At 57.8% G+C, this 228,380-nt stretch carries 210 protein-coding genes and 13 pseudogenes (1 of these 223 only partly in view); 98 read left to right on the forward strand and 125 right to left on the reverse strand.

All coding sequences use genetic code 11. The features are described 5' to 3' along the window. The 3 genes and pseudogenes from P9292_RS01215 to arsB form a co-directional block, all read right to left on the reverse strand. Positions 1-20: the beginning of a hypothetical protein gene (locus P9292_RS01215; protein WP_309852682.1), read on the reverse strand. 358 nt of this gene lie to the left of the window's left edge; 20 of the gene's 378 nt are visible here — the first part of the coding sequence; the start codon lies at positions 18-20; its stop codon lies beyond the left edge, outside the window. 13 nt (positions 21-33) lie between these two features. Next, positions 34-861 (reverse strand): arsenic resistance N-acetyltransferase ArsN2, encoded by an 828-nt coding sequence (gene arsN2, locus P9292_RS01220; RefSeq protein WP_309852685.1) that lies wholly within the window; start codon positions 859-861, stop codon positions 34-36. Positions 862-870: 9 nt separating this feature from the next. Next, a pseudogene (gene arsB / locus P9292_RS01225) lies at positions 871-1,932 on the reverse strand (ACR3 family arsenite efflux transporter). A 288-nt stretch (positions 1,933-2,220) separates the two neighbouring features. Between arsB and imuA the strand changes: the two are divergent. The 7 genes and pseudogenes from imuA to P9292_RS01265 all read left to right on the forward strand — a co-directional run bounded on the left by imuA (position 2,221) and on the right by P9292_RS01265 (position 12,156). Next, positions 2,221-2,919 (forward strand): annotated as a pseudogene (gene imuA / locus P9292_RS01235) (translesion DNA synthesis-associated protein ImuA). Then, positions 2,843-4,297, forward strand: a complete 1,455-nt coding sequence (locus P9292_RS01240; protein ID WP_309852688.1) for a DNA polymerase Y family protein — start codon at positions 2,843-2,845, stop codon at positions 4,295-4,297. Before imuA ends, P9292_RS01240 begins: the two are co-directional and overlap by 77 nt. A gap of 6 nt (positions 4,298-4,303) precedes the next feature. Beyond that, positions 4,304-7,444: pseudogene (locus tag P9292_RS01245) on the forward strand (error-prone DNA polymerase). A gap of 772 nt (positions 7,445-8,216) precedes the next feature. Beyond that, on the forward strand, positions 8,217-9,794 hold the full coding sequence (istA, locus tag P9292_RS01250) for an IS21 family transposase (protein WP_309852691.1): 1,578 nt from the start codon (positions 8,217-8,219) through the stop codon (positions 9,792-9,794). Positions 9,795-9,796: 2 nt separating this feature from the next. Beyond that, positions 9,797-10,563: pseudogene (gene istB / locus P9292_RS01255) on the forward strand (IS21-like element helper ATPase IstB). A gap of 150 nt (positions 10,564-10,713) precedes the next feature. Beyond that, positions 10,714-11,553 carry a CAP domain-containing protein gene (locus P9292_RS01260; RefSeq protein WP_309852694.1) on the forward strand — a complete coding sequence of 280 codons (840 nt, stop codon included), beginning with the start codon at positions 10,714-10,716 and terminating at the stop codon, positions 11,551-11,553. A gap of 81 nt (positions 11,554-11,634) precedes the next feature. Further along, positions 11,635-12,156 (forward strand): DUF2726 domain-containing protein, encoded by a 522-nt coding sequence (locus P9292_RS01265; protein ID WP_309852696.1) that lies wholly within the window; start codon positions 11,635-11,637, stop codon positions 12,154-12,156. 199 nt (positions 12,157-12,355) lie between these two features. Here the strand turns inward: P9292_RS01265 and P9292_RS01270 are convergent, their stop codons facing one another. After that, positions 12,356-13,045: an SOS response-associated peptidase family protein gene (locus P9292_RS01270; RefSeq protein WP_309957823.1), complete on the reverse strand. Its 690-nt coding sequence runs from the start codon at positions 13,043-13,045 to the stop codon at positions 12,356-12,358. A gap of 83 nt (positions 13,046-13,128) precedes the next feature. Here P9292_RS01270 and P9292_RS01275 point away from each other — a divergent pair, with 83 nt between their 5' ends. Beyond that, the gene (locus P9292_RS01275) at positions 13,129-14,076 is read left to right on the forward strand and encodes a Ku protein (RefSeq protein ID WP_309852702.1); all 948 of its coding nucleotides are present in this window, start codon (positions 13,129-13,131) and stop codon (positions 14,074-14,076) included. Between the two features lies 1 nt (position 14,077). Then, complete coding sequence (locus P9292_RS01280; RefSeq protein WP_309852704.1) at positions 14,078-14,902, forward strand: tetratricopeptide repeat protein; 825 nt, start codon at positions 14,078-14,080, stop codon at positions 14,900-14,902. Positions 14,903-15,002: 100 nt separating this feature from the next. On the opposite strand, the gene P9292_RS01285 is transcribed toward P9292_RS01280, so the two are convergent. The 6 genes from P9292_RS01285 to P9292_RS01310 form a co-directional block, all read right to left on the reverse strand. After that, positions 15,003-15,629: a hypothetical protein gene (locus tag P9292_RS01285; protein WP_309852706.1), complete on the reverse strand. Its 627-nt coding sequence runs from the start codon at positions 15,627-15,629 to the stop codon at positions 15,003-15,005. A 526-nt stretch (positions 15,630-16,155) separates the two neighbouring features. Then, positions 16,156-16,506 (reverse strand): hypothetical protein, encoded by a 351-nt coding sequence (locus tag P9292_RS01290; protein WP_309852709.1) that lies wholly within the window; start codon positions 16,504-16,506, stop codon positions 16,156-16,158. Between the two features lie 648 nt (positions 16,507-17,154). Continuing rightward, complete coding sequence (locus P9292_RS01295; RefSeq protein WP_244832111.1) at positions 17,155-17,520, reverse strand: type II toxin-antitoxin system VapC family toxin; 366 nt, start codon at positions 17,518-17,520, stop codon at positions 17,155-17,157. Beyond that, positions 17,514-17,732, reverse strand: coding sequence for a ribbon-helix-helix protein, CopG family (locus P9292_RS01300; protein WP_214884913.1), 219 nt, complete (start codon positions 17,730-17,732; stop codon positions 17,514-17,516). The genes P9292_RS01295 and P9292_RS01300 overlap by 7 nt, the downstream gene beginning before the upstream one ends. Before the next feature lie 279 nt (positions 17,733-18,011). Further along, positions 18,012-19,958: a DNA ligase D gene (gene ligD, locus P9292_RS01305; protein WP_309852715.1), complete on the reverse strand. Its 1,947-nt coding sequence runs from the start codon at positions 19,956-19,958 to the stop codon at positions 18,012-18,014. Positions 19,959-20,323: 365 nt separating this feature from the next. After that, complete coding sequence (locus P9292_RS01310) at positions 20,324-20,539, reverse strand: hypothetical protein (protein WP_309852718.1); 216 nt, start codon at positions 20,537-20,539, stop codon at positions 20,324-20,326. 19 nt (positions 20,540-20,558) lie between these two features. Here P9292_RS01310 and P9292_RS01315 point away from each other — a divergent pair, with 19 nt between their 5' ends. Further along, positions 20,559-20,813, forward strand: coding sequence for a hypothetical protein (locus P9292_RS01315; RefSeq protein ID WP_309852721.1), 255 nt, complete (start codon positions 20,559-20,561; stop codon positions 20,811-20,813). Between the two features lie 33 nt (positions 20,814-20,846). Here P9292_RS01315 and P9292_RS01320 read toward each other — a convergent pair whose 3' ends face one another. From P9292_RS01320 to P9292_RS01365, 10 genes are all read right to left on the reverse strand, one after another. Continuing rightward, positions 20,847-21,386 carry a hypothetical protein gene (locus tag P9292_RS01320; RefSeq protein WP_309852724.1) on the reverse strand — a complete coding sequence of 180 codons (540 nt, stop codon included), beginning with the start codon at positions 21,384-21,386 and terminating at the stop codon, positions 20,847-20,849. Next, positions 21,383-21,568, reverse strand: coding sequence for a hypothetical protein (locus P9292_RS01325; RefSeq protein ID WP_309852727.1), 186 nt, complete (start codon positions 21,566-21,568; stop codon positions 21,383-21,385). Before P9292_RS01325 ends, P9292_RS01320 begins: the two co-directional genes overlap by 4 nt. Positions 21,569-21,660: 92 nt before the next feature. After that, positions 21,661-22,167, reverse strand: coding sequence for a hypothetical protein (locus P9292_RS01330; protein WP_309852730.1), 507 nt, complete (start codon positions 22,165-22,167; stop codon positions 21,661-21,663). A gap of 189 nt (positions 22,168-22,356) precedes the next feature. Then, positions 22,357-24,678, reverse strand: a complete 2,322-nt coding sequence (locus tag P9292_RS01335; protein WP_309852733.1) for an SMC family ATPase — start codon at positions 24,676-24,678, stop codon at positions 22,357-22,359. Then, positions 24,666-25,205 (reverse strand): hypothetical protein, encoded by a 540-nt coding sequence (locus P9292_RS01340; RefSeq protein WP_309852736.1) that lies wholly within the window; start codon positions 25,203-25,205, stop codon positions 24,666-24,668. The genes P9292_RS01335 and P9292_RS01340 overlap by 13 nt, the downstream gene beginning before the upstream one ends. 229 nt (positions 25,206-25,434) lie before the next feature. Continuing rightward, positions 25,435-26,829, reverse strand: coding sequence for a metallophosphatase family protein (locus P9292_RS01345; protein ID WP_309852739.1), 1,395 nt, complete (start codon positions 26,827-26,829; stop codon positions 25,435-25,437). Between the two features lie 84 nt (positions 26,830-26,913). Continuing rightward, a complete protein-coding gene (locus tag P9292_RS01350) occupies positions 26,914-27,105 on the reverse strand; it encodes a hypothetical protein (RefSeq protein ID WP_309936367.1) in 192 nt (63 codons plus the stop codon). 7 nt (positions 27,106-27,112) lie between these two features. Beyond that, positions 27,113-27,607 (reverse strand): NADAR family protein, encoded by a 495-nt coding sequence (locus P9292_RS01355; protein WP_309852742.1) that lies wholly within the window; start codon positions 27,605-27,607, stop codon positions 27,113-27,115. A gap of 181 nt (positions 27,608-27,788) precedes the next feature. Beyond that, positions 27,789-29,084, reverse strand: coding sequence for a hypothetical protein (locus tag P9292_RS01360; RefSeq protein WP_309852744.1), 1,296 nt, complete (start codon positions 29,082-29,084; stop codon positions 27,789-27,791). Then, the gene (locus P9292_RS01365) at positions 29,081-29,350 is read right to left on the reverse strand and encodes a hypothetical protein (RefSeq protein WP_309852747.1); all 270 of its coding nucleotides are present in this window, start codon (positions 29,348-29,350) and stop codon (positions 29,081-29,083) included. The genes P9292_RS01360 and P9292_RS01365 overlap by 4 nt, the downstream gene beginning before the upstream one ends. Positions 29,351-30,023: 673 nt before the next feature. Between P9292_RS01365 and P9292_RS01370 the strand changes: the two genes are divergently transcribed. The 5 genes from P9292_RS01370 to P9292_RS01390 all read left to right on the forward strand — a co-directional run bounded on the left by P9292_RS01370 (position 30,024) and on the right by P9292_RS01390 (position 32,802). After that, positions 30,024-30,623, forward strand: a complete 600-nt coding sequence (locus P9292_RS01370; RefSeq protein ID WP_309852749.1) for a DUF1845 domain-containing protein — start codon at positions 30,024-30,026, stop codon at positions 30,621-30,623. 87 nt (positions 30,624-30,710) lie between these two features. Next, positions 30,711-31,574: a hypothetical protein gene (locus P9292_RS01375; protein WP_309852752.1), complete on the forward strand. Its 864-nt coding sequence runs from the start codon at positions 30,711-30,713 to the stop codon at positions 31,572-31,574. 11 nt (positions 31,575-31,585) lie between these two features. Continuing rightward, positions 31,586-32,035: a polymer-forming cytoskeletal protein gene (locus P9292_RS01380; RefSeq protein ID WP_309852755.1), complete on the forward strand. Its 450-nt coding sequence runs from the start codon at positions 31,586-31,588 to the stop codon at positions 32,033-32,035. A 17-nt stretch (positions 32,036-32,052) separates the two neighbouring features. Next, positions 32,053-32,433 carry a hypothetical protein gene (locus P9292_RS01385; RefSeq protein WP_309852758.1) on the forward strand — a complete coding sequence of 127 codons (381 nt, stop codon included), beginning with the start codon at positions 32,053-32,055 and terminating at the stop codon, positions 32,431-32,433. Positions 32,434-32,592: 159 nt separating this feature from the next. Then, complete coding sequence (locus P9292_RS01390) at positions 32,593-32,802, forward strand: hypothetical protein (RefSeq protein WP_309957825.1); 210 nt, start codon at positions 32,593-32,595, stop codon at positions 32,800-32,802. A gap of 15 nt (positions 32,803-32,817) precedes the next feature. Here the strand turns inward: P9292_RS01390 and P9292_RS01395 are convergent, their stop codons facing one another. The 24 genes from P9292_RS01395 to P9292_RS01510 form a co-directional block, all read right to left on the reverse strand. Continuing rightward, on the reverse strand, positions 32,818-33,420 hold the full coding sequence (locus P9292_RS01395; RefSeq protein WP_309852761.1) for a hypothetical protein: 603 nt from the start codon (positions 33,418-33,420) through the stop codon (positions 32,818-32,820). 163 nt (positions 33,421-33,583) lie between these two features. After that, positions 33,584-35,308, reverse strand: coding sequence for an ATP-dependent helicase (locus P9292_RS01400; protein WP_309852764.1), 1,725 nt, complete (start codon positions 35,306-35,308; stop codon positions 33,584-33,586). A gap of 9 nt (positions 35,309-35,317) precedes the next feature. Beyond that, on the reverse strand, positions 35,318-36,154 hold the full coding sequence (locus tag P9292_RS01405) for an ATPase (RefSeq protein WP_309852837.1): 837 nt from the start codon (positions 36,152-36,154) through the stop codon (positions 35,318-35,320). Positions 36,155-36,566: 412 nt separating this feature from the next. Next, a complete protein-coding gene (locus P9292_RS01410; RefSeq protein ID WP_309852767.1) occupies positions 36,567-37,181 on the reverse strand; it encodes a DUF4400 domain-containing protein in 615 nt (204 codons plus the stop codon). After that, positions 37,174-37,356, reverse strand: a complete 183-nt coding sequence (locus P9292_RS01415) for a hypothetical protein (RefSeq protein WP_309936365.1) — start codon at positions 37,354-37,356, stop codon at positions 37,174-37,176. The genes P9292_RS01410 and P9292_RS01415 overlap by 8 nt, the downstream gene beginning before the upstream one ends. A 28-nt stretch (positions 37,357-37,384) precedes the next feature. After that, entirely contained in the window at positions 37,385-37,903 is a 519-nt protein-coding gene (locus P9292_RS01420) for a hypothetical protein (protein ID WP_309852774.1), read from the reverse strand. A gap of 9 nt (positions 37,904-37,912) precedes the next feature. After that, a complete protein-coding gene (gene traD / locus P9292_RS01425; protein ID WP_309852777.1) occupies positions 37,913-39,784 on the reverse strand; it encodes a conjugative transfer system coupling protein TraD in 1,872 nt (623 codons plus the stop codon). Continuing rightward, positions 39,781-41,130, reverse strand: coding sequence for a TraI domain-containing protein (locus P9292_RS01430; RefSeq protein ID WP_309852781.1), 1,350 nt, complete (start codon positions 41,128-41,130; stop codon positions 39,781-39,783). The genes traD and P9292_RS01430 overlap by 4 nt, the downstream gene beginning before the upstream one ends. After that, positions 41,130-42,167, reverse strand: coding sequence for a type IV secretion system protein (locus P9292_RS01435; RefSeq protein WP_309936363.1), 1,038 nt, complete (start codon positions 42,165-42,167; stop codon positions 41,130-41,132). Before P9292_RS01435 ends, P9292_RS01430 begins: the two co-directional genes overlap by 1 nt. 14 nt (positions 42,168-42,181) lie before the next feature. Next, positions 42,182-43,015: a type VI secretion protein gene (locus tag P9292_RS01440; RefSeq protein WP_309957827.1), complete on the reverse strand. Its 834-nt coding sequence runs from the start codon at positions 43,013-43,015 to the stop codon at positions 42,182-42,184. Beyond that, complete coding sequence (locus P9292_RS01445; RefSeq protein ID WP_309852789.1) at positions 42,973-45,435, reverse strand: type IV secretion system protein VirB4; 2,463 nt, start codon at positions 45,433-45,435, stop codon at positions 42,973-42,975. Before P9292_RS01445 ends, P9292_RS01440 begins: the two co-directional genes overlap by 43 nt. An 11-nt stretch (positions 45,436-45,446) precedes the next feature. Then, on the reverse strand, positions 45,447-45,710 hold the full coding sequence (locus P9292_RS01450; protein WP_404989488.1) for a conjugal transfer protein: 264 nt from the start codon (positions 45,708-45,710) through the stop codon (positions 45,447-45,449). A 46-nt stretch (positions 45,711-45,756) separates the two neighbouring features. After that, entirely contained in the window at positions 45,757-46,110 is a 354-nt protein-coding gene (locus P9292_RS01455; protein WP_035967777.1) for a hypothetical protein, read from the reverse strand. Between the two features lie 12 nt (positions 46,111-46,122). After that, on the reverse strand, positions 46,123-47,172 hold the full coding sequence (locus tag P9292_RS01460) for an ATPase, T2SS/T4P/T4SS family (protein WP_309852795.1): 1,050 nt from the start codon (positions 47,170-47,172) through the stop codon (positions 46,123-46,125). Between the two features lie 335 nt (positions 47,173-47,507). After that, a complete protein-coding gene (locus tag P9292_RS01465; protein ID WP_309852798.1) occupies positions 47,508-48,800 on the reverse strand; it encodes a DUF2201 family putative metallopeptidase in 1,293 nt (430 codons plus the stop codon). Between the two features lie 9 nt (positions 48,801-48,809). Next, on the reverse strand, positions 48,810-49,724 hold the full coding sequence (locus P9292_RS01470; protein WP_309852801.1) for a hypothetical protein: 915 nt from the start codon (positions 49,722-49,724) through the stop codon (positions 48,810-48,812). A gap of 116 nt (positions 49,725-49,840) precedes the next feature. After that, positions 49,841-50,866 carry an AAA family ATPase gene (locus P9292_RS01475; RefSeq protein WP_309852803.1) on the reverse strand — a complete coding sequence of 342 codons (1,026 nt, stop codon included), beginning with the start codon at positions 50,864-50,866 and terminating at the stop codon, positions 49,841-49,843. 499 nt (positions 50,867-51,365) lie between these two features. Continuing rightward, entirely contained in the window at positions 51,366-51,551 is a 186-nt protein-coding gene (locus P9292_RS01480; protein ID WP_309852806.1) for a hypothetical protein, read from the reverse strand. Further along, a complete protein-coding gene (locus P9292_RS01485) occupies positions 51,548-52,885 on the reverse strand; it encodes a hypothetical protein (RefSeq protein WP_309957829.1) in 1,338 nt (445 codons plus the stop codon). Before P9292_RS01485 ends, P9292_RS01480 begins: the two co-directional genes overlap by 4 nt. A gap of 101 nt (positions 52,886-52,986) precedes the next feature. Beyond that, positions 52,987-53,433, reverse strand: a complete 447-nt coding sequence (locus P9292_RS01490; RefSeq protein ID WP_309957830.1) for a hypothetical protein — start codon at positions 53,431-53,433, stop codon at positions 52,987-52,989. Between the two features lie 228 nt (positions 53,434-53,661). Continuing rightward, positions 53,662-54,126, reverse strand: a complete 465-nt coding sequence (locus tag P9292_RS01495) for a hypothetical protein (RefSeq protein ID WP_309852812.1) — start codon at positions 54,124-54,126, stop codon at positions 53,662-53,664. Then, positions 54,123-54,521: a hypothetical protein gene (locus P9292_RS01500; RefSeq protein WP_309957832.1), complete on the reverse strand. Its 399-nt coding sequence runs from the start codon at positions 54,519-54,521 to the stop codon at positions 54,123-54,125. The genes P9292_RS01495 and P9292_RS01500 overlap by 4 nt, the downstream gene beginning before the upstream one ends. A gap of 101 nt (positions 54,522-54,622) precedes the next feature. Then, positions 54,623-55,084, reverse strand: a complete 462-nt coding sequence (locus P9292_RS01505) for a glycine zipper 2TM domain-containing protein (protein WP_309852817.1) — start codon at positions 55,082-55,084, stop codon at positions 54,623-54,625. Positions 55,085-55,181: 97 nt separating this feature from the next. Next, a complete protein-coding gene (locus P9292_RS01510) occupies positions 55,182-55,316 on the reverse strand; it encodes a hypothetical protein (RefSeq protein ID WP_309852820.1) in 135 nt (44 codons plus the stop codon). A 412-nt stretch (positions 55,317-55,728) separates the two neighbouring features. Here P9292_RS01510 and P9292_RS01515 point away from each other — a divergent pair, with 412 nt between their 5' ends. The 5 genes from P9292_RS01515 (at position 55,729) to P9292_RS01535 (ending at position 58,791) form a co-directional block, all read left to right on the forward strand. Further along, a complete protein-coding gene (locus tag P9292_RS01515) occupies positions 55,729-56,442 on the forward strand; it encodes a hypothetical protein (protein ID WP_309852823.1) in 714 nt (237 codons plus the stop codon). 26 nt (positions 56,443-56,468) lie between these two features. Next, a complete protein-coding gene (locus P9292_RS01520; protein WP_309852826.1) occupies positions 56,469-56,921 on the forward strand; it encodes a YsnF/AvaK domain-containing protein in 453 nt (150 codons plus the stop codon). 113 nt (positions 56,922-57,034) lie between these two features. Beyond that, on the forward strand, positions 57,035-57,889 hold the full coding sequence (locus tag P9292_RS01525) for a YsnF/AvaK domain-containing protein (RefSeq protein WP_309957834.1): 855 nt from the start codon (positions 57,035-57,037) through the stop codon (positions 57,887-57,889). 101 nt (positions 57,890-57,990) lie between these two features. Next, a complete protein-coding gene (locus P9292_RS01530) occupies positions 57,991-58,257 on the forward strand; it encodes a hypothetical protein (RefSeq protein WP_309852831.1) in 267 nt (88 codons plus the stop codon). A gap of 168 nt (positions 58,258-58,425) precedes the next feature. Further along, complete coding sequence (locus P9292_RS01535) at positions 58,426-58,791, forward strand: hypothetical protein (protein ID WP_309852834.1); 366 nt, start codon at positions 58,426-58,428, stop codon at positions 58,789-58,791. A gap of 420 nt (positions 58,792-59,211) precedes the next feature. On the opposite strand, the gene P9292_RS01540 is transcribed toward P9292_RS01535, so the two are convergent. The 4 genes from P9292_RS01540 to P9292_RS01555 form a co-directional block, all read right to left on the reverse strand. Further along, entirely contained in the window at positions 59,212-60,642 is a 1,431-nt protein-coding gene (locus P9292_RS01540; protein ID WP_309957836.1) for an IS1182 family transposase, read from the reverse strand. Between the two features lie 1,349 nt (positions 60,643-61,991). Further along, positions 61,992-62,756, reverse strand: coding sequence for an SDR family oxidoreductase (locus tag P9292_RS01545; protein WP_309852034.1), 765 nt, complete (start codon positions 62,754-62,756; stop codon positions 61,992-61,994). 143 nt (positions 62,757-62,899) lie between these two features. Next, on the reverse strand, positions 62,900-63,283 hold the full coding sequence (locus P9292_RS01550; RefSeq protein ID WP_309852036.1) for a hypothetical protein: 384 nt from the start codon (positions 63,281-63,283) through the stop codon (positions 62,900-62,902). Continuing rightward, complete coding sequence (locus tag P9292_RS01555) at positions 63,280-63,708, reverse strand: alpha/beta hydrolase (protein WP_309957839.1); 429 nt, start codon at positions 63,706-63,708, stop codon at positions 63,280-63,282. The genes P9292_RS01550 and P9292_RS01555 overlap by 4 nt, the downstream gene beginning before the upstream one ends. A gap of 365 nt (positions 63,709-64,073) precedes the next feature. Between P9292_RS01555 and P9292_RS01560 the strand changes: the two genes are divergently transcribed. Next, complete coding sequence (locus P9292_RS01560) at positions 64,074-64,997, forward strand: LysR family transcriptional regulator (RefSeq protein ID WP_309852042.1); 924 nt, start codon at positions 64,074-64,076, stop codon at positions 64,995-64,997. Between the two features lie 861 nt (positions 64,998-65,858). Here P9292_RS01560 and P9292_RS01565 read toward each other — a convergent pair. Then, complete coding sequence (locus P9292_RS01565; RefSeq protein ID WP_309852044.1) at positions 65,859-66,767, reverse strand: LysR family transcriptional regulator; 909 nt, start codon at positions 66,765-66,767, stop codon at positions 65,859-65,861. 147 nt (positions 66,768-66,914) lie between these two features. Between P9292_RS01565 and P9292_RS01570 the strand changes: the two genes are divergently transcribed. The 4 genes from P9292_RS01570 to P9292_RS01585 all read left to right on the forward strand — a co-directional run bounded on the left by P9292_RS01570 (position 66,915) and on the right by P9292_RS01585 (position 69,786). Further along, positions 66,915-67,667: an SDR family oxidoreductase gene (locus P9292_RS01570; RefSeq protein WP_309852047.1), complete on the forward strand. Its 753-nt coding sequence runs from the start codon at positions 66,915-66,917 to the stop codon at positions 67,665-67,667. A 631-nt stretch (positions 67,668-68,298) separates the two neighbouring features. Further along, complete coding sequence (locus P9292_RS01575; RefSeq protein ID WP_309852050.1) at positions 68,299-69,015, forward strand: hypothetical protein; 717 nt, start codon at positions 68,299-68,301, stop codon at positions 69,013-69,015. Between the two features lie 82 nt (positions 69,016-69,097). After that, positions 69,098-69,286, forward strand: a complete 189-nt coding sequence (locus P9292_RS01580) for a hypothetical protein (RefSeq protein WP_309852053.1) — start codon at positions 69,098-69,100, stop codon at positions 69,284-69,286. Positions 69,287-69,429: 143 nt separating this feature from the next. Next, entirely contained in the window at positions 69,430-69,786 is a 357-nt protein-coding gene (locus tag P9292_RS01585; RefSeq protein ID WP_309852056.1) for a response regulator, read from the forward strand. Between the two features lie 203 nt (positions 69,787-69,989). Here the strand turns inward: P9292_RS01585 and P9292_RS01590 are convergent, their stop codons facing one another. From P9292_RS01590 to P9292_RS01655, 14 genes are all read right to left on the reverse strand, one after another. Next, positions 69,990-70,292, reverse strand: coding sequence for a hypothetical protein (locus P9292_RS01590; protein WP_309852059.1), 303 nt, complete (start codon positions 70,290-70,292; stop codon positions 69,990-69,992). A 327-nt stretch (positions 70,293-70,619) separates the two neighbouring features. After that, positions 70,620-71,588: a hypothetical protein gene (locus P9292_RS01595; protein WP_309957842.1), complete on the reverse strand. Its 969-nt coding sequence runs from the start codon at positions 71,586-71,588 to the stop codon at positions 70,620-70,622. 62 nt (positions 71,589-71,650) lie between these two features. Beyond that, positions 71,651-72,493: a PRTRC system ThiF family protein gene (locus tag P9292_RS01600; RefSeq protein WP_309852062.1), complete on the reverse strand. Its 843-nt coding sequence runs from the start codon at positions 72,491-72,493 to the stop codon at positions 71,651-71,653. Continuing rightward, a complete protein-coding gene (locus P9292_RS01605; protein ID WP_309852064.1) occupies positions 72,490-73,149 on the reverse strand; it encodes a PRTRC system protein A in 660 nt (219 codons plus the stop codon). Before P9292_RS01605 ends, P9292_RS01600 begins: the two co-directional genes overlap by 4 nt. A gap of 13 nt (positions 73,150-73,162) precedes the next feature. Continuing rightward, a complete protein-coding gene (locus tag P9292_RS01610) occupies positions 73,163-73,882 on the reverse strand; it encodes a PRTRC system protein B (RefSeq protein ID WP_309852067.1) in 720 nt (239 codons plus the stop codon). A 15-nt stretch (positions 73,883-73,897) separates the two neighbouring features. Further along, the gene (locus P9292_RS01615) at positions 73,898-74,887 is read right to left on the reverse strand and encodes a PRTRC system protein F (RefSeq protein WP_309852250.1); all 990 of its coding nucleotides are present in this window, start codon (positions 74,885-74,887) and stop codon (positions 73,898-73,900) included. A gap of 41 nt (positions 74,888-74,928) precedes the next feature. Then, positions 74,929-75,144: a hypothetical protein gene (locus P9292_RS01620; protein WP_309852070.1), complete on the reverse strand. Its 216-nt coding sequence runs from the start codon at positions 75,142-75,144 to the stop codon at positions 74,929-74,931. Further along, a complete protein-coding gene (locus P9292_RS01625) occupies positions 75,137-75,373 on the reverse strand; it encodes a PRTRC system protein C (protein ID WP_309852073.1) in 237 nt (78 codons plus the stop codon). Before P9292_RS01625 ends, P9292_RS01620 begins: the two co-directional genes overlap by 8 nt. Before the next feature lie 9 nt (positions 75,374-75,382). Further along, on the reverse strand, positions 75,383-75,862 hold the full coding sequence (locus P9292_RS01630; protein WP_309852077.1) for a PRTRC system protein E: 480 nt from the start codon (positions 75,860-75,862) through the stop codon (positions 75,383-75,385). 95 nt (positions 75,863-75,957) lie between these two features. Next, complete coding sequence (locus P9292_RS01635) at positions 75,958-77,634, reverse strand: PRTRC system ParB family protein (RefSeq protein WP_309852079.1); 1,677 nt, start codon at positions 77,632-77,634, stop codon at positions 75,958-75,960. Positions 77,635-77,810: 176 nt separating this feature from the next. Continuing rightward, a complete protein-coding gene (locus P9292_RS01640) occupies positions 77,811-78,560 on the reverse strand; it encodes a hypothetical protein (RefSeq protein WP_309957844.1) in 750 nt (249 codons plus the stop codon). Positions 78,561-78,691: 131 nt separating this feature from the next. Continuing rightward, positions 78,692-78,937, reverse strand: coding sequence for a hypothetical protein (locus P9292_RS01645; protein WP_309852085.1), 246 nt, complete (start codon positions 78,935-78,937; stop codon positions 78,692-78,694). Further along, on the reverse strand, positions 78,934-82,053 hold the full coding sequence (locus P9292_RS01650; RefSeq protein ID WP_309852088.1) for an SNF2-related protein: 3,120 nt from the start codon (positions 82,051-82,053) through the stop codon (positions 78,934-78,936). The genes P9292_RS01645 and P9292_RS01650 overlap by 4 nt, the downstream gene beginning before the upstream one ends. Positions 82,054-82,226: 173 nt before the next feature. After that, positions 82,227-82,910, reverse strand: a complete 684-nt coding sequence (locus tag P9292_RS01655; RefSeq protein WP_309852090.1) for a hypothetical protein — start codon at positions 82,908-82,910, stop codon at positions 82,227-82,229. Between the two features lie 502 nt (positions 82,911-83,412). Between P9292_RS01655 and P9292_RS01660 the strand changes: the two genes are divergently transcribed. The 11 genes and pseudogenes from P9292_RS01660 to P9292_RS01710 all read left to right on the forward strand — a co-directional run bounded on the left by P9292_RS01660 (position 83,413) and on the right by P9292_RS01710 (position 89,346). Next, a complete protein-coding gene (locus tag P9292_RS01660) occupies positions 83,413-83,856 on the forward strand; it encodes a hypothetical protein (RefSeq protein ID WP_309852093.1) in 444 nt (147 codons plus the stop codon). A gap of 80 nt (positions 83,857-83,936) precedes the next feature. Next, on the forward strand, positions 83,937-84,266 hold the full coding sequence (locus tag P9292_RS01665; RefSeq protein ID WP_309852095.1) for a hypothetical protein: 330 nt from the start codon (positions 83,937-83,939) through the stop codon (positions 84,264-84,266). After that, positions 84,247-85,461 (forward strand): DUF1173 family protein, encoded by a 1,215-nt coding sequence (locus tag P9292_RS01670; RefSeq protein WP_309852097.1) that lies wholly within the window; start codon positions 84,247-84,249, stop codon positions 85,459-85,461. Before P9292_RS01665 ends, P9292_RS01670 begins: the two co-directional genes overlap by 20 nt. Before the next feature lie 55 nt (positions 85,462-85,516). Then, on the forward strand, positions 85,517-85,987 hold the full coding sequence (locus P9292_RS01675) for a hypothetical protein (protein WP_309852100.1): 471 nt from the start codon (positions 85,517-85,519) through the stop codon (positions 85,985-85,987). A 14-nt stretch (positions 85,988-86,001) separates the two neighbouring features. After that, positions 86,002-86,151, forward strand: coding sequence for a hypothetical protein (locus P9292_RS01680; protein ID WP_309852102.1), 150 nt, complete (start codon positions 86,002-86,004; stop codon positions 86,149-86,151). Positions 86,152-86,187: 36 nt separating this feature from the next. Beyond that, positions 86,188-87,270 (forward strand): annotated as a pseudogene (locus P9292_RS01685) (phage Gp37/Gp68 family protein). Next, positions 87,267-87,584, forward strand: a complete 318-nt coding sequence (locus tag P9292_RS01690; RefSeq protein WP_309852105.1) for a hypothetical protein — start codon at positions 87,267-87,269, stop codon at positions 87,582-87,584. Before P9292_RS01685 ends, P9292_RS01690 begins: the two are co-directional and overlap by 4 nt. 54 nt (positions 87,585-87,638) lie before the next feature. Beyond that, a complete protein-coding gene (locus P9292_RS01695; protein ID WP_309852108.1) occupies positions 87,639-88,034 on the forward strand; it encodes a hypothetical protein in 396 nt (131 codons plus the stop codon). A gap of 46 nt (positions 88,035-88,080) precedes the next feature. Next, on the forward strand, positions 88,081-88,263 hold the full coding sequence (locus P9292_RS01700; protein ID WP_309852111.1) for a hypothetical protein: 183 nt from the start codon (positions 88,081-88,083) through the stop codon (positions 88,261-88,263). A 203-nt stretch (positions 88,264-88,466) separates the two neighbouring features. After that, on the forward strand, positions 88,467-89,132 hold the full coding sequence (locus tag P9292_RS01705; RefSeq protein ID WP_309852114.1) for a Lar family restriction alleviation protein: 666 nt from the start codon (positions 88,467-88,469) through the stop codon (positions 89,130-89,132). A 73-nt stretch (positions 89,133-89,205) separates the two neighbouring features. Then, on the forward strand, positions 89,206-89,346 hold the full coding sequence (locus P9292_RS01710) for a hypothetical protein (protein WP_309852117.1): 141 nt from the start codon (positions 89,206-89,208) through the stop codon (positions 89,344-89,346). 143 nt (positions 89,347-89,489) lie between these two features. On the opposite strand, the gene P9292_RS01715 is transcribed toward P9292_RS01710, so the two are convergent. Beyond that, positions 89,490-90,626 carry an integrase domain-containing protein gene (locus P9292_RS01715; RefSeq protein ID WP_309852120.1) on the reverse strand — a complete coding sequence of 379 codons (1,137 nt, stop codon included), beginning with the start codon at positions 90,624-90,626 and terminating at the stop codon, positions 89,490-89,492. A 2,024-nt stretch (positions 90,627-92,650) separates the two neighbouring features. Here P9292_RS01715 and P9292_RS01720 point away from each other — a divergent pair. From P9292_RS01720 to P9292_RS01735, 4 genes are all read left to right on the forward strand, one after another. After that, the gene (locus P9292_RS01720) at positions 92,651-93,670 is read left to right on the forward strand and encodes a PRTRC system protein D (RefSeq protein WP_309957846.1); all 1,020 of its coding nucleotides are present in this window, start codon (positions 92,651-92,653) and stop codon (positions 93,668-93,670) included. Next, a complete protein-coding gene (locus P9292_RS01725) occupies positions 93,667-94,035 on the forward strand; it encodes a hypothetical protein (protein WP_309852125.1) in 369 nt (122 codons plus the stop codon). The genes P9292_RS01720 and P9292_RS01725 overlap by 4 nt, the downstream gene beginning before the upstream one ends. A 256-nt stretch (positions 94,036-94,291) precedes the next feature. Next, positions 94,292-94,444 (forward strand): hypothetical protein, encoded by a 153-nt coding sequence (locus P9292_RS01730; RefSeq protein ID WP_309852128.1) that lies wholly within the window; start codon positions 94,292-94,294, stop codon positions 94,442-94,444. Then, positions 94,434-94,667 carry a hypothetical protein gene (locus P9292_RS01735; RefSeq protein WP_309852130.1) on the forward strand — a complete coding sequence of 78 codons (234 nt, stop codon included), beginning with the start codon at positions 94,434-94,436 and terminating at the stop codon, positions 94,665-94,667. Before P9292_RS01730 ends, P9292_RS01735 begins: the two co-directional genes overlap by 11 nt. 63 nt (positions 94,668-94,730) lie before the next feature. Here the strand turns inward: P9292_RS01735 and P9292_RS01740 are convergent, their stop codons facing one another. The 6 genes from P9292_RS01740 to P9292_RS01765 form a co-directional block, all read right to left on the reverse strand. Next, a complete protein-coding gene (locus tag P9292_RS01740; RefSeq protein WP_309852133.1) occupies positions 94,731-94,955 on the reverse strand; it encodes a hypothetical protein in 225 nt (74 codons plus the stop codon). 102 nt (positions 94,956-95,057) lie between these two features. Continuing rightward, complete coding sequence (locus P9292_RS01745; protein ID WP_309957849.1) at positions 95,058-96,140, reverse strand: primase-helicase zinc-binding domain-containing protein; 1,083 nt, start codon at positions 96,138-96,140, stop codon at positions 95,058-95,060. A 261-nt stretch (positions 96,141-96,401) separates the two neighbouring features. After that, on the reverse strand, positions 96,402-96,956 hold the full coding sequence (gene ssb / locus P9292_RS01750; RefSeq protein ID WP_309957851.1) for a single-stranded DNA-binding protein: 555 nt from the start codon (positions 96,954-96,956) through the stop codon (positions 96,402-96,404). A gap of 11 nt (positions 96,957-96,967) precedes the next feature. Continuing rightward, on the reverse strand, positions 96,968-97,756 hold the full coding sequence (locus P9292_RS01755; protein ID WP_309852140.1) for a hypothetical protein: 789 nt from the start codon (positions 97,754-97,756) through the stop codon (positions 96,968-96,970). A 10-nt stretch (positions 97,757-97,766) separates the two neighbouring features. Beyond that, positions 97,767-98,201 carry a hypothetical protein gene (locus P9292_RS01760; protein WP_309852143.1) on the reverse strand — a complete coding sequence of 145 codons (435 nt, stop codon included), beginning with the start codon at positions 98,199-98,201 and terminating at the stop codon, positions 97,767-97,769. A gap of 108 nt (positions 98,202-98,309) precedes the next feature. Next, complete coding sequence (locus P9292_RS01765; protein WP_309852146.1) at positions 98,310-98,603, reverse strand: hypothetical protein; 294 nt, start codon at positions 98,601-98,603, stop codon at positions 98,310-98,312. Between the two features lie 371 nt (positions 98,604-98,974). Here P9292_RS01765 and P9292_RS01770 point away from each other — a divergent pair, with 371 nt between their 5' ends. The 7 genes from P9292_RS01770 to P9292_RS01795 all read left to right on the forward strand — a co-directional run bounded on the left by P9292_RS01770 (position 98,975) and on the right by P9292_RS01795 (position 104,377). Beyond that, positions 98,975-99,241: a hypothetical protein gene (locus P9292_RS01770; RefSeq protein ID WP_309852148.1), complete on the forward strand. Its 267-nt coding sequence runs from the start codon at positions 98,975-98,977 to the stop codon at positions 99,239-99,241. After that, the gene (locus P9292_RS43075) at positions 99,223-99,279 is read left to right on the forward strand and encodes a nuclease-related domain-containing protein (RefSeq protein ID WP_404989481.1); all 57 of its coding nucleotides are present in this window, start codon (positions 99,223-99,225) and stop codon (positions 99,277-99,279) included. The genes P9292_RS01770 and P9292_RS43075 overlap by 19 nt, the downstream gene beginning before the upstream one ends. 734 nt (positions 99,280-100,013) lie before the next feature. Continuing rightward, a complete protein-coding gene (locus P9292_RS01775) occupies positions 100,014-101,243 on the forward strand; it encodes a hypothetical protein (protein ID WP_309852150.1) in 1,230 nt (409 codons plus the stop codon). Then, a complete protein-coding gene (locus tag P9292_RS01780) occupies positions 101,228-102,499 on the forward strand; it encodes a FlhC family transcriptional regulator (RefSeq protein ID WP_309852152.1) in 1,272 nt (423 codons plus the stop codon). Before P9292_RS01775 ends, P9292_RS01780 begins: the two co-directional genes overlap by 16 nt. A 21-nt stretch (positions 102,500-102,520) precedes the next feature. After that, the gene (locus P9292_RS01785) at positions 102,521-102,691 is read left to right on the forward strand and encodes a hypothetical protein (protein WP_309852156.1); all 171 of its coding nucleotides are present in this window, start codon (positions 102,521-102,523) and stop codon (positions 102,689-102,691) included. Positions 102,692-102,694: 3 nt separating this feature from the next. After that, positions 102,695-103,060: a hypothetical protein gene (locus tag P9292_RS01790; protein WP_309852160.1), complete on the forward strand. Its 366-nt coding sequence runs from the start codon at positions 102,695-102,697 to the stop codon at positions 103,058-103,060. Between the two features lie 216 nt (positions 103,061-103,276). Continuing rightward, positions 103,277-104,377, forward strand: coding sequence for a CAP domain-containing protein (locus P9292_RS01795; RefSeq protein ID WP_309852163.1), 1,101 nt, complete (start codon positions 103,277-103,279; stop codon positions 104,375-104,377). A 696-nt stretch (positions 104,378-105,073) separates the two neighbouring features. On the opposite strand, the gene P9292_RS01800 is transcribed toward P9292_RS01795, so the two are convergent. From P9292_RS01800 to P9292_RS01865, 14 genes are read right to left on the reverse strand one after another with little or no spacing between them, the layout of a single operon-like run. Continuing rightward, positions 105,074-106,384, reverse strand: coding sequence for a hypothetical protein (locus tag P9292_RS01800; protein WP_309852166.1), 1,311 nt, complete (start codon positions 106,382-106,384; stop codon positions 105,074-105,076). Positions 106,385-106,399: 15 nt separating this feature from the next. Further along, on the reverse strand, positions 106,400-107,032 hold the full coding sequence (locus tag P9292_RS01805; RefSeq protein ID WP_309957853.1) for a hypothetical protein: 633 nt from the start codon (positions 107,030-107,032) through the stop codon (positions 106,400-106,402). A gap of 10 nt (positions 107,033-107,042) precedes the next feature. After that, a complete protein-coding gene (locus P9292_RS01810) occupies positions 107,043-108,161 on the reverse strand; it encodes a type II secretion system protein (protein ID WP_309852172.1) in 1,119 nt (372 codons plus the stop codon). A gap of 12 nt (positions 108,162-108,173) precedes the next feature. Continuing rightward, positions 108,174-110,534: an ATPase, T2SS/T4P/T4SS family gene (locus P9292_RS01815; protein ID WP_309852175.1), complete on the reverse strand. Its 2,361-nt coding sequence runs from the start codon at positions 110,532-110,534 to the stop codon at positions 108,174-108,176. Positions 110,535-110,537: 3 nt separating this feature from the next. Then, positions 110,538-111,149 carry a hypothetical protein gene (locus tag P9292_RS01820; protein WP_309852178.1) on the reverse strand — a complete coding sequence of 204 codons (612 nt, stop codon included), beginning with the start codon at positions 111,147-111,149 and terminating at the stop codon, positions 110,538-110,540. Beyond that, positions 111,136-112,416: a hypothetical protein gene (locus P9292_RS01825; protein WP_309852180.1), complete on the reverse strand. Its 1,281-nt coding sequence runs from the start codon at positions 112,414-112,416 to the stop codon at positions 111,136-111,138. The genes P9292_RS01820 and P9292_RS01825 overlap by 14 nt, the downstream gene beginning before the upstream one ends. Positions 112,417-112,435: 19 nt before the next feature. Beyond that, positions 112,436-114,061 carry a type II secretory pathway protein gene (locus tag P9292_RS01830; protein WP_309852183.1) on the reverse strand — a complete coding sequence of 542 codons (1,626 nt, stop codon included), beginning with the start codon at positions 114,059-114,061 and terminating at the stop codon, positions 112,436-112,438. Positions 114,062-114,066: 5 nt separating this feature from the next. Beyond that, positions 114,067-114,687 (reverse strand): toxin co-regulated pilus biosynthesis Q family protein, encoded by a 621-nt coding sequence (locus P9292_RS01835; protein WP_309852186.1) that lies wholly within the window; start codon positions 114,685-114,687, stop codon positions 114,067-114,069. Between the two features lie 5 nt (positions 114,688-114,692). Then, positions 114,693-115,115, reverse strand: coding sequence for a lytic transglycosylase domain-containing protein (locus P9292_RS01840; RefSeq protein WP_309852188.1), 423 nt, complete (start codon positions 115,113-115,115; stop codon positions 114,693-114,695). Continuing rightward, on the reverse strand, positions 115,112-116,371 hold the full coding sequence (locus tag P9292_RS01845) for a hypothetical protein (protein ID WP_309852191.1): 1,260 nt from the start codon (positions 116,369-116,371) through the stop codon (positions 115,112-115,114). Before P9292_RS01845 ends, P9292_RS01840 begins: the two co-directional genes overlap by 4 nt. Continuing rightward, positions 116,368-117,168 carry a transglycosylase SLT domain-containing protein gene (locus P9292_RS01850; protein ID WP_309852193.1) on the reverse strand — a complete coding sequence of 267 codons (801 nt, stop codon included), beginning with the start codon at positions 117,166-117,168 and terminating at the stop codon, positions 116,368-116,370. Before P9292_RS01850 ends, P9292_RS01845 begins: the two co-directional genes overlap by 4 nt. Next, the gene (locus P9292_RS01855) at positions 117,161-118,411 is read right to left on the reverse strand and encodes a TrbI/VirB10 family protein (RefSeq protein ID WP_309852196.1); all 1,251 of its coding nucleotides are present in this window, start codon (positions 118,409-118,411) and stop codon (positions 117,161-117,163) included. Before P9292_RS01855 ends, P9292_RS01850 begins: the two co-directional genes overlap by 8 nt. Positions 118,412-118,413: 2 nt before the next feature. Further along, entirely contained in the window at positions 118,414-119,286 is an 873-nt protein-coding gene (locus tag P9292_RS01860; RefSeq protein ID WP_309852198.1) for a TrbG/VirB9 family P-type conjugative transfer protein, read from the reverse strand. Between the two features lie 3 nt (positions 119,287-119,289). Further along, the gene (locus tag P9292_RS01865; RefSeq protein WP_309852201.1) at positions 119,290-119,994 is read right to left on the reverse strand and encodes a type IV secretion system protein; all 705 of its coding nucleotides are present in this window, start codon (positions 119,992-119,994) and stop codon (positions 119,290-119,292) included. 483 nt (positions 119,995-120,477) lie between these two features. Here P9292_RS01865 and P9292_RS01870 point away from each other — a divergent pair, with 483 nt between their 5' ends. Then, complete coding sequence (locus P9292_RS01870) at positions 120,478-121,335, forward strand: hypothetical protein (protein ID WP_309852204.1); 858 nt, start codon at positions 120,478-120,480, stop codon at positions 121,333-121,335. Between the two features lie 258 nt (positions 121,336-121,593). On the opposite strand, the gene P9292_RS01875 is transcribed toward P9292_RS01870, so the two are convergent. Then, positions 121,594-121,842 (reverse strand): hypothetical protein, encoded by a 249-nt coding sequence (locus P9292_RS01875; protein ID WP_309852208.1) that lies wholly within the window; start codon positions 121,840-121,842, stop codon positions 121,594-121,596. A gap of 66 nt (positions 121,843-121,908) precedes the next feature. Here P9292_RS01875 and P9292_RS01880 point away from each other — a divergent pair, with 66 nt between their 5' ends. The 5 genes from P9292_RS01880 (at position 121,909) to P9292_RS01900 (ending at position 128,567) form a co-directional block, all read left to right on the forward strand. Beyond that, entirely contained in the window at positions 121,909-122,355 is a 447-nt protein-coding gene (locus tag P9292_RS01880) for a hypothetical protein (RefSeq protein WP_309852211.1), read from the forward strand. 1,257 nt (positions 122,356-123,612) lie between these two features. Continuing rightward, positions 123,613-124,809, forward strand: a complete 1,197-nt coding sequence (locus P9292_RS01885; RefSeq protein ID WP_309852214.1) for an AAA family ATPase — start codon at positions 123,613-123,615, stop codon at positions 124,807-124,809. Between the two features lie 2 nt (positions 124,810-124,811). Beyond that, positions 124,812-125,792 (forward strand): ParB/RepB/Spo0J family partition protein, encoded by a 981-nt coding sequence (locus P9292_RS01890; RefSeq protein ID WP_309852253.1) that lies wholly within the window; start codon positions 124,812-124,814, stop codon positions 125,790-125,792. A 247-nt stretch (positions 125,793-126,039) separates the two neighbouring features. Continuing rightward, positions 126,040-127,224, forward strand: coding sequence for a Replication protein O (locus tag P9292_RS01895; RefSeq protein WP_309852216.1), 1,185 nt, complete (start codon positions 126,040-126,042; stop codon positions 127,222-127,224). 1,139 nt (positions 127,225-128,363) lie between these two features. Further along, a complete protein-coding gene (locus tag P9292_RS01900) occupies positions 128,364-128,567 on the forward strand; it encodes a cold-shock protein (protein ID WP_309852219.1) in 204 nt (67 codons plus the stop codon). Between the two features lie 901 nt (positions 128,568-129,468). Here P9292_RS01900 and P9292_RS01905 read toward each other — a convergent pair. Next, positions 129,469-129,789 (reverse strand): hypothetical protein, encoded by a 321-nt coding sequence (locus tag P9292_RS01905; RefSeq protein WP_309852223.1) that lies wholly within the window; start codon positions 129,787-129,789, stop codon positions 129,469-129,471. 601 nt (positions 129,790-130,390) lie between these two features. On the opposite strand from P9292_RS01905, the gene P9292_RS01910 reads away from it, so the two are divergent. Next, positions 130,391-132,028 (forward strand): ATP-binding protein, encoded by a 1,638-nt coding sequence (locus tag P9292_RS01910; protein ID WP_309957856.1) that lies wholly within the window; start codon positions 130,391-130,393, stop codon positions 132,026-132,028. Positions 132,029-132,922: 894 nt separating this feature from the next. Here the strand turns inward: P9292_RS01910 and P9292_RS01915 are convergent. From P9292_RS01915 to P9292_RS01930, 4 genes are all read right to left on the reverse strand, one after another. Continuing rightward, on the reverse strand, positions 132,923-133,354 hold the full coding sequence (locus P9292_RS01915) for a hypothetical protein (protein ID WP_309852229.1): 432 nt from the start codon (positions 133,352-133,354) through the stop codon (positions 132,923-132,925). Positions 133,355-133,677: 323 nt separating this feature from the next. Beyond that, complete coding sequence (locus tag P9292_RS01920; protein WP_309852232.1) at positions 133,678-135,924, reverse strand: hypothetical protein; 2,247 nt, start codon at positions 135,922-135,924, stop codon at positions 133,678-133,680. Between the two features lie 4 nt (positions 135,925-135,928). Further along, on the reverse strand, positions 135,929-137,092 hold the full coding sequence (locus P9292_RS01925; protein WP_309936344.1) for a hypothetical protein: 1,164 nt from the start codon (positions 137,090-137,092) through the stop codon (positions 135,929-135,931). 291 nt (positions 137,093-137,383) lie between these two features. Beyond that, the gene (locus tag P9292_RS01930; RefSeq protein ID WP_309852236.1) at positions 137,384-139,132 is read right to left on the reverse strand and encodes an SIR2 family protein; all 1,749 of its coding nucleotides are present in this window, start codon (positions 139,130-139,132) and stop codon (positions 137,384-137,386) included. 227 nt (positions 139,133-139,359) lie between these two features. Between P9292_RS01930 and P9292_RS01935 the strand changes: the two genes are divergently transcribed. The 6 genes from P9292_RS01935 (at position 139,360) to P9292_RS01960 (ending at position 145,327) form a co-directional block, all read left to right on the forward strand. Further along, on the forward strand, positions 139,360-141,069 hold the full coding sequence (locus P9292_RS01935; protein ID WP_309852238.1) for an AAA family ATPase: 1,710 nt from the start codon (positions 139,360-139,362) through the stop codon (positions 141,067-141,069). Beyond that, positions 141,062-142,471: a UvrD-helicase domain-containing protein gene (locus P9292_RS01940; RefSeq protein ID WP_309852241.1), complete on the forward strand. Its 1,410-nt coding sequence runs from the start codon at positions 141,062-141,064 to the stop codon at positions 142,469-142,471. Before P9292_RS01935 ends, P9292_RS01940 begins: the two co-directional genes overlap by 8 nt. 298 nt (positions 142,472-142,769) lie before the next feature. Further along, entirely contained in the window at positions 142,770-143,441 is a 672-nt protein-coding gene (locus P9292_RS01945; RefSeq protein ID WP_309852244.1) for a hypothetical protein, read from the forward strand. After that, positions 143,438-143,731 (forward strand): hypothetical protein, encoded by a 294-nt coding sequence (locus tag P9292_RS01950; RefSeq protein WP_309852246.1) that lies wholly within the window; start codon positions 143,438-143,440, stop codon positions 143,729-143,731. Before P9292_RS01945 ends, P9292_RS01950 begins: the two co-directional genes overlap by 4 nt. Before the next feature lie 39 nt (positions 143,732-143,770). Continuing rightward, entirely contained in the window at positions 143,771-144,724 is a 954-nt protein-coding gene (locus tag P9292_RS01955) for an IS5 family transposase (protein ID WP_309957858.1), read from the forward strand. Positions 144,725-144,991: 267 nt separating this feature from the next. Next, positions 144,992-145,327 (forward strand): hypothetical protein, encoded by a 336-nt coding sequence (locus P9292_RS01960; protein ID WP_309851466.1) that lies wholly within the window; start codon positions 144,992-144,994, stop codon positions 145,325-145,327. A 195-nt stretch (positions 145,328-145,522) separates the two neighbouring features. On the opposite strand, the gene P9292_RS01965 is transcribed toward P9292_RS01960, so the two are convergent. Beyond that, positions 145,523-146,773 (reverse strand): hypothetical protein, encoded by a 1,251-nt coding sequence (locus P9292_RS01965; protein ID WP_309957861.1) that lies wholly within the window; start codon positions 146,771-146,773, stop codon positions 145,523-145,525. Between the two features lie 126 nt (positions 146,774-146,899). Between P9292_RS01965 and istA (P9292_RS01970) the strand changes: the two genes are divergently transcribed. Further along, entirely contained in the window at positions 146,900-148,426 is a 1,527-nt protein-coding gene (gene istA / locus P9292_RS01970) for an IS21 family transposase (protein ID WP_309957917.1), read from the forward strand. A 2-nt stretch (positions 148,427-148,428) separates the two neighbouring features. Then, entirely contained in the window at positions 148,429-149,217 is a 789-nt protein-coding gene (gene istB, locus P9292_RS01975; RefSeq protein WP_309957863.1) for an IS21-like element helper ATPase IstB, read from the forward strand. Between the two features lie 66 nt (positions 149,218-149,283). On the opposite strand, the gene P9292_RS01980 is transcribed toward istB (P9292_RS01975), so the two are convergent. Beyond that, complete coding sequence (locus P9292_RS01980) at positions 149,284-150,348, reverse strand: P-loop NTPase fold protein (RefSeq protein ID WP_309854319.1); 1,065 nt, start codon at positions 150,346-150,348, stop codon at positions 149,284-149,286. Between the two features lie 154 nt (positions 150,349-150,502). Further along, entirely contained in the window at positions 150,503-151,624 is a 1,122-nt protein-coding gene (locus tag P9292_RS01985; RefSeq protein ID WP_309854323.1) for a hypothetical protein, read from the reverse strand. A gap of 265 nt (positions 151,625-151,889) precedes the next feature. Between P9292_RS01985 and P9292_RS01990 the strand changes: the two genes are divergently transcribed. After that, positions 151,890-152,408 (forward strand): hypothetical protein, encoded by a 519-nt coding sequence (locus P9292_RS01990; protein ID WP_309854327.1) that lies wholly within the window; start codon positions 151,890-151,892, stop codon positions 152,406-152,408. Between the two features lie 223 nt (positions 152,409-152,631). Here P9292_RS01990 and P9292_RS01995 read toward each other — a convergent pair whose 3' ends face one another. The 6 genes and pseudogenes from P9292_RS01995 to istA (P9292_RS02020) form a co-directional block, all read right to left on the reverse strand. After that, positions 152,632-152,925: a hypothetical protein gene (locus P9292_RS01995; protein WP_309957865.1), complete on the reverse strand. Its 294-nt coding sequence runs from the start codon at positions 152,923-152,925 to the stop codon at positions 152,632-152,634. A 288-nt stretch (positions 152,926-153,213) separates the two neighbouring features. Continuing rightward, a complete protein-coding gene (locus P9292_RS02000; protein ID WP_309854333.1) occupies positions 153,214-154,953 on the reverse strand; it encodes a site-specific integrase in 1,740 nt (579 codons plus the stop codon). Between the two features lie 217 nt (positions 154,954-155,170). Then, positions 155,171-155,824: a formylglycine-generating enzyme family protein gene (locus P9292_RS02005; protein WP_309957867.1), complete on the reverse strand. Its 654-nt coding sequence runs from the start codon at positions 155,822-155,824 to the stop codon at positions 155,171-155,173. Between the two features lie 203 nt (positions 155,825-156,027). Further along, positions 156,028-156,807, reverse strand: coding sequence for an SDR family oxidoreductase (locus P9292_RS02010; RefSeq protein ID WP_309957869.1), 780 nt, complete (start codon positions 156,805-156,807; stop codon positions 156,028-156,030). 338 nt (positions 156,808-157,145) lie between these two features. After that, positions 157,146-158,177: pseudogene (gene istA / locus P9292_RS02015) on the reverse strand (IS21 family transposase); the annotation flags it as partial. A 235-nt stretch (positions 158,178-158,412) separates the two neighbouring features. Further along, a pseudogene (gene istA / locus P9292_RS02020) lies at positions 158,413-159,659 on the reverse strand (IS21 family transposase); the annotation flags it as partial. Between the two features lie 228 nt (positions 159,660-159,887). On the opposite strand from istA (P9292_RS02020), the pseudogene P9292_RS43080 reads away from it, so the two are divergent. Then, a pseudogene (locus tag P9292_RS43080) lies at positions 159,888-160,043 on the forward strand (transposase); the annotation flags it as partial. A 122-nt stretch (positions 160,044-160,165) separates the two neighbouring features. Here P9292_RS43080 and istB (P9292_RS02030) read toward each other — a convergent pair. From istB (P9292_RS02030) to P9292_RS02045, 4 genes are all read right to left on the reverse strand, one after another. After that, positions 160,166-160,954, reverse strand: a complete 789-nt coding sequence (gene istB, locus P9292_RS02030) for an IS21-like element helper ATPase IstB (RefSeq protein ID WP_309957871.1) — start codon at positions 160,952-160,954, stop codon at positions 160,166-160,168. Positions 160,955-160,956: 2 nt separating this feature from the next. Next, entirely contained in the window at positions 160,957-162,483 is a 1,527-nt protein-coding gene (gene istA / locus P9292_RS02035; RefSeq protein ID WP_309957873.1) for an IS21 family transposase, read from the reverse strand. Positions 162,484-162,829: 346 nt separating this feature from the next. Continuing rightward, positions 162,830-163,843 carry an IS110 family transposase gene (locus P9292_RS02040; RefSeq protein WP_309957875.1) on the reverse strand — a complete coding sequence of 338 codons (1,014 nt, stop codon included), beginning with the start codon at positions 163,841-163,843 and terminating at the stop codon, positions 162,830-162,832. Between the two features lie 267 nt (positions 163,844-164,110). Further along, positions 164,111-165,130: an IS110 family transposase gene (locus tag P9292_RS02045; RefSeq protein WP_309957877.1), complete on the reverse strand. Its 1,020-nt coding sequence runs from the start codon at positions 165,128-165,130 to the stop codon at positions 164,111-164,113. A 247-nt stretch (positions 165,131-165,377) separates the two neighbouring features. On the opposite strand from P9292_RS02045, the gene P9292_RS02050 reads away from it, so the two are divergent. Together P9292_RS02050 and nadE are read left to right on the forward strand one after the other, a co-directional pair. After that, a complete protein-coding gene (locus P9292_RS02050; protein WP_309957920.1) occupies positions 165,378-165,773 on the forward strand; it encodes a CinA family protein in 396 nt (131 codons plus the stop codon). Between the two features lie 9 nt (positions 165,774-165,782). Beyond that, entirely contained in the window at positions 165,783-166,628 is an 846-nt protein-coding gene (gene nadE / locus P9292_RS02055) for an ammonia-dependent NAD(+) synthetase (RefSeq protein WP_309957879.1), read from the forward strand. 627 nt (positions 166,629-167,255) lie between these two features. Here the strand turns inward: nadE and P9292_RS02060 are convergent. Further along, positions 167,256-167,810, reverse strand: a complete 555-nt coding sequence (locus P9292_RS02060) for a DUF3005 domain-containing protein (protein ID WP_309957881.1) — start codon at positions 167,808-167,810, stop codon at positions 167,256-167,258. 212 nt (positions 167,811-168,022) lie between these two features. Between P9292_RS02060 and P9292_RS02065 the strand changes: the two genes are divergently transcribed. The 4 genes from P9292_RS02065 (at position 168,023) to P9292_RS02080 (ending at position 170,631) form a co-directional block, all read left to right on the forward strand. Then, complete coding sequence (locus P9292_RS02065) at positions 168,023-168,553, forward strand: DUF4142 domain-containing protein (protein WP_309957922.1); 531 nt, start codon at positions 168,023-168,025, stop codon at positions 168,551-168,553. Between the two features lie 103 nt (positions 168,554-168,656). Further along, positions 168,657-169,595, forward strand: coding sequence for a hypothetical protein (locus tag P9292_RS02070; protein WP_309957883.1), 939 nt, complete (start codon positions 168,657-168,659; stop codon positions 169,593-169,595). Between the two features lie 128 nt (positions 169,596-169,723). Further along, complete coding sequence (locus tag P9292_RS02075) at positions 169,724-170,221, forward strand: DUF892 family protein (RefSeq protein WP_309957885.1); 498 nt, start codon at positions 169,724-169,726, stop codon at positions 170,219-170,221. A 176-nt stretch (positions 170,222-170,397) separates the two neighbouring features. Continuing rightward, positions 170,398-170,631, forward strand: a complete 234-nt coding sequence (locus P9292_RS02080; RefSeq protein ID WP_309957887.1) for a DUF378 domain-containing protein — start codon at positions 170,398-170,400, stop codon at positions 170,629-170,631. A gap of 1,882 nt (positions 170,632-172,513) precedes the next feature. Here the strand turns inward: P9292_RS02080 and tnpC (P9292_RS02085) are convergent. From tnpC (P9292_RS02085) to P9292_RS02095, 3 genes are read right to left on the reverse strand one after another with little or no spacing between them, the layout of a single operon-like run. Beyond that, positions 172,514-174,046, reverse strand: coding sequence for an IS66 family transposase (gene tnpC, locus P9292_RS02085; RefSeq protein ID WP_309957890.1), 1,533 nt, complete (start codon positions 174,044-174,046; stop codon positions 172,514-172,516). A 57-nt stretch (positions 174,047-174,103) separates the two neighbouring features. Continuing rightward, positions 174,104-174,439, reverse strand: coding sequence for an IS66 family insertion sequence element accessory protein TnpB (gene tnpB, locus P9292_RS02090; RefSeq protein ID WP_309851376.1), 336 nt, complete (start codon positions 174,437-174,439; stop codon positions 174,104-174,106). After that, the gene (locus tag P9292_RS02095) at positions 174,436-174,831 is read right to left on the reverse strand and encodes a transposase (protein ID WP_309957892.1); all 396 of its coding nucleotides are present in this window, start codon (positions 174,829-174,831) and stop codon (positions 174,436-174,438) included. The genes tnpB (P9292_RS02090) and P9292_RS02095 overlap by 4 nt, the downstream gene beginning before the upstream one ends. Positions 174,832-176,562: 1,731 nt before the next feature. On the opposite strand from P9292_RS02095, the gene P9292_RS02100 reads away from it, so the two are divergent. Then, entirely contained in the window at positions 176,563-176,691 is a 129-nt protein-coding gene (locus P9292_RS02100; RefSeq protein WP_309851362.1) for a hypothetical protein, read from the forward strand. A 116-nt stretch (positions 176,692-176,807) separates the two neighbouring features. On the opposite strand, the gene P9292_RS02105 is transcribed toward P9292_RS02100, so the two are convergent. Both P9292_RS02105 and P9292_RS02110 read right to left on the reverse strand, forming a co-directional pair. Beyond that, on the reverse strand, positions 176,808-177,176 hold the full coding sequence (locus P9292_RS02105; RefSeq protein ID WP_309851366.1) for a hypothetical protein: 369 nt from the start codon (positions 177,174-177,176) through the stop codon (positions 176,808-176,810). 336 nt (positions 177,177-177,512) lie between these two features. Beyond that, positions 177,513-179,936, reverse strand: a complete 2,424-nt coding sequence (locus P9292_RS02110; RefSeq protein ID WP_309957894.1) for a TonB-dependent siderophore receptor — start codon at positions 179,934-179,936, stop codon at positions 177,513-177,515. A 775-nt stretch (positions 179,937-180,711) separates the two neighbouring features. Here P9292_RS02110 and P9292_RS02115 point away from each other — a divergent pair. The 3 genes from P9292_RS02115 (at position 180,712) to P9292_RS02125 (ending at position 183,498) form a co-directional block, all read left to right on the forward strand. Further along, complete coding sequence (locus P9292_RS02115; protein WP_309957896.1) at positions 180,712-182,691, forward strand: site-specific integrase; 1,980 nt, start codon at positions 180,712-180,714, stop codon at positions 182,689-182,691. Positions 182,692-182,890: 199 nt separating this feature from the next. Then, positions 182,891-183,187: a hypothetical protein gene (locus P9292_RS02120; protein ID WP_309854383.1), complete on the forward strand. Its 297-nt coding sequence runs from the start codon at positions 182,891-182,893 to the stop codon at positions 183,185-183,187. 116 nt (positions 183,188-183,303) lie between these two features. Continuing rightward, complete coding sequence (locus tag P9292_RS02125; RefSeq protein ID WP_309854385.1) at positions 183,304-183,498, forward strand: CsbD family protein; 195 nt, start codon at positions 183,304-183,306, stop codon at positions 183,496-183,498. A 132-nt stretch (positions 183,499-183,630) separates the two neighbouring features. Here the strand turns inward: P9292_RS02125 and P9292_RS02130 are convergent. The 3 genes and pseudogenes from P9292_RS02130 to istA (P9292_RS02140) form a co-directional block, all read right to left on the reverse strand. Further along, positions 183,631-184,161 (reverse strand): annotated as a pseudogene (locus P9292_RS02130) (DNA ligase); the annotation flags it as partial. Positions 184,162-184,529: 368 nt separating this feature from the next. After that, positions 184,530-185,279: an IS21-like element IS408 family helper ATPase IstB gene (gene istB, locus P9292_RS02135; RefSeq protein ID WP_309854625.1), complete on the reverse strand. Its 750-nt coding sequence runs from the start codon at positions 185,277-185,279 to the stop codon at positions 184,530-184,532. A gap of 16 nt (positions 185,280-185,295) precedes the next feature. Then, positions 185,296-186,852, reverse strand: coding sequence for an IS21 family transposase (gene istA, locus P9292_RS02140; protein ID WP_309936416.1), 1,557 nt, complete (start codon positions 186,850-186,852; stop codon positions 185,296-185,298). Positions 186,853-187,087: 235 nt separating this feature from the next. Between istA (P9292_RS02140) and P9292_RS02145 the strand changes: the two genes are divergently transcribed. From P9292_RS02145 to P9292_RS02160, 4 genes are read left to right on the forward strand one after another with little or no spacing between them, the layout of a single operon-like run. After that, a complete protein-coding gene (locus P9292_RS02145; protein ID WP_309854378.1) occupies positions 187,088-188,131 on the forward strand; it encodes a tyrosine-type recombinase/integrase in 1,044 nt (347 codons plus the stop codon). Beyond that, positions 188,128-189,633 carry a tyrosine-type recombinase/integrase gene (locus P9292_RS02150; RefSeq protein ID WP_309854375.1) on the forward strand — a complete coding sequence of 502 codons (1,506 nt, stop codon included), beginning with the start codon at positions 188,128-188,130 and terminating at the stop codon, positions 189,631-189,633. Before P9292_RS02145 ends, P9292_RS02150 begins: the two co-directional genes overlap by 4 nt. Further along, entirely contained in the window at positions 189,633-191,561 is a 1,929-nt protein-coding gene (locus P9292_RS02155; protein WP_309854372.1) for a hypothetical protein, read from the forward strand. Before P9292_RS02150 ends, P9292_RS02155 begins: the two co-directional genes overlap by 1 nt. Then, the gene (locus P9292_RS02160) at positions 191,558-192,052 is read left to right on the forward strand and encodes a hypothetical protein (RefSeq protein WP_309854367.1); all 495 of its coding nucleotides are present in this window, start codon (positions 191,558-191,560) and stop codon (positions 192,050-192,052) included. The genes P9292_RS02155 and P9292_RS02160 overlap by 4 nt, the downstream gene beginning before the upstream one ends. 234 nt (positions 192,053-192,286) lie before the next feature. Here P9292_RS02160 and tnpC (P9292_RS02165) read toward each other — a convergent pair whose 3' ends face one another. From tnpC (P9292_RS02165) to tnpA (P9292_RS02175), 3 genes are read right to left on the reverse strand one after another with little or no spacing between them, the layout of a single operon-like run. Continuing rightward, a complete protein-coding gene (tnpC, locus tag P9292_RS02165) occupies positions 192,287-193,843 on the reverse strand; it encodes an IS66 family transposase (RefSeq protein ID WP_244832288.1) in 1,557 nt (518 codons plus the stop codon). A 33-nt stretch (positions 193,844-193,876) separates the two neighbouring features. Then, a complete protein-coding gene (tnpB, locus tag P9292_RS02170) occupies positions 193,877-194,227 on the reverse strand; it encodes an IS66 family insertion sequence element accessory protein TnpB (protein WP_012428381.1) in 351 nt (116 codons plus the stop codon). 59 nt (positions 194,228-194,286) lie between these two features. Next, positions 194,287-194,652 carry an IS66-like element accessory protein TnpA gene (gene tnpA, locus P9292_RS02175; protein ID WP_309957900.1) on the reverse strand — a complete coding sequence of 122 codons (366 nt, stop codon included), beginning with the start codon at positions 194,650-194,652 and terminating at the stop codon, positions 194,287-194,289. Positions 194,653-194,745: 93 nt separating this feature from the next. Between tnpA (P9292_RS02175) and P9292_RS02180 the strand changes: the two genes are divergently transcribed. From P9292_RS02180 to P9292_RS02215, 9 genes are all read left to right on the forward strand, one after another. Beyond that, a protein-coding gene (locus P9292_RS02180) for an IS3 family transposase (protein WP_309957764.1) occupies positions 194,746-196,115 on the forward strand; the annotation gives its coding sequence in 2 pieces (ribosomal slippage) (positions 194,746-195,223 and positions 195,223-196,115; 1,371 coding nt in all). A gap of 1,424 nt (positions 196,116-197,539) precedes the next feature. Continuing rightward, the gene (locus P9292_RS02185; RefSeq protein WP_309853155.1) at positions 197,540-197,716 is read left to right on the forward strand and encodes a hypothetical protein; all 177 of its coding nucleotides are present in this window, start codon (positions 197,540-197,542) and stop codon (positions 197,714-197,716) included. Between the two features lie 104 nt (positions 197,717-197,820). Beyond that, the gene (locus tag P9292_RS02190; RefSeq protein ID WP_309853153.1) at positions 197,821-198,765 is read left to right on the forward strand and encodes a hypothetical protein; all 945 of its coding nucleotides are present in this window, start codon (positions 197,821-197,823) and stop codon (positions 198,763-198,765) included. 134 nt (positions 198,766-198,899) lie between these two features. Then, positions 198,900-199,712 (forward strand): fatty acid desaturase, encoded by an 813-nt coding sequence (locus P9292_RS43085; protein WP_409015115.1) that lies wholly within the window; start codon positions 198,900-198,902, stop codon positions 199,710-199,712. An 87-nt stretch (positions 199,713-199,799) separates the two neighbouring features. Then, entirely contained in the window at positions 199,800-200,582 is a 783-nt protein-coding gene (locus P9292_RS02195) for a class II aldolase/adducin family protein (protein ID WP_309853151.1), read from the forward strand. Between the two features lie 2 nt (positions 200,583-200,584). Continuing rightward, positions 200,585-201,280, forward strand: a complete 696-nt coding sequence (locus tag P9292_RS02200) for a 2OG-Fe(II) oxygenase family protein (protein ID WP_309853149.1) — start codon at positions 200,585-200,587, stop codon at positions 201,278-201,280. A gap of 33 nt (positions 201,281-201,313) precedes the next feature. Then, on the forward strand, positions 201,314-202,516 hold the full coding sequence (locus P9292_RS02205; protein ID WP_309853147.1) for a hypothetical protein: 1,203 nt from the start codon (positions 201,314-201,316) through the stop codon (positions 202,514-202,516). An 11-nt stretch (positions 202,517-202,527) separates the two neighbouring features. After that, the gene (locus P9292_RS02210; RefSeq protein WP_309853145.1) at positions 202,528-203,160 is read left to right on the forward strand and encodes an ABC transporter ATP-binding protein; all 633 of its coding nucleotides are present in this window, start codon (positions 202,528-202,530) and stop codon (positions 203,158-203,160) included. Positions 203,161-204,435: 1,275 nt separating this feature from the next. Beyond that, positions 204,436-204,627, forward strand: a complete 192-nt coding sequence (locus P9292_RS02215; protein ID WP_309957902.1) for a hypothetical protein — start codon at positions 204,436-204,438, stop codon at positions 204,625-204,627. Between the two features lie 883 nt (positions 204,628-205,510). On the opposite strand, the gene P9292_RS02220 is transcribed toward P9292_RS02215, so the two are convergent. The 3 genes and pseudogenes from P9292_RS02220 to P9292_RS02230 all read right to left on the reverse strand — a co-directional run. Continuing rightward, complete coding sequence (locus P9292_RS02220; protein ID WP_309853143.1) at positions 205,511-205,780, reverse strand: DUF1488 family protein; 270 nt, start codon at positions 205,778-205,780, stop codon at positions 205,511-205,513. A gap of 17 nt (positions 205,781-205,797) precedes the next feature. Continuing rightward, on the reverse strand, positions 205,798-205,908 hold the full coding sequence (locus P9292_RS02225) for a DUF6723 family protein (protein WP_309853140.1): 111 nt from the start codon (positions 205,906-205,908) through the stop codon (positions 205,798-205,800). A gap of 31 nt (positions 205,909-205,939) precedes the next feature. Continuing rightward, a pseudogene (locus tag P9292_RS02230) lies at positions 205,940-206,089 on the reverse strand (hypothetical protein); the annotation flags it as partial. A gap of 81 nt (positions 206,090-206,170) precedes the next feature. On the opposite strand from P9292_RS02230, the gene P9292_RS02235 reads away from it, so the two are divergent. Together P9292_RS02235 and P9292_RS02240 are read left to right on the forward strand one after the other, a co-directional pair. Continuing rightward, complete coding sequence (locus P9292_RS02235; protein ID WP_404989496.1) at positions 206,171-207,466, forward strand: phosphatidylserine decarboxylase family protein; 1,296 nt, start codon at positions 206,171-206,173, stop codon at positions 207,464-207,466. Positions 207,467-208,621: 1,155 nt separating this feature from the next. After that, positions 208,622-209,218 (forward strand): response regulator, encoded by a 597-nt coding sequence (locus P9292_RS02240; RefSeq protein ID WP_309853134.1) that lies wholly within the window; start codon positions 208,622-208,624, stop codon positions 209,216-209,218. A 58-nt stretch (positions 209,219-209,276) separates the two neighbouring features. On the opposite strand, the gene P9292_RS02245 is transcribed toward P9292_RS02240, so the two are convergent. Continuing rightward, the gene (locus P9292_RS02245) at positions 209,277-211,676 is read right to left on the reverse strand and encodes an ATP-binding protein (protein WP_309853130.1); all 2,400 of its coding nucleotides are present in this window, start codon (positions 211,674-211,676) and stop codon (positions 209,277-209,279) included. A gap of 1,490 nt (positions 211,677-213,166) precedes the next feature. Here P9292_RS02245 and tnpA (P9292_RS02250) point away from each other — a divergent pair. The 5 genes and pseudogenes from tnpA (P9292_RS02250) to P9292_RS02270 all read left to right on the forward strand — a co-directional run. After that, positions 213,167-213,598, forward strand: a complete 432-nt coding sequence (gene tnpA / locus P9292_RS02250; RefSeq protein ID WP_309957904.1) for an IS66 family insertion sequence element accessory protein TnpA — start codon at positions 213,167-213,169, stop codon at positions 213,596-213,598. After that, positions 213,592-213,939, forward strand: coding sequence for an IS66 family insertion sequence element accessory protein TnpB (tnpB, locus tag P9292_RS02255; RefSeq protein ID WP_035570528.1), 348 nt, complete (start codon positions 213,592-213,594; stop codon positions 213,937-213,939). The genes tnpA (P9292_RS02250) and tnpB (P9292_RS02255) overlap by 7 nt, the downstream gene beginning before the upstream one ends. Before the next feature lie 72 nt (positions 213,940-214,011). Beyond that, a pseudogene (gene tnpC, locus P9292_RS02260) lies at positions 214,012-215,526 on the forward strand (IS66 family transposase). Positions 215,527-215,540: 14 nt separating this feature from the next. After that, the gene (locus P9292_RS02265; RefSeq protein ID WP_309853124.1) at positions 215,541-216,029 is read left to right on the forward strand and encodes a hypothetical protein; all 489 of its coding nucleotides are present in this window, start codon (positions 215,541-215,543) and stop codon (positions 216,027-216,029) included. A gap of 245 nt (positions 216,030-216,274) precedes the next feature. After that, positions 216,275-217,171 (forward strand): annotated as a pseudogene (locus tag P9292_RS02270) (YihY/virulence factor BrkB family protein); the annotation flags it as partial. A gap of 1,707 nt (positions 217,172-218,878) precedes the next feature. Here the strand turns inward: P9292_RS02270 and P9292_RS02275 are convergent. Beyond that, positions 218,879-219,424 carry a low affinity iron permease family protein gene (locus P9292_RS02275; protein WP_404989494.1) on the reverse strand — a complete coding sequence of 182 codons (546 nt, stop codon included), beginning with the start codon at positions 219,422-219,424 and terminating at the stop codon, positions 218,879-218,881. 157 nt (positions 219,425-219,581) lie between these two features. Here P9292_RS02275 and P9292_RS02280 point away from each other — a divergent pair, with 157 nt between their 5' ends. Together P9292_RS02280 and P9292_RS02285 are read left to right on the forward strand one after the other, a co-directional pair. Then, positions 219,582-220,385 (forward strand): alpha/beta hydrolase, encoded by an 804-nt coding sequence (locus P9292_RS02280; protein ID WP_309853118.1) that lies wholly within the window; start codon positions 219,582-219,584, stop codon positions 220,383-220,385. Between the two features lie 2 nt (positions 220,386-220,387). Continuing rightward, on the forward strand, positions 220,388-221,938 hold the full coding sequence (locus tag P9292_RS02285) for an ATP-binding protein (RefSeq protein WP_309853114.1): 1,551 nt from the start codon (positions 220,388-220,390) through the stop codon (positions 221,936-221,938). Positions 221,939-223,155: 1,217 nt separating this feature from the next. Here P9292_RS02285 and P9292_RS02290 read toward each other — a convergent pair. The 4 genes from P9292_RS02290 to P9292_RS02305 form a co-directional block, all read right to left on the reverse strand. Then, positions 223,156-223,425, reverse strand: a complete 270-nt coding sequence (locus P9292_RS02290) for a DUF1488 family protein (protein ID WP_309853110.1) — start codon at positions 223,423-223,425, stop codon at positions 223,156-223,158. A 17-nt stretch (positions 223,426-223,442) separates the two neighbouring features. After that, complete coding sequence (locus P9292_RS02295; protein WP_309853107.1) at positions 223,443-223,667, reverse strand: DUF6723 family protein; 225 nt, start codon at positions 223,665-223,667, stop codon at positions 223,443-223,445. Between the two features lie 360 nt (positions 223,668-224,027). Beyond that, on the reverse strand, positions 224,028-224,594 hold the full coding sequence (locus tag P9292_RS02300) for a hypothetical protein (RefSeq protein ID WP_309853102.1): 567 nt from the start codon (positions 224,592-224,594) through the stop codon (positions 224,028-224,030). 124 nt (positions 224,595-224,718) lie between these two features. Further along, the gene (locus tag P9292_RS02305; RefSeq protein ID WP_309853099.1) at positions 224,719-225,114 is read right to left on the reverse strand and encodes a DUF2721 domain-containing protein; all 396 of its coding nucleotides are present in this window, start codon (positions 225,112-225,114) and stop codon (positions 224,719-224,721) included. A 284-nt stretch (positions 225,115-225,398) separates the two neighbouring features. Between P9292_RS02305 and P9292_RS43090 the strand changes: the two genes are divergently transcribed. Further along, positions 225,399-225,791: a response regulator gene (locus P9292_RS43090; protein WP_404989493.1), complete on the forward strand. Its 393-nt coding sequence runs from the start codon at positions 225,399-225,401 to the stop codon at positions 225,789-225,791. A gap of 740 nt (positions 225,792-226,531) precedes the next feature. Here P9292_RS43090 and P9292_RS02310 read toward each other — a convergent pair. Then, positions 226,532-226,714, reverse strand: a complete 183-nt coding sequence (locus P9292_RS02310; RefSeq protein ID WP_309853096.1) for a hypothetical protein — start codon at positions 226,712-226,714, stop codon at positions 226,532-226,534. A 1,016-nt stretch (positions 226,715-227,730) separates the two neighbouring features. On the opposite strand from P9292_RS02310, the pseudogene P9292_RS02315 reads away from it, so the two are divergent. Then, positions 227,731-228,380, forward strand: a pseudogene (locus tag P9292_RS02315) (sensor histidine kinase); the annotation flags it as partial.

The raw sequence follows: 228,380 nt of genomic DNA on the forward strand, positions 1-228,380 counted from the left end.
TTCGGGAGTTCAGTGGACATCGTTGGGAATAGGCTACAGGGTAATGGAGCGCGAAAGCAAAGCGGCAGTCGATGGGCACAGCTCAGTTGCCTGGCGCGTTGCGAGAATCGAGGCAGGTACAAGCTCTCGGTTGACGTGCTTAAAGCCGGTCTTCGTGAAGAACGCTTCGGCGTCCGTTGTGAGCAACCATGCGGCACACGCGCTTGAGTCGAATGCCTTGCGCAGCAGCAAAGAAATCAGATTGCGGCCGATGCCTTTGCCACGATAGGGAGGCTCGACCGTCACCGAGCGGACGAGCACATCGCGCCCATATTGCTCGAAGCCGCCATAGCCGCCGCGCGAGCCATCAAGCGTGTCGAATGCGAAGAAACGACGGTTCGGTTCACTCAGGTCGTCGACCGGCAGGTGGGCGCGCACCAGAGCGTCGACAAGATTTGCATCGTCTCCCGCGATCTCTAGTGCGAGGATAAACGGGACGCCTTCCTCCTTGAGGATATTCTTGCCGGGCGATCGCTCAATGAGGTCGAGCACCACATCTGAGGGCCGGCACAACCGTGTACCGCGAGGCGTGACGACGAACGGTCTGTTGATCAGGATCGGATGAGCAAGCATCGCGTCAATCAACTGCGCGGCTGTGAGGGACGAGTCGTCAAGCTTCAAGTCGTGGTACGGCGTTCCCTTGATTCGCAACGCGTCGCGAAGGCCCATGCCGCTATGGGCGATGAGTCGTTCAAGCGTCGCCCGGTCGGGCGGCGTCTTCAAATACTCGATGACCTGCGGATTCAAACCAGCTTCGCGCAGCAGCGCGAGCACGTTGCGCGACGTACCGCATTCAGGGTTGTGATAGATGATTGTGCTCAAGGTCTTCTCTCAGGCGGCCTCGTACCATTGTTGCGAGCGGTTCTCGACGCCAACCACAAGCAGCATGACCGGCACCTCTATCAGCACGCCAACGACCGTTGCGAGCGCTGCACCCGACTGAAACCCGAACAAGCTGATCGCGGTCGCGACCGCCAGTTCGAAGAAATTGCTGGCGCCAATCAGACTCGACGGGCCTGCTACGCAGTGCGCGACACCGAGTTTGCGGTTCAGCAGATAAGCAAGTCCGGAGTTCAGAAATACCTGAATGAGGATCGGAACAGCGAGCATTGCAATGACCAAGGGCTCACTCACGATAGCCTGTCCCTGGAACGCGAAGAGCAACACCAGCGTGGCGAGCAGTGCGCAAATTGAATAAGGACCGAGACGCGACACCGTGCGATTGAAGTGCAATTCGCCCTTCGCGAGCATTACGCGACGAAGCACCTGCGCGACAACGACCGGAATGATGATGTAGAGCCCAACGGACGCGATGAGCGCATCCCACGGAACGGTGATGGCCGACAGTCCAAGCAGCAGCGCCACGATCGGCGCGAACGCGACGATCATGATCGCGTCGTTCATGGCCACTTGAGACAGCGTGAAATACGGGTCGCCCTTGCAAACCTGCGACCAAACAAAGACCATCGCTGTGCAGGGAGCCGCTGCGAGCAAAATGAGCCCGGCAATGTAGCTGTCCAGTTGCGCGGCCGGTAGCCATGCCGCAAAGATGTGGCGCACGAAGATCCAGCCGAGCAGCGCCATTGAAAACGGCTTGACGAGCTAGTTCACGAACAGCGTGACGCCGATCCCGCGCCAGTGGCCCCTGACCTGCGACATGGCGCTGAAGTCGATCTTGATGAGCATGGGAATGATCATCACCCAGATGAGCACGCCGACCGGCAAGTTGACCTGCGCCACTTCCATGCGGCCGACGGCCTGAAACAAGGACGGCAGCCATTGGCCCAACGCGATACCTGCGACGATGCACAGCGCGACCCACACCGTCAGGTATCGCTCGAAGAAGCCGATGGCGGGGCCACTTGCTCGGGAAACAGAACCAGTGCTACTCATTGCAATCCTTGGCGGTGCGTTTTACGTGCTGCTCTGCTTACGATCTGCGGGCGCACAGAAAGCGATTGGGGAAACACGGATCTCACGCGAACGGTCACGCGGCTCTCCGTAGACGGGCGCATGCTCAAGCGTTCGGAACGTCTCCCACGCGATACCCTGAGGGTCCACAGTCCAGGTCTTATCTGACTTTGCGTAGCAGCAGGTCGTCGCCGTTTGATCCGTGACGGGCAGTTCGGCATTCGCAAAACGAGTTCGCATCTCAGCGAGTTCATCATCCGACTCGCAAGTATGTATTCGGACTCGGGGGGAATAACGCTGTGGCTAAGCTCACAGCTCGCGTCCGCACGCACGAACGTCGTACCGTGCGGATTCGATATTCTCGCATCCGAGCTGCTCGGTGGCGGATGGCCGAAAGGTGCGCTTACTGACTTGCTGGTGCAGCAGCCGGGTGTCGGCGAGCTGCGTTTGCTGCTTCCCGCACTACGCGCCATCGCATCGCGACGAATAGCGTTTCTCCAGGCGCCCCATCGTTTCCAACCAGAAGCAGCCGCGTACTGGGGCCTGCCCGAGACATCGCTTCACGTAGTGCGCGCCTCGAAGACGGCCGACGCACTGTGAGCTGCCGAGCAAATTCTTCGATCCGGTACCTACGGTGCGTTGCTGTTTTGGCAGACCCATGTCCGACCCGAGGCCCTACGGCGGTTGCATCTTGCCGCGCAGACAAGCGAGACCATATTTTTCATGATTCGCCCGCTCGCCAGTGCGAGCGATACCTCGGCTGCTCCTTTGCGCATTGCAGTGCGTCCTCACCGCGATGCGGTCGCGCTTCAATTCATCAAGCGCCGTGGACCCGCGCGCGATGAGCAACTCATTGTTGAACTTTCCCACTCGCCCATCCTGTTGAACCGCCATGCAAGTCTGGATTGGCATGTACCTGCCGCACCTCAGCCGCGATGTATTCCAGCCGAACTGGTCACCGATCTCTGACGGAGGCCTGGTCGTGCTCGATCATGATCGCGTTGTCGATTGCGACATAGCCGCGCACGACGCGGGCATGCGCAAAGGCGGCGTACTGACGCTCGCGCCCGACGTCCTCATCTACGATAAAGACGAAGTCCGAGAGCAGCAGGCTGCGGTCGACGTGGCCACCGCCATGATGCAGTTCAGCCCGTTGGTCACGATTGCCCCCGAGCAAACCATTCTGATGGACATGTCCGCCAGTCTGCGACTCTTTCATGGTGCGCGCGCACTACGGCGAGCGCTGCGAGGCTCTCTGCACGCGTTCGGCTTCACGGTGCAGGTGAGCGTTGCGCCGACTGGCCAAGGTGCGTGGCTGCTGGCGCGTTATCGTGGAGGACGACGATTATCCATCCGGTCGTTCCTGCGGCAGCTCCCTTCACTTCCCGCGATGCTGCTGCCAGAAGCCCGTCGATTTGCCGACTGGTTTCAGGGGCTTGGCTGCGCCAGTGTCGCGGATCTCCGGCGCTTACCGCGCGCGGGGCTGAAGAAGCGCTGCGGCGTAGCGTTGCTCGATACCCTTGATCGGGCGGTTGGAGAGGCACCCGAACTGTACGAATGGGCTGAATCACCGCCTACGTTCAACGCTCGAATCGAGCTTCCGGACCGCGTCGAGCATGCCGAAGCCGTCCTTTTCGTGGCCCGCCGGCTGATCGTTCAGTTGACAGGTTGGCTGGCAAGCAAGCAATACGCACTCACGCGGTTTTCGATCAGTCTTGAACATGAGCGCGGCCGCTCCGCGTTGCCCCCCACGACAATTGAAATTGCGCTCGCCGAACCGACCTGGCATGAGGAGCATCTGACGCGTCTTCTCAAGGAAAGATTGGGTCGCATCGAGTTGGCGGCCGCCGTGATCGCGGTGCGGCTGGAAGTCAATAATGTAGAGGCCGCCGCGCGGCCATCGGACTCCTTGTTTCCAGAGCCAGGAGGCACAGCGGCCGACCATAACCGCTTGATGGAATTGCTCGTTGCGCGTCTGGGTGCGGAGAACGTATTACGCGCAGCTCCCATCGCGGATCATCGTCCTGAAGTGATCTCCAACTGGGTGCCGGTTACGAGCGATGCGAAAGGCTGTCCGCTTCCCGGGGATCAACCGCGCCCATCCTGGCTGCTCGAAACACCGGTGCAACTGATGACGCGCCAGCATCGGCCTTTCTACGGCAGCCCGTTGCGGACCGTATCGCCCGGTGAACGTGTCGAGGCAGGATGGTGGAACGGCGCACTGGTCACACGCGATTACTATGTTGCCGAGGCCGACGACCACACGTGTTACTGGATCTACCGTGAGCGCGTCAGCAGTCGTAGCGACGAGGATCCACGATGGTTCCTGCATGGGCTTTTCGGGTGAAGCATCATGGAGCCGTTTCCGTCAACGCTGCCCGGCTACGCCGAGTTGCAGTGCTTCTCCAACTTCACGTTTCTTCGTGGCGCTTCGCACTCGGAGGAGCTCATTCAGCGCGCTGGCCAGCTTGGCTATCTCGCGATCGCCATCACTGACGAATGCTCGCTCGCCGGCATCGTGCGCGCACACGTCGCCGCCAAGGAAGCGGATGTACGGCTTATCGTCGGCGCGCATTTCCAACTGACCAACGCTGACGGAACTGCCGCCCTTGCCTTCACGGCACTCGCCACGAATCGTAACGGCTACGGCAATCTCTCCGAACTCATTACGCTCGCTCGCACCCGCACCGTCAAGGGCACGTACCTTCTTTCGCCTCAAGATCTTGCGCGTCCAGAAGCGCCGTATGCGCATCTTAAAGGGCTGCCTGACTGCCTCATTATCTTGTCACCGGAATATCCGGCCAGAGAACAACGGCTCAGTGCCCAAATGGATTGGCTTGCACAGACGTTCGAGGGACGATGCTGGGCCGCGTTGACCCTTCATGCGCGGGCGATGGATGATATCCACCGCGGCGTCGTCGAACACGTCGCCAACCTTCATGACGTGCCGGTTGTGGCGACCGGTGCCGTCACCATGCACGTGCGCTCGCGAAAGCCCTTGCACGATACGCTGACCGCTGTGCGTCTGAATCGCTCCATCGCCGAGTGCGGGTTCGAGTTGGCTCAGAACGCGGAGCAGCACTTACGCCCACGCCTGCGTCTATCCAATTTGTATCCCGAGCGTGCGCTTGCCGAGACGCTGACAATCGCTAATCGCTGCGCATTCTCGTTGGACGAGCTGCGATACAAATATCCCGACGAACTTGTCCCACCCGGCACCACGCCCACCGCATACCTCCGGCAGGAAACCTATATTGGCGCGCATCGGCGCTTCCCTGCAGGCATTCCACATGGCGTCCAGACGCAGATCGAACATGAACTCGCGCTCGTCGCGGATCTCCGTTACGAGCCTTATTTCCTGACGGTCTACGATCTTGTACGCTTCGCTCGCAACGAAGGAATCTTGTGTCAAGGACGCGGGTCCGCAGCGAACTCAGCGGTCTGCTACTGCCTGGGCGTGACCGAGGTCGATCCCGCGCGAAGCTCGATGCTTTTCGAACGCTTCATCTCGAAGGAGCGTGGTGAGCCGCCTGACATCGACGTGGACTTCGAGCACCAGCGGCGCGAGGAAGTCATCCAGTACATTTATCGCAAATACACGCGCACACGCGCGGCGCTGGCGGCTGCCGTTACGACGTATCGCCCAAAGAGCGCCTTGCGGGACTCGGGCAAAGCGCTAGGCGTGGATCCCGTGATCGTCGACAAGGTGGCCAAGTCGCATCAGTGGTTCGACTCCAGCGCGGACCTCCTGAATCGATTTGTCGAATCAGGGCTGGACGCATCGACGCCGATCATCAAGCAATGGGCCAACCTTGCGGCACAACTGCTCAATTTCCCGCGTCATCTCTCTCAACATAGCGGTGGCTTTGTCATCGCGCGTGGCAAGCTTTCGCGGCTCGTGCCAATCGAAAACGCCGCGATGGTTGATCGCAGTGTCATTCAATGGGACAAGGACGATCTCGAAGCGCTGGGGCTGCTGAAAATGGACGTGCTCGCGCTCGGCATGCTGTCCGCCATACGGCGCACGCTCGATCTGATCGCGAAACAACGGGGAGAGCCCTTCGAGTTGCAAGACATCCCGGCCGAGGATCCTGTGACCTACGAGATGATCTGCCGCGCGGATACGGTGGGCGTCTTTCAAATCGAGTCACGCGCGCAGATGAGCATGTTGCCGCGCCTGCAGCCGCGCGAATTCTATGACCTCGTCATTGAGGTGGCGATCGTGCGACCGGGTCCCGTGCAAGGCGGCATGGTCCACCCTTATCTCAGACGCCGACAAGGCATCGAACCCGTGTCGTTTCCCAGTCCCGAGATTGAGACCGCACTTGCTCGCACGCTAGGTGTACCAATCTTTCAGGAGCAGGTCATGCAAGTCGCGATGCTCGCCGCCGGCTTCACGCCGGGCGAGGCCGATCAATTACGACGTGCGATGGCCGCATGGCGTCGCAAAGGCGGCCTGCAGCAGTACTACGATCGCATCGTCAGCGGCATGCTCGAGCGCGGCTACGATCGTGACTTCGCAGAATCGATTTTCTCGCAGATACAGGGGTTCGGCGAGTACGGGTTTCCTGAAAGCCACGCGGCAAGCTTCGCCCTGCTCGTCTACGCAAGTTGCTGGCTCAAGTGCCATGAACGGGCAGCGTTTCTTTGCGCAATGCTCAACAGTCAACCGATGGGTTTCTATTCTCCCTCGCAATTGGTGCAGGACGCCAAGCGTCACAACGTGCGCGTGCTGCCAATCGACGTCACGATCAGCAACTGGGACTCGGCGCTCAAAGGTGAAGGCTCGATGGCGCCGGTTCGCCTTGGCATGTCGCTAATTCGCGGCATGCGGGACGAGGCGGCTGCGCGCATCGAGGCTGCTCGATCGGTCAAGCCATTTGAGACGGTCAACCTGGCCAACCGCGCCCGGCTCGATCGGCGCGACCTGCAATTGCTGGCTGACTCGAACGCGCTCGCTTCACTCTCTGGAAATCGGCGAGAGGCACTTTGGCAGGCGGTTGCGGCTGTTCCGGACAAAGATCTGTTGCGGGCGACCGCATGAGAGGAAGAAGTGCCCGTATTAGGTGCGCCGACCGAAGCGCAGGACATCGTAGGCGACTACCACGCAACCGGGCTAACGTTAAATCGACATCCGCTTGCGCTGCTGCGCGAAAGGCTCGACGGGAAAAAAATTTTTGCCGCATCAAAACTCGCGACCTACCCAAATGGTCGGCGTGCCAAAGCGTGCGGAATCGTGACCGTACGCCAGCGCCCGGGAACCGCGAAAGGTGTGCTTTTTATCACGCTAGAGGACGAGACTGGCCAGATCAATGTGATCGTCTGGCCTTCGCTGGTCGAGAAATTCAGAAGAGAAGCCCTTGGTGCTTCGCTCCTCGGAGTTTATGGGGTGTGGCAAAAGGAAGGGGAAGTAAAGCATCTCGTCGCGAATAGGCTCATCGACATGACGGCACTATTAGGGCATTTGGCCACGTCGAGCCGGAACTTTCACTGAAGCAAAACTTCGCGGCGAATGAAACCCGCAACAAGGAACCGTTGCCGACCGCAACCTTACGCAAAAATCAACAAGCCACTCTTAGCTGCTGTTCAACCGAAAGCCGTGCGAGCGACCGTTGGGTCTGCTTATGGGCATCTAGGAGCCATATGCCGTTGCGGACATTCGAGCCGCTCGATTCAACGAGCGCACGAGGCCAAGCCTCTTGAGATGCGGAGTCACTAGGCTCCGGACAAAAGAGATGCAAAAAGCTGCATCTTTCGCGTCCACGTTCATCCGAATTCTCTTCACCATTCCATGCTATGCCCCGGTTGCCTAACGTGCGTCTGCGAATCGGGCGCATACGGGCGACAACCACGCCTTGACTCGGCGATGTTCCGGTAACACTGAACGCTCACCCGTCCACCCGCGTGAATGAGGCGTCGTGAGGACAAGAACAATCAGAGCACTTGTCAGGCGTCCATTAACACCAACGAGGTTTGCAGAAAAATGTCGGTTGCAATTCCATCCTTTCGCCTGACGGCGTTGACAGCGCTAGCGGCGGCCGCCACGCTCACCGCATGTGGCGGGAGTTCCGGCTCCTCAGATGCGTCGAGCACGACGGGTCAACCTCAAATCGCCGCCTCCCCTCAAAAGGCCCCGATGGGCGGGCAAATTCCCCCACTTGTGGGCACTTAAAATCCCCCACCTAGAGACACGCGAAGCATGTTGCTAGCGCGGTCTGGCAGGACGTTACCTTGCACCCCTCGAATGAATAAGAGGGGTTGTTGGAGTGAATGTCTTGAAGCCGCATCTGCAAACAACCATCGCCACGCTCGTCGCCGCGGGCAAACGTCAGCGGGAGATTGCCCGGGTTACGGGCGTTGACCGCAAGACGATCCGTAAGTATCAGGAGCAATTCGCGGCGGCGCAGGCAAATTCCCCCACGGTGCCCACCGGCCCCGAGCTGCAAATTCCTCCACCCTGCCCACCGACAAAGGGCAGCCAGCTATCGGCCTGCGAGCGACACCGCGAGTTCATAGAAGCCCATTTGCGGTTGCGGCGCAACGCCATGGCCATCTACCAGGATCTGGTGGACCGGTTTGGGTTCGCCGCCGGATATGACAGCGTCAAGCGGTTCGTGCGGACATTGCGTCATCATGAGCCCGCCCAGTTTGACCGGCTGGACTTCCTGCCCGGCGAGGAAGCGCAGGTTGACTATGGCGAAGGAGCCCCGACCCGGGTGCCGGGCACAACCCGCTACCGCAAGCCGCGGCTATTCGTGATGACGCTTCGTTACTCGCGGCGCTGCTTCCGCCGCGTCGTATGGAAGTCCAGCAAGCAGGTCTGGGCCGAACTGCACGAGCAGGCCTGGCGCCACTTTGGTGGCGTTACGCAATACGTCGTCCTCGACAATCTGAAGGAAGGCGTTGTCAAACCGGACCTGTACGAGCCGGAACTCAATCCGGTGTATGCCGCCATGCTCGCTCACTACGGCGTGGTAGCGGACCCGGCTCGCGTACGAGATCCGAATCGAAAGGGCACTGTCGAGAACGCAATCCAGCATACCCAGGGCACGGCCCTGAAAGGACGCCGGTTTGAATCGATCGAGGAGCAGAACGCCTTCCTCGAGCAATGGGAATCGAACTGGGCGGCCAGAAGAATCCACGGCAGCACTCGTCGCCAGGTCCAGGCGATGTTCGAGGAGGAGCGCCCCCATCTGCGCGCTTTGCCCACGCGCAACTTCGAATACTTCACCGACAAAGTCTACATGGTCTGCGACGACACGTGCGTACGGGTAGACCACAGCAGCTACGCAGCCCAACCGGCTTCCATCGGCAGCCGGGTACTGGTGCGTAAATTTGCCCGTCACCTAGAAGTCCGCAACCTCCAGACACAGGCGTTGCTGCGCACTCACATGCTGGCCGACAGGCCGGGCACGGTGCTGCTACCGCAGCACGAGCGGCCGTTCAATCCCTCCCGCGAAACGCGCCGCATCCTCGCGCAGGCCAAGACCATCGGGCCGTCGGCCGAGCGCCTGTGCCAGCATCTGTTCGACACCGAAGGCCGGGTCGGTCAGCGCAAGCTCTGGGGCATCGTCGGCCTGGTCCGGCGCTATCCCCGCCGCCTGATCGAATCGGCCTGCGAGATCGCCATGAGAGAAGGCGTGCCCAGCTACAAGCACGTCAAGGCGCTGACCGAGCGTCTGCTGGAGCAGGCGCTGGCTGAACTGGACGCGCCCGTCCAGGGCGAACTGCCCTTGACCCAGGAACATCACCTCATCCGGGACGGCGATGACTATGCCGACCTGTTCACTCTCGGCGCTAAGCACAGCGCCGCCATGCCATCAAACCACGGAGATATCTCTTGAGCATGAGCCTTGCCGAAATCGACCGCGCGCTGCGCGAACTTCGCCTGTCGGGTATCAGCGCGACACTCGAAACCCGGGTACTGCAGGCCCAGGCCAGCCAGCAGCCGTTCCTCGAAACCTTCTCCATGATTCTGCAAGACGAGCTCGATCGCCGGCAATCCCGGTTGCTCGAACGACGATACCAGCAGTCCGGGCTGGACGAGCGCAAAACCCTGAGCGACTTCGACTGGTCCTTCAATCGAAAGTACCGCGTCAGGCTTGCTTCGAGTTACACACCCTGAAGTTCGTCACCGACAGCGACAACGCATTGCTGATCGGAAAAACGGGCACTGGCAAAAGCCATGTCGCCAAGGCCATCGCCTATAACGCTACCCTGCAGGGAATGAAGGTGCGCTATGTCGAGTCCGACACGGTGTTCGCCGGCTATGCGGTGGAAACACGGGCCGATCAGGATCGGCTGCTCAAGGCACTCGTTGAGCCCGAACTCCTCGTGCTTGACGATCTGTTCCTCGCTAAACGCATCCCTGATGCCGCAGCCGAACTGCTGCAGACCCTTGTTCACCAACGATACAAGCATCGCCGCAGCATTCTCGTCACATCCAACCGCATCGTCCAGGACTGGGGGCGCTACCTTCGCGACAACACCATGGCCTCAACGATTCTCGACCGGCTACTGCATCGCTCCAAGCTCCTGGAGTTTGAAGGCAAGAGCTATCGCCTGCGTGAAGCTGCCACCAGACTTGCCGTCAATGAGGAACCCGACGCATAATCCGCTCGTCCTGCCTGGGGGAATTTAGCCGCCCACAAGTGGAGGAAATTGACCTGCCCATCGGGGCAAAAGGTGACGTTCTTACCACCATCATTGACTGCCCAAGGAGTTTCAGCCACTGGCGACCCGATTGCAGACGGTGTCGCGTTTATGAATGCAGTTCGGCAAAACGTCGGCTACCCGACAGCGATCGTGGTCGACAACGGACTAACTACATCGTCCCAAAATCACGCTGCTTACCTCGTCGCGAACTCGTCGATGGGTCATTACGAAACCGTCGGCCTGCCCGGATATACAGGTGCGTCTCCGTTCGATCGCATCGCGGCCGTGGGCTTCCCGAACATCGCCTCGGAGGTGACGGTTGCCGGCGATGTGCGTGCATTCGTTAGCTCGTTGACCGCCGTCCAACTGATATTCGACGCTCCCTACCACCGTATGGGAATGCTGGAGGATTACGCGCGCATGGGCATAGGCGGCGTTACCGGCAATACGTGGGGGGCGTTCAACATCAATTTCGGAAACCGCACGACCGACCTGCGCTCGTCGCAGGTTGTTGCCTATCCCTACGCTGGTCAAACAGGTGTTCCCACGAAGTGGTACGCGTATGAGGATCCCGATCCATTCGCGTCAGCGCCGCAGTACACGCAAACGTACACCGGCTATCCAGTGACGATCGAGGGGAAGCTGTTTTCGAAGTTGAGTTCGGTGAACATCACCATAACCGACGGCAGCGGCAACGCTGTGCTATGCCAACTGCAGACGCCCCAAAATGACTCGCACCTAACGTCAGGCGCAATGTGCATTCCATTCACGCCGCTCACTGCCAGCTCGGCCTACACGGTGCACGCAGTCGGCGTACTGACCGACCCATTTGAGGCAGGCACGCCTGCGCATCCGATCGACCTGACATGGTCGTTCACTACAGCACCCAGCAGCGATGGGAAGGCGAAGGCGGCGAATTATGGTGTCCGGCCGCCAGTAGTTCAGTAAGCGCCTTCCGCCGAAGAGCAGAGCTTTCGAATTGTCTAGGAAGTCAGTTTCCTGTCGTTGATCAAATAACCATGTGAGACCATGCAAAGCCATATCCTGCCAGTTGCAGTGATCGTCCTTTTAACCGTAATGATCGTCATCATCGCAACCAAGGCAGTCATTTCGAAACCAAGATATAAAGCAGTTCCATTGCTCACTCCTAACGAGACGGAGTTTTTTGAGCGACTTCGTCGCGCGCTGCCGGAGACCTCCATTTTTCCGCAAGTCGCGATGTCCGCAATCATCCAGCCACGCGCCACCGGCAAACAGAGGGTGGTCGACTTACGCCGGATCTCCCAGAAACGCTTTGACTACGCGGTGTACGACAAGCACCTGACGCTCCTCGCAGTCGTTGAGCTTGACGATCGAACCCACGATTCGGCACGTGACGCGGTGCGTGACGCATACCTCTCTAGCGCTGGCATTCGGACAATCCGGTTCCAGTCTAAAGCGAAGCCCGACTTACAAAAAATCCGCGCAGCGTTCTTCCCCTCTAAGAGTTCGAACCTTTCCACAGTCGGCTCTTCTCTTTTCGCTGAAGCGGGCGAGAAGTCCATTACTTGACTCTGCTGAAACGTTGATACGTTGTAGATGATGCGAGCTAACTCGCGTCGCAATGAAACTTAAAGAGATCGCCCATGGGAAACAACAAGAAGCAACCCGTCGATTCGATCAAGTCACTTATCGACCTCACTCAAGCATCGTTTGCAATCGCATGGAAAGCAGTCCTCCTTCTCGGGGGGCTGATCGTCGTCGCCTACTGTTATTTTGAGAGTATCGTGCCCGAAGGGCTTTCACTCAGTGATGCTTTCTTTCTCGCGTCAGCCGCCTTCTCACTTGTATCGCGATAATCGGTGTTGGCTTCTGCGCCTTCGCAACGGTGTGGGCAATCAAGTTTCTCGTCATCGGCAACAACTTCAGGCTTAGGCACCGCGGCCACCCCCCAGCCCACTCGCTTCATTCTGCATTCGATAACGGATCGACGGTCTTCATGTCGTTCCTCAGCCGGGTCTTTCCATGCACGCCAGAGCCCCGCGATCGCGAGCGGCGATTCGTCCGCCATTCCGATCCGCCAACGAACAGCCTTGCCGGTTTCATAATTCGGCTCGTAGAACCGCCGGCACGGGATCAGAGCAAGCTGCAGTTTGTTCCACGCGGAGCGGAAGCTCGTCTTCTGCCCGACCGACTCAGCTCGCGCGTTCATCGTGTCGAACGCCTTCACGCCTTGCGGGATGAATCTGCGCGGGACAATCCCGAAGCTGGCCGCGTCAGTCGAATTGTCACGGTCAATGCGGCGGAAGATCGGGGCAGCGTAATCTTTGTAGATCTCCGGCTTGTAATCAAAATTCGGCACAGGGAAGAGGCTGAAGACGTCGAAACGGTCCTTCGGCGCCGCCGTCCGAGTCTGACCGGCGACCTCCGTCATGGCACCTATTTTGCACGAATTGCTCATTTGGCCTTGCCGCTGAGCAGGACGCTGCCTCCTAAACGAGGCGCGAACGTGGCCGGCCTAGAAACCTACCGCAAGGGGTTCTTATGGCTGCCCGCTCGATTGCGTCGCTGACGCTCAGTTTTGGCCTTGTATCCGTACCCGTTAAGGTCTATACCGCGACCGAAAGCAAGACAGGGGTCGGCTTCAACCTAATGCACAAGGATTGCGGCACCCGGCTTAAACAGCAATACGTCTGCCCCCACGATGGCAAAGTCGTCGAGCGCGCCGACATGGTCAAGGGCTATGAATTCGAGAAAGAGCGGTACGTGATTTTTGAGAAGTCGGAGCTTGACGCACTTGAGGCCAGCGCGAGCCACACCATCGATATCGTGTCCTTCATGCCCACCGAGGCAATCGACCCCATCTATCTCGACAAACCCTACTATCTCGCCCCCGACAAACGCGGCGGCAAACCGTATCGCCTTCTACAAGAGGCGATGAAAGATAGCGGCACCTGCGCTTTAGCCCGTTGGACGTGGAAGGGGAAGCAGCATATGGTGCAGATTCGCGCCGGCAGCGACGGTTTGATTCTTCAGACCTTGCTTTATGCCGATGGGGTTCGCTCCCAGGCCGATATCGGCATCGACCAACCGGAAATCCAGCCGACGGAGCTGCAGCTTGCCGAGCAGTTGATTGAGCAGTATCGCGGCGACAGCTACGACGCGGCAGCGTACAAGGATGAGGAGAAGGAACGAATCCTTGCGGAGATCGATAAAAAGATTGCGGGCAACAAAATCACCGCCGGGCCAGCCGTCGAGCAGCCCGGCGCGCAGGTCATCGACCTTGTAGAAGCTTTGCGGGCCAGCTTGAAGAAAAAAGCAACCGCGGTACAGCCGGCAGCGGCACCGCGCGCTGTACGAAAGACAGCCCGAGCGGCCGAGCCGGAGCCGGAAGTGGCAAACCAAACCGCGGCCACGAAGCGCCGCTCGGTTCGCCGCGCGTCCAACGAAGTTCAACCCGCACCTGCACGCAAGACCGGCACGAAGAGGTGACATGCCCCTCAATGGCTACCGCCTTCGCGACGTTCAGCGCATGCTGGGCGTTTCTCGAAGCGTCGTAGAGAAGCTTGTTGCGGCCGGCTTTGTTTCGCCAGACGGCGAGCGGCGGGACTGGCGCTTTACGTTCCAGGACATCGTCTTGCTTAGGACCGCACAGGCATTGCGCGTGGCTGGCGTGTCTTCTTTGAAGATCGTTCGCGCGCTTGATCATCTGCGCAAGAGCTGGGGCCACCAGGGAGCGCTTACCGGTGTGCGAATTGCGGCTGTCGGCGACCGTGTCGCCGTGCGGGACGATGCGAGCCGCCAGTGGGATGCCGAGACCGGTCAATTGCTTCTGGATTTCGACGGCCTGCCCGCCACGTCAAACATCGCTTCGCTGCAGGCGCCGTTGGCAAACAGAGTGCGGGAAGCGGCAAGCGACCTCTTCCATCGCGCCCGAGCGCTCGAAGATGAGGACATTGACGCTGCCGAATCTGCATACCGGGAAGCACTTGCGCGTGCCCCGGACTATACCGACGCATCACTGAATCTTGGCGGCATCCTCGTCGACACAGAGCGGTACGACGACGCCATAGCGGTCTACCGCGACGCCCTTCGCCACCGACCGACCGATCCCGTATTGCACTTCAACATCGGCGTTGGATTGGAAGATTCTGGCCGCTTACGGGAAGCATTACAGTCCTACGATCTTTGCATCAAATGCGCGTCAGACTTCGCGGATGCCCACTTTAACGCCGCGCGTATCTATGAGGAGCTTGGCGAGGCGAGGAAGGCGATCCGCCACTTCAATGCTTACTGCAAATCGCAGATGGATGCGTAAAAGCGATCGGGACATGTGTTGTTGCGTGCCAACCGGGACAAGAACGAGACACGAAAAGGCAGACCAAACAAACCCGGCTGGAAGCCCACCCCTCAAGCATTTACGAAGTGTGTACTTGAGCTTTCTTAACAGCGTCAAAGCCGTCCGTAACATCGAACAGCGATCCCGATATTTCTTTGACGAGCCTCGCTTGGCACTCAGGCGTAAGGTGCTCGCGACGGCCAAACTGTTCGACGGCTCCCCGCAGGCTTTCCGCGGCCGTCCCGCCGTCTATGGAGTCGATCTTGCCAGCGTGAAAAACCTTGGCGATACCATGACTGCGCAGAATCCGGGCAAAGTCGCCCAACTGTGACGGAAGGTGCGGCGCAGACTGCTTGCTCGCAAGCTCTCTCTCCAGACGCTCGATTTTCTCGGCCATAGCCTGAACCGCAACTGATTCAGCTTGTGTGCTCACGTTTTTTGTTTCCTTTGGGTTGGATCGCAAGCGAATCGCACGTGCCGCTGCTCGAATCCGTTTTGCCGCGCCATGCGGCGTATCGCACACCGCAGTCCAGTCATGGTGCCGCCACTGGATGACTTCGGCCGCTTCATTCAACGAACGCGCAGCGACCACCTCGCGAACTTCGTCCGCGACTTCATTCCACCATGCCGAACTTTCACCCTCGCTCGCGCGCGGATCGACAGCGTGGCGGTAGATTGTCTTTGCGGCTTCAAGTGCGATCGCCATTGTTATCCTATGTCAAACGAGCCGTCCGATCCAACCGACCGGAACGAGCCAGACCACGAGCGCCGCGATAAGCGCGATGAAGAGAACCCATAAGCCAAGTCGCAACGCAAGGTTCCTTTTCGATCGGCGCTCAGTCATTGACTATCCTAAGAAGTGTCTTCCGAAATTTATTACTTACCTCATGCATCGTTGCGTGCGGACATCACAATCTTCACGTTGTGCGTCATAGTTACCTCGGCTTCGGTGGCGTTGGTTACGCGTTCTGATATGCGATGCAAACCTCTCGCGGCAAACTCGTCACCGCTATGAGAAATTCGACAGCCGATTCATCCGACACGCGGCCTTCACCCGAAGGCGAAACTGTCAGTAGATGCGCATAGGCAAGCCAGTCCGACTCGGCTTGCGCGTCGAGCTTCCCACCATGCCCCAAGAAATTGTGGTATCGGAGATTTGCTGCTTGAAGCTGATCGAGCTGAGTGTCGGACAGGCTGTCGTAGGGTGAGCGCCATCTTCTTTCTTGCGATCGTCATATTTGGTGTTCCTGTTTCTCAATTCGTTCGAGCTGCAGAAGCCCAATCAAAGAATCGACATCCGAGAACCACGCGTCAACCGTTTGGTAGTCCATCGGATCAACGATGAAAACCTTACCGTCGCGTGCTCGCAGGAGAATGTGGTGGGTCTCGTCAGATGCGCCGATAAGGCATACGCCCTTCTCGGCTAGTTTTCGATCATCGGTCTCGTCTTGGATTGCCTCAGCGGTCCAGAGCCTCGGTCCATATCCGTTTTCGACGCCGTGGGGATGCGCGATTAGATATGCTTCGAACTCTGCCGGGACGCCCACACCAAAGGACCGTTTGAACCACTGCGCAAAGCTCATCTGTTTTCCGTGGTATCAGTCCAGCCGCATCGCGACTCTCTTGCTCACTTTCGAAATGGCGATTGGTCAAAGTCAGACCACTTTGGACGGCCAATGCAAACCCGAGGCCGACCGCCAAGACGGAGCCGTGACGCAACAAGGACAGGTTCGCGCTCGTAAGCGTTTCGAGTAGCGGAATAATGTGGCCGTGTGCGTATCCCGCGAACAACAGCAGCGCGAGCGCGGAAACCAGCAACGCCCATGCGCTACGGCGCACGTCACGATTCACGTCTCTGAGCAACCCTTTCATATCTTCGTGCAGGCTCATAGTTTTCCGTTGCTTCAAGTGGCGATAGACCTTGCTTTAACAAGCGCTCGTTTCTGACGAAGTTTGTGTTCGCGAACAAGTTGCGCCGCTATCCAAATGTCACCGATAGAGGGGTTCCGGCTGTTCATTTTGCTTACCAAGGAATCCACATAATCTCGGTCGGCAACTGGATCGAGGTCCGCTCGATCCCCAAGCGATTCGATTATGTCCAACAATCCCCTCGATATCACATGCGCTGCCTTAACTCGTTGCTCTGCCGTACTTCGATCAAATGCGACATGGGCTTCCGCTGTTGACGGTTCTTCGTTTTCCCACGATAGCTTAAACATCATGCGGCTTTTCTAAATCTTGTACGGCACGCGGACACCCGGCTCGTCCGCTGGAAAGTCCTTTGTATTTCGCGAAACGAGCAGCAGCGAGTGAACCTGTGCCGACGCCCACACGATCGCATCGGGAAGACGAATCTTTTTAGCCCGGCGAATGTCGACGGCGCGATTGGTGACGGCACTGTCTACCGCGATGACATCAAATGAATCGAGCCATGCGCGGATCGCGGCGTCTTCTTCTGCGGATGCCCCGACCAGCACCTCCATCCAGGTGATCGCGCTGATCGCGCGATACTCATAGCGGGCGATTTCTTTCTTGGCTGCGCTGACCCCGTTGAGATAGTCAATGAGGATATTCGTATCGAAGAGCGCCTTCACCATTCGGAACGAAGCTCCTGCTGGTACGCAAGGCCATCCGTCTTCCGGCTCTTCCACAGACCGAATACTTCGGTTCCGAGCGCGCGCTTGCGCTGTGAGATATACGCCTCAATGGCATCGCGGATGACGGCTGCGCGTGGCCGCTGTTCTGCCTCCACAATCACCGCGAGGTCGTCAACCTGCGACTCCGGCAGATCAACCAGGATACGACTCATAACCACCTCCATTGCATGATATATACATCGTATATCAATCGAAGATCTTTCGCAAGCGGTGTGTCCGGTTTATCGGCAGAGAAGCGACGGTTATTTAGTCACGCGTTGCGCATCCGACGCCGCGTCCCCCTTCGGTTTCGTAGCTCAGACGGCGGCCGTGACCGGAGCCGTCGGCGTCGCGCGGCGGCGGATAAATTCGGCCGACCCGCTTCAACTGGCTGTTGGCGGTTAAGCCACGGCCCGGTATGATCGTATGCCCCGAAATGTCGCGGTGCACCGTCAGTCGTGCCCAACCGCCCGTCGCATGGCAGCCGTGATACCTTGGCGCGTTCTGAAAAAACCGTCCCAAGGATCCGCCGACAGAGTTTGGACGCGTTGCGCAGCATTCTGGATGGTCCACTGGTCTGCCGCCCTGGCACTCTCGAGCTCTTCCCAGGCGATCGGCATTGATACGCCAAGCCCGGGTCGGGCGCGCGCCGAGTACGCCGCCGCCGTGCTGGCGCCCTTCCCGTTGCGAAGATAGTCAATGAAGATCTTTCCGACTCGATTTTTTGGGCCGAGGACAGCAGAGAATCGCTCGGGCATGAGGCGCGCCATGTAGCGCGCGACGGCGCGCGAAAAGGCTTTTACTTCGTTCCATTGCTGTCGGCGGGTCAGCGGCACGACGATATGAAAGCCCTTGCCACCGCTTGTCTTGATAAAGCTTTTGAGTCCGATCTCATCGAGCAGCACCTTGGACACCTTCGCGGCGTCGACCATCATCTGCCACGGCAGCGCCGGGTCAGGGTCCAGATCAAGGATGAAACGATCAGGATGGTCGAGGTCCGGCTGAACAGCGTTCCAACTATGCAATTCGATGACGTTCATCTGAGCGAGGCCGATCAGTGCTTCATGTTGGTCCACAACAAGCAACGGTGAATGACCGGGATGCATCGAGACCGGCAGTCGCGTGATGCCGGGGATCTTGGAACGCTCCTCGTGCTTCTGGAAGAACATTTCGGATTTGATGCCTTCGGGCGCGCGCACGAGCGATATCGGTCTGTCTTTGAGGTAGGGCAAGGCAAACTCGGCGATCGTATCGTAGTAGCGAACGAGATCGATTTTGGTGACGCGCGTCACGTCGTCAATGACGCGCTCGGCATTCGACACTTTCACGCCGGCGACGATGAGATTCCCGCTGCGGCCGGGAGTGCTGCGGCTCGCGCCTTTGCGTAGGCTCTGACTTTTCGGCTTCTCTATGTCGACTACCGTCTCTTCGGTCACGGTATTGGCGGACTTGTCATCTCGCATGCCATGAAAAACCGGGTGACGAACCTCACCCGCAGGCGTCCATTCAAGGAACGATGCTTCCAGAACGAGCTCGGGCTCGATCCATACGAAGTCGCGATCCTTCTCGCGCTGCGGCGGGTTATAGAATGGCGGATCTTGCCGAACCAGCACGCGCGCTCTCTCTTCGAGCTCGGCTAGTGGGCGCGGTTTCAACTCTGCCTTCACGGTCCCGGCGAAACGCAAGCTACCGTCTCGCTCGTGCACTCCGATCATAAGCGACCGTATGCCAGCTTTAGCACCGGCGAGACGCGTATAGCCGCCCACGACGAATTCCTGCCTGCTCAGGCATTTGAGCTTGATCCAAGCCGTCGAGCGACCGGAGCGATAAGGCGCATCGGCGCGCTTGCCGATAATCCCCTCGAGCCGCATTTGGCACGCCGATGCGAGCAAGGATTGCGGATCCTCATTGAACGACTCGCTGAAGCGGACGCGCTCGCTCGGGGTCCGGGCGATCAGTTCGCCCAGCAATTGCCTGCGCTGCGCGAGTGGTAATGCCCGTAGGTCACGCCCGTTCAGAAACGGAATGTCGAAAGCGAAGAATGTAAGTTGTGCCGTGCTGCGGCGGTCGAACGCATTTTGAAGCGCGTTGAAGTCTGGAACGCCGCTTTCGGTGAGTACGACGACTTCGCCGTCAAGCCACGCATTATCGACTGGTATCGCCTCGATCGCGTTCGCAAGCGCGGGCATCTTGTTCGTCCAATCGTGCCCGCCTCGCGTAATAAGCTTTACGCGCCCGCTATCGAGCCTGCACATCAGACGATAGCCATCAAACTTGATCTCATAGGACCATACGCCATTCGTAGGCGGACGACTTGCGAGCGTCGCTAGTTGCGGGGCGATCGACTCGGGAAGTACGGCACTGGATGGTGCACGGGAGGGCACGGATAGTTTCGCCATTCGTTGGGCGAGATCGTCTCAGAACCCTACGCCTACGCCGACACCACCTCAGCCTCCGCCTCCGAACCTGCCGCCTCCTACGCCCACGCCGATGCTGGGACCGGGCGCATAGTAGCCGGGGCCGTATGCAGGATCCTCGTAACCATAAGGGGGCGCGGACACGCATCCGGAGAACGCCGCCACAAGCGTCACACTAAAAAAAGTCTGAGCATGATCTTCTCCCGTGTTGCACGTTCCAGCAAAAACTAATCCCAGATTGGAAACTGGAGTGAGCTGTCGGAAGCGCTTTCAGTCCTCTCACACACCGTTGGTGGCGCGATACTATGGCCGAGACGGTAAGTCAAAACCCGCCGGTGCATGCTCGGTTAGAAGTTTTCATCGAGCCAGGCTTTGGCCCACCCGATCGCACGCAGATGTGCGGCGCTCGCAGTGTCAAAATAGCCGATGTCGGAAAAATTAAAAATTTGCCCATCCGCCTGATCCTCAGACGGCTGCCGCTCAACCGAGCACCGCGAATGCCGATAGTGGCCAGTCTGCTCCGGCTGGGATTCGATGGTCCATTCTTGATACTCAACTTTCATATGATGCTCAGAGACAGCCATGGTTTCGATTTTTAAAGAGAGGACGCGAGACGGCGAAATCGCTCGCGCGTTAAATCTTGCGCTTCATGCTTTTAGCGTCCACTCCCGCGCCGAGGTGACGATGGAAGGTGAACGTATCGTGCTGGATTTTACGCGGGAGACTGCTGCCCTGATGCACGCCCTCCGATTGCTTGGCGTGCAGCCCGGTGAGATTCTGCCAGCGCCCAACTTCGACGAATTCGATCTCGGAAAGAAAAACGTCCCGGGGTTTTAGCCCGGGACGTGTTCGAAAGTAGATGGGCGGTTGCTACGCCGCTTCTGCAAAGAGATTGAGTTGCCTCGCGTCATAGCCTAGCAACTGGTCGTGGACGGTATCGCTGATCGCATGAGCAACAAGATGCGCGTCGAGGTCAGCGGGCGTCATGTTCAGACGCTGCGCGAGCCGCGAGAAGTACTGCCCGCGCTTTGCCATCTCCTGATACCGCTGGGCCATGCCAGTCGGCAACTTCACGATGCCCTCGTTCAGCCAAAAATGCGCTGAGTCGATTGCGTCGCGATGCTGCGTGTCCAGCATGAACGCAGTGTGGTAGGTGCAGGTGACGAACAAGCATGCTGCTTGCGCATCGACGTCGAACTGCGAAGTCTCCTCGAAATACACCGTCTGCTCGCTGCCGGTCGTCCGCGCATAACCGACGAGCGGTTGCCGGTGCATGGCGATCCGTTCTTCGATTTCCGGATCGTCATCGGCAGATCCATCAACGCCGTAGTAGTCAGCGTAGGCCATAAAGGCTTGCGCATAGCCGGTCTTCTGACCACTGGCGTATTGCTCCAGCCACGGCGGCGTCATTGGCGGACCCCGTTTTGGGGTTGCACTCTGCCGCCGATGATCAGGAAGACCTTCGTATCGACGTTCCGAACCCACGGGCGAACTTCACCCGCGTGCGTCGCGGTGCCGGCGATGTAGCCAATCGCCGCTTCGAGGTTGGGAAACTGCTCGGGCGATGCGCCCAGCTTGGCTGCTTCAAACATAAAAACACTCCACACAAAAAATGCGGAGCGACCCCAGCGGGTCGCTTGCCCGCAGGGGTTGAGAAACGAGATTGGAGGGCGATTTGTGCCGCTTACTCGACCAGCTTGACGCTTTGCCACCAGCGACCGCCCGAAGGCAGGTCTCTGACGAAATCGAAGTTCTCCGCTTCGTCGCGCGTGAGCTCGATCAGCCCGCCCTTCAACATGGCCGCCTGGAGATAGACGACGTTCGCGAGGGCGAGCGCGCCATGCTGTTCGGCGATGCCGGTCAGCGTTTCGACCGCATCCAGCAGTTCTGCATTGAACTGCTTCGCGTCAGCAGCGAGGCGCAGCGACACGTCAGCGTCGGCGATCGCGGCCACCACCGCATCGCATTGGGCTTGCGAGTCGTCGGGTCCGTACTGGTCGGGCTTGATCCAGCTTCGGACCACCATGTCATTGAGTACATCGTCGACTAAATCGGTGCAGGAATAGGCCATGGAAGGCTCCAGTGAAGAAGTGAAAAGAATTGGGCCGCCGTCAGATGCGACGCAGACGGCCTGTATCGAATGCAGACGCGCCACGCAGGAACGGCGGGCGCGGCTGCTGCGTTTGCGCATTCGCGGGTGCCGCGTGCTGCGCGGGCGGCTGGTGAGCGGCCGCGTTTGACGGAGACGGACTACCGGCTGCCGCGAGCAACAGCATGAGAAGGTTTGCCATAGGAATAGCGCCGGAAGGCGCAAGAGAAGGGTCGGAAAAACGAGAAGCGCCCCTTGTGGGGGCGACTCCCCACAAGGGTTGATAAGAAATCAGGCGGCAAGCGCCTGTACGTCGATGACTGCGTCGGCCTCTGCCACAAGATCGGGCGTCTGCGAGATGAAAAACTCCCGCTGATACCCGCCCTGTCGAAGGACTTCGCGTTTCATGCGCATGAACTGCACTTTGCGCTGCGGATCGAGCGGGCCGTCTGACTCGTCGCTGAACAATGTCTGATACGGCTGTCCCGTGTTCTGTGCGAGGTAAAGCGCAATGCCGCGCGTGAGGCACTCGTTGATCCAGACTTTCTGGCCGCCCGACATCACCGATACCGACTTGCTGCTGTCGGCCTCAGCGTCGTGGACGATGATCTCGAACCCCTCGCGCAACTCGCCACTGGCAAGCGCTCGTTGCGTACGGATCTCAACGGTGAAGCGCATCCCATAACACGCAAGCAAAAGCTCATTGACCATCTGCGTGAGCGCGGGACCCGCGTCGTCGATCGTGAGTGCTACCACGCCGTCGTTGCCGAGGCCCTTTGCCAACAGCTTCCACTTAGCGATTTCGTCCGAGAGGCGATCCGCGCGTGACTGCTTCGCGGAAAACTTCTCCAACTCCACCGCAAGCGCTTCGCCTTCAGCCTGAAGCACGCTTTGCGAGCGAATCAGAGCTTCGATCCGGCCCTCGAGCGCCGCCAAGACTTCACGGTTCGCGCCCAGGTCGCGATCGAGCGTTGCAATCGCGGCCGTCACATCGACGGCTGCGAGTCGCGTCGCCTCATCAGCGATGCGAGCAAGTTCAGCGGTCGCACGGGCCTTTTCAGACTCGAACTTGGCTGTCCTCGCAGCTCCCTCTTCTGCAATCGAGCGGGACTCCGCTTGCGCGGCTTCCAGTCCCGATGTGGCGGCGTCCAGAAGTGGCTTGCTCGCAGCAAGTTCAGTTGCGACCTGCAGCGCGCGTCGAAGTTTGCTTACCTCATCGGTAATGGCCAACATCTCCACGCGCTTTGCCGCCAATTTAGCAGGCACCGTAGCCAACTCATCGGCTTGCTTCAACTTCGCACGATACTTCTCACGAAGATCAGTCACGGAGACCGCGTAGGTCGCGGCCTGCTCCTTCGCATGCAGCGCTTGCGACAGCAACGGGCAGCTCGCGTGCATTGAGTGACCCACGCACGGAACCTGTTCCACCACCGCCGCTTGCTTATTCAGAACATCGAGGTGCGTCTTCTTCGCGCGCCCGTCGCTCTGCAACGTCGCCAGCGACACATTCAAACCACTGAGCGTCGCGTGGTTCACTTCAAGCTCAGCGATCTCGCGTTGCAACGGCGAGAACTTGGCTTCCTCCCGAGCAATGCCGAGTTCAGCTTCTTCGCGCTTGGCGGCAGCACCGAGAATCGCATCTCGACGAGCAAGCGTGGACTGATGCGTGACGATTGTCCGATTCAGCGCTGTGATGCGTTGCAGATGTCGAGCGAAAGCAGCTCGCTCGTCTTCAGCAGCAGCTCCCATCGCCTTCGTCACTTCTTCTCGCCGCACACCCAGTTCACGCAGACGCGCTTCAACCGACGCGGACTCGCTTTGCTTCGCAGCAAGCGTGGCGCGCTCTTGAGTGAGCTTGCCCGCGCGTGAAAGACCGTCCTCACGTTGCGCGCGCGCCATAGACAAAGCTGCGCTTTGCGCGGCAATGGCTTGCTCACCCTCGGCTTTGCGCTGTCGCTTACCGGCAAGGGCCACAAGCTCCGACTGGACGCCATTAAGCGACTTAGCGAGCAGCTTGACCACGTCGCCTGCTTTCGCCGACAACGCTTTCAGATGCTCGATGCCGAGCAACTCTGCCAGAAGCGTCTTGATCTCGCCTGCACCGTAAGTTGCAAGCGGGCGACGGTTTTGTGCCGAGAACACGCTGGTAAAAAACGTTTCGAGCGAACCGTTGATCGCCTCGACACAGCGGTTATATGACTCCGCCTTGCCGTCCGACACCGTGCCGTCAGGAAGGGACACCGGACGCCACGTGCCGTCGACGCCTCGATAGGCAAGGTAGTACTCCGCTTTACCTGTCTTGCCGGGCTTTCGGAACGTGAACGAGGAACGATAGCGAATGCCATCGTGTTCCCATTCGAGTTCCTTCAGCGCACTGGTGCCACAGATGTGATCCCAGTACGAGAAGGCGTCGACCGACAGCTTCGAGGCCCGTGAGGGCATGATGGGGTACGGGTGCAAGTTGTCCATGAGCGTCGTCTTCCCTGCCCCATTAGGGCCGGTCAACGCGATCAGGCCATCAGGCAACGACTCCAGATCAAGCGTGATGCTGTCTCGCTTCATGCCGTCGCGAATGCCGACGAATCCTTCGAGTGTGAGTTTCAGAGGCCGCATGACAATCCCTCCGAATCTGACATAGACGCAGACAGCGATGCCATCTGGGAATAGAACGCATCGTCGTCCTCGTTGGGAAACGGCGCGTGAACATCCGTCGCCACGACCGCACGCTCAGGTACACGCAGCGTCCCATCGAGTGCAGACGCCACGTGCTCGCAGGCTCTGCTGAACTCGCGGCGCGCATTCGTCAGCAGCTCTGACCAGCCGCTATAGCCGGTCAGGCTGCGGATTTCCGCCGCAGACCACTGACTCGCATAACCTTCCTGATACGACCAGAGGAGATGCTGCATTTGCACTGTCGGGGTGATAGCAACTTCGGCGGCCCCAGGTGTGGTGGCCAGCAACAGCAACGTCTGACCAAACTGAGCCACGACAGCGCCGCGATGTTCGCCGAACGGCTGATGCTGGATCGCAGCGGTAAAGCCGGCCAAATCGACCAACGACTTTTGAAGATCACGCGATGAGCAGCCGCCCAACTCGAAAGCGCAGACCCAGTTGAGGCCAGCAGGATAAAGACCAAACATAATGCACTCCGTTATGGTGGGCGGGAATGCGGCCCCGGTAGGGAACGCTCCCCGCCAGGGTGAAAGAAGAAATGAACTGCTAGAGAAAGGTCCTGCCACTACGAATCGATGCGTCAAAGACGCGGCGAAACCTGTGTTTCGATAGCGACGTTGATAGTCGGCTATCGGAACACGGCTTGCGTGTTCAAGCAAAGGAGCCGTTACTGGCCTCCCCTGCATGCGCGGCTACCTACGCCCCAAACAAATCATCGTTGAGCCACGAAAGGTGATCTGTCTCAGCCGACTCGACGATTTCCACCGTCGCATCTGGCATGGGCAGTGCATCGTCGCAAAGATCGCCATCCGGAGCTGCGTGGGCCGTCACCGGTGCAGGCTCGGATAAGCTCGACACAGCGTCAGCGTAGCTCAGTCGCGCCAGCACGCCAGCGGCGATTGCCTCTGCGTCCCCCGTTTCCAGCAACTGCAGTCGGTCAAGCAAGGGCGCCGGATCAACGTCAGCGTGCTCGCACCAACGCTCAAGCTTTCGGTCAATCGACGTTTCTAGGCTGATGCCTTGGGCGCGTGACCGGACGACGGGAAGAATGCGAGCTTCGACCTTCAGATCGGCCGCGTTGCCGAACAGCGCCGCGATCGCGTCGCGGTCCACTGACTCTTTGTGCTCTTCGTCGACCTGCCAACGAATTCGCACAAACTTGTCGGTCGCATCGAGCGCGATTGCCGTCAGGCGTTGCATGTCGGGCGGTCCGTCAAAGTCGACGCAGATCGTCTGCCAGGACGGCGTCACGATCAGATTGGCTTGCGCCCTTCCCACCTCGACATTCCACATGAGAAAGCCCTTGTCGCCTTCCTCACCGTAGTGGAAACGCCCAATCGAACCGGGATACGCCACAACGCGCCCTGCTCGCTCCCACTGCTGTGCTTTATGGATGTGCCCAAGCATGAACGCATCGCATTCGGCCTCGAACAGACTGCCAAGCGAGAACTCATGATCGAACCCCGCCATCGTCACGCCGTGCTCAGTCGTACAACCGTTGACCGTGCCGTGTGAAACCCCAACAGTCCGGATGCCTGCGGCACGAAGCTGCTGGTTGACGCGACCCGCAGCGGCCAGATAGTCGCCCAGCACGGCTTCAAGACCCGTCCCGGCTTCCTTAGCACCAACGGCGGCCGCAAGTTGTCCCTTGTTGACCGTGGGCAAACAAGTGAACACGACATCGGCGCCTATCGCGAGGACCTCGCGCAGCTCCTCGTCTGAATACACCGGGCCGCTCGATGCATAGAACCGCCCTTCATGAAGGCTCACCTGCTGCACGCGTTCCGCCACATAGATCTGATGCGTTGTAGCCATCAGTTCGAAATTGCGTAGCGTGCCCGGCGGTTCATGCGAGAACGTGCCCTGCAGCATTAAGACCGGCATGCTGCCGCTCAGCCCATTGATGCGCCGAGCAAGGCGATTCAACGAAGGCGCATGGGCGTCGAGGCGATGGTCCGTCGCGTCGCCCGAAATCACCGCAACATCGGCGTGCGCGAGAACGGCGTGGTCGATGGAAAAGCCAAAGCAGCGATCCGACTCTTCGACGTTTCCCGGCGCATAGTGCAAGTCAGAAAAATGAGCGATTTTCACGTCGCCTCCACAATAAAAAATGCCGCCCCGTTTCCGGAAAGCAGCTCAATTGAGCCAACGCCAAACCTCGACGTAGCGATTGATTCAAAACACCGTAATGCATCCATCCCCTTCGCCCCATTCAATCGTGAGCTTGGAGGGAACGGGCTCAATGTAGGAGGTGCTTTTACACCCCCGGCATTCAACCACGATACGCAGCGTGCGATCTGCAGTGAAGACCTTGAAAGCGTCAGCTCCGCACCCGCCACAGCGCATCTGCTTCTGATCAATCAACATGGTTATGTCACTCGTGCAATTGAACGGACAGCGTGTCCCGGACCTTCATCAGCGCTTTGCCGAGAAGGTTCTGGCCTCGCCACTTCGATCTGTCCATGATGTCCGGATGGTGTTCGCCCAAGCCAACGCCCCAGATTGTGTCGTAGGGGCTCGCTTCGACAAGCTCGGTCGGCGCCGTTGCGAGCAACAGCGTTCGCAAACCCGTATGCTGCGCGAACTTCTCGCGGCATCCAACATAGACGATGGACTCGCGCTTTGCCTTCCACACGTCGAGATCGAAGCCTTTGACCTTGCGGCCAAGTGCTTTCTGTTCCTTCGGCAGATGCGTGGCGAGCACTGCTTGCGCGATGTCCTCGTCACCGAGCAGCTTGGCTTTGGAAAACATCATAAATTGCTCTACCGAGCGGAAAGCGACATCGTGATAAGTGAAACGGCACGGATGCCAATTGCTGAATGCATCCTCCGCGCCAAAGAACAGCGTGAAGTTGCCAACTCGACGCATCGGAGACTCCTTCGCGTGATCAAGTAGATGGGCCGCCGAAGCGGACGAATTCGATGCGCATAAGCGGCGCGGTCGAAAACATTTGAGCAAGCGGTTCTTGCTGAAATGCTCTCATGCGCGAGCGAGAAAGGTTAAGGGGCGGAAGAAAGGATGCCAGCCCCCATAAGGGGACTGGCCAAGGTTAAACGTAAGCAGCTTGTGCTACCGCGTCTTGAATCTCGACGTCGAGCGAAGCGGGATCGTTGAGCGCGACTTTGAGACGCGCATTCATCGCATCCACATCGGCAATGCGTTCGATCCAGCCGCGACCGTACGTCTGGTGCGCGTATTTGCGAAAGCCGTTTTGTCGCTCCGGCTGATTCAGACCCAGACGATGCAGCAGGTCCGTCATCCGGTGCCGCTTTTCGTCCAGCGTCTCGTTCGGATCAGAGTCGTCTGCGTTGTCAACTGATCGTGCGCGATCACCCGTTGCTTGCCCGTCCGATGGAAGCGCTTGATCGACGATCGATTGCATCGTGCCATCCGATTCGATAAGCGCCACCGCACGACTGGCGGCGTCAAATGCCGGCTGGGCCTCCTCTGCGCCATCCAGCAACGCGCCGAGGTCAATGTCGGCATCGAGCACTGTCAACATCTGCTTCTGACGAACGGGCTGGCCGTTGTCGTCAATCCGCGTGATGTCGAACTCCTTCTTCGAGAGCCAGAAGCGTGTACCGGTGAGCCTGCCGCGCGCGAGCGCCACGGTTTGCATCGCCGAATAGGCCTTCTGCAACACGTAGATGGAGTTGGTTGGCAGCTCTATCAGACCGAGCCCCTTCACGTCGGGCACAGCGAACAGGAAGTTCGCGGTCAGATTGCATTTGCGGTCCTGATATTGCGGACAGACGTGAGGGTCGCAAACACCGTCGGGAATGTCGTCATCCTGCCGATGCACAACGAGGCGTCCACCAAAAGATCGACGCGTGCGTTGAGCACGTGCGTCACGTTCGACCGGCGCGTACGTCTTGCAGTAGCGCTTGCCGTCGCGATCGTACTCCGAGAAGTACTGCCGTCCCGTGGTCGTGTATGCCGCCATTTGATTGGGCACGTTGCGCAGCCAATCGTCAAACGCGAACATGACCGGGAAGCGATACAACTTCAAACCCTGTCCGCGATCCTCGCCATACAGCCGCAGGATCTCGTCGGCCGTGTCCGGGTTCGAGAAGTCCGAACGTCTGCAAACGAAGTACGGCACATTCTTCGGCACTAGCGCGTTACGAAGCTTCAACGTCGTTTCGATCAGCTTGCCGATTGCTTCGAAAGAGTCGCCGGCTGCTACCCGCTCGTTGTAGAGCATGACCGCGCGCTCGTCTTGCTGATGCGTGCGCGTGAGCACTTTGATACCGGGTCGAATCTTGCCGATCGTGGGCGGCCGAATCGCTCGCTCTTCGACCAGACTGCGCGGCGCGTGATCGAGCATCTGAACAGCAGCGTTCATGACGGTTTCCTTGCGAGAAAGAAGATAGCGTTTGTCCGCAGGGTTTCGGCCTGAGATTGCATCTCTCGGGCCACAGCACTGCCGCGACGTTCGCCGACATGGGAAATAAATACAGAGCGCTCGGCGTCGCTGAACATCGCGACTCGGGCAACTTCGCAGCGCTCACGCCAGACGGAAGACATGGTGTCTGCCTGATCGCGTTCGTTGTCGATTTGTTGCTTGATAGCCTCAGCTATACGTTGATTGAGGCGGTTGGGCAAAAGCATGAACACCTCCGATGAGAAAGGTCCGTTCGCAGCACGCGAAGGACAAAAAAAAAGCCCGCTCCCGTGAGGGGGCGAGCTTCTTGAGATCGATAGAGGGACCTACGCGCCACGTCCCTTCTGGGGACGTGGCGTGCAGGGAGCGGCCGGCAAAAACTGGGGTCGCTCGGTCAGAGAACGTAAAGTCGTTCTCGCGCGGCATGGTCACGCCGCGCAACAGCCCTTTTTCGGAATTTCTTCCGCCGCAGGATTCACGGATCAGCCAACTTCGATCGTTCTACCAGAACAGGCGCTGGAGAGAGACCACCCGAGAACTCCGGGTTCGAACGATGTACCGGCGCAAATGAATGCAGGCCAAGGTACGAGTATCACGGCTGAAAACGGGGAGTGTGTAGCGAGCACACTCAGCACAAGGAAGATTTCCACACCGGTAGCTATCCGGTCGGAGCATGCCAGACGCACATGGCGGGCACGGCTTGGGAGAAAAAAGACGGACTCCGGGCTGGAGTCGAGGTCGATGCGTCGGTGACGCGGGGAATGAAGTTGAGTATCCGGGTTATTGGCACCTGTGTACGGCGGAAAGCTCACGAAATTCGTATAGCTTTCGCCTGCAAGACACTTGTCTAAACAATGAAAATTCTATGTGAGAGAGAACACAGACACACTGAGAACGATTATGGCTGTCATCGACATGGAAGTGCCAGACGAAGAACCGAAACGCTCCGCCCCACTCGGCGACGATAGCCCCGGCGAGAGCGGGCTTCGCCCTCTTAAACGGCTCACCAGTGACAGCCGTCTCGATCGAATCAATGGCGATACCCTCGCGCAGACGGAATTGCCCTATCACTCGCTCTTCGCACGCGATTTCTTACGCGGCAATTTCAATTTTGCCGCCGCGAAAATGACGGTCGCTCGTGGCGGCAAGTTGATCGCTATCGAAGCGGAATTTCGCATTGCCGAGGCATGGTTCAAGAAAGCGATCGCCTGGGCAGACGCCTTGCCCAAACGCCAGACCATCGTGTATCCGGAAATGGTGACGCTGCAAATCAAGCATGCGATGTCGGGACGGCTCGTGCGCCTGCTCACCATCTATGACCAGCTCTTCCTGAAAACAACAGCAAGTCTGCTTGCCCGCGCGATCAGCGCAGAGAGCCGACAAAGTACGTTGGACGCTGGCGAGGCGCGCATCAAGAAAATTGCCTACCTGTGCATTCCCGACAACGACCAATTTGCACCCGAAGGCGTCCTGCTGCCGGGCTCAAACAACAAACACTGAACGCTTTCTGCAGTGTAGCGCTGGCGACTCGATATCGCTTTGCGCCGGCGACGCTCGACTTGATACAAGGGAAAGGGACTTTAACCTATGGACCTACGCGACATTCAACGACTGCATGCGCAGTTCGCACCAGACGCGATGACGATCGATCTACCTCGGCAAATCGCTGCGCTTCCGTCGCCGGTGGCTGTCTCGGCCGACGACAAGGCACCCACAATCAAACTGCGGCTACCGCAGGCCGCGCCTGTCGTTCGCCGAAGCGTCGTCGCACTGGCTATTGCTGCCGTCACGGGTATGGCCGGAATGGGAGCGGCTTCGTTGTTCAAGTCGCTTGGCACAACCTCCGCACACCAATCGAGGTCCCCGACGATTACTCGCGGACAATCTGATTCAGTCAAGGCCGAAACGCTGGCACAGCCCGCAGGTGCATCGGCCAACCGGCCGATCGATGCAGAGCCGCCTCATCCGGTCGCAATGACGCCGGTGCTTACGGGAAAGGACATCGCTGCTCTAGCGCCCGTCGGCCTTACTGCGGATCAATTTAAGAGCTCGCTGAGCAATACAGGCGGTTCAGCAACCAGCGCGGCGATCGCCAAGCCGAGCGCTGCTCTGGCGAACGACGATCAACGGGCGGCGGCCTCGCCGATCCATCAATCCCGTCGTGATGCCGCTGTGGAGCATGTGGATTCACTCAACAAATCGGCGACATCATCGATCGCCACCCCGTCGGCGACTCCGGCGCCTGCTGCCGTGCCCGTACAGTCCGTGCCACAAACCTCAGCGGATGACCACCCGTCATCCTCCAACACGGCACAACCCCGCTCGCACAGCTACCGTCGACACGTATCCCGTCCGCGCGACGATGTAAGTGACGGCGACGCTGCAACGGCATCCGCCAAGAAGAGTACGCCTGCAAGTCGTGCCAGCACGAACGAAGTGCAAATGTTCTAGGAATCGACACCATGAAAACCGAATTCAATATCACGCTTATCGCGCGCGGCTGCGCCATCACTGGCGACATGGTCGTGGATCACGGCATCTCGTGCTTCGGCCTCCTCGACGGCGGCATCATCTCGACGCAGGGCCTCCTGCACGTCGGCGAGGGCGGACTCGTCAAAGGCATGGCCCAAGGCGAGCATGTCCGCATCGACGGGCGCGTCGATGGAGACGTGCACGCGCGTGGCTCGCTGGAAATCAACGGGCAGGTATCAGGCGACATCTTCTATTGCGGCACGATCCGGCTTGGGCCGCGCGCGGCGCTCAACGGCACGCTCAAACGCGTGGCGCGCATGCTGACCATAGAGGCCGAGACTGGCTCGGACAGCGCGCTATCCGCACCTTCTAAGAACGAGTCGTCAATCAACGAGCGCAACGATTCCAACGTAACCGATATCTCGCGCGCGATCGCGTGAGTCCGTCAAGGCTGATTATGCAACCTAGAAAACTCACCTCGCGTTTCGCGCTTGTGCTTGCCCTCTCGTCGCCGCTTCTTGTCAGCATCGCTGGCGTTCAAATCTGCACAAGTAGTGACGCGCTCACGGCTGCCCTATTCCATACGAAGGATCTTGAGCGCCTTTCCGATCTTCGGGCTGATCTGGTAGTCGTCCCGTCCGCTTCGCAATCCATGTTGCTTGCCAGACACGGCTTTCATTCGACCGCCGAGCTTGACGCTCGATTCAACGAGACACAGAGCGAGGTGCGCGAGTTCGCCGAAGGTGTTAAACGATCGACCTTCATGATGCTCGCCACCGTCCTCGCTGCATTACTTTCAACCTGTGCTACCAGCTTGGCGCTGACGCGCCGCAACTAAGAGACCGTCAAGCATGAACACATCTGGAGACGGCGGCGCAGGGCCCTCCCCCGAACGCGCTGAATCGGACGTGACTAATAACTCACGCGCAATGGCTTGGAAGACTAAAAACGTCTGTTGATTTGCCGATAACGGGTTGACAATATTGCGGAATCGACCGTGAAGCCCATTGAACCAATTTTTGATTTTCCCGCCGTTACGTGGGACGCGGCCGCGCAAGAGGCGGCATTTGAGGGACGCTGCTTTTGCATGCTCGATACAGGAAGACTCGTCAATAGCCACGCGATGCCCATCGACACGCCACACTGGAACCGACCAGCTTACCGGTCTGCCGCGCTCTACGAGCGGGCATTGCAGCCGAAAGCTTAAGCGGCACGCTCGGATTCAAAACGGCCGTGGTGAGTTGGCGAGTCCGGTCACCATACACTGCCGCCTGTATGGTATTGCGAAGGTACGGCCAAGATACTGTGCGAGATCGTCAGGCAGATGGCCTTCATGATCGGTATCTTCAACCTCGCCCGCGATCCGCTTCAGGATGTCCGCCGCGCGTATGCCCAGCCGCATCATGAGCTGTTGCGACCACAACATCACCGCGTCGAACTCTCCACTCACGACAAACATCACGAGGACCGGCGGCGGTGCCTGCCTCCTGTTAGGCAACGCGTGAAGGTCTGCCCAACTGGCGCGTACATTCAGCTCGCCCGGACCGTCGGCCAATGCCAGCAGTTCGATCGCAAAATCTTCGCATTCGGGGCTCCCTGTCATCCGACCGGTCATTCTTGATTGAACGGTTACCTGGTCGATGGCGTCGTTGGGCACGCGGACGATTACGTTTTCGCCGCACTGGTTCAAGGCAGCGAGCGTCTCCGCGATACCACGGGTGTCTACTGCGTCGAAATCGACGTGTGGAGGCGTCATGGTGCCCCGTTGCACGCCCGAAAAATCGGGTGCCAACCAAAGACCAAGAACCTGGTGGAATGTCGACATGACGCGGTCCTCCAACGGGCGGAAGTGCCAGTCAACGGTATAGACGATATTTTGGGATGTTGCTGAGCGTTTTGGGGTCAAGATGCGCTCTCACCCAGCCGCCGCACGTTCAGGCGCTTACGCTTCTCGAAATTATGTGCATGGCAAGATGCGCGCGCGTTGGTCAGGCAGCGGCGGCAACCGAGGCCAACTGAGCTTCTGCGACAAAACGGGATTCAAAGTTTTTTGACGTACCCGAAATCATCAAGGACTCTCGCGCACGCGTCATGGCCACGTAGAACAAGCGTCGTTCTTCTGGCTCGGTAGACTTTGGATCCGGCACGACTGTCTCCTCGCTGCGCGCAATCCAGACGTGGTCCCACTCCAAACCCTTCGAACTGTGCATCGTCGTCAGGATAAGCGCGCCCGGTGTTGGCTCATTGTTGACCTGACGGAGAAAAAGCAGCCGCTCCGCAAAACTGCCCGAAAGTCGCGATAGGACGTCGTTGGTTGCCCCAATCGCGCGGATGGCGGAATCTTTCTTTGCGTATTTCAACATCCACTCGGACACGCCAGAGAGTGTCAAGGAGTGGAACTTGCGATCGCATAGGCTCTGCCATTCGGCAAGCCGCTTCATAAATTCACGGTAGTTCGTCGCGACGTCTTCTGGCAGCCCGAGCGCCACCAACTCGGCACGCCCTTTCTGCGCCAGCTCGGCGCCCATGTCCGTGTGCAATGCGCGCAGTTGCTGCGCGGTGAGGCCCAAGTGGGCCAGCACGGCATCGAGGCCCGTATCCTTCACTCGCTCAACGATCTCGAGCAGGTTGCACATCAGTGCGCCTTCGGGTCGGCTCAGCACCGACGCGCCCGAGGCGCGGTAATACTTGATGCCGTGAGACCGGCACGCCGCTTCCAACGGATCGAGGATGCGATTTGTACGCGCGAGGATCGCGCAAGACTGTCCTTTCGCAACAAGCGGCCCGAGCACTTCCACAGCGGCCACCGCTTCCTCGTATTCGTCTGGATGACGTGAGCTCAACACGTTCCCGCCCGCGCCTTTCTCCGAGCGAAGCATTTTGGCGATGCGGTCGACGTTATTGCGAATGACCCGATCCGCCGCCGAAAGAATCTCCGCGCGGCATCGATAGTTACTGCCAAGCACAACCGGCTTGGCATCGAACGCCCGAATAAACGACTCCATGCCGCGATAGCCAAGCGCCTCGCGAAACGCATAGATACTCTGATCATCATCCCCGACCACCGTGACGATCGACCCTGCCTTTGCGTGCAGCTCGATCCAGCGGTACTGAAGCGGATCGGTGTCCTGGAACTCATCGACGAGCAGATAGGTGAACGCGTAAGGCAGGATCGTGCCGTTTTCCATGCCCTCCACCGCAAGCCTGAGCATGTCCTGGAAATCGATCTTGCCGTTGCGGGCCAGCGCGTCCTGATACGCTCGATACAACTCTCCGTCATCGGAGTTCGGGTCGCACCGGCCAAAGTTGGTTTTGATCTTCTCGATCGTTGGGATGACGTCCTCGGCCTTGCCCTCGCGTCCAAGTTCCTGCATGACGCGGATCAGCAAGCCAAGACGGTCGCCATCCGAGGCGATATCCAACGGCCGCGCGCCAGGACGCTTCAATTGCTTGAACGCAAGCGAGTGGAAGGTGCCGGCGATCAGCCGCTTCTTAACGGCGTCGCCGGCGGCGGCGAGGATGCGCTCGCGTAGTTCAAGCGCTGCGTCCTTGGAGAACGTGACGGCGCCAACCATCGAGGCGCTCTCTTGCAGCAAGAGGGCTGCTTTTGTGGCGATCGTTTTTGTCTTACCCGCGCCCGGGCAGGCGATCGCCACACAATGCTGGCGCAACTGGGCGACTTCCCGTTGCTGGGGATTGAGTTCGTCCAGCATCGCGCCTCCTTAGTTACCGCGCACCGTGGTCATCAACTTCAGATGCGTCATGTAACCGCGAATGCCGAGCGGGTTGAAGCGCTTGAGGAAGTTGACGGCTTCGTCATCGACGTCGGACTGATCACGGATGCCGTTCCAGACCATGAAGTCGAAGTGATCCATCGCCCGATCAAACTTCATGATCGCGCTGAGCACGCGCATCGAGAAGCGCGAGTAAGCCTCTACCTCGATGTCCATCGCTGGCATCGGAATCGTCGGCTCGAACACGAATTCCTTGTTCGCGCGAAGCTCGGCTTCCTTTTGCTGACGAAAGCCTTCGGATACGCGCAGTTGCTCGTCGACATAGCTCTCGATGCCGCCCAGCAGCTTTTCGAGCGCGCCATTCACGACTTCCTTGTCGCTCTCACCGAATGTCGACCGGCCAAAGCGTTGCATGTTGATGCTCATGCGGTTGATGTACGGCCACCACTGTTCGAACAGCGGTTTCAAGCGCGTATGGTTCAAGCGCACGCGTGCCGTCACGACTGCCGCCCCCGAAAGCTGACGGTCCAACAGCTGCCGACCGATCTCACGGCGCCGCTTGATGATGGCAATACGCTCAGCGGCGGGCAGGTCGCGGAACAGTTTGCGCGTTTTCGCGACCTCCGCCCGCTTCATCTGTGCATCATCGGTCGAAATCACGCCTTCCTTCTGGAGACGGTCCGCGTCCGCCTCCATTTGCGTGAGCTCACGCTCGAGCTCGCCATCGTCCGCACCATCGGTCGTGAGCGCAGCTTCGCCGGTACCGTGTTCCAGCGCGAGCAGCGCGACCTTTTCTTCATTGCCGGGTTCGACAACAGTGCTCATTACGCCTCTCCTATCGGACGCATCGGTCCGGTTTCGTCGTTGGGATTCAGGCGCGTGATCGCGCCGCCTATGCTTACATTGTTGCGGGCTGGAGGGCTCAACAACGTCTGAAACAAAGGCTATTTCGAGCGCCTTTCGGGATAAGGGAATAACGCTGAGGCCAAGGCACACGTAGGCCACCGCAGCGCTTGCTGACGGTGGCGATGCGTGGAAGGGGCCTGCGGAGCTCTGCGCGCAAAATTGGCGCATGGGAAGAGACTGCTGTCGGTGAGACGAAAGGCATGAGGCGTGCCTCGCTGGCGTTCGTAGTGTGCCAACGTCGAAGCCGCCAGGAATTATCATGATAATGCTGGATTCGTGGAAAGAGGCACGAAAACGCATCTCTTTCCCCGCCCCGCGCATCCAACGATTTCTATCTGAACGACTGGAAAGACTCAGCCGCTTTCCACAGGAGCGCGCCCAGCATCGCGGCAACGGCGACCCAATAACCGGGCAGCACAGGAATCGGCACCACCAGCACGCCAAAGAGGGTTCCGGTCACAAGCAGCAGACCGTGGCCAGCAAGGTGGAATGACAGTGGGCTCACGAACCCGGCTGCCGACGCTTTGATCTTTCGCCGAGCAGTCCCATCGATGAACATTCCAAACGCAAACAGCAGCGTTCCGACGATCCACATCTTCATGACCATCGCGCGTAACGTCATACGGTAGACAAGCAACCAGAAGTTCTCTGTCCACGTGTGAGCGAAGCTTGAAAATCCGCCATCGTTCATGCCGCCGACATTGCCGGAAGCGCTCAGTGTGCGATGCAACAGCCCACTGTCTACAAACGCGTGGCGGAAAGCCTCGTTGGCATGCCGTACGGCTTCGTCGGCCCGCTCTTGCCCGACGGAGGCGACCAGCGAGCGAGACTCAGCTTCGGGTACCTCGAAGAGGCTGCGCTCGGGAATAGCGGGCATTACTGCAATTGACAACACAGGGACGAGCAAAAACCAAATCTTCAGGTGCGATCCAAAGCGGCTAGCCATGCAGCACCTTCACGAGCGCAAGCAACGGAACGGCCACGATTGCGAGAAGCCCGCCCCAAAACAGCATTGGCCGTGTCTCCGCGATCGTCGCGAGTGCATAGCAGCGGGCGCCCGCGCCGTAGGTAAATTCTTCGGGCACCCCAGCGTGGACCTCACCGTCAAAAGCCCCGGCCATGTCACAGGCGCGCTGAGCCGTACGGAAATCAACTCCCGACAGCTTCGCTATGATCGTAACGGTGAGCGACATCATATTCCTCGAAGTAACGGCGGAAGGTCTCGCCATGCAGAACCCGTGCGGCGAGCTGAAACGCGGCGGTCCGCTCAGTGATCTCGTCCGGACAACGTTCCTCAACCATCTCCAGGTGGTGCTCGACGTGGCGAGCCTCGAAAGCTGAAATCGCTTCGACCATCGGGCACCACACCGAGACTTTGTCGCCGTGGCGTGCCACGTAACGACGGGCGTAAAGTGTCAGCGCCTTCTCGAACAAGCCTTGCATGAAGGCGATATGCGGATCGCCCTTGCGCTTCGCGCGTTTGTAGCCGTCGAGCGCTGACTCGATCATTTCAGCGGCCAAGGGCCCCTTGTCTCCCATAAACCGCTCACCGACGAAATCGGCCACTCGCGAGCACGCGAGCTCGAGATCAGGTGCGACATTGAAGACCTGAATGAGCCTATGCGAAAGCTTGTGGTCGCGAACGATGTTTTTGTATGCAGCGGACATAGTGTTTAATTAGCCTTCGATGATGGGAATTCGACCCTGATACACGGCACCCCCTGAGATGCGCATGAAGTACTGCAAATTCGGCAAGCTATGAAGCAGCTTCACAGGAATCAGCGGCACCTTCTCCAGTTGGATCGAGCGCGACTGCGAGCCACTGAATTCCAGTGCATGGGCCTCGGTCGTGGTGTTGGTGCTGTTCGAGATGTTGATCACTCGAATCGCTGTCTCGCCCACCTTGTCCGAGAACCACTTGGCGGTATCGCTATCTTCCAATCGTAAACAGACCTGGTTGTTCAAATTCCCCAAAACCTGCAGCATTTTCGCCGCGTTTCCGAGTTTCGCTTCGAGGTCGGCACGTGCCTGGAAGGCAACAAAGGCTTTGAATCCTGCGCCACGTCCCTTGTTCAAGATCTGAATCACCTGCTCGTTGATAGCCTCGGCGATCTCGTCGATGATCAGCACGACGTCTGGCTTCACCGCGTAGAAGTTGTAAATCGCGCCGCACACGGCAGCCACATCAGACAGCGCCATCGAGGCGATCGCCTTCTGCACGATGTTGTTCGACAGCGAATCGAGGCCCATGTAGAGGACCGCCTTCTGCTTGATGATCTTGTCGATGTCCCAAATTTCCCGCTCATCCTCGAAATCGTCGGCCTTTGGCGCAAGCATTAAGCCGGTCTCGCCGGTGGCCAGCATTTGGAGCAGCGGCAAGGCGGACGCAATGATGCGCATGTAGTGTTCGCGATCATGTGTGTGTGTCGCAATCAGGCCGTCGATGGTTTCGTGGCCCCGATCGTGCGCAGCGAACCGCTCGAGATAGAGCTTGGCCATGCCGTCGGCGAGCGACACATCGTTGCGGCGCTGCGCGTCCTTGACCGTCGACGCGACTGTGAGCTCTTCCCAGTTCGTCAGGCCGTTCTCAACGAAGAAGCGACGAAGGCACCGCTCCATCAGCGTGCCGATGCCAGACTGCGCGTATTTCAGGATCGAGCGCAGGTTCGGCTTATCGCCCACGTAGAGTTCGCCCTTGACCGCACGGTCGATGAACAGAAACGCGAAATCGCGGAACGGGCCCTCTTCCATCAATTGGGCAATGCGAGAGGGAATTTCCGAAGGCTGGGACCAGTTCTCAAGCGGGTTGAGGCGGATCGACTCGTTCGGCTTGGCCTGATTGAAATACAAAAACTTCCGGCCGGCGCGCGCACATTCCTTTTCAACGCGCTTTTTCCACTCGTCATCGTTCTTGGGATCGACGATGATGAGCACGTCATTCGGGTTGTGAATGACCTGGGTCGAGATGACTTCGTAGGTGCGGGTCTTACCTGCACCTGTGGTCCCGCCCACTAGCGTGTGACCGCCCATCGCCTTGTAGTGGAACGGCACACGGACTTTCTTCGGTTCCATGCCGTGAATCCACGACGAGCCCTGGGGCATGCGATCGCGCACGCTATCCTGAGGACCAAAAAGTCCCTCGATGCGCGCCTCGACACGTCGGCCGATTTCCGATTTCGACAGCCATTTCGGCAACGACGGAATGTCTGTGACGGGCATGCGAAGAATCTCGTGCGCGATCTGGGTATGCTTCTGCGTCCACTCGAAACCTGTCCCCAGATACATCGAATCCGCTTGCTTCTTCATAAGCTGCTGCGTCGCAAGCAGCTTATCGATATGGATCTTGCTGAGCCACTTCGTGGAGATCGCCATGCGAAAGCTCAAGGCTTTCCAGACCTGAAAGCCTCGAATCAGCAGTATGAGAGCGCCTACGAGCGCGAATGCCCAGCCGTAGGGCATGCCCGACAGCAGGATGCCGATGATCAGTAGGGGCCAAAGGAGGAAAGGCCGGAATTCGTAGATCGGACGAAAATGATTGACGTACTTCATGCGGCCGGGCGCTCCGAGATCAGTCTGCCCGCGCGCTCGACGATGCAGATATCGTTTCCGTGGGCACGCAGGAGCAGACTGCGCTTCTTGAGTTGCTCCACCAGCGTGTCGCTGGTCATACCGTATGCACCGACCAGACGTTTTTGCACCGCCAAGCCCTTCTCTTCCCAGACCACCTTTGCCTTGCCGGAGGCCACGTCGCCGGCGAGCGCCTTGAAGAATTCCTTCATCATCGCTGAGCCGGGACCGAGGATCTCATTTAACTCGTCATCCGTTGGACCGCTCTTGGATGCGTTGCGGCGCGTTTGGGTACGCGCCGCTGCAGGATCCACAGCCGCGGGCCGCTGCGGCGTTGCTTCGATGTTCGCAGCGGGTTGACCGGCGGCGGCCGCCAGCGCGTCGAGCAATGGCTTCGAAAGTTGGGGCCCGGCAGTTGGCGCTGCCTGTGCCTGCTCGGAGTCGACACGCATGCCGGTGTCCTGCGATGGGACCTGCCCCGACTCCGGGGCCACTGGCGCGACCGCGGCCGAGTGGGCCGGGGCGGCACCGTGAGGAGGTTCGCCGGCCGCTGGCTGCGCCTGCGACGCGACGAACTGCGGCTCGAGCGCCAGCGCAACATTGACCGCCGAAGGTACGTCGAATTTCACAGGGGCAAACACCGCGCGTTGCGCCTTCCGCTCGAAGTCCACGGCGACATCCATCGCCTGTCGCACGACTTTATGCACCAACGCTTCGAACCCTTGAGGACTGCGTTCGGGATTGATGGCATTGAACAGGTCAGAATGCACAGCCGTATCAAGGCCCGCAAGCAATTCCGGCGTGATGACCGTCTGGGCGAGCAGCGCCGTACGCATACGCTCGCCCCTAAGCGGCGCCACACGCCGCACCACGGCGTAAGGCTTCGTGCCGATCCACGCGCCAAACGCACCATGCGCAGCGGGGTTCCACTTCTCCTGGTCCGCCTGCCTGACGAACTCGAAGTGGCGGAACGGCTCGTCCAGCAGTGAACAAGCAGCCGCCAAGAACACCGCGTAGTTGTACTGCGGCTCGAGCTTGCGTCGCTTATCCGAAGTCAGGTCGGCGGCAAACTTTTGGCCGCCCGCCAGCCGCATTGCGTAAAACGTCGATTCGATAGTCGCGCGGAACGCTCCGCCCGGCTCGCAATGCAACTCAGGCGTGAGTGGCATCGACGAGAACCACATCGCAGTACGGCGAAGCACCGATAGCCACCTACGGGCGAACTCCGCCTCGGTACTTTCGTTGGCGCATTGCCGCACCAGTTCGATCCGCTTCAGATGGGTCGCGAAAAGCTCTTCGGCCGCGATTGGTTCGTGCATCGCGCCCATCACAGACCTCCCTTGAGGAGCTTGAGCGGGCCAGTTCCGGTCGCGGTCGCACCTCCGCCGAAGATCGTCGCAAGCTTCGGGATTTCAAACGACAGCAAAAGCACGAAAATCGAAAGGTCGATGACGTAAGCGCCATTCATAGTGGTCGTGCCGCCGACCTGCGTTGCTTTCGTTATTGCCGATGAGATCGACTCCCCGACAAGCTTGACCAAGATTGAGACGACGACGACATACATGCCGGCGCTAATCATCCAGTCGAGCCACTTCTTGAAGTAGCTGCGCGTGTACGACGAAAAGCCCAGTGCTATGGCGATAGGCCCCAGCACAATGCCCACTGCCGCCTGGACTTGGCCAATCGCCGTGAAAAAGACGAAAACGATGGAGGCAAGGCACATGGCAGCTGCTGCTATCACCAAGCCGATGACGTCCGCAAGCGACCCGCCGAGGTCCATTAACCCGAAGATCGAAAACTTGCTTTTCACCGCGTCGAACATGACGCCTGCCAGCTTCGCCATGGCGGCGCCCACCGATCCGTTCTCGCCCCCGCTTATATGCGCCGCCAACTGCTCAAACCAGGTCCAGAAGCCCGAGGCCGACGTGCTATAGCCAAGGTAGAGCGCGACAAAAATGCCGAGGGTCGCCAGTTCCTCAAACAGGTCGACCCAAGCCGAAATCGGGTGATTCGTCCCCGCGAACCGTACGCCCATCAGTACCAGCGAGATCACCCCGAGGCCCCATGCGAACTTGTTGGCTTCGTCCATGACGTTGGCACTCGCCGAGACGGCTGTGGCGACGACGTTGCCGAGCAAAACATGGATTTGGTTCGCCGCGCTCGCCGCGCCGTTCGCAAAGTCGCCGTCTTTGCTCGCGACCGCATTTCCTTTTGCGGAGCCGGTGGAGCCCGACGTTCCAGATGGAGTAGCAGTCGTCGCTATGTTCGTCGTGCTCGTTGTCTGACCAAGCGCCATTGTCGACGTGCCCACGACGCCCACAAACGCTACGATGAAAGAAAGAAGCAGAGCGCGTACTCGCTGCATAACTCTACGGTTCATCACTGCCCCAACTTTGTTGCCGAGCCGATCGATGCATCAAACGCGGCTCGTTCGCGGTCCTGCTTGGCCTTCAAGGCGGCCTGCGCGTTGTTGTTCACTTGTTGCTCTGCGACCGTTGCCGAGTCCTTCACGGCATCGCTACGCTGTTTCGCTGCCATCAACGAGAGCAGATCGCTGTTCTGGCTGGAGATGATGTCCAGCATGTGCGTGGTCAGCTGCGCGGTTGCCTCCATCGTCGGCGACATGTTCAGTTGGTCCTGGATCTGCTGACGGCGCTGCGCAAGCGTGCTCACATGCGACATCACATCATTGCCCTGTTGAAAGAGCTGCTTGGCCGTCTTGTCGTTGCTTTGCAGCAGCGTGTTTTGGTCCGCGAACCACTGATCGGGTGTTTTGCCCGATTGCGTAATCAGCGACTGGACCTTCGTTGCGTACTCCGCGTTGCTTTGCAGCCCGCCATAGAGGTCTTTGAGCGCGTCCGTATACTTCGAGAGGCTCGTGATGTCGCTGCTGATGCTGTTGAACTGCGCCAGCATCGCCGCAGGGTTTAGGTTGGTCGCCTGCTTAAGTTGATTGAGCATCATCTGGTACTGATAGACGAGGTTCGAGTCCTGATAAACCTCACCCTTGACGGCGGCAGCCGCCGTCATCGTGTTCTGGATGAAGTTCGATGCGTCGAACACCGGCATATTCGCATTGGCTTGCTGAACAAGGCTGAGTGTCAACACGCCGGTGGCTGCGATGCAGCGAAGCAGTTTTTTCATCATGGCGGTACCTTCTAGGTGAAGCGTTAAGCGTTGACGAGTACGTCGCGCACGTACTCCTCCTGCCACTGGGGGCTTCCGGATTTGACGTGCTTATCAAGAAGCGCCTGAGCCCGGCCGTCCGAGCGGAGGTAGGCAAGCGCTTCTTTCGGAAATTGGGCCTGCAGTATCCGGCTCTGTTTGGCCGTCACCCATAGGTAGTCGCGGTTCGGTACCGCGTCAGAGATCATCTTGATCTGATGCGGTGTGAGACCGAACACGTCGCGGTACAGGCCCTGGTTATTGATCGCGTCGCTGTTCGGCAGATAGATCAGGTTCGGGATGTTCTCTTTGAGAATCTCGAAGTTGGGCACCCGCGCGAGCTGTCCGAGCGATTGTGTCGCCATGAGTAGCGCCGCATTGAGCTTTCGGATCGTCACCGCCCAGATTTCAAGTCGCGCGTAGAACTTCGGGTAGGTGAAGAAGAAGCCGGCTTCTTCGATTTCGATCACCGTGTAGCGCTTGCCGTCGAGGATCTGCGCGATGCGATAGAACGCGTAGTCCATGAACAAGGCAGCGGCGACCGGGTAGTTCTGGAACAGGTCGCCCATCTCGATAGACAAGTCATCGGAGATCGCAAACCCGTCTTCGGCATGGTCGAAGAACTTGCCGTTCTTGTTGCCTTCGGTCCAGACCTGAAGCCGCTCGCGCAAGTCTGCCGAAAGAAGCGTGATGAGGCTCGACAGGCGCCACTTCTCAGCGGGGAAGCCCAACGCCAGCGTCTTGATCCGGTCGTAGATTTCCGTCTGTTGCTGTGGCGTGCAGTTGTAGTCCTCGTCTTCGATGGCAAGCTGTACCCAATCCGCAACGTAGGACCAGTGCCTTTCTTCGCCGAGCAGCGACAGCGGGTTGACGAACGTTGCCGCCTCGAAGCGTCCAGTCGCGTCGATGAACCGTCCACCGCCAAGAAGCGTTGGGATGCGGGTCGACCGGTCCTTGTCAAAGCGGATGCGGCGTGCGTCGTGGCGGCCGGTCTGCGTCATCAGGTAATTGAGGAACACAGACTTGCCCGCGCCAATGGGACCGACCACGAGGGTGTGTGCCTTGCCGCCCGGGTGATGCAAGTCGAAATACTGCAGGGTGCGATGGCGCGTTGGCAGGCAAGTGAGCGGACCGGTTTTTGTGCCGGATTGCTGTGTCAGCCACTCATTGACTTTCGAGCCCTCGCCCACGCTGCACAGCGGCGCGATATCGGACACGGCCGGTGTCTCGACGAATTGAAGGCGTCTTTGCTGATCCCAGCGGCCCGGCAGCGTCGCGCTCCACGAGGCGAAGAGGTTGGTCTTTTCCAAGATTACGCCGAAACCAGCGTTGCCGATAACGCCCACCACCTGACGGGTCGCGTCGTCGCACTCTTCCGGCGTGCTGCCGTAGACAACCACCGAGATGTTCGCGAAACCGTATTGCTGGCCTTCCGCGTCGAGCTTCGCGAGCGCGTCGCCGGCTTCCTTGGCAAGAATCTCGCGGCCTTCGTCGTTCTTCTGCTCTTCCTTCGTTGCCCACTGCTTGAGGATCGCAACCGGATTGAACGCCGCGACCTTGTAGAAGCCCCGAATCTTCTTGATATACGAGCTCGCGCGCGAGGTATCGAGAAAGCGGAACATCACACAGACATCCAGTTCCGCATCGACCTGAGAGAGCACGTCGAGCGCCGCCTCCTGGAATCCCATCCATTCCTTGATGCCAATGATGCGGGCGTACACCTTGCCGTGCGCAGATTCGAACATCAATTCGCTTGCGCCGATCGTCACTTCTGTCTCGGTCAGATGCGTGTCCAGCATCGTGACGGGGTACCGCACCCGGCGCTTGGGCGTTGAGGGGTTCGCTCGCTGGTGCAGAAACGACAGCACATTTTGAAGCTGGAGTCGCCTCATTTTGAGGCGCGTGACGCCGCCGGTGAAGCCGTCAATCACCGCCTCAAACCGCTTGATCTCGTTCCGAATCTTGGTGAGGTCGAACGCGAAGGCACTACGCGCAAGGACCGTGTCTTTCGCGGCTTCGAACATGGAAACGGCCAGGTTCTTGCCACCCACCGTCATGTGATAGCTGATCTTGTCAAAGATCCGCGAGATGCCAGTCTCCGGCGTGAAAGCGAGCGCGAGCGAGTGTGAATTCTTGAAGTACTTGCCGCTTCCGATGATCGCCTGATTGATGGCGTCAACGCGCGCGTCAGCCTCGGACGCGAACTTGCCATCGATGCCGCCGCGTACGCGACGGTGCGACATCCGCCACCACGCGGTCACGCGATGGTCGAAGTTACGGCACGCATGGTCGAGGTTATCCCGCGCCGCCGTAATGTCGCCGGGATTCGGCGAGTCCGCGTCGATGCCTTCAAACTCGAACACCGTGAGCAGCGACCCGTCCTTGTTGAGCACGAGTTCGGGCGTGACCATCGTCGCCCACGGTGCGATCTCCTGCACCGCGCGCTTGGTGAACATCATTTTCAGCATGGTTCCGCGCCTCAACATGGGAGATCCTGATCGAAACCGTAAGGACGCTTGAAGCGCGCACTGAAGCGGCGGCTCGGCCCCGGCTCATAAACGTCGGGGTAGCGGTTGTAGACGAGCATCACGACACGCCACCACGGGTCAGTCGAGCTCTTCCAGCGCAGGAAGACATGCACCAGCACGCCGACGACAAGAAACGCAGGACTCCAACTCGTGTAGCAGAGCAACGCGGTCATCGTCCCGTTGAAGATGGCGAGCCCCCGGTCTGCCCCGCCCATCTGGCGCGGCAGCGAAAGGCCCCGACTAACCTTGTGTTGGCGCATATCAGCAGGCGTTGGCCATGTGGAAGTGGCTCTGCATGATCGGAACGGCCACCGATGCGATACCGAGGCCGACGAGCACCACCGAGAAGGTCTTCGCGATGTTGCTTTCCGAATTGGCCACCGCGACGCCGCCCAGCGTGATGAGCACGATGCCGATGCCGTAGAGATACGGGCCGCTGATCAGGTTGCTGATCGTGCAGATAATGTCGGTCAAACCCGTCAGATTCGAAAAATCGCCCGCAGCCATTGCCGCAACTGACACGACGCTCAAAAGAGCGCCGACCAGCATGGACTTGCCCGGACGCAGACGTTTTGCCACCGTCGCGGCTCTGTTGAGTACCTTCTTGCCCTTCATTTGATGCTCCCGTTAAAAAACGCGTTGTAGGTCGTAATCGTTGTTTTTGAATCCCCTGATTTCGAGGATCTCGGAGACATGCCGCATCTCGCCGGTGCGCTTGAAATGCACGACGTAGTTGAAGCAGTCAGCGATGTTTTTGCGCATGTCTTCCAGCTCCCACCGCGATCCGGTCGGGATGCCCAGCATGGCGAGCGATTCGAGGCGGCTCAGCGCCGTGCGCCCGTTGTTTGCGTGGATGGATGCGAGGCCGCCATCGTGGCCGGTGTTGAGTGCCTGCAGCAGGTCGTAGGCTTCGCCGCCCCGGACTTCACCCACGATGATGCGGTCGGGGCGAAAGCGCAGGCACAGCGCGACCAGCAGCTGCGTCGTCACGTTGGTGTCGGCATTCGAGAGCAACCGAACCCGATTGGGCACGTGCAGCTTCAGTTCCATCGTGTCCTCGATGGAAATCACCCGCTGGTCGGACGGGATCTGTTCGATCAGCGCGTTGAGGAACGTCGTCTTACCGGCGGACGTGCCACCGGCGACGAGCACGTTCTTGCGCGACTGGACGAGCGCAACGAGCGCACGCATGAGCGCTTCGTCCTGAGCGCCCTCTTCAAAATGAATCGCTTCCGCGTACTCCGGCCGAGCGTTCGCTGCCGAGAACGCTCCCATGCTCACGTAATCGGCAAGCGTGAGCTTTGACTCGCGATGTTTCCGGATGCTCAGCGCATGCCCGTCGATCGACGTCGGGCTCATGACCGCCGCGATACGTAGATTCTTGTGGCCCGCGTTGATGATCCCTTTATCGCTTCCCGCTTTCGCCGACTTTTCAACAGACGAGGCGAGCGAATGGATCGCGCCTTCGAGCTGCTCGGGGCGCAGGTCGATGTTTTCCCGCGTCATCACACCGCGCCGTTCCACCCAAACGTTGCGGTAATCGTTGATCATGATTTCCGCGAGGTCGGGGGCGTCGAGCAGCTCGCGCAGCGGCGAAAGCGCATGGAAGAACATGCGCACGGCCTCTGCTTCGAGCGGGCGCAGCTTTAAGAGTTGATTGTCGGCAGATTCGGACATGCGATGCTTTGTGAGCGATCTAACATGTCGAGTATTGTTGTGGTTGCGCTGTGCCTGCGGATTTGGAAAGAGAACTCAAATCGAGCGGCTTTCAGCACTAGCTGGAGAGCGCGTTTCGGGCACTGCGCGCACGTTTAAACAACGGTGCGCTAGGAATTATCATGATAATTCTGGTTAGGGGAAAAGAGATATGAAAACGTATCTCTTTCTTCGAATAAGCCGATCCTATCGATGTTACCGGTCTGGGGTTGTCGCGCCCACAAGAGGCGTAAACCAAAAAAGCCCCGCGCGTGGCGGGGCTTCGTTCTTCATCAGATGTTCGGGCCAAGCCCGGGTTAGCAAATCACTTCCATCGTTTCGCCAAACGGCGCTTTACGGGCGCGCGGCAAGGGCGTGGTCGATGCCCAGAGGACGGGGTAATGCGGCGCGACCGTTGGAAAGCGCCCGTCCATATCTGTCAGATAGACCAGAAAGGCGGGATTCAAACCATCTTGCGCCACGCGACTGAACGGGTCAATGAACGCTGTCCCACCTCCGCCGCGCACCGGTTTGATCTCCGGCGAGTCGCCCCGCTCGAAAATCTGCACCTGCGTCACGCGCGTATCGCAATCCATCACGATCAGCCGCGCCGGTTTCAACGAATGGAACACAGCGAGGATCTCCGCGTCGAACTGCGCCTGCGTTTCATCGAACACTGAACCGCTCGAATCGCGCACGAAAACCGCATCGCCAATCGCCGGTGTATGCAACGCGGGCAGATAGAACCCGAGATGCAGATACCGCCGGTTGGGCGTCGCGAAGCTGTAGTCTGACGGCGACGACTGCTGCGCAAAACGATGCAACACCGCCCGCCAGTCGACGACCGGCCGCACCGCTTCGCCTGCCATCGCCTGCAGATCGCCCGGAAGCTTCCCGCGCATCGCGGCCGCTTTCGCGGCTTGCGTTACGGCAACCTTCCACTCCGCTTCCTTCACCGGCTTGTCCGGACCTTTGAAGGGCCGCACTTCACCGAACGAGCCAGGTGGTGCAGCTTGATCGCCGGGCGACTGCCCCGGCGCAGCGCCGTCCTGGCCACCGGGCTTAGACGCTTGCCTGGCATCTGGCTGCGGCAGCCCGTTTGGACCGGGCTGCAGCTGTTGGCTCTGCGGCGGCTGTTGCTGCGGCGGCTGCTTGGGCGGCGATTTCTGCTGCTTTTCCTTCGCCTCCTGCGTCAGCAAACCGTAGATCTCTTCCGCCGACTTGCCCGTGTACCGCGCATCGACGAGTGCCCCTTTCGGCAGAACCATGCCCGATGACAGCACGATCGGATTGATCGCGTAGTCACAGGCATCGTTCCATCGATCGGGGTCGCGTGCGCCCTGCCGCCAGCAATGGCCGTTGGCCACGTGCAGGACTTCGTGCGCAACCACGCCGCGCACTTCGAGGTCACTGAGTGACTCCAGATATGTCGGGTTGTAGCCTAACGTCTCGCCATCCACCCAGAACGTTTTAGCGGACGGATCCTCGCGGACATTCAGACGGAGCGCGAGCGCCCCGAAGAACGGCTGCGAGAGCACGAGCTCGGTTCGCTGCCGGGCAATGCGCGGATGGACCGCGCTACTGCCCAGCACAACATCGTTGCGGTCCATGACGCCCCCTTATGCGACGAGACGCAACTGCAGCGAACGGTCCGATTCGACTTCCATCGGTTCCGGCTGCATGCCCATGAACGCGGCCATCAACCCTTCAATCTCCTGTGCCTTGCTGGCCACCTGAGAACGAAGCACGCGCGAATCCTTCAACTCCGCGCCCGTGTGAACCGCCAGATGCGCCTTGGCCTGCTCGAGGATGTGCGTCAGTTGCGGGTCGTTCGAGAAGTTGAGCTTCGGCAGCAGCGCGCATAGGTCTTGTACGTTGTTGGCGACGTCCAGTCGGACATTGCCGGTCGCGTACAAGCGATTGGCCATCTGCGAAACCGCTTCGTAGAGACGCCGCACCAGGTCCTCGTTTGCCGTGGCGATCGAGGCCAGAACGTGCTGGTCGAGTTCGCTCTTGAGCGTGGTGAGCACGTTCGCCGGCAACTCAACACCGAACTGGCTGGCATCCGGGAACGGCAGCACGGCCATCTTCACGCCGAACTTGGTGGACAGCTCAGCGAGCGTCGGATAGTCCGCCTCGTTGAACAGCCCATTCAGTTCCTGACGCGCGGCTTCCTTCAGGTTCAGGTAATCGGTCAGGAACACGGAAACCGCCAGGTCGAACTCGTCTTTCAACGAGCGCATCTTTTCGGCGAATTCCATGTAGACCATCGTCGGCAGCAGGCGCACGCCCAACTGATCGTACTTCAGGGTGTGGTCGTAGAAGTACGAGCGAATGCGTCCAGCCAGCGTCACGACTTCGGCGAAGCTTGGAGCATGCTCCGGCAGCAGGCGTTTGTTGAATCTGCCGATGCCCTTCGCGTGGTGCTTGTTCTCGACCTCCTCGGTCACCTTGCCGTCGTAACGGCGTGCGACCCAGGTGGAAATCGTCACCGAGCACAGCATGACCTTCGATTGGATAAAAGTGATGTCCATGAAAAAACTCCGTATAGAAAGGGGAATGGTTGAAACAAAGAAAAAGGCCCTGCGCGTCCGAAGACACGACAGGGCCGAGAGGTAAAGCAGAGAAAAAAGTGAAACTGAGAACCGGCTTACTCCCCGCGGATGATCTTGCCGATCTCGCCACCTTGCGCTGTGATGAACGCGTACGAGTTCTGTATCTGCGGTGAGCGCTGGACAGAATCTCTCACCAGCAGCGCCGCGAACTCGCGGTGCCCTTCACCGATCAGACGCTCGGTGTAGCGCACGACGCGATCGAAGTTGTTTTCGTTCGCGCGTGCCGCAAGCGCTGCCGCGATCGCGTACAACGCCGAAGGCGTCGTCGGGATCATGGCCGTGTCGGGCGCGAGAAGAATCGCGTCCGGATTCGGCAACTCGCGGAAGATTTGGAGGAACGCGACCAGTTCCGTCGCGGCGCCCTCTCCCACCGAACCGGCGTAGGAGATGTGCTCCAGATGCTTGGGGACTACATCCATGGTTTTGGCCACGAACCCCCAGCTACGCGGACTCGGTGCGTTTTCGATATCCCGCGACGTTTTCTGCACAGACAGCAAGTCCGGGCGAAAGCGCAGGAACGCGATGAGCGCGGGCGGGATGTTTTCGCGCACGGCCCACTGCGTCCAGCCTTCGATCGAGGGCTCGAGTTCGACTACCGTGGCGAAACGAGAGATCACCGGATCGAGAATTCCCGATACACCGGCGTTGTCCGTTCGACGGTTGGTGGCCGCAAGAAACGTCACCTGCGGAGGCAACACGTGCTCACCGACACGCCGCGCGAGCAGCAATTGCATCTTCGCGGCTTGCACGGCGGGCGAGGCCTGCCCAAGATCGTCCAGAAACCAGATGAGCGGGCGTCTGGAGGTCATCGCGCGTTCCAGATCCCCGAACGGCAGGAACTTGGCGGTCGCGCCGTCGGGCGAAGGAAACGGCAACCCTTTCGAGTCGGTCGGATCCTCGACCACCGGGTGGCTGATGAGCAGTTCGTGATCAGTTGCATGCGCGGTCTGTTCGACGATGTCGCTTTTGCCGATGCCAGGGCGGCCGGTGATGAGCACCGGCAGGCGTTTCGGGACGTACAGGGAGAGAAGTTCAGTGAGTTGAGCGGGCGTGACTTTCATAGTGGCTTCCAATAAGGAATTGAGAAGCCCCAAAATGACTACGCCCGTAGGGACGTGGTCCCTTAGGAGCATTAATACAGCGAGAAGTAAAAAGCCGGCTCGTAGCCGGCTGGGTCGATGCGTCGATGACGCGGTTGATAAGTGCAGTGTATGGATCAGGCGCCGCCGCGAATCGTGGAAAGATCGCTTTTTTGCGGCGTCTTAACGCTTTGGCACAGTCAGTCCGGCCCGCTCACCAGACCAAGGACATCAAGGGTGATCAGCGGGAGAATCCGGGGCACGTTCGGCAGCGCATTGTGCTCGGCGCTGGATCGATTACTGGCCTCGAGCGCGCGATCGTCAGCTTCAGACCAGCCTCGATCCTGTTCCTACGCGATCTGATGAAGGGTGCAGCCCCCTCAAAGACTCGCTTCAAGTTTTGAATTGCCATGAGGCTCCTGCGATCTGTTGAACCGAAAAAAACCCAGCACGAAGGCCGGGTTGTTAGAGAGATGAATTGTCAATTTGCTCGACTTTCCAACGACACGCGCGCGTAGGCGAGCGTGCCGTCATTCGCACGAAGCGATACCTGCAGGTGACGTACAGGGTCGGCCAGTGCGTAACGCACACTGGCACCCTGCCGGACGCTGACGATCTCCGAAAAGCCGTCGGCAATTGTGCGATCGACCCAGTCCGCCCCGGTCAAGACCGCGCCATCATCAGTGCGGACTCGCGACATGAGCGCAATTTCTCGCGCGCGTGCAATTTCGTGTGCGACTCGCCGCGCTCACACTGCGATACCGACAGGCGGTCCCACTCCGCCTGCTGTGCTTCTTCCATGCCCGCCAGCTCGAAGATCGCTCGGCGCCGCGCTGCGGCGCGAACCCCAATGAGCTTGATGCCGAAGACTTCCCGCACCGCCAGCTTCGTCCCGCGGTTCGCGTCGTCAGGCCGGTCGAGCACGCTTAGCAGGTACGACATGTCTGCCTCCTGAATCGCTTTCGCGAGGTCGTTGCCGTACTTGTGCGTCGCGCGGCCATGATCGAGCACCGCCAGTTGCTTCCCCAGTTCGTAATCGCGCAGGCTGATCGACCCGTCCGCACGCGCCTTGTCGAGTTCGCTCAAACGCTTCTCGCGTGCCTGATCGGCCAGCGTACGCCGGAGTACTTCCGCGAACTTGCATGACGGCTGTCCAACGTCCACCGGCTTCAGATATGCATCCGGCAGCGAGTACGGATCGAGCACTCCCTTTGCATACAGCAGGTCATCAATTTCCACCGTAGACGGCTCGTTTCGAGCCAGGCCCATGACCATGATCAGCAGCGCCGCGTTTTGTGACGTGATCGCCAGTTTCGAATGGACCATCACACGCACAAGTGGCGCGAGCTTGGAAAGCGGGAGCGCGCCGCGCAGTTCGGGCACGGCAAGCAGCGGTTTTGCCCATCGCAAGTCCGTGTCGAACTTCGACAGCGACGTGTAGTCGTCGATTACGGACTGTGGAACAGGTTTGCCACCGGCGAGCCCGTAGGCCACATGGACCTCATGACGACCGTTACGCTGACCGCTGCCCTCCACCACCGGACCCGCATAACGAAAGCCAAAGCGCCGCTCGGCCTCCTGCTGCAAGACTTCGAACAGATTCAAACCGCGACCGCCCGACCTGCTTTCCTCCCCGTTGGCTTGGGCCACCTGATCGGACGAAAACAGATACAGGGGCTCGCGAGCCAGATCGAACGCGAGATAGAGCAGTTGCCAGTGATCGCGGCGGATCTGCCAAGGCTGCAGTGCGGCAAACGATGGTCTGAAGTACGCCCCGTCGATTTCGTCGATGAGCGACAGGAAGATGCTCAACGCGGTGCCGGGCCTGCGCACGGTCAATTTGCCGTTGAAACGGGTGACTGAAACCGGATTGTCGAAGAAAGCGAGGGTAATGTCGGCCGCATCGAGACTGGCGGTAAGGTCGTTGCCCCGGAAGAAGCTCAGCACTTCGAGCATTGTGCGGAAAGACTGCGAGAAACCTGCGAAGGAAAGTCGGTACATGATCGATTGCTCGGAAGAAAAGCCAGGCAATCGATTCCCGTCGGGTCGATGCCCGGCAGGGGTTAATTGCGCCTGATGGCGCGAGAAATGTGATAACAGCTTTACGCGGCGTCCAGCAATCGCGCCATGACACGCGCGAGTGACCACGCGTGGTCGCTTGAAAAGACTTTCGCACGCAGCAACGGCAGCACCGCGTACGTACGCTCGGTCGAATCCGTGAGCGGTCGGCGGCTGATCCAGTCGACGTGGATGATCCACCCTTCCGAACTGCCGGTGCATACAGACACGGCGATCCTGTCTTGCGAGAACGACTGCGGCCACGATCTGCTGTGGCGAGCGCCATGAACCGCCTCGTTGGCATCGTCGCTCATATTGGCCGGACACAGCCATTCGGGCTCAAGCTCGGTCTTGCACAACACCCGGCACAGATCTGAAAACACTTGATTCACCGTTTTGCCTTCAGTATCCAGCCGAGCGACAGTTTTGATATCGACGGCGCCGACGGCAGTGACGCCGATCGGCAGTGAGACAGTGGTCGGTTGATGCATAGTGCGGTTCCTAAAATGCAAAACGCGCCCGTAGGCGCGTATTAACGATGGACGAAAAAAAGCCGCACCCCTTGAGGTGCGGCTAGCCTATTTGACCCAGTTCACACTGCGTCGATTCATTTGCCCCAGTCCCGCTCACGATCGCGCTTTTGCCCGTTGTGGTTTGTCCACATGAAGAAGCCTGCGATGGAGAGGCCAAGCACCAACGTAAAGATTGTTGCGCCCACGTCATTCTCCTTTCATATGTAAGAATCCTGCATACCACAATACTACTCCAAGGACGACGAGAGCAGCAGTACCTAATGCAGTTGCCCAAACCCAAACTGCCGAGGAGTGCGCATATCCAACCGCGCCACCTATCGATGCTGCCGACAAGGTGTGCAGATAACGACCATTTTGCTGCCGCTGATCCTTCGACGGATTGGCGATCGCATAAAGCCGGTCTCGCAGCCCGGGCCCCGGATCGGGCGGCACCGAGACAACGTAGGTACCATCCGGCCTCGTAGACACAGGCAACACATAGCCCTTGTAGTCAAGGCTGAACACCGGCGAACACTCTGCTTCCTGCATCACGGTCATCAAAAGCGCTAGCCGCGGCGGAATGGCGACTACGCCGGAAATGACGTCAAGGGACACTCTGTCCGTCAGCGTCAAACCGCAGGTGTATTCCACCTTGACTCTCGCCAGCTTCATTGGCGACCTCCGCACGTCAAGTCGATACCGCCGGCGAGGCGCAAGCCGTCGAGCATCGCCAGATAGCCGTCCGTCGTTTCAAGCTGCTGCAGGGAAACGTGGTTCTCACCACCGCCGGTCAGATCCGAACGACCGCGTCGGGTTCTGAAACTCAGCGCAACGCCCGATCCGCACCGCCGCTCGATCACGTCGACAAAAAACGTCTCGGTACGAAGCGAAACCCGCATCGTCGGACTGCCGCGGCGCGAATCGTTGACGATCTCGTGTGCATTCGAGGTGAGCCGCAAGTCGTGCGCGACGCGTCGGAGGACGCGCGTTGCATGACGCTCGAGAGCCGCTTTCGCGCCGGAGTTGGCGCTGCTGCGGTCCGCGTAAAACATACGGGGAAATTTCATGATTACCTCGGAAAAGATGAGGCAGGTCCCTTGCGGGAAGCCTGCCCCACAAGGGATTTGCGCGGTTTGCACCGTGCGCTGAAGGAATCGTGGCTACTTAATCAGTGGGTGATCCGGTATCCGGACCCGTTGGAGACGAGGAAGACTTGTTGGCCAGGGGCGAACTGCTGGTCATCGACCTGCGTCACGACAACGGTTGCCCCATTAGCACGGCGAAGGAAGACTTCGACGCCACTGTGACGCGACATGACTGAACCGACGCGCTGCGCGACCAGTCCGGAAACCGAACCGGAGAGCGCGCCCGCAACATAGCGGCCACGACCATTGCCGATCACCTGCGAGCCGAGAAACGCGCCGGCCGCGGCGCTCACGATCGATGACAGGCCCGACGAGTCGGACGAGTTTTCGATCGTGATCGGACGCACGCGCAGGATGGTGGCCTGCTCGTACTGTCCGATGCGCTGAACGTCGTAACGCTGATACGTGTTTGGCGAGCCAAAGTCGGCCGTTGCGCAGCCGGTGAGCGCCGAGAGAAGAAAGACGGTGCAGAGAAGCTTGAACATGGAATGCCTCGACGAAGAAATCGGGCAATCCGCCCTTGGGGGCTGGTTTGCCCCATAGGGAGAAAAGAGAACAACGAAGCGAAAAGCCGCGTTGCGTTCAGCGCGTGACGGACGCGATCGCGATCGACACGAAGACAACGGCGACAACGAACGACAGAATTTTCCAGGCTTCGGCGTCCTGCTTGGCGTACCAACCGAGACTGCTGAAAGCGTGTTTGAGGACCGGGAACATGAGCCACTCCTTGAATAGACGAGGAGCCGCCCAGATGGGAAAGCTCCCATCAGGAAAGAAAAAAGGCGACCACAAGGGGTCGCCAGAAAAAAGCCGTCCGAGGAACACGGCCTGAGAGAGAAAAACATGACTCCAGCGCACTGGAGGGGTCGGTCGATGCGCAGGTGCGCGGGGAATGAGGCAAGTGTACGGACAGCAATGGCAGCGGCCGGTCGGAAACCTCGCGATTTTTATATGCCTTTCGAAAAATGGAAGTGGCGAGCCGATTACCGCTGATGGCCACGCCGTCCGTTCGGCGCGCCATGATTGGATTGCTGCGCTTGCGCATTGTTGGACCTTCGACGGCACGAGGCTTGCGCGCCAGTCAGCGCGCTAAGCGCACCCGGCCAACTACAAAGCTTCGGAGACAATCATGAAACTTCTCACCACGCATGACGGCTTGCCGCGCCTGTCATGGGGCGCGGTCATCGCGGGCGTCATCCTGTCGATGATCGTGTATCTGATCATGAGCGTCCTTGGTACGGCCATCGGCGCTTCGCTCCTCTCGCCGTTGGCAAAGGCAGACACCTTGCGCGGCTTCGGGTTTGGCTCGGGCATCTGGGTGATTGTGACGACCGTGCTCGCGGTATTCATCGGCTCGTATTACTCGGGACGGTGCGCGCCTGTGCTGGGATGGCTGCATGGCCTACTTTCATGGGCAGTCATGACGCTGTTGATCGTCTATGGAACGACCTCCCTCATCACCGGCGTAGTCAGCACGGCCGGCAGCGTCGCCGCGACCAGCGCTCAAGTCGGCGCGACCGCTGCCAATCAAGCCGGTGGCGGAAATCAGATGGTCGATTCCGCGAAACAGCAGATCCAGGCCGCGATGGCCTCGGCGGCCTCGGCCGCATCGAGCCCCGACGCGGAACAAAACGCGCGGCAGGCGGCTGATACCGCCGCACGCGGGGTGGCTCGCGCGAGCTGGTTCTCGTTTGCAGCACTCGTCGTTGGCGCCATCATTTCCATCGTGTCCGGCGCAGCAGGATTTCGCCATCAGCCTGCGTTCGAGGACGCTGGAGGCGCAGCGACCGACGACGCAGCGACGGTACGCAGTCGCACCATCCGAGCCGGTGGGCGTCTTTAAACAGAATTGACGATTGGGAGAGGCCCATGGAGCCGAATGAATCAACTGCCGCTGACGGAACGTCGCCCTCCGGTTCGACGGACGAAGTCCGGCTATCGGCCGTACGAGAGGAATTGGCGGTAGGCGTTCGGAAAGTCGAGACCGGCGCGGTTCGTGTCCACAAGCTCGTGCACGAAGAAGTGCAGCCCGTATCGATTCGCCTCCACACCAAGCGAGTTGGGGTCACGCGTGTGCCCATCAATCGCCCCGTAGAGCACCGCAGCGACCCCCGTCGTGAGGGCGACACCCTCATCATCTCGGTCTATGAATATGTGCCAGTCATCCAAATGCAACTGACGCTCAAGGAGGAAGTGCATATCACGACCACCCAGGCACAAGAGGACGTCATTCATCAGGTGCTGATGAACTCCGAAGAGATCATCGTAGAACGCCGCGAAGGCCCGGACGGCGAGTGGAAGCGCGATCCAGGTTTGGGGTGAACCGAACAAGCCTACACGGGAACGCGGGTTGCGTTACGGTTGCACGCGCTTTAGTCCCGGCTTGCGTAAGCCCCCCTATTTTGGAGACTGCAATGGCTCAGACAATTATCGGTGTGTTCAACACGTATCAGGATGCCGACCTCGCTCAGACTCGCCTCGAAAACGAAGGCATTGCCCGCACGGACATGAGCGTGCATTCGAACGATTCCGGTTCGACTGTCGCGACAGGCCTGCCCGCAGGCGAATCCGTTGCAGCCCGCTCGGGTGAAGTGCACGAGGGCGCCATGGCGCGTGTCGAGCATTTCTTCAAGAACCTCTTTGGCGATAGTGATCGCCCGGAGGAAGTCGGACACTACCAAGAAGCGGTCCGCCGCGGCAGCGCCCTCCTGTCTGTCGAAGTTCGAGATGATGCCGCCGCGGAACAAGTGCGGGATGCGCTGTACGCTGCGGGCGCCATCGACATCGATTCGCGCGTGGCGCAGTGGCGCACTGGCGGTTACAGCAATTACGACAACACCGCCCCTGCCTATACAGCTGATCAAATCGCGGAAGAACGCAAGGCTTTCCCCGTCGTGCAGGAGTCGCTGGAGGTCGGCAAGCGCGAGGTGCAAACCGGCGGTGTACGCGTGTATTCGCGCGTGACCGAAACGCCGGTCAGCGAATCGGTCAATCTTCGTGAAGAGCACGCGAGCATTGAACGTCGGCCGGTAGACCGTCCGGCCACGGCTGCCGACCTGAAGGAAGGCTCCGTTGAAATCAAGGAAACGGCCGAACAAGCGGTGGTCGCGAAGACCGCACGCGTGGTCGAAGAAGTTGTGGTGGGCAAAGAAGCTTCCAGCCGGACCGAGACCGTCAACGACACGGTTCGCGGCACGGACGTCAAGGTCGAGCGCACGGCCGGGACTGACGCTGGTGTAGTAGGTGGTACCGCCGCCCCGACAGCGGACGTCAAGAAGACGCAACTGTAAGGAATCTCGCCAGCCGCGCTGATGCGAGGCTGGCGTCCCGCATCGGCACTGATAGCCGAAGCAACAGTTTGCGAGATAAAAGATTCAACGGAGGGGAGGCTATGCAGATCTACGCCGAGACGCTCTCTATGGTCAGCGTCGATTTAAATGGCCAGCATATCAATGGCCGCTACCGCGTCACCGGACCGAGCGTTATCGCTTATTACGGCGACTTGGTGAAATTTGTGTCTTGCAGCAAGCAAGTGCCTGCCGAGCGCCTGGCGCAGTGGCTCCTGACCGACATGGCTATCCAGAGCCTACAAGACGATCGTTCGATCCAAACGCAGGCGAATCTAACAGAAAAAACGCCGGCACGAGGCCGGCGCTGAAAAGCTCGTCGGTTATCCGAGGGCCGTGACGAGCCTGAGAGAATGGTATTTTACCTTAGGCGCTTCCGAGCCTCCTCCCCGCGCTCATCTCTTTGCACACCCAGTTCGTTGCCTTGACTTCAGGCTGCCACTGCGAAGATGAATCATCCTCATCGATTCCTCTTCGCCATGTTCCAAGCCATTGACCTGTCCTCATTGCGCGCGCCGCGCATCAATCATCAACACGTCGGCGCGCGCGCGAGAGAGGTCGCCTTCACGCCCGAGGTTGCCGCGATGCTGGCATCGGATGCGGTCGTCGCGATTGGTGTAAGCGGGGGCAAAGACAGCGTGGCGTGCGCGCTGGCCGTCGCTCGCCATCTCGATTTAATCGGTCACAAAGGCCCGCGCATTCTGGTGCATTCGGACCTCGGACGCGTCGAATGGAAAGACAGCGGCCCCGCGTGTGAGCGACTCGCGGCGAAGCTCGGATGGGAACTGCTGACCGTGAAGCGGCAAGCGGGCGATATGCTGGTTATGGTGACCTTTGCGGTGTGAACAACTGCTGCGGCGCGCTGTTTAACGGGGACTCGAAGGGTTCGACTCTTCCCCGAAGCTAAGACGGTCAATAACTTTTATTCGGCGCGACCCGGCAGCACGATCATGTTGAAATCCGCTATCCGTGCAGCGCAGCAATGCAGCGCAGGCCCAGGTTCACGTCCACGCTTCGAGTGCCATAAGCCGCGGGTCGACGTCGACATCAAATTAAAAGGCAATGTCCTCGTCCGCTAAGGCTCAATGGCCGGTTTCTGGCGAGCAGATTGCCGGCGGGACCGCCTCGATTCGGCCCAGACCGTGTCAAAACTCCGAGAGAGCCACACTGTGCGCGGCGCTCCGCCGAGTGCATGAGCAAACTGCGAAGTCGCCGAACTTGATCTTGCTCTTGCGTCTTCGGCAACATCGAGACCGCCGTCTCGCTTACATCCTCATCGCCTCGATAAGTCTTGTTGAACCGAGCAGCGCAATCACGCGCTTCATGTTGTAGGCAAGCACGTGCAAGCTCATCTCGGTACTGACGTGTCCGATGGTCTTTGTCAGGAAGTGAGTGGCTCCCATCCAAGCCTTGATCGTGCCGAATGGATGCTCGACAGTCTGTCGTCGGATTCTCATCATCTCGGGCGCATGGTCGAGTCTTGCCTGCATCGCTTCGAGCACAGTCTCATGCTCCCAGCGTGTCACACGGCGTTGCGGACCTGGAGTGCAGTTCTCTTTTAACGCGCACTGTTGGCAGTTTGAGCTCCAATATTTACTGAGCTTCAGTCCGCGCTCGACAGTCGAGAACCTCCAGATGAGGCGCTCGCCTGCGGGACAGTGAAATTCGTTCGCCTGTGGGTCGTAAATGAAATCGTCTCGACTGAAGCGACCGTGAGCCGTCGCGCTCGACGTGATGGTTTTCGGTACATACACGGTGATGCCCGCTTCGTGACAGGCGAGCATCTCCTCGCTCTTGTAGTAACCACGATCCGCAATCGCCGTGAGCTTCTCGACGCCCATTTCCGTGCGAGCAAGCTTCGCCATTGACGTCAATTGATCACGATCAATGCCCTCGTTGGTCACCGCGTGCGCCACGATCAAATGGTGCTTTGTATCGACTGCCGTCTGGACGTTGTAGCCAACGACTCCTGTTCCGCGCGTCTTCATCGAGCGTGCATCAGGATCGGTGAGTGACACTTGCGCGTCGGGTGCCGCTTTAAGTTGAAACTCAATCTCCTTCAGGCTTCGCATTTGCTCTTTGAGAGCTTTAATCTTGTCCTGAAGTCGTTCCGTTCTGACCTTTGCGATTCCCGGCTCCTGTCGGTCTGCCGTGTCCATCGCTAAGAGGTACCGGCCGATGCTCTCCTCAATGTCCCGCATACGACGCTCGAGCTTCGCGCTCGTAAAGTTGCGGTCGCGATGGTTGACGGCTTTAAATTTGCTACCGTCGATCGCTACGAGTGCCTCCGCAAACAGGTCAAGGCGCTGGCACAGCACCACGAATTGACGGCAGACGCTGCGAATCGCCTTGCCGTTGTCCCGACGGAAGCGAGAGATCGTTTTGAAGTCGGGAGTCAAGCGGCCAGTCAACCACATCAACTCAATATTGCGTTGGGCTTCACGCTCAAGTCGACGGCTGGATTGAATGCGGTTCAGATAGCCGTAGATATAGATCTTGAGCATCACCTCGGGGTGGTACGAGGGGCGCCCAGTGAGAGCAGGATCGACTCCCTCAAAACCTAACTGCCGAAGATCTAGTTCATCGACGAAAACGTCGACGACGCGCACGGGATTCGTGTCCGTTACGTAATCGTCCAACGCCTCAGGAAGAAGAAAGCTTTGCGTACGGCTATCGCCTTGAACGAATCGCTTCATCTCGCTCGCCTCCGCTATCGGATACGAAAATCATAACGCTTCAAAATGACGTTTTGACACGGTCTGGGCCACTTCCGGACATTCGGCAGCCGACCGAGGATTGGCGACAATTGTTGCACTCGCAACAGGAAAACGTCTCACCGAGTGGAATCGGAATGAGTTACGCCAAGGAATTCTTTGACCTTCAACTCAAGTTCGCCGAAAGAGTCTCGGAGCTAGGACCCATCCCGTTGCAAGTGGCCCTTCTTGACTTCACGAATCTGTACGTGCGGTTCGTTGGTGATCGAAAATTCGACAGCAATAGTCCGGTGTGGACAGCTTACGTGGCAGGGTTGGGGCGCGAGACCGATCTAAGCGATTGGACGTATCGCTTTTACCGTCGTCTGCCCCATCGGGTTCAGCCCATAACGGTTGTCGCAACGTTCGGATGTTTCTCGTACGCTATTGAGGATTCGGACCGAATTCGGCTTCATTTCCATAACGCCGATGAGGAGCGTTATGCTCCATTGAGCGAGGAGCGATTGGCCTCCCGGTTATCTGAGCTGACTTCGCTTATAAACCACGTCCGCTCACAGCACAGGGAGGTCAGGCAAGTAACCGGCGTCTCGTGGCTATACAACTTGCCAGCCTATAGACGGTTATTTCCTGAGTGCTACGTCGCGACGGCGACGGTGGCAGAAAACAGGTTGCGCAATATGCCCCTATGGGGGCAATTTCTGAACCGCCATGGGCACGTTAGGAAAGACGCTGTGGCGCTATTCACTCGGCGGCTTACCGATCAGACCAGCATGAACGGGCTTGCACAATGTTTCCCGCTACAACCGCTTTCCGTAGCGGCGTCGATTGAAGCTTTCCACCAGTTCTATGCATAGAACGAACTTCGGCAACCGGCCAGGAAGCGACATCCAGAAAATGCAAGCGTCTAGCTGCGAATTATTTCGTAACGGACGTTCGTGTAGAGTTGCCCTCATTCTGCATGATACGTTCTCCGCCGCACACTAAATAAACCGCATGCGACTTCAATGACGACATCGACTCAAACCGCACCTTCAAATCAAAACGTTCAGCCGTTTCAGCACAAAGACGTTGTTTTTTGGTATGGCATGTTCATGGTCACATAGTCCATTGTGGATTCGGTAGTTCAAACTGCGATCATGAAGAGTCTAGGGATCGGGGCCAGAGACGCAGTTATTCTTACGGGGAAAACTTCCGAAAACGATTGTCGGCGTGCGGGCACCTCACAACTGGCGCTTGCTCGAAGCTACGCCTCCTGGAGGCTCTCGGTCGGCCCATCAGAGTTCTACGCCCGCGTGCGAGGTGCTGGCTCCTGCAACGTAACGCTGAGTCTTCTATAGCTGCAGGCGACCACCATCAACGTTGATTTCGAGACCTGTAATGTAGGAAGCTTCGCCGGAGGCAAGGAAAGTCACCGCGTTCGCCACTTCTTCGGCATGACCAACACGGCCCATGGGTATTTGGGCAACATTGTGGCGGACCGAATCCTGTTGCTGCTGTGGAGTCATGCCCATCTTGCTCATGGCCGGGGTGTCAATGGAGCCTGGAGCCACGGCATTCACACGGATGCCTCGCTCGACTAACTCAGCAGCAAGAGTGCGAGTGAGAGACCGCGTTGCAGCCTTATTCGCTGAAATGACGGATGACCCAGCGATGCCCTTCTGGTCGAAAAACGAAGTCGTAAAAACGATTGCCGCGCCATGGCTCAGCAGTGGAAGAGCGTGCTTTACGGTGAAAAACGAGGCCCTAAAATTGCCAGCGAAGATCTGGTCAAACAGCTCTTCCGAGGTCTCAGCAACTGAAGCAAGCTTTGGCGCTCCAGCATTTGCGAAGAGGATGTCCAAGCGATCGTACCGCGCTCGAAAGCGAGTGAAAACATCCTCAATCTCTTGGTGGCGACTAAGGTCTGCGCGTATAGCAAATGCAGATTGCCCAAGTTCTTGAATGGCTTTGTCTAAGGTGTCTTGGTCGCGCCCAACAATGGCGACCGATGCGCCCTCCTGAATGAACTTTTTCGCTGCCGCAAAACCGATGCCGCTGCTGCCGCCGGTTATCAGCACAATCTTGTTCGTGAAGCGAGGTGATCTTTCGCTCGGCATTGCCCAACTCCTTTTCGTAGTCGACTTGTAGTCCGCTTACTCAGAATGAATTAGCTAATTTCTAGCTTATCGTTCCAATAGGGAGGCGTTAATCACTGGAGAGCAAAGTTGCGACCGCTCACGCGTGAGGCGTCCCATTTTGATTAAAAAAGGCTAACACCGCCTCCGCAAAACCTTCTGGATTCTCTTCCGGGACGTAATGTCCACTGTTGGCAACGGTTATAAACGATCCCATTTTCCGCAATCTCAGTTGCGATGTTCTCTGCGACAGTACTTAGAAAGCCGCTCTCTTGACCTGCAATAAAAAGCATCGGGTTGCGCAGTTTTCCGGATTTGGCGAACGTCTCCTTGTCATCTTTTGAATCTTGGTCGAACGCACGATATACCTCAAAGGCGGCACGCATCCCTCCAGGTGCGGAATAAGCTGTGGCATATACGTCGACCACCTCCGGCGGGAACGCGTCGAAATTGAAAGCATGTCGGTTGAAAAAATCTTGGATATAAGCGCGCTCTCGACCGTATGTCAAAGTCTCCGCAATGTGTTTTTTGCATTATGAAAGAAGAAGTGCGCTAGATCAAAATTCGACAGCTTCCCTGTCGTCATAAGGTCGTCGAAATGCTTGGCTCCCGGAATGATTGCATCCACTAGAACCAGTTTCTCGATTTGTTCCGGGAAGAGAGCAGCGTATGAAAATGCTACTTTCATGCCAAGATCATGCCCTACCATATGGATCTTGTTATCAATTCCAAGATGGTCGACAAGACTCCGGATATCGCGCGCCATTGTGCGTTTGTCGTAGCCTCCTGACGGTTTGGAGGAATTGCCCGCACCGCGATAATCGACAGCGATCACTCGAAACCCGGCATTTGCGAATATAGGCATCACGTGACGCCATTGCCACCATGTTTCCGGGAATCCATGAATCAAGACAACGGTATTGGGAGCCTTCACCCGCTTCGACGAAGTGAAGCTGGACTCCCGGGGCTACTTCCTTTTTTCCATGCGTAAAAATCGCGGCCTTCTTCATTGATTACCCTTTAAATGAAAACCCTTTGGAGAGCCTGCGTAGGTCACATGCCAACCGTACGTTTAGTTGCCGCTCCGGTAGACAGCTAGCCGACCTTGCTTCGACGGACTCTCAAGTGCGCCGATTAGCGCACGCAGCGCATGCATCGGCTCGTTGTCCATTTGCAGCGTATTGAATAGTGTGTCGAGGCAGACGTCAATCTGCTGGAACTATCGTCCAATGGAATGGATAATCATTGATCAAATGCGAGCCCTAGTCTGGCCATTCTTAGCGATAGGCGGGAGGATATATGAGTAGGACACCACAAAAGGGTGACGGTCCTTTGGACCTCACACCCATCGGCGTTTTCGTAAGGGTCGTACAGGCCGGCAGCTTCAGCGTTGCTGCGAAGCAGTTAGGCATGCCCAACTCGACCGTGAGCGCGCAGGTAAATCGTCTTGAACGCCGATTGGGCGTGACGCTGCTCCATCGCACGACGCGTAAGATCAACCTAACTGCAGCCGGTCAAACATTTTTCAACAGAGCAGCCGAGGGGATCGAAATTCTGCGAGGTGCCGAGAGTGCTACGAGCGTCAACCACAATATTCCTAGAGGAACAGTGAGACTAACAACCGCAAGCGATATTCTGCCGCCAAATCTGTTTTCCCTTCTAATTACAGAATTACAGTATAAATACCCGGAAATCAGCCTGGAAATCGATTTGTCGCAACGCATTGTCGACTTAGTCAATGAAGGATTCGATATGGCAATTCGCGCCACCTCTATCATCGACAACCGCCTGGTAGCTCGACGCATTGGCACTATACGTTGGATTCTGGTGGCAAGTAGCACATATTTCAAAAACGTGCCTGTACCGCAAGGACCGATGGATTTAAAGCGCCACTCGTTGATCGAATTCTATGGGCGCCGTCCGCGAATCTGGAAGCTACAATCAAAGCTTAACCATTCGTTGGTTGATCTGCCAGGGAACACAACGATTAACCACCTGGAAATCATTAAGCAACTTTTGTTATCGGGAAGCGGAATCGCGCTCCTGCCAACATACTATGTTGCAGACGAACTTACACGTGGCACTTTGATTCGCGTCCTGCCAGAATGGTCCGGAGCAGAAGAATCCATTTATGCGGCCTACCCTGAGCAGCAGCGTCTTGCCGCAAAGACCAGAGTGGTTGTCGACTCCGTCATAGACTTCTTTCAACGTCACGTCAGCTAACTATGTTGAGCTCACATGAACTCTCGCACCGGCGAGCGCCGTGCTTTCAACCCGAGCCACATGAGTCGGAATGCTGTTGTGATCAATCGCATCTTTCGTCATCGTCCCGATCGCGTCGTCTCACGCCCAAGTGCCGAGATATCGGGCGCGTGTCGAGCGCGAGTGAGGTCAGTCAAATTCGTTGGTCCCCGCCAACTCCGGCGACGGCTTCCGAAGCCATCCGAACTGCTCGTGCCACTGTATGGCCTTCCTACGCACTAGGATCTACGATGCCGGAAAACAAGGGCCGAAGCGCGTCTTCTCGGGGCAGTTCTGCAGGAGGATTGCCCGCGAGCCCGTAGACCTCGATGCCACTCAACAAACCGCCGTTCTCGAATATAAATATCCCGGCTGGTTCATTGTCTGGACCGAAAATAAATTCGCCGAGGATGTGTACGCCTGGGGGCGCAGGGTGACGGCCCTTGATCTGGAAATTGATGGACCCACAGCCGCAAGGACAGCGCCATGGCGTTACCTCTGCCTCTTCGAGTTGTTCGAAAACTCTCGCGCCTTCGGGTCGCCGTGCTCATGCATCCAACGAGCAAGGGACATCTCGGATGCTGACAATGGGCGGTTTTGTTCGAGAGTATTCATGGAGTCGTGAGTTCATTCTCAACTAAGTTTGAACTGCCGGTTCGTTCAAGTCTGGACTATCCGGGTTTTGGTTCTCTTAACTTTGAACTTTCCGTTCGGCGCTTCCAACGTCAGAAATAGCACGGTCTGGCCGCCATCGACCCTGAGCCGCCGCTCGCACACGTATTTCCAAGGGCCGCTTCCCTGAGCACAGGGGACATCGAGATGCTGACCACAAAAGAGTCCTGGCTATTGCAAACGCTCCGCTTGACGCACGTTAAGCGCGGGGAAGCCGGAAAACGCATGGGCAATGAAGTCCATGAATGCGATGGCCCGCTTCGGGAGCAGGCGGTTCGCCACATAAAGAATCTGGATCGGCACCGGCGCCGGGGCATAGTCGCTCAATACCATCACAAGGTTGCCACTTTTCAGTCCGGCGTCGAATAGCCATCGTGGTCCATGGGCGATGCCGATGCCTGAGTCCACGGCCTCTTGGACGGCTTGTGGAGAATTGACGCGAAGCCGCCCGGATACCGACACCTGGCTACCGCGAAAATGCCACGTGTTCCCAGAAGCGAGCAACGTATAGACGATGCAATCATGCTCGCCCAGATCGTCGGGCACTTGCGGCGTGCCGCGTCTGGCGAGATAGCCACGGCTTGCGACACAGACACGCTCGAACAGGCCAATGCGCCGCGCACGCAAGGCGCTATCTTCGAGATGTCCAATGCGGATCGCGAGTTCGGCACCCTCGTCAACCAGATTGACATACCCATCGCCGATTTGCAGATCGAGTTCCAACTCAGGATAACGCGCGAGAAAATCAGGAATCGCCGGCATGACAAAGGTGTGCGCCAACGCGCTCGGGCAGGCGACCCGCAGCAGACCCGACGGTGCGACCTGATCGCGAAACGAAGAATCGGCTTCTTCGACCGCATCGAGGATGCGCCTGACTTCTGCGTAATAGCGCTCGCCCTCCGGCGTGAGCGATAGCCTGCGCGTGGACCGATGCAGCAACTGGGCCTGCAGATGTTCTTCCAGCGCGGCAACGTACCGGCTCACATTCGGCTGGCCGAGCCCCAGGTCACGTCCAGCAGCCGAAAAGCTCCCGGTTTCGACCGCGCGAGCAAAGCAGTTCATCAGCAGGAACCGATCCATTTCAATTTCCACTCATGCTTACCGAGCATGAAATATATACGAATTCACTGTCTTATCGTCATGTCGGCATGAGTTCATTCTTCGAGACGTAGCAGGCGGGCAGCGTTCCCCGTCCGTTTGCACTGCCACCCTTAAAGGAGAATCTCCATGTCACGTTTGCAAGGAAAGCGCACGCTCATCACCGGCGGCACCAGCGGTATCGGTCTTGAGACAGCCAGACAATTTCTCGCCGAAGGCGCGCGCGTAGTGGTGACCGGCAACGATCCCGAGCGCGTCGCCCACGCACAGGTCGAACTCGGCAAAGAGGTACTCGTGTTGCGCGCGGATTCGGCGAGCGTAGACGAACAGCGACACCTCGCGCAGTCCGTCGCCGATCATTACGGAGAGGTCGACGCCGCGTTCCTCAACGCGGGCGTGTCCGTCTGGATGCCGATCGAGCAATGGACGGAACAGATGTTCGACCGTTCGTTCGACATCAACGTCAAAGGACCGTACTTTTTGATCCAGGCATTGCTGCCCGTATTCGCGAATCCGGCGTCGATTGTGCTCAACACGTCGATCAACGCGCACGTGGGCGCAGCGCACTCGTCGGTCTACGCAGCGACCAAGGCGGCGTTCCTGAACCTGTCGAAGACGCTGTCGGGCGAGTTACTCGAGCGTGGCATCCGCGTCAACGCGGTCAGCCCGGGGCCGATCGACACGCCGCTTTACGACAAGCTCGGTATTCCCGACGCATATCGCGAGCAGGTCAACAAGGACATTGTCGCGACCATTCCGTATGGCCGCTTCGGGACGCCGGAAGAGGTCGCGAAAGCCGTGATGTATCTTGCGTCGGATGAGTCGAAGTGGACTGCCGGCTCTGAAATCATCGTCGACGGCGGCCGCACGCTGAACCGCTGACGGCGCCGGATCGGCATCAGGACAGTTGCCGCTGACGGCTCACATCGATGAACGCGCGCAGCTTGGGCTCCAACTGTGCGCGTGATGGAAAGTGGAGATGCATGCCGGCAGTCGTCTGGTAGCCCGACAACAGCCTGAGAGAGTCGTCGATATCCGCGACAGTGCGGCGTAAGCGATCGAAGGCGCGGGAACGCTCGGAGCGCCTCAGGGAAGGTGTGAGAACGGCAGCCTCAGTCCGTCGGTGTCCACTTGCTCATCTGCAACAGTCGTTTGCAACTTCGCGGTGTATGACGGCTTGTGGCCGATTGGGCGAGGTCGCTTACGGTACCTTAGTGTCACCCCAGCTCGCGTAAATTGGATTTGGCTGACTGAACGGTGTGGAAAAGCCTATGTGTAGGGAGCGGGTCCGATACGCGTCCGCCGAGCGACGCATTGCTACCTGATTATGTTGCGCGATGCAGCATGATTCGTCGGCATCTAACGCAAGAATGAACACTCTCTACTCCCCTGAGCATCAACCGCCGTCGTCGCCCTGTACCAATACGCTGCGTACCGATCAGGAAAGCGAATACCGTAAGTTATTTACGGTTAGCTCCAAGGTCGCCGTAACACCTCAGAATTCAAGTCAAATTTGCTTTCGAGCGCGCTTAAAAAGCGGTTTCCGACGCAGAACATCGTCAACGTCGTGGGCGTGCGCCGTCAAGAAAGCAGCGCCCGCAGCAAGCTGCCGGTATCTACCCCGCACGCTGCGCTCTCGACCAAGGGCCGCACAGGCATCACATGGAACGCCATCATCGAATGGACTGTCGACGAGGTGTTCACTGAGATTGCCGCGGCCGGTCTCGCGCTGCACGAGGCCTACACGGTCTACGGCGCGTCGCGCGTGTCGTGCGCTTACTGCATCATGAGTTCCTTGAACGACCTGCGCGCCGCAGCAAGCTGCGCGGACAATCACGACGTCTACCGCGCGATGGTCGAACTGGAGGCCACGTCGACATTCGCGTTCCAAGGGCAGCGGTGGCTAGCTGACGTTGCACCGGAGTTGCTCCCCGCTTCTCTGATGGCCGCGATCGCGCGCGCCAAAGGCGCCGCCGTTCAGCGGCAAGCCATCGAGGCGGAGATTCCCCCGCATCTGCTGTTCACTTCAGGCTGGCCGACCGTCCGTCCGACCCTTGACGAAGCAAAACTGCTCGCCAGCGTGCGCTCCCGCGTATCGGCGCTCGTCGGCATCGAGATACAGTGTGCGGACGCCACGTCGGTGCTCGAGCGGTACGATGAGTTGCTGGAAAGAAGCAACAGCGCACCGGAAATCGTCCTGCAGCCGCAACAAGCTTCCTTCGCTTTTTAGAACGCACTGCAGCATGCACGACCGGACCCCGTTGGGCTCCAGTACACTCCCCGCACGGAACAATAGCGAGAGGACGCGGCGCATGGATGAACCTTCTGAAGTCATTGCCGTGAAGCACGAGGACGGCGGCTGGGTCTGGTCGATTACCGCCCCGGATGTCGCTGAACACAGGATGAAACTGCTGCGCCAGTCGCTTCGGGCTTCAGCTACCTATGAGCAGGCACGCCGAGAGGCGGAACTCGCTCTGGACGAGCTACGGGACGGCCGCTGACGCAAGAGACGGTTGGGAACGCGCGTTGCACTATCTCGGGAAAATATCAGAGGTTCACGCCCGTGCCCGCCGCCTCATCTACACCGCCGCTATGGACCACTCGCGCATTTGCGCCGGTCACTCCACCCGTCTGCGTGCTGATCGTGGACGACGACGATAACGTCTCAAGCGCCATGCAAGTCGTGCTGGAAACCGAGGGATTCAGGGTGCGGGTCGCTGACTCCACTTCGACCCTCAAGCTCATTGGCCTTTGGATCCCTCACATTGTGGTTCTTGACATCGAGATGCCGATCCGGAACGGCTTTGACCTGACGCGAACGCTGCGGCAAATCGCGCACATGCGCCTGGTTCCGATCATTGCTCACACATCGCTTGCAGAAGACGACGTCGTGACGGAAGGCATAGCGTCTGGCATCGACGCGTATTGCAACAAAAGCAATCCGCCCACCACCCTCCTGACGCTCCTTCGCCATATGACGCCCCTGTCGCTCACATCGTAGGCAGAAAAAACGCCACGCCCCGGAAGTTCGGGAGCGTGGCGCTGGTCGAAAGATTTGCCAAAAGCTTATGGTGCTGTCGGGCGCACTCTTACCTGAGAAGGATTAAAGAACAACGCCACGCACTGGAATATCCTGAACGTGATTTTTATTCAAAGCTCGAAGCGACGCCGCGAAAAGCAAGCCCCAGCCTTCCTATCAAATCGTCACTTCGCCTCATTAAGGGCAGGTTTGCGCTTCACCTCGAAGCGCTCTGTACGACACTTGACGCATTTATGCGTGCACATCGTGCGACGCATCGGATCGACTTCAAGTGGTTGCCATTCATGCGCGCACTTCGGATTTCGCCAGCGATCAATCCGATCAGCTACCAAGAGAGCACAGTAAGGCCCGAACCCAAGAAGAAGCGGTACGAGAGAGATGCGGCCAAAGCCTGCCAGGCCAAGGCCCGCGCACGTCAACGTGCCAACAATCGCAAGAACGCAAACAAAAATCTCGATATCCAACATGGATGTCTCCAGGTAAATCTAGTAGATCGGCGCTCGTCTCTGCCAGTGAAATAAGGCGCAGTGCCCATCGATTGAACCAATCCGATGCTATCGGTCGGCCGACGACAAACTTAATCGCAAAGATGCGAAAAAAAAAGCGCCACTCCCCGGAATTACCGGAGTGTGGCGCTGAGCGATAGGTTAGGCGAGAGACAGCGTAAGCTGTGACTCCACGCAGAAATATGCAGGGTCTGGTTTTGCTCCCTCCAATGGCTTCGAGATCTCCCAATGCAACTGGGCGTCACTGAAGCCGCCTAGTCCGTACAGCAACCGGTCCGCGTCTTCTCGTTAGCACAAGTCACCGAAGGCGAAACTGTACGTGGTCGGCGCGCCTTCGCCGTCACTCACGATGCCAAGCCTTTGAGCGAGCTCGTCCGCCCGCCGAATGCGCCACTCGTCTTCTCCCTCGGGCGCACGCGTTACGGTGATCCGAGTCGCGGCCGGAAGTGAAGTGGCCCCACGCATAGCATCGCGGAAAGCCGGAATCGCCTTTTTCGCGAAACCCGGCGTTTCCATCTCGATCGGATAAGCAACCTCAGTAACGAATGAACCGACCGCGTTGTACTGCCAGCCTGCATGACGCCACGGCGCTGAACCGATGGCAACTAGCCGATTTTCATCGTCGATCGCATGACACCGCACCTCCGGCATACGATCCATCGCTGCTTTCAATGCGCGCGGAACAGGAACGTCGATCTGCACGGTCCCGCTGTCGTATTCCTTCAAGATCCGCCACACGCTAAGCGGCCCATCATTGCCGAAGATTGAAAGCAAAAGCTCGATGTCCGCGTGCAGGAAGACGTTTAAATTGCCTGCGGCCAATTCTTCCGCTCGGGCTTCGAAACCAGCCCGGACGAGCGACGCGCGCACATCAGCGAACTGCGTTTCCGGCACCGTCGCGTAGAACGACTGCGACAGCGAAAGCTCGATCGGTCGATCCGCGAGCATGAATGGCCTGGCAAGCTCCCGCTGCCAACTGGCTATGTAGTTCTCAGGCTTGATCGAGCCGGCCTTGCTTCTCAGCGAGCCGCCCTCGCAGCTCGTCGCACGCCCGAAGATCCGTCGCATAACATCTGCGTACGATCCGAACGCAACCGCGGACCAGTTATCCTGGTGCGGATAGACGTTCGACTCGTAGCCACGTTCGAACAGCGCGTAAATCCACTGGCCGTCGGCTTTCGCAAACGCCGCCGCGCGCTTGCCCGTCAAAATGGTAGAACTCATGCTTTGCTCCAATGAAACGCGGAGCAGCCCCAACGGGCTGCGTACCCGCTGGGGTTAAGAAGAATAAGCCGACCCCTTGCGGTGGTCGGCGGTCATTAAGCAGCGATCTTCGCCTTTCGGCTCTTGCTCGCTTTCTTGGCAGGAGGGGTTGGGACTGCATATCCGAAGCGCGCCCACGCAACAGGGTCCAGCGGAATCGGATTGGTACGGCCCGTTTTCAAATTCACGAAGACACCAGAAAACGGTATCGCGCCCGTCCTGAACATCGTCCAAAGCAGATTGAACGCCTGCACGGCAATCGCCTGATTGATCACCAGCGACTGCTTGCGCAGCGCCTCGGCCATCGAGCATGAGGGCGTGTCATCTTTCGCATCCAGCGAAGCATCGATGAGTTCCGGAAACAACTGCCCCACATGCGGCAGCCGCTCCGGATTTGCACGCTTCACCTTCTGGTAACCCGCCGGCTCCGCCTGCCCGATGACGACCTGCCCTCGGTCTGTGTCGTTGCCACAGTCGAGGTAGTACACATCGCAGTTCTTTGTCGCATCGACAATCGCACGGCGAGCCGCGCGCGTATCCACGCATCCGATGACCAAATCGACTTTGTGGCAGGCCACGCTTTTGGTAAAGCGCTTTGTCTCGGCCCGCCAGTTCGTGCCCATGAGCATGTTCAAGCGGTTGACGATCAGTGACGCTTTGTACTCGCCGACGTCGTTTGGATAGAAACCCTGCCGACCAACATTGGTTGGGCTCACGCGATCGTCGTCGAACACCGTGCACTCAATCCCGCTCGCGTGCCCCAACTCCAACATAGCGTGATGCAGCCGGGCAAGGCTCGGTAGCACCGCGCTACCAGTGCCCCCAGCGCCCACTACGATTACATGCCAGGCTCGCTCGACCATCCGAGACGGCAACAAGTGATGCAGATTACCGTTCATACCGCCTCCGTTGCGTCCGTAGCAAGCACCATCTTCACTGCCGCATACCATGCTGCTGGTACGCGTTCGACGGTTTCGAATATGCCCTTCGCACACAGACGCAACGCCATACTGGGCGTCGTAGACAGGCAGTTACCGATTACGAGCGAGAACTTGATCTCGTGCAGGTCGTCAGCATCGTCCGTCGACGAGAAGAACGCCGGATGCAGACCATGCGAGTGACAGTCCACCACTCGCACCTCGTTAGCTCCGAGCACAGGCGGCTCGTAACGTAGCGCGGCCGTTGAATGCGACAGAATCGTCACCGGTGCCAACCGGAACTGACTCGTTTCGCGATTCCAGACAATCCATGCCCCCGTCTCGTTGGGTGAAGCCTCGCGCGCCATGCGTGCGAACTCACCCACGAGCGTTGCCGGGAAGTGCTCGCACACCAGTTCCGTGGACTGCGCAACCTCGCCATACGGGATCGCAGTGGGAACAGCGTACGACGCGATGCGTCGCACCAACGTGAGCCACGGCTGATTGACTTCGAGAAAAACGCCGTTGGCCGCGATCAGCAATCGCTCCCCGAACGTCTGCATGGGTGCCACCGGCTCACGCCGGGGAACCATGACGGCGGGAAACGAACGCTGCAAAGCCGCGTCAGCGGCATTCATTGCAGAATGCATATCAAGCTCCAAGTTTCCCGCCGATGAGATCACCGACGGTTTTATTCATGGGAATGAGAAGATCTTTCGGAAAGGCATCGGCATACTGCCCGTCGAGCATCGCCTGCCAAAAGGCAAACTCGCCCTTCGGATGATTGATGCGTTTGCCACCATGATTAGGGTGCGTGAAAGCAGATTCGAAGAAGCCGCTCTCCCACCCGGCGATCGACGCGATGTCGATGCGCTTGGGCACGTGGGCGGTTCCGATACAAATCTTTCCCCAGTCCCAGGTGTTAAAGTAAGGCGGTTCGTGCAGCGTCGAATCCGGGTTCGGGCGGCTGTCCTCTCGCAGCGCGAACACGCTAAATCCGGTCGGCGCTGCATGGAACACCAGGCTCGGATGCGGCACGATCGCGGTGCGCTTGCCCAGCTCGCGACAGTCAAAAAAGACCCTTCGCAAGCCTGGTCTGCACCACCACGTAATCGAGCTCTGGCTTACGGCCAGCACCGTTTCCGGCAAGAACTCCGCACGTGGCGCTGTGTTGGCCGCCAGTTCATTCAAACAACTCAGCAACGCCGCGCGATCGATCGGCCGTCCGGCACCAATCGAAGGGCGATCGTCGTCGCGCTGAATCGGATGGACGGTTCCATACACCGTCTGACCGCCTTCCTGCGCGTACAACACGATCGCGCAACTTGCCACGACGTGCGCACCCGATCCGGGGCCAAGATTCAATTTCATGGGTGACCTTGAAGGTTAGCGTGTGACCAGCGTAAGTACGCGATCGACGCAATTGAGAATGGAAAGCCCAAGCGCCCAGTCCGCGTATTGCCGGCGGATGTCATCGGGCAACTGCGCGAAAGGCACAAAGCCCAGATAGACCGAACCATCACCGCCCGAGTTGAAGTACTCGTAGTGGCTGTCGAGCAGGTCCCCGATGTGCTCGTTGTCCTGTGCGATCAGGGAACACGCCGGATAAATAGCTTCCGGCCGGACGGCATAGTCGAAAAGCGAACGGCGTCCGGCGCGCTGCAGCAGCAGCGTCAGCGTTTCGAGTTCAAGACAAAGCCGGCGGATCCAACCATGCTGGAAGCGGCGGATACGGCGCAGCGCCGCTATCCCCAACGCGGCGTTTGCGATCCAGCGCCCCTTGATCGGAGACCAGGTTCCAACGTCGATGTCGGCCGGGCAAAGCTCGTCGCGCACCGTCGAGGGCAAGAAATGCTCGATGGCGTCCTCTTCGTCGCCGAAGCGATCCTTGAGCACCTCGACCACTTCCTCGTCAGCCGCATGCGGGTCCCCGTCCCAGTAGAACTGGGCAAACATGCCGAGAAATTCGTCCGGTGTGCGAATCCACACGGTTCGGCTCGAGGCGCGATTGATCAACACGAGCACCGTCTGCAGCAGCCGGGGATGAACCCGACGCAACGCGGTCGAATGACCATCCAACTGCCAGAGCTGATCGCCTTCGTTCTCGATACCGAGGTATAGCGACGACGTGGGCGTGAACTCATGCGCGTCGTAGTGATACTGGATCTGCTCACGAACGGCCTCGACATCGCACAGCGTGAAATCGAGCTCGAGCCGGTTCCACCTTTGCCGATGGCGCTTGGCGAAACCGAAGAAGCCGTGCGCGAGCGCGTCGCCTGCACTTTGGAAGGTCGGAACGTCACGCGCGCGCAAGCAACCAGACTCGAAGTGCGCCTGGGCGAGTGCCGTGAGATCTGGCGACGCGCCCCATTGCATCACTGCCTTGCCCGGCACCCTCTGAGACAGTGCCGGCAGTGTCAGAAAATCATCGGCAGATCGGTGTCCGGCAGCGGCAGAGCGTGGCGGTTGCCAGTGCTCTCCTGAGTCAGCGACCGTTGAACCAGTCGCGCGAGGATCGAAGAACATGCTGCGATCTCCTTGTCATGAAAAAAAACCGCCCTTTCGGGCGGCTTCTGATGGTTGTGCGCTGCGTCCGTACCGGACAGCGCTTTAAACAGATCGCGCTTACGCATGGCCGCAGTTGGGCAATCCTGCACCCTTGGCACCCACCGCACGCACGAATGTGAAGCGCAACACATCGCCCTCCGTCGCCGGTCCGTCGATCGCCGCGGTCGTCAGCTCCGGGTACTGCGCGGAGTAGAGATCGCGGACATCGTCGGGCGAAAACGTCGGCCCAGGATCGGGGAATGTCACGCCGTTGTAGACGAACTCGCGCGTGAGCTTCGCAATTTGAATAGCCATTTCTGCTCCTTAGTCGAAAAGCGATGCGAGGTTAGTCCCGGTGTCAGCCGGCGCCGCCGATGCCTCCGATGCGGACGATGCGCTCGGGGCGGTGCTCTGCCCTTCATCGCTGTCGCTAGCGTCGTCATCATCGTTCTCCGCATCGGTGCTCGATCTGCCGGGCGCCGGCAATGCCGGCTTGCTGCTGCCCTTGGCCAGCGTCTTGGTCGCCTTGGAGACTTGCGTCGTCTTGGCGGCCTCGAGGATGGCGGTGGTCGCAGCAACCTGCTCGGCGAGCGATGCGTGCGCGCTGCTATAGGCGGCGAGCGCGTCTACAAAGCCCGCGTCGAGTTCAGCTGCCATTGCGGTGAGCGCGAGCGGCTGAAGCATGGCGGCGTCTTTTGCCGTGCCTTGCGGCATGACACAGACAACCATCTCGTCGCCCTTCATCTGCAAGGACAACGTGAGCTTCGTGCAGTGACGCAGAAGCGGTTCAATAGTTGCAAACATGGAAAACTCCTGAGAAAGAAAAAAGACCGCCATCCAAAGGATGGGCGGTCTAAAAAGAATGGAAACTACGGTCGATGCTCGGGCGAGCCGCGCAATTAAAACTTGAGCACCTTCGGAATCTTGCCCGTGTAATCGAAGCCTTCGACCGCCAGAAGCGCGTCAATGACTTCGGACTTGGACTTGCCGAAGACCTTTTTGAAGTTGTCGCCGAGCGCGGCACGAATGCCGAGTTCGTCAGCGACCACCATCATTTCCGATTTCGTAATCAACTCCAGGAACTCTTTGCAGAGCTTCCAGTGCTTCGTGATGTCGAGACGATGGTGTTTGCAAAGACGCGTGAGGTGCTGGACGTCGAGACCCTGGATCGCTGCGATAGTGACACCAGTCACGGCGTGCGCCATCTGTGCGTCATCGGCTGCAGCCGTAGCGGCCGCGGCCTTAGTCACGTCACCCGCCGGGATCTGCTCTTGCGTGAGCTTTTCCCAGATGCCCGAGAGCGTCTTGTGATCGACGCAGCGCATCTGGTCAGACAGCGCAATCGCAACGAGGTATCGCTGGGCGAGTGCGGGATCTGCACCCACTTCACGGCGCAGGGCTTTACGCCATAACGCCACGCGGTACGCTTTCATCTTGTCCGACTCGGCCACCACCGTCGCCGGCGGATTGCTCGTCGTTGATGCAGCGGACGAACCGGCGGTACCCTTCGCTGCTGCAGGCGACGCTTTCGCGCCCCCCTTCGCTGTTTCGAGCTTCGGCTGCGTCGCCGCTTTCACCGCCTGCAGTTGCGCTGCGACCTTCTTCATGTTGCAAACCGTGTCGAAGCATTGGCCCTTGTAGACCTTGCCTATCGAGTCAGGCAGGCCGCTCACCGCCGCGCCGTAGTTCTGGCACGCGTGACACGCCCTGGCCTGCTCTTCGCCAACGCCTTTTGGACCGTCGACGGCGAGTTGCGCGCGCGTGTGGTTGTCACCCGCACGTACGATACGCACGACCGGATATTCGTCGCGCAGGCTTGCCGCCGTCGCGTCGAGCGTCTTTTCGGTCTTCTCGTTGTAGCAAGTGCGGTTCGTACAGTTGCCTGTACCAATGGACTCGCCGAACATCTCGCCCTGTGTGGACGAGTTATGCGGGCATCCGGCGCAGTCGGCCTTGTCGAAGATCGCGGCAGCCAATGAACAGGCGACCTGTTCGATGGTTTTCTTGACCTCCGCCACGGATTTCTCCTCCTTGACGATCACCGGCAGCAGCTTGTCCTGCGTTTCCTTCGGAAGCGCGGCAAGCAACTCGGCGTGGCCCAGCAGGATCTGGCGCGTGCTAAGTGCATCGAGCACGGCCGTACTGCAGTTCATCAGCGCAAGACGCTTATCGAGCGTCGCGCGCGACCAACCGAAGATGCGCGAGACTTCGTCGCGATCGCCTTTGCACAGCCCGACCTGCTCGGCTGCCGCGACCGCTTCTTCCGCCGGCGACATGTCGGCCCGCTGGATGTTCTCGATGATGGCGAGCTGTTTGGCTTCGACCTCGTCGATCTCCCTGACTACCACCGGGATCTCGTAGTCCTCGCCATGCGCCGCAAGTGCAGCCTTAAATCTTCGGCCGCCAGCGACGAGCGCGTAACCACCGTCGGTAAGCGTTCGCACGATGACCGGCTGAATGACGCCTTTTTCACGAACGGACGCAGTCAGCTCTTCCATCTCCGCCGCATCGAAATACTTGCGGGGATTGACGCTGACCTGGATGTGCTTGAGCGCGAGAGTAGGTTGTTGTTGCATTGTGGGGTTCTCTTGAGAGGGAACCCACCCCTTCGGGAGTGGTTCCCGAAGGGTTGAACAACGTGGGCCGACGGAAAGTCGGCGCTGAGTCGATGCGTCAGAGACGCGGGTGATGAAGCAAAGATAGCGGTTTACTTAGCCGTTTTACCTATGAAAGCTCACAAAAACATACGCTCTTAAAGCCAGTCCGGCCGACTCTCGGACGCGGCCACGTCGACGGGCTTTCCGCGCTGCCACGCGCGCCGATGCAGTCCGACGAGGTCTCTTGCGATTTTCTTAGAGTCCTCTGCCGATAACGCCAATCCGAACGATTGAGGCGCCTCGCCCTCCTCGGCAACCTTGAAGAACAGGGTTGCGTCACGATAGCCAGGCGCATCTGTCAGATTCTCATAGCTACAGTGGTGAACATGACCTTCGGGAGGCAGGGACTCTTGCGCGGGCTTTTCCGCGAGGTTCCAATTTTTGATCATCGTCTGCCAACGAACCGCGCCGTTCGGAAAGTAGTCGTGCACTTCGGCTGATGCTGAATTATCGAGCCTCAAAACGGCCAGACAGTGCTCGAATAGCTCGTCATCGAGCTGACGCAACGTTGTCAACGCGAACGGAAAATCGTAGCCGTTGTACAAGCCCACGAGAAAACGTGCGATGACGCCCGCGTCGTCGCTTGGCCCCTCGGCCACGCGAAGCAGGTACGCGAGGGAGTCAAGACCCGCATCCCTATCGCTCGCTCGTATCTCCGCAGCCCGCTGTGCATTGGTCGCACCGCTGCGCGCTTTTTCGAAAAAGTCTTTCGCCGTCTCGCTAAATGCGGCAACGAGGTGTTCGGGCACTTCAAAGGTGATTCTGTGCATTTTCGTTCGAGCGATCTGGTCGCGAAAGAATTCGAAAGGGACAGCCAACGCAAGGCCGTTGCCATATGCTGCCACAGCCTCGGATCGAGGATGCCGTATCGCCCGCAACTTCAACCTACGGGATGCGGACGAAAAAAAACCCGGCGCGCGGCCGGGTTCGTGTAGGAGATGAGCGGATAAAGCGGCATCCGAAGATGCCGCCCGCTTCATGCGATTGCCGTGATCGGCGTAGCGATCGAGCGTGATAGAAGCGTCGTAACCGCTCCCGCAAACGTCCACTCGCCGAATTGCTGTTCGTGGCTTTCGTGCACAAGCCGGTCCAGGCACAGCACCTCTACGCCTTCGACCTGCACTTTGCCAAGAATCTTCGCCATGACGGCCCGGTTCGAGCCTTCGCGCTTGACCGTCACGACGCCGTCGCCTACCAGTACAAATACATTTGCGTCTTTCACGCAGCCTCCTTCAGTTGTTTGCGCATGTCGCCCGCCGTGCTGTCGGCGAGCAATGCAAGGTCATCGACGAAGCGATCCAGCAACGAGTCCATATGCAAGAACGTCTCATCCTCAAGCTCCGGTGTCGCCCAGTCCAGGCCCGCCTGCGTCGCATCACGTTTGTGCGCGACCATCTGATCCTGATAGATATCGATGCTTCCTGGCAGATGAAAATACACGACCTTTAAGACCCCCTTCCGGTTCCAGCGCAGCGCGCGCCGCATCGCTTGATACTCGATGCGCCACGTCCACGACCGGTCATAGAAGAGAATGTAGTCGGCGTTCGGCAGGTTGTAGCCCGCGCGCCCCGACGCCTTAGTGGCCATCAGCCCGGTTGCCAGTCCCGTCAAGAAACGCTTGTCCTTATCGGCCACGCGCCGCTTGATCGGGATCTCACCGTGAAATGGCACCGTCTGCACGCCGTGTGAATCAAGCTCACGCGCAAGAAGATCGAGCACACCGGGATTCTCGGCAAACACGATCGCTTGCTTGCCCTCCGCTGCGATCGCCTGCATGCGTTCGACCACCGCGCGCTGCTTGCTCGTCAGCCCGCCAATGCGATCGACACCTTCCATCCCGAACTGCGGATAGTTAGCGGCGAAATGCACTGCACGGATGCGAGCCAGGATCGTCACGAGGTTGCACGCTTTCTTGTCGTCACGCGAATTGCGATACCAATCTGCAAAGTCGTCGGCGGCACGCAGATATGTCGCCAGGTGCTCGCGATCCCATTCAACCGTTTCCACCTCGAATTCAGGCGGCTCGATCTGGATGTATCGCGACACTTCCGGCTCTGCAACCAGCCTGCGCTTGATGTGCGACGCGAGCATCGCCCGGTACCGATGAAGGTTGCCGATCTTCGGCACTTCGCGCTTGGCCCCATCCTGCAGGCTCTCCGCGAACTGCCATGTCACCCACTCCAGCACCACGAAGTCATCCCTGAATCGGTCGACGCCGCGCATCGCGTACTCAACCGAGTTGATCCAGTTCTGCTCGAGGTATCCGACGCGGTACCCGTACGGTTGCGCTGCCGTGCCGTCACCACGCGAGAACGCAATGAGACCGAATGCGTCACGCGGATAATTCGGGATCGGCGAGCCTGTCAAAACGTAGCGCCGCCGCGCCGAAAGTTGCCAGAGCGCACGGCTCTGGTCACTCGTCGGATTGGCAAGACGCTCACCCTCATCGGCCACCAGCAGGCCGATGCGACGACGAAGCCGATGCGCATATGTCACGCGCGCGGATTTAGCTTTGTCGACGGGCATGCGCAACCGCTCGTACGAAATGAGATTGAACTGACGTAGATCATTCAGATCCGTGTCCGACTCGATCACCTTCACGTGGTCCGCCTCGATTGGCAACTGTGCGATCTCTTTGAGCATCTCGTCGATCAACCGAGATTCCACAACGATGAGACCATGCTTGACACCCGAGACAAGGATCAACGCAAGGGCGAGGCGAGACTTCCCGCATCCCTGCTCCCACGCGACCACACAGCCAGTTGGCTTCAGTAGCGTCTCGACCAGATCGTCAACCTGAAACTCCCAATTGAGCCACCGATCAACGCCAAGCGACTTCGCGCGCGAGCGCAACGCCAGCGCCTGATCCGGAAAGCGCGTGCACAACCCTTCGTGCACCACCTCCCATCCCTCGCTCACGTTATCGACTGCGAATCGCGTGTTGAGCTCGTCGACGGATAGATGATAGGAGACGCCATGCAGTGAATACTGGTATCTGCCGTCCGCCACGCGCTCGAATTGAACGGTGTCGCCCGACTTGATGAGCGGACTTGCCCAGCGTGTGACATCCACCTTGTGGGTTTCCTTCGCCGCGCCGGCGACGTTCTCACGAGAACCGGCACCGGTGGTCCATGCAACATGGCGCAGCGGAACCGCCTGCCGCGCGCTTCTGCCCATGCGTCTACGAAAGTGCTCCATAAAACCGTGAGCAAATTGAGGCTCGCCGCCTACATTGCGGATTCGATTCAGCAACTGTTCGAAGGCCGCAACCGGATCATCCTGCACGAGATACGTTTCCAAATCGAGCAGGCCTTGACCCGAGTAACGGAATCCCCGCGGGAGCCGATGCCCGTCGCGCGAATAGATACGCTTCACGAAAACCGCATTGAGGACCATCGCTTCGTTGAACCCGCAGGCGAAGCCCAAGCGAATGCGCCGCCCATCATGCGACACCTTCACCGACTTGTCGCCTGTCACTGCGCGCGTGATGAAAGCAACGCTGTCGTCCAGCTTCTGCAGTCGCAAGCGCGCGTCCCCGAACGAGCGATCTTCGAAGTGCAGCCTGAGATCCGGGCCAGGCTTCGAGAGGTCTTCAACGATCGCACGGACAAAATCCGATGGACGATCCCGGTAGCGATCGAAGACCACCACTGCGGTGCGCACGTTGGCGCCTTCCAGTTGGAACGCGTTGGCAGGAAGTTCGAACAAGCCCGCTGCACGGCGTTTCAATCTTTCACCTTGCTCCCCTGCGACCATCGACTCGGCGGCCGTAATCGGAAGGAGCGCGATGACAATGTTTGCCCCCTCGAGCGCCTGATGCACCGCATAGTCCTGGCTGAGCGCGCTGGTGTGCGCGCCATACCGGCCCCACGTCGTGCATTCGAACGATTGAAGATGTGGCGATTCGAGGTGGATCGAGAACGGCGGATTAATCAGCGCGATATCGAAGCGCGTTGGGTGGATGTCCTCCATGCCCGCCTGCCGGAATTCGCAATGAAACCCCGCCTCTTCGAATACCTTCTGGCACTGCTGGATGACATCGGCGTGGACATCGACGCCGTACACGGCATGGCGTTCCGGGTCTGCGTACTGTAGGAGTCGTCCAGAGCCGACCGAATTATCCAAAATGCGGATGCGCCGATCGACCGTCCAGCCGCTGACGAAGCTCCACGTGAATGCGGCAATCGCATCCGGCGTGAAGAACTGCCCCAGGTGCTGCCGGCGCGCTGCGGCCAGTTCGCCCTGATGCGCGATTGAAGGCGCTTGCGAGCCGAGACTTCGAATCGCACGCAACGGCTCGTACCAGTCTGGTTCAAACGAGAACAGATCTCTCTGCATGAAAATGCCTCTAGAAAAGAAAAAACCCGCCGAAGCGGGTCGAAAAGATGAAGGAGTTGACGATCAATACCGATCGCGCGAGGCGAGATACTTAGCGCCGAACTCGCTGATGAAGATCGACAGTGCATCGCCCACGTGGTGCGCGAACTTGAACTGCCATTTGTCGTTGAACATCACAATCTCCAGTCCGGTGAAAGTAAATTCTCGCGAGTGGAAAATGTCAAATGATTGATGCTGAAGTTGCGCAGGCTATTTGCGAGCGCGCCGAAGCCATGCTTGTCCGTAGAGGTCGCCAGGCCCTGAAAGGTTGCATAGACAGATGACTGTGAGTGGTAGTGAACCTCACGCTCGCCCTTTGAACGGAACGAGGCTTCCGAAGAAACGCGCTTTTCCAGAATCATTGCGCTGCTGGTGCGCTTGATCTCGGTATCTGGCTTCAACCAGAAGCCATCGATGAGCGCCTTCGCTGCTTGCTCAAAGGCGACCTGCTCACCGGCTTCACCGCCGAACGTCTGTTCAAGATGCTTCCAGAAGCCGTCCAGGTCCGGAAGATGCCCCTTTCGCAAAGCGCCGCCGACATCAAGTCCGAATCGATCGGTCTCGTGAGCCGAGTCGATCTCGATTCTCCCGCCGGCCGGCGCGAACTTGCGGCTAGCCTCCATTACCAAGCGCGATACCAGCCGACTGCAAAATTTCTCAAGCTCCCGCTCGACCTTGTATTCGCTACGGGCGTCCATGGCGGAATACTCGGTTCTTCCGTCTGTGAAAGCATCTCGCTCGGCCTGAGCGACGGCACCGTAAGCTGCGGCGGCTACCGTTTGAGCGTCTTTGAACTGCTGGATCAAGTGGGTAAACATGCGAATGCTCCGTTACGGATGAGCAGGCGCACGCCCGCTGTGGGGACATGCCCCTGCGGGTTGATAGGAAATGTGTGACGTGGCGAATTTCGTTCGCCAAGGATCGATGCGCACGTTGCGCGGGTGATAACGGAACAATATCCGCGTAAAGCCGGAAACGTTTACGCGAAAGGCGAGATATTAAGGGTCCTTCTAGCGACGCTGCCCGTATCTCGTCCTTGATTTCTTGCGGCTAGGCTCTTGAACCCCTGTTCCATCGACGACTACGGCTTCCCAGTCGGCTAGGAATTATCATGATAATTCTGGTTTGGTGGAAAGAGCGCGGAAAACCTGTCGCTTTCTGCCCTTCACATTACAGCGGCCCTTCAGAAATCGTTGGTTCAACGCCGCCTTCCCCATCGAAAGACGTAAGCATTTTGGTCGCTTTTGTGCGTCCTACACTGTCTTGCTACGACGAGAATCAGTCTGTGCACGCGCGTGCGTGAGGCCCATAACAGACGTCATGAAATTGAGTCACATCGTCACCGTCGCCACCCTTAGTGCATCAGCCATCTGCTCAATTGGCGCGATTGGCCTCGTCGCTCGGCAGTTCACAATCGAACGGTCTGCCGTATTGGTTATGGCGGATACCGAAATCACGGCGCGACTTCAGGGACTGTCCGACGCGATAGAGCACTTTCCTACCAGTCAGCATCAACCGTTACTTTCGACATACGGCTTCAACGATGAGAGCGCACTCGCGCAGGCTCTCTCCGCGCAGCGTCGCGAGCTTGATTTTGTACAGCAAGCGCGCACCGTCGAACTCACTACCAACGACAAGCGATTGACCGTCCTACTCGCGGCCTGTGGTTTTAACGCGATCGCCGCGATCGTCGGTGCGATCGCGTTTCATGAGGTGGTCGCCTCGCGCCGCCGCCGCGCAAGCGCATCCGCGGCGGCCGCATGACAGCCTGCATACCGCGTTGAGACACAGGCTGTCGCTTCAGGCCGCCAATGACCGCATCTCCTCGTCTTGCGAATAGGACAATGAACCTGATCGTAGTTAGCTTCGAAAACTTCACCAAGGATCCCGCTGGCGTGCGTGCCAACTCGGAGCCTTCTCCAGGATTTCCCGATAGCTGGATTGACGCGTTGGTCGGAACCGGTTCCGTGTTCTCACGCGACTACGCCGCCCCGGGCGCCGTATCAACGATCGGCCTGCGATTTCCGACGGGTGACCACGCCGAGCAGTTCTGCCTGAGCGTGCGCCAGGTAGCCAATCTGCTTGGCACCCGGGCGCACATCCACAAGGTCCCAACGGATCAAATACAGCTCACATTGAGCGAAGCGGCAAGACATGTCCCAAGTCTCCTTTGACGGCATCACCGTTACGCTGGAGGAAGTTCAAGACAATCCCGCAAGATACGTTCGTCAGCTCGAACGCGCGAAGAAGTCTCCGGGATATGCAGTGTGCCGATGTAAGCTGGTCGCCGGCGGCACGCCTCTACGTTTGGTCGTCCGACGTTACGGCGCGCTTTTCCATCTCGCCAGATGGCCTGATGAGGGGCCAATCCACGACGCGCATTCATGTAACTTTTATGCCGCAGCATCGCCGAAAGGCAGCGCGAAGTCCGATGCGTTAGAGGCGATCCGCCAAACGCCTATGGGCCTGAACGTCAAGCTCGACGCATCTCTTTCAGTGCGAACGGTGGAACGCTCGACACGAACCACTGGCAACGCTTCAGGCACGGGTCCAACACGCCGCGCGGCGCCCTTGCTTGGATTCCTGCAGCGGTTGTGGCTTGAGGCTGGGCTGAACGTTTGGTCAGGCGCACCCGCACGCAGTTGGGGCCAATGCAACGCTCAGATTCTGGCGGCGCTCGGCGAGGGCAAACTAAACGGCAAGCCGATTCAGGACGTTCTCCACGTCATGCGCCGTTACGATGAGAACGAAGCCGAAACCATCACCGCCGAATTCGAGACTTTTCTCAATCGAATCACTACCACGTCAGAAGCGTCGCAGCGCGGCTTGGTGATTGCCGAACTGCGCGGTGTGGACGCGTCGAAGTACGGATATGTCGTCAAGCTTCGCCAGACAAAGCGTACGTTTTTCGCCTCCAAGGCGGTCATCGAGACGGCCGCCGCGTCGTTCCGATCTGCCTGGGCGATGGTTGGTGACGCCACCGCTCGTGTCGTGGCGCTGGGCGTAATCGAGCGAACGAAAGAGGGAAACCTCCGTATCGTCGAAATGGCACTGCAACTGTGCAGCAGCAGCTTTTTGCCATGTGATTCGAGCTACGAGGTCGCAATGTCCAACCGGCTCGTCGCCGAACGGCGCCGTTTCACGAAACCTTTGAGGCTCGAGTCTGGCGAGGCCATGCTACCGGACTTCCAATTGACGGATACCGCGATTACGACTGCGATCGAGGTCTACGGCATGGTGGGAAACCCACAGTACTTCGCGCGGAAGAAGGAAAAGCAAGCTCTGTACGCTCGCGCGGCGACGCCTTGCATCGAATGGATACCGCCAGCCGAACTCGCCGCTGTGCGACTCCCCGCCGCCATGACTTGACACTTGAGCTTGCCGGGATACGTTTGAGGCACGTCAACAACTGCTGAGGAACTATATGGGCTCGAACTCGTTTTTCTTGAAACGCGCTACTGCGCGCGATGCCGATTGGCAAGTCAGCTACCCTGCCCTCACCATGGCAAGTTCCATTGACCCGGTCGATGAGCGACGCAAGCAGATCGTGGTCGCGGCCGCCGACGACACCCACGTGCGTATGGCCTTCTTCAGCACCCTCGGCGCAATCCTCGATTTCGAAGCGACGTGGCAGGAGATTGACGAATCCGCGCGCGGCTGGCTTGCGTTCACCCTTCGTTGGAACAGGTGGTGGCTGCCGAATCGTGACGCGGCGACAGCGCTCGAGCGCCACGCGTCGGTGCCAACGGATTTCCAGATCGCGCATCGGACGCTCGACGCTGGTCTTCTCGACACCCCGTCATTTCGCTCATACCTCGAAGTTATTGAACAACACTATCGGCGCGACGGAACTATCTCGCGCGTGCTTTTTCCAGCCGATCAGACTCTTGTCTGACTCGAATTTTCCGAATGACCGCGCTCGCGCTTGTGCGCCGGATAAACGCACGTAGCTGGCGTCTATCGATGAGGCGGGAGCAGGTCGCAGTGAGCCTGATCAACGGTGGCATGCTGTTCTGTGACACGCATGTTGAGCGCGCCTACTTCGCCGATGACGTCTGAGCAAAATCACCTTCTCACAAGCTACTTGGGAACGCAATGAGCGATACGACGTCCATTGAATGGACCGACAGCACCTTTAATCCATGGTCCGGATGCACAAAGGTGTCGCCCGGTTGCGACCACTGCTACGCTGAGTCCATGATGGACACTCGGCTTCATCGAGTTCAGTGGGGTGCGGGTCAGGCGCGGGTAAGAACGTCGCCAGCTAATTGGCGCAAGCCGCTGCAGTGGAACGCGCAGGCCGATGCGTTCTTTGCCAAGCACGGAAGACGCCAACGCGTTTTCTGCGCGTCCCTCGCAGATGTGTTCGATAACGAGGTCGACCCCCAATGGCGCGTAGACCTGTTTGATCTCATCGACGCTACGCAAGATCTCGACTGGTTGCTTCTGACAAAACGCATCGGCAACGTACTGCCGATGATTCAGGAGGTAGCGGAGCGTCGCTCAGATCGCATGTGCCTACCGTCACCTCGACTACCGGACAATGTCTGGTTGGGCGCAACGATCGTCGATCAGCGCGAAGCCGACCGCGATGTCCCAAAACTGCTCGCCACGGCCGCACGCGTGAAGTTTCTGAGCATGGAGCCGCTTCTTGGCGCGGTGAAGATTAGTGAGTGGCTGAAACCCGGCTATCCCCATTGAAAAACTGGCTTTTCGGTCAGCGTCGAAACGAGTGATGGCTACTGTGCTACGTGTGGCGGCCACGTTAGCGATCCGATCCATGATCCGGGCCGCCATGATTCTCTCGATTGGGTCATCGTCGGCGGAGAAGGCGGGCATGGTGCCCGGCCGATGCACGAGGCTTGGGCTCGATCCCTTCGCGATGAGTGCGCGGCCGCCGGCGTACCCTTCCTCTTCAAACAATGGGGCGAGTGGTATCCGACATCAATCGCGATCTCGGCCGAAGGCGGCAAGCGGATGGCACGTCTACCCGACGGCGAAGAAACCACGCTTGCCGATCGAAACGGTGTCGCTGGCATCGGTTATCACGAGTGGGCTGCCACCGCGCAAAACAGTGCGCCTTCTGCGGCAGTCAGTATTGCGCTAGGTAAGAAATCATCCGGAAGGTTGCTCGACGGGCGATTGCACGACGGCTTCCCCCAGCACGTCATCGCATGAGCAACGTTCTGAAGTTTACTCGCAGGCCTGTGAGCGTCGCCGAACGGGAAGAACGCTCGCAAGATGAATGCACCCATCGACAGATCAAGGTCCATCCAGTCGGCAGCGTCGTCTGCTCCCTCTGCGGCGCGATGCTCAGCCCATTTTGGGCATTGGCGATGCTCTCCAAGCAGTACGGGCTCGCCCTTGCTCAAATCGATCGGCTGAACGCTCGGTTGGCACTTGCTGACGCACGCGTGCTGAAACTATCTGAAGAGCTCGACGCACTTGCCCCTTCAGAAAGAGCCTCGAAACAGTCGCCAACCGAGACTTGACCGAGCAGTGATCAATGGTGCAATAGGCTCATCGGAAATCTACGGAGCAGCACCATGAAACAGACGTTTGAATGCGGCCACACCGGGAAGGGAAAGCATTGCCACGCGTGCGCCGCGGCCGAAAAGCGAAAAGGCGAGCAGCTGCGCGCTTGTGAAGAAAAACGCGCAGCCAAACGCAACTCGATTGCGGCCGACCCCATTGACTTGTCCATCGTTCGGCATCTCTCAGCAGTGCAGCGCGAAGCACGCGAGCTGCTCGCGAAGGTCAGCAGCGGCGTTCATCCATTTTCTCTCGACGGCAAGTTCATCAAATCGTCCGCGGGTAAGCTTCTCTCCGTGCCCGTCGGCCGATCGTATCGACTCCTTTTCGACGCGCCTACATTGTTGCCCCTGCGCCTCGTCAGCCACGAAGACTACAATGGGATCGCAGCAAATCGTGTAGCAGCGTAGTTCGCACGCACACCAACCGTAGATCCTCCCTGCGGAGCGCATGCCAATGAAAGTCGATCTCGCTCTAGCCCTGAAAGCCGCGATCAACGCGTTACGCGATATCGCCGAGAGCAAGCGTATGCCGAACGGCATGGCGTTGGATGAAGATCAATGCGAGCTTCATCGCCGCTCGGCCGATGAACTTGAAAAGCAGGTCGCCGCGCTGAAAAGCCTTGTGGACCGCCTGTGAGCTTAAAGACGTCCCCGCCTTACTGTCGTCTGACCGGCCAGCACAATGACGACGACGCGATCGCTCCGGATTGCATCCCCACATAGCTGCTCGTTTCCAGTCGTCGGGTTTTGGCGAGGATTGCGCGGGTGCGGTGCTCGCTATAATGCATCTCGCCTACATAATTCATCTCGCCGCCCGCCGGCAACGCCCAGGACCACGCCATGACTGACGAACTGTTTCCCTGCGACCATTGCGGCGGAAAATGGGCTTTTGGCTACTCCCACCGGCTGCTGAAGTGCCCATCTGCCCCCGCGCGGGATTACCTGAGTGCCGAGGACAGTGTCGCGCCTCAGATGAATGACCTCGAGGCACGGTCATTATTTGCGATTCCGCAAGAAAAAGTGTGCTGCATCTTCTGCGAAGACTGCGGTATGCAGACGCCTTGGATTCCGATGGGGAACGACCGGCATGCTGCTTTCGAAAAAGCCGGCACGATATGGAACGCCCGCATGAGGCGCCCAGTCGCAAAAGAGGGTGACCTTCTGAAACTGATTAGAAAGGAGATCAGCGCTCTGGATGCGCCGTTTCTGATTGACTTGCTCGCCAGAACAGAAGACGACTGGGAGAAACGTGGTCCAATCTTCGCAATGCTCGCCAAGAAGATCGTCGATAGCCAAATCACGATGAGCGATTACTGGGCGGTGGACACTGTACTCAACGACGCGGCGAGGTATCGAAAGCTCCAACAACTTGCCAAGCGCATCTACATTGATGGCATCGCGTCGATCCAGTTCCCACGCATACCGGCGACCGGTGGAGACGAGGGAAATTTCGAGAACAGCATCAACCTCGCCGTGGATGACCTTCCGGATCGCAATCGGTGGTGACTTGACCTTCACCCGGGTCTGCGATACTCGGACTGTATTGCCTACCGTCCCAACGACATCCGGAGAAACAAGAATGTCCCCTATCGAATACATCCGCACGGCCTATCGTCTTCGCACGAAGCTCGTCCCGCAGCTCGCAACTGTGTTCGCGCTCGCCATCATCCTGACCTACCATGCGCTGACTAATCAACAGTTGGGCTGGCTTCTAAATTAGTCTCGGTCACCAAGATACGCCTAGGAATTATCTTGATAACGCCTAGGTCGACCATTCCCACAGGCCATGTCACTGATTTATCAAGCTATTATTGAATTTGCTTGCCTGTAACAAAACGGCACACACGCGAGAATTGTCACACCTCAACCGTATTTTTGGCCCAGGATGCGGTAAAGCGCCTGCCGAGAAATACCCAAGGCTTTCGCCGCAGCGGACTTATCACCCTCAGTTGACGCGACCGCGGCGAGCGCCTGTTCTAGGCTGATTGCCGCAGACCTCTGCTTTGCCGCAATGTTAAAGCTGGCCACATAGGCGTTGGCCTTATCGGGACGACTATGCCCCGCTGCCTCAACAACTTGTTTCATCGCTTCCCTGTGTCGCTTGATGTCAGCTTTCTCTCCCGTACCCTTGACCGGGGCGGGTACGCCGGTGAGCATCTCATACATCTGCTGGAGGTACTGATGACGTAGACCGTGGCTCGTGACGCCCAGCCCTGCTTTCGTCACGCCGTGTTGCTTGAGCACCTCGTAATAGCGGTTCTTCCACTGCGTCTTGGTATAACCGTCCGGAATCGTCGACCCGGTGAGCGTGTTGCAGAACTGCATCGCATCTTCCAATACCGCCATTTGCAACTGCATCGGGACAACGCGATCCCTGCCGCCTTTTGTCCCGCGGGTGACGCTTAACAAACCGTCGCGGCGAATCGATTCCTTGGGTCTCAGCAAAAAACTCTCTTCGACGCGTAGTCCAAAAGCTGCCTGGAGCTTTAATTGCATTGCTACGACTGAATCCGTCCCGGCAATCTCGTTGATTTTGGCCACTGCATCAACTCTATTGCCCTCCCAAGACTTATCCTCGAGCGCTGCATACGTGCGAATAAGGCCGTGTTCTTTGCGATCGACGTAATCAGCCAACGTACCAACAAGATTGGGCTTGCTGACCCAACCCGCGAACGCACGGAGGTAGGTGAGTTTGTTCTCAATCGTGCCGGCGCTTTGCTTCTTTCCGATCCACAAATTCACAAGAAAGCGAATGTGTTTTTCCTTAACGGACCACGGCGATTGCAGTGCAAAGCCATTCTCGCGAAGTTCCACGAAAGACCGGCACAGCTTCTGCAATCGATATCCCTGCGTCTTCACAGATAGCGGTTTCGAAGTGACCCGCGTGCGACTGTGTACCCGATCCGCGTTATCCTGGAACAGTACGCTGAGTTCGCCCTTGAAATCGCTCGGAAGTTTGTATTCGCTCAGAAGCGTGCGTACATTCACCGTCACTGCCATTCGTTGCTCCTTAAGAACTGGTCAACTTAAGACTCACCGCGCGATGGAACGCGCGGCCCAGCTCAAACGCCTGCGCTAGTTCAGCCGAACTTGAAAAGTGGCGTTCATACCGCCCACACCTTGACGAAGCGATCTCCCATCCCGCCATGCCCGCGTGCTCGAGCGCTAAGCGTCGTGCTTTCACGTCGGCGAGACCAAAGCGAAGTGATAGCTTCCACTCCGACCACGCTGCATGCGCCGCGAGGTCACGGTCCTCCCATCGGACCATTCGCTTTTGCCGTGCCATTCGTGCCACTTCGCGCGCAGCAGTCGCCGGTACGAGCCGCCCGTGAAGTCGGATGGCATCCAGATCTTTGCCAAACAGGGCCGTCGATGGGCTAAACCGATGTGCGCAAGAAAGGTCTCGCGTGCACTCAGACGATCGGTCAATACGGCCTTGAAGGCGACACAAAAATACGGGAACCGTACAAACGCGAACTTCAAGCCAAACCGTGTTTGCAATCCACTCTACGAACTCCGTCCGCGACACGCCCGTTCGCTTACCGACCTGCTCGAAGTCACTTCCCGGGTCAAGATCGGCATAGCTCTCAAGGATCTGAGACAGCAACGCGTCCTTATCCATTGAGTCGCTCTCAAAGCGATGTGCCCGGTCCACGTCAAAGGTCAATCCGTAATATGCGATTTGGTTTGGATCTCTAAAGCACTCCCAGAAGACAGGCCCCAACATGACGTGGTACGAGCCGACAATCACATCTCCACTCATGGGCCGTCTGAGGACGAACCCGTTTGAAGGCTCCATCAAGACCTCGTGCTCGCGTTGATTCGGGTCCGGGCGAGCTCACTCGATCCCGGTTCGTTCGCGCCGCTTGAGAGCCGCAGGGAGCCTATCTCCTGGTCTCGATCGCGCTGCGCGTCGCGTAACCCCGCCGGGCCCTGCCTTCCTGTTCTTTAGCGATTCCATTCGATAGCCCCGCACGTGGAAGAAACGTGCATCGACCGTCCGTATTGCTGCGTGCTGCCGTTCTCACGCTCCGCGTGAAAACCGCTGGCGACGTTGTTGCAGGTCACTCGCACGCGGGCCGCTTTCGCAGTCCTCGCCGTTGAGTCTTGCCCTGCCGTTGCCGCTGCCCGTGGCGCGCATCGCTGCGCGAACCCGAACCGCCGCTTCTACGGCTACCGCGCCGGCCTAGACGCATTCCTGCGCCCGTGTGCTCTGTCTTGCGACCGCACGACCTTGGCCAATTGCTCGGTAATTCGTTTGCGCTGTTCTTTCTCCGGTCGCGCCTACCGTTCGTCTTCCGTACAGGGATGAGCTGCGTCTATCGGCTTGCCCATACCCCCATCCCCAAGCGCGTTCAATCCGCCGCAGTGTGTCGGGCTTCATGCAACGTACCCAGCTTCGTGTGCTGAAAGGATGTGTCCATGCTCGCCGAGACGGCGTAATTAGAAGCGTCCGGACCAGTGTCCGTGTCCGCTCCCAAGCCGTCTCAACTCGCAGATTCGGGCAAAACCGCCCGCAAACCCAATGGATATCGCCTGTCCGGTTTCCTCAACTTGGGTAACCTTGTGCTTGATTAGCTTCAGAAAAAGGCCGCTTCATTTTGCGGCCTGTGACAGAGGGCTTTTCGCTAGGCAAAGCGATGCCCTCGGATGGTCCGTTTAGGAGGTCGATGCGCTGGTCGCGCGGTAGGTATGAAAAAGAATATCTCGGAAAAATCCAAGACCTGCAGGGAAAGCTGCCTAAATCATGCGAGCTTTTGTTGCCTTGACTTCGCCACGTTCCCGATAGAGTGAGTTCACCAGCGTCGGGCTTTGGCCTCTGCCGGGGCCCTGCTGGGGCGCTGCCCCATAGCATGGTCAACATAGGCAATTGCTTGGCTCCTTGCGGGGACAAGCATGGCCCCTACGAAGCGTTGCGGTCTCTATGACCGTACCGCTTGGCCCCTCCTGGGGCCAAGCGAGGGTCAAGTACGGGCCCAAGCGCGACACGCTGCTAACGTCATTTGAACTCTGGAGGGAGAATCTTGAAAGCACAAGTTTTTGCGGTGGACGTGGGTTATGGCAACACGAAATGCGCGTTCCGAATGGGATCGGATCTGGCGACGATGATGTTCCCGTCGCTTGCTCCGCTGCTTGTCAGCGAAGCGGTGTCGAGTTTTGGCCACGGCGTTCTCGCTGATCGGAAAGTCGCTGCGATCGAAGTCGATGGCACTGTGTATGAAGTCGGTCCGGGCGTTGACCGATCCTCGGCGTATGGAAACGCAGGCCGCACGCTTTCAGAGGACTTCTGCACAACCCCAAACTATGCAGCGTTGCTTTATGGCGCATTGCATTTCGCCGGGATCACCGATGTCGAACGCCTAGTCTTAGGGTTACCCGTGCACAGCATCGGCAAGTATTCGGAAGGCGTGCGGGAGGCATTCACCGGCACACTGAATTTCGGTCACGGGCAGGTACAAATCGGCAGCGTGAAGGTCATCCCGCAGCCACTAGGCTCGCTCGTTTCGTTCTCTGAGTATGGCGGCAGCCGCTTTGACCGTGACAACGCACATCTCGTGATCGATGTTGGCTATTTCACGACCGACTGGGTGGTCGCAAACGGCTTCACGATGAACGACCGGCGTAGCGGCGGCGCCCCGGGCGGCGCATCGCAGATCTACCAGCGCATGGCGTCGCTGATCGGAAAGCAGGAGGGCGAGCCGGTGACCGATATCGAGCGTATCGACGAATCGCTCAGGCTTAAGAAGCCCCTCCTTTTCTATAACAAGGACATCGACCTTGCGCCCTACCTTGAACAGTCTCAAGCGGTCATTCTCAGCACGGTCAAGGAAATCCAGAACAAGGTCGGCCGCACGGCAGATATCCGTTCCATCGTGTTGACCGGTGGCGGGGCGGCTCTGTATGAACCGGCGATCCGCGCAGCTTTCCCCCGTACGCAAGTCGATCTGCTCGAGGCACCGTGTTTTGCGAATGTGAAAGGCTTTCTTATCGTCGGCGAATCGACGCTGGCCCGTGAGCGTAAATCGCTCGGGGCAGCAGCATGACAAGGAAAATGCTGATTAAGGTGACGGTGGACGAGGCGCTCTTTCCCGAGCTATATCAGCGTTTGGAGGAATTCGAGAACACGCGTCTGCGCGCGGCCGTGTTGCGCTCGCTAGCCAGCGACCGGGTGCGTTTTCCGGCGAGCGCCGTTCCCGAGGCATCCGCTCCGGACGCAACGCCGGCGCTGCGGCTAGCGGATCGACCACTCACGAAGCCAGAGGCACCCACGACGACGTCAGTTTCGCCGCGCCCGATCGTAGCGACCGTCGAGCAATATTCTGTCGACACGGCACAGCCAGATGCAATGTCGGAGTTATCGCATCGCTTCAACGTCGATGAGATCGCTGACCAGTTCGCCGGCTTCTAGTCGATAGATCGGTCCACAGCCGTAGTTCAGATTCGCTTTGAACTTGCCGTTATATCGTCATACCCCGACTGCGCAAGCAGTCGGACCTAGACGTTCACCATCACCCAGGCGTGCGGCGGCAACGCAAACGTGGCATCCAGGCTTTGTCCGCCGCGTCGATTCGTTCACACCTTGACTTTGGCGCGCATCTGCGAAGATGGGTTATCGATGTTGACAAGCATCCGCTTGCGACACGTCAACCAACTATAGAGGCGGTATGGACATTCTCGACAGCTTGATGCAACTTGACTGGACACGTGGTGTTCGGATGTGGATCCTGGTCGCCGCAGGTATCGCGGTGTACGAAGCCGCATTCTTGTTTCACCGCGCTATCATTAGCCGGAAGAAAGGAGGCAGCAATGTTCGCTAAATTCATGGCCCTGCCATTCGTCACCCGCCGCGCCGTCATTGCGCTGGCGTCGTTCTTCACGATGTTTGTGAGTGTCCACCTGCCAAAAAACGGTTTTAGCGAAACTTTGCTGTTCGCAGCTGGGTTTACCATGTTATGGGCAATGGGTATTCTGATCCCGTTCCTAAAGGTCTTGTTCTTTGTTTTGAAGTGGCGCTTGAACTACGTGGTGCGCTTCAAGTAGGCGCGAAATGACCAGGCGAAAAAAAACCCCGACCAACGGTCGGGGTTTTGACTTAAGGGAACTTCAATGCAGCAGAGATACACCTTGTGCGCTCGCCTGTCGACGAATGCAATAGAACCATGCGGTGTTGAGCGTGACGCCTCGTTTGTCGAGTCGCCCGTGAGCACCCTGGCCACGATCGATCACGTCATAAGCTTCCGCTTCTGACTTCCCTACTCTGACCGAGCCGTTCTCGACACCGGACGTAGCAACGATTTGATACCGGCCAACAATCATGCTGAAGCTCATTTCCTCTTCTCCGTTGGAAAAGCTCGGGCGGATTGCGGCCCCGATGGGGACGAATCCCCACCGGGCAAAAGTTACTGTTAGCGGCGCACTCGCCGCGGACAATCAAACAAGCAAGGCTTGCGGCTCGGAACGGCCCACAGGCACAGTGGATGCAGCACTCTGCGGACCGTGACCGGCCAGCCACTCATCCGCAAAGTCGGTCTCCCGCTTCTTCGGACGATGAACCATAGCCGTGTACCCTTCGGCACGCAGCCGCTTGGCCAGCTTCAGCGCCGCGTCCACACCCGGCGACTTGCCCGTGCGTGGATCGACCGCGTCGAAATCGGCAGAGATGTGAACGACGCGGATGCCGAGGCCATCCGGCACCATGAAGTCGGCGAGCAGAATGCGGTTCAGGCAGTACCAGACCGGCACATCGAACTGCATATGCGCGGCGTACGCCGTCTCGAGGCCTTCGGCTACGCCAATCTCCCCGTCAACGGGATCCATCAGCCGGACTGCGCCGCCGTTGAGCTTATGAAGCGTTACGTCGTTCAACTTCGAGGGCAAGATCTCGCCATCGTTAGTGACAATGGTCGCCTTCGCGGCATTCGAGCGATCGAGGAACGTGCGATGCAGTGTGCCAAGGCGTCCGTCAGGCAACGTAAAACGCGCGATGATGCCCGGCCACTGCCCGATTACCTTTTTCTCGTGCCGATAATCGAGCATCGCCTGCCGCAGCGCGGGTGACGGCGACGCCGTCAGCCCCGGAACACGTGCGCGCAAATAGCGCGACACCAATCCATCTGGCCCGATACGCGTCGCACGATCCCACATCGAATCAAGCCGCGTTCGCGCCCATTCGGGATCGACCTTTCGCCCAGGCGCTGGCGCTGCTGGTTGCGGCTGACAATGCCGGGCCTCTGCGATCGTGCCGCCCTTGAGCTCAACCATCAACTCGGGAAAGCTCATCCCTGTCACCTTGCAGATGAGCTCGTAGCCATCTCCGGCTTTGGGGTCACCGTTATTGCATTTGCGGCACACCCAATCGCCGCGGCCGCGCTTATTGTCGTAAGTGAAGCGATCGTTACCGCCACAGATCGGACACGATCCACTCTTTCCCGTTAGTGAGCGTTCCGGCACTCCGTACTTCTGGAGCAACGTAACCCACTGTTCCGGTGTGAGCTTGAGGCTCTTTACATTCATGGTTGGCACTCCAGTCGTTTGGGGTGGTTATGGTCGATGCCTGAGACAGGCGGTAAAACCGTGCTCAAAAAAGCGGTCCGTGTTTCCCGGCGCGCGGGCGGACGGCTTTTTTCAGCAAAGGCGTTGTGCAGAAGAGATCGATGCGCGAGGCGCGGCGGCAGATGCGGAGAATGCGGACGCTTCGGGTTCCGCCAGCCCAAATGGGCCGGACGGAACTGCGAAGGTGAGGTGATGCGGGAGAAAAGGTGAGCGCTTACAGGATCAGATTGCGGCCCATGCCTGTCGCGGGTGCAGCTTGTCGAAGGGAATATCGTCGTCCATCGAGTCGAACCCACCGCCGCCGCCAAACGAAGACGAAGACGACTTCGCGTTGCCAGGTGACGGACTTGGTGCCGGCGGGCGAGCACTCTCTTGTCGAGCTTGACGCTGCGGGCGTGACGATTCGAAGTCGTCCGAGCCTGAGGAACGTTGCTCTCCTCCAGATCGGCCACCCAACATCTGCATCTGGTCGGCAACGATCTCAGTCGAATAACACTCCTGACCCGCTTGGTCTGTCCACTTGCGCGTGCGGATCCTGCCTTCGACGTACACCGACGAGCCCTTCTTCAGGTACTCGTTGACGATCTCCGCCAGGCGACCGAAGAATGAAACGCGGTGCCACTCGGTCAATTCCTTCATTTCACCGGAGGCCTTGTCTTTGTAGCGGTCCGTCGTGGCCAATCGAATATTGGCGACGGCATCGCCACTTGGGAGATACCGGGTTTCCGGATCGGCCCCGAGGTTGCCCACGAGAATGACCTTGTTTACTGATGCCATGTAAAGGCTCCTTAAGATTTTTTGATCGACCAAAGCCACTTATCCCACAGCACTTGCGCGCCGCTGGCATCAAGCTTCGGTCTTCCACGTTTATCTACAGCCGGGACCTTGGTTTTGCCAAGGCGTCTGACCTCGATTCGATCGCCGACTTTGCAGTTGGCTTCGGCGATAGCATCGCGAAGGCCCTCGCCCTGCAGCACGTCGAGTCCGCCACGGTGCGCAAGGGTGATGCAGAACGACTCGTAGGTTTTGCCCGGGCGCTTGCCATCGGGAAACTCCTTTTCGCCCCACTCCTTTAAAACGCCATACCGCGCGCGCTCAGTCCGTCGAGGGGATGAATCAGTAGTTGCAGGCGGCGTCAGCACGACGGCGTCCACGACGTCGTGCTGACGTTGCGCGTCGCCGAGTGGAACGAAGCGCACTTTTTCCGCATTGACTGAGTGCGCGGGAGATGCCTCTGGCGAGTGAGCGTCCTTGACAGCCGCCGCAATCGCGTCAGTCAACGTGCCCTTGTGCTCTCGCAGCACTTCCCAGTGCGGGGCGAGCGCCGGTATAAGCTTCAGGCCGACGGCTGTCGGTTTCAACTCATAGCCGAACGCCGGACGGAACTGCACAACGACACCGCCTTCGTCCCGAAAGAGCGTGGGCTGCCCTGCGATGGCAATATGCCGTTCCTTGGCGCTGCCCATTCCCACTTCGATTGGGGACGAATGCTCGGATGTTTGGACGGTGCGAGGCTGTATCTGAACAGATGCCCCGAAGAACGTTCCGAGCAGTCGACCAAAGGTTGATGCGCTCATGAATGGCCTCCTAGAGCAGTGTGCCGACGCACTCGCGACGCACCTCTTCCATGTCGCGTTTGAGCAAAGGATTGCTCAGGATGACATCCTGCAGGATCTCGGGATCAACGCCATTGACTTGGCACACGAACCGATAAGGCAGAGCGCCATTCCAGAACTCCATGACCCAGCCAAGCGTAGCCCGGTAGTCCTCGAATTCCATTTTCTTCTTGTTTTTGAGTCGTTCGCTGAACAACGCAGCGCAATCCATCAGCGACTCAGGCATGTTGTCTCCGCGCCTGCTATCCATCGCGAGACGGACCAACGCGTCGACCATTTTGTCTTTGACCACCGCGCTCCACAGGTGCGGATCGGGCAGCGGATCGGGCTTGGCTTGAACACGAGTCATCGGCGCTGCTGAAGCGTCGAACATGTCCAATTGCCATGCGGCTACTTCGGTTTGCATGGGAATCTCCGAATGAACGAGAACCCATGCCCGCAACGGGATGGTTTCCCGTTGGGGTGATGGATCAAGACCACCCTTTCGGGCGGTCTTGACATTCAGGCATGGCGACTAGTCGTCGGTGCCTGTCTTAAGTGGAACGACCACTGCGGATTTAGCGTACTGCCGTTTGATGGGCGTGACGTTGGCTTCAGCAGGGGCGACAACAGCATGTGCAGGAGCTTTCGCGTCGTCGATCTTCTCTTCTTTCAACGCCGCCTTCATCGATCTCTTGATCCACGAAAAGACAACGAAAGAGACGAACATAAACGCGAAGAACGAGTGCGCAGCAAGCCACAATGCAAAGCACACAGCGACCAACCAAGCGGGCGATTTGATCGCCTTGGAAACCAACTGCTTCGGCATTTTTCTCTCCAGAAAAAGACGCACTAGGGGATGTCCAGCCAGTACAACGCTGGAAGTTTCGATGCTCGGGTGAGCAGGGAAAAACGGCGCGCGGAGAGACGCTTTCGTCACGGCTCGAGAAGGCGTGGCGGAAGCAACTCTATGCGGAAAAGATGAAATGGAGCAGACGCGAAATCTCGCGTGGCTTCAGTCGATGCGTCGAAGACGCGGGGATGAAGGCCAATTTACGCTGGTCTTGCAAACCGATGTACGCGAAAGCTCCCAAAAACATGGCGTCTATTCGAGAGATGCACGTTTTGCACTGCATTGCGCGCCTTGACAACGATTAGAGCGTGTCAAGCTGGTCACAGACAAACCAACCAGGTAACGCAATGCTTTTCGAAATCATGGTCGTGGTCGGCGGCTACTACGCGTACCGACATCTCACGAAGGCGAGTATCAAACGCCCCGCCCCCCGCTTTCTGAACCGCGGCGCTGAAGCCATCGGTGCGGCGGGAGAAGCCGCCGCACAGGCAAGGCTTCGGAAGACGCTTTATTGGCTTTGCGGGAATGACTTCTATCTGCACGAAGGCGCGCTCATCATTGACCACGCGCCTGGACCGACTTCCCTACCGCGGAAATCGACCACCTTGCCGTAACACCCTTCGGCGTTTTCATTTTCGAAACCAAAAATTGATCGGGGCACATTGCACCGGCGGCCGATGACGGAAAGCTAACCCGGACCAGTCCGAATGGCCAAACAGACGAACGCCGCTCTCCAATCGAACAGAACCGAAGCAAGATCCGCTTCCTGCAAGCGCAACTACCGTCGATGTGGCCGGTCTTTGGTGCGGGATTATTTTCCTCACAGGACGCGGTGCTCGATTCGAAACTTTCAGCTGACCTCCTCACACTCGATGATCTCCCGCAATAGCTGCGGATGAAACGAGATCTGTTCACCTCCGATAAGCAAGTGAGCGTCGAGCACGCAAAAACGGCGGTTTTGATGTTTGCCGATGACAGGACAGGTGCCCACTTGAAACATAAGGAACGCGTTAGCCGTTTGTAATAAACACCTTTAGATCGAAAGTTCTCGGATAATGCAAGCTTCTTTATAGGTATTTTCTCCCATGAACGAACTAAAGTGTTACCGAAACTTTCCGATAAACGTTTGCTGAGTACGTGATAAATACGGCGCTATGCACCGCCAGACAATGAAAGAGGGGTAAAAATACGCCTCTTTTCCAAATGTGGAATCAATGACAAATGTTACCCTTTGTTACTGATGAAAAACGCGGCTGTTTTTTCTGTCCTTGCACGGTTAGATAGAACAGAGGCTGAACTGTTTTGTAGTACCGCGAGGCCTTCGAGAGACCCTTGCGGCGCGGAAAACAGCACCGGGTGGTGCTGTCGCAAATCTGGAGAGAAGAAATGCTGAACGGCGAGACATCCAAGAACACCCCAACTAAGTTTAATCACCTCCCCATTCGGGTCGACGACGACACGTCCGACGAATTCGTCGCACCTACCGATGATCGCAGGCACGTCACTCGATCCTCTATCGATAAAGCTGCGAGAGAGCTTTTCGGTCAGGAAGAGGAACTGATCGGTCGGTTGACCGATGCCATGATGGCTGTCGCGGAATCGAGAGAGCGGATCGCAGCTGAAATGATCGCGCTCGGCAATCAGTTGTTCCATTCGAGACATCTCATTCGCAACAACATGGTTGCGAAAGCGGGAGACACTCGTGAGATACGCAATAGGGCTGCTTGCCTGGCCTTCGATTTTTTCGAGAAAGCGCTGAAGATCAGGGAATCGGCGGCGAAAAGCTACATTCGTTGCTATGAGCGCTTTGGCGACAACACCGAAGCAATCCGCGTTTTCAACGTCGGCGAGTTGAATATGCTGGTAGCCAAGCATGTTTCCGACGCGCACATCAACGAAATCATGTTGCAGAAGGACAGCCGCGAAATGACGCGCGGAGACGTGAAGAAACTATTGACAGAGCTCAAACAACGAGATGAAGCTCTTGCCGACAGCGAACGCCAACTAGAGAACGTCGCATCATTGTTAGAGGACAGCAAAAATGAGCTGTTCCTCGCAGGAAAGGATGTCGCTCACCTCACAGAGGCACTGTCAGCAAACGCGCGGGCTTTGACCGCCAAGCAAGAAGAGCTAGCGAGGCTGGACGAACTCTTCAACAGCCGCACCGCAGGTTTGAGCAGCATGGAAAAGGATATCGCCGACAAGGACAAGGAAATTGCACGGCTTAGTCGCGCTCTCGAGACACAAAAGCCTGAAGTCCAAATAAAGGAGATCGTTAAACCCCCGGAAGGATTCACGACAATCTCCCAGGCCGTGAACGCAAAGACAGCGGAGCTTGCCAGCACGGAACAAGCGCTTCACATCGCCCGGCAGGAACTAGAGTCGCTTAAGCAACGGCGAAATGACGCGAAAACGGCTATTGATGCCGCCGAGAAGGTGCAAAACGCATTGAGCGCAGCAACGTCGGCTTACGAGACCTTCGCTGGAAAGCTGTCGTCGGCCCAACTGGCCATTCAAGCATCCAGCGATACGGCGGAGCATCGCCAGTTGGTCGAAGCGCTCTCTGGAATGTTGCGCAAGTCGCTTGTTGAAATCGATACGTGGCTTTCTCGATAAAAGCAGCACAACGACAAGCAACGATGGCGCGTCATCCGCGCCACGATAGAAACCTAAAAATAAATAACACAATGGCCATTACCACAATTAACGCGATCGAGACCGGTCTTACCCTCCACGCTTACCTCGCCGAGAAGATTCAGCGCGCGAACTACACCCTCACTGAAGTGATGCACAAAGTGCTCACTCGCTACGAGGGCGCCGAGACGGTATTCGCGGTCTCCCTTGAAAATATGGATACGTTCAACAAGTACGCTGCACCGAAAGCGACGTTGATGAACATGCCGTTTCTGGCACTGCTGCCTACACTGCCGAATCCCCGCGATTGGGAGACTTTCGTTGATGGCGTCATGTACTCGCCGACGGTCGAACACCTTGCGTCCAAGATGCCCGCCGTCGAGGGCATGATCGGCCGCGATATCTTCCATTACAACTGCATGTACGTCACGCTGCTCAAAGACGTCCTGCATATGAACATCCTTGCAGCCCCGCTACTCGGCATTACGTTCGAACTCGCCGAATATCTTATGAAGCGGCCAATGCGCCAGCTTGAATCAGCTATCGGTCAGATCAAGTTTCTGCTATTTAGATGGCGATTTGTGGATTCGTTGTTCTGGACAGAATACTGCACCGGGTGGCTTTCCAACGAATCGGTGGCGCACTATCTCATGAGCACGGCACAGATCCAAGCATCCACGTTGCCGTATAAAGCCTCATGGTCGAACCTTCGGCTCGAACGGGCAGAACGCGACGGATTTGCGCGAGTCCTCATGTCGCAGGGTTGCCGCGCGTCGACCGCAGTTGACTTCTTTAACCTTAACCGCACCACCGCACGCACCATCTACAAGCAGATCCACGGAGTTAGCTCGCCGGTCGGCTGTAGGACGAAGTCGCTCACGTGGTACGTACAAAGTGCGATCAACCGCGTCCAAGCGACTTTTGTGGTTTGGCTGTACCGGTGCGCGCTCAGGAACGACGCGAATATCCCCGAAGCGTTGATTGCAACCAATGACATTGCAGCTAAGTTGTTTGGCGACGACCTGATGATCACCGCAGATCGTGTGAACCACTTGACCGGTGCAATGGCGATGGACTCTAGGCTGTCGATGGCTCCGTGCCGCACATGCAAGACCGACTACGTTCTTGCTAACGAACAGGGCAAGATCGAGCTCGCCAAAGACTTCGTCTGCCCGGGCTGTAGCTATTCCGTTAAATCACGTCTTGCCTCGAAAAAGAGGAAGAAGGCAAAGTCCTAAACCGAAATCGGAGGTAAGCAAATGCCGCATGAATTTTCCGTCGAAGCCGGGCTCATCGTCTTCTCACAAGACGGTCGGGCACAGTTTGGCTGGCTCGACCTTCAAACAGGCGCGTACTACGGCGAGGCTGACGGCCGGTGGATTCCCGATGTGATCGGGGCGATCGCGTTTCACTCCGACGTGACGCACTGAGCTATGCAGGACTTCGCCTATCTCTTCTCGGACAGCGTCGGCGCATGGCTACGCGGCCGCGGTGACGGACGATTCAAGCAGTATGAAAAGCACTACCGGAGCGACCGAGCGACCGCACCGTCGCCCGACGGATTCGATCTCGAGAGCAGCAACGTTCGTTTCTCGCAGAGGTACGGTAAAGGAAGGCGGCCGTTCGCACCGGTGCTGCGAAGTAAATGGTTCGCAGCTCTCGCACCATTTTTAATTCTCCTATGGGGTGGCACCGCACTCGTATCAACTGCCGGCGCGAAACAACCAGTTGCCGTTGCCGCCGTGCTTGGCGTTATCTTCATTGCTCGTCAAGTGAAGAATTATCGGGTCCGCACGTAACTACGACGGCAAACGGTTGCGGGACCACAACGGTCCGATTTCACCCCTTACCGGGCATTACAATTCGTGCGCCGCCTATTGGCCAACGGCAACTTTTTAACGAGGAAGCGATTTCGAAGCCCTCTTTTGGAGGCAACTTGACTTCGAATATCGCTCGATAAGATGAAACTAAGCAGATCGCGGGGCGACTGCAACAACTAGACGAGAAACAAACAAATGACGATGAAGAGCAACTTGAAACTTTCGATGACAGCGATCGCTGCATCGCTTTTGGTCGCTGCATGCGGCGGTGGCGGCGGCGGTAGCAATAGCGCTGCGTCGCCTGCAGCTGGAGCAAGCTCGCCGACTGCAAGTCAGCCGACGTCCGGCGTTGCTCCTCGCACGTCTGTGGCAACGCCTACCTACGCTGCCGATTCATTTCAGCTCGCTGCGTTTAACCAAATCAACGCATATCGCAATGCGATGGGGGTTGGAATGCTGAGCCAGGACCAGGCGTTGGACACGTCGGCGCAGGCTCAGGCCCTCTATTTGTTCAGCAACCTCAGCACTGGGGTTATTACCTCACTTTCGCACGATGAACTTTCCAGCAATGCAAATTATTATGCCGACACGCCACTGGCGCGCGCGCGTAAGGCCGGAGCCCCCTCGACCGAATACATCAGCGAAAATCTAGCATCGGGCACCGGATCATCAAATTCATTAGCAGCAGCAGACTGCATTGGACAGGCGTTAGCCTCGGTTTATCATCTAGTCTCTCTGACATATACTCAAGAGACGATTGGGCTCGGCTATAACGCAGGAACAAGCGCGTACCAGAACTATGTATGTAGCAGTGACTTTGGAACGTCGAGCGGCGTGCCCGCTTATCCGGGGCCAAATACTTACACCTCGATCGGTGGTCAGCAGATCGCTACAACGGCGATTGTTCACTCGCCGTACTCGAACGAAGCCGGTGTTGCTTTGGCTATGCGTTCCGAGGCACCGAATCCAGCGCCTGATCTGCCCTCTCCTGGCCGACCAGTCCTTATCCGCGTGAATGCCGTAGAAGGGGTCGACACTCTGACGGTTAGTCAGCTTACCTTGGCAGATGCATCGGGGACAACGGTGTCCGCTCGTATCTTAGTACCGTCTGCCGCAGTCGCAGGATCCGCGTCGATCGCGACAGCTGACGTGAACAATGGTTTGCCGAGTGGTACAGCTGTGTTGCTTCCCCTCGGGCCCTTAAAGGCCAGCACTGGTTATACGGTTACATTCAAAGGCGCACGCAACGGAGTCGCGATTTCCGCATCTTGGTCATTCACAACAGCAGCAAGCTAATTAGCTCTTTTTGCTGAGCGACGCACAAACGCCCCGACGCAACTCATCGGGGCGTTTGCGTATTTGTCGCCAGATGAAATTATGAGCCCCCACCGCAACCTTGGCATGAATCTTCGTTTCGAAAGATTGCGTGGGGACCAGCACCGCCTAACGGCGCCCAGTCGCCAGTAGCATCCATGGTGGCACAATACACCTCATAACTATTGCTTTGAGTAAAACCATCGGCTTTCGTCCACGTAGGTCCGGTCGATGTGTCGTAATAGCGTTGAGTGTACGTTCCGCTGGAACTGCTCCGTTGGAACGTTCGTGTTAATGGACCTAAAGTAACTTGGTACTGTGCAGCGTAGGCTGCGCAGTTTGCCAACGCCTGCCGAGTTGGGTCTTGCTGCGTAGGCGGTTGTGGGGGAGTTGGAGGAGCCGGCGGCGTCGGCGGAGCGTTGCATGCATAGAACCACGAATTCCCGTTCCATGCCGGCCCAGACGCGAATCCATAAGCACAACTTGGCTGTGGAGTTACACATTGATAGCGCACGCCGATTTTCTGCCAAGAATAGCCGGGGTCACATCCTGGTGCTCGTGGCACGCCGAGAGGGATTTGGACCCATTGCGCCGTCGCCACGTGCGGTATCGCCAACGTTGCGCTCATTATTGAGACAAGCAAAAGCGCCAGTCCCGTCGTTCTCTTTATTTTCATCATTATTGATTGCTGTAATTGCAGCCCACGTCCACCTGCGCCTGAAGGCCGAGTTGATCGGCGACCAGCGTGTTCGCTCCATCGGCAAGAACGTCGTAGATTTGCAAGACCCACTGACTTCCGTTCCAGCCCATCCCGAAGCGCGCGCCAGCGATCGGTGGATTGTGATTCGAGTAATCGGTGGTGACGCTTTGGGGGATGATCCGGTACCAGGCACTTCCGCCTGCACCGCACGCCGGCGGATTGATGCCCCAACCGTTGTAGTACCCTGTGTATTGAGCATCGGCAGACTGATTACTCACTAAAGAGCTAACACCGACCCAGTTGCCCCACTTATTACAGACGTACATGAGGTTGTTGCGGATCGTGACGCCGTTCCAGCCACAGTTGGCCGCACCAGCGTTTATGTTCGCGACGTTTGCGGTCGCTGTATTTACTGTCAAAGCGTTGCCGTTCAACGTGCCGCTCGAATTGACGTCTCCGACATTGATCGGCGCCGATCCCGTTCCTTGGTAGTTCTGGACATAAAGCGCGCCCTTGGTACGGACGGCGGCGTTCACGCTGTCGCCGTAGTACATCGCTCCATTGTCGATTTGCACGCTATTGCCCGCCTGCAGCTTCAAGACTTTGCCTCCGCCGAGTGTCACATTGCCGACGTTTTGCATGTCCTGATTGTTGGCGTTCATCGTGCCGGTCAATGGCAGCGCGCCATCTCGGCGGTAGTATGACGAATTACCATCCGAACCAAAGCCATTAATGGCAAGAACCATCCCGGCGCGGTTGCCTGCCGGGTTCGGCAAGGTCCATTGGCCTTGGTTGCCGGTAATCGTGCCTGGCGCCCGATTCGTCGAGTAGCCGAACTGTGAGCCGCCAGCGGCCGTGATAATGCCCGCACCTGCTATGTCGGGCGTACCGCTCTTCATGAGCGGCGTGCTCGGATAGATCTGCGTGGCGATGTGACAGTTTCCTGCTGCTGTGGAGCAGCTAGCTGGCACGACCGACATCGCTATCTGATACGTACCGCCCCAAAATGACGAGCTCTTGAACGAAACTTTGTTATTTGCTTGCACGCTCAACTGCGCAAGCGTCGGAGCCGCGATCGACGTCGATGTGCTCTGTGAGAAGCTGGCCGGAATCAGCGTCGCAAAATTGTTCGTGATGTAGCTGCCCAACGCCGAATTGATCGACGCAATGTTCTGCCCTTCGATCTGCAGCATGTTTTGGCGTTTGGCAGCGATGTCTTCCTTGATCCCTTGTACCGTCAGCAACGCAGCGCCGACCAGGACGATCAACATCTCAAGAATGCTTCCCATGTCGGCGGTCCGCGATCAGGTACGAGTGGTCCACAGTCCCATTGACGCCATCGAGCCGTTGGAGGCACAGGCCGTCGCGACCGTTTGCGGATTGAAGGTGACGGTCGGCGAGAAAATCGTCGTGCCGTTCACGGTCACTTGCGTGTACACCGTGATCAGCGCGGCAGCACTTAACGAACACACGGTCGAGGTGACTGGATAGGTCAGCACCAACGAGTCGTTCGAGGTCACGAGCGTGTTCACCGCTGCCGTGACGGTGCCGTTGAACATACCCTTCACCGCAGACTTGTCCGAAGCGACCCGCGAACCCGCCGAATCAAACGCATGATTCTGCGCGAGGACACTGAGCGTCTCGGACGAAAAATCTGCATCGTTCTGTGTCGCGTTCAAGACGCCGGTATGGAACATCTGCGCTTCGCTCTTGAACTGCGACGAGCGAATGAGATCGAGCACGTATTTGCCGCCGGCGTAGACAGCAAGCGCCAGCAACGCGGCGCCTGCCATCACCGCGCCCGCTTCGATCATCGAGAGCTCGCCCGATTGCCTTGTCGCCCGCGCGTGCTTGAGCATACGGGCACGACGCGCTTTCGCTTCATCGGCGTGGGTGGCTTGTTTATTTTCGATGCTCTGTTTGTTTTCGTTGGTCATTTGATGATCCTTAGTAGCTGGAGACTGCGGAATTACTGGAGGTGAGATTGACGGCCCCGGTGACCACATAGGATCCGATGCCAAGCGTCAGGAAAAGCGCGGCCGCAAAGCCAAGCAGAATGTAGTGAGTCAGTCTTGCATTGCGCTTGACCGCTTCAACGACGCGATCCAGTGACTCGCGCCCGAGACTTTTGATTGCTGCCTCAAACTGGTCGCGGCCTGCAGCGTCCGTAACCGTGTCGACGATCGTGATCGAGAAGATGCCGGTGTCGAGCGCGCGCATGGGGTCATCAGCACGCGCGGTCAGGCGTCGGTTCATGGTCGACAGGTGCCAACGCAACCACGGATCAGCCGTCTTCATCAACCGCTCGAGCGACGCGCGCAGCGTAAGATTGGAATCGAACAAGCCAGCCAACGAGACGATCAGCAAAGCAGCGCGAAGATCCCGCCGATTACGCCACAGGAGGGGCATGCGATCAAAGCGATCGCGAAGCGGTCCAGCCCATCGTTTCAGGCTTGCAAAATACGCAAGCACAAGGCCGATCAGAACCGTTAGCGTGAGCCACCAGTACTCGAAGCAGAAGGTGTCGACGTGATAGAGCAACTGCCCGAAATCGGGCCATTGCTCCAGCGGCCGCACATCGAGCACTTGCGGGAAAATCACTCCGCCGAAAAGCATGCAGAATGCGTACATATAGACCAGCAGCAATGCCGGATAGGCCATCTGCACCGACGTCGTCGCCGACAAGACGCGCTTGGCCTTGGCCGCCATTTCCGCGAGCTCGAAGCCGCGCACCACGGCGTCCTCGCGCGAAGACTCGTCCGCGATATCGAGCAACGCGTATTCATCGCCCGGAATAAATGGCTTGATTGCGATCGCGAAGCTTTCACCCCGCTGCATCGTCTCACGGATACGCGCGAAGACCTGCCATTCGACGCGGCCACGGCTGCGACCGCGCTTTTCGTAGGTCTCGAGCCGGTCGAACAGCGTCTCGGTATTGCGCAACCCCTTGGCTGCGATATCCAGACGCGTCTCCCGATAGAAGTCCTCGCGGACCTTCTGAAATCGAACGCGCGCAATCGCGAGCTGCTGCCGGACCGGCAGCGTTTTGACGAAGCTGTTGAACATGGGCGACCCGAGTTAGACCATTAAGCCATCGACGCCGGGCATCACGCGGTATTGCGCGAACGACTGCATCGAGCGATTGATGAATTGTGGGTCAATCAAACCGCGCGAAGCCTTGAAAAGAGCATGTTCATAGAGCGTCTTTCCGGTCATGTCGGCGTTATCGAACCCTGTACGACGTTCGCCCCGCCATACTTGGCGCGCGCCTGCCCAGTCTCGCTTGGCCACGCGCTCAAGAAACTCAGGTGTCGGACGATAAAGTTCGGCCGCAAGCGAGGGACGTTTCGTGCCGCCAGCGACTTTGCCGAGGCGCGTAAAGAGCCCTTTCAGACGGCAGTGCTCACAACCGTCGTAGTTGCGGCATGCCATGCTCGACGTGTCCAGGCCAAACTTCGAGCGCAGAATTTCGAGGTCGGCTTTCGGCATCACATCTTCAGCCGGCAGCTTGCAGTGCTCGCAGAGCGTGGGGATCAGCTTCTGATTGCCCACCGCATTGATGAAGCCTTCTGACGCAAGCTCGTCGATCGGCAGTTGCAGGCGACCGCCCGCCATCCGCATCACCGCCGCAATGATGTCCCCCGCGTGCAAAGAGAAGCGCACCGGGTGACCGGTCAACGCAAGTTCGGCGACGAGGCCCATCACGACGCGGTCACGAACTTCGCCGATGGTCAGATCGTCGGGATCCTGCCGCATGAGCGTTCGGATGACCTCGGCATACTTGCGGTTGGCTTCGTCGTCAGTCTCATCCGGACGACGGATGATCGAATAGTCCGACAGCCACGGCATCGGATACTCGGACGGCTCATTCACCGCAAACTGCTTCTTCAACTCGCGATCCGGCAACATGTAGGATAGCGCGCGCAGCGTCGTGGTCTTGCCCGAACCCGTTTCGCCGGTCAGTGCCGTGATGCCACCGCTCACATAGTTCAGCGTGTCGATCAAGTCGAGCTGGCTCTTTTCCAGCCCCATATCCTTGGGCAGCAGGACGTTGTAGTTCTTGAAGTTGCCGTCGAGCAAACGCAGTGTGACATCGTACCCGCCAACGAGCGGCGATGATTGCCAACGTAGATTGACCGTATCCGTCTTGACGACAAGCGGAATCATCGCGGACTGGGGCGCACTGGGCTGAAAGCTGTTGCCCGAGTTCGTATTGCGCTGGACGAGATCACTGTATGCGGCGAACAAGGCACGACGCACGATGCCCTTGGGCATGCGACTGAACGTGTACATGTCGCCGTTCACCCGGAAGCGCACCTCGACCTCGTTGTGAAATTCGCGCGGCTCAAAGTGAATGTCGCTGGCACCGAAGGAATGAGCCGCTTCGACGATGTCACGGAAATTGCCGATCGCGCGGCTAGCCTCACGGACTACCGAGTTGGCCGACGATGCGGACTTGCCTGCATAAATCGCCGCGATCACCGCCTCGGTTGCGATCATCTCCTCGCGCACGAGAATGTCGTTCGCGCCGAGATCCTTAATGAACGTGGCGTACTGCGCTTTTTCTGCGAAGCGCGAGCTTGCAACCGTAACTGCGACGCCTGGCTGCAATTCCACGGCGACAAATTGCTTGCGTGCGCTGGCTGGAATGCGCAATGCAGCATCGTCGTCAGCCACAGTCAGGATGCGCTTGAATTCGGGTAGAGACTCAACTGATACCAGTTCGGGACGTCCCGGCATCGGGGCGTTCAATGCATCCTCGTCATCGGTCACGTCGTCTTCAGGAATGGCGATTCGCCCAGTGCGCTGCTGAGGCGTCACTACCTCGGGCGGCTGTGACTCTGTGCGATCAGCGGACTGCTGGAAAAGGTCAGACTCCTCTTCGGTCGGCGTCTCTGGCTTGGGTGAGGCCGCCGCTTCGTCAATGACCGGCGTCGATCTGCTCACTCCGCGACTTTCGATAGCCGCCATGCCGGCCGTCATGCTAGCGAAGCTCGGACGAGCGAATGTCGGCGGCACGAAGGGACGATATGCAGGTTCACTATTTAGCTCGTCCGTCGCCAATCCCGCCAGTCCATGTTCCGCATCTCCGACTACGGTGCGATAATGAGCTTGGGCGCCTGTCATTGGCTCAATGATCGAGTTGGCCACACCATCATTTTCGACCTCAGTGCTCTCGACGTCCTCGATGTCGCCGCCGGACAACGCGCGCCCAAGAAACGAAACCTGAGGATTGGTCGCGCGGGGTGCAGCGATATCGTCTCGCGCTTCCTTTCGATCATCAGATTCGGTCTGTGCGCGACGGCGAGCGGAGCGCTTCAACTCGGGCTCCGCGCCGGCGCTCGGTTCAACGAAGCTCGAGCGCGGAGTCCGGAAACGTTTCAGAAATCCACCGCGCGCTTCTGGGATGTTCTGCTCTTCTTGTCCAAAAAGACCCATGATTTATTTCGCGAAAGGAACGAAGGACGGAGCGGCCGACGCAAGGCCACCGGGAGGAAGGGGGGAGCCAAGATCGGTGATTGCTCGAACCGACGGGCTATCAGCAAGTGCCACCGGCGTATCAACCGGCGCCGAGATGTTTTCAGTCCATTTGCGCTTGCCGTCGGCGAGGCTCACTTCAAAGCCGTTCACCGACGCAACGGTCCAACCGTTGAGCAGCCGGGAACCCTGACGCGCGGTATAGGTTGTGCCCTGATAGTCGTACAACACGTATGCGCCCGACATATCGGAATAGGCTCCAACGAAGGAGACCGGGATCACGCGTTTGGGCGCGAGTGCGGGCTTGTGTTCAACCTTCACCGGCACCGGTGCCGGCACCGTCACCGGGGCTTGTGCGGCCGCACCGAGGGGGGAGCCTAAGCCCACGCCACCGGATCCTGCCCCGTCGGTCTTGCGCATTGAATCTACAAGCTTCTGGCGCGCGAGCTTGTCGATATCGTCAAGCGAGAGGTGGCTTTCCTGCGCCTGGGACAGGCCGGTGACAAGAACCAACGCGCCGAAGCACACCGCTCGGCGCGGCCAGCTCGTTGTGGTCAGCCGCTTAGTTGAGAACATAATATTTACCCTTCGCAGTGAAATGCACCCCGGTGCCGTCTTCCTTCAACTCCACGTCGAGGGTATCCAGCGCCATGTTGTCGGGCAGGCGCGCGAGCAGCGCGCTCTGCCACTTGTATCCATCGATTTGCCACGTGCCCCGCTGCACGAGCGGACCTTGCACCTCGCCCGCCATCGGCTGTCGGGGGATCAGCCGCTCGGCAGGCTTGATATCCACGACATACCCATGACTGTCGAGCGTGTCCGGCTTGGTCGAAAGCTTTTGCGGATCGGTTTGCAGCGCTTTGATAAGCGCTTGCTGGTTTGGCCATGTCTTCTGCTGAGCAAGCGCCACGCGCTCAGCTACAGTGACTTCCGGACCGCGCGTGGTGAGGTGCCACCCATCGGGATTGAAGACGATCGGACGCAGCGTTTCGGGCGCGCGTGTATCAAATTCCTTGAACGTCCCGCCCTGACGCTTGTATGTCACGACGCAGGGTCCGGCGATCGAACAGGAAGCCTTCTCGAACTGCCAACCGGCTACATTGCTTTCCTGTGTGCCGAAACTCGCGAGCAGTCGCGGAGCGAGCATGTTGGCCAGCGGCGCGGGAGCGCCAAGCGTGCGCATCACTGCCGCTTGGTATTCCTGCATAAATGTCGGCGGGGGTGCCGGCGGTGGTGGCGGCGGATTCAGAACGTCGATCAGTTGCTTGCCGCCAAAGAACACGGCTGCCAGAATCACCAGCAACGGAACGGCAGTAGGGATGGCGACCGGGACCTTCTTAATCAGTCCGACCTTGCGTGCGACTAGCAATTCACGAAGCTCGAAACTCTCGTCGAGCGCGTGCAGCAGCGCGCCGTGGCCCAGCGTCGCGAGCGTGAGGCCCGCCTTGGCGCATTGGTCCTCGATCTCTTCGCGCCGGTCAGCAAGCGCATTGAGCGCCACTTCCTCGTCGACCGAAACCGCGCCGCGCAGAACGAGTACAAGATGCACGCGTTCGTCATTCTGAATCAACACCAGCACTGCCGGCCGGCGACGCACTCGATCGAGCGTGGCGATGCGTGCGGCGGCGGAGTAGAGCTTCCCACCCTTGCGCTGGGAGGCGTCGAGTTCGCAAAAGCCCGCGATGGTCTCGTCTTTGGCCTTGATCTCGGTGTAGTGCGTGGCGCCTAGGTCTTGAGCATAACGCCGACGTTCAGCGCTTGCGCCTTTGGCAGAGTAAGCGCGCCACTCGAGCCCAAACACGAGCTTGGCGCCCTTCTCTCCCGGTATCGATTCGAAGTGCATGGATGTGCTTACCTCGCGCTCAGATCGACGGGACGACGGTCGCCGTCAGCATGATCACCTGGAATGTGCGTCCCTTGTTCCATGCGCCCGAGAGGCCGCCGATGCCGTTGTTGCTGGTGCCGTCGTAGTGATTGGTCAGCGCCCCATAGAGCACGACGGTCTGGCCATCGGACAGCGCAATCGTCTGGTCATCCTTGCTGCCGAGAATGTCGGGCAACTGAATCTGCTGCAGCGTGTCGCCGGATCCCGTACTGATGGTCGTGAACGGACCGTTGAGCTTCGAGCTGTCGCTCCAGTATGAAAGAATGATCTGATTGTGGTCGTTGACCGACGGCAGAATATTGACGAAGTCACCAACCGTCACGGAGCCCGGTTGCAGGCCGGGGACGCCCGATGTGCCACCCGTCAGCGAGCCGACACTCGGCGAAGTGGAAGCAAGATAACCCTTCGTTTCGAAGGATCCGATCGACACGGGCAAACCGTTCAACGTCAGCTTCGTTTGAGTGTTGTCCTGCACCGTCTTGCCGAAACTGTTCAGGCCGCTGATGATGGCGTTGGTGCCTTCGAGCGGCGAGCCAGGCTTGAGCACCGAAAGGCCAACCGTGCCGCCGGCGGCCGTCGCGAGCGACGTGGGCGACGCAAAGGCGACCGCATACCGCTTCAGGCCGTCCGAGATCCGATTGAAGACGAAGTCCGCCGACACGCCGGCCTGCGTGCCATTGCTCATATCGACCTGAAGCGTGCGCACCCGCAGCGCGACCTGGCGCGTAGAGATCGCGTTCTCGCGCGCGAGCAACGCCCCCATCCGATCGACTGCTTCCTTCGTGTCCCGCACCATAACCAGGCGGCTTTGCGGGTTCACGACGACTTCGCCGAGCGGCGATTTCAACTTTTCCAGTTCCGACTGGATGATAGCAATCTGATCGAACGTGCCGTCGCGACCCGACGACGTGATCGACGAGAACGAGCCGGTGTTACCGGATGTGCCGCCCATCGTGCCACCCGACGACTGATTGCCGGTTGAAGTATCTGTCCCCTTCGACAAGGTCGACTTTATCGACACCTTGCCCGGGATAGCAGCGATCGTGAACGTCTTGGTGACGAAGCGGCTGATCGAGATGGTTGTGCCGTCGAAGGTCCAGTCGAGTCCGAGGTTCTCTGTCACGCCCCGCAGATACTCGCCCACCTTGCAACTGCACGGCTGCGCGTAGACTGGCTCGACATTGGTTTTCGCCAGCGCCGCCGACTGCATGGGCACCGACACCCCACCTCCGTTGGTCTTCGGAATCAGCGCGTCGCGCGGAATGAAAACATCTGGGCTCAGATGCACCGGATAGCCAGTTGCGCTCGACACCAACGTCGCGATTTTCGACACCGGCAGATTGCCCGGAAACGTCACGCTCTTCTCGCGGAAGATTGCGGGAAGCGTCGCTTCGTACGCGACGGGCACAAGACGGTCCCCGAGAAAGGCGGTCGGCACATCTTCAACGAGGGCCATCGACTCGGGCACATTCGCCATCGCGCGACTGGCGTCGGCGTTCGCCGCATCATAAGCATGATTGACGTCGAATTGCGATACCGCGCAGCCCGTCAGCGATACGGCCACGAGCATGGCGACAGCAGATTTAATTTTTATGAGGCGCATGACGATTACTCTTGGCAGTTAGCTGCGCGTGCGACGACGCGGATGACGTTGTTGGTGTGCTTGCACACGCGCGTGGGCGTGCGCATGTGATTGGTCGCCTGCATCACTTGCGTGAGCACCGACTTAAAGTCGCCAGAAAACGTCGCGTTGAATTCGAGCGGCAAGTCGTCGTCGATCTTCCATGCGAGCTGCCAGCCTTGCTGTTGCAGCCAGCGATCGAGCGCATTGCGCAGATTGATGTCCTGCGGCGTGATCGTGAACGAGAGAATGCCGCCCGGCGCACTGGAAGTGGCAGCTCCCGGCACAACAACCGGTGCAACATCGAGGGAGGCGAGCGGCTTCGCGGCCGGTGCACCGGTCAGCGCAACTGGCGCAGCCGGACCGGGCAGCGCTTTCGGCACGGCCGCAGGGGTAGCCGTCGGCGCAGCCAACGCTATCTGCGTCGGCGCGGCATGTGCGCCGGGGGCTGCAAGCATCTGCCAGCCGTCGCCGGGCGGCGGGGCAAGACGGGACTGGTCCGGGTCCGCCGAAGCAAGGCCGGAAACCGTCGTAAGAGCTAGACACGCAAACAAGTGAGCCACCACGCGCGCGGTGCGATGCGTTTGAAGAGAGAAAATAGGCGTCATGTTGGTCAGTTCGCGCGCTGCAGGCGACGGTAAATGTTGTTGGCGTAAATGAGTTGCTTGTTCGAGGACACCGCGTTGTACGCGCCGACTGCTTTCCAAGTCGGACCGAACTGCTTTACGTTCGATGCAAGAATCCACGTTCCCACGTACGCGTTCACACACGCGTTGAACAAGTGCTGTCGTGTGATGCCGTAGCGAGCCAGCTTTGGCAACCACGACGAGTTGATCTGCATAAGCCCTATGTCCTCGCTACCGTCTGTATTTCTGCTGGTCACGTAAGGGCGCATCCCCGACTCTTGTTGCGCGATTGCTCGTACGACCTGAACGCTCACGCGGTGGTAGCTCGCCGCATCGTCAAGACAGTCGGCATGCGCATGCGTTGAGATGGCCGCACAGAGAAACGTGAGGAGGTGAAGCAGTCGGCTCATGATGCGGGCCGATCAAAGAATCGGACATCGTGCTTGCGCAATACGTTGACGACATTGCCGTCGGCATTAACGATGAACTGGTCGGCCGTGCCGATGAATTTGAAATATCGCCCCTTCTGCTCGCCGGAGCCCATGTGGCCGACATCAGCCACTGTCACCTTGCCCACCGTGTCGGCAAACTTGAAGAATGTCGAGCCATCCTGATCAAACACACTTTGCAGGGCTGCCTTGTTCCCGGCATCGAACTCATAGACGATCCCAGCAACACGCGCGACCTCGACACTGTCGGCGCCGCTCGAAATCGTGAACCGCTCTGCGCGATTGAACGTCACCACGTTGGTCGCGTCATCCCACTTCGGACGCAGCGATTTACCCTCCTGTCCGGTGACCTTCAATTCAGCAGCAGGTTTGGCCGAGAATTTGATCTGGATATGGGTATCGTCACCGTCGCGGATCGCCATCGCTCCGAATTTCGCTGCGAGGACGGAACCCGCTGCGGCCGGCGTGTCCGCGTTAGCTTTCTTCGCAATTTCTGCGATAGGATCACCGCTTGGCGAATCCGCCGGTGCGGCGACTGGATTTGCGGCAGCCTGAGCAACCGGCGCAACATAGTTCACAGCCACCGACTGGGGAGCCGAGCGGCGAAGCGTCACATGATGCGCGTTGAAGTCTACGTCCGCGTATAGATCGGATGCCGCAACAAGGCGATCAAGCGACTGCATCCAGTTCTCGCCATCGCGCGTGCCGAAGCTCGTCGCAGTCGTCAGATCGATGTCTTTCTGTGCTGATCCGGTCCAACCTTGCGGCACCATTGCCTTCACAAGCTGCGCCAGCGGCAAGGTAGCGTTCAGCGGGCGCGTGCTTTCTAGACTGCTGCGCGGTCCGATGAGCGCGAGACGACCGGAGAAACCAGTGAATCCTGAAGGTGTGTCACTGCGCGCTTTCTCGCCGATGAAGCGATTGGCTTTCTTCCAATAAGCCGTAGCGCTCGATCCGCCCGCTGAATAATGAATGACCTCGGGAGTGCCTGGCACGACAACGTACGGCCCTTGGCTATGTCCCCCGTCAACGTGAAGCGACTGACCAGCTCGGGGCTGGAAATAGGTGTCGCTGCCATCGTTGAAGACCAGTGCCGGCCGTTCGAGCACATTTCCGGCTATCTCGTAGTCGAAGTCGAGCGGATCCGTTCCAGCAGCTACCGCATTGATCGTGACTGCCGCAAGCGCGAGAGTAAGAAGGGAGAGCGTGTGCTTCATAGACCGCGTTCGATTTGAGAGAGGTGCTTAACGAACCGCGCGAGGTATTCGCGGCCAGGTGCGGGATTGGCGCTGTGGTAGTACGCGACAGCCTTCACGGCGGAATGCGTGAGGCGGTAGTTCTCATTGAGAATGTCTTCGGCCACGCGGATATTCGTTGCCGGTGCGAGCGCATCCCAGGCGCTTGCGAAACGCTTGCCATGGAAGCCCCAGTTCACTTGCATGAGACCAACATCGAAGTCCGATCGGCCGTTACTGATTAGATATCGCACCGCGCGATACGCGTCCTCGCGAGAGCGAAAAAAGAACCCGCGGCCCGCGACGTTCAAAGTCCATGGCCATGCCCGCCCGTTGTAAGCAGACTCGTTGAGCGCGATGCCGGCGAGGATCTTCGGATCTACAGATGTATGCATCGCGTCGAATGGCGCTTGCGCCGAGGCACATGCCCAGCCACCACGGCGCTCAGTGATGCTCGCCTGTGCGTCATCGGTTAGCGTTGCAGGTCGCAGCCAGCCAGCCTTGACGAATAGATTTTCGAGGCTGACCGGCGATCCGTCGATGCTGATCGCAACCCCGCCTGTCGTGGTTTCAACCGTTTGTCCCTTAAATCGGTTAGCCCACGCAAGGAACGGCTGAAGGCCGCACGCGTATACCGGCTCGCCCGGCAGCTCGACGATCGCCCGCTTCGAGCCGTTGTCAACCACGATGCGCGTGGGGCTGATGATCGAATCGATGGTCGCTGCCTGTGCGCCGAAAGCCATAGCAGACAGGAACGCAGTCACGAGAGCCTTACTCATGGTAAGGCTCCATCACGATGTCTTGCGTGACCTGCACTAGGAACTTCTGGCCCGGCTCGACCGTGATCGTGGGCGGAATGTTCTGGTTGCGTTGGAGCACGGTCTGTGCGGTCGCAGCAGCCACCTGCCCTGCCGTGCTTCCGTATGTCGTTACCCCATTCGGGCTTGCGGTGGTCGCAGTTTGTGCGCCGTTGTCAAAAGTTTTGAGCAAGATTGCCGTGATAAATCCGGCGCCAAAAATCTTGATGAAGTGATTGTTGACGTCGCCTGAGAAGCCCGCGTAGCCATTCTGATCAGCGCCCTGCATACCGTTAAGCGGAACGCTCTTGCCGTTGGGCAAACGCAGGCTGGTCGATGCGACAAGCAGTCGTTCTTGACCGACCTTGACATCTGCGCTGTACATCCCGTTGATGAAAGCGCCTTTCGGGATCATCAGGCAATCGCCGCGCAAGCTGTCATAGACATCCTCGTCAACCATCAGCGACACGCGGCCTGGCTTGTCGGAGTTCAGCCCTTCCACAGTTTTCACGTGGATCACGTGCGGAGGCGTGAGCGTGCATCCCATCGACTGCCCGTTGAAAGTCGTGCGTTCGATGCCGCCCTGCGAGGCCGCATCCTTAAGAAAAGCACGGTCACGGTCCTCAGGCGCCTGTCCTTGCTTGGCAAGAGCAAGCGCCATCGCGTCAGGGACGCCAGCGTTAGCAGCGCTGCGCGCGGCGCGAACATCATCCAACGAAGGGACGCCGGCAGGAAGAACGTTCGTCGACTGATTTGCTGCGCGCGACGCTCCCGACCGCCTGAAAATCGACGACGTATAGATGGCGTCCTGCGCGGCTTGGCGAGAGAGCTCCCGAGTATCGCCGCCGCCGGTTTTGACCTCGTCCTGAAAGTCGGCACCGGTTAGCACCGGTTTGACAGCAGGCTTCGGCGCGGCCGCCTCTGCCGCCGCACGTGCAGCCGCCTCCGACGCTGCCGCATCGCGCTGCAGACGGATCAATTGGTCGATGTCATTGTTGTTCGTCGCAGCGGGCGCTTCCGTACTCGACTTCAATGCGCTCGCCTTCTTGATGCGCGCGTCCTCATCTGCCTTGTTAGTCGCCTGCAGCTCGTAATAGAAACCGAGTCCGCCAATGACAACAGCGGCGAGGATGCCGATGCTCATAATCGCGTTGCGTGGCGTCTTGCCCTTCACAAGCGCTTCCTGCTCAGCGCTTGCAGTGGCGGAATCAGATTTCTTCGCCACGATCAGAACACTCCGAACACGCGACGACGGCCGCGCGTCACGGTGACCTCGTCCTTGCCCGAGCGAAGCACAATCTCATCGGCAAGACGTTGAAGCACGAGGAAGTCGCCGCGGCGGATGAAGTTCGCGACAACGCGATCGCCATGATCGAGAATGAATGGCACCGGCCACTCCTGCGCTTTTGCAGGCATGCGCATCCACACAGCGTGACCATCATCGAAAACGGTTTCGGGCGTGAATTCTGCGCGGCCGTCGACGCTGTAGTCCCAGTTCAGTTTGTCGGGCGCAACGCTGATGCTGCCGGAGTCGGCACCGCTGCGACCGCCCCCAGCAGTCGCATCGTCGCGCACGCTAACGCGGGCCATCGGCGCGTGCGGGTATTGGAAACGCACGGTTTGATAGAACATGCCGCCTGCTGGCGATGCGATAAGCGTGAAGTCGTATTCGCGAAGGTTCGTCGTCAGATGCAGCGTGTTGACGAGATCAGCCTTGTGCGGTTTGATGAAAACATGGTTCATCTTGTCGTCGTCGATTTCCCATTGCACGCTATCGCCCATGGCAGGATCCGCGATCAGCTTCTCGCCCTTCTCCAGTTCGATCGTCGTGAGCTTCAGCGGGGCGGTCAGAACCCGATAGATCTGGTCGCGGCTATACGGAAAGACGCCGATCCGCGCGTCGCCCGGCATCGTCAAAGGATCCGCCCCGCCATTGAATGGGTTGATCGGGCTCATCGGGTCGCCGGCGACCACCGCCGCATTGAAACCCGAGTCAATTGCGGGTTTCTTCGCCTGGGCGGGTTCAGCAACCAACGCCGCGCACGCAGCAAGAATGCACATGCCGATGACCGGCCGTTTGATGAAAATGGTTGCGGTCATTGCTTATGCGGTCCGCTCGAGGCGGAAGAACGGAATGAAGATACCGAAGGGGTTTGTGGTAAGCGCCTGCTCTGCCGTTGGCGCAGCAATCTGATAGCGCAGCGTCAGGGCATAAGATTTCACGTCGGGCTTGCCGGTCGTGCCCGCTTGCGAAGTCGTCGTCGTAAATTCCACGAGGACGGTCGAGTCTTCCAACAGCGCGATGTTGCGCACATCCACTTCGCGGATCAGTTTTGGGTTCGCCGTGATCGCTTGAAAGGGAGCGTCGCTCTTTAGCCAATCGCGAAATTGACCGCTCGCCGCTCCGATCATTTGCCCTTTTACGGAATTGATGTTGGCGGTCATGCGCGAAGTTTCGAGGCGATCCGACAGCACCGGCTCGATCGTGAACCACCGAACCGCCATGTCTCTTACCGTGGCCCGTACGGCTTGCGAGTCAGGCTTATAGGCGACCAGTTCGGTGACGATGGGATGACCACCAGTGTCGGCTGAGACGCCAACCACACGCGTGACCGACGGCGGAGGTTGGCGCGTCCAGACCGCTCCGGCCGCCACGATCGCCAATCCGAAGGAAATCAGCATCCAGCGGTTAGCTTCGAGCTTTAGCTTCGTGCTCGTCTCGAAAATCACCCTGCTTGGATCTTCATCGGCGTATGAGCCGGGGGCCGTAGACAGCGCGGCCCGACGCTTATTCTTGAAAAGACGCATGGCAACCCTTTGGAATGGTCACCATTGAAACAGCGTGCGCGTGCTTTTCTCAGCGGAAAGACGATGAGTTTTGTGCGTCTTTGTACAGTTGCCCTTTCCGATTTATTTGCGCACTTCGTCACTAGACCTAGGAATTATCCTGATAACTCCTCACACGAAGAAACAGGCACATTTTCATGCCTCTTTCCGACGCTTAGCTCCTAAGACCTGTAGTACACGTAGCTCAATTAGCGAGCACACTGCTTCAGTGTGACAAACACGGCATTTGTGCTGTTTTGTCACATCAAGCGTCCAACGGCTTTTCTTTTTTGTAAACATAAACTTAAACTGGTTGAAGCTTAGGCGTAGAAGTTATCATGATAATTTCTAGCCAAGAAAAGCGATAAAAAAATAACCTGAATCTCTGCACTGCTCTCCTCCCTGCAAGAACAAACTCGCACCGTAGCCAGTGTCATACGCCGGTCGCTCGGAGCACTTATACCGATGAATCAAAAGTTATCTGCCAAACCGCTCGCACAGAACCCACTTGCGCTCGCTGCCGTTTATAGGAACGGGCTTGGGAAAACGTGGAATAATCAGACCGAGGCCGCCGTTGCACTGGCACGAATCAGCGTAACTCGTACGCACATCAACCGGGCGGCTCGGGTCGCTGCAATGCCCGCAGCTGTCCTATCGCTTTTCACGACGGTCAGAATGCTCGACCATACGGCCCGAGAATTGATACGTCTTGAGCGCAAGGTCGGTCGGGACGAGATGGCACAACGCGCTAGTCAGATTAGTGCGGTAGGTCGTTCATGGCGCGAAATCATCGCGATGCTCGGGGGCGAAGCGCTGACGCCGTCATCAAAGATACGTTTTCCCAGTAAGGCACCGCTGGAACGGGCGTCGCTATATGCACAAGGCTTAGCAACCAATTTGTGGTCAACGGTCGTAGAGGCCGCCAACATTACGGGCTGGGAGCGTGCAAAACTTGCAAAAGCGATTGCCATTTCAGAGTTACCGTCGGTTGTTCTCGGTTTGTTCGAGGGGAAGTACCTTTCGCTGGAGATTGGTGAAACGCTAATATCGATCAAGCGCGCGATCGGGACAGAGAAGATGGTTCAAAACGCAAGGGTGCTCCAAGACAATCCGAAGCGCCGGTCCATGGACGAGCTGATCAATGCGTTGGCCGGGGCGAAAACTTACTCAGACATGACGATGAAAATGCGTGGAACACCAACGAGGTTGACGTTCGAGATAACGTTCAACGTCGAAGATGCAGACCAACTGATAGTCGACGCGGAAATCGTGAAGGGTATGGTGCGTTCGATACTTATGAATTCTCCTCGCAGGAAGCTATGAGCGAGATGCCGGCTGGACATACACCACGCGCATTGTTGCGGATTTCAACGTCTTCTTTCGTGGTCGCGGCGCGAGGCTGATGAGGATCGCGCAACTGTGCCAGTTCGGCGCCGACTCAAAGCCGTTCATATAAGTCCTGGTCATCGGTTTAGGCAAACGCAATGACCTGATCGATGCTCATGCTCTCATAGCAGAACCCCTCCGTTAGCTTGGCCGAAACGTCGGCGACTTTCCGGCGTACATTTCGCAGCGACGGGTTCAGGCGTGGCAAGGCAACTTGCTCAATGGCGCTGTCGCCGCCGAAAGTGCTTTCGAGCCCGTGGGCAATGTTGCTGCATCGTCAAGCTCAACCATATCGTTCTGAACGTCGATGGCGTTGTTGCGATCATCCATTTTCAAGCTCGCAGAGAATGTCAGCGACCAAATTTCGCAGCGAGGGCCCGCGTTGGTCGTTAGCTGGTTACAAACAAGGTTGACGAGGAACCGAAGGGATTCGGCGGGATGCATGATCGCCCTCCCCTCCTCGGTTCAGTTCATGGGACTAAAACCGTAGTAGAGCGGCATGACGAAAGATTGCTCGTCGCATTCGCGGACATAGCCGTCGCCGAGCGTTACGAAGGCTCGGACTGCAGGCTCCTCACAGGTCGCTTGGAGGCGGCCGCTTTGCTTGGCGAGCGCTTGATGAATCATGGTCTGCACGGTGGTCGCGGTGTGCGATACCTATTCCGCGAGTTGGAGTCGAGAAACTTCACCCGAGCGAGATTGATCGATCGTCGGCTTGATCACACCGTTTCCGACGAAGAGGGTTTCGTATCGTCGATAGACGCGGTCGATAGCGAATTGCACCGCTGCGTCGCTGTGCTCGCGAACGGTAAAGACGTGGTCTACCCCAAAGCAGCCCTCGTTAGCGTCCAGCCGCTGATCACCTGCTGCCTTATCATCATTCGGACCGTCGAATACATCCGCGTTACTCTGCTAGTAATCGCTTCCACTGGCGCCGCGTTCGGACCGTCGGTCTGACTCACAAGAAAGGTTGCGTTGCCGCTCTGGACCTGACGCGCACATAGAACTCCACAGCCTGAAAGGACTCGGCCAACGACTGGCGAATCAGCTTGGCAGTTTCGGCACAAGAAAAGTATCTTGCTGCCATGATTCGGCATCCTTATTGTGCAATCGAAAATTAAAGCAGTGTCACAGTCACCGGTGGGGAATGAGACATGGGTCAGCGGATTTCATAGGGGCCCGCAGCGGAAATACGGCTGCAGTGAGGACGCATATAGAGCTGTGACCTATCCTGTTTAGTCGGACCGTATCAAAACTTGTGCAAACGGGAGGCGCTCATATAGTTCGGGAGGAACGCCCGAATCGTTGGTGGGGTTGCTTGTGCGGGTGGTCGTTGCGCTCATGACTACCTTGTTTGTCTGTCGTTCAGTTTCAACTGCTCTTCGGAGCCGCCTCGGCGCATGGTTTGCACGGCCGGCTTCGGTGCAAGGGCGCGCCCGGAGGCCGCAGCGAAGCGCAGCCGCAGGCGAGCATCGAACGGGTGAGGACGCGGCGAAGCGGACTCTTGTGCCGAATCCGGTTCGTGCTATGCGTCGAATGAGAGGCGGCTTTGAATGGCAGATGAAACGCGCTTTGAACGGCAGACAAAGGATGGAGCGCGGCGACGTGTTTCCCGCACAAGCAATCCCACGGCGCAGGCACCGCCAGGTGCGTGTGCCCTATCGGCGCGGAGCGCCGCTGATCAGGGTTTCACGGCGTCGAAAGGCGACCGTCTTACAAAGCAAGTTTTGCGAAACCCACGTTGTTCGGCACTCTAAGGCTGCATGCTCTTCGACTTGCCGCCTCGGCACGAAGAGCCGCGACACACCTTGGACGATGATGCAGGTTCGAAACGAAGAAGTTTGCGAAGGCTGGGTAGATGTCTTTCCCACTATTGTTGGTGCGACGTGCCCACCCGAAACACTTTCCTACACCCCAGTTCCGAACACAACAAACATAGTTAGGTTTGAGCCCCTGAACCCTTTCAAAGTCAGGCTGCCTCGCAGCCCGACGATCAGCCACGTTGTGTGTTTCACGTGTAACCACGTTTCACACTTAATGTCGTTTCGCGGTAAACGCGTCTGATCGCCGAGACTGCTAGCACTGAGTCTTCTGCGAAGTTGAAAGTTAAACTTGCGTTTACTACACCATCCGTCTAAAGTCCCACTTGATTCTATCGGTTGGGTGAAAAGTTGGCTTGGCGATAGAATAATCTGAACCGATCGAAAATGGACTATGGACTTAGATCTCGCCAACCCTGGTAAGACAACACCTGAAGATCTTATCAAGCTCGCTGGGCTTTCCGACTTCATGTTGCAGAAGATTCGGGATGAGCTGCTGGAGCCTTTTCCGAGAAAGGTGCCTCCAATGATCAGTTCAGCGCGAGTGCAGGAAATGTGCGGGATCGATGTCCAGCGGATGGCCTATATGCTCAAAAAGGGCGAGCTGCCGCAAGGCAAGCAAGCTCGCCGGGGGTCTCCGCGGCAGTTTACAGTTGAAGAGGCTGTTCAATGGGTACGTGCTGAACTCGCCCCGACTCCCCGGTCAGGCCCCGGAAAAATCATCGCGGTCGCGAACTTCAAAGGTGGCGTCACTAAAACGACGATGTCGACAGTTCTCGCTCAGGGACTAGCGATGCGTCGTGGACGGCGTGTCTGCCACATAGATCTAGACCCGCAGGGCAGCGCTACCACGCTGTATGGGATCAATCCGCATGCGGAGGTCGACGCCTCACAGACCATCATGCCTTTGATCGAGGCCTACTTGCGAGGTGATGAGTTCGACATGCGGACGTTGCCGCAAGAGACCTACTGGCCAAACTTGGATCTCATTCCGTCGTCGACCGAGCTTTTCAATGCTGAGTTCATGCTGCCTGCCCGCGCATCAGCCGGTGCCCGCGGTGAACGATTCGAAAATGTTCTCCATGCTGGAATCGAAGCTCTAAGGGAAAAATACGACTACATCATCCTGGATACGGCACCGACGCTGAGCTATTTGACAATCAATGCGATTTTCGCGGCCGACGGGGTGATTGTGCCCGTGGTTCCCGACGTTTTATCGTTCGCTTCGATGGTTCAGTTTTGGCACCTGTTCTCGGATTTGGTAACCGGCATGGCAGCGCGCGGAGAACAGTCGCGCAAAGAGTTCGACTTTCTCGACATCCTTATTACACGGATGACGCCAAAGCCCGCAGCCAAGGCAGTTCAGTCGTGGATTAGCCAACTGTACGGCAACCGGGTCATCCCAGTTGAAATTCCAGAAACTGACGTAGCGCGCAACACCAATATGCGCTTTGCAACGGTGTACGACATCTCAACGTATGAAGGGGGAGCTGAGACTCTCCGTCGGATTCGAATGCCCTGCGACCAGTTTGTCGATCGCGTCGATGATCGTGTTTCGGGTCTTTGGCAGAAGGGAGGTAGCGCATCGTGAGCATGAAAAATTTCGCTTCAAAGGCGGCGAACATACGCCTTACAGATGAAGAGGCGGACAGAGCACAGAATCGCGCTGCAACGACGCCCCGCACTGCGCCCGGTCAGCTGATGCACCTTCAAGCAAAGTCAGAGCAGCAGCAGGATGAGATTGATCGGCTTCGGAAAGAACTGCAAGAAGCAAAGCAGATGGGCGGCACCGTTGATGTCCCTCTTTCAGAGTTGCATGAAGTCCCCGGCCGTCGCAGATATATGGCACCGGAGAAATATGCTGAGCTTCGCGACAATCTCCGCCATAACAAGCTGATTCATCCGGTGGTTGTGCTGCCGCGCGCGGAAGGTGGTTTCGAAATTATTTCCGGACATCATCGAAGCGATGCTTATCGGGAATTGGGCCGCGAAACAATTCGCTGCGTGCTGGGCGAGGCAACGGCTGAGGAAGCTGACGAAGGAGCCTTCTTCGCGAACTTGATGCAGTCGGACCTAACTGACTACGAGAAATATATTGGTCTGAAGCGATTTCAGGCTGAGCATCCAGAGATGAATAGGGCGACCGTTGCCGAGCGTGTAGGTATCAGTCCGTCGCACATAAGCGCATTGCTGTCTTTCGACCGTCTTCCGCCTGAAGTTCGGACAATTCTGGAGGCGAACATTGCACTTCTTGGGGCAAATGCCGCAGCCGAGTTCGCGGTGCTGGTCGAAGCGGGCAAGAGGGATCGGGTATTAGAGGCTGTCCAACGTCTTGCCGACCGGAGGCTCGATCAGTCGCAGGCAGTGAAATTTGCTCGATCGTCCGATGCCTCGAAGAAAGCCACCCCAGCCGCATCAAGCTTCAAGATTCGCTCTGGGAAGACAACCTGGTGCGATGTCCGAAGTGCGAAGAACGTGATGCGAATCGAGTTTCAATCTGAGGAGATCGCAGATTCGGTACGTGATGCTATTCGAAAGCACCTAGAGCAACTCGCGCAGACTCAAAAACCATAAGTCGTTGATTAACAATAACTTCGTACTACGCAGGCGTCTACCGGAACCGAAATGACGAAAAACTAGCTTAAGAAAGACAAAGGCCCGCAGCTGGAAACTGAGGGCCTTTGCGATTGCGGGCTTGGCTGGAAACCTTGCCGCGCGACTCCCCAGCTGGAAACTGGAAAGGGACTGCAGACACCCGGAGTGTAGCGCAACAAGGTCGACAGTCAAGCGAATTCAATCCATTTTCAATGGATCGCTAGACATGTCTATCGCGCAACGCTTCGTTGCCGGCGAGGGTGAAGCACACCCCGAAGATTCGGCCGCCCTCAGCGCCTTTCGCTGCGACTCGACCAACCTCCCGTGGGTCATTTTCCGCGCAGCGTTTCGGGCCGCGCACATCGAACAAATCCCTCCCCGGGCTCGTGCCGTCTTGTCCGCCCTCGCGCGGACGGTTGACGCCGCTAAGCCATTCGCTGCTATCTTCGCTCGTCGTGACCTGCTGACCGGCCGTGCGCTGCAATCGATGCGCACGTTCTATCGGAGCCTCGACGATCTCGAAGTCGCGGGGCTGATCGAGCGTCGCCCCCAAAGCCGCTACGTCGAAGCGGGCCTGTTTGGTCGCGCCTATCTTCACCTTACCGAACACGCGGCTGCCCTTCTCGGACTGGTTGACGCCTCCCGCACGCGCGAAAGCAAGGCGTCGCAAGCGCCCTCCTCGTCAACCGCTGCTCCCTCGCAAAGCTCATTTCCCGCACCGTCTGCCACCTTGGCAGACGGTGGAATATATAAGGATCTAAGCCCTTCTGTTTTTCAAAAAAGACAACCGGGCCAACTGCCGTCGGACCTTCTGCGCCTTCGCACCCTGGGATTTTTTGATTTTTTGATTTTCAAACTGATGCGCGAAGCGCGGGATCAGGGCAAGCGACTTTCCGATGTGGTGGAAGCCACTTGGGAACATCTAAAGCTCGCCAAGGCACCGATCAGCTACCTCCGCACCCTGCTCCGCACGCCGGTCGATTTCACCCGTCTCCTGCGCCGGCGGAACGCCGAGGGCGACACCAAGCAGGCGCGCGCTCAGCAATGCGCCGAGGGCCAGGCCATCGCCCGTCAGCACGCGGGCCGCACGTTCACCGATGCAGACAATGAACGTCAGTTCGTCGTAGGTGCCGGGGGCGATTCGCTGACCATCTTCAGCCTCACCGAGCGTGTCGGACGGCAGGCTGCTGGCTGGATGCAGTCGTTCGCCGCGGCGCTTAAGTCCGGAAAACTCCGCCCCGCCACCGCCCTTGACCTTGAACGTTTTGCCCACGCGCAGCAGCAAGCACTCGGTAACGCACAGCCCTCGGCCGGCCCGTTGAGCATGGTCAAGTCGCCCGTCACCGGCGCCGTGCGAGATCACATCGCCGGACTGCGCCAGCTGCTCAAACTGCGGAGTGCAGGAGCATGAAGCGAAGAGCGGCGCTAGCAAGCAACCGGGCAAGACGTCGCGTGTGCTGCATCCAAGGCGACGATGAGCGTGGAGCCAACGCCTCAGATTCGCTTGGGTGAAGCTGAGCGCGAACCGGTCGGAGAAGAGACGGAAATAACGCAACTACCGATCTCACTTCTCAGCGTCCGTGAACACCGCGCCGACAGCACGCAGGCTGACCCGGATAACCGGCTGCAGAGGTTTTGATGCCCCGGCCCTGCTTGAGCAAACAGGTGAGGGCGGCAGAGGACGCAGGGACAATCGAAGCGATCGGGAAGTGAGCGCGGACGCCACCGCCTCGGGCAAGGCAAGCGCCGCCTTTCATCGGCGCGCACGATCGCAGGGTTTGCCACGCACAGCGCGACCGGGGCAACCGCAACTGCGGAAATGGACACGAATTCTTCGGGTGATGGGGTCGATCTGAACTGGTCCTCGCGTCGCCGCCATGGGCTATACCTTTGGGGATGACCAGACAGCTATAGCGGGGGCAGTAGCGGACGAAGAGGGCGGCTGTGCGTTGCGCGCGCGGCGCTGGCTAAGCGTCGTGGAATGCGCGTCGGGAGCCAAGCTGGGACGAGACGCGACAGAGCAAATCCAGAAGGCGCGTGCGCTGTATGGTTCGGCGATCGATCGCGTCGGGCTGAATAGGGCGACGGACGATCGGGGCGCGATGCGAGCCACTCGGGGCTGCGGGCTCGATGTCCCTTGCTCCCGTAAATGGCGGCGGTGCGGTTCGATGCTTCTGCCGGAGAACCAGGTGGTGAACCCGGCCTCCCTATCCTTATAGAGAGGCGATCCCCCTGAAGTTGACCGGTTCCGTGCGCAACAGACCTTTCAACGCTCCGGCCGCAACGGCGAGGGGAGGGGCAATCCTGATGCTCTCAAGGCGCTCAACCTAAAACAGCGCAAAGCCGCAGAGTCTTCCCTGTCGCCCATCGCGGGCCAAGTCCTCGCGACCCATTTGTCGAGAGTGCGTGGTGCTCCGCCAGCCGTATCGCCAAGTACCCTATAACCGGCGCCCTGTCGGGCAGCCCGTTGCGCGAACCCGCTCTGTCACACAAGATAGCGTCCGGCGCTTGCGAGGGCGGCGCCGTTCTCAACTTTTAAGGCAAAACAAGATGGCAACCGGTACGGTCAAGTGGTTCAACGATGCAAAAGGTTTTGGTTTCATCACGCCGGACGCGGGCGGTGACGATCTGTTTGCGCACTTTTCGGAAATCCAGACCAATGGCTTCAAGTCGCTCGCGGAAGGGCAGAAGGTGACCTACGACGAGAAGATGGGGCCCAAGGGCAAGCAGGCGTCGAACATCAAACCGGCGTAATGGCGGTGGCCCAGACGATCGCGTGGCCGTCAGGGTGTCCGAAGGGTAAGGGAAGGGCAGAGCAGAGGCCGAAAAGTCGCGCATTGGCGGCAGGAATAAGCGCGCATAGCAAAAGCGGCCTTGTCTGCTAACTGTTATTGGCAGACAAGCCCGTCAGTCTCGGCAAGCCCGATAAGTCATTTAATCGCGCTTGGCGCAGATTTCTTACTGGGCGAGACCTTACAAGCCAAGAGCTTCAGGCGTATTCGCGGGTTGATAGTTGCCGCGATCCGGAATTAATAATGCAGGATCCCCAACTAAATAGGGGATTTGCTCCGGCGTTGTAATGACTCGCCGTGAAACATTTCGGCGTAAGCATGGGGTGATGCAACTATTTGTTTATAAACGAAGTATGACCATAAGAGCGGCTAGGAACGTCGATTGTTTCACGGTAGAAAAAGGCTGAAGCGTTTCCTGCAACGCTATTTGCCGCGTGGAGCAGGTTTTCTCTATTTCCAAAAGCGGTCTGTAACGACCGAAACGACTTCTGTATATTTTGATACGCGCAGCAGAGCAGACGCTCTTAGGCTACATGCATGTCAGGCCCGTTTGCGTTGGTGCGCCGTTCGACCGCTATGCACGAGAAGTTGTCATTACCCGTTGCAGTTTGGAAACAACTCGCTCGGCCGCATGGTGGCCTGCCCCAGTGCACGTCACGATGAGAGCGCGTATTGTCCGTACGATCGAATGAGTGCGTCACGTGCCAATTCGTATCCTGAAAACGCACAGGAGGGAAGGGGCCTATGGCTCGAGGCTGAGCACGGGTTACAGGCACGTTGCCAATCGAGAATTCTTTGTCGGCCTGTGGATCACCGAAGCGGCGACAGTCAAAGCAATGAAACTCGCTGGCCTTGAACAGCCCTCAGTGCGGAGAGAAATCCGTGAGTAGATCACGCTTAAGCGCGCAGTCGCCGGCGCGTGGCTCGTCGCACATGGCCATGCGGTGCCGCGACTGGCGGTCAATGCGATGCGCATCCAGCATGCGATCGTCATTCCGCTCGTGATAACTTCGCGATGCACGGCACTGTATCAAGACGCGCGCCGCGGCTCCGTGCTTTATGTCATCGCGAGGCACGGCGCGGTTGAGCTTGTGCAGCGTGCGACGTACGGAGCGGATTCCGAAACCGACTTCGAAGTCACCACCTTCGCCTCGAAAAATGCGGCGCTGTCCGATACGCTGCATTAAGAACGTCTCGCTTCGATTTCGTGTGTACGACCTGGCACGAAGCGCTCCTTGCACAGACGTTCGTTTTGCGTGCCGCGATCGGTGCGCAAGTGCGCCCGTTTGAGGCAGGTCTAGGGTCGGCGAAGAGCGACCCGACAAAGAATACCTTCAGGAAATGACCAGACCGGCGATGAGGATGAGAGGGGGGGCGAGACTTTATGCGTAAGCGCGCGGCAATCACTTACTCCGCGAACCAGAAGCAGGTAGTGATCGATTGCCATGTTCGCGTAGATTCGACGGTACCCCAGGTACACATGCAACGCATCGACACGGCGATCGTCGTGCCGCGACCTATCCGATTCGAATGAAGGGCCGCGCGCAGTAAATCTCGACGCAATAGAGCGGCATCTCAGCAGCGTGCTCGACACGCCGGCCCAGCCCGCACCACCTACCGATTATCGATCGTCTATTCGCTTGTGCAATCAGCATAGGTACGATCTCTCCGTCGACTTCGACATAAAATTATCGTTTGCGCCGCTCTCCGCGTCGTTGGACTAACGCCTGACGGTGTGACCGTTCTAATCAGAACGCCAACCGTCGTTTTCACCTGGGGTATGACTTGAGCCAAGAAGGGCAGTTGCTCGACAAGAAATCGTTGCGTGCCGTGACCGGAAAGTCCGCGGATTGGCATGAGTTGGCTAAAGACTCGGTGGCGTTCGCCAATGCAACCGGAGGACGACTGCTCATTGGCATCGAAGATGCCGTCGCTGTGCCCCCAGCTGAACAAGTGCTTCCGATTGATCTGCCCGACTTGGTACGCCGTCGTCTGAGCGAGCTCACCGTCAACGTCGTTGCGTTGCCTGAGGCAAAGACGGCTGAGAACGGCGGGCAGTATCTTGAGATAACCATCCCACGCGCCGTGGCGGTAGCGTCCACCACCGACGGACGCTATTTCATCCGTATCGCCGACAAAAGCGCCCCCGTCACGGGCGATGATGTGCTGAGGCTTGCAAGCGAACGCGCGGCGCTGCCTTGGGAAACTCAATGCGCAGCAAGTGTGTCTCGACGGGTGGTGAACGCCGAGCAGATTCAGCGGCTCACGCAAGGTCTTCTTACGTCGGACCGTGTGAAGGCGTCGGTCAAAGAGAAGTCGGTCGACGAGTTGCTCGAACACTACATGCTGGTGCGCGGGGACTATCTGACAAACATGGGCGTTCTATGCGTCGGCACTCAAGCCGATCGCGCGCAGCTCGCGACCGCACCCGTCATTCAGGTCATCAAGTACGACGACAGTGGCGCGAAGGTCAATAAATGGGTGTGGGACGACCAACTTCTGAGTCCGATGGAATTGGTCGAGGCGGTATGGAAGGAAGTCCCAGATTTCCGTGAGCGGTACGAGCTTCCAGATGGCCTTTATCGACAGTATGTCCCGGCTTACGACGAGATTGTGGTGCGCGAGCTTCTCGTTAATGCACTAGTTCATCGACCGTACACGCAGCGGGGCGACATTTTTATCAACTTGTATCCGGACCGGCTTGAAGTCGTAAACCCTGGTCTTCTTCCGCTTGGCGTTACACCGCGGAACATCCTGCACACGACTGTTCGGCGCAATGAGATCCTGGCGCGACTGTTCCATGATCTAAAGCTGATGGAGCGCGAGGGGAGCGGTTTCGACAAAATGTATGAAGTCCTGTTGTCGCAAGGACGCCCCGCACCCGAGTTGATCGAGAGTCACGATCGCGTGCAGGTGGCGATACGCCGACGCATTCTGAAGCCGGAGGTGATCGACTTTCTCGCCAAGGCGGATGAGACGTTTCATTTGCAGCAACGTGAGCGGATTGCATTGGGACTGCTCGCGCAGCACGATTCACTTACTGCGCGCGAACTCATCGCTATGCTAGAGCTTGGCTCTCCGGACGCACTTCGTGCGTGGCTGGCGCGACTATTAGATTGGGCGATCGTGAAGTCGGCGGGACGTACCCAGGCCACGCGTTACTTCGTTGACCCGCGCTTACTTAGAAATCTTGACTTTGCGGCGACGACGACGTTGAAGCGGATCGAACCGCATCGCTTATTAGCGCTCATTTTGGAAGATGTCGCGCGCTATCCGGGATCAAGCATCAGCCAGATTCATCAACGCGTGGGCATGGAAATTCCGCGATCGCAGATGCGACGAGCATTGGATCAACTGTTGAAAAAAGGGTCGCTACAATTGACGGGTGCGCGGAGCACAGCCCGATATACCGTATCGGTCTAGCCTTGGTGCAAGTCGCGGTCTATCTTCGAGGTTTGAACCAAGAGTTTGCGCCAACGAAGCCGCAAACTCTTGCCACATAAGGTTTTCGTGACAGGCCAACGTTGGTTCAAACGTTAAGAATGAGCCAAGACGCGGAGCCCAGTCGGGTTTAGCGCCTCACTTTAATGTGGCCAATATGCGGAATCTTGCGAAGTCTGTGACGCTGGAGCAAGGGCGAGAGCAAAGCTGGGTGTTTCTGTCGAACGTAAATAGAAGCGTTTATGACCTCACCGCCCGCTCCGTGCTCCCGATTTTTGCAGCCAAATCAAAGCGTTGAAAATTCCATAAACGCTTCTCGCCTTTGCGGTACCGGAGAATACACGCGGAAATGCGGTTTGGTCCAAGTTTTTTCCCGTTGGAAATAGAAGCGTTTACAGGGAGTGCTTGCATCGTCCGGAGCCGCTCTGTGCCTTATGCAGCGGGCGTCCGGCGATTTTTCGGGCGCCGCTCTGCCGGACGCGCACCAGCCAGCGGCGCACTGTGGACAAACACATTCCACTCGTCCACCTTGCGGCAGAACTGAACTCATCGATGCTGTCAGGTTTCCGGGTGTCGACGTACCGGGGATTCCTGACTCTGTTTGATGGTTTGAGTTCTCTGATAATGGAGCGGGCCTTCGATTCACTCATCCGTCTGCGACGCGAAATTGCCTCGAGCTGAATCTCCCTGCGCTCATCGAGCACATCTTCACTCAGCTCATCGTCCCAAACGGAGACCGAGCAACGGTCTGTCGACAGATTTTCGACGAGGTCACTCCAGTTCAGATACCCATACATGCCGGCAAGCACGTCTCTAGCCCACGGTTGGCCCATTCGTCCAGCGGCCCTCATGCTGCCAAGCGTGTGCGCCGTCGTGTCAGCAAATTCGAGCGAAGGCGGAAAAAACACGGCATCCCATCAGAATCGCTCCCACGGGATGGCGAACGAACTGCTGCCCCTTCAAAACGTGCCGAAACGACACGCTGCGCTCGATTGTTATTCCGGTACGCCGAATAAGCGGTAGCAGTTGGTGGCCGGCGAAGAATCTCTCCGTAGGCGTCCAGCGAAATCGCTGTCGCTGCACGAGTCCCTTTTGGATGGCACCTCTTGCTATAGCTGCAGCCACGCTTTCGCGGTTCAGATTCGGTAGATACTGTTGGTCGAGCAGACTCGAAGCAATCTGCGCGAGCTCAATTTCAGATGTCTCCACCTTACTGCCGAGCCCCAGCGCCTCAGGAACGGGTGTCAACCCGCATCCGCAGTGACGCCCGGCATGAAGCGTACGCATCGCGTTCATCGCGTAGTCCATACACAGTTCGCATGCTTGGCGCAGGGGCTGACCGTGCTTTCCGCAGAATAAGATTCCCGGCAAAAGATGGTCCCTGCGCCAGAACGGACGTCCACAAGAGCCGATAGCGCCCACAGCGATTTCGGACTCTCCGAGGCTAAAGCATGCGAGCTTGTTTCCAAGTTGTGGGGCGTACTTCGAGAATGGCGCCGCTACTTCGACGAATTGCGGCTGCCACCCCGAGACATCGCCGCAGTTGCTCCGGCATTTAGGCGCATCGACGGCATAACAAGTAGAGGGTTGCGACAGAAACTACCCTGACCAGTGAAGAGATTGCTATCCGGTTACGTGAAATCCGGCAGGTTTTCAATTACACCTGCCAAGTCTCGAAGGTACTGAGGCAAGACCTTATCTCTGAATCGAGCGCTCAACTCTTGAAGGTGCCTGTCAGTCAAGCGCATTCGCCGCGTGGCCAGCGCGAGCATAAATTCTGGAAGCGCACCGCCGCCGCCTTCGCTCCATGCAGCAAGTTCAGCGTCGATTACGTTGAACACTTCAGTGCTGCATTCGTCGTCGACGGAGTACAGCAGCTCGGACGGACTCGCGGCGCGTAAGAAGGCAGCGCGAAGAACCGCATCGTTGTAGTTCTCGAAGTTGGACGGGCAGACAAGGGCATGGCCGTACACGTTAGACGTGCCAGGTGCACTGTCCAGAAGGCTCTTCTTTTTCGCACCAAGACCTTGGTTGTCTGCACGCACGCATGCCAGCATGTTCGACACCACGGCGTAGATGTCTGCTTGGGAGATGGAGTCCCGGCGGTCTTCAGTATCCAGATAAACGAAGTCGCGGGCGATAGCCAATGCTGGCCGCTCGCCGCTGAAGAACAAGCCGTCTTTGCTCGTTGCTGATGTATCGAGTTCCTGCAATCGTGCGTCCAGCTCGGCCGGTAGCGCCTTTTCTTCACTCATGCGCTGCAGTAAGCTGAATTCCGCCTCCCACGCGGTATCGGTAGGCGCAAGTACTGGAAGCATGAAATTCAGTGCCGAGCGCATCGTGAACGTGTCACGCCCTCTTTCCCCGTAACTCAGGAACATCTCGAGCTCGTCTAGCGCCTGCCGATTCTGAGCAACGGTCACCGCCGAGAGGTATGCAACTGCTCCGCCCGGAACCAAGGTGCGCATCCGCGCGTTAATTTCGCGGGCTTGGGCATGATTGCTTAAGCAGCCGAAGACGACCAGCGCGCCTCCGCCTACGACGCTAGTTAGGCCTTCGAGCGAGCGCGTGACAGTCGCTTCCGCCACGACGGTTGCCAACCCGGCGTCTTCGACCAGCTTGGCGAACGCGTCGTCGGAAATACCGACCAGCATAACGTAGTGCAATGGGGCGGGCGAAAATCTGCGCATCATGCGGACAAAATCGGCTCGGAGCAGTTGGTCCGTGTCGAGGAGCCGCTCTCCGTTGATTTCGGTGCCCGCAGACCAAACAGATGGCCTGAAGCGCGTTACGTCCAAGCAACCTGTTCGCGCCAGTCGCTCGATGGTTTTTCTCGCATCCGCCGGCTGCGATGAGCTCCGAACCGCCAGTCGCTTCACCGCACGCTTTTCCAGAAGGAACTGGTCGCCTTCGAGTTGGGCAAGAAAATATCCCGCACGGCAGTAAGGGCAGTCTGTTGCTTCGTGGTTGCTGATTGACGCATAGCCATACAGACCGTCGTTCTTGTACGTCAGGTTGCAGACGACGATTCCCTTGTATTCTTTCGCGCCAGACTCAAGGTAGAAGAGCGTGACAATCCGCTTCTCGTTCGCCTTGATGCCAATGAGTCGTTGAGCCAAACCTCCTGACGTCGAGGCGGAAACCAAGAACAAATCCGTTGGGCGCGTCCGCGGCAGATTCTCGACGCCCCCGTAAGAACTGAAGGACTTTACAGGCGGTTGCTTCTCCCACAGCCCATGAGTCGCAGCCATGCGTGCCATCGCGAACGCCACAGCGATGATGGGCGCAGTATCGACCAAAATGCGCGAAGGCGCTTTCCCGGAAGTGTTGGCAAGAGCGAAAAAGGCTACTACTGCACACGCCTCTGACGTCAGGAGCGGCGCACTTGCCCGCAAAAATTTGTTCGAGTGCCGGCCCGACAGCTTCCCGAAATGCACGCCGGGCGGCGCTTCCACCAAGCCCCCTCCGCGGTGAAACAGGTCAAACAGCCATCCGCGCGACAGTTTCGAGTTCAGCACTTCGGGCTCACCAGGCGTCGCCGCTTCATCGCTGTATTCGAACGGCGTAGAAAGGACCTGTAGCGTCCCCGAGGGCTCCTTGCGGATGGACAGAAGGCGAATCCTCCCGCCGATGCCTTCAAAGTAACGGCGCGCTCGCGCTACGGCCACGCCGTTCGCAATCAATCGAACTATGTCATCCGTCGCAACAAATGGCGCAAGCACATAAATGTCTGCTGTGGCCGGATGCCTGTCGAAGATGTTCCGAACGTCCTCGCTCAGCGTCGATTCGGTGAAGTCGTACTCGTCGTAGACCAGAAGGCTGGCTTCGCCCTCGTATGCGTCTCGACGAAATCTTGTTGCTAGACGAAGCGCGCTCATGCTCTCAATGCAGGGGAACGATTACTCGGATAGACGAGCCCACCAACAGCTCATGCCTTGTCGGGACAGTGACGATGCGCCGCTCTACGTCGAGCAGTTGCGGCTTGGGCATGCCTGGACGCGTAAGCGATGTGGCGGGCTCCATATTGAGCTTGAGGTTGCCCTCCATGAAAGTGCGATACCCGAAGATTCTTCCCGTTCGAACTTCGATAGCGCCGCGTAGCATCTGCAGCGCACGCAGAACCTCGTAGAGTCCCATTCCGCGATGGCCTGGTCTAATGTCCATGATGCCTGGTTCGTAGTGGCGCTCAAGGCAGGCATGAACCACTTTCCATTCGAGGTCAAGGGGCACATCGTCCTGAATGGGCTTCCTTAGAAAGGATGCAAAGAAGCCCGGGCCGGAATCGAAAATGGACAGCTCGAATGCGTCTATCTTTGTGGCTTCCTCGCCAGTGGCCTTCTTCGCAGGCTTATCGAGCTTTATCCGCTTTAAGACAATGCCGCGGATGCCGTTCTTCCGAATAGGAATACCGGAAAGCTCCGTTTTTCCGTGCGTGTCAGAGTTCTCAAAGAGCTCTGACACAACCGTGGCCAGAGCAGAGCTCCATTTGACTGCGGTCGACGTTGAAACGTCAGTGCCTGCCTGTAAAGCGACCAGTTCTTCCAGTAAGGACTCGAAGTCATCACGCGCAATCATGCGGCCGCCGTTGCCGTACAAATCCGGCGGCGTGCCACGCCCGCGACTGTCGGCGCAAATCACGACCTGAGTGTCCGAAAACATGTCCGTCTTCAGACGCTGTTTGAAGAGCTTGCGACGAGAAGTCTCGACATCCGCGCTCGCCTGCTCAAGGTCTATCCCTCCAATGGTGTGATGGGCGTCTTCCAGCGTAATTGCTACCGCCAGCAGAGGAAATAGCGAGGGTGACGCAAGTACCCGCTTCGCAATCTGTGCCCCCCAGCGAAAATGGATTTCGACGTGGCGACTCAGAGTGAGCAGACGTTGAATAGCCAGCACCTCTGACCGCGCGACATCGTCTGCCATATCGGTCTCGAAGCTGTCGGGTACGGTAATCTCCGCGGTCGTGTCGTGAAGAACCACGTCGCGCTCAAATCGTTCGCCAACGAGGTCGAACGGCAATCGAAAAGCTAGCAATCGAGGCTCAGCCATAGTGGACTTACTTGTGGAGAAGATTCGCAAGTCGGACATTGCGGTTGCGGTCTGACGGAGGTCGGAGATTCCTCGGCGACCTCGCCGTCATTCAGACCCTGATGGTAATCGCTTTCACCTGCGAGATGTGGGTTCCCGCGCCAAGCATGAAACTGCGAGTCACGGGCCTTGCGTCGGCCGACAGCGACCACACGCTCCATAGCGAGCGAGCATGTCGGCCGCCGCAGTCAATATGTCCGAGCCGGCGTATCTCCACGTTGGACCAGTGCGATGAGCCGCGAAGTCGAGAGGTCAGCCGTAACGGATTCTGGTCAACGCAGTTCGCATAGCGACGATTGCCGCCTTGCACTGCTTCGCATCGTCTCCGAACAACGCAAGAGCCACGAATGGCGATGTATTTCCAAGCGTCGTAAGGTTCTCTTCGATATCGTCAAAAATCCGCTCACGGTTTTTTGTGCTGTGGATGTATCGACCAGGCGGAAACCATCCTCCGAAGTCGGTATCACCCTTCTCCGCGCGGGTGTGCTGACAAGCCAAAGCCGCCAGAATTTCTACGAAGTCAAAGTGGATATCGAACTCCGACTGAGAAGTAAATTTGTGGCCCACCTCTGTCCATAAGGTCCGATGCATCCAGAGGCTGACCGGGACACGATGACGTGCGAAATCCTTGAGCATCCTCGCCGAGTCCTCCTCGGCAAAAAAGCTTGGCGGCAATGCAACTGTGACCGGCGTGTCGTAGCCTCTCACTTTAACCTCGCCGTCAAATAGGGAGCGCATCGCGACGAAGTTGTCGCCTAGCGATGCACCAAGGAGCGCTGTGTAGGTAAGCAGGGTCGTCGGATAGTGCTGGAAGTCTATCCACTCCGGATATCCGTCATGTCGTCGGACTGCATCTATGCGCTCTCGTGCGCGACGCAGCACGAGGGCGGCGTCACGGCTTCCCCATCGACCGACGACCATCGCCACACCAACCAAAACTGAGCAAAGCGAGTCATATGAGCGGACTCTAGCCGTCACCGAGTCGACGTTCGGCATAGTATTCGTGTCCGCAAGCGGGCCGCCACGCAGCTTGGCCGCGAGGTCGTTTGCCAACCCATCGACGAGGTCAGAGAATCGGATTCGATGCTGCGGCTCGCTCAGGAACCGCTTTGCCGATGCTACAGCGATGTCCTTAGAGAGCGGATGCGGTTTCTCGAACTCTTCGATGGACTCGATTTTCGAGTGCAAGTCGTTGAAGAAGCTGTCCGCATCGCTAATCGGTAGGAGTTGGCCAGAGCGCCGCGCAATCAGGTTACGCGCGGCTTGACCCGGCTCGCCTCGGGATGCCCAGTACATCGAGTAGCGGCGCGAGGGAGCACGCTCGATACTCGCCCGCAAAGCGGTATCCCAATCGGCCGACCAACCGCAGGTCACGATGCCGAACTCGTCGAATACTCGGTCTAGGAACCTGTTCATCCCCTCTGCATACTCTTCGAGCTCGGATGGGGTGTTTTTGATGCGCGAGTCGAGGTAGTCGCCGTGGACCTTCACCACGCAACACCCGAGGTGTGCGAAAGGCGGAAGCCCAGCCAACTGGTCTGGCCCGCTCACGACTATAGGTTCAACGCCCTCGTCCTCGAGTGCGCGCTCGGTGAGCCGGTCGAAGTTCGTCGTAACGATAAGCCTGATGTAACCTGCGCTCACGAGTTTCGCGATTGCCCGATGCGCCTTCGTCGGCATCTTCTCGCCGTCCTCGCGCTCTTGCTCGGTCGGCTCGAAGTAGCTCCGCAACAGCGCTTGACGCTCGCTGGGCGTCTTCGCAACAGCGTCAATCAACTCGCCGTAGTCCGGCTGGCGTGAAAATCGCTCGGTGTACCACGCCGCGGGGTCCGGCTCACAATTCGCGTTTTCCAGCCGTGCAACCTTTCTCACCAATTCGAGGACGATTTCCCAGCCGGTTGGGATACGCGATGAGCGCGACACTCCGGAACCGAGCAGAAGTGCATAAACGCCTCTATTGGAATGCATAGAGAACGCGAGCGAGATAATGGGGTCGAGCAAGGCTGCTCTCCTTGGCCGTGAACGGAAATCGAAGTTTACCGGGAGCTCGATGACAACGCACCGGGTCTACACGACTGGGGAAGGCGGCAATAGCGAACTATGGGACGCCGGGGACATCGCAGGCATCCACTCGGCCACATTTATTGCGTTCGTTTTTTGGCGGTAAACCTATATAGTCGATTGCCACATAAACCTGTATCCGAGCAGGAATCGGCGGAGAGACCGACGTGCACATCGCATCCATCTACATCAGGAATTTTCGAGGAATCAGTGAGCTAACCTGGACGCCTCAGCCCGGCGTCAATTGCCTCATCGGCCCAGGTGACAGCGGAAAGACGACGATTCTCGACGCCATCGAGCTGCTGTTCACAGAACGGCATAACGTCGTTTTCGACGACCTCGATTTTTTCGAGGCGTCACCGACCAACCATATTCGCCTCGCGGCAGTCGTCGTGAATCTTCCGGATGAGCTGCTCCGTGATAACAAATACGGCCTTATGCTCAGCGGATGGAAAGCCGAAACGAACGAATGGAGGTCCGAGCCATCGGAAGGCGACGGGTTCCGCCCGGCTCTGACGCTCCAGTTAGACGTCGATGAGACGCTCGAGCCCGTTTGGTTTATCCCGAACGAGCACGACCTCGACGATAAGACGCGTCGCGTGCGATTTGGCGACCGCAAGCTGATGGCACCAGCACGCCTGGGCGTCTATGCCGACCGCCACCTGTCGTGGGGACGTGGCTCGGCCCTAGCGCGAGTTGGAGAGCATCCGGAGCGTCTGCCGGCGGACTTGAACGAGCTTCTGCGAGCAGCGCGTGACACCTTCGCTGAGCGTAGTTCGAAGACCTTCGAAGATTTGATTGACACGGTCGCGCCGGACATTCAGCAGCTGGGCGTGGAAGTGAAGACCGGTCTGGCCGCGAACCTTGACCACACGAGCTTTTCGACCAACGCTAGTGGCGTCGCGCTCCATGATGGCAATGTGCCTCTTCGTTGCTTGGGTACGGGCTCCTCGCGTCTCGCGGTAGCGGCCCTACAAAGTGCGAAATCCGCGGGAAGGCACCTTTTCCTTGTGGACGAGTTGGAGTTCGGACTCGAGCCGCACCGGATTTCGTTGCTGGTGAGTCACCTGCGCAGGCGAGTGGAGGCGAGCGGTCAGTTGTTTGTGACCACGCACTCGATAACGACCCTGCGCGACGTTCGTTTCAACGAGGTATTCCTTTGCCGGCGAGACGCGCGCAACGGAAAGGTGACGGTCGCCGCAGTCAGTAGCAGCGATACCCCGGTGCTTTCAGCGAAAAAGTATGTGCGCGACAAAGGCGAGGCGCTGCTCGCGCGCTCCGTGCTGGTTTGCGAGGGTCAAACCGAAATTGCGCTTCTCAAAGGCTACGCTGAAGGTGCTGAGTTGCCCTTTCATTCAAACAACGTTGTCCTGGTAGACGGCGGCGGCGGGGAAGCGCCCGATGTGGCAGTCCATTTCGACTCGCTTGGATACCGCACAGCGCTTTTCACTGATAGCGACACGGAGCCGAAGCCCGCTCAAAAGGACGCGGTGCTTAACGCGCTTCTCCACCATTTTCAATGGGGCGACGACCGCTGCACGGAGCAAGAACTCTTCATGGGCACTTCCCTGGATACGCGCAAGTCGCTGTGGCAGTTGATGATTCGGGAGCGTGACGAGCGCCGAATCATTGGCGAAGTGTCGACAGCCGCCAATCGTCGATTTCAGAATTTGGAAGAAATCGAGGCGCTCCTTGAGAACGAAGAGGGCTGCCGCACGATTGGCCTCGCCGCGCACAAGAACAAATGGATTAAGCGCGACTTCGACATGTGCTTCGAGATCGGCAAGACGGTTTTGGCGCCACAGGCCCTCATAGGCGAAGGCTCGATTGATGGGCATCTCGACCGAATCTTCAAATGGTTGAACGGCAATGCTTGAGGCGTCAGTCGCGCAGATGATGTCGACTCGACGTGGAGCTATCGAGGCACCGGCCGGCACCGGCAAAACCGAGCAAATTACGCTGATCGCGAAGCACGTGCCCGGGCGCTGGTTGATTCTTACTCACACGGTTGCTGGTGTCGATGCGATTCGAAAGCGACTCAAGCGTCATGGTGTTCCCGCCGATAAATGGCAGGTCGACACACTCTCGGCGTGGGCACATCGATATGCGATGGCTTATCCGCTGGGCTCTGGTCTCGCTCGCACATGGACAGTCCGCAACGGGGATTGGTCCTCAGTAATTCGCGCCGCCGCACATCTCATCGAAATCGGCACTATTGAGAGCGTCCTCAAGGCCTCTTACACCGGGGTGCTGGTGGATGAGTATCAAGATTGCACCGAGAACCATCATCGCCTGGTCTGCGTCTTGGCGAAGGTCCTGCGCTGCTACGTCTTCGGCGACCCACTGCAAGCCATTTTCGGATTTCGAGATGAAAAGCTGGCTGACTGGGATGCGCAGACGCTCGCGCGATTCCCATTGGCAGGCCGTCTTGAGACTCCACATCGCTGGATGGCAGCGGGGAATGCCGACCTCGGTTACTGGCTCATTCGGAACCGCGACCGATTTCGCGGAGGGCATTTCGATTTCGCCGGTGCTCCAGCCTGCCTGTCATGGGTCCGCGCAGACCTCAAGTCCGGAGCCAACGAGCTCGCCCGACACTGCTCAATTCGAATGGACGATGGTCACACCCTGAACGTGCTGCATTCCAGCAGAAGCGATACCCAGCGGGCTGACCTAGCCAAATGCATCAAAGCCACCACGGTTGAACCGGTCGGCGGTCGGTCCGAACGCCTCTTTTACGACGCGCTTCGAACGCACTCCGGCGCGAATCGGATTGAAGCCGTGCTGACTCTTGCGGGGACCGTGTACAGCGGAGCCGACGTTGCCGGCAAGAGGAAGCGCGTCGGCAGTCTGCTCAACAACCCGGAGCGAATGCGCACGCCCGCATCGAAAGCGGTATTGGCTCTAGGTGCTATCGCGACATCTCAATCGTTGCACAGCATCTCCGATTTCCTCGTCTGCGTCGGGCAAGAGCCGGGCGTGACTGTCGTTCGGCCCGAGCTTCTATATTGTGTTAGAGCTGCGCTTAAGCACTGCATCGAATACCCTGAAGTGCACCTTGATGACGCATCGTTCGAAATCGCAAATGCTCGCCGCGAACGCGGGCGCATCATTCGGAACCGATCCGTGGGCAGCACATTACTGGTGAAGGGACTGGAATTCGACCACGTCGTCATCACGCCTCACGCTTGCGATTCCCGCCAACACTGGTACGTCGCGTTGACGCGGGCGACGAGGTCCGTAAAGGTCCTCTCTCCGACCGTCCGCTTTAACATCTAAGGAGCTTCTAAAAGGCTTTTTCTTGGTTTTGAAAAAGGCCCTCCGATTCGAGACGAAGCCTTTTTAAGAAAATAGCGACCGCACCTATATTCGCAGCGGCTGGTAGGTCGTCTCGCCCGCCCACCGCGGGGAGCGTATGACTGGCGCCGGCCGCCACGCAAGCTCGCCAGCGCCGGCACGGGTTGCTGACCGCAGGCATGCACAACCAGATGCGAAGCTCGATAGAATCTCAAAATGTGGCCGCACGAGAGGCTCTCTCAGCGCGGTCTCACCAACACGCAAGCGCGCGAGGATGCAATTGGACAAGTACCCGACGATAGAGGTGTTTCAAGACCTCTTGGTAACTGACAACGATAGGCTCTCACTGCGAAAGGCCCTGCTGGATGCTGTGGCCGCGCCGTGGCATCACGACACGGAGGTCGAAGAGCGCTTGCTTTCCATGGGCACCGGTGACGAAGAGAGGATGTTGGCGTTCACCCGGGCCGCGAGCAAGGACATTGCTGCCGCGACGGTCACGCTGTTCCCCGATGGCGCCTCCTCATACAAAGTCTCGAACATCGTGCCGCGCGAGCGAAGCTCTCTCAGCGAAGGCGAGTACAACGCTGTGCTGCTCGACCTCGTTACGGAGGTAGTTGAGAAAGCAAAACAGTCCAACGGCATTACCTTTGAACTGTCTACGGGACAACAAGGACCGCTCGATTGGACCACTCAAGAAGCAGCAAATGCACTTTTAACATTCAGTCTTGGTGCGAACAAATCATCCGCGGCAAGCCACCAACTCGACCGAGAAAGATGGATGGCGTTCATCGTTGCAGCGCACCGTAGCGAGCACGAGCATTTCTATCCAAGCTATCTTGCAAGGTGGCTCACGAAGGCAGAGCATTGGCCGGAGGACGTAGCTGAAAGGCTTGCTACTGACTACGAGTCTTCGCTGGAATTGCTCGCATACTACGATGAGAACAGAGAATGAGCTTCGATGCCGCGAATATCGCCGCCTCGATGAGGCTCGACATTCCAGTTCTGTGCGCAGACACGTGCTCGATTCTTGATGTCATGCGAGACCCGACTCGCGATACGTTTACTGCCCCCGATTCAGAGGCCGCTTTGGGGATGATTCACGCAATGGAGCGAGGTTCGCTTCTAAGCCTCGTTGCTCAGCAGGTAAGGACGGAGCTCGATGAGCATCTTCCCCACATTGCGGAAGAAGCTTCAAAGCAAGTTAAGGAGACTCTGCAGAACTCCTTCTTGTGGTTACAATAAGGAATACTATTAGTAAACAAGCGACTTGGAGGCATCACGATGACGCAGCTTCATCTCGGCTTGGACCTGTCAACCAAGCGCACGCGTAAGCGGGAGTTTCTGGACGAGATGAAACGAGTGGTGCCATGGTCGAGGCTGATTGCATTGATCGAGCCGCATTATCCGAAGGGGAAGACCGGTCGGCCGCCATTTCCGGTAGCGACGATGTTGCAAATTCACTTCCTCCAGCAATGGTTTGGTCTGTCGGATCCAGCGATGGAAGAAGCCGTCTATGATGTCCCGCTGTATCGCGAATTCGCAGGCCTCGATGGAGGGATGACCCGTGTTCCAGACGAAACGACTATCTTGCGGTTTCGGCACCTGCTCGAAGCGCATGGCATCGCTGCGCAGATTCTTGCGGTCGTCAATGAGATATTGAATGAAAAGGGACTGATGCTTAAAGCCGGTTCGGCTGTCGATGCTACGTTGATCGCAGCGCCCAGTTCGACCAAGAACGGGTCGGGCACACGTGACCCGGAGATGCAGTCGACCCAGAAAGGCAGGAATTGGTACTTCGGCATGAAGGCGCATATAGGCGTGGACGCAGAATCAGGCCTCGTTCACACGGTCATCGGCACGGCGGCTAACGAGCACGACATCAACGCGGCCCTTGCGCTATTGCACGGTGAAGAAACGGATGTTTACGCTGACGCTGGATACCAAGGCATCGAAAAACGTAAGCAAACGGGCTCGGCTCGATGGCATATTGCGATGCGGCCCAGCAAGCGAAGGAAATTGAACTTGAAGAATCCTCTCGATGCGATATACGACAAGATAGAACGACTGAAGGCCGGGATTCGTGCAAAGGTCGAACATCCGTTCCAAATCATCAAGCGACAGTTTGGTTATTTGAAGACGCGATACCGGGGGCTGGCGAAGAACACCGCACAGATCACCACATTATTTGCGTTGGGCAATTTATGGATGGTGCGCAAGGCGCTGCGCAAAGCGTAAAAGACACCGCAGGTTGAACTCGCCCCGCACCCTCGTTGAGGGCACAATTGGGCCCATCGCCTCTGTCATTGATGGACCGAGCTGGATAAAAAAACTGCTCCAACGTCTACATGGTGCACAGGCATTTTAAACCGTGTTCTGCAGACCGTCCTTAACGCTTTGGTCGGCCGCATCGCCAGAATCGACTTGATTGCACGAGCATTTGGAGCGACCGAGGTCTCAAACGCAGGGCACTTGCGTGGACACGTTGCGAGGGCACGAAGCGCCGTGGACAGATGGTTGTTAGCCGCAGCCACGGTGGGTGAACGGCCGAATTTCTACGAACTTGCCTACAAGCGGATGATTCATGCTCGCACGCCTGCGCAGCAGGGGAAAGACTCGACGAAAGATTGCATGGTCACAGAGACCTATCTTGCAGCCGCCAAAGAGCTTCGAGACGCGGGAATGACGTCTCGTATCGTTTTTCTTTCGTCAAACATCAACGATTACACCGGGAAACAATCAAAGGGGAAGCTCAATGAGGATATCGCGATGGAGTTTGCGAGCCTTGATATCGAATACGCGAAGACTCCGTCACATGCGAGACATCTGTTAGGCCTTTAACGGCATTCGGCTGTTCGCGTATTCCCGTACACCTGTGGGCAATAGAGCCGACCGTCTCGTCGGTTCGAAGGGACGGCACACGCAACGCACGCTATTGAACGCACGTCGCGAATACTTAGCGGTTGTGCGGGTGTCGCACCTGATTGCTGCAGCGTAGCCGTTGCCAATAGAAATTGAGCGCCGGTCCCTCTCGGGCTACGATTCGGCCGGCTGACCGCCAGTCCCGCCCTTCTTGAATCCATCGCTAACTGTTTGAAGTAGATGACGCTCATCGTCAGATAGCTGGGCTTCCCGCAAGTGTTTCTGAACTGCCTGGCTTAATGCAATGGAGTCATAGAGGGTAGGGTCAAGGTCATCAGTGAAAGAATATTCAACCTCTCCGTCCGAATTTCTTCGAGTAGCAAAGCCTCGTACGACCCTCACGGCAAAGTGGAGGTCATCGCGCACTTGCTCGCTAAACCAGTTCTTGGCGTCGTCGTTTTTTGTGATGTTCTGCCAGGCCGGCACAAGCCCCCAGACCGATGCAACCGCGTTCAAGGACTTATCGTTCTTCGCAGCGGTGAGCTTTCCCAGTAGCAACTCACCGATTCTCTGCAGGCACTGCGGCCCGATAAACGGCGTTCGTCGCCTGTGCGGGAACATCTGTATCTCTTCGAGCGCTGAAGCAGCTTTGAAATAGGTTTCAACGCAAAAATCCAGCGATGAGCATGCCTCGTAAGCGGGGAGAAGCAATCGCATGGTTGCTTCTTCGTCTTGCTTTTCGAGCATGGTAAAAACCAAAGTCGCGAGCAACGCACCGGGCGCCGGCCTCGACGAACCAAGCGGCGTTGGCTCGGCGAGGATAGAGCCGCTCGCTTCGAAAAGTCCACCAAGCAGACTTGCCGTCAACGTTGGCGGAGGCTCGGCGTCGAAGCGATAACCGACCTCCATCAACAGCTCGATAACCATGGGCACGCCGGATGTGTCTCGCTTTCCTAATGTCGTCGAGATAATCGAAGTCACTTCATTGAGCATCACATCTGCCGATGTTATGTCATCGATGATGCGCTTCGGGATGGCATCACTGCTCGGCGTTAGTAGGAAGTACGCGTCATAGCCAGCCTCAGTCGCGATGCCGCGACGAGTCGCTGTCGTGAAATACGGTTCAGTAAAGATAAAGCCACGAGTACCTGCCAACTCCGTCAAAGTCGGAAACAGAGCCGATAGCAGCTCGATTGTCTGTTCGTGGCCAGGACGGTCGGAAATGCTTCCCTTGAAGCGGTCAAAATGAGGCTGACGTCCCGCGGCATCGACGAACTGAAATCGACCGTGCCGGAACAGAAACTCGCGGTTCTCCTTCACCCAGCGAAAGGCGTTGTGAACTTTCGCCGTTAAGGAGCCAAACCGTTTTCGGCATAAAGGCGCCAGGGAGTTTTCGGCGTTTAGGCGCCGCAAGTTTTTCGGCATATAGGCGCCAGTAGATTTTCGCCGTAAAGGCGCCACTGGCGTCTGAGTCGGGCGCTCGAACTTCACCAACCGCTACTCTGCCGGCACGCATTTGCTCCGGAGGGTGGCTTGAAGAGGAAGTTCGAGATGTACCAATATCGACAGGTTCTGGTGCGAATGCGCCAGGGTGACTCCGACCGGGATATCGACCGGTCGAAGATCATGGGCCGTAAGAAGCTGGCAGCCGTGCGGGAGATCGCAACCGAGCGCGGGTGGCTTTCTCCGGACAACGCTCTGCCGGATGACGCGCAGCTTGCTACAGCGTTCAGCCACAAGGAGTTCCTGCCCGCGAGCTGTATCTCGTCGGCCGAACCGTGGCGCGAACAGATTGCCCAGTGGCACGACGCGGGCGTCCCCGGCACGACGATTCACAGCGCGCTGGTGCGCAACCACGGCTACGCGGGAAGCTACTCATCCGTCTACAGGCTACTTCAGCAATTGAAGGCGGAGCTCACGCCGGATGTTCCGATGCGGCTTGAGTTCAAACCCGCAGAAGCCGCGCAAGTTGATTTCGGCGCAGGTCCGACCATCACCGATGCACACACCGGCGAGGTCCACAAGACGTGGTTCTTCGTGATGACGTTGTGCTGGTCGCGGCATCAATACGTTGAGTTTGTCCGCGATCAGAGCGTCGACACATGGTTGGTATGTCACCGTCACGCCTTCGAATGGTTCAACGGCGTAGTGGGACGCGTCATCATCGATAACCCCAAGTGTGCCATCGTCAAGGCCTGTATCTACGAACCCGAAGTCCAGCGGGCCTATGCGCAATGCGCCGAAGGGTATTTGTTCAAGATCGATCCGTGTCCGCCGAGGGACCCGGCTAAAAAAGGAATTGTCGAGTCGGGCGTCAAATACGTGAAGTCGAGCTTCCTTCCTCTTCGCGAATTCCGTGATCTTGACGACGCCAACCGGCAAGCACGAGCTTGGGTGATGCACGAGGCCAGCACCCGGACGCATGGCACGACCCGCGAAGTGCCGCTCAAGCGTTTCGAGGATGTCGAACAGGCGCTGTTGCAGCCGCTTCCCGATGTGCCGCCAGAGCTGGCAACCTGGGCGCGCGTGAAGGTCCATCGCGACGCCCATGTGCAATTCGAGCGCGCCTACTATTCTGTGCCGTTCCGGCTTGCCGGTAAAGATCTGTGGCTCAAGGCGACCGCCAACATGGTGCAGCTCTACTACGAGCACGAACTGTCGGCATCGCATGTCCGCCAGACTACGCCAGGAACGCGTATCACTGTGGCCGATCACATGCCGCCAGCAGCACAGGCCTGGCAACTGCACGACACCCAATGGTGTCTGAGAGAAGCACAACGTATCGGGCCGTCATGCTACGCGCTTGTTCACTCGCTCTTCGGCGATCAGGTTCTCATCAAGCTGCGCGCCGTCCAGGGCGTGCTGCGGTTCGCTCAGCAGTTCGGCGCATCGCGCCTGGAGGCGGCCTGCCGTCGCGCGAATCACTTCGGCACGCCGAGCTACAAAGCCGTCAAGCTGATCTTGCAGAAAGGCCTCGATCAGACCTCGCTGTCGATCGAACCTGTTGAATCAGGCGCGACCACCTACACCCACGGCGGCCGCTTCTGCCGCGATACCCAGACTCTCCTGATCCATTGAACATGAATCCAATTCCCGAACTCACGTCTTCACTTAAGCAATTGCGACTGTCCGGCATCCTCGACACGCTCGAAGCACGCAACCGTGAAGCCATCGACCGTAAGCTCGCCTATACCGATTTCCTGACGTTGCTTATCCAGGACGAGATCGCACGGCGCGATCATCGAAAGCTCGACGCCCGCATGCGCCGCGCGAACTTCCGTGGACAGAAGACACTGGAAGGTTTCGACTTCGACCGGCTACCCAATCTTAATCGCGCCGTCGTCCATGATCTCGCGACCTGTCGCTTCATCGCTGAGAAGGTCAGCGTGCTGATCGCCGGTCCTTGCGGAACGGGCAAAAGCCATCTGGCGCAGGCACTGGGCCACTCCGCCGCCCGGCAAGGTCACGATGTCCTGTTCATGACTCAGACCCGGCTTCTCAGCACGCTACGCAACGCGCAAGCCGTGGGCTCCTACGAACGGCGATTCCAGGCGCTTGCCAAGGTGCCGTTGCTCATCATTGACGACTTTGGACTGAAACCCATGCGCACGCCCGAAGACGAAGACTTCCACGATCTGATTGCCGAGAGGTACGAGCGTACATCGACTGTCTTAACGAGTAATTTGGATTTTACGGAATGGGGCGACGCGTTCGCGACCAACAAAATGCTCGGCGCTGCAACGCTTGATCGCTTGCGACACGCGGCATACCGCGTCGTGCTCGACGGCGAGAGCTACCGTGTTCCACGCCCGATGCCCGAGAGCAACAAATCAGCACTTGCGAAAGGAGGTAAAAACAAGGATTCTTGATCCCCGTTCGAGCCCCGAATCAGGCGCCTTTCGCTGGCGCCATTGCGCCGAAAACACCCGGCCCCTTTACGGCGAAAAGCAACAGGCGTCCGGTTCGAATAGCCGCAACCCCTCCATTGTTAGCAAGTCGCCAGGGTCAATCTCGCCTTCGAGCGCTGGCCATGAAAACTTCAACGCGTTGGTGAGAAGAAGAACATCTCGCGGTTTGAGAAGCCACCGATGCACGCCGTGCATTCGAAGCGTGACCCAGCGCATGTCACTCGGGATTGCCTTCAATAAAAACGCTATTTCCGAATCGAGCATGCACAGCAGCGAGTTGCGGGTCGGATATGGCAGTTCGATTTCGTGCTGAATGATCTTTTCGGCGTATCGCGGCCCGCTCGCCGTATCCGTTTCGTCGAACGCGTCGTGTAGCTTGCTCCGGTCATACGCCAAGAGATAGACAACATTGGGAAGCTGCCCAACCGTCTTAACCATTTGCATGATGGACATCACTTCTGGCTTCGAGAGCCGGTCAATGTCATCGATTGTGACCAAAAAGCGCTTCCCCGATTCGCCGAGCAGCTTGGCGAGCTCGCGATGTGCTGACTGCAACGAAGGTTCTTTCAGGAACTCATCGAGCTTCTGCTTCAGCGGCTGCTTGACGATGCTCACAACGCCCGTTGCGGCCCCTCGTGAGATGCCAATATCGGCGACAACCGCGAGCTTCGCAATTGCATCCAAGACGGCATCGCTTGACCCACCGAAGCGACTCACGAGTCTGCGCCAAACGCGCTTCAGCACGTTTTCCCGAGGCCCGACCGTTTCCGAAAGCACCTTGAAGAACGCTGCGACGAGGTCTTGGTGTCCAGAGGCCATCCACGGCCGGAAATCAATATGGTGAACCCGGTCCGCCTCAGCTTCGGCTTCTTCCCTGTACTTTTGCAGATAGGTGCACGTGAAGTTGAGGAGCGTCGACTTGCCGCCACCCCATGCGCCGTTGACGCCGATGACGAAACCATTCGGCGCATCGATGGCGGAGATGACTTTTGCCAGTCGCTTAGCAAGAGGCGAAACTCCCAGCCGGTCGTCCTCCCATGGATTACTCTTCGCTCTGTCATCGCCAAACGACTGCCGTTTGTTCTTCTTCATGCGCACCAGTACCTATGAGAAAAATCAAAGTCTACACAGGGCGCACAATTTGAACGACCTCGCACGTGCAGTGTGTTACGACAAACCGCCCGCCGCCGCGGTGCACGGGCGGCCGCACAATGCGTGCAATCCTCGGACCCCGTTTTCGGGGATGTCAGGAGCCTGCGGGACCGTCGCCAGCACGCAATGGTATTGTTTCGTTGGCAACAGCTTCCGCCGAATCCATTAGACCAACTTCGGCAATGGCTTCGTGCATAGCTCGAGCTGAAATGGTGTGCGCTTTCAATGGTCCTCGTTTCGACGCAGAGGACTTGTGGTCGCAGATGTCGATGACCAGTAGGTAAAGCGTCTTCCCGCCGACGCATAGGAACGGGACCAACATGTCGCTGGTGGCAAATTCGAACTGCAAGTCTTCCGGGCAAATCCGATAGATGACGAGATACCCGACGCCTTGGTGGAAGTCTCGCGTGTATGTCAGTAGCTGATTGAAGCCACTGGTGATGCTGCGCTTTCCGCGGCTTGACTCTCCGCTAAAAATCTTCGCGTCCAGAACGAGCTCCGGGGACACAAGGTCCGCCATTCCTGAAGCGGATTGTGGCTCAATGTGAAAGTCGAGCCCTTGGTCAAAGAGGTAAGCGTATAGGTCCGTTGCCAGCTCCCGCTCACCGTCCTGCACAAGAGCGTGCAGACGCTCGCGCTCGAACCATTCGGCTCGCTTCTTGTACTTGATGAGCAGCGATAGAACTGCTGCCTGTCCGTCTAAGGACTCGTCAATAAACTCATAGAGCGGCTCAACGAAGTGTTCGATGAAGCCTTCCAACGCTCCCTCTGGCTCGCTGGAATTGTGGAGGAGTCGACCGATGTTGAGCTCAGGATGCTTTGGGCCAAGAGGCTGCGCCGCGCAGTGCTGAACGACGCGAAAGCAGAACTCGGCGAGCTCTTTTTCCGTCGAGAACCCGGACAATGTATCGCCCGTTAGCATTCCGTCGAGCTCTTCTTCGTATGTCTCGCCTTCGGCATCTAGACGCGCCACAATCCCTTCAAACAAAGGTTCAGAATGAAGGAAATTCCAAAATTGGACCAGTTGACTGTGAAAGAAACGATAGTCCTTGACCGAGTTCAAGCGCCGGAATCGCTTCTGCAGTAAGAAGCGTTGCTGCTGAAGGTAATGGGAATCCATCTTCAGAATTTGATGTTGATGGTTGTATTGAGAGCAGAGAATTCCTTGACGAGTCGGTCCATGGCTGCCTTCACCTCTCGTCGTGCTTTCCGGCATTCGTTCATGCTGTCCTCGAGCCGGATATTTCCCTTGCACCCACGGCAAATGACGACATCTCGAAGCCTGGCGTCTCGATATCGAATTTCGTTGTGAAACCCGCAGCCCGGACATTCGATGTCCAACTTTACGTAGTCAAGGTCCATCGAATGTGGTCACGAGTCCAGTTGGTCGGAAAGATAAGATACAACATTCTCGGAATGCGACGACTCCAGCTTGAATTGTGGTCGTCACGTGTTCCCCTTAATTTTATCTATCGGTGTTTTTGCAGGCCCTGGTCAATGGACATCTTCTACTACTGGCAAAAGCTCGAAACCAACCTGAAGAATGGCGAAGTCGGCTACTTCGGCTCGAAGAACGCAAAGCTCGTGGAACTTGCGGGGCGATTGCCCAAACGCATCTGGGTGTTCAAAACACCCAAAGGCATGAAAGGCTCGATACAGCTTGTCAGGTCGTTGTTGGTCAGCGAGGAGCCGCGCGTTGCATCAACACCGAGTTCCCGAACGTCGTCTATTACGACCCGTTCTCGCCCGAGTCCGTCATTTACGCCGATTCCGACGCGCCGGAGCGAATCGCTGAAGTGTCGGGCTACTTCCAGTACCGCTTTCAAACTGCGTTCAGCGCGAACCTCCAGGGCGACTCTGGACTTCAAGCACTCGAATCAAAGGTCGTTCGGGGTCTGGAGTCGATGGTGGCAGAATGGGGAAAGGTACAGATGCTCGAGCGGGTGAAGGACCCCAAGAAGGTGCAGCCCATCAACCCGTTTGCCTCGCAAACTCGATAGCCTCGAGGACAACTTGCGAAAAGAGACCCGCTGAATTTCGGCGGGCCAATGAACCGCGCTCCATGCAAGAACGCAGGGAGATGATGCCTTGGGGAGCACGCCGGCTCAAGACAGGAAAGTGAAGCGGTGCGTTTCGAATCATTGAACAGCGCGAAAGCCGTTTTAGTGGCGACGCAGGGAGGCGCCATAAGAACGACAGGATTCGCAGCCTCGACCTCTGGGGTCAGTGAAGCCTCTTGCGCGCAAGAAGTTGGTCGAGCGCGTCGCGGGCTGCCTGTAAATCGTTGAACGCGGCAGTGACGCGAGCCAGCGACAATGTCCGCATCGCAGTATCGACGCTCGTGTTCAAATGCGCTTCAAGGGCCGCCGATGCGGACCGCAGTTCCCGTGCGGCGTTTGCAACGCGCTCGACGGCTGTAGCTTCATCGTCATTGCCTTCAGGGCGGCCCATGTTCTTCTCGGAGTTGTTCCTGACAGGCAATTTTGCACGCCCGGTCAGGCAAATGCGCGCAGGCAACCACTCTACTCTCAATCATAGACATTGAGTAACACCAATGGCGCTAACCGGTATGCCGGATTTCGCAGCAGCGATTAGTTGGATTGCTTGCTGGCGAGACGTTCGATTGCGAGCACGCCTGCCTCCATTTTCATGCGAGCCGAAGAGTTGGCTGACTGCACGAATAATCTCGGCGGGCGGAACGCTCGAAGCGCGACGGCTTCCTTAAGCCACAAAATCACATCGTAGCCCGTGCCTCGCTCATATAGATGTGACGTCCTTCTTTTGCGGCCGCTTGGTCGAAATCGACTACTCGCCCGAATACCTTGCGCCGAATACATCATTGAGTTGCCGTGCTCGCTTCACGTCATCTGAATGGAGATAAATCGAGGTGGTGGCAATGGATGCATGCCGGAGGTTGTCCCGGACGGTCGTGAGTTCCGCGCCATTGGACAGTGCCAGGGACGCGTGCGAATGCCGCATCCAGTGCGGTGTCGCTGCGCGCAATTTATCGGCGAGTGGCGGATGATCGACTTCGAGCGCTTGCGCGACTTGCTTGAAAAACCGCTTCATCACAGCCCAGAGGCGAACACCGCTAATGGCTCGATTCGTGTCTGAGTCCAGATTGCCGATCAACGGCGTGTTGAGCTTCCAGCGCTCTCGGGAAACGGGTAACTGTCGCGCGAGCAAGTAAGTGGTCAGCGCGTTCCAGGCGAGCGGCGGCAACGCCACTTTGCCGATTCTGTGCCCTTTGCCGGTGACGCGAAGCCAATAGAGGCCGGTTGGATCGGTCTCGATCTGCCGGAGCGTGGTGCCCACGAGTTCGCCCGCCCGTAGGCCAGTCGCCACGCCAAAGTCAAGCAAAAACCGCAGTCGGTGCGCCGCGGGCGCGGACCAGCCGTACGCGTATTCCAACCCATCGGCGATCGTCCGGATCAACTGCCACTCTCCATCGGTAAAAGCGCGCGACGCATCGAGCGCCGCCGCGGCCGTTCCCCCGCGAACTTTGATGCCCGAGAATGGGTTCGCCAACACGTAATGTTCGTCGATCAGCCAGCGGAACAGCGCATTCAGAATGGAAATCGCGTGTGCCGCCGATCGCGCCGACAACGCGCCCGCGAAAGGACGCCAATCGGGTGAATGGCGTGGGCGCAGCGGCCCCACCCAACGCGCGTGCGGAGTCGGCCGGCGCAGGAACGCGCGGTACGCCACTGCATCTTCGGTCGTGAGCGACGACAGCGCGCGGCCGCGCTCCACGATCGCCCACAGGATCAGGCGCTCGGCTTCCTTCCGGTACGTGCGCCGGGTCGCCGGCGACTCGTGCAGCGAGAGCCAGGCGTGAATCGCGTCGTAGTCGTTGCCGGCGTCGAGGGTACAGGTGGCGACCGGTGCCCGGAAGGTACCTTCAGACCCATCGACTTGATGCGGAAGTTTGAGCGACTCCCACGGCACGACGATGCCACGCGGTTCCGACAGGATCAACGCGCGGGCCCGCTCGGTGAGCGAAGGATGGGCGGCGAAGAATGCTTCGATGGCTTTCGCGCTCGCCGCACCCAGGTCGGGAATCACGGTCCACCACTGACGCCGGCGCGGAATGCGCACGGTTAAGTCAGCGAGGGTGAGGATGTCGTACGCGTGGAGCGCGCGCACCGTGCGAGGCGAGAACCAGCGCTCGACGGGGTCGGCGATGTCGGGCAACGGCGGTCGTGCGTGCCGCAAGACTTCGATCGCTTGCGACACTGCTTGCGCGTGCTGCTCGCGCGATGCAACGGGGTGACGCAACACGTCCGCGAGGTCGGCACGCTTGATCTGGTCCGCCCGGTCAACGAGCTGGCGGCGAATGCGTCCGATCACGCCGCGGGCCGACTTCGCCAGTTCGTTCGGCAGGAAGCGTTGGACGGCTTCGCGCGAGGCGAGGCCGGCGGACCACGCGCGCAGCGCCGCCAGTTCGTCGGCCGTCGGGAATTCAGGCAGATCGAGCTGATCAGGCAGGGCGGTGTCGGCAGGGGAGACAGCCGCCGAGACCGACGATCGGAGACGCGTTTTCATGAACGCAAGTTTAGAGCAAAAACGGCACTATTAGGATAAGGGTAGTTATCAAAATAACGGTGCTCTCTAGCCCGAATCAGAGATAGACAAGGTTCGTTCGGACGCAATCAGAACACGCACCTATCGGAATGCAGTACAGCGCGTTCATCCAGTACCCGCTCCGAGCCGCTCCGGGAGGCAAGCGAAGTTCCCCATGCCGACGGCTCACAACACTCACTTATTGCACGATCCTGGCCAGACGGAAGCCAATATTGTTGTCCCTGTGATCGGACCCATCGCCACCACGGTAAGAAACGCGGGCGCGTGATGCGGCCCGATTCCAGCCGCCGCCTCGCGTAACCCGGTCATCACAATCGCCTGTCATCCAGGCACTGCCGTCTTTCGGGGCACCCTGATAACTGCTGTTGTAGCAGTCCTGCGTCCATTCCCATACATTGCCGGTCATGTCGTACAGGTTCCATGCGTTCGGCCGCTTGCCGCCTACATCGTGAGTGCTATCGTTACTGTTATCCGAATACCAGGCGAGTTCGGCTATGTCGCCCGAGCCACAGTAAGTGTTGTTTGCCTGACCGGCCCGGCATGCATATTCCCATTGAGATTCGCTTGGCAGGCCGATTTGCGTATTGCTCAGCTTCCCCAACTTCTGAGCCGCAGCCTCAGCATCGGTCCACGCCACTTGCTCTACCGGACGCTGCGCGCCTTTGAATTCACTCGGATTGCTTTCCATCAATTTCGCGTACTGATCCTGCGTGACTTCGTACTTTCCAAGATAGAAGCCGCGCAAGCAAACCTGATGCACAGGTTCCTCTTTTCGTGCGCCATCCGTCGAGCCCTGATCGAAGCAACCGCCTGGCACCCAGACAAACTGCATACCGGTTACGGGCTCAGTCCACACCGTACCAGCAGTCGGTTCGGCTTGAGCCAGGGCGCACAATAGCGTTCCCGCAAGAAGTACCCACGTTCGGAATCTGTTTCGTTTGCTATGACGCATCTGATTTCCTGATATTCAACGTTAAAGTCTGACCTGGATAAACCTGAAACTGTGGCGGTACAGTCGCCGTCACCTTTCTGGAGCTACATGACAGGCGACATGTTCCCGTCAACATTGATCGAGGTTCCCGTGACGAAACTGGCGAGGTCCGAAGCGAGAAAGCACGCGACGTTCGCAAATTCCTCGGCTGTTCCAACGCGGCCCAGTGGCACGTTTTTCCCCATCTCAGACAGAAATTCTTCGTAGGTGCCGCGTTCCGATCGCGCGTGTTTGCGGACCCATTGATCGCTATCGATGAGCCCCACATGCAAGGCATTGACGAGCACGTTGAACGGAGCGCCTTCGCCGGCTAGCACTTTCGTCAACGCCATGCCCGCTGCGCGAGATACGGACGTTGGCGCTGACGCCGCCTTGGGGGCCTTTGCGCCTATATTGAGCACATTGATGACGCGACCCCAGCGGCGATCGACCATCTGGGGCCAAACGAGCCGTGTGAGGCGAATGGCGGCAAACAGCTTCAAATCAAGGTCGGCTTGCCAGACATCGTCGGAAATCGAAACAAATGGTCCGGTCTGCGACATTCCGGCGTTATTGACTACGATATCGATCTTCCCGAATGCGCTCATTACTTCGCTATACGCGGCAGATAGTTGATCGGCTTTCGTTACGTCGCACGACACGACGTGAATGCGTCCTTGTGCGAACTTGGACACATGCTGTCGCGCTTCGTCCAGAGACTCGCGATTGCGAGCGAGTATCGCGACGTCCGCGCCGCTTTGACTCATCCGAGCGGCAACGGCCAGCCCGATTCCCTTGCTGCCTCCGGTAATGATGGCGACACGTCCGCCGAGATTTGCTTCCATCCGATTCTCCTGTCTTAGACACTGCGTTATATTCCGCCTGCTTTCAGACGGCAGTTTCCAGGTTCGAGTTCTTTGTTTCCGGCATCAGCCATGCACCGATAAACACGAGTACGTATGAGCCGAGTGCCAGCACGCCGATTGACGGCCCGAGTCCGAACCGAGCGCTCAACAAGCCGACGGCTGCGGGAGCGAACGAGCCGACACCTCTCCCGAGGTTGTAGGAGAACCCACCTGCGCTCGCGCGGATCTGGGCCGGAAACAATTCTGAAAAGCAAGCGCCCATGCCGGATACGATGCCGGACTGAAACATGCCCAGGAGATAGCCAAGCACGAACATGAAGGCGCTGGTCGTACACGGACAGCGGGTGCTGTAGCGGAGACAGCCAGTCGTGGAATCGCTCGCGCAGCTCTTGTCCGCTCGCCGGTGTCGTTGCTGGTAACAGCGCCGGATACGGTGGCGGTACGCTCTGCAAGGCCTTCTGCTCAACAGGCAGTTGCTCGCCTGGCTTCAATCGGGTTGTTCCATGTATCCGGACATGCGCAACTTCGCGTAGCCAACGCCAGACTTCAGTGTTGGCGGTCGTCACGTCCAGTTCGACGTTAGCCGCCTTGAACTGAGCGGCCAACGGAACGTAAAAACTGCGGCGCAAATATCCGTTCATCCGTTCGACCTTGCCTTTGGTCTTCGCGCGATAGGGCCGACAAAGCTGGGGCTGAAACCCGTAGTGCCGGGCGAAGTCGAGAAACCCCGGCTGGAAGCGGTGCTGCTTTGGACCGTACGCATCCCGCTCGATGACAACGGTCTTCATATTGTCGTACAGCGCACGGCGCGGCACACCGCCGAACCAGTTAAAACAGTTGACGTGACACCTCAGCAAAGTATCGAGCCGCATGTCGGAAACGAATTCGACGTAGGTCGCACGGCTATAGCCGAGAGTGGCCACGAATGCGAACAGATTCGCTCCTTTGCGCCTGCGGAACTCGACCCAGTCGACCTGCATCTGATCGCCCGCAGCAGTCTCGAATCGCACCAAAGGATCGGGCGCCGGTGCGGGCCTCAATGTGGCAACGAACTTGCGCACGATCCTCTCGCCGCCATCGAATCCCTTCGACTGAATCTCGCGCCACAGAACTGTCGCTGGAATCCAGTCCGGAGCCGCTGACGCGATCCGTTCCCGAAGATAGGCTTCGAACGGTTTCAGTATCGACTCGCGCGGAGTCGCCGCGGGCCGAAACGTTGGCGCGTCCTCCGTCGCCAGATACTTCCTCACAGTGTTGACGGAGCAGCCAACCTCACAAGCAATGGCACGCAGGCTCTTGCCCTGCTTGTGCAATATCCTGATCTGCATGTATCCCTCGTACGAGATCATCGCCGCTCAAAGCGGCCATTATCCCTTCGTCGAGGCGTATCAATTCTTCAGTGCCGACCGTGTATCAATTTACAGGTGCCGATGACAACCGCAGCCAGCTTGGCTTGCTCAGTATATTTTCTCATGAACCCCTCGGGTTGATGTCCAACCTTCGGGGTTCAGTTCATGAAGTGGTGGGAACCACTTTGGCGTCTCTGATTGCGCGAATCAAGACGGCCGTGCCGCGACGCTTACTGCATGCCTGGCGCTGCGGTAGCTGCTCAAGCAGGCGATCGAAGGTCAGTCGATACGCCTCGCGCGGAAAGATCTGATCGCGGTAGACCAAGTTGAGCAGCGCCATGGGCTTGCGGCGCAGCGCGTGGATGACGTGCCGGTAGTTGATGACGTGGCCGTGCTTGCCATTGGGACCCGCGCGGCCGCGCTGCAGTGTCATCAGGGCCGTGCCGCCCAGAAACAGTTCCAGCCGGTCGTCGTACAGCCGTACGCGCAGGTGATGTCCTATCAACCGTGACGGGACGGTATAGAACACCTTGCGCAGGACGAAGCCGCAGGTGGTCGTGACATACACGCGCGTTTCCTCGTAGTCGCACGTACGCTGGACCGGAAGCGGCTGAAGCAGTGCCCGCTCGAGCTCGATGCGTTTGCCATTACGCGCGTTGATTCGACGTCGATGAAGCGGCGATAGGAACCGAGATTGTCGAAGTCGTGACTGCCGCGCAGAAGCAACGCATCGCGCACTGCGCTCTTGAGGTGGCCATGAGGGCTCTCGATGGAGCCGTTCTCGTGAGCAACGCCACGGTTGTTGCGTGTGGGCTGCATGCCGTAGTGCGCGCACAGCGCATCGTAACGCGTGGTGAGATCCTTGCGCGCGTCGGCATCGAGATTGCGGAACGCCGCCGACAGGCTGTCGCTGCGGTGCTCGCGCGGGGCGCCCCCGAGTGCCCAGATGGCGTTCTGCAGCCCTTCAGCCAGCGCGACATAGCTCTCGCCGCCGAGAATGACGTGAGCGTGCTCAAAGCCCGAGCAGGCCAGCCGGAAATGATAGAGGCGGTGGTCAAGCGCGACACCCGCCACCGTGACGCCCAGGCTGCCCATCTCGGTGAAGTCGGACAACCCGAGACGACCGGGTTCGTGTACCTGACGGAACATAACGTCTTGCTCCTCGCCATGGAGTGCACGCCAGTCACGAATACGGCGCTCCAGTGTGCGCCGCACGTTGCTCGGAAGTTCGGGGTGGCGCCGAAGCATCTCGTCCAGTACGGCTATCGGCCGGATGCCGGGAGCGGACTGGAGCAGCGGCACGATCTCGGTGTCAAAGATTGCCGCTAGGGGATCGGGACGCCGACGCCGACGAGGTGCCTTCTTCTGCGATGGCAGTCGCCGATCGTGATCGATGCGATAACCCGTGGCGGCGCTGAACCCGGCGCGCGCAGCCGCTTGAGCTGGTCCTTCCTTGAGCCTGTACTTCATGTAGAGCCTCATCTGATGGTCGTTGATGTGTCGGCCGGGCAACTCAGCCTCCCTTCGCTACATGGAAGAGCTGTTCATACCCGATTTACCGCGACCACCGACAAGGCACCCCAGCAGCGGGGTGGACTCCTCGGCGCGGCGTTTCGGCAGCGGTTCCGGGCTACGCCCTCCACCGCTGCCGAAACGACAGTACTCTCATCCTGATTGACGCACGGCTCTCATCTTGTTTGACGCGCGGCACGGGACGGACGACGCGAATTCAACGAGGATGCCGTTCGGGAACTTGTCGCTCTGTGTCTAAGGCCTGGCGTATCGATCGCTCGTGCGGCAATGGATCACGACGTGAATCCGAATCAGCTGCGCCGATGGATCGTACGGTATCAGCCGCAAATCCTGCACAATTCCTCGACGTTCAGGAGTCGACAATGCACAGGTGTTGCTTTTCGCCGTAAAGGGGCCGGGTGTTTTCGGCGCAATGGCGCCAGCGAAAGGCGCCTGATTCGGGGCTCGAACGGGGATCAAGAATCCTTGTTTTTACCTCCTTTCGCAAGTGCTGATTTGTTGCTCTCGGGCATCGGGCGTGGAACACGGTAGCTCTCGCCGTCGAGCACGACGCGGTATGCCGCGTGTCGCAAGCGATCAAGCGTTGCAGCGCCGAGCATTTTGTTGGTCGCGAACGCGTCGCCCCATTCCGTAAAATCCAAATTACTTGTTAAGACAGTCGATGTACGCTCGTACCTCTCGGCAATCAGATCGTGGAAGTCTTCGTCTTCGGGCGTGCGCATGGGTTTCAGTCCAAAGTCGTCAATGATGAGCAACGGCACCTTGGCAAGCGCCTGGAATCGCCGTTCGTAGGAGCCCACGGCTTGCGCGTTGCGTAGCGTGCTGAGAAGCCGAGTCTGAGTCATGAACAGGACATCGTGACCTTGCCGGGCGGCGGAGTGGCCCAGTGCCTGCGCCAGATGGCTTTTGCCTGTTCCGCAAGGACCGGCGATCAGCACGCTGACCTTCTCATCGATGAAGCGACAGGTCGCGAGATCATGGACGACGGCGCGATTAAGATTGGGTAGCCGGTCGAAGTCGAAACCTTCCAGTGTCTTCTGTCCACGGAAGTTCGCGCGGCGCATGCGGGCGTCGAGCTTTCGATGATCGCGCCGTGCGATCTCGTCCTGGATAAGCAACGTCAGGAAATCGGTATAGGCGAGCTTACGGTCGATGGCTTCACGGTTGCGTGCTTCGAGCGTGTCGAGGATGCCGGACAGTCGCAATTGCTTAAGAGAAGACGTGAGTTCGGGAATTGGATTCATGTTCAATGGATCAGGAGAGTCTGGGTATCGCGGCAGAAGCGGCCGCCGTGGGTGTAGGTGGTCGAGCCTGACTCAACAGGTTCAATCGACAGCCAGGTCTGATCGAGGCCTTTCTGCAAGATCAGCTTGACGGCTTTGTAGCTCGGCGTGCCGAAGTGATTCGCGCGACGGCAGGCCGCCTCCAGGCGCGATGCGCCGAACTGCTGAGCGAAGCGCAGCACGCCCTGGACGGCGCGCAGCTTGATGAGAACCTGATCGCCGAAGAGCGTGTGAACAAGCGCGTAGCATGACGGCCCGATACGTTGTGCTTCTCTCAGACACCATTGGGTGTCGTGCATTTGCCAGGCCTGTGCTGCTGGCGGCATGTGATCGGCCACAGTGATACGCGTTCCTGGCGTAGTCTGGCGGACATGCGATGCCGACAGTTCGTGCTCGTAGTAGAGCTGCACCATGGTGGCGGTCGCCTTGAGCCACAGATCTTTACCGGCAAGCCGGAACGGCACAGAATAGTAGGCGCGCTCGAATTGCACATGGGCGTCGCGATGAACCTTCACGCGCGCCCAGGTTGCCAGCTCGGGCGGCACATCGGGAAGCGGCTGCAACAGCGCCTGTTCGACATCCTCGAAACGCTTGAGCGGCACTTCGCGCGTCGTGCCATGCGTCCGGGTGCTGGCCTCGTGCATCACCCAGGCTCGCGCTTGCCGGTTGGCGTCGTCAAGGTCACGGAATTCGCGAAGAGGAAGGAAACTCGACTTCACGTATTTGACGCCCGACTCGACAATTCCTTTTTTAGCCGGGTCCCTCGGCGGACACGGATCGACCTTGAACGAATACCCTTCGGCGCATTGCGCGTAAGCGCGCTGGACTTCGGGTTCGTAGATGCAGGCCTTGACGATGGCACACTTGGGGTTATCGATGATGACGCGGCCCACTACGCCATTGAACCACTCGAAGGCGTGACGGTGACATAGCAACCATGTGTCGACGCTCTGATCGCGGACAAACTCAACGTATTGATGCCGCGACCAGCACAACGTCATCACGAAGAACCACGTCTTGTGGACCTCGCCGGTGTGTGCATCGGTGATGGTCGGACCTGCGCCGAAATCAACTTGCGCGGCTTCTGCGGGTTTGAACTCAAGCCGCATCGGAACATCCGGCGTGAGCTCCGCCTTCAATTGCTGAAGTAGCCTGTAGACGGATGAGTAGCTTCCCGTGTAGCCGTGGTTGCGCACCAGCGCGCTGTGAATCGTCGTGCCGGGGACGCCCGCGTCGTGCCACTGGGCAATCTGTTCGCGCCACGGTTCGGCCGACGAGATACAGCTCGCGGGCAGGAACTCCTTGTGGCTGAACGCTGTAGCAAGCTGCGCGTCATCCGGCAGAGCGTTGTCCGGAGAAAGCCACCCGCGCTCGGTTGCGATCTCCCGCACGGCTGCCAGCTTCTTACGGCCCATGATCTTCGACCGGTCGATATCCCGGTCGGAGTCACCCTGGCGCATTCGCACCAGAACCTGTCGATATTGGTACATCTCGAACTATATGAACACCTCCCGTTTTGCGACAGCTTTTCGTGTGTTTCGACTACGGCAGGATGGTTGCAGCTCTATATCCGTACATGGACTCCCGCCTATGAGCAAGATCGGGTTGCATTTTGAAGGTCTCGACTGCGTCCGTACATTCGGCTTCTGATGTGCCTGCCATCAGCACGAGCCATCATGGAAGTTTGCGCGCTTGCCCCTCATCGGGCTTTTGGCTTCGTAAAGCAGCCGCCGGATATATCAGGATCTGCAAGCGCCGGTCCGACCGGTTCGCCATGCTTACCGCTTCTTGCGCAATCGTGGATGGAGTTATGAATCTCAACTCTTTACAGGATGGCTAAGCCACCTTAAAGCTGTCGCTACTGGCCAATATTGCCCACGCTATTCGCGCGGTCTTGTTCGCGAGCGCGATTGTGGCGATGCTTACATGCCGGCGTTGCATCACAGCTTTGATCCAGCAACTGTGCCGGTCGTCTCGACGCCCGACGAAGCGCATCACTGCCCGCGCTCCCTGGACGAGAAGGGTGCGGAGATAGGTGTCACCGTGTTTTGTAATGCCGCCCAATTTTGACTTGCCGCCACTCGATCGCTGCTTGGGCGTCAGACCCAACCATGCTGCGAACTGCCGTCCCTTCTTGAACTGCATAGGATCGCCGACCCCGCTAAACAACGCCGTCGCGACCAGCGGTCCGATCCCGGGAACTGTAGCGAGACGCTGGCAGCTCTCATTGCGTTTGAATATGTCAGCAATTTCAGAAGCAAGCTCGTCGATCCAGCGTTGTAATGCTGCCAGCTGTTCGAGATACATCGAACCAAGCCTCCGTAGCAGGATAGTGATGTGAGCATCTGCATCGTTGACCAAAGCCACAACACCCTGCCTTAACTGGGCAAGACCTATTGGAAAGATGAAGCCCTCTTCGGCAAACATGCTCCGTATCTGGTTTGACTTTGCTGTTCGCTCGTGAACAAGCCGCTCACGCATGCGATGAACTGACTGCAATGATTGCTGTTCGGCGCTTTTGATCGGTACTGGATGGATTCCCGGTCTTGATACCGCGGCGCAGATAGCTGAAGCATCATTCGCATCGTTCTTGCCACCAATCACGAACGGCTTCACATATTGCGTTGGCAGCAGGCGCACTGTGTGCCCCATTTTGGTAAGTTCGCGAGCCCAGAAGTGCGAACCGTGACATGCTTCGATGCCGATCAGACTCGATTCGACTTTCGAGAAGAACTTCAACACATCTGCTCGGCGCAGCTTCCGTTGTATGGCAGGTCTTCCGCTGCGGTCGACGCCATAAACCTGGAACACGTTTTTCGCGATATCAAGACCGATGGTGAGCGTAGGCATATCGAATCTCCCGAAAGTGGCTCCGGAAGTGTGCGCCCCGGAGGGGGCGGGAGTCCATACCATCAGGCTTATTGCAGCTTGGCACGCTGCGGCCCACTATGAAATCCGCTTACTCGCACCTCATTCTTCCTTCGAGCTCAAGGCTCTGTTCGAGATTCAGGTTTAGCGAGTACCGGTCCGACCTGTCTTGTCATCACATACGATTGCCAGCGCAACCTTTCGACGTGTTGTGTACTTAAAACGTTGATTCCGTAGGCGCTGCTATGTTCAAGCCGGCTTTACGCTCGCGTGATTTTTGTCGTATTGCCGTTCATGCGCAAGGATCGCCCAGATCGTGCGAGCCATCTTGTTTGCTTGAGCCACAACCGCTACATTCAATGGACGTCGCTTCCGCATCTGCTCGAGCCAAGGTCCGGGCTCCCTCGTAAGAAAGAGTACGCTGCGCGCGCCGTGAATCAGCAATGTACGCAAGTAGATATCGCCACGCCTGCTGATCCCAAGAAGTTGAACTTTACCCCCCGAACCTGTTTGTGCAGGTACCAGCCCAAGCCAAGATGCAAACTCTCGCCCTGACTTGAATGCTTTCGCGTTTCCCATTGTTGCGACCGCCGCCGTTGCCGTCAGCATCCCAACACCCGGTATTGCCGAGATTGCACGACATGCCTTGTCCTCTTTCAACCACGCCTGCAGGCGCCGCTCAATCACAACGATTTGTTTATCAATTTCCGTCAACCCTGTCCACTGTTCGCGCAGCGTGTCGATCAAGATCGCTGGCAGACGATCGGCCAGGCGCTCAAGAACACCTGGGACCGCCTTGTCAAGCGCAGCGCGCCCCTTGGCCATTACCTCGCCGTACTCAGTCAGTAGTCCTCGCAAACTGTTAATTTGCATTGTACGAAATTTCACCAGTTGCTGGCGCATCCGGTGCAAAGCGAGCACCGCCTGTTGCGTTTCTGTCTTTACCGCGACTGACTTGCCAGGTTGCTGCACGGCCATCCAAATTGCTCGCGCATCCGCTGCGTCATTTTTATTACCTATCACGAACGCCTTGACGAACTTCGCTGGCATCAGCTTCACTTCGTGACCCATGGCCATCAGCTTACGCGCCCAATGTTGCGAGCCACCGCACGCTTCCATGCCGATCAGGCATGGTGCCCGATTTGCAAAATGCTCCAAAAACAACGTCCGTTTTACCGGCTTATTGATGAGTTCCCCAGTTTCAGCGTCAATGTAATGAAGCTGAATGATGTTTTTCGCGATGTCCACACCTACCGTTGTCAAAGGCATTTTGAAGCCTCCGGTTCATTGGGTAATCCTCTATCGTCTTCCAATTCGGTCACTGGTGCCGTTGGCCTGTGAGGCTATGCTTCCTGCCAGCATTCCACGATCGAGGGTGGGAGGTGTTCATATCATTCTTCCTCTTCAAGCCACCCTCCGGAGCAAATGCGTGCCGGCAGAGTAGCGGTTGGTGAAGTTCGAGCGCCCGACTCAGACGCCAGTGGCGCCTTTACGGCGAAAATCTACTAGCGCCTATATGCCGAAAAACTTGCGGCGCCTAAACGCCGAAAACTCCCTGGCGCCTTTATGCCGAAAACGGTTTGGCTCCTTAACGGCGAAAGTTCACAACAGGTACGGCTTGACCAGTGAAGAAGTCGCAAAGGAGATGGCAGAAGGGGCACTTCGCCTTGAGGCGTGTTGTGCAGATGTTTCTGTTTCCAATACGGGGGTGGCCGATGGAAACGCGGGTGATGTTCCCGCACCCGGTACCCAGTGTTTCGGGTGGGCGTTCAAGTTCCAAAATGGCAAGATCGAGTGCGTGACTGAAACGAAGATTTTCAACGGCGAACGTAACGACGTTAGACGTGCTGCGGCGCTCTACGCCTTGTCACGCATCGAACACCACTTCAACGGCCTGTCGAGCAGCTCATAGGAGTTCGAAATGCAGCAAGAAGATAACGATTGGAGAGCTTGGCAAAAGGAAGTGATCACCGAGCTCAACGTTCCACAAGATTTCGACGAAGACCTTGAGCGTGAGCGACGCGTGACATTCTTGTCGAACTACCTCGCCTCGCAAGGCTTGAGAACATATGTGCTCGGGATCAGTGGGGGTGTCGACTCTTTGGTTGCCGGCCGATTAGCGCAGTTGAGCGTTGAACGCCTTCGGGCACGCCGATATGAAGCACATTTTGTTGCCGTCAGATTGCCGTATGGGGTTCAACGCGATGAGCATGACGCCCAACACGCATTGGAATTCGTTCGACCCGACGAAGTGCTCATCGTCAATATCCAAGGCTCGGCTGACGAGATGCTCCTATCGCTCGAGCATGCGGGCGCTCAATACGCTGATGAATATCAAAGGGACTTCGTGCTGGGCAACATCAAGGCCCGCGAGCGAATGATTGCTCAGTATGCAATCGCAGGCACTCGACAGGGCGTGGTAATCGGCACTGACCACGCCGCCGAATCGTTAATGGGCTTTTTCACTAAATATGGTGACGGGGCGGCCGATGTTTTGCCCCTTTCGGGTCTGACCAAGCGACGTGTGAGGGCACTGGCGCGGTCGATGGGCGCAGAAGAACGGCTTGTCAGCAAAGTTCCGACTGCCGACCTGGAAACACTTACGCCACAGCGTCCCGATGAAGACAGCTATGGCATCAGCTATGAGAATATCGATGATTTCCTGGAGGGCAGGGACGTCGGCTCTGAAGTCGTGGCCACAGTGCGCCGCTTTTATACCGCCACGCGACATAAACGCTCGCTGCCAATAACGGTACCTGCAGCATAAAGAGTAGTTCCCACGTTCGTTCGGATGACTTTCTGGCGGCTCAGCCGGATGTGTTCATTGTTCGGTGCACAGAAACGGACTCGATCCCAGGCAGGCTCATCGCTCGCGCGGCAAATCGTCTGAATCCAGACGATGCGCCTTCGCACTCGAACTCTAGCGCTTTGCTCTCGCGCCTGCAGACGAGTCCCTCTTCCGCCATCAGACACAGTAAGGTTGCTCTCAGAGCAGGCGTGCCGCTTGCCACACAAACGGCTACTTTTGCGCGCAGCATGGAACCTCCTCATCGAAGCTGAGTGCTGCGACTGACCCAATTTCCCCGTCACTCTGGTCTAGACGCTTCCGGCCGGCTGGCACCAGCTCCGGCGTCGCTGCGACAGGCGGGAGTGGCCTGAAGTCGCTTACTCGCTCGTTCAACGTCTGCTGGATAATCGATTTCGTCAGCCACCGGATCGAAACCAGCGCATCGGTAGGCTTGCGTGTCTTGCTTGACCGCCTCGCGCGCCGAGCTGCCGCCTGACGAGCAGCCGCTCGCAGATAGGGCGCCCATGGCAAGGAAGCTGGCCATGACAAGCGTAAAGTTGCTTTGAAAGAAGTCGCTGCGACCGAGCTCATTTAACGAAAACATATTCAGTGGTGGATCCGTTCGATTGAAATGAGATGCTCAACACGGCCACCGTTGCGGTCCGCCGATTCCACGCACCCGTGATAGACCATTGTCCATCCCTCGCGGAGATGGATCACAGGTCGATTGCCTTCCGCTCGACTGTCAATACCGCCGAGGCCACCGGCGGGCGCGGGAACGTTGTTCACCAATGTAGCGTTAGTGCCGATCACATTATCGTGTTGAGGCGATAGGTCTCGTTTTGCCTCGAGGCCCTTTCCGTCCGTGTCGACCGTGTCGTCGGATGCCTCCATATTTGCGTTATCGACAGAGACGACACGAGACTTGGCGCGCTCGATCGGGTCTGCTGACTGCGTGGTCACCGAGTCAAGATCAATTCCGGGTAGCGGATCGGACTCGCCATTTGCATATGAAGCAGGAGGGCTTTCTTTCCCCGCATGTTCATTTTTCATCACTTGCGGATCGGCGCGGGCGGTTTCTGTAGCAGGCGTCTCAGATGGCGTACGTGCCTGGATTTCCTTCTGCTGCGATTGAGTCGGATTCGATTCAGCGTTGTTCACGGGAATACCGCCGGTTGCATGAGGTTGCGGGAAAGAGAAGCTGAGCGGCTCGGTCGCCCGCTCGACGAAGAGTGAACAGCATTGCGTGTGCCGCAGACGATCATTTTCTAGAGTGTGGAGCGTTAGAGAACCCCTAGATCCCTACGGCACACCGGTTGCTCGTTAGAAGTGCTTCCAAACCGAACGCTAGGAGCTCAAAAGTGAAATTCAATATGGTCCATTTTGCGGCACTGATGTCTGCGCTTGTCGTTGCGGGACCTTCCGCGTTCGCGCAAACGCAGGCCGCCAGCACCACGCAGGCGAACGACCTTCCTGCGATCGATAAAGCCTTTGTGCAGGCGGCTTCCAAATCGAGCTCAACCGAAATCGACACGGCAAAGCTTGCGAGCAAGCAGTCGCAAGATAAAGACGTGAAGGACTTTGCGCACCACATGATGATTGATCACACGAAACTGACCGTCCAGCTCAAAATGGCTGCGCCTCATGGCGTTGCGGTCCCTAAAGACAATTCGGACACGGCGGTACTCGATACGCTTAAGCCGCTCAAGGGTAAAGCGTTCGATACGGCCTATATAAAAACCGTTGGCATCGAAGGACACGAGAAGGCCGTCGCCGCGTTCCAAAAGGAAGCCCAGGAAGGCCAAAACGCCGATTTGAAGAAAGCCGCGCAAAAAGCGTTGCCCACTATTCAACATCACCTGGAGATGGCGCAGGCGCTTGCGGCCAAGAAGGGTGTGCAATAAACGGGAGGCGCTTCCAAGACGCTAGCTATTTTATCGTCAACTGCGGGCAAGCAGGTGCTGCCTGCCAGTTACTCATTCGGAATGCATTCGCCGGGGTAACGCAATGTTATCGGCAAGCACACTTGAAACCGCGTTCGATATCGGCTGGGACTTTGCTCGGTTTGGGCGAACGCTAGATGCAGGCGTGCACGATCCTGCAGTACTTGAAGGGTTCGCTGCAGGACGCGAGCATTTCCGTGTTCCCCAACACCGCCCGGACCGGTTTGTGTCGAAGTGGCTGCAACTGCGCATCAATGCGTACAAACGGCGTCGTATCCTGGACGCAGGGGTAACACCTTCGTATCTGAGGCGAATCGACGTGCCTTTCTGCCCGATCACCTTATTGCCTCTCACACACGGAGCACTTTGCGATACAGATTGGTCGGTTGATCGTATTAACAACGATGGCGCGTATGCGCCGGGCAATCTGATGGTTATGTCAGTTAAAGTGAACAAGGCAAAAGGCGCAATGAGTTACCAAGCAGTAGCTGAGCTGGCTTCGGCATGCGCGACGGACAATGCGGCTGCCGTAGACTTACGTCGATTATCTGCATCCGAGTGGGCACGGCTCGCATGTGTCATGGTTGGCGCCGCCGATGTCGCCGAAGTCAAATCATCGCTTGGCCCCCTTTTAACGACAATTCCTGAAGACTCTCGTGTTCCACTTTACTATGTACTACAACAAATGCTGCTGCACTCCGCACTATGTGCATCAAAGCGTAATCAAGTTCTGAAAGACCTCAATCGTCTCCAGCCGTCCGCGGAGCGGCGCCTAGCACTTCGCTGCGCAGCGGAACGGCTGTCGATCGCTTTGAAGTCTGTCGATTTCCCGTACGATGCGCTAGCCGACGCGCTCGTGCAGCGTCAACTTCGAGGATGGTTCCAGGCCGTACCTAGCGCCTGCCTACCGGCGCTACTGACACTTTGCGCTTCCCATGGTGCCGAGCAATGCGAGCCGACGCTGCCAGCTGCTTGGTCGATACAGACACGCGGCAAGTTCTAAAGCTGGGAATCACCCTGAGGCGCACGCTTCGCGGTCTCTTTAGTCATGTGAATCGCTATTGCCGCGACGCGGCATGCGGATTGCAGTTACTGACGTGCTCTTACCCAAACCCTGTCTTGGAGAGAATCATGGCTGCTGCAACCACCCTCAACGACCTGTTTATTCATGCTTTGTCCGACGTTTACAGTGCAGAAAAGCAATTGACCAAGGCGCTTCCAAAGCTCGCGCGAGCGGCAACGAATCCAGACTTGGCCGCCGCGTTCAAGACGCACTTGGAAGAGACGCAGGGCCAGATTGACCGAATTGACCAAGTCGTCGAGCTATCCGCGATCAAGCTCAAGCGCGTCAAGTGCGTCGCGATGGAGGGCTTAGTCGAAGAGGGGCAGGAACAGATTGAGGAAATCGAAAAGGGGCCGATCCTCGATGCGGCGCTCATTGCCGCTGCGCAAAAAGTCGAACACTACGAAATTGCGACCTACGGAACGCTTGCCGCGCTCGCCAAGAAGCTTGGCTACAACGATGGCATGAAGCTTCTTCTTGAAACGTTGGAAGAAGAAAAGGCGACGGACCAGAAGTTAACGCTGCTTGCAGAGCAAGAGCTTTCCGAAGAAGAAGTCGGCAAGTGAATCGTTGAGGCTCGTGGTCCTTGCAGGGCAGCTTGCCGCGATGGGCAGCCAACGATGTCCAAGTACAGAGGGTGCCGGTTGACTCTGTTAAACAAACTAACCGTCGCCACCCCCAGCCAAAGACGAGACCATGCGCGTCATTGGCTTCATATCCGTGAAAGTTTGAGGAGCAAATTATGCCAACAGTGACATCGAACGGAACGGTAGTCGTACGTCGCAACCCGGTTGATTGGATTACCGGAGCTCTGGCGGTCATTGGAGCTATTAATTGGGGGTTAGTTGGGCTAGCGCACTTCGATCTGGTCGCCGCTATTTTTGGTGCCGGATCTGCCAGGCGCACGGATCGTTTATATCTTGGTGGGTCTGGCTGGAGTGTACTTGCTCATTCGAGCATTTGTCCCGAACCGTAGCCATGCTCTCGCTAGTCGCTGAGCGAGCTTCAGTGCGCACCCCAGCTGCCACTTTCTACCCCTGACGGATCTTTGAACGAGCAGTCGTCCCGAGCAGATAGCATAGACGCTCGCCATGATGAACGGCCGTTCTTTACTTCGTACGCGATCTGAGAAAAATCGATGATGATCTGGTTCGTCAGTGCTTACGGTGACAGATGTGATGCGGCTGTACGCCGTAGTCGAAACTCGAACGCCTTTGATGGTGAGACGCGTAGCATGATATCAGCGGCCGCCGCCATCGAAGGGTCAATCAGTCGCTGGCGCGCAGTTTCGGGAAGGGGTGAAAGTTCAATCTGCCGATTGTATAAACGGGTTCCTGGTGGCTATCGTTTTTTCACTGTCGCTTTTGAATGCTCTGATGAAGTATGGCGGTGGAGGTGTCTGCAGACCGATGGTTCATTGAAAAGCCGTAGTGTCGTACCTCGACAGTTCGCATCCGAGAGGCTAGCGCTCGACAATGCGCGCAATGAACTAGATGGTGATTTCTGGTTGGCAAACACGATTTTTAGGTCGATCCAATTAACTGTCGGCTGTGAAGTACGTGCTTTATGGGAGATCGTAATGCTGCACTATAGGATGGATGACCGAAAATAAAGTGTAGCGCTGACATGCCGTAGAGTTAGCACATGAAAGATGTACGCCTGTGTTCGTCGGGTGTCACCATAGTGGCTCGACAGGGCGATTCGCATTTGGTCTGGTTCGCTCAGGATGCCAACGACGCTCACCGACGAAGGTCTATGCAAATGTTTCTGCGCTCGCGCTGGGCGTGTGCTGCATCGCTCGTCCTGATAGGCGATCATCTCTCTGACCGTTTTACCGGCCTCGGCGGGCCTTTTTTGCGTGAAGCGCCAAATGCGAAAATATCCATCCGAGCGTCTGAATAAGCTCCATCAACAAACCATGTGGCGCCGCGAAGTCGAAATCGTTGAGCGTCATTGGCAGAATTGCGATGAGGAGGACCGAGTCTCCGCTCGCAGTGAGATCCGGGATCTTCTCGCGCATATAGAGCCCGCGCTAATGTTGAGCTCCCTGGACGACTTAACAAAGGCAGAATTGGTAGACCGAATCCGCGATCTAAATCGGCGGCTCGCGTAGAATCTCTTTATGGCGGCGGTTGGAAAGGTGCTTCTGAGGAAATCATGGCCGGACGTTTTTCACGCACGGTGTTGCGATTGAGATTACGTCGTCCCACTGATTGCGGGAACTATTTCACCAAATCCGGCCGTTCTTTAACTCGGACGACGGTGGCTTCAGGGATAAATTCCAGCGCGATCCCCGCCTCGCCGACGCGCGCGAAACAGCCTGTGATCGTCCCGGTTGGTCCAGTGACTGGGATTGGGACTGTGGGTCAGTGTCTGCGGTGGTGCGGGCTTTCGTCATGATGGATGATGCCCGTTGGTTAAGGCCAACAGCGCGGTTGGGTTTCAACTGGTCTCACCGTTCCTATGTGTCTGCACCTGCTAAGTACAACGTGGCGGCAATCCCAACAATTAGCGTCGCAACTCCGAAAATTATAGCTGCAGCTTGCAAAAACGAATCCATGATTGCCTCCAATGGCTTGCCAGATGCTTCCGACCATGCGGTGCATCACGTAAAGCAATTGCCTGTCCCGAGACCCTGGTTAGCTCTATGCTGTTACTTTGCAAACCCGAAGGAAGTTGCGGCATGGCGGGTTGTGTCGTTTGACAAGAAGGTTCGCCAGCGTTGTTCGTCGTTAGAAACGCTCGGTCTTGTCGCTCACGACCAGCGTTACGAACGGTCGCGCCGCTCGTTCGGAGCAACGTGCACATCGGGGGCCCGAACCGGCGTAAGCGCCCGGCAAAGTCACGGGTGCGCTTAATCAGGAGGCGGCTGGTACCCAATTATGCGGAAGCAATTCAGTGATCTTATCGGCCCTCTGCGTCGGCAGCCGCGTGAGAATATCCTTTAGGTATGCGTACGGGTCGTGCCCATTAAGCTGGGCGGAACGCACGAGACTCATGATAGCTGCAGCTCGTTGTCCAGCGCGTAAAGAACCCGCGAATAGCCAATTCGCCCTTCCGATTGCCCGGGGCCGAATCAGATTCTCGATTCGATTGTTATCAATGGGCACCTGAGGATCGTCAAGATAGCGCGTAAGCGCCTGCCAGCGCTTGAGATTGTAGTCCAGTGCTTTGGCGATCGGCGAACCCGCGACGACGAGTTTGCGCTGTGCGAGCATCCAGACGTGCAATGCTTGTGCAATCGGGCGGCCTCGCTCCTCGCGAATCGCTCGTCGTTGTTCAGGGTCCAAGTTAGCTGCTTCGCGCTCGACGTCGTAGAGCGCCACGAAGAATTTCAGTGCTTGTTCGGCGATCTGGCTTTTTTTGCTCTCGTACAGATCGAAGAATTTTCTCCGTGCGTGTGCCATACAGCCAATTTCCGTGATGCCCAGCTTGAATCCGGCTTTATAGCCGCTGTAATCGTCGACGACCAGCTTGCCACGCCAGTCGCCCAGGAAGGCGCGAGCATGTTCGCCAGATCTACCGTCTGCAAACTCGTACACGACCGCGCGCACGTCTGCGAATTGGGTCGACGTGTACGCCCATAGATAGGCGCAATGTGTCTTCCCTTTGCCGGGGCTCAACATCTGCACCGGCGTTTCATCTGCATGTACGACGGTGTGGCGCAGTAATTCCTCGCGAAGCGCCTCGACCAGGGGCTGCAAACGCACACCGCATATGCCCACCCAGCCGCCGAGCGTCGACTGTGGAATTGCAACACCCGCGCGGGCGAAGATGCGTTCCTGCCGGTACAGAGGAAGGTGGTCGCCGTATTTGGCGACTAACACCTGTGCAAGCAATCCATTAGTCGGAATTCCTTTGTCGATCACATGTGGCGGCACGGGCGCCTGGACCAATGTCTCGCACGCTTTACAGGCCCATTTCCCGCGGATATGGCGCTCAACAGTGAACACGCCCGGCGTGTAGTCGAGCTTCTCGCTGATATCCTCGCCAATACGCACCCGCTGGCAGCCACAGGAGCAACTCAACTCCGTCGGCTCGTGGTGGATATCGGTACGGGGTAACTGGGGCGGCAACGGCAAGCGTTTGGCACACTTGCGGGGCTTCTCCTGCGGCACATCCGAGCGCAGCTCATCGAGCTCAGCTTCCAACGCGGCCAAATCCTCATCGATTGCCTCGTCCAGCAGGCTCAATTGCTCGGTGGTGAGCTGCTCGCTACGCCTGCCGAATTGCAGACGTTTGATGACCGAGAGCTCATGCGTGAGTTGGTCAATGCGCGTTTGGCGGTAGTGCGATTCGCGCGTCTTCTCGTCGACCTGGGTCATCAATTGACGCGCAAGCGCGCGCAGTTGATCGGGGTTCAGAGCGTCGAGATCAGTGGGGGATTCCATGTCCTCAAGTTTGCCAGCACCTGCAAGCCGGGGGAATCGAAACTGTATACGTCTTTGCTATACCACCGCGATGACGTGATCGTGCGCCAACGTCTGCCAGGGCAGCCCGATCACAAGTGCGTGCAGTTGCTCGAGATTTAATGTCTCAGCGACATCGCCATGATCACTGGCCCAAACGAAATGACCCTTGTTCAAGCGTCGCGCAGCAAGCCAGACACCAAATCCGTCGTAGACCAGGACCTTCATGCGCGTCGAGCGCTGATTGGCAAATAAATATGCGTGGTGTGGCCGTGCGGACCCAAAAACCTTCACCACGCGTGCAAGGATGGTATCGGCGCCGGCTCGCATATCAAGAGGTTCGGTCGCAAGCCAAATGGCGTCGATGCGGATCATCGCAACACCTCCCGAACCCAAGCCGCACTCTCACTCAAGCAAAGCTGCGGCCACAGCACTGACACCGTTGTGCCGTTGCGCTGAATGTCGATACGCACGTTCACTTGCGCCGCATCGGGCGCTTGTGGTGTCGGCACAGTCATTGGCAGCGCGATGAAAGCCCGCTTGACGTCGATATCAAGCGAGTTGGGCTCAGGCGGCGTAGCGTCGCTGGGGTCGGCGGCCGCTTTAATCCAGCGTCGCAGCACATTGGGATTCAGGCCATGGGAGATCGCCACGGCTGAACATGAGACGCCGACCTGCCGACATTGGTTGATAAGCTCAGACTTGAACGAGGCGCTATAGGTCCGCCGTGTGCGGCCCGCCGATATGTCTTGGGAAATAGTGTGCACGTGTCCGCTTCCTGATCGTGGAAACGTATGCTCTTACGCCAAGCAATCGAAAACCAGATGTGATCGCCGCGTGCTTACGAACCGGCGTCGTAAACGCATGGCATGCGTCCAGCGTTCTCAGTGTTTCGGCGCCGTTATTTGCCGCCTGAACCGCTCCCGCCGATGTTCTTCGTCAAAGTGCGTCCGTGCGGGCTTAATAAGATCGCTGCGCGATACGATGCCGACTAGCCGCATTGAACCTTGGTCTGCGACCAGCGTGACACGAATGGACGGTGAGCGAATGGTAATGGACCCGAAGATGTTGCACTTACACGGTTCGAGCTAGGAATTGTATCTCATCGTGATACAAAAGTTTTTTCGCTATTAAAACGCCTGCGCTCCGTCATCGTGCCTGGGACGGGCTGTCCGGACGGATTACACTCGCGAGGCGTGTTCCGGTTATTGTGCGAGACTGCCGTGTCGGTTCGCTCCCCGACGCCGAAACAGCGGCGCAAGCGCTCCTCAAGCTACACTCCGCGCAACTGCGGCTCTGGGTCAGAGCCAGGAGGCCAGCAGTAGCATCTGAAAAGCGGCGGCAATCGCAACGGCAACCAGACGGCGACGCCGGTGTTTCCCTTGCATGAAGTAGCGAGCCTATAGTTCAGCTAGGAGCACAGCATAGTCCGCGCGCCTCACTTCCAGGCATCGCTAAGCATCCTCCACAGTCGTTCTTCCACTTCTAAGCTTCGGGGCCAGCGCGCTAAATGTGTCTCGAGAACATTAGCGGCGATGCGCACACTCGCACGGTACCCGAGCGAGCCCGGTTCGTATTTACTTGCTTCCACTAAGTGCGCTCGGAGATTCTCTTCAAGCGTTCGAAGACTAGGCGTAAAAGGCAAAGACAACACACGATCGTGCTCGGGGGTCTCGTTCTTGGTGCTCTGGCGCACCTCGTAGCTGAAGCCGCCTTTAATGCGCCGACGAAGTAAAATGCCACGCTCGCTCAAGGTAATCAGGTCTTCGATGAGATGGCGAGGCCGCAGCTTACCGCGGGATTTGGTTAGAGCGTCCTGTGTTGCGGCTACGTAGTCGGCCTCGAGTTGTGCGTCCGTTCCGAGAAACGAATCTCCATACCGCCCGCAAGTAAGGGAACGGATGAGCCATTCAAGGCGTTCCGCTTGAGCAAGTCTATTCATGGCGTGTGAATCTGGTTATCGACTGCCGACTGCTTGGTCTCGGCATGCACTGGCACGTTCTTCTTCGTCGGTGCCCTCGTCAACCGTTTGAGAAACTGCCTGCATTGGTGTGCGTGCGATTTCCGCGTGGGTAGCGCAAGCAGGTGATGGAAATAAGGCGAGCATGCGACGGGCCTGAGGCAGCCCGCTAACGGGGGTTCGCTCTTGTTCGCCAAAAAATATGTGCGCTTTGCGGTGCTTACTTCTGAAAAGGCAGGGGCTTCGCTATACGGATTCGACCTCCCGGGATGAAAAACCATTGCTATTGACGGTCCTAGCATGTCTGTGAGTTACTTCCCTGCCGACTGCTCGCCTAAAATAAACAAGGGAAAACAACCTTTTGATTCTATGTGATACGAGTTAGGAAAAGGCACCGCCGGCAACGGGTATCAGGAAGCATAATGGGCGCGAATCTTGAATATGGGTGATCAGATCTTACCCGGAGCGGGATGGCCATCATTGGCATTCTTGGGCGGCAGTGGCGCGCCGATCGCTCGACGCCCCACACGACGATGAGATGTTCATCTTCAGCGACATCGGCTACTTCGACACCGAAAACGAGGCGCGTGATCGGGGCATTGCCTGGGCGAAGGCATGGCTCGACGCAATTTTTAACTGTCCAGATATCGGATTGATTCGAGGCTAGCGCACCTCGGCCAGTTGTTCGTTTCCCGAACGCTACACGGAAACGCCACCGTACATCTGTCGCCGTCAGCGTCACAGAGGCCCAGCCGCATAAATGCGTTATCGAAGCGGCAAGAACTAGGCTAGGCCGTAGATCGCCTGCGCCCGCTTCAGGAGCGCCTCAAATTCATCTGAGGTACCGATATCAAACTCCAATTTATTAAAGGTCATCCGCAATGTGCGTCCGGTACGGCTTTGCCGCCAAGCCAGCGCGCCGCGCAAAAGGGTTGAGCCGATCGTTTGAGCGAGCGGCACAATGAATTCGCCGGTAAAACCGCGATCGTCTTGTACGCCGTGCATTGTGAATGACACGGCGCTCATCCGCGTACGGTCGGCACGCACTAGCTGATAGAACTCTCTGAGCTCGCGTTGGTAGTTTGGGCTGAATGTAGCCTCATCGTCCGCCGAGCGCACCAATGCTAGCCGCAGCGTAGCGATACGGTCCATCCTTTCCTCCTCCATCTGATAACGGACCATATCAGAAAGTAGTCGAGCAGCCAATTCAAGCCAACTTGGCGGAACTCAAGTAGTGGCTTTGGCGCGAGACTCGTTGCCCGGCGGTCGTGAAGCGCAAAGTGTGTGCGCTGTCCGGCGCGGACCGACATCGGGCTTAACTGATTCTTTTGGGCCATCAAGCTACATCCGATCAGGTAATAGGCGGGGTGATGAATGCAACAAGCGGCTTTTTGACGGACGGATCGCTCAGTGTGAAGCGCATACAGGGTCGACTATCGTGGCGTGAGCGGCGCGATGAATGGGCAGTGTCGCACCGCCCGCCCGTGATCAGAACCTATATGAAACGGTGACTTGCGCGGTCAAGGGAGGACTGGGCATGAGCGTGTAGTCGAAAGTCGCGGCCGAACCGCCGGTGTAGTACTTGCGGTTGAACAAGTTAAATATGTTTAGCTGCGTTTTCCAGTGGCCTTGCTGGTAGGACGCCATGGCGTCGGTGCGCACGTAACTGGCCAGCTTGAAGGTGTTCGGCAGGGCTGCCTCTCGCGAGCCCACGTAATAGACGCCAGCCCCAAACTGCAGTCCCGGTATGGACCGCAACTGATAGACCGTCCAAAGGCTTGCGCTGTGACGCGGAACATTACTGAGGAGATCGCCGACGGGGTAAGTCGTGTCACTCGTGACTTTGGCGAGCGCGTAGGCATACGTGACGATGGCTTTCCATTGCGGCGTAATGTTGCCGGCGATGTCGAGCTCCACCCCCTGACTTTTCTGCTTGCCTGTCAACACCTGGAGCAACGGGTCGGTTGGGTCGGTCGTGAGAATGTGATTTCGGTTCAAACTGAATAAGGCAAGGTTAGCGCTCAGCCGATCCTTGATGAGATCTTGCTTGACGCCTATCTCGAATTGCTCCGCGACTTCCGCATTGTAGGTGACGTTGCTGCCGCTATGTCCGACGTTAGGCGCGTGGCTGCGGCTCCAGTCCGCAAAAAACGAAGTATTCCCCATGGGTTGCCACACCAGCCCAACGCGCGGGGAGAACGTCGTCTGCTGACCTCGGACGGTCGCTTCGCCCACTTCGTCGGTGCGATTGAAAAATCGATCCGCGCGCATGCCGAGCTGGAGTTTGATTTGAGGCGTCAGTTCGACCAGATCTTGCACATAGGCGCCGTAATCCTTGCCCTGGCTCTGGTGACCCAGCAACGGATTGCTCGGCGTCAGCCCGGAAACATAGTCGGGGTTGAATAGGTCCAGCGTCATGTTAGACACCTGTGAGCCGCCGTTACCAAGTTTCAGATAGCCGTAGTCTAGGCCCGCGAGCAAGGAATGCTTGAAGCTTCCAGTGTAGAAATCGCCGACCAGCTCGGCCCGGGCAGTGTACTGTCGCGAGAATTCGTTCGCGCCGCTATAGACCGAATAGTCGAGCAAATTGCCCACGGCAGTCGTACTGTCGGGAAATGACTGCGTCGAGAGCTGGCGCGCATAGGCATATTGACCAGAGAGTCGCAACTTCCAATTCGCTGAGAGCGCCTGCTCGAATAGCACGGTTTCGGAAAAGGTGTCGTTCCTGCCGTAGTCGCCTTGAACTCCTGGGTACACTCCGTCATGAAGTCCGTAGTAGCGAGTGCGAGAAAGGTCTTGATAGTTGGGCACAGCTGGAACACCGAAGTCGAAGCCATCGCGGTTCAGATGGTTGTACTCGGTCAGCAGCGTCACCGACGTGCCCCGGTGATTGTCCCAAGTGATCGCCGGCGCCACCGACCATGAGCGATAGGCCGCGTTATCCCGGAAGGTCGAGTTGCTTTCACCCGAGGCGTTCAGCCGAAAGCTCAGTTCGTCCTTCAGCACGCGGTTCACATCCAGGGTCGAGCGCACCAGACCGTAGGTCCCCGCTGTCACATCGACTTCGCCAAAGTTGTCGCGCTCAGGCCGTTTAGAGACGGTGTTGATATAACCACCGACCGCGCCAATGCCGCCATATAACGCGCCCGCCGGACCTTTGAACACTTCGACGCGATCAATGTTCTGTACGTCGCGAAAAGCATAGTAGCCGTAGTTGCGAAAGCCGTCGCGCAAGCCATTGCTCTCGCTGAAGCCGCGAATGTTGAAGAAGGTCGCACCGTTGCCGCCGTAGTTCGCCTCGGCATGCACCCCGCTCACGTTGTCCGCTATCTGATCGATGCGAGTGACACCCCGGTCTTGCAAGACCTCCGACGGCACAACCTGAATGGATGCGGAATAGTCCTTGAGGGGCGTATTTGTTTGTGTTGTGCTGTCCGAATTTTGCGCCTCATAGCTCGAACCGTGCGTGCCGGTGACGACAACAGGCGGCAACGCCTGGCTCGCCGACTCTTGATCATTCGCAACACCGTTAGCACTGTCGTGCGTTTGCGGGTCGGCTGAAGGTGCCGCCGAGTCCGCGGCCCGCGCATTATGCGCAGGAATAAGCCCTGCGCATACCAGTGCAATCGCGACATGTGCCGGTACAGTCTTCATGCGCACCAGCGCGCCGTGCTTGGCTGTGATGTCATTGAGCGCTGCGTACGTCCGCGCGTTTCGAACGCCCGCGAGAGGCGGTCGTTGTGTGATATTCATAATGTCGATCCAGCAGAAAGAATGGTCGAACGTGCGCGGCACCGTCACGGCGTGCGCAGCGGGGAAAGCGTCTTTCAGCTGAAAAGAGGAGGTGCCCGCGACAGCGGCAGGGAATGAGGCGAACGGCGCAACGGCGTGCGCGCAGGAGCTGGACTCCAAGATCGCGCGACACGTGTCAGGCCGAAAAGCACAACGGCAAGTGCAACTCCCACGCACGCCAGAACAAGCGCGGCACTGAATGGGCAAATCCCATCGTCTGCCGCCATTGCGTCGTGCAAGTGAGAGTCCGACATGCCAGACATCTCCGGGACGTTGTCCATCGTGCCCATCATCTGACCCATGTCCATTTCGGGCGATGTTTCGGGCATCGCCGCGGTTGGGCTGGCGTGATGCGTGAACATTGGACCGTGCCCCGAACACATCACAAGCGTGAGATCGCCGGTAGCCACCGATATGGGGTCGAGCATAATCCCGCCCGGCAGGAGCGCGCGCACGAACACGAGGGCGAGCGCAGCCAGCAGGCGTAGCCGGCTTATCGCGCTGCCCCGAAACAACAAGCGCCGAAAGGGATACATAGCGCGCATTCTACCTTTCGTTGTGGAAAAGCATGCAATCACGGACCCAGCGAAGGCTGCGGACATGCCCATAGTTCGACTAGATGAGCAGTAGCACGTTGCATTGAAGAGTTCGACGTTCTGCTTCATATACTGGACTGCTAATTATCATTAGCAGTGAAGGTTTTAATGGGTAAAATGGGGGTAACCCCATTTACGCCTCGCCAAACGCCCATTGGCACAGGGCGGAGGCGGCTTTTTGGACCAATCAGAGGGCTGGGACGTTACTGCCAAGTGGAAAGTTGGACGGCGGGGGAAGTTGAGCGGCGACGCTCTATGGATGAGGTGAGCACCTGCGGGAGCACGCGCGCGACAAATCGATGGCCAATCAACCCCAACAATTGACGCTGCCCACGCCGCGCACCTACACCCGCACCGATTTCACGGCGCTGCGCGCGTTCGTGCAGCGCGTGCCCGCGGCTACCATCGCGCGGCTGTACTACGACGTCGAACGCTCACCCCATGCGGCGAGCGCTGAGACCACCGAGCGCTATCTGCGTCAAATGCGTGATGACCTGGTGAGTCTGGCGCTCAAACACGGCTCATCGGTGCTCGCCGATCACCTCAAAGCCTCGATCAAACAACACGGCAGCGCGCGGCTTACGGCCATGACGCTGCGCATGGTCGAGCAGGCGTCGACCCTGGCGGCGGCCACGCCGACGCTGGCTCACCCGGTCGAGCTGTGGTTCCGGCCGCTGATCGCGCGACGGCTGATCGGCGAGGGAATCACCACGCTGGGCGCCCTGATCGAGTATTGCAACGCGCGCGGCGGCAGCTGGTGGCGATCCGTGCCGCGCATCGGACCCTTGCGCGCGGCAACGCTGGTGGCATGGCTGCGTCGGCATGAGCGAAGCCTCGGCGCACGCGTCGCCGACGACGTCGATGCGAGGCCACTTGACGTCACCTTTCGCGCAGCGGGCGAGCCGCTCGCCATCGTGGTGGGCGGCGATCCGGCCGTGCCCCGTCTGGCGCCCTTCGAGCAGCTCGCCGTGCCGGCCGAGTTATCGGGCGGCCACGCACTGCATCGAGGCATCAACCGCGCGAGCAGCTTCGCTTTCATCCGCGCCGAGCACGACCTGGCCGCCGTGCACGCCTACCTGCACCGGTATCGCGATCGGCCGGTGACCTTGCGCGCCTATACGCGTGAGCTCGAGCGGCTCATTTTGTGGAGCGTGGTGGTTCGACAAAAGCCGCTGTCCTCACTGCTCGTCGAAGACTGCGAGGCTTATAAGGATTTTTTAAAGGCGCCGATCGCCACCTTTACCGGACCGAAGCGTCCGCGAACGAGCGGCCGTTGGCGGCCCTTTGCGCCCGAGGGGCTGTCTGAAGACAGCCAAGCGTATGCGGTGCGCGTGATTCGTGCGGCGTTCGCCTGGCTCGTTGAGGTGCGCTATCTCGCCGGCAATCCGTGGAGCGCCGTGCATGAACCGGCGACCGTGGTCCGCGAGTCCGCCGTTCAGGTTCACCGCGCGTTACCGGCCGATCTCTGGACGCGCGTACGACGGCTGCTCGATGAACGTTGCACGGCTCCGATTCTGCCGTCACCAACGGAGCCGGGGGAGGCACGGGCGCATTTGAGCAAGCAGGCGCGGGCGCGTGTGGAGCAAGAAGCGGCGCCTCAGTGGCGTGCGGCGCAGGCGGCCATTCTCTTGATGGGCGACTCGGGACTGCGTCGCGTGGAAGCGGCTCAGGCCCGGCGGGAAGATCTGCGGCCTTCTGACGTCAGAAGCGAAGTGTCGACGTCCGCGCGACAACAATCGGGCGAGGCGTCTGGCGCGCGTGCGCGAACCGTCTGGACCCTGACGATCGTCGGAAAACGGCGCAAGCAACGCACCGTGCCGGTGAGTAGCGCCACGCTTGATGCGCTGCGCGCGCATTGGGCTGACCGCGATCGTAATTTTGATAGTCAGGCCCACGGGCCGCTGATTGCGCCACTTTGGATTCCCGAAACTAACACTGCTCAGAATCGGCATGCCACTGACGACGACGTGGCCTACACGCCGGACGCCCTCGGGAGGCTTGTACGCATGGCCGTCCGACGACTGGTGGTTGAGCTGCGTGCGGATCCTGCGTCGCTGAGCGAGATGAGCACCGAGGACTTGGTGCAACTGGTCAACACATCGGCGCATGCGTTTCGCCATACATTCGGTACACGCGCCGTCGCGCGAGATATGCCGACGGACGTTGTTCAGTCGATCCTTGGGCATGCGTCACTCCAGACCACGTCCATCTACGTCAAAGCAGAGAAGCGGCGCATGCTTGAGGCGGCGGCACGGTACTACGCGGATGACGACGCCTAGCCTTTAAAAGCGCCGGGCCGGTGCTTGCACACTGGGCTTGATGCAGGGAAAAGCCGAAAAGCGGCAGACTTGGGGAGCACCCGGGGTCGCAGGTAGTTACTCAGATGTGAGGCCTCGCGTTATAAGAAATTCCGCGTATTCAAGTCCGATGTTATTCGAAGCGAGGCACAAAGCACTGTGCTCGCCTGGCAATCGACCGATGCTCGCGAAATCCGATCTGTTTAATAACTTTCACATGCAATATACCTACGAGACCCTTTGCGAGCGGACATGGGTGGCGGTAAATCGCTACATTGGTGAAGCAAACAATCTGACGAAATACCCGAACGTTGCTCGTGAGCAACTGGGTGCCGCCCGCGGCATAGTCATAGGTTTCTTCGCGCTCACGTTCGACGCACCGACCAGCCGGGCCGACCAAGCGGACATGCTTGACCACATTGCGCGTGCCCAAAATCAATTGCGAGAGCAGTTCCGCGAACGAACGCCGCGGATTTAACCAGTAGATATGAGGGGTAGCAAGATAAGCCAGCTCTTGATTGCGTCGAAAACGAGGAGGCACTCCCTTTGCGTGGACTAGATGCCCGCATGGTGCAGGCGACAAGGAGCGTGACCATGAACGAAGACCAGGTAAAAGGCGTGGGGGAGAAGGTCAAAGGCAAGATTAACGAGGGCGTCGGGAAGATGACGGATGATCCTGCGCAGGAAGCGAAGGGCGACGCACAACAAGCAGCAGGTGATGTTCGCAAAGACGCGGGTGAGGCCAAGGTAGATCTGAGGGACGCCGACGACGACGCGCAAAAGCCCTAATTGCCTATGTTTCTCGGGCGAACGAACGCCCGCGGTTAGTTCCGTGGGCGTTTTCTATGGCAACGATCGTCGATGGAAACGCGCGGGCAACGCTCCGCTAGCTTCGTTCTCAATTTCTGCGGATGCCGGTCGTCAATTTATTGGCGCCGTCGCACGGCCGTAGTTCGGATTTTTGACCTTGAGCCAGTCACGGGTGTAGTCGGCCGAATACGGCGCTTTGAGCCGTTTCGCCATAACCCCTTCGAGGTTGAATCGCGCTGCGCGCTCGAATGCCAGCTCGCCTTGCTCCTCGATGCCATCAACGTACACGATGACCATCGTGTCTGCAAAGCTCTCGCGCAGCATCGCTTTTCTATCAAAAAGCCGCATGCGTCGCATGTCGTGGTGGCCCCAAGCGAGCATGTCGAAAACGTAGATCCGGGCCGGATCCTCCGTAGCGGCCGCATGTAGGCTCATTGGATGGCGGCTTCGCGTCCGCCGTTGAAGGCGTTCTAAGGAGGTGCGACCGGTGCCGTCATCGACGGTCAGCTCCGCGTCCCAAGAGAAGCTACCAGGAATATCCTTAACCGCGGCAACGACTTCGGGGAAATGTTCGTTAAGGGACTTACCATTGCGCGAGATCAAATCAACTGAGCTGCCTACCTTCCGCACCAGCGCCCGATAGCCGTCGTATTTCTATGTGCACCTTCTGCACTGTTGCCATTCAAGCCGCCTCATCTGTTGCCGATACACATATTCTGCACCTCCCAAGCGTTGCACTTGATGATAGTACACACAGAGGCGTTACCCGACTTCGTCATCGTAGACCCCGAGCGTATGTTTCCCCGCTTCTGGGCGACAGCCTGGTCACTGACCATTCAGGGCCATGCCCTCGCCAAAAACACTCGCAAGATCAAGCTTCGACACATTGACGCCTTTTACTCGTTCTGTGACTGCGGATTTCGGCGATGGTGATCAGCCGTTTCGGTGAACGTGATCAGTCTGGAAGGTGGTGTTGCGCGGTCAATGGATTATAGCGACAGTGATCACGATCAGGCGTCAGCGGACTCGGATTTCGTTTTCTTTCTCATCGAATCGCCCTTGACCGGAACCTTGTGAGCCTGATGCACGAGCCGGTCGAGAATCGCATCGGCGAGCGTGGGGTCCTGCAGCCACGCATGCCAGTGCTCGAGTGGCAACTGGCTGGTGATCACAGCCGAACGTGTACCGACACGATCATCAAGAACTTCGAGCAGATCGTTGCGCGCGGCCTGGTCGAGATCCTGCAGGCCCCAATCGTCGAGGATCAGCACATCGATCTTCGCGAGTTGCGCGAGCCGACGTGTGAAGCTGCCGTCGCCGTGCGCGATCTTCAGTTCTTCGAACAGCCGCGCGACGCGCACATAGAACACCGAGAAGCCCTGACGGCACGCTTGCTGGCCGAACGCGCATGCGAGCCAAGTCTTGCCCGCGCCCGTGGGGCCGGTCAGGATCAGGTTCTGCGCATTGCGCACCCAGTCGCAGCCGGCGAGCGTGGCGACGATGCGCTGGTCCAGCCCGCGACTTTGCCGGTATTCAATGTCCTCGACGCAGGCCTGTGGGTTCTTGAGCTTCGCCGCGCGCAGCAAACGTTCGAGTCGCCGCGTATCACGCCAGGCGAGCTCCCGATCTACGAGCATGCCCACGCGCTCCTCGAACGACAGGCTGGTGCTGGCCGTGAGCGTCGACTGCTCCTCGAACGCGCGGGCCATGCCGTCCAGTTTGAGCGCCTTTAGTTGGGTAAGGGTGTGCTGTATCAACATCGTGAACTCCTTTGGGTCAGTGATAGTAGTCGGGACCGCGCACGTTCTCGTGCTCGGGCGAGCGCCATTCGGTGAGCGTGATCGGGAGCGAGGGCTGCAGGTCAAGCCCCGCTTCCAGGATCGACAGCACGGAGCGGCGCGTGGGCGAGCCGATCTTCAATGCGCGCTGGCAAGCGGCTTCGAGGCGGTGTTTGCCGTACTTGCGCGCGAGCGAGAGCAGACCGAGACAGGCGCGATAGCCCATCTCGGGATGGGGTTTGTTGGTCAGCAGATGCCGCACAACAGCCTCGGCGCCGGGGCCGACGGATGCGCCCCAGTTGAGCAAGCGGCCCGGAGTCCATTCCATGTGCGCGCGATGCGCGGCCGGCAGGTGTTCGGCGATGGTCGTGTGTTGGCCTTTGAGGCGCGAGCGTGCGTGCGCAGCGACGCGCTTGCCGCCATGCAGGATCTCGACGCCGTGGCGTGTGACGCGTGCCCAGACTTCCTGCCGTGCGAGGCTGTGCGGGACGCTGTAATAGTGGCCGCCGACATCGACGTGGTAATCGATGTTCACCCGGCACTTCTGGAAGGTGGCGATCTCGTAGCGGCGCACGGGCAACGGGCGCAGTATGGGCTGGTCCAGCCGTTCGAACCATTCACGACGGTTGCCTTCGAGCCGCTTGAACGGGCGCTGGTTCAGGTCGGCGATCAGTTCTGCAATGGCCTTGTTGAGTTCGGCCAGACTGTAGAAGCGATAGTGGCGCAGCCGGGCCAGCACCCAGCGCTCGACGATCTGCACGCCGACTTCGACCTTGGCCTTGTCCTGCGGTTTGCGCGGACGCGCCGGCAGCATCGCCGTGCCGTAGTGGTTCACGAAGTCCTGCGTGGTCGTGCCGAGTCCGGGCTCATAACGGTCGGGCCGCGCGATCAGCGCCTTCGGGTTGTCGGGCACGAGCAGCTCGGGCACGCCGCCGATGAACTCCAGCGCATCGCACAGGCTGCCGATCCAGTCCGCCATCGTCTCGGTGCGCGTCGCGCACGCGAACGTGTAGTTCGATGCGCCGAGCACGGCAACGAACACGTGCGCCTCGAACTCGACGCCGCCGGCGCGCGCGAGGATTGGCACGGTGGGGCCCGCGAAGTCGGCGAACAGCTTCTCGCCGGCGCGGTGCTGCTGGCGCATTGAGCGTTTGATCGACTTCGCCCAGTCCTTGTACTTCTGGCAGAACTGCGTGTAGCGGTAGGTCCGCTGGCCGGGGTTCGCTTCAGCATATTCTTCCCACAGCAGTTGCAGCGTCACGCCCTTGCGGCGCAGCTCGCGATGCAATGCCGTGTAGTCCGGCTCGATGCGTCGCGACGCCGTCGCTGTGACATCGGTTCCCTCAGGCCTCAGGCGCGCGTTCAGTTCATCGTCGGACAGCGCTTCGGCTGCGGCCCAGTCGAGTCCCGCTTGGCTGGCCTGGGCTGCGAACTTCGACACGGCCCCGACGCTGATGCCGATGGCCCGGCTGATCTGCCGATGCGTCAGGCCACACGCCCACTTCAGTCGCAGGACTTCCTTCAATTTGCGCATGTTCATCCGAGGTGTCGGCATCAGCGCTTCTCCCGCAAAAAAGGGAGCAGGCTAACGCCGCCGGTGAATACATGCGCAACGCCACCGCCAGACTTAAAACCGGATTACGTTCCGGTTACGTGATCACCCGTTTCGGTCCCGTGATCGCTCATTCCGGCATCGTGATCACGCGTTTCGGAAAGCTCTGATCAGCGATCACGATCAACCGGAACGGGTGATCACGATCATTCGGAATCCGTGATCACCATCCGCCGAAATGCGTGATCACGTTCGCCGGAATACGCACTGTGACGACCGATTTGGGCTCGACTCGTTTGATTCAGCTATCAGTCACCGCGACGCTGAACGCACCCGGCAACTGGTTGAAGCCTTCTACCTGGAAATCACATCGTCCCCGGACTACACAACAACAATCGTGCAGCGCTGGGACTGCGTGCGCTATTTCGTCCAGCGCCTCGCACGGCAGCGCGCACCATCTAGTCGGGCGTGGAGTTCCCTGTCCTCAGCCCTATGGGCGATGGGAAAAATTCGACAACCTCGCCGCGGTCGAATCAAGTTCATCCGGGCGATTCCCGCCAGCACGCTGGTTGATCTGCTCAACGCTGCCAGGCCATCTTCCGAACTTAATCCGTTTCGGGGGGCGCCGGTTCAAGAAAGAAACTGGCTGATTGTCAACCTCTTACTGCTCGCGGGGTTGCGCCGGGGCGAGTTGATGCTGCTTGAAACCAGCTCACTCAGAGCAGATGTCGACATTGAGACACGCGAAACTGCTTACTGGCTGGATGTGACAACGACAGCTGAATACGACCCGCGCTCCAGCGCGCCTGGCATGAAGACCGATCATTCACATCGTCAGGTACCAGTATCGGAAGACCTCGCTATTCTTATAGAACGGTACGTATCGACATATCGATACGCTGCGGCCGAACATGGATTCCTCTTTACTGCGGTCAGTGGCGCCCCACTCTCCGCTGAGTCCATCAACAAAATTTTTGAGCGTCTATCAAAGGCTATCCCTTTGGAAGCATTGACGCAGTTCATTGAGCGCACGGGTGGCAAGGAAAGGATATCTCCGCACGACCTGAGACACACCTGTGCCACGGCCCGATACGCCGTGTTCATGGCACACGAGCCGGATCGGGAGTTGACGTTCCAACGAATGCGCGCCTTTTTCGGTTGGTCTGACAGATCGACGATGCCCGGACATTATGCGCGCGCTGCAATTCAGGAAGATTTACTCCGTACATGGAATCAGCTTTTCGACGCCAGGGTCCGCTTGCTTCGCGGACTTCCTTCATGAAACCATCATCAGCTCAGGCGGTCGACCGCACCACGACTCTCGCCGATACGGACGAAGGTCGTTCGATTCTCGACTGGACGTGGCCTATTGCACCGGTAGCGCTGTCAATCTATGACAAGTACACCGATACCAGCTACGCGATACGCGCAGACGACGAAACGTGGACGTTTAGTTACAAGGGCCATCCAGAAACAATCGTCTTTGCGACCGGAGAAATCGGTTCACTTCAAAGAAGGTTTGCTCTGTTGACCAGCGGGCGGGCAAGTCCAAACACACTACATCAGACCGGACGCATGCTTGTGCAGGCGTGGAATACCGTCTCCGCACTTCTCCTTACGCATCCGGAGAAACTAAGAAGCGCATGGGATGTCCATGTGACCACGAGGGCTCTGGCCGAACTGAACAAAAAGGTTCTTAAGCTCGCGTGCAAGGCCAATGTCGGTCACTGGAGCAGCAGGACGTTGCCGTTGGTCAGCAGCATGGCTACACGTGCGAACGCGAGCGTTGCCAGGCGGACGGGCCTCATCGAGGGGCGCCAGATGATCGTTAGCGCCGGACTCCAGGCGGACATAGTCAACGTGCTGGACGCGGCTGTCACAAATACAAATCTTTCCTCCATGCATCTCGAAGGCGCGGCCGCGCTGGCGCTCATCTACCAGCACGGCGTGCGCCCGGTGCAGGTCCTATGCCTGAATCTTGAACATGTCCGGTTCTTCATGGACGCCTCGAACGAGTTGGCGTGCGTTGTCTCGTTCCATGCTGCGAAGCAGAGGGACGGTAGAGAATTAGAGATACTTCGCCAGGTCAAACCTGAGTGGGTTCCCATCGTCGAGCGACTTCATGCATCTGCCGTGCGTTCGGGTCGATCCCGGCTCTTCGAGTCCTCGAATTCCTCGACACTCTGGTTTCGCGCAAAGGCTCTTTGCAAGTTGTCGAACGTGGTTCTGGGTTGCACGGCACCGCAACTGCGACATACAGGCGCGCAGGCATTGGCCGATGCCGGACACTCGCGCAAGAGCATTCAACAATTTCTGGGACACGTACGCACGCACTCCGCCCGCGTCTATGTTCGCGCCAGTTTGCAGCAGTCGGCGCTCATCAACTCGGCGCTCGGCGCTTCCAGGCTTTACAAGACTATCCACCGCATCGCCCGTAAGGAATATGTGACGCTAGAAGAGATGCTTACAGCAGACGAAGACCAGCAGATCGGCGGCATTGTCGGTGAGACTCTCGTCGCCGGCATCGGATTGTGTCGGGCGGGACAAAGTCAGTGCAGCTACAACCCTGTGACATCATGCTATGGATGTAGCAAATTCATGCCGTCGCTCGATACGGTCCCGCACAGGGAGGCAATCGAAGGCATGCGTCAGCAAGTCCGGGTGTATCTGGCAAATGGGGTTCAGCACGAGAATCCCGCCTATCGTCAACTCAGCCGCGCACTGTCCGGTGCCCAGCACGCGCTAGATGCCATCGAACGGCTTCCGACGGGGAAAGAAAAGTGATGGTGACCGCACTTTCAACCCGAACCCCTCTTCGCCCCGAACCGTTTCGGCTATTCGTCGATAACATGCGGCAGGCCGTCGAAGCGAAAGGGCTGTCATGGCACATTCCGCTGGATGATAACGGCACTCCTCTTGACAGCCGCGACTGGGACCTGCGAAAGCTGAACAATAGCCACGACCGGCATTCCCCGGGAACAGTCGGGTTCGGAATTGATGACCAGGTGCGTGAGATGGCAATCAACGCGCAATGGCCGAAAGCGCGCCTGCCGTCGGGTTCTGTGCTTCCCGAAGTCGCTCAGGACTTCATCAAGGCGACAATTGCCAGCCTCTGCCTGAGAGGCCGCACCGCGGACAGTACCCAGATCATTGCGAAGGCGGCCAGGCGCCTGTTGTCCTGCACTGTCGTGCCACCGTTTGAACTTTCGCGCGAGCATTTCGAGGCGGTGCTCTCACTGAAACCGTGGAGCGCGAAGGCGAAGCGCGACTTTTCCGTCGTCGCCAGAATCATCGACGAAAACTTGCTATCGGTGAATTGCCCGGTTCAACCGGAATTGGTGACGCCCACGGACATTGAACTGTTGCCAGATCTCCATGCGCGCGCGAGCGCACACAAGTTGCCGGACAAGGATGCGCTGTTCGAACTAACACGTATAGTCTTCCAGGAGACACCCACGTCGTTCAACGATGGCGTGTTTTTCGCGATCCTTAAGCTCGTCATCCTTACGGGCCTCCGCATCACGGAGGTACTAACCCTGCCGGATGACTGCCTCGTCTGGGATGAACACATCGACGTCGTGACCGGAAGAAACGTCGCCGATGTCGGTGGTGTCGGTCGATCGCTGCGCCTGCGCTATTACGCGGAAAAGCAGCGGAACGGGGCTCCCGATCTGCTCGTCGAGAAGTATTACTACGTGCCGTCGAAGTTTGAAGCCATGGTCGAAGCCACCGTCAGCGAAACGTTGATTGTGACGGCGCCGCTTCGCGCGCTTCTGAAATCGCAGTCGTCAAGACTCGAAATCTATCCGTGCTCGGATATCCGAACATTCCGGACCTCCACCGGCCGGACGGTCGGCACGTGGCACAGACTGTTCCTGACGCTGGGTGGCGTTTTCCAATTTCCGCTGCAAAAGTCGCTCGCATCCGACACCGCGATCAGCACGCCCCTCTCACCTCGCGTTTACATGTCGCTTGGGCGGGCCACAGGCAACGGCTCATTGTCGTTCTTCAGAAAGTACGGCCGGTCTCCGCAGACGAAGGAATTTTCCGTTCAACCACACGCCTTGCGTCATCTCATGAATACGGAACTCTTTCGTCAGGATGTGCCTGATACAGCGATCACCCACCAGTTCGGTCGCGTCACTGTCGCGCAAAGTTATGAGTATGACCATCGCAGCCTTGCAGAGAAGCTGAAGTTTGTTCAGCTCCCTGCCGTTTGCAACTCATTTGCTCCACCAGGAAGTACGCAGGCGATGGTGGCCAAAATGGTGGTGAGCGGCGTCGCCGCTTCCAGTCATCTTGGACAGTCGTTTAAGCGAATCCAAGGAGAACATGGGGATGAGGCTGCGTTTGCGTATCTGGCCGCGAACTCAGACGGCTTTCACGTGACGCCCTATGGATTCTGCACCAACAGCTTTTCCATGAATCCGTGCGCGAGACATCTCAAGTGCTTCGACGGATGCCGGCATTTCGCCGCGAGTGGCTTACCCGAGCATCGCGTCACCTTGGAAACCTTGCGCGGGCGCCTTGTGGAAATGCGCGCCGCTGCCGAGGCAAAGTCGGCGCGCACCATAGGCCGAAAGAACCAGATTACGCACGCTGAACGGCTGATCCGGGGCGTGCAAGCAGCGCTCGATTCCGAGCCGGACTGGGCTGTCTTTCCGGAGGGCGACGATTACGCCGATCGCAACCAGAAGGATTTATTCGCATGAGACGACTTCAGGACCCGAACCACGCCGGGTTGAAAAAGGTACTTGAGCAACTGCTGTCCGGTAACGTCGATGTCACCGTCCGGGAGGTTGCGCGACGGCATCCCGAGCTGAAAAATGCGTCGGCCTTTACACGTAACGAAGAGCGCATAGCGCTCATCACGGCCGCGCGTCAACAGCAGCAGCACGCCCGGTCCATCGCAGCTGGGTTCGTATCGCCATCAGGACCACCCGCCGCGGTAAAGCATGTCGGCGTACATCAAACGCCGGAGACTCAGGCGCTTCAGCTAAAACTCAGGCGTATGGTGGCGGCGCATGCCGCGTTGATCCGTGCCGTCCAGCTCGCGGGCGGCATCGGTGCGCTGGAGCGCTTCTGGAAGGAATACAAGGAAATTTCTGACACGGTGATAGAACTCGACGCCGTTCCGGCGAACGCGGTGGTCCTTGAGTTTTCGCAACCACAGCCCCCAGAGTCCCGCGAGAATCACGTCTGAAATACGCCTACTCGATACGGGGGGCATGCGCGTTTCTTCGAGAAAACATCCCGGTGTCACTAGTCGCTGATATCTGCTTGAGCGGGGTGTGGTGGCAACAAACGCACGCGACTGGAATAAGCATCAAGCTTACCGAACAATCGGGCAGCGTGAGGCTGCGTGCAGGCCCGCGGCGTTGCGACGTCGTAAGCGCGCATTAGACGGCGTCCCTTGCGCATTGCCATGCGACATACGTCAGGCTATGGTTGGATTCAGTCGCCAGGGCAGCAAAGCCTCGTAGTCGTCGGCGGTGTTCGCGTGCGGCAGACTTTTGAACAACGCGATGAGGTATTGATACGGCTCAATGCTGTTGGCTTTGCAGGTTTGCACGAGCGAATACAGGTTGGCGGCGGCGTTTGCGCCGGCGACGCTGTCACTAAAGAGCCAGTTCCGGCGTCCAACCGTAAACGGTCTGATCGCGTTCTCACACGGATTGTTCGAGATGGGCCACGCTCCGTTGCCGACGTAGCGAACCAGCTTGGGCCATTGGCCTCGCAGATATTGAAGCGCTTTGCCGAAGCCGCTTTGCGGCAACACCGTGTTCAGATGACGCGATAGCAGCGCCTCGATCTGATCAAGAACTGGCTGACTTCTGGCCTGTCTGAGTTGCTGGCGCTGCTCCGGCGTCATGTGTTCGGATCGTGCCTCAACGGCAAACAGCTGGCCGATCAGGCGAATGAATTCGCTTACCGGATGATTGCCGCCGCGCTGTACCTTAGGGAGGTTCTCTTCCGCCTCAATCAGGTAACGTCGCGCGTGCGCCCAACATCCAAGGTGCACCAGCTGGTTTGTTCGGGCGATTTCGTTGTACGGCTCGTAGCCGTCGCTCATCAATACCGCTCCGGGTTTGATGCCTGCATAGAGCACGGCGGCCTGCGCCGCGCTGCGCGTGGGACTGTAGTTGAACATTCGCACTGGTGGTCCGGTACCGTTCATCTGCGCCCACATGTAGCTCTTGCGTTGTGCAGCACGGCCCGGCTCTTTTAGTACCTGCACCGTCGTTTCATCGCCGTAAACGATGTCGGCCTCGAGCAGGTGGTCGCGCATCAGGTTAATCAGCGGCTGCACCGCCATGCCGACGCGCACTACGCTTGCTGCCAGCGTGCCGCGTGAGAGATCGCCACCGAAACGGTGCAGCAACGCGGCGATCCGGTACAGCGGCAGCGCGTCAGCAAACTTACTCACAACCACCCATGCAAGCGCTGATTCAGTGAGTAAGCCCTTTGGGATGATGCGCGAAGGTGCCGGCGTCACCTTGATGCTAAGGTCGCAGCAAGGGCATGCGTATTTGATTCGCTGGTGCTGAATGACGCGAACCTGCTGCGGCACGATATCGAGTTGCTCGCTGATCTCAGCGCCGATCTCGACCAGTGCGTGGCCGTCGTGTGCGCAGACGCGTTCTGATTCGGGCAACTCATGGCGCACGACCTCGCGAGGCAGCATCGGGTCTAACGGTTTGCGCCCACGCTTCTTGCGTTCATGCGCGCCGACTTCGACGCTTTGTTCAGTTTCGGCCTGTTGCGCCGGCTCGCATCCCGTTGCGAGCGCTTCTGCTTCGTTCAGGAAGAGGTCGCGTTGCTCAGCACCGCGCACTTCGCTCCTGGAAGCAAACAACTGCCGCTGATAGGCCTTAAGTCTCTCGCGCAACAAATCGCGTTCGACTGTCACCACACGCAACTCGCCTTTCATGGCAGCGAGTTCTGCGCGCAGCGCCTGCAGTTCGTCGGTAGAAGAAGAGGATGATGGCGGCATCGCTGAATTAGACCAGCGATGCCGGTTCTCGTTTCAGGTCACGCGCTGATAATAACGCCTCGGATGCGCGCGCATCGCTTCGATGTCGATGCCCTCCAGTAGCCAGTGAAGTTGCTCTGTTCGCAGCATGAGCACCGCTTCCTTGCGCGGCCATACGAAGCGGTCCTGCTCGAGGCGTTTCATGAGAAGCCAGAAGCCGTTACGGTCCCACAGCAGCATCTTGATGCGGTCGCGCCGCTGATTGCTGAACACATAAACCGCACGCGCGAATGGATCGAGCTTCATTGACTGCTCGACGATGGCTGCGAGACCGTTGATGCTCTTGCGGAAGTCAACGGCGTCACGATGCACATAGACTTTCAGTTCATCGTCCAGGCGGAACATCGCACCGTCCAAGCGTCTCGATCATGGCCGATAGCAACGGCGCATCATTGTCGGTGCATTCAAACCGGAGTGTGACGCCGTTGGGCATCTGCACCATCAACCGCGCCGAAGGGGGCGACGACGTCCTTGCTGCGGGGGGTGTGGCGGTGTGCCTTCGTGGATGCGGGCGCAACCACCGCTTCGTGACTTTCGACTTCGACTACTGGAACGAAAGCTGTGCCAGTCGGCGTCGGCTTTAGGGACGTGCCAGCCAGTCGCTGCTGATGCAGCTTGATCCACTTGCGCAGCAAGTTGGCGTTGACGCCATGCTTGAGTGCGAGTCCGGCGACCGAAGCGCTCGGCTCAAGACACGCTTCCACCAACTTCTGTTTCGTTTGCCGGTCATATCTGCGCTTGCCGTCCCGACCAACGTTGACGACCTTCAACCCGGTCGTTCCTGAGTGCTCTTCTGTCATGAAAGGTGTCCACTGATTCGATGAACTGACCCCCGAAGGTTGCACCTATCTTTGGGGAATGTCTTGGGAAAATATACAGAACAAGCGAAGCTCGCTGCCGTTAAGGATTATTGCGCTGGCCATCACGGGCTCAAGGTCGTCGCGCGACGTCATGGCATCAACGTAGAATCGCTGCGTAGATGGGCAGCGCTTTACCGCGTACATGGCGCTGAAGGTGTGCAGGAGAAGCGTAGAGCTACCTATAGCTTAGAATTCAAGCTATCGGTTTTGCAACGTATGCGAGATGACGAATTGTCCTACCGCCAAGTTGCAGCCCTCTTTGATATCCGAAATTTCAACATCATTGGCAACTGGGAACACGCATACGACGAAGGCGGCATGGCCGGCTTGTCGCCGTACGCTTCCGTGCGCCGCCCAAGAATGAAAAAGCCGTCAACTAAAAAGCCTCAGCCGAAGTCATATGATGGCAGCTCCCCTAGCCGCAAAGAGTTGCTGGCAGAACTGGATCATCTTCGAATGGAGAACGCATACCTAAAAAAACTCGACGCCTTAGTTCAAGCGAAGAAGCAAGAAGCGCAGCAGTAAAAGCGCGAATCGTGCTTGAACTAAGGCAACAATATCCACTCGCTGGCTTGCTCAAGGTGGCGGGCCTGGCACGGAGTACCTTCTACTATCAGAAGAAGGCGCTCGGGATTGCCGACAAGTATGCAAGCCTGAAGGTCCGGATTCGCTCGATCTTTGACGAGCATAAGGGGCGGTATGGCTATCGCCGCATCACTGCCGTGATACGGCAAGAAGGCACCAAGATCAACCACAAGACAATTCAGCGCCTGATGGGTGAACTTCGGCTGAAGTCGTACGTCCGGTTGAAAAAGTACCGTGCATTCAGAGGCGAGGTGGGCCTTGCGGCACCGAACATTCTTGAACGGCGATTCGATGCGAAGCGTCCGAACGACAAATGGGTAACTGACGTCACCGAGTTCAATGTCGGTGGCGAGAAGCTGTATCTCTCGCCCGTTCTCGACCTGTACAACGCCGAGGTTATCGCTTTCGAGATAGCCCGACGACCTCTGTTCGACATGGTTGGGACCATGCTCAAGAGAGCGTTCGCGCGCCTCGGACCGAACGACAGACCCATACTCCACTCGGATCAAGGCTGGCAATACCGAATGCCGGTCTATCGGAAGGCTTTGGACAAGCATTCTGTCAAACAAAGCATGTCGCGCCGGGGCAATTGCCTCGACAACGCGGCGATGGAAAGCTTCTTTGGCACACTAAAGTCAGAATTCTTCCACCTAAACAAGTTTCGAGACGTTGATGAACTCCACGCCGGACTGAAAAACTACATTCACTACTACAATCACAAACGTATCAAGATGAAGCTAGGAGGCGTGAGCCCGGTCGCATACCGGTCTCTGCTCGCAACAGCATAGCTGTCACACCGTCCAACTTTCGGGGGTCACTTCATCGAAACAGTGGACATAGCCTGCACGCTCAGATCAAAGAGTTCCAGACGTCCATTTCTGCGCGCTTACGCGACGTCGAAGGTTGCGCTTGAGGAGTGGTATACGTCATACTATTGCTTCACTCCAATCTGAATTGCCGCATCTTACCTTTGTACGGCTGCTATTCAATCAAGAGAAGCCATTGAAGCCCATAAAAAATGTTGCGGCCATTGCCTGTCCCGCAATCATCAATTCTTTTGCGCGCGGTCAGACAAGCGCGCCAGACGCCCAGCGAGTAAACAGCAGGTGCGCTCTTCATCCTCGCGCAGAGGTCCTTGTAAAGAATGCTCTGCAGAAGTACCTTCGTCCTGTCCTGTCTACGACGCGAGTTTGCTTCTCGACTTTCCAAAAACGTCAAACGCTTGGAAGCGCTTGGCGTATCCACCGTCAGCGCCCGAAGGACTATATCTCGAAGGGCAAGTTAGCTAGGTCAAAAGTTTGATGGCAGGCTCGCCTGGCAATCACGGATAAACGAGGCATTATCGGCCCTGCTTGCTTATGTTCGGGTACCTCACGGCGAGGCCGAAAGCATGCTGGCCCATCTCGGCTGTTGCGGATTGAACGTCGATCGCTGCTACAGCTGATTCGACAAAGAAGCCGGAAGGCGTTAAGTAGCACAGAGCGAAGACGACTGAAAATGTTGCGGCTCGATAAAGCCGTCTCAAGCATGTAAATTGGGGCCCAGGCATGTACAGTTGTTGGCTAGCTTCGGGGCCGCTGCAGCGCGAATATAAGGCGTCAACGTGTAATTCAAGCTAGATGCTGGGTGCCATTGTCCGTCCGAGGTTTTATTTCCGTATCGATTGTGCTTACGTCGTTGCGATAACTGCCGCAAATGTAACGGAATCGTTCCTTGCATATCAGCAATCGCCTGAGTTCGCAAAGTATGACAATACTAAATCGATCGCTTTAAACGTCTGCGATATCAACTGAACAGCTGTAGATTGAATTGTGCGAGCAGATATACATTGACGCCAGCGCCATTCACTATGTGCGAAAGTGACTTAGGCAAAATCATATGTACGCCCAGATTATTTGCGGATATTCCGATTCAAACAATTGGCCAAAACTCTTTCGTCTCGCTGACGACTGGCATTCTAGGCACGGGTCACGAACTTGCGGTCTTCTCGAAGTTCAGTTTACCACTGGCGCGGGCGCCAGCGAAGCTTTTGAAATTCGCTTATTGTTTTCCGATCTTAACTCGTTGAGCGAGTTCACTAGTAGCTCGGTAGCGATGGAGTACTTAACCCAGTCAAAGGCGTTTGCGCTAGGAGACCTCTATTTTTCTGTCCATGAAGTTCGCATCTTGTAGCGAATGAGTGGTTTTTTGTTGCATTATCTGGAGGTTAGCAATGTTGAAAGTGCAATCGGAAGTCGGTCTGGTTTCAGACGACTGCACATCAGATGTCGACGAATTGAAATCTCATCATACCGAGCGCGAGCGCCGTGAGGCCTTGCTGGAGAAACTGAGAACCAAAGAAGGCAAACCGCTGCTCTCGTGCATCACTCCGGCATATGGCCCGGGCTAAGGTGAGGCCGTGAATTAGACCTAAGGGCCGTGGTCTAGGCCATGGCCCTTCTTAACCCACGCATTGGCCGCAGCTGCATTTTAAATTAATTCATGTTATAGAACGTGAACGCACATACTCCCGCCGCCGTGATTAGGATTTCTGCGACAGAACAAGCAGCATCAGATTTAAGTATGATGAAAAAATGGATACAAAGGGATTTTGGTGAATCAGAAAAATCAATAATTAACGTCTGCACGGGTTGTGCTGATGGAGTTCCTGCCTTCGTGCATCACGTTCGCATGTTGGCAGCATTCTTGCACCCGCATATCTCGCACAGCGAATTTGAGGAATTGGCTGCAACATATACGTATATGTCCGCCATGTACTACTCAATCGATGCTTCTTTTGACACCCAAAAAGCGCCCGCCTCCGATAGCCCCGGGTACGGTTCCGTTTCTGATATCGCACGATTGGCAGTCATGGCCACAATTCGATTACATCGCTTTGTCCGAAATTTTGACGAGACCGTATCGATACTCGTCGTAAATCAATTTACGGTTGCGCTTGCAGACGCCCAAAAAGCATTGAGCGAGGAAAATTGCTACCGTTCATCGAAAGATGTTGAATACTGTGAGAAGCGAGAGTTCTTCCATATGTGGGGAAGATCTAATGCATTCTTGTTTTTAGCGCAGGCGCTCGCTGCGAGCGCTCGGGGTGCGTTGGATGAGCACGTCGAAGCTACCATTAAAAGATTTCTTTTTCTTACCCAGTTCGCTGACGATATCGTGGACTGGCGCGACGACTTCGCCTCTGCAAATTGGACGCCCTTCTTGCGTAAATGTCGCTCGGCGATCACCGAGCCTCATTCGTTGGAACGGTTTGAAGAGGCTATTCTGCTCGGCGGCATGTATGAGCAAGGTCTTTCCGAAGTCATCTCAGGCCTAACGGACATCGCCACAAACTTGAAAGAAGCAAATCACCAGCTTTTCCGGTCTGCCATACAACGGCGGGTGAGCGTTGCAGCAGAGCATTTGGAAAGCCTCCTGCAGATCAAAGCCGAACACTGACTCAACTTGTGAGAGCATCAATGGCTTCGTCTATTCGAGTCGCGCTCAAGCCCCCAATCGGCTACTTCGCGATGTACTGTATCGCTTGCTGCGTCATCCCCGCGTCGATGTTTTTGCCAAGCTACTTTATCCCAATGACACTTATCGCAATGATATGTGTGCATCATGGTACCCATGAAGCAGTTCACGGGACACTCTATCCAGCTGAGGGACGGCATGTGACCGCGAACTTGTTGTTGGGGGCCATCGGGTTTGCGAATTTTGGTCACAACTTCATTTTTCTGCGTTGGTCACATATGGCGCACCATCGTTATGGACGGACTAAAAGAGACGGACTACTGGTACTCGATGGCGATTATTCGCGAAGTGGCACACGCGGCAGGCTATTTTATTACGCGTCGCTTCTGGGGCAAGCTTGCATAACGCATGAACTCGTGGGTTACCTTTACTTGTTTAACAGCCGGTTCCATCTACTTCCCCGAAGCTTCCCCAAAAGCTGCCACGACAACCCATCTTATTGGGCTATCCAGCTCAGCACCGCACTCTACACGCTGCTGCTATTCGTACTTGGTGGGTGGAAATTTCTCGTATGTAAGAGCCTCTTCACGTTATATTGGGGAGCATTTCAGAACACTGCTCACTACGGTTTGGAATACGGTAGTGCGAATGACAAATTCGCATCGCGGACATATCGAGTGGCCATGTGGTACGAGCGCCTGATTTTCCGCTCTGGAACGTATCACCTTGAGCATCACGTACTTCCCAACGTGCCTGGTCCATGCCTCGATCATCCTGACGTACAACAGCGAGTTACAGCTATCGTTGGCTTTAAACCAAAACCGGTGTGTGGCCTGCTGACCTACTGGGGCGACTGTATTCGACAATTCCGCGGCCCGAGATCAAAGGAAATGTCGCCAATGCAATGGCGATCCGACACCTCCCGCTGAACATCTTGGCACGAGCCCCGAGTCAGGTCCTATTACGGCCCGCGGAAAATTCTGAGAACTGTAATGCGTCATCGATGACGTCCAACCATGCAAATAACTGCTACAAACCTTATATCACTGAACGACTCTCGAGCTGAAACGCTCCAGGCAGTTGTGTGTGCGTTACAGATATTCAATGGTTTCGGTTTTTCATACGGCCTATCGGGCCACATAACCGCGCGCGATCCCGAGCATACCGATATTTTTTGGATGAACCCGCTAGAAATCCCGTTTGGCGATGTGCGTTTATCGGACCTCCGGCCCGTCTTGTTGTCCGGTGAGCCGCTGTGCGGTCGCGGAAGCGTGAACGACTCTGGTATAGAACTCCACGCGCACATTTATGAACGGCGGAGAGACGTGAACTCTATCGTCCATGTTCATTGTCCGTATGGAAAGGCCTTTTCAAGCCTCCGAAAGGAATTGGCTCCCGTCACCCAGGATGCGTGTGCTTTCTATGAAGATCATGTATTGCTAAATACGTTCGATGGAGTGGCTGCCGATTCGGGCTACGGACGGTTGGTCGCCGACACGCTGGGGCACCGAAAGGCCATAATCCTTGCGAACCATGGCTTTTTAACTGTTGGACCTACAGTAGAGGCAGCTTCTTGGTGGTACTTGGCGATGAGCGACGCCGCGCGCGTACAAATGCTTGCTGGAGACTTGGCCGTCCCATTGTCAAAGTATATTGCTCGTCGCACCGCGTTTCAAATTGGCGGACATAAGGCGGGCGCTTCAAATGCCCGGCCAATGTTTAACTCAATAAAGCAGCAACGCTCCGATCTCTTCGACGCCTTGCCTGATCTTCGTTCCAAAAAGATGGCGGCCGAATAGCGATGACATTCTTTTCAAGCTATCTAGACAATTCCGTGGTGTGTGTGGACAACGTTCTCGAACAGCCCGACTTTTCTCTACTAGTTAAGCAGTTGGAAGCCCCACAATCAATCTCTCCGTCGATCGAGCGAACCTATGGTATTTGGACAAAAAACACATATAACAATCCATCTCAATCTCGCGTCATTATCTGGGTTGGACCGCACAATAAACCGTCTTCCCCATTTTCGGGGATTGAGCTTTATCCAACTGACACAAGGATAGATCACGTAATCGATGCGGCCCGCGATATAGCGGTTCGTACCGGAATTGCTGGAACATTCAACAAAGACTGGATCGCCATTATGGCGAGTCGTTTCGACTACGGTGCAGCCGGAGGATTAATGTTTCATACGGACGAAGTGCACTATGCATGCGCATTTTCAATGTATTTTCATAGCGAGTGGAAGGCAGATTGGGGTGGGCATTTTCTATTTTCGCAACAAGATATCACTCGATTAGAACAAGGCGTATTTCTGACGCCCTTGCCAAACAGAATGGTCTTAGTTCGAGCTGGCGTGCCGCATAGCATCTCGGGGGTAAGCGCTCAAGCAAGTAGGCCAAGACAAGCCATAACAGGATTCTTCGTTCGCCCCGAACATGCGTTCAAACTTCTTGAAAAACATGGCGACCCAGCAAACTCGGCGGGACATCTATGACTAAGGTCTAACCCTAATTGATTACAAAAGATCATGCTTGGCATACGACTTCGTTATTATTTGCGAGAAACCAAGGGCTTGCTGAGCGGGCACTGGAAGATCGTGCTTCTCGTCGCGGCCGTTTGTTCGCCAGAGTTGATACCAACGGGCGAACAAAGAGAGTGGCTAGCTAAGCCAATATCTTTGCTCGCAGACGGATCAGGTTGTATCGAATCAAGAATGTATTGCCTGCTTGGGTTGGTTGTTGCCAGCCTAATCTGCACTGGCGCCCAGCGTGCCGCCATTTCGGGAGGAGAGTTCGCAAAGTACGCTCAGTCCTTGCCCGCGCCTCAACTTCGCGAACGCATTATAAATACACTTATTGTTGCAGTGAGTAGCACACCCCTGTTTCTTATATATCTCGCAGCAGTTTTCGTTGCGCCACGTCGAATCGGAGAATCGGCCTATCTTGGGAACGTTGCTGGTTGGGCGGGCACAATGCTTGCCGCACAAGTAGCTTTCATCGAAGAAAGCTGGCCAAGCTTACTCGGCGCGGCGTGTTCTGTCATATCTCTGTTAATCAGCGTAGAGTTTTTCGGCGAAATGAATTGGTGTTGGGTTATTTCGCTAATGCTTTGTGGTTTTTCTCTCTTTTTAGCACCTCGCCGATCATACCAGTCATGGGTATCCGCTTTACGGATGGGTAGCCAGTCACCTTCATTCAGCGCCAGGTCCAAGCAATTATCGCTGCGGACGTACACTACTCTGTCATTGGTGATTTTGTTCGCAAAAGACAAGACTGCGACCTTAGGGCGTCTTGTGGTAACTACTGTTCTCGTCACTTGCGCACTTGCTCTGATGTTCATATGGCAATTCGACGGAAAAACATATGGACTTCTTCTAGTCGCTTACGCCGCTGTGGCGCTGTTGATGGCAGGATGTTTTCGAGGGCTGTCCCGCGAGCACGAAAAGAGTAAGAGCTATATGGATTCGCTACCATTTTCGAGCCGTACTCAGGTAGTTGGCGATATCGTTGCGGTTTCGGTCGCCACAGTGCCCTTGTTAGCGGTTTCGCTACTAGTGGTGCTTCCCCATGTAGATTGGCGTCTTGAAGGCGCACGGGAACTTGGGGCCATGATCAGTATTCCTTTTTTACTAGCCGTGCTCCGCTACCCCCTCGTCCACTACGTACACCAACGTCAAGTGGTCGGCATACTGATTTCCGGTGCATGGATTGCTATCCAGTGCGCAATTTAGGAATATTACCAGTGATCACGTTATCTCATATCTTCAAGTCTTTTCGTGGAAAACAGGTATTGCGGGACATTTCTTTCGAATTCTCGGAAGGCCTGCATTGCGTGAAGGGCAAGAACGGTGTCGGAAAGTCGACTCTTATAAAGGTTATCGCTGGGGTCTGCGAGTCAGACTCAGGTGAAGTTTTGCTCCACGGCATCAATCTTCGAACGCGTGCGACCGTTGCAAAGCGGAAGTTGGCGTACATTCCCGACAGCTGTCCGGTATATGACTTCCTCTCCGGAAAGCAATTCTTAGATCTCGTTGCACAAATAAAGTGCTGCTCCGTGGGAGCGACATCTCTCCGATTGTTAGATCGTTTTTTGCTGTTGGAGCATTTGAATACAAAGATAAAAGATCTATCATTTGGCACAAAACGAAAGTTGATGATTGCTGCAGCTTCGATCGGTGACCCGAGCATTATCGTAGCCGACGAACCAAGTAACGGTTTAGACGAGCATTCGCTTTCCCTTGTAACAGAGTTCCTTCGAACTGTGGCGGAAAATGGTGTCGTCTTATTCACATCACATGACGAAAACTACATCGCGCAGTGTGATCCGTTAATTGTCGATTTGGTAGATGGTGCCCTGGTGCTCCGATCCGCTTAGTGCCAGGGCCAACTACTCGAAACGCAACACAACCGAGCGCGACACCTCTTCTTAGATATAAGGACACGTGAGTTCAAAAGCAACAGGGACCACGAGATGAAACGCAACGGCTCACGCAAAGACCAGCCACCAAACGGACGATGAAACGCAACACCCGAGAGGGTGCGCATAAGTACTTGACTTCAAAGATCCATCCCTCGCGGGAAAACGGACCGGGAGCTGGGGTGCCATGCATGAGATCAGCAGCTTCAAGCGACAATAGCATGCTCAGGTTCCACAAATGGCGCGCTGGCAGGAGCTAGCTTCGCCTCGCAAAAGCTTGGCGACTTACTTTGTGTTCATTGCTGTCAACGCGGGCGCAAAACTGTTCCTATTATTCAACCCTGTTTTCCACGTCGACTTGCGTCGGGCAGTTGCGGCGTCGCCAGCGATTTGAAGAGTCACGGTAGCGATGCACCCGCGCAACATCTGACATACCGCATTCCGAGTGCCCGGTGTTTCGAAGCTCTGCGAACCTGGCTTCCCGATTCAGTCTGCCCGAGACCGGCTCGATGGCTCAGGAATTAGATGGAACGGCCGACTTTGCCGGGAAAACTTCTGACGTCAGAAGCGGCTCACCAAAATTTTGCGTGGAGCATAGTGAGTCAAAATTCTTCCATATGGGTTCGCCAATATGTTTCGAGCAGGCGCTGACGCGCCGTCGCGCAGGTCGTGCAAATCACCTCGATCTACGTCAAGGCGGAGAAGCAGCGTATGCTCGAAGCGGCGGCACGTTGTTACGCGGACGACATTGAGTGAGTCGTGCAACCAGCGCGATGTATGTCGTCGCGTTCGTAGCAGCTGACACCGGGCACTCACGTATCGCCGAACCGTTCGCCAATAAGCGTATCGTAGTTGGCGGGGAAGGGCAGCAACGATTGCCTGCATTACAGCGTCTAGGCCCGTAAGACTGGAAATGCGTGCGCGAGGACGCGAGCTGTACGGAGAATGACATAACCTTCGCGGAAGCTATTAGCACCGTCGTCCGCATAGGACTTGAACCTGTGCAGGTTCGGTCTCCTGTGTGGGCCGCTTCATGGGCTGTGATGGTGACGTCCATGAGGTTCGCCTTTTTCGGTCTTTCAGCATTGACCGACCGGCGTACTCATTGCAGCGCTTAGGCAACTGCTCTCTGTATTAGATCGCCGTGCTTCTTAGCCGATTGATTTGTATGAGGCGCTCCGTCGCTCGAAGAACGAGTGCAATATTCTTTCCATATTGGAGAACCTAGTCTACATGCTTACACCTGAAGGCGCGGATGACACCGAGGTCATCGTTCGACCGGCCGCTGATGGACGCTGGCAGGTCGAGATTCCGACCGGTGACGGGGTCGCTGTCAATTTAGTCGACGACGAGCGCGCGGCAATCGCTTTCGCGCACGCCGTTCGTCCTGGCGCCGACATTCGAGTGCTGCCTGCAGCAGGGTGACTGCCGCACCGAGCGATGGTCTGATCGCGAAGGGAAGGGAGCGCCCAGCTTGGCCGGGTCGCTAGAGGGACGCATGCGGAAAGTGCTGGTACGCGCTTCGCGCATTGCGTCCTGTTCGCGTCGCTCGCCGGCGCACGGCATAACGCGGAACAAGCCAAGTCGGTCACAAGAGCTTTTTCGCTATTGACTAGCGTATGCTGACCTCATCCTCGGCCCTCAGGGAAAATCATGCGTCCGCTAACATATCTGAGGATCTACTGCACTTCTTGCGGTTTTTGGTCCGGCTGCATCTTTATCGATGATGTAGCGGTGAAAGGCATCTTTGGATGCCGGAGTCCATATGAGGTGCAGAGCTGGGCCGAGGACTCTGTCTATCGCCTTGATGTGATCAAGATTGAGTCCCATTGAATCGACCCGGCGACCCCACGGGGGCAAGTTGGCTTGGCCTGTCGCAAGCGTTGTCTGATGCCACTGAGGTGCACGACAGCATTTCCAGCAATCGATACAGATTGTATAAGCGCGTCCCAGGCGGCTACCGGGTCTTCGAGGTCGCCTTCAATAACGAAAAAGCGAGGTGGAGATGGGCTGCTCTGACAGGATGCGATAAGCGCGAGTATACACCGCCGCGCCCCAAACATTCGCATCGGAGCGTCTTGCCGGCATCAACGCAAAGCGGCAGTTGGACGGGGACTTTTGGGTGATGACCACTTGGCCCGATTCGATTCGGACCGCGTTTCATGATTGGGGAGGCATTCTCCGGATACGTAAAGTCTTGGTGATCCATTGGAACCGACGACCGCGCCGGAGGTAACAAGCTCGAGAACGCAAGAAGAGCGCAAACATCTTCGGCTGCGCCTAAGTGGTCGCCGCCCAGACGGTCATCTCATCTTCTGAGAAAGTCCGTCGGCGTCAGGCGAATCATGTCGGAGCTAGCAACCCGAGACTTTCGTTCCGCCACCGCGCGGACGCGAGCATATCCGTCTACAAAGCACTGCCGTATGCGTTCATCGTGAGCCGGGAGGTCGAGCCAAAAGCACTGTTGCAACGCTTCTAACAAGATCACGCACTCAACGCGCAGACCATCTTTGAGTATCGCGAACGCGACTCCATGTCGGGTCAGCTGAAAGTGAGATTCGCTCGGAGCCGCTTTCATAGGGACGTCGGAAACCGTTATAGCTCGGGGTTTGCAATATCGCCAGCGACGATCTTTTCACCGAGTTGCTGGGCAGCGGCGAGCGCCTCGTCCTGCCCCGTGTAAGGGCCCGATCGGCGAAGCGCCATCAAACGGATATAACAGCTTGGAAGCCGTCTTGCGCATCACCTTCAACGTGCCGTGAAAGCCGCTTTCGCGAGTGCCGCGGCAGGACGCGTAAACAGCGAAGTCGTTCTCGGTCAAGCCGGCCGCCGGTGCGACAGATTTGAACGGGAAGAGAACTAGCTTTGGGCGTTTTCCGTTGCGCATAGCACAGCTGAAATAGACGAACAGTTCGGTGGCAGCAAAAAATGTACCAAAAGAATTGGACAGACGCGAGATAATCGCCAAATGCGTGTGCTCGCGTGGACCGCGCTTAGACGAACGGAGCGTAATTTGAAGAATGCACAAAACACACAAGGTAATCAACGCCGACGGTTGGGTGATTGGCTACCGCGCGACGAGGACAGCGTTGTACGTTTCCGGCTGGAGTTCGCCGCGGCCGCACAAGCGCGCGAGAGCGTGGCTCCATTGAACGGATCTGTGGCCGACCTCGCGTCATTCATCCGTAATGATGCCGTCGTGCGAATGGATCTGACGCGTGCGATCGAGCAAGCCTTGGAGATCGGTTATCGACTTGGCTACTCATCGATCGAAGAATTGATCGTGCTACTTGATGCGATGCTGCACTACGCGCCGCCATTCAGTGAGTCGAGTTTGATCCATTGTCCCGTGAACGCCTTGTTCGACTGGCCAATGGTTATGCCCGCCGGCTATGCGCTCTTTCGAGATCCGGCATTCAACGCGCATCTGAAACGGGTGTTAAACGTGTGGGCCGGGTTTTTGTCTGGACCGTACTCTCGCACGCATCTTAACGATGAGCCGTCCACCGGGTGGTTCAGCCCTGCCGCTGACAGTAAGATTGGGCTGTCGCAGTTCATCTGCGACCCGAACAAGCCCTTCCGGGGCTTCGCGTCATGGAATCATTTCTTCACGCGCGAGTTCAAATCGGGTGTGCGCCCGGTTGCCCAGCCAAACGATGATCGCGTGATTGTAAGTGCTTGCGAGGCATCTCCTTACAACATTAAACATGACGTACAGCTTCGCGACTCGTTTTGGATCAAGTCACAGCCATACTCATTGGCCGAGATATTCAGTGCGAACGAGCTGGAGCTTGCGCGACGTTTTGAGGGCGGTTCAATTTACCAAGCGTTCTTGAGCGCGTTTTATTATCATCGCTGGCACGCGCCCGTTAGCGGGACAATCGTCAAAGCTTATCTGGTGGACGGGACCTACTATTCAGATGCCGAATCGGAAGGTGAAGAACCTAGCAGCCTTAATGATTCGCAAGGCTACATAACTGCAGTCGCGACGCGGGCGGTGATCGTCATTGAAGCAGATAGGCGCGAGGTCGGTCAGGTTGCGTGTGTGTTCGTTGGCATGGCCGAAGTGTCGTCTTGCAACATTGTGGCGCTTGAAGGGCAACGTGTGAAGAAGGGCGATGAGCTAGGCTACTTCCAATATGGCGGCTCAACCTTCTGCTTGATATTTCAGCCTGGCGTCGTCGACGAATTTGTGCCTCGTGGACCTTTCAAGGACGACGAGCCGCCAGTGAACGTAAATGCACACCTGTGCACCGCCCGCTAACAACGTCAGCGTTCTAACCTCGCTTGCGTTCTTGCGCGGGGTGCCAGCCCAATACTGTTTCGAAGTGCGCCCGAAAGGGCGTGCGATGCTCGCCGGTGTCTGGCGAATATAAGCTTCGGCGCGCGTCCGTTCGTCGCCATGCAGTGACCGCAGGTAGGCAGTTGCTTCATCCACACTCGGTACTCGACCGTTGTGACCGCGCGACTTTGCTGGCAACGCCGTCCAGATGACGGCGTCTGCCCCGGTGCGGTCCATCCATTCGGTCAGCGTCCGAGATTGCTCGTATTCGATACCCTCAGGCCCCGGAATACTGCCAATCATTCGTCAAAATTCGCGCGGATGTCTTCTCGGATCCGCAACGCTTCTCGTGCGGAACTAAGCGAATCAACCAGAACCGGTGCCCAAAAAGTTGGTTGTACGGGTGCGCCCTCAAGCACGACGAGACTGATAATCTCCCCGTCCGAATGTCGGGCGTACTCCAAGAGGAGAAGCGGGCCGCCGTCGCGCCATTCGCCGACGATTGGGAAGCCCTTTAGATTCCACAAAAGCGAACCCCAAGCGACGCAGACAATATTCATTCGGATTCATCTGTCAAGGAGTTACCGATTGGAATTTCACTCATCTGGCTGTACTCCGACTGACATCGCCGCATGCGAGGCGCACGGAACAACACTCGAGCATCAAGGGCGAGCGCACGCTTGCGAGCTAGAGCAGCAGTTTGATGTGCATTCGAACAGATCACGGAATGGAAACGGCAGTTGCAGGAGCGTGCGGCCGACGTGTTTGGAACGGCGGACGTGACATCGAATGAGCCTCCGGTAGAGGTGAAGACCCTACACGCCAAGATCGGCAGGCTTTCTCGGGAAAATGATTTTCTAAGCGGCGCGCTTAACAAGGCGGGATTGCTGAGCGCAAAGCGATGATTGACCGTGGCCATCAGTTACCGGCGTCGCAGCAAACAAAGCTTGTCGGCATTGCCAGATGGAGTGCGTACTATCGGCCGCGGCAGGTCAGCGAGGCTGAACAGAACTTGATGCACTGGATCGACCAGTGCGCCTGGAGCCTCCGTTCGTCGGAGCGCGGATGCTGGTCCGTCTGTTGCGCCGGGAAGGCCATGGGGCCGGTCGTTTTCACGTGTACTGATGAGTTGTGGGAATGGAAAGCTTTGCTGGAAGCCCATTAGCGTTCAGGATGCCGTCAAAATCAAACGTATGCGCTTTGATCTTTGCGATTTTGCGGGAAGCCTTAAGCAGCAAATACGCCGCTCGTTCCGGACCTCGTTGTGCTACCTTTTGTATGTTCATAAGCAATCCATACACCGATGCCGTCCTCAGCACTTATGCGCGCCGTTGGACAAGTCGTCTCGTGGTGCGCCGCGACAACCGCCTGCGAGTGCTGGTGGTGGACGATAATGTGAATGCCGCAGACGGTTTTACCGCGTATTTCGGACTGTTTGGCACAACTTCGAAGGCTGCCTATGGGGGTACAAGTGCTATTTGCACCGCGTTGGAGTGGGTGCCGAACGTGGTTTTCCTCGACATATCTATGCCCGAATTAGACGGGTTTGCGGTGGCGCGACGATTCAGATCTGAGCCTCTTCTCAAAGACGTCGTAATAGTCGCCCTAACTGCGCACGACGAGGCCTTTGTTCGGCAGCGGGCCCCGGCAGGCGACTTCGACGGCTATTGTCAGAAAGGCAACCCCGCGACTGCGTTAGTCGAATTGCTTGAACAGCTCACCGGTGAAGTTTGAAAGCGTACCCCTAAGTGCGGCGGGCTGTCGCGCGGCGTTGCCGTCCTGGGCTACCGGATCAATCCTGTCGCCGGTGTGAGGCAAGGTCACCAAGCAACGAAAACAGCCTGCCAACGTCTAGCGGTTTGACAAAGTGGTAGTCGAAGCCTGCTGCCAGCGCGTTTTCTTTATCTTGCTGCAGGCCGTAACCAGTCACCGCGACGAGGACTGCGCCGGATGTTGATTGCCGCTTTTTCAATAGCGACGCCAGCTGATACCCGTCCATATCTGGCAAGCCAATGTCTAGAAGACAAATGTCCGGGCTCCATTGTTCCGTTTCCGCTAGAGCCGCATTACCGTTCGACGCCACCCGCACCTCATTGCCGAGCGAATCCATCAGCATCGCGAGCGTCTCCGAGGCATCCAAATTGTCGTCGACGACCAGCACGCGTAGTTGGGTAAGTGACGGTGTGGTTGAGGGCTCTTGCATTTGCTGGTCTCGTAACGCGCCGGACGTCTCCACGTGCTCAAGGCACATGACGAATCGGCTGCCTCGTCCAGGCCCAGAGCTAAAGGCTCGGACGCTTCCTCCGTGAAGTTGCATCAAGCTTCTAACCAGCGCGAGACCGATTCCAAGCCCGCCTTGCGAGCGATCGGAAGTGCGTTCGCCTTGAGAGAATAGGTCGAATGCGCGTGCCGCCACCTCGGGCGTCATTCCGATCCCGTTGTCAGCGACAGTGACCTTAACGAACTTGCGTTCGGCGGCGACTGTAAAGTCGATAGTGCCGTTGTCCGGCGTGTACTTAGCAGCATTGTTGAGCAGGTTGACAAATACCTGAGTCAGCCGCTTTTCATCGGCCCGCACTAATACCGCCGTCGAGGAAGTGTGCAGCGACAGACGATGCTTCTTCCGCTCGACGAGCGGCCTGACTTGCTCAATCGCATCGGCGGCTACCCGATTGACGTCGAGCACTTCCATGTTGAGTTTGATCAGCCCTTGCGTCACCCGCGAAACGTCAAGAAGGTCATCGATGAGCCCGGTCATGTGTTTCACCTGCCGAGAGATGATTTCACATGACTTGCTGACCCGTTGTGCATCGTTGGGTGCCACTCGCATTAGCTCTGCTGCGCTCGCTATTGGCGAGAGAGGGTTGCGCAGCTCGTGAGACAACATCGCCAGGAACTCGTCCTTGCGCTTGTCTGCCAACCGCAGTTCCTCTTCAGCGTTAATCCGATCGGTGATGTCTAACTGGGCGACAACTGCACCAACGATTTCACCGTGATCGTCTATGATCGGCGCGCCCGTGCTTAGAAGCGTATGCCGATCGGGTGGCTCATCGAAGCTTTCAATAGAGACAATGTCCCGTGAAGCGTCCTCACCGCGCAGAATGCGTGCCGTCGTCCACTCGTCAGCGGCAAGCGGTTGGCCGTGCCGGTCGGAATGATCGGCCCAAGACCCGTTCCACTGTTTAAAATCACCGATTTGCACCGGGCGGGGATGGTTTTCTCCCCACAAGCGAACAAAGGAACGGTTGACTCGCTCAATAGCGCCGACTTTGTCGCTAACGACGATGCCGACTGGAACGGCCTCTAATACTGCATCGAGGCGACGCGTAGCGTCGAGGGCCTTACGCGCGGCAGCGTGCGCGTCTCGCTCGCTCGCGAGCAGCCGCTTCTCGCTCGTACGTTGCTCTGTAATGTCGGAAAAAAGTACACCAACTTGGCGCGGTGTTGCGACGTCGGGACGGAAGGCGTAAATATCGAACCAACGTCCGAGCTTTGTTGCCTCTCTGCGTGCATGCACGGGCTGGCCATTGGTTGCCACCGCACCATAGATGTCGAAGAAATGGCGATCGTGGCCAGGAATGAGCTGCGAGACACGCCTTCCAACGACGTCTCCAAGCCCGGTGTGCGCCTCGAATGCGGCGTTTGCCATCACAAAACTGTAGTCGGACGCCTCTCCATTCTCATCGAACGACAGCTCGATGACGCAGAACGCTTGGTTGATCGCGTCAAACAAGCTGCGAAATCGCTGTTCGCTTGCAGCGAGGGCCTGCCGGGTCAGGTGCGCCGTTGTAACATCGGTTGTGGTGTGAGAAACACACAACAAGCGCCCGGCAGCATCGAAGATCGGTGTGTTGACCGCACTCCAAAACCGTTCTTCGTAACGGGTGCTTCCGTCATCAGCGGCTATCCAAAGTGGGAAGCGCTGCAGCGGCATCGCCTGTGTTTCGCCGGTCTCGATCGCTCGCGCGATCGACGCTCGCAGCGCTTCGACGCCAGTGTCGTCCGGATCCGAGGCATTGTCTGCGAAGACGTCGAAAAGGCTTTTCCCGACCATGTCTTCGCGACGAAGCGTCGAGACCTTCAGGAAGGCGTCATTGACCGCGAGAATGATTGCGTCCGTTGAAGGAGAAAGGAGGTAACTGCCCGTCGGAGCGGTGTTGAAGATTTCTTCGAAGATAAGTGCGGAAGCCATGTGCACGATTGCGCTTGGACGCGGCGCTTCATTAGTCTGATTGTAAGAAAGGTATCACGCGCAACGTCCGTGCCGGCGGAGGCGCTTCGTTCAAACTGCTTCGTTCAAACTGAAAAGTTGGCAATAGGTCACCGTGCCCGCTTCGAGACGTGCGGGGATGTGAAACCTGGTGTAGAGGTCCGTTAATTGATATGACTTCCCATGTCAATTTGAGATCGGTTTTCAGATTCCCTTAGCCATCCGAATTCCCTGAGGGCGGCGTAGCAGTAAGTCTCGACGGTGGATCACGCTGATATTCGCGGGTTGGTACCGCATTACAGAGGTCTACATGTGTTGAGGTGCTTCAATCCGGCCGAAGCTCCAAATCGCCTCAACCATTTGCTCACCTCGATAAGCAACCAATCCATGTTTCGTGCTCGCCGCGCGATTGCTGCTGGAAATTAGTGCGGCGCTTTCATACAGTCAAGCATCCGTATCAATGCACCTGAGCAATTATTCAGTCAATTTGGCGTTCACACGTCGTTGCAAACCACTCCACCTATGTGCAGGCCGAGAAGAGGCGCGTGCGCGGCGGATAGGTGTTGCGCAGATGACGATGTTCGTTAGGCCCGGAAAGGTGGGCAAGAGTGGTCTCCGCGGCACGTGGCGCGCTTCCACGCCGCGCGCGGGCTGGCCCAGAGCCAATGTCGACGCATCATATTGGTCATAGGCTGCTGTTTCTGACGTTGGAAATCACCACGGTACGGCGGCGTATTGCGGACGGTTACACACTAGTTGTTTGGGTTGCGAAGGCTGCGATGACCACCGGCCAGGACGTCGATAGCCGCGATCGCCGGGCTGGCCGAATGCGCTGGCTGTAGAGGTGCGTTAATTCTGCTACTGGGTGCACTAATTCCGCTAATGCAGCATAGTTCGGGCAATCTTTCTGCGGGGCATTTGCTTCCGGCGTTAGCAGTCGTTCCGCATGACATGCCTGCAGCAACTTGCTGTCTCAGTCAGGCCCGTGTTCTCCTGTGTTCCTCCAATCCGCAAGATCGGAGTTCCGCCCAATTCGTTTCCAGCGAAGTGGGGGCAATGCCAACGGTCTTCGAGACAGACATCGAAAGTAGTGTCGAGCGCAAACAGTCGAGCACCGATTTGGACATCGTCCGCCTGCGCGCGCGCTACAACGTCTAGTCTGCAGTAGCAGACTAAGCGCACCGGACCGGTGTAGTAGCAGAATTAGCGCCCACGGCACAGGGAAACGTTGCGCCTCGACAACACCATCGAGGGAATCGAAAAGTCACATTCATGCTCGTAAAATCAACGAGCTGTTGGCTCTTTTCCATTAAAAGGCTGGTTCTTCCTGTTCCGTTTGTACGGCCCCGAGGAAGCTTATTTCAATGGGAAGTGGAAACCGGCTGACCTAATGTATCTGTCAGCGCATCCCGTCTTGAGTGTCAGGGTGCATGATGCGAAAGTTTCGCCATCGTAGTGATGGGAGTGATGCGATGGACGACGACGTGATGGGGCGAGCTGTCGTGCGAACGGGGGCTCGGCGCCCTCGCCAAGGCGAGGCATTCTGGCGAGAGATGGTCGCCGCATGGAAAATGAGCGGCGTTGGCACTCGGCGTTTCTGTCGCGAACAAGGTCTTGCCGTCAGCACTTTTGGATTGTGGCGCAAGAAGTTTGCGGGCGAGACGTCTGCAACGAGTCCGCTGGCCGTGACGGCCGACGCCGCGTTCGTCATTGCTCGCCTCGAAGGTGAGCCTGCGGCGACACCATCATCTGCTTCCGCCGATACGCCGTCGTCATCGTCATCGTCATCGACGCGTGATCGCGTGGCGTTATCGATTGCCGGCGTTCGCATCGAAATGAGTGGCGTGCATGCAGAGCGCATTGTGCGCTTTGTGCTCGGACAGCTTGGCGGTGCACGGTGCTGATCGCCGCTGACGTCCGAGCCTACATCTGCCGCGAGCCGGTCGACATGCGCAAGTCGATCGACACGCTGTCTTATCTGGTCGAACCGCTTCTTGCGCAGAAGCCGGCTTCGGGCAACCTGTTCGTGTTCGTCGGGCGTGACCGCACGAAGGTGAAGTGCCTCTATTGGGACCGTACCGGATTCGCGCTTTGGTACAAACGGCTTGAACATGGGCATTTCCCATCACCGGCAGCGCTCGCACAACGCGGCTTCACGCTTGCGGAACTCAATGCGTGGCTCGAAGGTATTGAGATTCCGGCGCGCGAGCCTCATCGCGCCGTCGCGGTGACGCGCGTGGCTTAAACGCTGCCCTGAATCTCGCACAGCGCTCACCGAAGCTTGTAAACGTCGCGCGAGTTGGGCATCATGGTTGACATGCTGCCCGCCGCCGTCACTGCCGGGGATCTGCCACTGGAGCTCGAGGCCCTGCAAGCCTTTGCACTCGAACAGAATCGGCTCGCGTGCGTGTTGTGGGAGCAACTGGATAGCCTTCAGCATCAGATCGCGCAGCTCAATCGCGCTCGCTTCGGCGCGAGTTCCGAGCGCCTGGCGGGTCAGGCCGAGCTGTTCGACGCCGCCACAGATATTCCCGTTCCCCCCGAGTCCGCGAAGGTTCAAGTCACAGGGCACACCCGGAAAGGACGCCCCGCGTTGCCAAAGGACTTGCCACGCACGCGCATCGAATATGACCTGAGCGACGAACAGAAGGCCGCATTCGACGCGCTTGAGCGCATCGGCGAAGAGCGTAGCGAGACGCTGCATTACGAGCCGTCAAGGCTCACGGTCATCGAACATATCCGCTTCAAGTATGCAGCGAAGAAGGATGGCGAGTCGACCATCGTGACGGCGAGCGCTCAGCCCTCGCCGCTGCCCAAGAGCAATGCGAGCGCGAGTCTGCTCGCGAACATTTTGGTCAACACCTACGTTGATCATCTGCCATTGAATCGGCAAGAGATGCGCTATGCGCGCCGTGGAATTCACCTGCCGCGAGCCACGCTGTGCGAATGGAAGTTAGCCGCAGCAGAATTGCTTGGCGTGCTTATGCCTCCGCTGCGTGCGCACCAGTTGCAGGCGCCGCGCATGCACGTCGACGACACGACGCTGCCTTTGCTTGAGAAGGGCCGCAAGACCACCCGCACTGCGCGATTATGGGGCTAACTGGGTGCGGGCCAACGCGAGGAGAACGGCGTTTGGCTCGATCACCCTCCGGCGGTCGTGTTCGAGTTCGCTGAATCGCGCGCGGGCTCGCATCCGCAGGGTTACCTCAAAACTTACAAGGGCTACTTGCAGGCCGACGCATACAGCGGGCACGAGGCCCTCTACGAAACCGGCGACATCATCGCGGTCGGTTGTTGGGCGCATTGCCGCCGTCGGTTCTTTGAAATCGCCAAGACCCAAAGCAAGCCGGGACTCGCGGCACAGGCGCTGCAATGGATCGCACAGCTATACGCCATTGAGTCGCGAATCAACCATCAGACCCCTGACCGCAAATATGCGGCGCGGCAAGCTGAGGCCTTACCGGTACTTGCAAAGTTCCGGCAATGGCTGGAAGGCAACGTCATTGGCTTGCCGACTCAGGCACCCCTCGCCAAAGCGTTTGGCTACGCGTTGCGTCATTGGCAAGCGCTGATTCGCTACACAGAGAGCGGAGTTCTGTTACCCGACAACAACGCGTTGGAACGCCAAATCCGGCCGATTGCTCTTGGAAGAGTCAACTGGACCTTCGCGGGCTCCCCGCGAGGCGCTCGTGCGACGGCCACAATGTATTCATTGCTCGGGACGGCTCGCTTAAACGGTTTCGAACCGTATGCATGGCTGAAGGAAACACTGGAAAAGTTGCCGTCGTATCCCGTCAATCGCGTGCATGAACTGCTGCCGCTTGCCCGCTAATTACCCCAACATTCATGGACATCTTGGACTCCCTTCGGCAGGCCCCCAGCGCTGAGTTGTATCGCCTATATCTGACCATCGGCAAAATGCTCGATGACCCGCGACGCATTCTTGAAGTCCGTCAACGACTGCACATTGGGATGACGGTCCGATACATCGGTGACAATCCGTTGGGACCGCCTTTGGAAGGCACTGTCACCGAGCTGCGACATACGCAAGCGGTCGTACAGGACAACGTGACTCGCCGCCGATGGGCAGTGTTGTATGCGGCGATTCTCCTCGATGCCACCGCAGCCCCAACTCAAAAGGAAGCGCCGCCACCTCGCTCGCGCCCCGAAGAGTTCTTCATCGGCGACACCGTGGGATTCACCGACAAACATCTGAACGAGCGTGTTGGCACCGTCGTCAGACTCAATGCGAAAACGGCGTCCATCGCCGTGACAGATTCCGAAGGACACTGGCGCGTCTCATACGGTCTACTGCGGAAAATCCTCGTTATCTGATGAACTCCTGTCAACACGGGATGCGCTGACGCATACGACCTAATCGAAGTGAAAACTGATTGACTCGAGCCAGGTCGCCGAATGCAGTTACATAGGCGACACTCCGCAACCTTGCGTATTCGAGTTGCGCGATCCAGTTGAGCCGCGCGCCACGACCGCTGCGGGGTTTTGCGTCCATTGGCTCCCGAACCTACATAGGCATCGAGAATGCTATAGGCACAAGTCACCGACGCAAGGAGCCAGCAATGAATTCGAAGTCCCTTTTAGGCCGGGCGAGTGCATGGCCCACTCGGATGTTCAAACGCTTTTCAGCAGATCGCGGTGCGCCCATGGCGGCCAGCATTGCTTTTTATTCTGCGTTCTCGCTCGCGCCGACGCTCGTCATGGTGATTGCGGTGGCGGGGCTTGTATTCGGCGCGGAGGCAGCGCGTGGCCAACTTTTTGGTCAAATAAGTGGAATGCTTGGCAAAGATGCGGCCGCGAGCGTTCAGACTATCGTGGAGCATGCTCACCGGAGCGGCGGCGGGGGCGTCGCTGCCTTGATCTCGTTCGCGCTGTTAGCCGTCGGTGCTTCAGCTACATTTTCTTCTCTGAACACTGCTTTATCGATTATTTGGCCGGCCAAAGAGCGCCCTAAGTCGGGCGTGACGGCGCTTGTCAAAATACGCCTGATTTCCTTTGGCCTAGTGATGGGTGTCGCGTTCCTACTCGTGATATCACTCGTCTTAGATACTGCTTTACAAGCTGCAGGGAAGTGGGTTTTTGGAGCGTCGCCTTTAGTTATTTTGACCGACGTCGCGCAATTTGTGATTGGGCTCGTGATATTGTCATGCGCCTTCGCTGCATTGCTTAAATATCTGCCTGACGGGCCTGTACCCTGGCGGGATGCAGTGGTCGGTGGCAGCATCGCCGCTGTTCTCTTTTCGATCGGCAAAAAGCTCTTCGCCCTGTATCTGACACATGCTGGCACGGCCAGCGCGTTTGGAGCCGCCGGATCGCTGGCAGTCTTGCTGATGTGGCTTTACTTCGCTGCCGCCGTTCTGTTGCTTGGGGCGGAAGCGGCTGCATCGCGCGTTGAACAACGAAGCGGTGAGACCCTTGAAAACGGCGCAGCCACGGATAAAGACCGCAATAGCCGCGATGACAGCGCCGGCTCCCCGGCTTCACGAACGTTGGGCACAGCGGCGCCCATGTCAGCCGTGCCGCTTGCGCAAACATCTGCGAGCATGGGACGGGTGAGACCGGACGAGGGTGCCCTAGAACGCGCTGCACGGCCGGCTCAAATCAACCCCGTTAGATGGGCGTTGGCGCTTGTCGGGGCCGGCCTCTTCATCGTTATTCGGGCCCCCAAGCGTTTGAGCCATAAATAGCGCGTTTCGTATTAAGCGCCAAAGTAGGTCGGGAGCGGTGCCTCCGGTGATGCCTGTGACCTTCCATCCTCGTCGAGCTAGAGTCCCGAGGAGTTCGTGCACAACTCCGGGCGCAAGACAACAACGCGGCTAACCTTGCTGATCGGGTTGTGCTCGTTCGCTGCGTTGTTCGTCGCTTCCAACCCTCAAGCACAAAGCGAAGTATGGGAACGGAAGCGCGAAATGCGTAGAACCTAGCTTGCTCCTCGATCGGAAACTCCTTGGGACGTTACTGGAACACGCTCCGGCGACTTCACCTCTTTCCGGCATCGTTTCCGACTTGCTGGATTGCGCCCTCGAAGACACGCGGTCAGCACGTGGCATAGCAGGGCGAGCCAAAGCAGTGCAACCCGCTGGATGAGTAGTGGCGTTGCGCCGCTCGCAGGGATCGGGGATGGGGATAGATTACAAGCGGCCCCCGCGTGAATAGCCCGATTTATAACGGACGAGCTTTAACTTCACAACCGCGCAGGCCGCGCGCGGTTGTGAGACATCAGCGCCGCATGCTTGAGGCGGCGACCCGTTACGGCGGGGACGACGACGCGGGATAACCGAGCTTGGCTGCAGTACTCATTCAATAAGGTAACAGCCTGTTGAAGTAAGTACGTCGCATCGTCGCCTCTGTGGCATTGTAGCCGGATGCGATTTGGTATGCTGCTTGGTCAACGGGTGCCAACAGCTTCACGCTATCGGGCAAGTTATAGCGTTAGTTGTGCCACCGAAGGTTCAACATTGACGGATGTTGCGGGAACAGCCACTGATCCTGGCAAAAGTTCATCCGGATAGCCGATCAGTGCGCTGCTTCATTTCACTATTGGTCACCAGCGCGTCGTCGAAAATGTTTCCGGCGAGGGGGGTGATATGAATTCAAGTAGTTAGGATTTATGCAGCAGGAGTATCTCGTCGATGGCAAGCGGTTAACATTTCAACATTGGACGTTAGCCGCCAATAGGGAGCGCCAAGCTTTGACGGTTTGCGAGAGGAAGCATGCTGAGACCGCTAGTACGCGCTTCGCGGGTTGCATCTGGTTTGCGCCGCTCTCCGGCGCACGGCATAACGCGGAACAAGCCAAGTCGGTCACAAGAGCTTTTCGCCATTGACAAGCGTATGCTGACCTCATCCTCGGCCCTCAGGAAGAATCATGCGTACGCAAACATACCTGAGGATCTACTGCACTTCTTGCGGCTTTTGGTCCGGCTGCATCTTCATCGATGGTGTAGCGGTGAAAGGCATCTTTGGATGCCGGAGTCCATACGAGGTGGAGAGCTGGGCCAAGGACTCTGTCTATCGGCTTGATGAGATCACGATTGAGTCCCATTGAATTGACTGCCCCCGGACCGGAGCGGTGGTGGACCGGCCAAGGGTTAGTCTGCACGCTTTGCTGCGAAACCCTCCTACAATCGAACCACACCGTGACCGGACGTTTAACTAAATGTCTTTTCAGGACGACCTTTCGTTCACGGATCGTGCTCTCGTCTCAGCAAGCCGACGCGCAATGTCGGCAGCCGCGCCAAAGTCGTCGCTAAGATGCCGCCGAGCACTTTCTTCGTCGGCGGCAAGTTTTAAGTAAGCGGCGGCGAGTTTTCGCAGCTCGTCCTCCGACGCGTCTTCGATTCCGATCAGTTGATTATTAGCTGACCGGTGTGACGCCAGCAGCTCGTTAAGTTTCAAATGGACGGCGACGCTATCCTTATTCGCGCTCTGCTGGATCAGAAAGACCATCAGGAACGTGACGATGGTGGTACCGGTGTTGATCACCAACTGCCAATTTTCTGAAAAGTGGAACACGGGTCCTGAGACAAGCCAGGCAATCACGGAAACGACCGCGAGGCCAAAAGCGAGGGGTGATCCAGCCCAACGCGTAACAGCACTTGCAAAATAATCGAAAGCTCGAGCGATAGGATGCCGATTGGCGTATGCCGGCGTGGACGTAGTCGGTACGGTATACATCGGTTCGGCTTCGACAAACGGGTCGTTTGTTTTCATAGCGGTTTGGGCTGTTGGATCCGCACTAATTTAAACTGTCAAGCTTTCGGCCATCCTACAACGGGTAGGGCACGGACGTTCCTCCGGTGGCAGAAGTCGAAAAGTTTCTTAGCGAGCGCATATGAAATAATCCGGGGTTGACTTTCGGATAGCTTCTATGAATCTCAAGACGCGCAACAATGTCCATATCCAAGGAGCGGGACCTGTCACGCTCGTTTTCGCACATGGCTTCGGCTGCGACCAGAACATGTGGCGCACCTTCGCGCCGACGTTCGGGAAGGATTATCAAACGATCATGTTTGATTTAGTCGGCAGCGGGAGGTCAGACTTGTCTGCTTATGACCGCAACAAGTATGGTTCGCTTCGCGGCTACGCGGGCGACGTGCTTGAGATCGTCAATCAGTTCGCGAGCGGCCCGGCAGTGTTTGTAGGGCACTCTGTCAGCGCGACGATTGGCATGCTCGCGGCCATCGAATCGCCGAAGAAATTTGCGGCGAACATCATGATTGGCCCGTCTCCCTGTTTCATCAATGACGGCGAGTACGTTGGCCGGTTCGAGCGGGACGATATCGAAGAGATGCTCGAAACCTTAGAAAACAATTATCTTGGTTGGGCGGGGTCAATGGCACCGGCCATCATGGGCGCTCCCGAGCGGCCTGAGCTCGGGCAAGAACTGGCGAACAGTTTTTGCCGAACGGATCCGGACATTGCTGCCCACTTCGCGCGGGTCACGTTTCTTGCCGACCATCGGCGTGAGCTGAGCAGTGTCACCACTCCGACGCTTATCATTCAATCCAACGATGATTTACTTGCCCCGGTTGCGGTCGGTGAATACATGCACAGGACCATTGTCGGCAGCACGCTTGCCGTCGTCGACAATGTGGGGCACTGTCCGCATTTGAGCGCGCCCGAGCCCAGTGGGGCTGCAACGCAAGCGTTTTTGCGCGGTTTAGGCCTCTGAAGATGGAACCCACCCCTGGACCGTCTGGCTCACTGAGCGACGCTTTCGAGCACGCGCCGTGCGGTCTCATCACCGCCGCGACCGACGGGACCATCACGCGTGTGAATGCCACGTTTTGTCGTTGGTTGGGTCTTGAAGCCTCGGATTTGGTCAATCGTCAGCGCGTGCAGGACCTCCTGACGATGGGCGGCAAAGTTTTTCACCAGACTCACTGGGCGCCGTTACTGCAGATGCAAGGGTCCGTCGCAGAAGTCAAACTTGAATTTCGTCACCGCGATGGACACAAGGTGCCGATGCTGATCAATGCATCCCGAAGGACGCTTGAGAATGGTCAGATTGATGACCTGGCCTGCATAGTCGTGCATGACCGTCATAAATATGAGCGCGAGCTTCTCCGCGCTCGCAGGCAAGCCGAGGACGCTCTTGAAGCAAAGAGTAGGGCAGAACATGCCCTGCTCCTTGCTAATCGCCACAAGGACGAGTTCTTGGCGACGCTTGCTCATGAACTGCGCAATTCACTGGCACCGGTCCATGCGGCTGTAAGGCTTCTCGCCACCAAGAAGGTCTCTGCGCAACAAGCCGAATGGTCCCGCGGCGTGCTGGAACGCCAGGTTACGCAGCTCGGAAGGCTTGTCGATGACCTTCTGGATATCTCGCGTGTTGCGGAGGGCAAGCTTGAGCTGCGCCTAGAGCGCGTCGACATTGCCGAGGCAATTCATGGTGCAATCGAAGCCGCAAATGAGCTCGTTCAAGCGAAGTCTCACCAGCTCACGACGAAACTTCCGAGCTCATTGGTATATGTCGAAGCAGACCCGACCCGACTCACTCAGATCATCCTTAACCTTCTTAACAACGCTGCGAAATACACGCCGGCTGGAGGGAGGATCGAAGTCGAAGCATGGCGTGATGATGGCGAAGTAGCAGTCACCGTACGTGATTCGGGCATCGGCATCGCGTCCGAGAGCCTCTCGACGGTGTTCAGCATGTTTTCACAGCTGCCATCAGCCCGCTCACATGCACAAGGTGGCCTTGGTATCGGGTTGTCTCTTGTGCGAGCGTTGACTGAGCAACAAGGCGGAAAGGTGACTGCGGCAAGCGCGGGAGTGGGGCTAGGCAGCGAATTCACGATCTTCTTGCCGCTCGCTCCAGTTCAAACCAATGAGCAGGACAGCGAGGAGGTGCTACCGCCCACGGACCATAAGCAGCGCCGCGTTCTGATCGTCGATGACAGTGAAGACGCAGCGGTTAGCCTTTCGATGCTGCTTGAAACCGATGGACACGTGACCGCAACTGTAAGTAGCGGCCAGGCTGCTTTGCGTTCAATGTCCGATTTTCAAGCCGATGTTCTGCTCATCGATATTGGCCTGCCGGACATATCCGGCTATGAAGTCGCCCGGAAACTACGGCTCGGGGCTCCGAGCGGAACACTCTTGCTTATCGCGCTTACTGGCTGGAGCCAGGAAGCGGACCGTCAGGCGGCATTCGATGCTGGCTTTGATCATCATTTGGCGAAACCAGTCGTTTACGATCGTCTACTCGCGCTGCTGGTGTAATCTGGACTGACTGTTGCTTGGAAAAAGTGAGCCGCGTGGTCCACCGCAATAGCAGGAAGTATCATACGCCGAAAATCTTGCTCGGCGACGATGAACTTGCAGATGGAATATACCTACGATACGCTTTAGCTGGCTTCCCGATGCAGTCTGGCCGAGACCGGCTTAAATTCCGACGGATGACGGGATCACTGTCAATTTAGGCGACGACGAGCGCGCGGCAATCGCTTTCGCGCACGCGGTTCGTCCTGGCGCCGACATTCGAGTGCTGCCTGCCGCAGAGTGACTGCCGCACTGAGCGATGGTCTGATCGCGAAGGGAAGGGAGCGCCCAGCTTTGCCGGGTCGCTAGAGGGACGCATGCGGAAACTGCTGGTACGCGCTCCACGCGTTGCGTCCTATTCGCGTCGCTCTCCGGCGCATGGCATAACGCGGAACAAGCCAAGTCGGTCACAAGAGCTTTTCGCCATTGACAAGCGTATGCTGACCTCATCCTCGGCCCTCAGGAAAAATCATGCGTCCGCAAACATACCTGAGGATCTACTGCACTTCTTGCGGCGTTTGGTCCGGCTGCATCTTTATCGATGATGTAGCGGTGAAAGGCATCTTTGGATGCCGGAGTCCATATGAGGTGGAGATCTGGGCCAAGGACTCTGTCTATCGCCTTGATGTGATCAAGATTGAGTCCCATTGAACCGACCCGGTGACCCCCATTTGACCATGCAGCGACGGACTGACCCGCGAATCTACAAGCCGACAGCACAGGGGCAAGTTGGCTCGCGCCCGTCCCAAGCGTTGTCTGATGCCACTGAGGTGCACGACAGCATTTCCAGCAATCGATACAGATTGTATAAGCGCGTCCCAGGCGGCTACCGAGTCTTCGAGGTCGCCTTCAATAACGAAAAAGCGAGGTGGAGATGGGCTGCTCGGACAGGATGCGATAAGCGCGAGCAAGACACCGCCGCGCCCCAAACGTTCGCATCGAAGCGTCTTGCCGTCATCAACGCAAAGCGGCAGTTGGACGGGGACTTTTGGGTGATGACCACTTGGACCGACTCGATTCGGACCGCGTTTCATGATTGGGGAGGCATTCTCCGGATACGTGAAGTCTTGGTGATCCATTGGAACCGACGACCGCGCCGGAGGTAACAAGATCGAGAACGCAAGAAGAGCGCAAACATCTTCGGCTGCGCCTAAGTGGTCGCCGCCCAGACGGTCATCTCATCTTCTGAGAAAGTCCGTCGGCGTCAGGCGAATCATGTCGGAGCTAGCAACCAGAGACTTTCGTTCCGCCATCGCGCGGATGCGAGCATAGCCGTCCACAAAGCACTGCCGTATGCGTTCATCGTGAGCCGGTAGGTCGAGCCAAAAGCACTGTTGCAACGCCCCTAACAAAATCACGCACTCAACCCGCCGACCATCTTTGAGTATCGCGAACTCGACTCCATCCCGGGTCAGCTGAAACTGAGATTCGCTCGGAGCCGCTTTCATAGAGACGTCGGTAACCGTTATAGCTCGGGATTTGCAATATCGCCGTCAACGATCTTTCGACCGATTTGCTGGGCAGCTGCGAGCGCCTCGTCCGGTCCCGTGTAAGGGCCGATTGGCGAAGCGCCATCAAACGGATATAACAGCTTGGAATCCGTCTTACGCACCACCTTCAACGTGCCGTGAAAGCCGCTCGCGCGAGTGCCGCGGTAGGACGCATAAACAGCAAAGTCGTTCTCGGTCAAGCCGGCCGCCGGTGCGACAGATTTGAACGGGAAGAGAACTAGCTTTGGGCGTTTTCCGTTGCGCATAGCACCGTTGAATAGACGAACAGTTCGATGTCAGCAAAAAATGTACCAAAAGGAATTGGACAGACGCGAGATACTCGCCAACTGTGCGTGCTCGCGTGGACCGCGCCCGCTGCGGTCGCACAAGCGCGCGTGAGCGTGGCTCCATTGAACAGATCTGTGGCCGATCTCGCGTCATTGCTCGACATTTCCCGGCGTCGTCAACGAATTTGTGCCTCGTGGGCCTTTCAAGGGCGACGAGCCGCCAGTGAACATAAATGAACACCTGTGCACCGCACGCTGAACAACGTCAGCGTCCTAACCTCGCTTGCGTTCTTGCTCGGGGTGCCAGCCCAATACTGTTTCGAAGTGCGCCCGAAAGGGCGTGCGGATGCTCGCCGGTGTCTGGCGAATATAAGCTTCGGCGCGCGTCCGTTCGTCGCCATGCAGTGACTGCAGGTAGGCAGTTGCTTCATCCACGCTCGGTACTCGACCGTTGTGACCGCGCGACTTTGCTGGCAACGCCGTCCAGATGACGGCGTCTGCCCCGGTGCCGTCCATCCATTCGGTCAGCGTCTGAGATTGCTCGTATTCAATACCCCCAGGGCCCGGAATACTGCCAATCCATTCGTCAAAATTCGCGCGGATGTCTTCGCGGATCCGCAACGCTTCTCGTGCCGAGCTAAGAGAATCAACAAGAACCGGTGCCCAAAAAGTTGGTTGTACCGGTGCGCCCTCAAGCACGACGAGACTGATAATCTCCCCGTCCGAATGTCGGGCGTACTCCAAGGGTAGAAGCGGGCCGCCGTCGCGCCATTCGCCGACGATTGGGAAGCCCTTTAGATTCCACAAAAGCGAACCCCAAGCGACGCAAACAATATTCATTCGGATTCATCTGTCAAGGAGTTACCGATTCGGATTTTACTTATCTGGCTGTACTCCGGCTTTGCGTGCAACATCGGGGAGATCTTTCACTTCGCTGTGCAGCACGTCTATCACGCACCGGTTCTCAAGGATCAGGTACGACGCGGCCCAGCAAGAGCGCAAGCCCGCTGACCGTAGACGCCGCGCCTAGATACTTCAAAGGCGGCCAATCGTCGCCGATAATGGTAACGATTGTTCCGGAAAGCAAGGTGAAAATCAGCATCATTGCCGCGATGGCGCCGATGACGGTCGCCCGTTGCATCTGCTCGCAGCGGCGCTTGTAAAGCGGTATCTGTTCGGCGACGTGCCGCCGCCGGTCATTGCTGGTTTCCGTCGCACGGTATTCGGTGACTAGCGTTCGGTACCGGTCAAAGGCGCCTACGAATTTTTGACCCAAAAGTTGTAGGAAAATCCAAGAGGCAAACACGAGGCTCGCCGTGGGTCCGGCCGTATCGAGAACGTCTTTCAGCTGAAATGTCATTGACGTCGTCCGCCAGGTTTGTCGCAATAGACTCAGCACATGTTATGCCGACGAACGACACAGGCGTCCGATACGTGACGAGGCGGCCGTTGGGCGAGTGAAGGAGGTAACGATCGAGTTCATTTATTCAAACACTCGGTTTTCGCATGGGCAAGCCGACGGGCTATTTCGGCAGCGGCACTTCGAATTAGCGTTTGCGGGCAAACCCTTAAGCAGCAAATACGCCGCTCGTACGGGAACTCGCTGTGCTACCTTTTGTATGTTCATAAGCAAACCATACATCGATGCCGTCCTCTAGCACTTCTGCGCGCCGTTGGACCAGTCGTTTCGTGGTAAGCCGCGACAACAGCCTGCGGGTGCTGGTGGTGGACGATAATGCGAATGCCGCGGACGCTTTTACCGCGTATTTCGGACTATTTGGCACAATTTCCAAGGCTGCCTACGGGGGTGCAAGCGCTATTTGCACAGCGTTGGAGTGGGTGCCGAATGTAGTTTTCCTCGACATATCGATGCCCGAATTAGACGGGTTTGCGGTGGCGCGACGATTCAGATCCGAGCCTCTGCTCAAAGACGTCGTAATAGTCGCCCTAACTGCGCACGACGAGGCCTTTGTTCAGCAGCGGGCTCCGGCAGGCGACACGGCTATTGTCAGAAAGGCAACCCTGCGACTGCGTTAGTCGAATTGCTTGAACAGCTCACCGCTGAAGTCTGAAAGCGTACACCTGCAAGGGGCGGGCTGTCGCGCTGGTTGCCGTCGCGGTTGACGGATCATTCCCGTCGCCGGCGTAAAGCAAGGTCGCTAACAATCTGCCAACGTCTAGCGCCTTGACAAAGTGGGAGTCGAAGCCTGCTGCCAGCGCGTTTTCTTTATCTTGCTGCAGGCCGTAACCAGTCACCGCGACAAGGACTGCACCGGACGCTGATTGCTGCTTCCCCAATGCAGCGTGGGGACGCCATCTCAAAGCAGACCTTTCGGATGGTCGGCGTTGCTGCGGAACTGGCGGCGCTCCCTTCACATCCGGATCACTGAATTTCACCATGAATGGTCGAAGGGACTCGGCCTCTACCTTGCACTCGTACGTCGTTGCAAAGAAACGAGCGTTCGCAACCTTGCATTTGATTATTTTGCAGTCGGTCTGGTGTCTGGCGCGAAGTCTGTTTAAGCGCGCACGGCTGTGTCGTCCTCGCAGCTGCGGTCAGAAGAAGCGCTGTATGAGAAAAAGCAGCGCGGCACTCGCAGTCATTGCGGCGAGACATCCGACCACAAGAAGGCTGCGCGGCCAACGTCTAAGCCGCTCGATCTCTCTAAAGTGAATTTCGATCGCTTGTTACATCCGCTCGCCTGAGCGCTCCCATTCGGATTTCATCGTGCCTCCGCTTCGATGAGTTTTGGGAAGGCCCGCCGAATGCACGGAGATCACCCATCCGAAAGATTCGACAGCTCCTTCAGCGACAGTTCGAGGATTTCCGCCGCATCGGCATGTAGTGCCGCAATCTCTGCGCCCAATGAAATGCCCGATGGCATTTTGCGATTGTCTGCAGAATCGCGAAGCACTGTCATAGCCAGCCGGAGTGCATCAACGAGATTAAGATTGTTCAAGCGCCCCTCCTTCGCGTATGGGGACGAACAGTTTGGATACCCAATTAGGGTGCCGCACTATATTTTATAGTCCGGATTGTGCGGTTCGAATAACCGATTACGAACCGTTCGCTTGCAAATGCGTCCGAGGCGGGTTAGACCAGTGTGGAAAACTAATGATTGCGAGCATTGCATTCCTATACTTATGCGCTCAATTCCTCGTAGGAAACGGACTCTAAGCACTGCGCGCACGTCGCGGGCAGAGCACAAGGACGTGGCTCCGACGCACTTGCGATTCTTCTCAGTGCGACTACTCAACGTGAGGATGGGATGAGATTAGAGGACGGTGTTGTAATGGTGCAAGCGCTGCGCCGAGCAATGATTGCTAACGAGATCAAGCACGACGCGGTTGCACTACAAATCCTCGAACTCATCAGTAACATTGGGCGGCTCGAGCCAAGAGATCCGAGAATATCCAGTGCATTGGTCATCGCGCGCGCAGATGTTGTCCTCAAACGACCATTACTCGCGTTAGATCGCGTGGAAGCTATTGTAGCGGCGTGGCGCTAGGTGATGATCGGTGATTTGGATGGAAGCGAGAGCCGGTCGGCATCAATCAGCGCCGTGTAACGTCTGAGCAGGCGCATTACGATCAGCCGGGCAGGCTCTCCCAGTTCCCCTGAAGATCGTTCCCGTGCAAGCAGATACCACTTACTTTGCCGCAATGATGAAATAACACGTAGCAAGTTCTTTCGCAGCCCTCATAATCAAGATTCGGGGCCGCGTGCCCAGAAGGTTCACTCTGCCGTGACTCGACCCGACATCGGCCGCGCACTGCAAACCCGCGACTAGCGTTGGTATGTGATTGAAGTCGTGCGCAGGTCCGCTTGAGCGCTGGTGGAGCGCTGCTCTTTGGTTTAGATCGCTCGGTCAATTTTGAGCATCGCGCCCCGCCACTCGCCTCGTTATGGGCAAAGCCTTCGCATTTCCGCGCCGTAATTAGGCCGACTGACATGCAGACGGCCTCAAGGACAAGAATGTTGCACAATTTCCTTTCGAACAATCGTGCCATTATCCTGGAGAAGTGCCGGGAAAGATTGGCAAATCGTCCCCTTCGCGCGGCGTCCAGGGACCAACTCCAAAATGGCGTGCCGCTCTTCCTAGACCAGTTGATTACGACGCTTCGTTTCGAGCAGAGCGATAACTCGCTTGGCGGTCAAGCATCGTCCGGTCCGCCCAGCGGCGTCGTCACGGATTCCGAAATTGGAGCATCAGCCAGCGAGCATGGATGCGTACTCCATGCATTGGGTTACACGATCGATCAGGTCGTGCACGATTATGGCGATGTTTGTCAGGCTGTCACCACGTTGGCGCATGAGCGCGACGTTCCCTTCAAGGTCGAAGAATTCAGGACGATGAATCACTGCCTTGATACGGCAATAGCAAGGGCCGTGATGGAGTTCAGCTATCAACGCGGCAAAATCGAGAATCAGGAGGAACCGCGGGGTCTTAAAGAACGGATAGAAGAACTCGCGGATGAAATGCGGAATGCACTGGGTAACGCGACGATGGCCTTCCAAGCGGCCAAAGCCGGCAACCTAAGTCTGTCAGGCGCTACCGGAACCATGTTAGAACGCGCCCTCGCTACGATGCGCAAGGCAATCGAATCCTCGATTAAGGAAGCAAG

Origin of the sequence: Caballeronia sp. LZ001, from assembly GCF_031450875.1 — a bacterium.
In the GTDB taxonomy this organism is placed as follows: Bacteria; Pseudomonadota; Gammaproteobacteria; order Burkholderiales; family Burkholderiaceae; genus Caballeronia.

Bases quoted from the DNA above. Each gene is read 5' to 3' on its own strand.
- P9292_RS01240 (WP_309852688.1), top strand. From the start codon at position 2,843: ATGCAAGTCTGGATTGGCATGTACCTGCCGCACCTCAGCCGCGATGTA.
- P9292_RS01260 (WP_309852694.1), top strand. From the start codon at position 10,714: ATGAATGCAGTTCGGCAAAACGTCGGCTACCCGACAGCGATCGTGGTC.
- P9292_RS01265 (WP_309852696.1), top strand. From the start codon at position 11,635: ATGCAAAGCCATATCCTGCCAGTTGCAGTGATCGTCCTTTTAACCGTA.
- P9292_RS01270 (WP_309957823.1), bottom strand. From the start codon at position 13,045: ATGAGCAATTCGTGCAAAATAGGTGCCATGACGGAGGTCGCCGGTCAG.
- P9292_RS01275 (WP_309852702.1), top strand. From the start codon at position 13,129: ATGGCTGCCCGCTCGATTGCGTCGCTGACGCTCAGTTTTGGCCTTGTA.
- P9292_RS01280 (WP_309852704.1), top strand. From the start codon at position 14,078: ATGCCCCTCAATGGCTACCGCCTTCGCGACGTTCAGCGCATGCTGGGC.
- P9292_RS01285 (WP_309852706.1), bottom strand. From the start codon at position 15,629: ATGGCGATCGCACTTGAAGCCGCAAAGACAATCTACCGCCACGCTGTC.
- P9292_RS01290 (WP_309852709.1), bottom strand. From the start codon at position 16,506: ATGAGCTTTGCGCAGTGGTTCAAACGGTCCTTTGGTGTGGGCGTCCCG.
- P9292_RS01295 (WP_244832111.1), bottom strand. From the start codon at position 17,520: ATGGTGAAGGCGCTCTTCGATACGAATATCCTCATTGACTATCTCAAC.
- P9292_RS01300 (WP_214884913.1), bottom strand. From the start codon at position 17,732: ATGAGTCGTATCCTGGTTGATCTGCCGGAGTCGCAGGTTGACGACCTC.
- ligD (WP_309852715.1), bottom strand. From the start codon at position 19,958: ATGGCGAAACTATCCGTGCCCTCCCGTGCACCATCCAGTGCCGTACTT.
- P9292_RS01310 (WP_309852718.1), bottom strand. From the start codon at position 20,539: ATGAAAGTTGAGTATCAAGAATGGACCATCGAATCCCAGCCGGAGCAG.
- P9292_RS01315 (WP_309852721.1), top strand. From the start codon at position 20,559: ATGGTTTCGATTTTTAAAGAGAGGACGCGAGACGGCGAAATCGCTCGC.
- P9292_RS01320 (WP_309852724.1), bottom strand. From the start codon at position 21,386: ATGACGCCGCCGTGGCTGGAGCAATACGCCAGTGGTCAGAAGACCGGC.
- P9292_RS01325 (WP_309852727.1), bottom strand. From the start codon at position 21,568: ATGTTTGAAGCAGCCAAGCTGGGCGCATCGCCCGAGCAGTTTCCCAAC.
- P9292_RS01330 (WP_309852730.1), bottom strand. From the start codon at position 22,167: ATGCGCAAACGCAGCAGCCGCGCCCGCCGTTCCTGCGTGGCGCGTCTG.
- P9292_RS01335 (WP_309852733.1), bottom strand. From the start codon at position 24,678: ATGCGGCCTCTGAAACTCACACTCGAAGGATTCGTCGGCATTCGCGAC.
- P9292_RS01340 (WP_309852736.1), bottom strand. From the start codon at position 25,205: ATGTTTGGTCTTTATCCTGCTGGCCTCAACTGGGTCTGCGCTTTCGAG.
- P9292_RS01350 (WP_309936367.1), bottom strand. From the start codon at position 27,105: ATGTTGATTGATCAGAAGCAGATGCGCTGTGGCGGGTGCGGAGCTGAC.
- P9292_RS01355 (WP_309852742.1), bottom strand. From the start codon at position 27,607: ATGCGTCGAGTTGGCAACTTCACGCTGTTCTTTGGCGCGGAGGATGCA.
- P9292_RS01360 (WP_309852744.1), bottom strand. From the start codon at position 29,084: ATGAACGCTGCTGTTCAGATGCTCGATCACGCGCCGCGCAGTCTGGTC.
- P9292_RS01365 (WP_309852747.1), bottom strand. From the start codon at position 29,350: ATGCTTTTGCCCAACCGCCTCAATCAACGTATAGCTGAGGCTATCAAG.
- P9292_RS01370 (WP_309852749.1), top strand. From the start codon at position 30,024: ATGGCTGTCATCGACATGGAAGTGCCAGACGAAGAACCGAAACGCTCC.
- P9292_RS01375 (WP_309852752.1), top strand. From the start codon at position 30,711: ATGGACCTACGCGACATTCAACGACTGCATGCGCAGTTCGCACCAGAC.
- P9292_RS01380 (WP_309852755.1), top strand. From the start codon at position 31,586: ATGAAAACCGAATTCAATATCACGCTTATCGCGCGCGGCTGCGCCATC.
- P9292_RS01385 (WP_309852758.1), top strand. From the start codon at position 32,053: ATGCAACCTAGAAAACTCACCTCGCGTTTCGCGCTTGTGCTTGCCCTC.
- P9292_RS01395 (WP_309852761.1), bottom strand. From the start codon at position 33,420: ATGTCGACATTCCACCAGGTTCTTGGTCTTTGGTTGGCACCCGATTTT.
- P9292_RS01400 (WP_309852764.1), bottom strand. From the start codon at position 35,308: ATGCTGGACGAACTCAATCCCCAGCAACGGGAAGTCGCCCAGTTGCGC.
- P9292_RS01405 (WP_309852837.1), bottom strand. From the start codon at position 36,154: ATGAGCACTGTTGTCGAACCCGGCAATGAAGAAAAGGTCGCGCTGCTC.
- P9292_RS01410 (WP_309852767.1), bottom strand. From the start codon at position 37,181: ATGGCTAGCCGCTTTGGATCGCACCTGAAGATTTGGTTTTTGCTCGTC.
- P9292_RS01415 (WP_309936365.1), bottom strand. From the start codon at position 37,356: ATGGCCGGGGCTTTTGACGGTGAGGTCCACGCTGGGGTGCCCGAAGAA.
- P9292_RS01420 (WP_309852774.1), bottom strand. From the start codon at position 37,903: ATGTCCGCTGCATACAAAAACATCGTTCGCGACCACAAGCTTTCGCAT.
- traD (WP_309852777.1), bottom strand. From the start codon at position 39,784: ATGAAGTACGTCAATCATTTTCGTCCGATCTACGAATTCCGGCCTTTC.
- P9292_RS01430 (WP_309852781.1), bottom strand. From the start codon at position 41,130: ATGGGCGCGATGCACGAACCAATCGCGGCCGAAGAGCTTTTCGCGACC.
- P9292_RS01435 (WP_309936363.1), bottom strand. From the start codon at position 42,167: ATGCAGCGAGTACGCGCTCTGCTTCTTTCTTTCATCGTAGCGTTTGTG.
- P9292_RS01445 (WP_309852789.1), bottom strand. From the start codon at position 45,435: ATGCTGAAAATGATGTTCACCAAGCGCGCGGTGCAGGAGATCGCACCG.
- P9292_RS01450 (WP_404989488.1), bottom strand. From the start codon at position 45,710: ATGGGCGGGGCAGACCGGGGGCTCGCCATCTTCAACGGGACGATGACC.
- P9292_RS01455 (WP_035967777.1), bottom strand. From the start codon at position 46,110: ATGAAGGGCAAGAAGGTACTCAACAGAGCCGCGACGGTGGCAAAACGT.
- P9292_RS01460 (WP_309852795.1), bottom strand. From the start codon at position 47,172: ATGTCCGAATCTGCCGACAATCAACTCTTAAAGCTGCGCCCGCTCGAA.
- P9292_RS01465 (WP_309852798.1), bottom strand. From the start codon at position 48,800: ATGGACCGCAACGATGTTGTGCTGGGCAGTAGCGCGGTCCATCCGCGC.
- P9292_RS01470 (WP_309852801.1), bottom strand. From the start codon at position 49,724: ATGGACATCACTTTTATCCAATCGAAGGTCATGCTGTGCTCGGTGACG.
- P9292_RS01475 (WP_309852803.1), bottom strand. From the start codon at position 50,866: ATGAAAGTCACGCCCGCTCAACTCACTGAACTTCTCTCCCTGTACGTC.
- P9292_RS01485 (WP_309957829.1), bottom strand. From the start codon at position 52,885: ATGTACCGACTTTCCTTCGCAGGTTTCTCGCAGTCTTTCCGCACAATG.
- P9292_RS01490 (WP_309957830.1), bottom strand. From the start codon at position 53,433: ATGCATCAACCGACCACTGTCTCACTGCCGATCGGCGTCACTGCCGTC.
- P9292_RS01495 (WP_309852812.1), bottom strand. From the start codon at position 54,126: ATGAAGCTGGCGAGAGTCAAGGTGGAATACACCTGCGGTTTGACGCTG.
- P9292_RS01500 (WP_309957832.1), bottom strand. From the start codon at position 54,521: ATGAAATTTCCCCGTATGTTTTACGCGGACCGCAGCAGCGCCAACTCC.
- P9292_RS01505 (WP_309852817.1), bottom strand. From the start codon at position 55,084: ATGTTCAAGCTTCTCTGCACCGTCTTTCTTCTCTCGGCGCTCACCGGC.
- P9292_RS01510 (WP_309852820.1), bottom strand. From the start codon at position 55,316: ATGTTCCCGGTCCTCAAACACGCTTTCAGCAGTCTCGGTTGGTACGCC.
- P9292_RS01515 (WP_309852823.1), top strand. From the start codon at position 55,729: ATGAAACTTCTCACCACGCATGACGGCTTGCCGCGCCTGTCATGGGGC.
- P9292_RS01520 (WP_309852826.1), top strand. From the start codon at position 56,469: ATGGAGCCGAATGAATCAACTGCCGCTGACGGAACGTCGCCCTCCGGT.
- P9292_RS01530 (WP_309852831.1), top strand. From the start codon at position 57,991: ATGCAGATCTACGCCGAGACGCTCTCTATGGTCAGCGTCGATTTAAAT.
- P9292_RS01535 (WP_309852834.1), top strand. From the start codon at position 58,426: ATGTTCCAAGCCATTGACCTGTCCTCATTGCGCGCGCCGCGCATCAAT.
- P9292_RS01540 (WP_309957836.1), bottom strand. From the start codon at position 60,642: ATGAAGCGATTCGTTCAAGGCGATAGCCGTACGCAAAGCTTTCTTCTT.
- P9292_RS01545 (WP_309852034.1), bottom strand. From the start codon at position 62,756: ATGCCGAGCGAAAGATCACCTCGCTTCACGAACAAGATTGTGCTGATA.
- P9292_RS01560 (WP_309852042.1), top strand. From the start codon at position 64,074: ATGAGTAGGACACCACAAAAGGGTGACGGTCCTTTGGACCTCACACCC.
- P9292_RS01565 (WP_309852044.1), bottom strand. From the start codon at position 66,767: ATGGATCGGTTCCTGCTGATGAACTGCTTTGCTCGCGCGGTCGAAACC.
- P9292_RS01570 (WP_309852047.1), top strand. From the start codon at position 66,915: ATGTCACGTTTGCAAGGAAAGCGCACGCTCATCACCGGCGGCACCAGC.
- P9292_RS01580 (WP_309852053.1), top strand. From the start codon at position 69,098: ATGGATGAACCTTCTGAAGTCATTGCCGTGAAGCACGAGGACGGCGGC.
- P9292_RS01590 (WP_309852059.1), bottom strand. From the start codon at position 70,292: ATGTTGGATATCGAGATTTTTGTTTGCGTTCTTGCGATTGTTGGCACG.
- P9292_RS01600 (WP_309852062.1), bottom strand. From the start codon at position 72,493: ATGAACGGTAATCTGCATCACTTGTTGCCGTCTCGGATGGTCGAGCGA.
- P9292_RS01605 (WP_309852064.1), bottom strand. From the start codon at position 73,149: ATGAATGCCGCTGACGCGGCTTTGCAGCGTTCGTTTCCCGCCGTCATG.
- P9292_RS01610 (WP_309852067.1), bottom strand. From the start codon at position 73,882: ATGAAATTGAATCTTGGCCCCGGATCGGGTGCGCACGTCGTGGCAAGT.
- P9292_RS01615 (WP_309852250.1), bottom strand. From the start codon at position 74,887: ATGCAATGGGGCGCGTCGCCAGATCTCACGGCACTCGCCCAGGCGCAC.
- P9292_RS01620 (WP_309852070.1), bottom strand. From the start codon at position 75,144: ATGCGTAAGCGCGATCTGTTTAAAGCGCTGTCCGGTACGGACGCAGCG.
- P9292_RS01625 (WP_309852073.1), bottom strand. From the start codon at position 75,373: ATGGCTATTCAAATTGCGAAGCTCACGCGCGAGTTCGTCTACAACGGC.
- P9292_RS01630 (WP_309852077.1), bottom strand. From the start codon at position 75,862: ATGTTTGCAACTATTGAACCGCTTCTGCGTCACTGCACGAAGCTCACG.
- P9292_RS01635 (WP_309852079.1), bottom strand. From the start codon at position 77,634: ATGCAACAACAACCTACTCTCGCGCTCAAGCACATCCAGGTCAGCGTC.
- P9292_RS01650 (WP_309852088.1), bottom strand. From the start codon at position 82,053: ATGCAGAGAGATCTGTTCTCGTTTGAACCAGACTGGTACGAGCCGTTG.
- P9292_RS01655 (WP_309852090.1), bottom strand. From the start codon at position 82,910: ATGTTTACCCACTTGATCCAGCAGTTCAAAGACGCTCAAACGGTAGCC.
- P9292_RS01660 (WP_309852093.1), top strand. From the start codon at position 83,413: ATGAAATTGAGTCACATCGTCACCGTCGCCACCCTTAGTGCATCAGCC.
- P9292_RS01665 (WP_309852095.1), top strand. From the start codon at position 83,937: ATGAACCTGATCGTAGTTAGCTTCGAAAACTTCACCAAGGATCCCGCT.
- P9292_RS01670 (WP_309852097.1), top strand. From the start codon at position 84,247: ATGTCCCAAGTCTCCTTTGACGGCATCACCGTTACGCTGGAGGAAGTT.
- P9292_RS01675 (WP_309852100.1), top strand. From the start codon at position 85,517: ATGGGCTCGAACTCGTTTTTCTTGAAACGCGCTACTGCGCGCGATGCC.
- P9292_RS01680 (WP_309852102.1), top strand. From the start codon at position 86,002: ATGACCGCGCTCGCGCTTGTGCGCCGGATAAACGCACGTAGCTGGCGT.
- P9292_RS01690 (WP_309852105.1), top strand. From the start codon at position 87,267: ATGAGCAACGTTCTGAAGTTTACTCGCAGGCCTGTGAGCGTCGCCGAA.
- P9292_RS01695 (WP_309852108.1), top strand. From the start codon at position 87,639: ATGAAACAGACGTTTGAATGCGGCCACACCGGGAAGGGAAAGCATTGC.
- P9292_RS01700 (WP_309852111.1), top strand. From the start codon at position 88,081: ATGAAAGTCGATCTCGCTCTAGCCCTGAAAGCCGCGATCAACGCGTTA.
- P9292_RS01705 (WP_309852114.1), top strand. From the start codon at position 88,467: ATGACTGACGAACTGTTTCCCTGCGACCATTGCGGCGGAAAATGGGCT.
- P9292_RS01710 (WP_309852117.1), top strand. From the start codon at position 89,206: ATGTCCCCTATCGAATACATCCGCACGGCCTATCGTCTTCGCACGAAG.
- P9292_RS01715 (WP_309852120.1), bottom strand. From the start codon at position 90,626: ATGGCAGTGACGGTGAATGTACGCACGCTTCTGAGCGAATACAAACTT.
- P9292_RS01725 (WP_309852125.1), top strand. From the start codon at position 93,667: ATGACAAGGAAAATGCTGATTAAGGTGACGGTGGACGAGGCGCTCTTT.
- P9292_RS01730 (WP_309852128.1), top strand. From the start codon at position 94,292: ATGGACATTCTCGACAGCTTGATGCAACTTGACTGGACACGTGGTGTT.
- P9292_RS01735 (WP_309852130.1), top strand. From the start codon at position 94,434: ATGTTCGCTAAATTCATGGCCCTGCCATTCGTCACCCGCCGCGCCGTC.
- P9292_RS01740 (WP_309852133.1), bottom strand. From the start codon at position 94,955: ATGAGCTTCAGCATGATTGTTGGCCGGTATCAAATCGTTGCTACGTCC.
- P9292_RS01745 (WP_309957849.1), bottom strand. From the start codon at position 96,140: ATGAATGTAAAGAGCCTCAAGCTCACACCGGAACAGTGGGTTACGTTG.
- ssb (WP_309957851.1), bottom strand. From the start codon at position 96,956: ATGGCATCAGTAAACAAGGTCATTCTCGTGGGCAACCTCGGGGCCGAT.
- P9292_RS01755 (WP_309852140.1), bottom strand. From the start codon at position 97,756: ATGAGCGCATCAACCTTTGGTCGACTGCTCGGAACGTTCTTCGGGGCA.
- P9292_RS01760 (WP_309852143.1), bottom strand. From the start codon at position 98,201: ATGCAAACCGAAGTAGCCGCATGGCAATTGGACATGTTCGACGCTTCA.
- P9292_RS01765 (WP_309852146.1), bottom strand. From the start codon at position 98,603: ATGCCGAAGCAGTTGGTTTCCAAGGCGATCAAATCGCCCGCTTGGTTG.
- P9292_RS01770 (WP_309852148.1), top strand. From the start codon at position 98,975: ATGCTTTTCGAAATCATGGTCGTGGTCGGCGGCTACTACGCGTACCGA.
- P9292_RS01775 (WP_309852150.1), top strand. From the start codon at position 100,014: ATGCTGAACGGCGAGACATCCAAGAACACCCCAACTAAGTTTAATCAC.
- P9292_RS01785 (WP_309852156.1), top strand. From the start codon at position 102,521: ATGCCGCATGAATTTTCCGTCGAAGCCGGGCTCATCGTCTTCTCACAA.
- P9292_RS01790 (WP_309852160.1), top strand. From the start codon at position 102,695: ATGCAGGACTTCGCCTATCTCTTCTCGGACAGCGTCGGCGCATGGCTA.
- P9292_RS01795 (WP_309852163.1), top strand. From the start codon at position 103,277: ATGACGATGAAGAGCAACTTGAAACTTTCGATGACAGCGATCGCTGCA.
- P9292_RS01800 (WP_309852166.1), bottom strand. From the start codon at position 106,384: ATGGGAAGCATTCTTGAGATGTTGATCGTCCTGGTCGGCGCTGCGTTG.
- P9292_RS01805 (WP_309957853.1), bottom strand. From the start codon at position 107,032: ATGACCAACGAAAACAAACAGAGCATCGAAAATAAACAAGCCACCCAC.
- P9292_RS01810 (WP_309852172.1), bottom strand. From the start codon at position 108,161: ATGTTCAACAGCTTCGTCAAAACGCTGCCGGTCCGGCAGCAGCTCGCG.
- P9292_RS01815 (WP_309852175.1), bottom strand. From the start codon at position 110,534: ATGGGTCTTTTTGGACAAGAAGAGCAGAACATCCCAGAAGCGCGCGGT.
- P9292_RS01820 (WP_309852178.1), bottom strand. From the start codon at position 111,149: ATGTTCTCAACTAAGCGGCTGACCACAACGAGCTGGCCGCGCCGAGCG.
- P9292_RS01825 (WP_309852180.1), bottom strand. From the start codon at position 112,416: ATGCACTTCGAATCGATACCGGGAGAGAAGGGCGCCAAGCTCGTGTTT.
- P9292_RS01830 (WP_309852183.1), bottom strand. From the start codon at position 114,061: ATGCGCCTCATAAAAATTAAATCTGCTGTCGCCATGCTCGTGGCCGTA.
- P9292_RS01835 (WP_309852186.1), bottom strand. From the start codon at position 114,687: ATGACGCCTATTTTCTCTCTTCAAACGCATCGCACCGCGCGCGTGGTG.
- P9292_RS01840 (WP_309852188.1), bottom strand. From the start codon at position 115,115: ATGAGCCGACTGCTTCACCTCCTCACGTTTCTCTGTGCGGCCATCTCA.
- P9292_RS01845 (WP_309852191.1), bottom strand. From the start codon at position 116,371: ATGAAGCACACGCTCTCCCTTCTTACTCTCGCGCTTGCGGCAGTCACG.
- P9292_RS01850 (WP_309852193.1), bottom strand. From the start codon at position 117,168: ATGAGTAAGGCTCTCGTGACTGCGTTCCTGTCTGCTATGGCTTTCGGC.
- P9292_RS01860 (WP_309852198.1), bottom strand. From the start codon at position 119,286: ATGACCGCAACCATTTTCATCAAACGGCCGGTCATCGGCATGTGCATT.
- P9292_RS01865 (WP_309852201.1), bottom strand. From the start codon at position 119,994: ATGCGTCTTTTCAAGAATAAGCGTCGGGCCGCGCTGTCTACGGCCCCC.
- P9292_RS01870 (WP_309852204.1), top strand. From the start codon at position 120,478: ATGAATCAAAAGTTATCTGCCAAACCGCTCGCACAGAACCCACTTGCG.
- P9292_RS01875 (WP_309852208.1), bottom strand. From the start codon at position 121,842: ATGCATCCCGCCGAATCCCTTCGGTTCCTCGTCAACCTTGTTTGTAAC.
- P9292_RS01885 (WP_309852214.1), top strand. From the start codon at position 123,613: ATGGACTTAGATCTCGCCAACCCTGGTAAGACAACACCTGAAGATCTT.
- P9292_RS01890 (WP_309852253.1), top strand. From the start codon at position 124,812: ATGAAAAATTTCGCTTCAAAGGCGGCGAACATACGCCTTACAGATGAA.
- P9292_RS01895 (WP_309852216.1), top strand. From the start codon at position 126,040: ATGTCTATCGCGCAACGCTTCGTTGCCGGCGAGGGTGAAGCACACCCC.
- P9292_RS01900 (WP_309852219.1), top strand. From the start codon at position 128,364: ATGGCAACCGGTACGGTCAAGTGGTTCAACGATGCAAAAGGTTTTGGT.
- P9292_RS01905 (WP_309852223.1), bottom strand. From the start codon at position 129,789: ATGCAGCGTATCGGACAGCGCCGCATTTTTCGAGGCGAAGGTGGTGAC.
- P9292_RS01915 (WP_309852229.1), bottom strand. From the start codon at position 133,354: ATGGACTACGCGATGAACGCGATGCGTACGCTTCATGCCGGGCGTCAC.
- P9292_RS01920 (WP_309852232.1), bottom strand. From the start codon at position 135,924: ATGAGCGCGCTTCGTCTAGCAACAAGATTTCGTCGAGACGCATACGAG.
- P9292_RS01925 (WP_309936344.1), bottom strand. From the start codon at position 137,092: ATGGCTGAGCCTCGATTGCTAGCTTTTCGATTGCCGTTCGACCTCGTT.
- P9292_RS01940 (WP_309852241.1), top strand. From the start codon at position 141,062: ATGCTTGAGGCGTCAGTCGCGCAGATGATGTCGACTCGACGTGGAGCT.
- P9292_RS01950 (WP_309852246.1), top strand. From the start codon at position 143,438: ATGAGCTTCGATGCCGCGAATATCGCCGCCTCGATGAGGCTCGACATT.
- P9292_RS01955 (WP_309957858.1), top strand. From the start codon at position 143,771: ATGACGCAGCTTCATCTCGGCTTGGACCTGTCAACCAAGCGCACGCGT.
- P9292_RS01965 (WP_309957861.1), bottom strand. From the start codon at position 146,773: ATGCCGAAAAACTTGCGGCGCCTAAACGCCGAAAACTCCCTGGCGCCT.
- istA (WP_309957917.1), top strand. From the start codon at position 146,900: ATGTACCAATATCGACAGGTTCTGGTGCGAATGCGCCAGGGTGACTCC.
- istB (WP_309957863.1), top strand. From the start codon at position 148,429: ATGAATCCAATTCCCGAACTCACGTCTTCACTTAAGCAATTGCGACTG.
- P9292_RS01980 (WP_309854319.1), bottom strand. From the start codon at position 150,348: ATGAAGAAGAACAAACGGCAGTCGTTTGGCGATGACAGAGCGAAGAGT.
- P9292_RS01985 (WP_309854323.1), bottom strand. From the start codon at position 151,624: ATGCCGGAAAGCACGACGAGAGGTGAAGGCAGCCATGGACCGACTCGT.
- P9292_RS02000 (WP_309854333.1), bottom strand. From the start codon at position 154,953: ATGAAAACGCGTCTCCGATCGTCGGTCTCGGCGGCTGTCTCCCCTGCC.
- P9292_RS02005 (WP_309957867.1), bottom strand. From the start codon at position 155,824: ATGCAGTTTGTCTGGGTGCCAGGCGGTTGCTTCGATCAGGGCTCGACG.
- P9292_RS02010 (WP_309957869.1), bottom strand. From the start codon at position 156,807: ATGGAAGCAAATCTCGGCGGACGTGTCGCCATCATTACCGGAGGCAGC.
- istB (WP_309957871.1), bottom strand. From the start codon at position 160,954: ATGAATCCAATTCCCGAACTCACGTCTTCTCTTAAGCAATTGCGACTG.
- istA (WP_309957873.1), bottom strand. From the start codon at position 162,483: ATGTACCAATATCGACAGGTTCTGGTGCGAATGCGCCAGGGTGACTCC.
- P9292_RS02040 (WP_309957875.1), bottom strand. From the start codon at position 163,843: ATGCCTACGCTCACCATCGGTCTTGATATCGCGAAAAACGTGTTCCAG.
- P9292_RS02045 (WP_309957877.1), bottom strand. From the start codon at position 165,130: ATGCCTTTGACAACGGTAGGTGTGGACATCGCGAAAAACATCATTCAG.
- P9292_RS02050 (WP_309957920.1), top strand. From the start codon at position 165,378: ATGCCGAAAAACTTGCGGCGCCTAAACGCCGAAAACTCCCTGGCGCCT.
- nadE (WP_309957879.1), top strand. From the start codon at position 165,783: ATGCAGCAAGAAGATAACGATTGGAGAGCTTGGCAAAAGGAAGTGATC.
- P9292_RS02065 (WP_309957922.1), top strand. From the start codon at position 168,023: ATGGTCCATTTTGCGGCACTGATGTCTGCGCTTGTCGTTGCGGGACCT.
- P9292_RS02070 (WP_309957883.1), top strand. From the start codon at position 168,657: ATGTTATCGGCAAGCACACTTGAAACCGCGTTCGATATCGGCTGGGAC.
- P9292_RS02075 (WP_309957885.1), top strand. From the start codon at position 169,724: ATGGCTGCTGCAACCACCCTCAACGACCTGTTTATTCATGCTTTGTCC.
- P9292_RS02080 (WP_309957887.1), top strand. From the start codon at position 170,398: ATGCCAACAGTGACATCGAACGGAACGGTAGTCGTACGTCGCAACCCG.
- tnpC (WP_309957890.1), bottom strand. From the start codon at position 174,046: ATGGAATCCCCCACTGATCTCGACGCTCTGAACCCCGATCAACTGCGC.
- tnpB (WP_309851376.1), bottom strand. From the start codon at position 174,439: ATGATCCGCATCGACGCCATTTGGCTTGCGACCGAACCTCTTGATATG.
- P9292_RS02100 (WP_309851362.1), top strand. From the start codon at position 176,563: ATGTTCATCTTCAGCGACATCGGCTACTTCGACACCGAAAACGAGGCG.
- P9292_RS02105 (WP_309851366.1), bottom strand. From the start codon at position 177,176: ATGGACCGTATCGCTACGCTGCGGCTAGCATTGGTGCGCTCGGCGGAC.
- P9292_RS02115 (WP_309957896.1), top strand. From the start codon at position 180,712: ATGGCCAATCAACCCCAACAATTGACGCTGCCCACGCCGCGCACCTAC.
- P9292_RS02120 (WP_309854383.1), top strand. From the start codon at position 182,891: ATGCTCGCGAAATCCGATCTGTTTAATAACTTTCACATGCAATATACC.
- P9292_RS02125 (WP_309854385.1), top strand. From the start codon at position 183,304: ATGAACGAAGACCAGGTAAAAGGCGTGGGGGAGAAGGTCAAAGGCAAG.
- istB (WP_309854625.1), bottom strand. From the start codon at position 185,279: ATGTTGATACAGCACACCCTTACCCAACTAAAGGCGCTCAAACTGGAC.
- istA (WP_309936416.1), bottom strand. From the start codon at position 186,852: ATGCCGACACCTCGGATGAACATGCGCAAATTGAAGGAAGTCCTGCGA.
- P9292_RS02145 (WP_309854378.1), top strand. From the start codon at position 187,088: ATGCGTGATCACGTTCGCCGGAATACGCACTGTGACGACCGATTTGGG.
- P9292_RS02150 (WP_309854375.1), top strand. From the start codon at position 188,128: ATGAAACCATCATCAGCTCAGGCGGTCGACCGCACCACGACTCTCGCC.
- P9292_RS02155 (WP_309854372.1), top strand. From the start codon at position 189,633: ATGGTGACCGCACTTTCAACCCGAACCCCTCTTCGCCCCGAACCGTTT.
- P9292_RS02160 (WP_309854367.1), top strand. From the start codon at position 191,558: ATGAGACGACTTCAGGACCCGAACCACGCCGGGTTGAAAAAGGTACTT.
- tnpC (WP_244832288.1), bottom strand. From the start codon at position 193,843: ATGCCGCCATCATCCTCTTCTTCTACCGACGAACTGCAGGCGCTGCGC.
- tnpB (WP_012428381.1), bottom strand. From the start codon at position 194,227: ATGTTCCGCCTGGACGATGAACTGAAAGTCTATGTGCATCGTGACGCC.
- P9292_RS02185 (WP_309853155.1), top strand. From the start codon at position 197,540: ATGTTGAAAGTGCAATCGGAAGTCGGTCTGGTTTCAGACGACTGCACA.
- P9292_RS43085 (WP_409015115.1), top strand. From the start codon at position 198,900: ATGACACTTATCGCAATGATATGTGTGCATCATGGTACCCATGAAGCA.
- P9292_RS02195 (WP_309853151.1), top strand. From the start codon at position 199,800: ATGCAAATAACTGCTACAAACCTTATATCACTGAACGACTCTCGAGCT.
- P9292_RS02200 (WP_309853149.1), top strand. From the start codon at position 200,585: ATGACATTCTTTTCAAGCTATCTAGACAATTCCGTGGTGTGTGTGGAC.
- P9292_RS02205 (WP_309853147.1), top strand. From the start codon at position 201,314: ATGCTTGGCATACGACTTCGTTATTATTTGCGAGAAACCAAGGGCTTG.
- P9292_RS02215 (WP_309957902.1), top strand. From the start codon at position 204,436: ATGCTTACACCTGAAGGCGCGGATGACACCGAGGTCATCGTTCGACCG.
- P9292_RS02220 (WP_309853143.1), bottom strand. From the start codon at position 205,780: ATGAAAGCGGCTCCGAGCGAATCTCACTTTCAGCTGACCCGACATGGA.
- P9292_RS02225 (WP_309853140.1), bottom strand. From the start codon at position 205,908: ATGGCGCTTCGCCGATCGGGCCCTTACACGGGGCAGGACGAGGCGCTC.
- P9292_RS02235 (WP_404989496.1), top strand. From the start codon at position 206,171: ATGCGTGTGCTCGCGTGGACCGCGCTTAGACGAACGGAGCGTAATTTG.
- P9292_RS02240 (WP_309853134.1), top strand. From the start codon at position 208,622: ATGGAAAGCTTTGCTGGAAGCCCATTAGCGTTCAGGATGCCGTCAAAA.
- P9292_RS02245 (WP_309853130.1), bottom strand. From the start codon at position 211,676: ATGGCTTCCGCACTTATCTTCGAAGAAATCTTCAACACCGCTCCGACG.
- tnpA (WP_309957904.1), top strand. From the start codon at position 213,167: ATGGACGACGACGTGATGGGGCGAGCTGTCGTGCGAACGGGGGCTCGG.
- P9292_RS02265 (WP_309853124.1), top strand. From the start codon at position 215,541: ATGGACATCTTGGACTCCCTTCGGCAGGCCCCCAGCGCTGAGTTGTAT.
- P9292_RS02275 (WP_404989494.1), bottom strand. From the start codon at position 219,424: ATGAAAACAAACGACCCGTTTGTCGAAGCCGAACCGATGTATACCGTA.
- P9292_RS02280 (WP_309853118.1), top strand. From the start codon at position 219,582: ATGAATCTCAAGACGCGCAACAATGTCCATATCCAAGGAGCGGGACCT.
- P9292_RS02285 (WP_309853114.1), top strand. From the start codon at position 220,388: ATGGAACCCACCCCTGGACCGTCTGGCTCACTGAGCGACGCTTTCGAG.
- P9292_RS02290 (WP_309853110.1), bottom strand. From the start codon at position 223,425: ATGAAAGCGGCTCCGAGCGAATCTCAGTTTCAGCTGACCCGGGATGGA.
- P9292_RS02300 (WP_309853102.1), bottom strand. From the start codon at position 224,594: ATGAATATTGTTTGCGTCGCTTGGGGTTCGCTTTTGTGGAATCTAAAG.
- P9292_RS02305 (WP_309853099.1), bottom strand. From the start codon at position 225,114: ATGACATTTCAGCTGAAAGACGTTCTCGATACGGCCGGACCCACGGCG.
- P9292_RS43090 (WP_404989493.1), top strand. From the start codon at position 225,399: ATGCCGTCCTCTAGCACTTCTGCGCGCCGTTGGACCAGTCGTTTCGTG.